Origin of the sequence: Brevibacillus sp. Leaf182, from assembly GCF_001423865.2 — a bacterium.
Taxonomy (GTDB): Bacteria; Bacillota; Bacilli; order Brevibacillales; family Brevibacillaceae; genus Brevibacillus; species Brevibacillus brevis_C.
In genome coordinates, this window is the sequence record NZ_LMPN02000015.1 from 57672 (window position 1) to 288357 (window position 230686).

The window sequence follows — 230686 nt, forward strand, 5'->3', positions numbered from 1 at the left end:
AAGTGGTACGGACCATAGTTATTGGAGCAACGCGTAATATTGACCGCCAATCCATACGTCTCATGGTAGGCGCGTACCAACAAATCGGCTGCAGCCTTACTTGCCGAGTATGGACTATTCGGAGCAAGCGGTGTCTCTTCTGTAAACAATCCTGTTGGTCCAAGTGAACCATATACCTCATCTGTCGAAATCTGTACGTATTTTTGGACCTGAAACTGCTTTGCCGCATCCAAGAGAGTTTGTGTCCCTAACACATTGGTTTTCACAAATAAATCGGGTTGTGTAATACTGCGATCCACATGGGATTCAGCAGCAAAATTCACGATGATATCCATTCCTTGTGAAACAAGCTGATTCACAAGATTTCGGTCAGTAATATCACCATGAACAAACTGATAGTTCGAGCAGCTTTCTACGTCTCGCAAATTCTCAAGGTTCCCGGCATACGTAAGATTGTCTACATTGATGAACTCATATTCTGGATATTTTGCAAGCATATAATGCAAAAAATTGCTTCCGATAAATCCAGCTCCGCCCGTAACCAGTATCTTCATACAATAACTCCTTACTAAAAGTTATTTTCTGCTTGATGTAATCGAGGTTGTTTGGTGTCTTTTTCTGAAAGAATAGGAGTCTCTACAGGCCACTCAATTCCTAAATCAGGATCATTCCAAAGAATTCCTCGATCGTGTTCCGGTGAATAATATTCATTTACCTTATAAAAAACGACTGTGTTATCACTTAACGTGCAAAAGCCATGCGCGAAGCCTTCCGGGACATATAATTGTTGCTTGTTCTCCTCACTAAGCAATACTTGTAGGGACTTACCATAGGTAGGCGATTTTCTCCGAATATCTACCACTACATCTAATATCGCTCCTGATAAAACACGAACCAACTTAGCTTGTGCTTTAGGTGACAATTGATAGTGCAGTCCCCTGATTGTACCCGCTGTGGCAGAAAGAGATTGATTATCCTGAACAAATGAATGCCTTATCCCAACCTCGGCCAATTTATCAGCATGAAAACTCTCCATAAAGTAGCCTCGGTGATCACCAAAAACTTGTGGCTCCAAAATGAAAACCTCGTCAAACATTGTAGTATGAATTTTCATCATTATCCTCCAACGTTTATTTCAAAATACCAAAGCACTCTCCAAAATTTAGCCCATATGCTAGTTGATTCGCTTTTTGCAAAGAAGGGTGGGTTCCTGCATCCGTCCACCATCCATTTAGGATATCATAGGTCAATTGTTTTCTGACGATATATTCGTTGTTCACATCTGTAATCTCTAACTCTCCACGTCCTGACGGTTTTAATGTTTGAATAATATCAAACACGCTAGAGTCGAACATATAAATACCTGTGACCGCATACTCACTCTTTGGCTCTTGGGGCTTCTCTTCAATAGATACGATCTGGTTACCGTATAATTCAGCTACACCGTATCTTTTTGGGTCTGGAACTTGTTGCAGCAAAATCTTCGCTCCGCCACCTTGTTGGATATAGTTTTGAACAAACGGAGAAATATCATCTTGGAACACGTTATCCCCAAGAATCACCGTCATCAGGTCATCCCCTATAAAATCCTTTGCCAGGCCCAAAGCCTGAGCGATTCCCCCAGCCTGATCCTGTACTTTGTATGTAAACGAAACCTCAAACTCGTAACCGCTGCCTAACAAATTTACGACGTCCCCCATATGCTCTCTACCCGTAACAATGAGAATGTCGGTGATTCCCGCCTGTTTTAATTTATAGATGGCGTGGTAAATCATCGGGTATTTACCAACTGGTAGTAAGTGCTTGTTGGTTACTTTGGTTAGAGGAAAAAGACGTGTTCCTGTTCCACCTGCTAGAATAATGCCTTTCATCTTATAATCTCCTCTCATGGTTAAGACTTCTATTATGAATGTATTTGCTTACTTTAAAATGTTTACCTACCTGTTATATCGTCTAAATTTCGACGATACTACACTTGAATTTGTTCGTGTTCAGAAAAAGAAACACCTCTTGGAAAGAAGTGCCGTGAAATTGATTTCAACAGCTTTTCCAAGAGATGTATAATCATTTCCTATTTCTTTTGATCAAAAAAGGCTCCATATCCAGAAGGTCCTTCACTGTTATAAAACTGTCGGACAGCTTTATTCTGCTGGATATTTCCAATCTTCTGCGTCAATTCCTGTTTGCGAAGATCCATCTGTGGCAAGATTCTCGCGTTAATCTCACTCATTTGAAGAAGTTGTTCCTTTTGATCCGCGGTAAAAATGAACCCTTCTTGGACGAGTGCTTGGATATCTTGCATAAGCTGCTCTCGTTCGTCAAGGTAGCCCATCCATTCATCAACGTCTGAATCTTTTTTCTCTACCAACAGAGCAAGGGATTGCGTCTTCTCATACAAATTCCCCAACAGTTCGTCTATTCTTTGCTCCATCACATATTCCTCATCCCTGGTTTTTCGCCAATACCATGGCTTCTTTCCAGGTATCACGGAACTGAATGAATAGATCCTCGACTTCGCTCAAAATCTCTACGTCTTTTCTCATGTTTGCTTCCACTGTTCTGCGCAACATGTAATCGTACATTTTGTCAAACTCATAAGAAATAGGATACTCTTTTTTCAGTGAAGACATCAATTCATACAAGATATTTTGGACTTTCAAGCAAAATTCATGGGCTTTTGCATAGTTACGTTCTTCCAAAGATGATTTTGCTTGTTTTAAAAATTTGATTGCTCCATTGTACAACATCAATGTCAACTCAGAAGGAGTAGCGGTCGTTACCTGATTCGTCTGGTATGTCTGTGCCGCATTTTGTAACATCTACATCTCTCCTTATTGAGATTTACCCAACATTTGGGCAAACCAACTGCCTTGGGACTGTGCTTTGGACATCATCTTCTCCATTGCAGTAAATTGCTTGTAATAGCGATTTTCAATCATTGTCAAGCGATCTTTCCATTGTCTGATTTCATCTTCTTCGCCTTTCATTTTCCTGCCAAGAAAACTGTCATCAGTAACAGAGGTAGAACTGCCCGCTTCTTTCGTTACTCTATCGATCACTCTCGTTAAATCTTTGTATAATCGTTCAGCAACCCCGCTCTTTTGATATTTCGTACCTTCATTATCAGCAGGATCGTTGCTGAAGCTGGTAAACAGCTTGGTTACCTCTTCCCCATTGGTACGAATCGCCGCACGGAGTTTGTTCTCATCGATGTAAAGCTTTCCGTTTTCTTGATACGCATACTTTCCATTAGGAGGTCCACCAATCCCAATCTCAGAAAGTGTATCGAACGCAGTATTTACTCCTGTTCCACCGAGTGGTATGCTGAGCGCTCTACGCATACTATCCAGACCGTTTTGTAAAATGGAATCACGCAGGAGCATCCCGCTCTTGGCCATCGCTTCCATCTTTTCCGCTGTTTTTTCTGGAAGCGATTCCCTTTCCTCATCTAACAAAGGTTGATAACCCTTGTTCTTTTTCTCCGAAACTTTTTCATTAATTTTTGCAATTGTTTCGTTGTACTTGGTGACGAAACCCTTGATGGTGTTGAATAAACTGTCCTCGTCAATCTGATTGTTAACACTAATTGCGGCGCCAGGCTGTTTTAGGGTAAATTCTACTCCGTCAACCGTGATTTTGTTGGTTTTGGATGTATAAGTAACACCATTGATAACCACTTCTGCATCTTTTCCGGTTCTATCTGAAGAAGTCGCAGAGGCTGGCGCCTTCAGCTTGCTAGTATCTCCACTTGCCGTAAAAGAAAATGCCTTGTCACCATTGCTATTCAATGCCATCCCCGGAGTAGAGGCAATCCATAGCTTACCCCCAGAGAAGGTAGCTTCCATTCCTGTTTCTTTTTTGATATTTGCAATGACTTGGTCAAGCGTTTCTGACCCATTGACAGTTACTGCCTTACCATTAATAGTAAGATTTAAAGTACCTCCGCCAATTGCTGTCGTTGTATCTTTAATACTCGCATCAAGTTCGATAGCCATCGAAGCAGGCATTTCAGCCTCTGCCAATCCCACAACTTTCACCGCATAAGATGCTTGTGTCGGGTTACCTACTACATTGGCTGCCACAGCCGCATCATTTTCAGACACTGCTTTCTTTTTATTAAAGCTGGCTGAAAAGCGAAGTGAATCTACCGATGTACGAAGATCCATGAGCAAGCTGTTCATTTCGCGGTACGCATCGCGTTTCCACTCTGTAACCTGCTTTTCGCGAATCAGTCGATTCATTGGTTCCTTCCGGGCATTCATTAATTCTTTTACCATTTTCTCGGTATCTAAACCTGAAGCCATCCCACTAAAACGTATCGCTGGCATAATCTCAACCCCTATCTTTTTTCATCTACTAGCAAACCGACCATTTCATGGATTTTGGCGACCATATCCATCATTTTTTTGGAAGGGATTTCGCGGATAACTTCTTGTGTTTGATCGTTGATGACCTGTACATAATACTCATTCAATTTTTCATGCAGCGTAAACTTAACATGGGTGTTTGTCGCCTGGAGCCATTTGTTTATACCGTCAATCTCTTTGCTTAGCTCTTCCTTAGAAACAGCTTTTTCCCCTACGACTTCTGTCTGTCGCATCGGCTTTACTGTAGCCTCTGCCTGAGCTTGACCTCCGTCCGTTTTAGCAGATGTTCTGCCCAGTGAAGAGGTTACTCCGATATCCATTTTTCCTACCTCCAATAAGAAAGTATTCTTACTACAGATATCGGAAAAAAAGATAGATTCATTTACGATCTTGCGAAAAAAATTCCATTATAAGGCTTTACCCGTTTATCAGTAAGCTCAAACGCTCTTTTGCCTTTTGGTAATCATGATCTGCCGAAAAATGATAGTATTCAACTGCTTTCTTGTGATCTCCAATTACCTCATAGAAAACCCCAAGATTGTATGCTGCTAGAAAGGACCCTGCGCCAATAATTCCGCCGAACTCTTTTCTGTCTCCCAGTTCCAAGCATTTGTGGAACGAGGCTTCAATCCTGGGTAACTTATCAATGTGAGCAGCAGTATTGCTAAGAACGTAATCCATATAAAACATCCCTAGCGCAAAGTGGAAATCTGGGAAATTTGACAATTGAACCTGATTCTGTTCCGTTTGAATTACTGTATAACCAGTATCTAGCTTTCCGATTTTCATCAAGTTATAGAGATATTCCACAACCAGTTTGGGATAATAACCTTCCTGCTTGGTTGCATATAAATAAGCTTGAGAGAAGAAATAGTCTGCTTGTACATAATCCTGTTTGTTTTTATGTTCTCTTGCCAATTGCATGAGCAGGTAGGGATTATTCCCGTCTTTCTGAAGTTCTTTTTCCAGCAACGGGATATTCCTACCCGTCTTATCTGTTTCGAAGTAACCATCGTGATGGACGGTTATCGAAGTCATTCGATGAGGCAAATCGGAAACAACTTGCTCGTGGATACTACCCGTGTAATAGACACCCTTTGGAAATAATCTGGATATTGGTACGCTCTCATAGCGAATTTCTCCGTTATCCAAATAATTGCTTAATTGGCTGACACGTCCGATAGCTGGAGGTCCTGAGATGAATTCTTTAATCGCATCTCCAGAACCTGGCGCCAGGTACTCATCTGCATCCAGTACTAAAATCCAATCTCCTGTTGCTTGTTGAAGGGAGTAATTACGTGCGTCAGCAAAGCTACCTGTCCAAGGGAAATCGTAGACTTTTGCACCACATTCAATGGCGATTTGCTTAGTGTTGTCGGTGGAACCCGTGTCTACGAGGATGATTTCGTCTACTACATTTTTTGTACTATATAAACATCGCTTTATTTTATTTTCCTCATTCTTGGTTATTATCGCCAATGAAACCCTCTTCATATAAGCCCCCTCACTAGTGGGAGAAATCAACTATAGTACTATTCTTGGACTTTATTTAACCAAGAAACGACATCGAAATATTTATGAGATTCAGTATGAACAAATTGCCAAAAACCTTCATACCGCTCTCTAACACTAGGTTTCTCCCATTCACTTATCCAAAAACATGAGTATAATTGATAGTCTTTTTCAGTAAAAGCGATCTTATTTTTATAGGGTAGTTTATCGAACGCGTATGCTTCCTCTTCACTTTCGATAGTCATTTGAATAAATAGGTTATCCCAATTAAGCTTCTTCAACCTTCTATTCCATGCATCTTCCGCTTCTCGTTCACTAGCGCTATGATTAAAATATATTTTAATATCGTCTAACACACCGACAGGATGAGAAATTCCGTCCACTTTTATAAATTTCAGTTTGCAGGAAAGGTAGTACGAAAGATTGTTTAGTAGTTTTAAATATTCGTTTTTTCTTATATATAGCCAAATAAAAGGCGTATTATATTGTAAGCCTAGACGCTTGTATTGATAAGCGCCCCAGCAATTATCTGAAATAATACTAAAATCGGGATTATTCAAACGAAGAAATTCTTCAATATCAAATGAATAATAGCTCTCGTTCGGTTTAAAAGGCATTACTGGGGGTAATATTTTTTCTTTTAATATATTTAACTCCAAGAGCAAACTCTTAATGTCTTTATAGTTGTTACTGCTTATCGCTATATAATCATAGTCAATTTTATAGAAGTCCTTTACCTCGATTAATGAATCGGCATTACATTTAGACAATTCTTCCTCTTCATAAAAATACAGACACACTCGTCGTCTTCCATTATGACTTTTTACTTTGATTAGTGCTTTATTATGCATAAACTCGTGCCTTCTAATTACTGACTCAAACTCGGTAAAGCTATTGTTTATACTTCGAGAAAAAAAGTCCCTTACATCTTGTATATTAATATTATCACTTTCATACATGGAAACTAATTTGACCAATACATCAGCAAAATTATCCATTGCCTCTCTGACATCATCATTTAGTTTTAAATCATTAAAAGAATTGGTTAACTTAACAAAGCAATCAATCATTTGATTAATAATCCTTGGAAAATCACTATAAAAAACTTTTGACCCTATGCTCTCATTAGCCATTTCAATAAGATGTTTTAAATCTCTGATCCCCTCCATTTTTTCACCCTTTTTAGGATAATCTCGTTCTGAAGTTTTGAAAGGGTAATGCATTTGTATTCACCTCATCTTCAAAAGCCTCTATAATTTTTATAAGTCCTTTACCACAAACTACTATTGGATTGTCATTATGCTGAAATATCACTTTACCTACCATATTATTTCGATTTTCAACTATAACATCTTCTACTAATTCAACTCGGGTAATTCTAATTCTTTTGTTATTAATAAATGAGTAAGCACCTTTAAAAGGAAAGCCAACAGCATCTACAAATCTTCTAATAGCTTCTGAGTCTTGCCGCCAATCTATATGATAATCCAATTCATCTCGCCATAAGCTATAACTTGCTTTTGTGCTATCCTGATCATACCCCTTTGGAATAATGCCAGTTAAAAGTTGATCTATAATATCGACGACTAGTTCCAAATAAATACTTTGAACTTTAGTGATAGCTTCACTAATTGTGATAGGAAAGGATATCTCTACTTCTTTCTGTTTAATAATTTGTCCTGCATCGTAATGCTCAGATGCATAAAGCGCTGTTACCCCAATTTTTTTCTCTCCATTAATAAGACAACTAACTAGGGGCGCAAATCCTCTGTATTTAGGTAGTAAAGAGTCATGAAAAATAATTACCTTGCTCTCCTCATTTTGTATTAACCACCTCCAACCGATAGCGAATATAAATTTTGATTGGACTACAAATCCCTTATCATTTCTATCAAAAAAAGGGACTTTATATGATTTACATAATTTTTTTATATCATCGTAATAATCCTTTTTAACGTTCTTATCAATACTCGAAATTACAGCTTCTATTATCTCCGGATTATATTTTTCTATTATATTTTTAATAACAAAGAACCCTTTTTTATTCATTGCATAAAAAGTGAACATATTATCAACGTTCTCCTCTCCTAGGCGTTTTATTTTTAAATCTATCTCAACAAAGTAATTTTGGTAGATAGTATCCTAGGAACCTAGACATTTGAACGTGTCTTCTTTGTTGCTTTAACATTTCCATTAATATCAAGTCGTACTCATGAACAAATTTATCAACATGACTGTTTTCTCCGAATTTTACTTCATGTCTATCAGGAACACTCTGGATTACCTGTTGAAGTTTATTCTTCCAACCACTACCAACATGATTATCTGTGACGTCTTTTTTCTGTTTTTCACCATCTATTTCCCTTAAAGCTCTATTTATTATATAGTTTTCTACCTGATCTATATAAGATTCAAAATTTATCGCATTGTCACTCATTCCATTGTATCTTTCTACAGTTAGTAAAGGCGAAAGTGGTTTTGGTGCCTTAACCACCGGTATCCCAAACAGGCACGCGTCTAAAGCTGCAGTAAAAGATCCAAATGGAAAGCTCTCTAAATAAATATCAGCAATTGAATAAAATTGAGTCACATCTCTTTGCAAGCCAGTAAGTAATATCCTACCATTCGTTTCTTCAATAGCTTTTTGCCACAAAGCATTATTTGAATCAGGACCTACAACAATGAGTATTGAATTTAAATTTCTCTTAAGTATCTCTGTACTACTTTTAATAAAACTATACTCTCCGATCGGTTCATATTTTTCAGGAGTAGCAATTGAAAGTAACACAACTTTGTCGTTATCAATTCCTATCTTTTCTCTCGAAATTTTTTTACTTTGTTCAGGTGCTCCATCTAACGGTAATGGTAATAAGTGTGTTTGTCTTACAAATCTCCGCCCCTTTGTCAATACATTTGCAGGTTTTCTTACATCGATCACAGAATCTGAAATACTACTTCCCATCCAAAATACGTGATCTGCATGATTCAATAAAATTATTGGTGGCCCGTCCGGAACGCCAAATGCTATTAAGGGAATAGAGTCGTTTGGATGAGTATGAAGAACAACTATATCAGCCCACTCGTATGCAAGTGATCTTAAAACTTGAGCTTTTTCAATCACTGAGTAACTATCGGAAATTGAAATGCATTCTCCACCAGCCTTATTAACAGCTTGTAATAACCAAGAAGGAATTGCGTTCTCAAAACCAAGTTCCGTTTGATTTGTAAGTACAACAGCATGACGTTCATTCTGTAATCTATTATTAATCCATCTTTCGACAAGCCTTGTATGACCGCCAACATCATAGGCAGTACTTAAAACATGAAGCACTCTACGACCATCATCTATCGAAGATGGGATTCCATATTGATGTGATAAACATGATACCGGCAAAATTTCAGAAACATTTAAAAGTACTCTCTCTAACTGTCTATGACAATAAAACCCCGGAAAAGCAAGCCATGCACTAGTTGCTGCAAGATTAGCGGAAATTACAACTTTATTTAGATTTGATTTATCAAGAGGTGAAAAAGCATGAGTTGCCAGCTTCTCAAATAATAACCTATTTGCCTTTATCGACATTGCCTACCCCCAAGGTGTCATTGGAAAAAACGTCTAATCTTCTCGATAATATATAATATTGTTTCACTGTCCATATTATAAAATAGAGGCAACCTTACTAATCTTTCACTTTCACTCGTTGTGTATCTATCAATACCATTAAATCTCCCGAATTTTTTTCCAGCTTGAGACGAATGTAAAGGAATATAGTGAAAAACGCTCATGATTCCTTGATCTTTTAAAAAGCTAATTAACTTTGCTCTCTCTGTCCTATCTTTAACTTTAATATAAAAAATATGTCCATTATGCTTACATTCATCTGGAATCGTCGGCAGTTCAATATACTCTTTATCACTTAATTCCTTTAAACTGAAATAATATTCATCCCAGCTTTTTAATCGATCATTTGTAATGTGGACAGCATTTTGTAATTGTCCGAAAAGAAACCCAGCATTAAATTCACTTAATAAGTATGAGGAGCCTAAATCAACCCAACTATATTTGTCTATTTGTCCCCTAAAGAATCGGGATCTGTCAGTTCCTTTCTCCCGTATAATTTCTGATCGTTCTACATAACTGACATCATTTACTAATAGAGCTCCTCCTTCTCCACAATGAATATTTTTAGTTTCATGAAAACTGTAACATCCAAAGTGTGCTATTGTTCCTAAGGGTTTATCTTCGTAAGTACTCATAACACCTTGAGCTGCATCCTCAACTACAATAACATTGTATTTTTTTGCCAACATCATAATGTAATTCATTTCACAAGATACCCCTGCATAATGTACGAGTACAATTACTTTGGTTTTTCTTGTGATTGCTGCCTCAATTAGTTTCTCATCTATATTCATGGTATCTTTTCTAATATCAACAAATACAATTTTTGCTCCTCTTAATGCAAACGCATTTGCAGTGGATACGAAAGTAAAAGAGGGCATAATCACTTCGTCCCCCTCTTTAACATCAGCTAATATTGCAGCCATTTCTAAAGAATGAGTGCAAGAGGATGTGATAAGTGATTTGTGACAACTAAAGTTTTGCTCAATCCAATTCGCACATTTTCTATTAAAATCTCCATCTCCTGAAAACTTCTTGTAACCTATCACATCACGTATAAACTTTTCCTCATTGCCAATTACCGCTGGAATATTAAATTTAATCATATGTTCTCCTCTGAGAAATTATAATAAACTAATCATTTTCCTATTTAGTTCTCGTAAATGTTTCTCATATGGTTCCAACAATAATATGTTTGGTTCGCTATAATTATTATTAAGCAAAAGTTCAACAGCATGACTATGACAATTATTAATCACTTCTAAGTACTCACGATCATCAATTAAAATCCCCCAATATTGGCAACTGAGAGCCACTTTAATCCGATCAATTAGATTCATAGCATTATCCGAATTTTTTTTGTCAAAATATACTTTTTCTAAGAACAGTGTGTTTTCCTGTACTAAGGCCCTCAATACTAGAAAGATAAAATTGTGCTTTATAAAATTTGTTCCTTTTACTGAATCTATTTGACTTGTGAAGCATTTCTTTTCAAAAAATCCATCAAATAAAATTCGCATGTTTCTAAAATAATACCCAACTAAATAATTATTAATAGATACAACTTCATCAAACTCTTCTAAAACACTATGACAATTTGAAGCAATCACGGATGTAATTGTTTCATTACCTGGTGTTAAAAAGGTATTGATTTTTTTTTCAAAGTTATCTTTGAATAGGATTACTCCTTCTTGCAATATATAAATATATTCCCCCATAGCAAACATATTCAATTGATATATGGCTGATATTTCATCAGTGTGATTCGTATTTATAAATTTTATATTTACCGTTTTTGGAAAATTATTGTTGAAAAATCCCTCACAAGTTGCATCCGCAATAATTTCTATATTTGTATAGGACTGATTAAGAACACTCTGTATTTGAGCCTCTATATTTTCCACATGATTAAAAGCAGGAATTAATACGCTAACTAATGGCTCATTGTTTAATCGATGAGAAGTATTTTTTTTATTAAATAAGACTTCTAAATTACCGTATAATACCTTAAGTTCATCCATTCCTTTTTTATCTGAATCATAACCAACTCTTTCGATAACCGATTCAGCATATTTTTTGCTATGTTCAAGAGCACTTAGATATTTTTCCTCATCTTTAAAATACCCCATTTTAGGTGCATTAAGTACCTCATGCAAATAATCAGCAGCACCTGCAATCAACATTTTTTCAGATTGCAATTGTTGCCCATTGTGAATACGAAAATAACTTAATGTCTCAGCAATATATACGATATTCCCTTCTACTAATAAATTTAGCCAAGTAGCCATATCTACATTGCAACCGTATTCTCGTCCACAAAAGGTACCAAAAGGAGATTTAAGAGCACTTTTCCGGAATAATGGCGTAGTTGGTTCACCGATTATATTTGCATTGGATATTAATACTAGTTCACCAAACATAACGCCATCTAAAATTGTATCTTGCTCGAATATCTGCTTGTTCAATTCCGCTTGTTCAATTTTCTTTCCATAGCTATCCACTAACAGACGATGAGATGTTACTATCGAAATTTGTTCTTTTTCATCCATTAGGAAATACGCAATCATCTTTTGAATTTTTTCGGGATGAAAATAATCATCATCCATAAGAAAATTCACATAATCACCTGCAGCCAATTCGAATAGTTTTAAATCGTTTTCAAACTGGCCCAAGTTTTTTTCGTTCCTGATGTATCTTAAATTACTAAACAGATGTAAATATTTTTTTATGAGATTTTGCGTGTCGTCATTGGTACTGTCATCGCCAATAATCACTTCTATATTAGGATAGGTTTGGCCTAACGCACTTCTTAAAGCCAACTCAAATAATTGAGGACGATTGTAAGTAGGTATTAAAATACTCACGAGCGGAAGATTCTTGTTCTCTGCTTTCTTCCACTCATAATGGTGAATAAACAAGCTTTTGTAGTAGTAATAATGTTCTGCCTCTACGATACCGCAATCATGCAGCGTCCATGGAGCATCTTGTCTAGGAATAACTACTTTTAATCCGTTCTGTAAGAACTCTATACTCTGGGACATATCATAAAAATCCCAGCCATCAAAGATTTCTTCTTTCCACGGAATATCATACTGTGTAGCCATCAAAATTCCATCGATGACTTCTACACTTTGATATGCTTTCTCTACTTCCTGAAAAGCTAATAGCTGCATTTTTCCTGTATGACTGTCGTATACCTTCCCGAATAGCTCTTTGCTTTCCCACCAGATAGCGTTGGGGGATAGCTCCTTAGCTCCCATCAACCCCAGCATTCCTACTTCAGGGTCATTGCGAAACACTTCCAGGATGTCTTCCACAAACTTTTTATTAATGATAGATACATCTTCATGAAGATACACCTTGTACTTCGCATCGCTGGTTTTCATCGCATAATTGTATCCAGCAGCCACACTGGGAGCATCCAGTACAGGTAAAACCTCTATCTCATGACCCTCTGGAATCTCTAAAGCGTGTAAAAACTTAACTGATTCCTCAAACAATCGCTGGTCTTTTACACAATAGATAAAGCAGATTTTCTTGTCATTCATCTGTTATGCTCCTTTGATTGCAGCCATTAGCTCAAGTACAGTCTCATCTGGCTGCTCAATCTGCTGTGCGAAGGATAATGCTAGTTGTTTTTCACCGTATGCATTCATGACAAATGCCAAATTATACAGTGTGTGATGTTCCAAGCGATTGATATCATAGGCAGCTTGAAGTAGAGGGATAACCTCCTCATGCAAGTGGTTCTCATAACAAAGTACGGCGATAAGATTGAGAGCCTCTACTTTATTTACCACGTCATCTGCTACTACATTTATAATCTCTTCTACAGAAACAACCGCTTGCTTGAGTCCGTTCAGTAGCTCTAAAACTGTTTCCTCACTTTGAACACCGAACTCAATCCGGCGCAACAAAAATTTAAGTCGCTGCCTATCGAATGGTTCAGGTAACGTCTCCATATCTTCACCGGAAACCTTGCTAATCTGCTCTGCGTACCATGCTGCCAGCTCTGTTTCTCCGCTGATTTCCATAACAGCAGATAAATTGTATAGAGTATCCAGATTGCGTTCGTCTAATTCATAAGCCTTTTGTAAATAGGGAATGACATCTTCGAGATAACCATGTTCAAAATTTTTCACGGCTAGCAGATTTAACGTCGCAATTCTGTCATTGGCTTCCGTCATGACCTTCTCAATTACCCGATCACAACCTACATCGCGCAAGGCTTGCAATTGAAGATCTACATTCTCTCCACGTTGCAATTCTTCTATAGAAATAGACGGAAATGCTGAATCAGCCGTGGCTTTCAGTACAAATTCATAAGTACGATAATAATTTTTCATTTGCTCGTTCGCATGAGGGATGAGGCTTTCCATAAACTCAACTGTAGACTTATTCAACCATATCGGATGTGAACTGTACTCTACTTGTGAAAAGCCTGCAATCCCGAGCATTTCGGTGAGCTCGTTAAATGTGAAGTACCGCTTCTCATCGTACGCAAATGGAGAAACGCCTTTTGCCAATCCTTCTATGACATGAATATGGTTTAAATTTTTGTTGATCATGATCAAAGAGCCGGCTGGGTGCAGCAATGATTTTGCTTTTTCTATAAACGCAATAGGATTCGCTACTTTTTCAAGCACATTGTTGATAACGATGTACTCAAACAACTCTCCTGTATACTGGGAATCAAAACTTTCCCAATCACCAGTCCTGACATCAGCAAAAGAAGAAGCTTGTCTCGCAGCCGCTTCCTGAGAATCAAATCCATAAACTTTTGATTTAGAAAAACTATTTTTTACTTGTAACAGCGTGCCACCGCATCCAGAACCAATCTCCAGCAAAGAAAATGAGTCTTCTTTGTCATGTTTGATCAGTGGAAGAATTTCATAGCGAATTAGCATCGTTTTTTGGGAATCAAATCCCCATTTCTCAACAAACTTCTCTTCATTTCTTTTTAGCAAAGACTGATACTCCTTCGGTTTCTCATTAAAAGAAACCGAACCAAAATGATGAATAAATGTGTCTTTGCACAAAATCAGTTTATAGCCAGCTTGTCTGATTCGAAGCGAATAATCATCGTCTTCAAAATTGCCCGGGCTGAAAATCTCGTCCAGCTCGCCAACCTTTTCATAGACAACTCTCTTAAAGAGAAAAGCATACCCGATTAATTTTAAACGTTCTTCCCAAAGGGCCGAATTACTTGAATTATGTTTTGCAGCAAAAGGCTGCATCTCTTCTAGAGTTTGATAGCTTACCGGGATAGTCTGATAGTAAGCACATCTATTTGTAATTGGCCCAACAGCACCGATATTATCCTGACTATACAAGCATGTCAGCAAGTTCTCTAGCCATCCCTTTGTTACTACGACATCATTATTTAAGAGCATAATGTTGTCACCGATTGCTATTTTCATTCCCTGATTACACCCTGCTGGGAACCCCATATTTTGGGTGTTGAAAATACTACGGATATCCTGCTGCTCTGACAACCACTGAGTCGTTCCATCTGTTGAGGCATTATCAACTACAATCAGTTCATAACTTTGTGGATTCGTATACTGACGTATGCTTTCTATGCAAAGTTTGGTTACCTCTAAATGATTGTGTGTGAGAATAACGATGCTGGTTTTCATTCGATCACCTAATCCGCCCATGCGTTATTTAGAAAAAAAAGAGAGACCACGGTCTCTATCTTCCCTGGAGAAAAGTCTTGGAAGACAATTATGCTAGTATCAATTGTTCTTTGATGTTTCTTAAGAAGTTAGAATCTGGATATTTTCTTATCGCAGTTTCCAAGACACTCTTCACTTCATGCACACGTTTGCTATGTTTGGCTAACTCAAACAAGGATTCATACACACGAAAATCTTCTGGTACAAGAGAATGTGCTTTCTGTAGAAAAGCCCATGCATGTTCATGTAATCCACATTGTAATAAGCAATCTCCCACTTTAAATGTAATCTCTGCAAGTCTGTTACTCGGTAGCTGTTCTCCTTGCTCGAGAAACACATTGTAAAACTGATAAGCATCTACATATTTTTCTTGAATGTACAGATATTCAGCCATCTCCAAATACAAGTTTGATTTTTTTACTACATCAAAGAGTAATTGGAAATCGGATATTTTTAACGTTCCACATACATAAATCAAAAACATAAGCATGCTTTTTTTATCTATATTAAATTGGGATGTGTCCCCTAAAATATTCAATGTTAGTTGGTGCAACTCGCTATCGTTAGAAAACAGATTTTGAAGATCGGTATAGTAATTTGGATTGTTCTTTTTCCATGCTGCAGCCAATGCCCCATATGCATACTCTATTGTTGATGTCTCTCGATACAAATCACAAAATACGCTATAAGCATGCTCATAATTGCCAGTGAGAAAATCAAATATTGCTTTAAACTCTTTTAATGCCGGGTCTTTCTCAGGTAGATTTTTCAGCAGAATAGTGGCTACTCCAATATTATTTGACTCCAAAGAAGCCCTGAACAGATATAGGCACTCTCGAATATTACTCCGTTCGTATATTTTGTCGAGGAATGCAACTACAGTATCAGGTTTTTCAAAGCGTCCAAGTACACTTATCAAGTTAACTAATGAAGTATATAGGAACTTATCTATTTGAAGAGCCTGTACATGATACGTGACGGACTGATTCCATTCCCTTAGTTTGCTGTATAAAAAGCCTACACTGTCTAAAACCTTTGCTGCAGTAGCATAACCATTTGACTGTGCAATAGATGACTGGTTCAGTAAATTTACTCCTATTTGATAAACATGAATGGCATCTCTATAACGATAAGATCTTTTATGAGCATCCCCCAATAAGAGATATAAATCAGGATAATTCGGATATTCTTCAATGGCCTCCAGTATTGTTTGTAAAATAACTTTTTCTTGCTCTCCAAGTTGATTTAGGCATTTAATGATATTTACATAATTTTTTTCATAAACGCCCTTTAGCCCAGAGTTTCTATATTTTTGTGCACGCTTCGCATATTCAAGTGCCTCTTCGTATTTTTTATCTACTAAATAAGACTCTGCGATATAAAATAACAAATCGAAACTGTCTGGTTTTTTTTGTAATTCGCTAAACAAAATTTCGAGATTACGCTTTCCCTTTTCCTTTGTATGCAAATCTTCATCACAGTATCCTGTATGAATGATCGTAATATCTTGTTGGACATCCAAAGCCTGAGCTGGTTTATCCATCCGTACAATTCGCTCGTGAATAGCACCCACATAACGAATTTGCGGGTGATTTCTGAATATCCGAATGTGAATATTAGAGAAGGTCAATTTACCTGTTTTCGGCTCGATATGGGACATCATACACAAAATCATATCTAACTCTTTCTGAGTTGCTTCCAAAATTGCTCCAGGAAGATATTGCACGCAATCAGGGGAAAAATACTCATCTGCATCCAAAAAAATGATCCAATCTGATGACGCCTGTTCGATCGCATAATTTCTAGCTGCTGCAAAATCATGTATCCATTCAAAAGAAAACACTCTCGCTCCAAATTCTTTTGCTATTTGAACCGTTCGATCTGTTGATCCTGTATCCACTACAATGATTTCCGAGACAATGGATTGTATACTTTTTAGGCAAACAGGCAGATTCTTCTCTTCATTTTTTGTAATGACACAGGCCGAAACAGATATTTTCATGGAACGGTAAGTCCTCTCTCTTAAAAATAGATTCTAAAAAAGAGAGCAAGGAAACCTTGCTCTCTTTTAAACTTACATTTAGCGGAGAAGTTGCAATACGCCTTGTGGCAGTTGGTTAGCTTGAGCAAGCATAGCTTGAGCAGCTTGAGTAAGAATATTGTTCTTAGTGAATTGCATTTGCTCTTTCGCCATATCAACGTCGCGGATACGGGATTCAGCAGCAGTGAGGTTCTCGGAAGTTGTGTTCAGGTTATTGATTGTGTTTTCCAAACGGTTTTGGTTCGCACCCAAGTAAGAACGTGCAGAACTTACTGCGTTGATTTGAGCATCAATAGTGCTCAATACTTTGCTTGCTTCCGCTTGGTCGTTCAGCTTCCAAGTTGTATTCATTGCTACGTTTACACCAGACAAGCTAAAGCTTGCAGAATTCAGACCGAGAACTTGCGTGTGCTCTTGACCAATTTGCAGAGAAATTGTACCAGCAGATTCATCCAGCAATTTGATGCCATTGAATTTTGTGTTGTCTTTAATATTTGTTACTTCTTTACCCAGTTCAACCAACTCTTCTTGAATACGAGCAAGGTCGTCTGTTTTGCTGTAAGTACCGTTAGCAGCTTGAGTAGCCAATTCTTTTACACGAACCAGCATGTTGTTAACTGTTTGCAGAGCACCCTCAGCTGTTTGAATCAGAGAGATACCGTCTTGGGAGTTGCGGGAAGCTTGCTCCATACCACGGATTTGTGCACGCATACGCTCGGAGATGGAGAGACCAGCAGCATCGTCAGCCGCACGGTTGATGCGGTAGCCAGAAGACAGTTTCTCTACGTTTTTGGACAGGTTGCCAGCGTTAACGCCGAGTTGACGATGAGTGTTGATCGCCGACATATTGTGTTGGATAATCATGTGTAATTCCTCCTTGAGTTTTCGACAGTCACGTCCCTGTGACTGTTCCTATATTTTGAGATTCAATCGCAATCGCGCGCTTGCAACTTCCTCTCTACATTTCTATTATCGGATTCTCTTCATATCTGCATTAGCATTTTTCGAGTTTTTTCTTCATTTTTTATTTTTCTACGGATTGTTCTTATTAAAGAAGCTGGAATCTCCGAATAGTATTAGTAGGGGAAAAAGGAGGATTATTCGATGACCAAACAGATTATTCTAGTTCCTAAATATCTGGAACAATTCCAATGCATTGGCTCTTCCTGTGAGGATACCTGTTGCAAAGGCTGGAGTGTACCAATAGATAAATCAACCTACAAAAAGTATAAAAAAGTAAAAGACACTCAACTTGCCAAGAAACTAGATGCAGAAATCACAAGAAATCGTTCCACTCCTTCCGATTCTCACTATGCAAGCATCCTATTGTCGGGATGTCAAAGCTGCTCCATGCTCTCTCCGGAGGGCCTTTGTGAAATTCAATTAAAACTGGGTGAAGACTATCTGTCCACTACTTGCTCCTCTTATCCACGCGTCACAAACATTATTAATGGGAGTTTTGAACAATCAGCCAGCATGTCCTGTCCTGAAGCGGCGCGTTTGGCGTTATTAAATCCAGAACCAATGGAATTTTTTCAGGTCCCTTCAAAATCTCGTGAGAAGTATTCTTTCCAATCTCAACTAAACCCTGACTCACTCACACCTGACCACATACAGTTTTACTTTTGGGATTTACGTATCTTTTCAATAGAGTTAATACAGAATCGGCAATACACCATCACTGATCGTATCCTTATGCTAGGATTGTTCTATCAAAACGTACAAGAGACGATTGATAATGGCATTATTTCAACTATTCCGCAGTTAATTGAGGATTACCGTACGTTAGTTAGAACGGATACTCTTCGCGATGCATTGGCTAATATTCCAATTGAAAGTACAGCACAAGTTCAACTGCTTACTGAATTAATTAGCCTTCGAATTCATATTGGGACAGAAAACCAACGTTACTTAGACATCTTCAATACCTTTTTAAAGGGGCTTTCTTACGAAGATGGATATACCCTTGAACAGACAAATCATAATTACCAGATTGCTTATAATTCCTACTACCGACCATTTATTGCTAACCATTCATACATTCTTGAGAACTATCTGGTCAATTATATTTACAAGTATACTTTTCCTTTTTACGGTCAATATAACGTGTTTGAAAATTACGTCTCCCTTGCCTTACAATATAGTCTAATTAAAATGCACCTTATTGGAATCTCGGGTTTCTACAAAGAAAATCTAACTGTAGATCATGTCATTACCTTAATTCAATCCTTTTCTAAAACTGTTGAGCACAATTCGAGATATTTACAAATTGCTTATGACTATCTGCAAAGACGAGGGTTCGTGTCAATAGCAGGAATGGCTATTTTCCTAAAAAATGAGTAAGGACTCTCGTTTCACACATGGCTGCCGAGCACACTCGATGCAGCCTCTTTTATTTTATAAAAAAGAAAAAGATGATCTATTGATCATCTTCCGGTTTCTGATTCATTTGCATAAGCTGTTTCAAAGCCGACCAATCCGTATCTTGAGTCGTTGCCTGCCTATTTTCCTCCTGAATGGCATCGTAGATTTCCTTTCGATACACATCCAGTTTCCGTGGAGCTTCAATCCCAATCCGAACTTGATCCCCATCAATTGAAATAATCTTGATTTCGATGGTGTCACCAATCATTATGGATTCATTTTTCTTTCGAGAAAGGACCAGCATGTTTGGACACCACCTATTCAGTATCCGCAGCTTGTTGCGAGAACAACGGCTGGCGGATAGGATACGAATCTTCCTGCAAAATGACCTGCTTGCCCATTCGATTAGCTAAATTAAGCACGATAGGAGCCTTCAAATTGACTGAAGCTTGATTTTTGCCCCGAATGGTAACGATAGAAAACACAACGACAGGAGAATCCTCTTCCATACGCAACGCCTCTTTCGATACCTCAGGGAGAGTAAATCGATAATCAGGGAAGAAAGAAAAAGGATTTACCACCCAAAAACCAATATCCTTTTCTTCTGTTGACTGAATGAGAAAAAAGGGACTCTCTTCTTCCTGTATCAATTGAAAAAACTGCAAATGAGAAAATCCAGGAATGCCGTCTTCAAAAAATAGCTTGCCTAATTCTACCTGCTGACTTGCGTTCATGTTTTCCCCTCACTTACATCATTCGGTCCAACTGGCTACCAACGACCTCTATTTTCAAGCTATTTTGCTGTAAGATGTACGGCTCTACTTTGCCTGGTATATACGTAAATTCAGGCGGTCGGATCACCGGGTCCATACTCATTCCATTTCGTTTTACGTTGATAACTACTGGCTTGAGCTGAATACTTATGTCGACACCCTCGTCCCCCGAAGATGCTGGAGGAGAATAACCACTATCCAGCACCCGCATACCTCGCTCTCTTCCGATGGCTGCGATTGCATTCTCCTTGGTATGAATTCTCATCAGCCGATCGCCTTCTTGACTCTTCTCTGCAATAGCTTGCATCGCTTTCTGATATCCGTAAGAGGCATTGCTGTCACTAAACTGCATGGGAGTCATGATTCCAATATTGGCCCTTGCCTGACTAGAATCAATCTGCAATTCGGTCCGGGCTTGTTCAATCGTAAGCTCAGCTGGCTGTTGACGAAGATTCATTTCGGCTTGCGGTTGCTTTATTTCATGTGTTGCCTTTGTCACATTTAGTCCTAATCGAGCAAAAGAGCTTTCCATTCTAAGTTGAGGAATCTGCATAGACCCACCTCATTTTATCATTAACGGAGGAAGTCTAGAAGTGTAGGCTGTATAATTCGCGCCCCGGACCCGAGTGCAGCTTGATGAACACTTTCTTGCGTCTTCAGGTCCGTCATTACTTCCGCCATATTTGCATCTTCATTTTTGGACATGAGTCCAGTAATGCTTACTTCTTGGGACTTTAATCGCTCTGCAATCAGCTCAACGCGATTGACATTTGCACCTAGCGAAGCCCGCTCTGCCAAGAGCTTATCAAATTGCTGCCCAATTGCTTCCTGAAATTGCGTTGCACTTTTACCACTGTCTAGCTCTGTAATAATATTATCCAAGACTTTGAACATATTACTACCGTTATTCGGGAAGTTAAATATATTTTGAGCGTTAATATTGGATGTAACGAATACATTTTGACTTACCTCTAAATTAATAGGAGAACTATTTGTGTTTACAAAATCACCCTTGCCACCGTTTGCTGTCATGTCGTATGGAGGCTTGTTGGTATCCGTACCCGCAAAGATGTACTTCCCATTTATTTGTTGGTTAGCCAAGGTCCCCAAGTGATTTTTCAATTGTTTAACCTCTGATGACATCGCCTTTAAATCATCGGGTGAAACTGCCCCATCCCCGGAATATACCAGAAGCTCTTTTATTCGTTTTAATACGTTTCCTACTTCATCCATCGTAGCATCAGTCATATCCATCCAAGACTGAGCTTCATCCACATTTCGGCTGTATTGATCATTCTCCATCAATGAGGACCGATAAAACATACCCCGTGCAGCAACTACTGGATCATCGGATGGTCTTTCAATTTTGCTCCCCGATGAAAGCTGTTGTTGCAGCTTATCCATGTTACGCATGGAATTGTGCAAATTCCGCAGCATATTACTATTCAGCATGTTCTGCGTTACACGTACCGCCATAATCTATCCCCTCCTAATTAGATACCAACCCGGCCCATGCCATTGATTACTTTATCCAAAATTTCGTCCATGCTTGTCATGACACGTGCAGATGCACTGTATGCATGCTGATATTTCACCATTTCCGCCATCTCGTCATCGATTGATACACCAGATACCGATTGACGTTGACTGTCAACGGTTCCAACGAGCATTTCAGAGTTCAACTGGTTACGTTTGGCTTCCTGGGCGTCGACACCCAATTGGCTGATCGTATAGCGATAATAGTTATCCAACGTAGAGCTTTCTGCCAAATCATTAGGACCCGCACCTGCAGTCAAAACTTTAAATTTGATCGATGCGATAGCAAGTGCACTCTTATTATTCCCTACAGGAGTGCCTCCTGCTTCTTCTTGTGCGGCCGCGATGGCATCCAAGCTCTTCATGATCTCCGGGTTAACAACCAGGCTGGATGCGCTTGTCGGATAATTTTTGGAAGCTGGGTTCGTTGCAAGAGAGTTTGCATCCACAAAAAATGGGAGATCTTGTACAGTGCCATTATTAATGTCACTCAAGCTTCGTCCTGCACGATGCAGGTCGTTAATTTCCTTGGTAAGATTCACGGCCAAAACATCCAAGCGTTTCAGCATGTTCGGCACGATCTGATCACGCGATTGGAATGTTCCTGCCATATAGCCGGTTGTCGGCACAAATGCAGCTCCACCAAGCGTCATGTCACTCAAGCCTGTAGCTGGATTTTGTACAGTAGCTACAGGCTGCGATGTAATTCCTGTAACAAAATCACGACCTTCAATCGTTACATTGACCATTCCTGCTGTCGTTTGCGTTGCGCGGATCTCAACCAGTTTAGAGAGCTTGTCTAAAAGAACATCACGCTGATCATACAAGTCGTTTGGCTCATATCCATGTGGAACAACGTTTGAAATTTGATTGTTCAAATTGGCAATTTGTTGACCCAAGGAGTTAATCTCCATCGCTTTTACATTGATCACGTTGTTCAGATCGGTTTGTACTTCCTTGATATGATTGGTTAACGTATTGAATGTATCCGCTACTGCCTTACTGCGTTCCCGAACAACTGCACGGGCCGACGTATCTGTCGGGTCCTTTGCAAGATCCTGCCAAGCTTGCCACATCTGGTCCATAACTTTTTGCAAGCCAGTATCGGAAGGTTCATTCATGATCCCTTCCAATTTCTCCAGGGTTTCCAGACGAGCATCCCAGAGACCTTGACGCTTGTGCTCATTCCGAAACTGAATATCCAAAAACTCTTCCCGCAAACGCTGAATACTAGTTGCTTGCACACCTGTCCCGAGCAAACCCGGCTCGATACTCGCTTGCATCCCCACATAAGGCAAACCAGTCGTAGCCTGCATATTCACGCGCTGGCGACTGTAGCCTTCCGTATTCGCATTGGAGATATTGTGTCCCGTTGTATTTAGCGCGGACTGTTGAGCGAACAAGCCGCGTTTGCTGACTTCAATTCCATGAAAAGTAGAGCGCATTTCGACACCTCTTTACGCTTTTTTATTGAAAAAAGTTCGATTAGCCTGACGATACGTATCCGAGGTCGGTCTTCCGTAGATGAAGTCGTCCTCGGGCGTATCCGTGATCAGGTCGAGCGTCATGTTTACAAAAGAAAGGGATTGCTCCAGTAACTGCTGATTCAGGTCGTTAGCATCGCGCAGTTCGTTCACAATCCGGCTTAGCTCATTACGACAGGAAGTGAGTCGCATCTTCTCTTCCGCACTGGTCGTCAACTTGATCAATTCAGCCAGTGTGCCTTCTTGCAGCGCAAAGCCCTTCTGTGCTGTCAGTTCTTTTACGACTTGCTGGCGGGCTGCTTCTGCTTCCGTGATGCCCTTGATCAGTTTTTGCTCCTGGCGCGTAATGGCTACCAGTTCATCCACATTCCCTTTTACCAGCACCTCTTTTTTGTGCATGGCTAAGGTGTACAAGGCTTTGTGCAACTGGATCAAGTTGTCGAGCAGATCGTAGAGTCTGTTCATTCCTTGCTTCTCCTCATCTTCCATCGAAAACTATTTAAAGAGGCTGTTCAAAAAGCCCTCTTTAGATCTGTGTTACAGCTTTTTCCAAAAGGACAGGAGCTTATCAGCGATTCGCTCACTTGAGACGTGATATTTTCCTTCCTCCACTTGCTTCTTCAACTGCTCCACTTTTTCCCGACGTTGTGGAGAGTTGACATCCTCTACTTGCTTTTGCATTTCCAGCGCTTCTGTGGAAATGTTCACTTCATCCTTGCCCATCGGGATTTTACCGCTTTTGCCTACCTGGTTGTTACCTGTCTTGTTGTAAGCATTGATCATCCCGACACGGTTAGGTTCATTAATCCGCATCTGATTACCATCCTCTCATACCAACGGTCTTTTCATAGAAAAAACCGATGACACCTCTTAGTAGTATCATCGGCAATTTCATCATGTACGATTAGTTTTTTTGCACAAAACTATTCGTCACTATTCTGCTTTCTTCGATAAGCTGCCTGAGCCAGATCGGCGCGTTGGAGATCCTCCAATCGTTGCTCTACCTCGAGTTGTTGCGTGATTTCGTGCTTCAAGCCTTTTAGACAAGATTCGCAAATGTTGCCTGCTCGAATCAAAAAACCGCAACGCTCACATGGATAGCCAAGGTTGGGACTTCCGGCAACCGAAATGCGCCCTTCTTTGATAAATTTCGTGATTTGCTTCACGCTCACACCAGTGGCTTCGCTTACTTGGTGAATATTCGATCCGCGATTTTCGCGCTTACGCAAAAACTGGGCGCATGCTTCATATTCTTGTTCCACTTCTTTATGACATTTGGGGCAAATGTCACGGACTGCTTGTACAAATACAGCATCACACCGCGAGCAGTTTGCCAACTTGCCCATAGACATATCGGACAACCCCTTTTCCGTTCAGAAAGTTCATACGGTTCCATATCCGTTGTATGCCTACATAATAGCTTAATTTTTCCAAACTGGCTATCGGTATATTGTCAAGGAATATATTTCACAGCTTGGCCCCAAATGTTCTCTGATTGTCCTCGCGCACGAACGCAACGTCGAACCAGTGGTATAAATATCGTCCAGGAGCAGGATTTTAGTAGCAGAGGTCATATCCTCGCTATCCCATACAAAAGCTTCGCGCATACTTTCGTGACGTGCTGCTCGCCCTCTCTGTTTGCTTAGCTTCGGGGTGTCCTTCGCTCGACGTAGCAATGGTCTCACGGGAATCTTGATCGCTGCTCCTAAATGGCGGGCCAGCAGATCCACCTGATTAAAGCCGCGTTCCCGCAAACGTTGCGGATGTAAAGGAACCGTCGTGATACAGGTAAAACTCATGGACCTGTAATAACGCTGAACCGTAATGGCAAGAAGCGTACCGTAGTATAAAGCTAGCCGCTCGTCACCGCGGTATTTAAACAATCCGAGCAAATCCTTCTCCCCTTTTTCATAGCGAAGCAAGCTTCGATTTGCCACCAATATCTGCTCATCTTCTCCATAAACACAATCCCTACATAGCCCTTCGTTGCCGATACTAGCCTGAATCTCCTTATCCCGCCCGCACCGCTGGCAAATATCATGCCCAATCACAGGTAAAGCATCAAGGCAAGCTCCACACAACATAAGCCCTTTTAACATCCGGTAGATGACTGGATAGCTCGCCTGATCGGATAGCTGTCGGGCCTTTTCACGAACGACCGTTTCCTTTTGGAGAGCTGCAATATGTCCACCACAACGTACACACATCCCAATGATCATGAAAGGCCTCTTTGTTCCGTGAGCTTTTGAGCCAAGCTGTTCATCTGTGAAATCTGTCTGACGGCCCGCTTTGGAGAAGTAGCGCGTTCTGCTTGCAAAAATAAAACACTACCCGTCGTATCATCAACGGATCGTCCTACTCGTCCTGCTATCTGCACCAATGACGCCTCGTCAAATACAGGCGCCTCCGCGCCTACCACTACTACATCACTCTTCGGTATGGTCACACCCCGCTCCAGAATCGTAGTCGTCACCATGACGGTATAACGCTTTTCTCGAAATGCAAGTACCTTCTCCTCCCGCATAGGATCTGCCGCATGAACACCGGCCATCTCCCCCGCGTGAGCAGGAAGCCACTTTTGAAGGTACGATAGCACCTTGTCAATTTCATCAACTCGCGGGACAAACACAAAAGCTTGTCGGCATTCATTCAGAGAAGTACTCACCGCTTCTATAAACGGTGCCACGAATCGATTCGTCTGAACACGCTTATGTAAGCCTTGTACCGTGAGAATCTTGGGGACAGGAAGCGCAGCACCATGATAGCGCCCAGGCAACAGAACATGCGTATCAGAGAATAGCGGTATCGCGCCAGAGAAGCCTAGGAATGAGCGCCCTTTTCTAACGAGCCGCTTTTGCAAATATCCTGGAGGTGTCGCGCTTAAATAGAGGAGCTTCCCATTCTTTTTCACCGCTCTGGATAGAGCGCGATACAAAATAGGATCATTATGATAAGGGAACGCGTCAGCCTCGTCGAGAACGACCAGCAAAAAGCGCTGATGAAAGCGCATGACCTGATGCGTGGTCGCAATCGTGATGTCACTCTCTTCCCACTTCTCCGCGCTCGAACCGTGGACGGCTATCACTTTAGCCCCAGGAAAGACTCGCTGAATCCGAGGAGCCAGCTCCAACACGACGTCTTTTCGAGGTGTCGCAATCAAAACGCGACCGCCGGCAGCAAGTGCCTCTGTAACAGAAGGGAATAACAACTCTGTTTTGCCCGCTCCACAAACTGCCCAGATCAAAAACTCCGACAGCCCTGGCCTCGGATTGGCTACAAAGCAACGCGCTCGCTCAGCTGCCCGCGATTGATCTGCTGAATACTTCCCCGCCCATTCCAATCTCGCCACGTTCTGTATGTGATCTGCGCTACGGATAGGGGATGCCCCTACATCCATTAAAAAATACGGTGTACAACACTTACTCCTGCCCATCCCTAAACAAGCTGTGCAATAAGCGCAGCCTTGCTCACATGTATGACAATAAGTAAACTCCACCTTTGCCCCTGCACTTCCGCAGCGTTCACAGACCAACTCCAGCCGATTGCGCCACCATCCTTTTGTAACCGCAAACCGAATGCCAGGTCGCCACTCCGCTTTATTTGCGAGCACGAATGAATGCAAAATGGCTGACAAATCATGCACGTCCACCCCTCGCTTTTTCAGCAAGGACTCCACTTCATCCCAAAGGAGCGCACGCCCGTCTAAAATCTCGCTCAAAACAGTTTCTTGTGGTTTCTCGACCGATGAGCTCCTTCGAAAAAGTTCGCGACCACCCAAAAAGCCCAACTGAGCACCCGGCAATTTCCCCGATCCTTTACTACCTCGATACGAGACTTCCACACTCTCCTCAACCGACTCCCAAGAAAACCACCCCTGCTCCCGGCGGTCCTGTACACTCACTGCTTCCCGTCCATATAAGTTGCTCGCTTCGCACACGCTACTTACCGCCAGCGCTCTTAACTCTTTTACATATCCATCAGTCAGCATCCGTCCTTTACCGACTTGTTCCATCACATACCCGTTCACCTTCGCACGCAAGGAAAAAGCCAGAGCAAGCGAAGACGTCTTTCCGATGACATGCAGGACACACCCTTCTCTCTCCTGCCAAAAAGAACGATCTACAGAAAAGCTCGGCGTAACATAAGTCTGCACCTGTGGTGTTGATCCGCCGCAAGCCTTGATATACAGCAAATACTCACGCATACGCTCACTCCCCCGCCCTCTTGCCCTTAGTGTGCAAAAAGACAGACAGGTCCGGCAAATAAATTTCGGAACCAAAATCAGGTCGTAGAAAAATAAAAAAGCCGCCGATCTATTGTCGACAGCTCGTAATATTTACACTCAACAAACTTTTATGCTCCCTCTTTTGTCTCCCGCAGATCAATGACGATGGTTCCAGCCGTCATCTCCTCCTGTCCGTCTCCCAAACAATGTCCGTACGGATAACGATTCAAGACGGCTGTCATCTGTTTCGTATCATCGTCTGATCCATCATCTATCAAGGTAATTCGGATAGGTCTGCCACTCCAATACGAGCGAAACAGCAGACTCCGTACCACACGTTCCAGCACCTGTTCCGAATTGCGCACCAGCAATCGATAATGCTCATGCGGGAGCTCGCTCGCGCTATCCGTTCGATTAGTCCAGCGCTCCGCGATCATTACCAACAAAGAGGAGCAGCCAAATGCTGCCAAAAGCCATACAATCAGCTCTTCCATCACGGTCATACCTCCTCCTATACCAAGGTATGCCGCACGGCTTGAACAGAGTGCAAATAGGAAGCGCTTCCTACAGTTTCACCCAGCCGTTTTTAATGGAGATGACAACAGCTTGTGTTCGGTCTTGAACATTGAGCTTTTGCAAAATGCTGCTAACGTGATTTTTAACCGTCTTTTCACTAATAAACAAGAACTCCCCAATGGCACGATTGCTTTTTCCTTCTGCCATCAGTTGCAATACTTCCCGCTCGCGACGGGTAAGCGATTCGATCACTTTTGGATCGATGGCTTGCGATTCATCTACAGAGAAGCTACGCTCTGCCGTCCCTTCCTGCTCGCTCAGACGACGGAATTCTTCAATCAGCTTGCCCGTCACCTTTGGATGTATGTACGCACCACCACTCGCTACTACACGCACAGCGTCAACGAGGTCTGTCGTTCCCATTTCCTTTAGCAAGTAGCCCGACGCTCCAGCGCGGAGTGTACGATACACATACCCCTCATCATCATGAATCGAGAGCATAATCACACGCGTAGAAGGGCTTACAGAAATCACATTTTCTGCAGCAGAAACGCCATTTATGTTTGGCATATTAATATCCATCAACAAGACATCCGGCTTGTGCTCTTCCGCCAATACTGTGGCTTCTCCTCCGTCCGCACCTTCCCCGACGACCTTGAAATCTTCTTCCATTTCCAATATTCGCTTTACGCCTTCACGAAATAATTGATGGTCATCCACAATCACAATGCGGAGTTCTTGCTGTCTCTTATCCATGGTTCATCCCCCAGTACTTATTTACGTATCATGTCACAATTTTATCGGTATTTGGAATATAACCTTGGTTCCCTCTCCCGGAGTGGATTGCAGCTCGACACTGCCTTCTAAGAGCTGTACACGCTCACGCATTCCCAAGAGTCCAAAAGAGTTGCCATTCGCCATGCGTTTTTCCAGATCGAATCCGACCCCATCGTCTTTGACGACAAGGCTTAACGAATCTTGTACAAATTCCAGCTTCACTTGTACGGTCGTAGCGCCTGCGTGCTTCTCCACATTGTTCAGACATTCCTGAACCAAACGGAAGATCGCAGCCTTTACTGAACTTCGCAAAGGAGGCTCCACACCAAATACTACCAGATCGATGGAAGACTGAATACGCTCTTCGCACGTTTGAATATATTTTTGCAAGGTAGGTACTAGCCCTAAGTCATCTAATGCCATTGGACGCAAATCAAAAATAATACGTCGAACATCCGCCAAGCTCAAGCGTACCATTTCCTTCAGCTCGTGAAGTTCCATTTGTGCTTCTAAAATGCGCTCATTTTTCAACATTCGTTCTACAATTTCCGAGCGCAACACGACATTCGCCATCGATTGAGCTGGACCGTCGTGAATTTCGCGCGCGACACGCTTGCGTTCTTCTTCCTGAGCCTGGATTACCTTTAGGCCCATCAACTGATGCTGCTTAGCCGATTCCAGCGCCTCGCCTATCTTGCTCAAGTCACCCGTCAAGTAACCAAGCACGACGCCCATTTGAGAAACCAGCTTTTCTGCACGGACGATGGTTTCTTCCAAAGTACGCAGTTGACGCTCCAAATCATTTCTTCTGCGCTTCAAATTGTTTTCCCGCTCGCGGTAAATGGACAGTTCTACCTGAATACGGCTCGCCTCTTCATACGCAACCCGGATATCTTCCTCCGTGTACATATGAAAATTACGACTGACCAACACGAGCTTGTTGCGCGATTTGCGATACGCGAGTTCAAGCGCATCGACTTTTTGAATCACTTTGGAAATCTCTTGTCGAAGTTCATGTAAATCGAACTTCAGTGAGTTGCCATGCTGTCTGGCGTTTTCTGCTATATCAAATATTTGGGTTTTACTCGTTTCTACGGTTTCAATCGTTCGTTTGATCACCCCGTCCAGCACGCTGATGTCTATCGCTTTGTTCATGATTGCTCTCCTTCAAACTCATTTTTAGCCTTCGTGAACAACTGTTGGAGGTGCTCTTCTTCTACATCTCGCAGTCCCATGTCATTGCGTGGAATGGCAAACGGATCTGTTCCCTGTTTTACGAATCCACGATTGGATGTAAACACATAGCGGTAGCCAGCTTGACGTGCTGTCTCCAGTACGATTGGACTTGTGAATCCAAACGGCAACGAGATGACTTCGATTTCTTGCTTCATCCATTCGCTTAAGCTGACGCGAGATATACTGAAATCCACATAGAGGCGGTCCCTGTACTCTTTCTCGTCCTCTAAACGCTGCAAGTCTTTTAGATAGACCGGAGCTGTTTCTGGACCAAGATCGCCCCACTCATTTCGTTCTTCCTCTTCATGCAGACTGTACGTGTGGGACCCGATCGTAACCAGTCCCGTATGAATCATTTCGTTAACCTGTTGACGCGTAAGTGGTGGCGTCATATTCTCCCGTTTTCGGTCGGCTACATCTCTTAAGCGCCCCGCAATTGCGAAGTTCACTGAAGGGTAGCCGTATGTACGTAAGATCGGAAATGCTTCTTTGTAATAACTCTCATACCCATCGTCAAACGTAATTAAAACAGCATTCTCAGTCGGTAAGGTACCCGTCTCCATAAATCGCAGGAACTCATCCAACGAAATCGGTTTCAGGTCGTTATCATGCAAAAATTTCATGTGTCGGGCAAATTGATCAGGAGCTATGACATACCGCTGATTCGATTGATCCGTAACATGATGGTACGTCAAAACCACAACCTGATTGTTATACCACTTTTTCGTTTGAACCGCTGCTTCTTCAATTGGTGTGACGTTTGGCTCAGCATTTTTTGTCTCACTTATGCTTATAGACGTATCCACTTGGGGAAAAGGTTGCACTTCTTGTTTATTCTTTTTTTCCAGAAAAGATTCGCCTAACAACCCAATAGCCACTGCAAAAAACAAAAAAGTAAGAAACACGATCAGGAAGAGCCTTCTGTTCGGCAAAAAAACCCCTCCTCTACTTCCTCACTAGGAGATTCGACACAGTCCTACAAATTCCTGTGCAACAATTGACCCAATAATTGGATGACTTTGCTCCTAAAACGAAAAAGAGCCCAGTAGCAATACCAGGCTCTTTTTATGTCATTCAGCAATATTACAGTTGAGCAGCCTCTTGCTTCAGAACTTCTGCTTTGTCTGTTTGCTCCCAAGGAACATTCAGGTCATTGCGTCCGAAGTGGCCATATGCAGCTGTTTGTTTGTAGATAGGACGACGCAGGTCGAGCTGCTTGATGATACCAGCAGGACGCAGGTCGAAGTGTTTGCGAACCAATTTCACCAGAGCTTCTTCGGAAATGGTACCTGTACCGAATGTATCTACTGCGATGGAAACTGGTTGAGCTACACCAATCGCGTAAGCAACTTGTACTTCGCATTTGTCTGCGAGGCCAGCAGCCACGATGTTTTTCGCTACATAACGAGCAGCGTAAGCACCGGAACGGTCAACTTTTGTCGGATCTTTACCGGAGAACGCACCGCCGCCATGACGAGCATAACCGCCGTAAGTATCTACGATGATTTTGCGGCCAGTCAAGCCAGCATCCCCTTGTGGTCCGCCAATAACGAAACGGCCAGTTGGGTTGATGAAGTATTTGGTTTCAGCGTCCAACAGTTCTGCTGGAACAACTGGTTTGATTACGTGTTCAACCAGATCTTGCTTGATTTGCTCCAGAGTTGTTTCAGGAGCATGTTGGGTAGAAATAACGATTGTATCGATACGAACTGGTTTGTCGCCATCGTACTCAACAGTTACTTGTGTTTTTCCGTCAGGACGGAGGTAAGCAAGTGTTCCGTTTTTACGTACTTCAGTCAGACGACGAGCCAGTTGGTGGGACATGCTGATCGGAAGTGGCATCAGTTCAGGTGTTTCATTGCAAGCAAAACCAAACATCAAACCTTGGTCACCAGCACCAATTGCTTCAATCTCAGCGTCAGTCATTTGGCCTTCGCGTGCTTCCAATGCTTGGTCTACACCAAGTGCAATGTCAGCGGACTGCTCGCCAATTGCAGTAATAACACCGCAAGTATCAGCGTCAAAACCGAATTTCGCACGGTCATAACCGATTTCACGAATGGTTTCACGAACGAGCTTTTGGATATCCACATAAGTGTTTGTAGTGATTTCACCTGCTACGAGAACCAAACCAGTAGTTACGGAAGTTTCGCAAGCTACGCGAGCGTTTGGATCCTTGGACAGGATTGCATCCAAGATGGAGTCGGAAATTTGGTCACAAATTTTATCCGGATGTCCTTCAGTTACAGATTCGGATGTAAACAGACGACGACCTTTTTGCAAAGCCATGAGAAAATACCTCCTTTGACCTCATACAAATAGTGTGGTAGCCGAGTCAGGATTTTATCTACGTAAACGCAAATAAAAAACCTTTTCCATTTTTAGGAGGAAAAGGTTTGAGCGTTTTTTGCTTCCTTCATCCTCTTATCGGCCAGAACAGATGTCCGTTCTGCTGGTTAGCACCGCTCTAGATCGGTTGCCGGGCTTCATAGGGCCAGTCCCTCCGCCTGCTCTGGATAAGAGTATCCATTACGGATAATAGAATAATTGTTTTTTTCAGAGATGTCAATAGGAATAATTTTACTTATAATTGATAGGCTTTGGAAAGTACCACCACTACCTCGGCGCGCGTTGCCCTTCCGTTCGGTTTAAAAGAAGATCCGTACCCACTGAGCCAGTTTCTAGATGTCAAAGCTTCAATGGCAGGAGAAGCCCAATGACTCGCTGGCACATCCTGATATTTCGAGGTACCACGGTTATACATCAAAACATTACGTGCCCGCGCGATCATTACTGCCATCTCTGCACGCGATATCGGCTGATCCGGCTTCATTTCACTCTTCGGGTACCCTTTCAAAATTCCTAACTGATAGGCTACACCTAAGTTGTGATACGCCCAGTGCCGCTTTGGCATATCCCGGAAGGTCGTTTTTCCCGTGTAGGTAGTCGCTACCTTGGAACCGGTCGCACGCATCGACTTAAGCAGCATCGTCGCAAACTCTGCACGGGTCACTGCCTGATTTGGCTTGAACGACGCATCATTAAATCCATTTACAATATCGCGAGAGCTAAGTCTGACGATCTCTGAGCGCGCCCAGTGGTCGGAAATATCGCGATAGCCCGCTATCAATTTCTGCTGCGTCACCGTGAGTCGGTACGATTCATATTTGAACGCAGTACCGCTATTGAGGCGTACATAGTATTTGCCTGGCTGTAAGCGCAACCCGATAATGTCATTCCCACTATTGGAAAGCTCGGCTACCTCATTCGTCGAAGCAAGCGCGTAGTTCATGTTTCGATCGCTGTAAAGTGCGAAACGAAAGCCACTCTCCACAGGAATATACGGCGCCCGGAATGTCACGTATGATTCGCTATTCACAGTAAATTGGAACCAGTCGGAATCAGTTGCTGTCGGAATTGTTCCTGACATCACTGTCCCACCGCTTAACGGAGACGCCTTTTGATAGGTATCATTCGGCTCATTGAAATCCTTTTTAACTGGCGTGTACCCCAAATCCAGCTGGTATTCGCCATTGACTGCATTCCGCGAATACTCGCTCACACGGATGTAATATTTACCCGGGGACACCTCTTTACTGACCCGCTCTGTCGGATTGTCCTTTGTCCCATTATCGTATAGAGGATCCCAGACTACTGATTTTTGACCGGGCGCTTGTTTACCAAGACCCAGCAACAGATCCACTCGCTTGTTGTCAGGGCTAACAGAAACATCTAAATGCCCGTACTCACGAACGTAGTAGGAGAACCAATCCTGATCGCCTTCATCATGAAAATTGCCTGTCACACTAATTTGGTTCCCTACGAGCGGTCTGGCCGTTTCTTGTGTATCGTTCGGTTCATTTCGGTCAGGGTTGATCGAAAATTTACTCGTCAACACGTATGTAAAAGCGTTGTTGACGCCTCCACTGCGCATCAAGCGGATGTTCATTCTTCCTGCCTTGGCCGGAACTGTTATCGTATCGCCATTCCCGAAGTACTGTGTAATCGGTTGACGATTCTCAGGGTAAAAGGTAGCGGCCATCGCTGAAGAAATACCCGAAGTCACTGTAGCCGTAAAGCTTACTTTTCCATCGTAAGGGATGTCCATCTTCAGCCAATCTACGGTATCTTTTGGACCCAAATTGCCGCGTATTTGTGACTCAATCGGAAACGCCTTCGCTTTGGAAGAAGAATCATTCGGCTCTAAAAAGTCGTAAGAAAGTGCCGTTTTTACTGCTTTGTTGACATCTAACAAGCCGTATCCAGTCTTCCGATCCCATCCTTTCTCCCCCAAGTCAGTAGCCGTTTGATAAAGCAATTGCCTCACATCAAATGGACTGAGATTAGGGTGCCGAGCGAGAATGAGCGCAGCTGCACCAGCTACTTGCGGTGCCGCTGCTGAAGTACCACTAAACGAGCCGTATTTTCCCCCAAGCTTCGTTGTGTATACATTCAACCCAGGAGCAACCATATTCAATTCAGGCCCAGTATTTGCCTGAGACAAGACTTCATTGTTACTTCTCACAGCCCCTACCGCTACGACTGTTGGATACGCGGCTGGATACGCCACACGGCTACTTTCATTACCACTTGCTGCAACCAAAACGGCTCCGCTTCTCTCCGCGCGTTGTACAGCAGCTGCCAACGATTTGGAGTAAGCCATACTACTAAAGGACATCACAATGACTTTAGCACCACGATCCAAAGCTACATTGATGCCTTTCGCAATCAGCTCTACATCCGATGACGCCTTGCTATTCAAGACTTTAATCGGTAAAATCCTGGCATTCCAAAGAACACCTGAAACACCGATATTATTATTTCCACTAGCAGCAAGAACACCGGCTACTTCTGTGCCGTGCCCGTTGTCGTCCTGTGCTGACTTCCCAGGATTGACGAGATTCACACCTGGCAATAGATTGCCCTTTAAATCAGGGTGTTTATAATCTGCCCCAGAATCCAATACAGCAATAATAATCTGCTCATTGCTATTTACCGCTGGCCAAGCTTTATCTGCTTTAATTTGACTGAGATGCAGCTGGTTGGTCAAATAGTAGTCATTGGATGCCGGAGGTGCTGCTGCGAAGACTGATTGGTTGTTTGCCATAATGAGCGTGACCATTAATGTAACAGTCACTGACATGTTCACTGATCTTTTCATGTAAAACAGTCCTTCCTTCTCTCCCCTGCAAAAGTAGCAGTCTAAAAGGAATTCAGGTATTTGTCATCTGGTCTTTAGCATAGCGGATGAAAAGGGGGACACGCAACCCTCATTCTCCAATATTTGGAACGTTTTCACAGAAGAAAACCCTTTTCACCATCGGCAAAAAGGGTTTTTCTCCTTACTGTAACAAACCTTTATTGTCTTCTACTTCAGGTGCTACCTGAGCTTTTTCTTTTTTTCGTTGTTGCGCTTTCGGAATAAAGGCAGTCAGTTCAGCAATATTTACCGCTTCTTTTTTAAAGGAAGAGGAAGGAATATCGAACGCCCACACGCGATGGCTATTCGCTTCCACCTTCATGTTTTCCAACGTGAAGTGTACACGTGCTACCGTATCGCCCGCTTTATCATGAACAATAATTGGTACTTCGGTAAACTCCAGACGTTTTCCTAATCCGTTACGGAAAGCAACGATAACTTTCAAACCATTATCTTCACCAGGCTTGATATCGAGGACTTGCAAATCTACTTCGCCCTCTACAATCGGGTTCTTCTCTTCAGCCTGTTGCAAATACTGCTCCGACTCATTTGCACTCAGACCCCAATTATAATTTTGGTTATCCTCTACTCCGTGCTTTTTAGGCTTGATAAAAGTCAGCATCAGAGGTATCTCTTTTTCAGGGATACGGTCGAACTCATCCCAACGGAACATAAATTCCATCGGGCGACTGGACATCTCCCCTACTGGTCCCGAAGCAACCAGGTCAAACGTTTTTCTCGCGACCTCTTCTCCGTCCTCCGTAACCAAAGACAACGGGAGCTTTTGAAGCAAAACGCTGCGCTCTGTCGCATTGCGAATGTAGGTAAGAACCAGATAACCATCATTGGTAACCTGCGTGAAAAACGGAATGATACCCACTTCGTTACGAACCACTGGAGGCATTTCATCATGCGCGTATTGCAATAGCTCCTGCTCAGCGTCATCCAATTGATTTTCCCAAGGACCGTTCATCACCAAAAACAGTTCCTTCGAGTCCACGCGGTTCGCAGATTGTTGCGGATTATCCAGTCCAGATACACCCAAATAAAACTCTCTATGAAGATTCTCATGAATATCTTCGCGTACTTGCTCCAAGCTCTCTTTGGAACCAAACCAATTTTCCAATAACCAACTCATATAGCAACCTCCTCTTTCCCATCCTGAAAAAATGTGCGTTCTACTCTACAGTAAGCGCCCATCTTTTCAGGTCGGCATCAGGCTTTTTCACAAATTTAGGTGGGAATACAATCAGCCACGGACGGCTGTTTCCAGGCTTAACCCGAATGGTGCTTGCATCCAGAGAACCTGTCGCAACTACATCTCCATCCGAATCCGAAATCGTCAATTTGAGTTTTTCCGGTCGGTAATCATGGCTGAGTCCATTTCGGAAAAGCATGGCTACCACCAGGTTTCCTTCCTCGGTTTTCCGGATGTCAAAACCCGTTACTTCCACCGTATTAATAGGAACCAACGGCAAAGACTGTGTCAAAGCTTCCAGACGATCCTTTTGACGATCAGTCATGCGCTTCTCCATTTCAGGATCAAGCTCCAGTGTACGAGGCCAAACATGTGTACTTCTGCTGGCCTTCATTACCACTTTCCAACGGCTAAAGGTGAAATTGTCATGCAAATAGCTTTCTTCCGGGAACAAAACCTCCCATGGACGGCTAGAATGCGGTGGAATAGCCTCCATATCTGACAAATCCACTCTGATCCGCGCAAAAGGCTTGTCGTCCAGATAAATCGCTAATCCTACGTTTTTAATACGCACAGGTTTATTTGTGGCGTTGCGGAAAAACATAGCGACAGTCATTCCGTTTGGCTGTGGAATCATACTGAAGCCTGTTACGCTAATCATGCCTGGTACCATCTCAGGCAACTCTGCTTGCAAAAAGCGGAGAGTATACTTTTTCTCCGAATCGAGCTCACTTTCCCATATCGGGCTCAAGGATAACTCAGTTCGAATTTTCTCAGCCTTCGCAGCAGACTTTTCCAGTTCACCATTGCTATCCAATTCGACTTCGTTGCTAGTCATGGAAGCTAAATCAATTGTCGACTCTTCCTGAATCTCTTTTTTCAGATCCTCGAGGGAGCGCTTCTGTTGATCTTTACCTAACAAATTCTTCATAAAGGAAAACATATGATACCTCCTCACACGTCCGGGCACGAACGAAGCTTCTCTTATCATCATAAACGTTTTAGACTAGCCCATGCAAATTGGCCTCTCGAAAAATCAAGCTCCTTGGGGTACACTCACTTTCCAACGAGACAAATCTGGCGCTTCCTTTTGGAAGCTTGCCGGCGGAAAAATAAACACCCACGGCTTACTGGTATTTGCATGGACAATCAGGCCATCCAGTTCAAATAAGCCTTCCGCCACTTTATCTCCACTTGCATCAAACAGCGCCAACGGCAATTTTTCCAGGGACAGGGACTGCCCAGAGCCGTTGCGTATCAGAAGCATGACATGAAGATCGCCTTCTGACGAACGACCAAGCTGTACACTCTGGATATTGACCTCTCCCTCTTTTAATGCAGGAAGATTCTTGGCTAACTGAATCAAGTAAGTTTTCTGTTCTTCAGATAGCGCCTTGATCCAGGATTCCTCTAGCTCCAACTGATGTGGCAGAACCATTTTCTTTTCCGCCAATTCAAAAGCAATTTTCCAATTTGCCAAAAGAACATCCACTTTCAGGAAGTGTTCTCTATCAAATACAAACGACCACGGTCTAGCGGAACGTGGTGGAATTTCCCCGATCTCGCTCATATCGAACGTCTGGCGGGTAAACAACTCCTGATCACCGAACAGTACCACCAGTGTCGTCTCATTCAGCTGCACAGGTTCATCAGAACTGTTCCGGATGAACGCTGTCACTTCAATACCTTCATCATGCGGAACAAGAGCAGTACCTGCCAGAGAGATATTCCCCGCCTGCAATGGTGTCAGTTCTTGAGCCATAAAGGAGAGCGAATACTTCTCCTGTGGACTAAGCTTATCTTCCCATGATTTATGCAGGGAGAGCGTTGTGATCACGCCAGAAGATGCATCCTGTACCTGATTTTCTTCTTGATGTGACTGTGCGGTATCAGAAGCGGACAAGATTGATTCCTCCTGAACCTGCTCTTGAACCTCTTTCGCCGTTGGTTTATTCCCCATTAAATTCTTCAAGAAGGATAACATATCGTCGCTCCCAACTTTTCTCTACATCTATATACAGTTTGCATTCGTCATCCACTATAGCATAGTGACATCCTTTTGCAACATAGAAAACTTGGCATTACAAACAGCAAATAAACGGTTTTTGCAACCATAGAACAAAGCCATTCGTAATAGTAGTTATGTTAGGATACCCGTATGGAGCAGATGATGTCAAGGAATGGAAGAATCACCTTATGTATTTCATTTCCATAACGAGATAAAGTTTACATTGTTGTTTGTAATTGATAAAATATAGGAGTCTAAACAAATAACTTGGGGAATTACTTTTTGCCAGCTGAATCATTCAGTTGGCTCTTTTTTTGTATGCTTGAAAAAATAGAAAACCAGGGCTTTTGCCCTGATTTTCCGCTTCATTCATTATTTCATTATACGAGTAAGGCTCTGATATTTTTTTTGTACTCTTCTACGCCTGGTTGATCAAATGGGTTTACCCCCAACAAATAGCCACTCACAGCACATGCCTTTTCAAAAAAGATAATTAATTCACCGAAAGTATACTCGTTCATTTCATCCAGCTCGATACTCAGGTTTGGTACTCCTCCATCGACATGGGCGCGGACCACACCTTGAAAGGATATCCGATTCAAATCATGAAATGTTTTCCCCGCCAAGTAGTTTAACCCATCTATATTTGCAGGGTCAGATTCAATGAATAGATGCTCTTGGTGATTACTTACAAAGAGTACGGTTTCGATTAAATCCCGTCTCCCATCTTGTATATATTGCCCGATAGAATGTAAGTCAGTAGAAAATTGAACAGAGGCAGGAAATAGAGCTTTATGCTCTTTCCCTTCGCTTTCACCAAACAGTTGTTTCCACCACTCTGATAAATACTGTAGGGACGGCTCATAACTGACCAGCAATTCAATGCTCTTACCCTTTCGATACAATACATTCCGGACGGCTGCATACTGGTAGCTCTCATTACTCCATAAATCCGGATTGTCATAGTGATGAGAGGCTGCTCTTGCCCCTTCCATCATTCGTTCTATATTAAGCCCCGCAACGGCCATTGGCAAAAGCCCTACTGCCGTCAAAACAGAATACCTGCCACCTACATCATCAGGGATCACAAAGGTTTCATAGCCTTCTTCTTCTGCAAGCTTTTTGAGCGCTCCTCTGGATTTGTCTGTCGTCACGTAAATGCGCTCTCTCGCACTTTCTTTTCCGTATTTCTTCTCTATGAAATCCTTAAAGACTCGAAATGCTAGTGCCGTTTCTAGCGTAGTTCCCGATTTTGAGATGACATTTATAGAGATATCTTTCCCGTCTAGTATTTCAAAGAGATGAGTAAGGTATCTGGTACTCATATTATGGCCTGCAAAATATACCTCTGTTGAACCAGATAGCTGGTTGTAAAAGGAATGAGTTAATGCCTCAATGGCTGCACGTGCTCCTAGATACGATCCCCCGATTCCAATGACGATAAACGCCTGGGAATCTTTTCTGATGCGTTCTGCCGCTCGTTGGATTCGTTCGAACTCAGCTTGATCATAGTTGTTTGGCAAGTCAACCCAGCCGAGGTAATCAGAACCCGGTCCCATCTTTTCATGAAGGAAATCATGCGCTTCTTTTACGAGCTCACTCAGATTGTCAACTTCTTTTTTATCGATAAAGGATAGCGCATTTGAAAAATTGAAAGATAGTCCCATTTATAAAACCTCCAAGCTATCGTCTATGATCTCTATATTCTTATCTCTTGTTTATGTATCGGTTATTTGTTCGATATCTGGAAGGACTGTGCCCAAAATTCAATAAGTAAATGGAACAAAAAGACTTTTCACCTCAAAGACGACAAAGTGAAAAGCCTTTAAGTATATCTACCCTAGTGAAATTTCATCTACACGTCTCAAAACTTGTGCCTTTATTTGATCCATTCGTTGAATTGATTCTGCTTGACTTTGCCCTTTTATAGAAAAATAAATCTTAAGCTTGGGTTCCGTTCCCGATGGTCGTAAGCAGAACCAAGATCCATCCTCAAGCCAATACTGCAAAACATTCTCTTTCGGCAAAGATAAGGTGGTTTCTATACCGCTTTTTGTATCGAGAGCAATCTGTTTTGCATAATCACGGCTTTCCACGATTGAACTTCCAGCAATGGTAACAGGGGAATTTGTCCGCCAATCGTTCATGATAGCCTGAATACGCTCCAAACCATCGATTCCTTTCAACGTGCGAGATTCTAACCCTTCCTGATAAAAACCATGTTCGGCATAGAGATCGTTTAACACATCGATCATGCTTTTCCCTTGCTTCTTATAGAAGGTGCCCATTTCGCATATCAGCATGGTAGACATGACAGCGTCTTTATCTCGGACAAACGAATCCGCTAAATAACCATAGCTTTCCTCGTAGCCGAAAACAAACTGGCGCCCTCCCTGCTCCTCAAACAGACGAATTTGTTCAGCTATATATTTGAATCCCGTTAACGTGAGAATCGTATCTATACCATATTTACGTGCTACAGCACTCCCCAACTCACTGGTGACAATTGTAGTGAATACGGTATCGCCAGATGAAAGGGTTCCGTTTTGGGCTTTGACAGACAACAAATACTCTACCAAAAGTGCCCCTGTTTGATTCCCTGTCAGGAAAACATATTCTCCAGTTTTGTCGCGCGCAGCTACTCCCACCCTGTCACAGTCAGGATCAGTGGCAACAACGATATCTGCTTTCTTTTCCTGAGCGAGCGACAACGCCATCTGAAACGCTTCTTTTTCCTCGGGATTTGGTGATTTTACCGTACTAAAGTTTGGATCTGGAACATCTTGTTCCTGCACGATATGAACTTGAGTAAAGCCGATTTTTTTCAGAGTTTCCGGTACTAGCATTCGTCCAGCCCCATGGAGTGGAGTATATACAATAGAAAAAGAAGTACTCATGTCGCGAACTACATCGGAATTAAGCGATACCTTTTCCAATCGTTCCATGTATGCTTGGTCCAATTCATTGCCAATAATCTGCAAAAATCCAGATTTCTCTGCATCCTCGCGAGATATATAGTGAATTCCTTCAAATGTAGAAAGCTTATTCACTTCAGCGATGACTTGGGCAGCGATGTCTGACGCGATCTGCCCCCCGTCTTCCCAGTACACCTTGTATCCGTTATATTCGGGTGGATTATGGCTAGCTGTAATTACAATTCCCGCTTGTGCTTTCAGGTAACGAACAGCAAATGAAAGCTCAGGTGTCGGACGAAGATGGTCAAATAAATAAACACGAATGCCATTTGCAACCAACGTGCACGCCGTCTCTTCCGCCAAGAACGCTGACAGGTGCCGGGAGTCGTACGCAATGACGACACCTTTGTTCTTTGCATCTGCACCAACTTTTGCGATATAGTCGGCTAATCCCTGAGTCGCACGCCGGACGGTATATCGATTGATACGGTTCGTGCCAGCTCCTAAGACCCCTCGCATTCCCCCAGTACCAAACTCCAAATATTTAAAAAAACGGTCTTCTATATCTTTGGGAGAATCTGTAATAGAGAGAAGCTCCGTTTTCGTTTGTTCGTCTATCCCTTGATGTTCTAGCCATTCCTGGTAAACCTCGAATTCGTTCATTCCGCTCCCCCGTTGTAACCGTCTGGATTGTTTTGATGCCAAACCCAGGCGGATTGAATCATGGTTTTCAAATCACTGTATTTAGGAGTCCAGCCCAATCTATCCATGATCTCATCTACTCTGGCAACTAGTATTGCCGGGTCACCCAATCGCCGCTCTGTTTCCAACACCTGGATGTCACGCTCTGTGACACTCCGAGCCATTTCGATTACCTGCCGAACAGAGTATCCTTGACCTGTACCAACGTTAATCGCTCTCGAAGGTTGTCCATCTTCCATGGCCCTCAGTGCCAACACATGAGCTTCAGCTAAATCGAGAACATGGATATAGTCACGGATACAGGTTCCGTCTGGCGTATCATAATCAGTACCGAATATTTGAATGGCAGGACGTTTTCCCACAGCGGTCTGCAAGACCAAGGGAATCAAGTGTGTCTCTGGAAGATGATCTTCACCGATGCTCCCATCCAAAGCAGCCCCTGCGGCATTGAAATAGCGTAATGCCATCCATTGCAAGCCGTACGCTTGTTCCAACCAATGCATGGACTGCTCAATCATCAGCTTGGACAAACCATATGGATTGATAGGTTGAGTCGTCGCCTGCTCAGGGATTGGAACATCGTTAGGTATGCCATAAACAGCCGCAGTAGACGAAAATACGACCCGCTTCACGTCATTTTGAATGAGCGTAGAAAGAAGCTGGGTCGTTTTAGCTGTATTCTCCTGAAAATACAGATCCGGTTTCGCGACGGATTCGCCGACTAGGCTGCGTGCAGCGAAGTGGATGACTGCGTTTATTGCGTGCCGTTTCACAATGCGGGTGACCAATAGGGAATCAGCAATGTCCCCCTCATAAAACGGTACAGTGGAAGGAACTGCCTCCCTATGCCCCGTAACCAAGCTATCTAGCACAACGACCTGTATTCCTTTTTCAAGCAAAACCTTTACTGTATGGCTTCCAATGTACCCTGCCCCGCCTGTAACTAATACGTTCATTGATTACCTCCAGATCCGACGGAAACCGGTTGTTGGAGATGCTTCACTATGTCCAAGAGATACTCCTGAAATTCATTTCGCAAATCATCCCGCATTAGTGCAAACTCGACTGTAGCTTGCAAAAAGCCCAGCTTGTCCCCCACATCGTATCGTTTTCCTTCAAACTCTAAAGCTACCATACCTTGAGCCCTTGCTAACTCTTTTAAAGCATCAGTTAATTGAATCTCTCCACCTGCTCCAGGTTCTGTACGAGCTAGGTAATCGAACACTTCAGGTTGTAATATGTAGCGGCCCATTACAGCAAGGTTAGAAGGAGGATTGTTTTTTGGCTTTTCGACCAAGTCTTGAACTTCCGTCTCATTCGCTAGTTGAATGCCCGGCGTTACAATACCATATTTACTAGTTTCTTTCCAATCTACTCTTTGAACACCGATCACTGATTTTTTCTCTTTTTGAAAAACATCGATCATTTGTCTCAAGCATGGTTCTTTACTGTGTATAATGTCATCGCCAAGAAGTACGGCGAAAGGTTCATTGCCAATAAATTTACGAGCGCAGTATACTGCATGCCCTAAGCCAAGGGGTTCCTTTTGGCGGATATAATGAATGTCTACCATGTTTGAAATACTCTCTACTATTTCTAGTAGTCCATTTTTACTTTTCTCTTGTAGATTCAGCTCCAATTCAACAGATCTATCAAAATGATCTTCAATGGCCCTTTTGTTTCTTCCGGTGACAATGATAATGTCTTCGATACCGGAGGCGATTGCTTCTTCTACGATAAATTGAATTGTAGGCTTATCAACGATTGGGAGCATTTCTTTTGGTTGAGCTTTTGTAGCCGGCAGAAAACGGGTACCTAATCCGGCGGCTGGGATTATGGCTTTTTTAATCATCTCGCACCTCTAAAATTTTTAGTAAGCATTCTTATTCACAAAACCTTTTAATATTGTTTTGTATATGATCTTGATGTCAAATAATAATGTCCAATTTTCTATATAAAAAATATCGTGAAGAATTCGGTCTTCAATTGAGGTATCACCACGTAGACCATTAGCTTGAGCCCAGCCAGTTATCCCTGGGCGAACATGATGTTTCACCATATATTTCGGAACTTCTTCTTTAAACTGTTCTACAAAATAAGGTCTCTCAGGTCTTGGTCCGACAACGCTCATGTCTCCCTTAAGAACATTGAAGAATTGAGGAAGTTCATCCAAACTAGTTTTACGTAAAAAAGTACCAAATCTTGTTTTCCGTGGATCATTTTCTACTGTCCATTGTGTATCAGAGGTGTCCTGCGACATCACTTTCATTGAACGAAATTTGTACATTTCAAAAGAACGCCTGTTCATACCTACACGTTCTTGTTTAAAAATAACAGGCCCCTTCGAAGTCATTTTTATTCCAATCGCAATTATAAACAGTAAGGGTAGTGTTAGTAGAATAGCAATTAATGAAAAACAAATGTCAAAAAGACGCTTTAGTATACGATTACTGAGTTCATCGAGTGGTATGTCTCTAACATTAATCAATGGTATATCTGCAAAAGTATCAATATATGGTCGAGCAGGTAGAATATCGAAGAAGTCTGGAATAATCAGAGTTCGAACTCCTGCTTTTTCACAAACAGAAATTATATTTCCGTATTTTGCGTGCGCGCGTAATGGCAAAGCAATTATCACTTCATCCACAAGATGTTCATCAAGAACTATATCGAGTTCATTAATACCACCTAATATAGGACTTAAATGCCTATTCTCACCATCGTGCTCCAATCGATAATCATCCAAAAAACCAACTACTGTAAATCCAAGGTCTGGATTTTGTAATACTGTTTGATGAAAACGTCTACCTATCTCGCCAGCACCCAAAATCAATATAAATTGTTTATTGTATCCATTTTTCCGAAAAAGTTTTAACCCAATCTTGACGATAAAACGATATAAGCCGACAAATACAATATTGCAAGATAGAAAAATAAGCAAATAGGACCGAGAGAAATCAATTTCCTTCATAACAAACAATAAACTTATCAAACCAAAAAAACTTATAATATGAACTTGAATCACTTTATATGCTTCATAAGAAAATCGTTTCTTTCTTTTCGGAGAGTAAAACCCTATGAAATACCCCACTATATTTGCAATAATTCCATATACGAAAGCCCATAAAAAATATGTACCAAATGTAAGATGCGCCTCCCCAGTTGCAAATATATGAAATTTTAACCACCAAGAAATCAAGAAGGCTATTTGAACAAATATCAAATCAAAAACAGCGTATATCTGCGACAGAAACTTTTGATTATCGCGTATCAAAGCATTCACCTCAAACGCTTTCTTGCATTTTGCATCATCGCCAACAAGAGCTTAAGGACAATTCCACCATAAACAAACAAGTTCACAACAAGCGGATATCTTTTTTGGTAATGTTTCTTATGAAAAAGATACATCGCTCGATGAAACTCATACACGATTTTATATGGCTTTCTTTTGCTGCTTGCGCCTTTGTAGTGAATAATGGAAGTATAAGGATAATAGATGATTTCCCACCCACTTTGCTTAATCCGATAGCACCAGTCAACGTCTTCACCGTACATAAAGAATTCCTCATCAAGCAATCCTACTTGCTTTATCGTTTCACTTCTTACCACCATAAAGGCTCCTACTAGACAGTCTACCTGATAGGATTGATCTGGATCGAGATGTGTGAGCTGATACATATTAAATCGTGCTTTATTGGGAAAAATTTTCGATAATCCAGTCAAGTAGTAAAAAGAAGCGGAAGGTGTTGGAAAACCACGTTTGCAAGCTTTGTCCAAACTGCCGTCTGGCAACATAACCTTACAACCGCTTGCTCCTACTTTTGGGTGTTCATTCATATAAGAAACCATTACTTGTAGGGTATCCGGCTTTATTATTGTATCTGAATTCAGTAGTAATATATATTTTCCACTTGATACTGCAATTGCCTGATTATTAGCCTTAGCGAAACCTACATTCTCTTCATTTTTGATAAGGCATACTTCTGGAAACAATTTAGTAATGGTTTCTACCGAACTGTCTGTTGAATGGTTATCGACGATAATCACTTCGTAGGCAAAAGCAGTAACTGACTGAAGAACTGACTGAATTGCATCACACGTTAGCCTACAAGTATTGTAATTGACAATAATAATACTTAGTTCCATTTTACCTAGCACCAATGTTTTGACGTTTTTCCACATTATATCATGGTTTTACAGCGTTTCTTAAGTTTATGGACAAAAACAGTTGGGTACATTAGGCCAAGTATTATTATTTATTTTTCGTATCCTAATATATTCCTCACCTAGTTACTTTATTTTTCAATAACCGACCATCAATAATGTACCCAACATCCTTTTTGAGTTAGTAAACATAAATATACCCATCGCAACAGCAGTTTACCCGATTATTCCGGAATATCATAAGTATATTAAAGATAAAAGAACCGTGGTCGGTACTGGAGCAACCATTGGCTCTCATCTCACCGAACACGATTCCCTTATAAAATTACCTTATATAGAACTATTATCTTGTACTATCTAAATAAATCAAACTCATTCTTTTGAAATTTTTAGGGTCTTGAGATAATCGTACCCTATCTCCATTTTTCGAAATGCGATATATAGCATCTTCCCTCCGACTACTATCAAATTACCAAAACGCCCCTATTCGAATTATCCGTTGAAATTACTTTACAATCTTGAGATTATTTTTTTTAACATAATTCTCAAATTTTATAAACGCATCACTATAAGATTTGTTAAACTCTGTGTAATCAGCCATTTCATATAATTCCTCTAGCGTTTTATCAAAACAAAATTCTTGAATATCTATAGTGGGAAACTTAAAATACTCACACATCTCTTTTGTTCTTGCATCGATTGAAATAAATAATGATGGAACCCCTTCTAAAAGGGGGATAACATTGCCATGGAATCGACCACTAAATGAAAAGTCAAGCTCTCTGGAATACGCTCGCCATTCTTCTATATCAAAGAACATTTTGCCGAACCGTTTAAAATAAGTATGGAATAATCCTTTGAAACTTTTGTCAGTCTCTGATAAGAACTCAATCCAACTATTGTCTGCCTGCTCAATAAAATCTATTTTATTTCTTATTGCATATCCCAAGTATTCTTTCACTAAGCTTGTTGACATTTTTTCGTTTGGCCACGGTGTTATCCCAGTAGCAATCCTGGGATTTTTACGTAAGTAATTACGCTTAGACAGTTTAAAATTTGGATCTTTGGTATGAAATAATGAGGGACAGCCGATTACTTCAACATTTTTTACACCATTACTACTGAGCACCTCAGCCGTATACTCGCCTCTACAAGCAATTACAGCTTGCTCCGAAATCTCTTTAAGAAAAGACAGAGTTGTTGGATCATATTTAAAATCAGCCTTATAATCAAACACTTGAGTTCCAACACTAATTGGAACAAATTTCTTTCCTTTACTAATTATTTTACGAAAAGCATCATAGTAAAAATCAGGTAAAGGAGTATCCTCAACTATCCATGAAAGGTTCCCGACTATATAAACATCATATTCATCATCTTCTAGTGCTTTATCCAATAGTTCGTAATCCACACGTACAGCTGAAAAAATATCCATCAAGGCTGTAATATATGCATTATTCCCTGTATTTCCTCCTACTGAATTTAATTGTTCAGTAAATGTCCTGTTTGGATTGTACGGTTTACACTCTGTTAATATAGCAACTCTATTCACAGTAACCTCCTCTTGACAATCCGAAGATTAAAAATATGCTTTTTGCCAATTACTACTTAAAAATCATCCGTTTAAATCCCCGTAGTATACGATAAGACGTAGATAATACCTTATAGCTTAATGGCTTTCCTAGATATCTAATTTTCACCTTATTCTTTAAAGTATCGCGATCGAATAACGTAAAAAATATAATTCTTAATATCCGACTATGATATTGAAGAAAGTAAAAAGGTGGAGCTTGATGATCCTCACTCATCTCTGTCATTGAATGTTGTATTCTTAACTTATTTGTCTCTGCATTCCACCAATTTAATACACTATTTTTATCTTTCCCACTGTGTACAGTATCATCAGAATATGAGTGCATGAACAGTAAACGGTCACTCTGCTTTGAACTATGAATATACATTTCGAGAGGCAAAGATACTTCATGATTTTTAATATTAATTAATGACAAATGGTCTTTAAAACAACCCATAAAATCAGTTGCAAAATCTATTGCAGCATTTTGCAACGTGTTAATCATTAGTTGATTGATGTGATTCGTATAATAGTCTTCAAATACTGGCTCTATTATATTGTTACTTTTTTCTTCATAACCAATACACGAGGGTCCTAATTCTGCAAACAAATGCTCTCTTAAAATTCCACTAACAGACGGTTTTAATTCAAAAAATGATTTCACTTCAAAATCATTTCTTCTAGAATATATCTTCGACATTTCCTTACTCGTATGTACAAAATAGGTATTACAAGGGTACCCAAGGATATTTACCAATATGGTCTGTAATCTAGCTGAATATCCTAAATCAAATGTTGCATCATTAGATTTAATTACACTGCTCAGGTATTCTTTAATATTTGAATTGTACTTTTCTGTCTTTCCCCAATCAATTCCATCCTTTATGAGTACATCTAAGTATTTTTTGAATTCAAATTCAGAGGAGAAATTCTTTGATAATATTACTCCCTTTTCCTCAAAATTCTCCAACTTTAAATCATTTTTTAGAACACCACTAAATAATCCCAAAATACTACGAGGTGTATGCGAATAAATAGAAACAAACGAAGACAAACCATATTTATTATGCGAAGAAAGCAAATATGGTAACATAGACCTTCTCGAAACGTATAAATAATTTGATTCTGGTGCATTTGAATAATATTTAGAAATCACATCGTAAACTTTATGAGGCAGGTATCCGTCTCTAGCTAAAAAATGAATTGTATTATAATTCTTGTGCACTGCATCTTCTACAATCCATTTACAGAGTCCAACTGTATGCATTCCTAATGCGTAGTATCCCACAAAATACGGATCAACATTAAAATCTGAGTCTGGGTTAAAAGAAATATATGGATTATCAAATAATTTATTTGCTACTGTTGCAAGCATACACCTAGTACCCAAATATTCATTATGCTCATAACTTGTCCATTGTTCTTGTCTAAATTCATTAAAATACTTAACACTATTTCCGGACTCTTTATCAGCTAAATTATTCAGTAATAGATCTAGAGTTTTAGCGATAAAAAATGCATTCCAACCAGCTTTTTCGGCCATCACCTTATCCGATTCCCAGTTGTCACCTATATGCAGAATACTATTTGGATTTATCTCTAGATCAAGTGTAACATATTTAAACATATCCCCAGTATGTTTCAGTAATCGTGCTTCAGACGAAACATATATTTTTTCATAATCACAATATCCTGCTTTTTCAACGATATTTTTAATAACAGTCCCTGGCAGATACATATCTGAAACAAATATTATCTTTTTATTAAGTTCTTTAGCCATTTGATACAATTCATATACACTTTCTCTTCTCATTGTATATTGTATTTCCAACTCAATCTCTTTAGCTTTAAGTTTATCAACAATATCTAATGGAAAATCATACTCTGATCTAATATATTCATATATTTCATTCAGATTTACATCTTGCCATGAAGGATTTTTTAATCTAATTAACTGTCTTGTCTTGTCTTCAGCTTGTAATCTTAACGTTGAGAATTCTACTAAATTGTTATGAGGGTAAATTTGATGAAAATAATTATCAAGAATTAACAACAAATCTCTTGGGTCAAAAAACGGTCGAACAACTAACGTGTCAAAGATATCGAAACTTACATATTCTATTTCATCATCTGCAATTAACTTCTTTATTGTTTCATATCTATGCTCCCATGGAGTATTAACAGCTGCATGATAATAGTCTTCAGGTAATGCTAGCTCATTTCCATGTATATTAAGGGCTTTTTTCAATTCCAATATAGCCTGTTCTTTAGCGGATGGTTTCATTTCAGTAGACTCTAAGCGACTCATCCAAAGCCTAAAGTATCTCTTTTTCCAATTAGAAAGATTTTCCTTGTATTTCTCGAATTGCTCCGATGCCTCTAGGTACGATTCTACAAAGTTGAAAGCTGTTCCCATATCACTGAAGTTTTTCAGAAATTTATTTAGATCTATATCAGTTCCAGTAGATGCTTCTGCTCTTATACTATAAAAATATCCATCATACTTAATTGAGCAATATTTTTTAGCCTCACAAAATAATAACGAAGAAAAAATTAGATCTTCTGTCATAATTAAATGTTTAACTTGGTTCTTAAAATATGGTAGACATTTATTCCATAAATCCATTCTATATATTTTATTCCATATCACATGCCAATGATAAAATAAGCCCTCCTGAGAAAAGAACTGATCCTTAATATCGTCTCCAGTAAGTTTATCAATAAGTATATTGTTGAAATTTTGGATAAATCTGTATCCGTTTTCGTCTTCCCTAATAATTCTCCCCTCTACAATATCAGCTTCTTCCTTAATACCTTTATCAATCAGTAGTCTGTAATAATCAATTGATATATAATCATCGCTATCAACAAAAGCTATATATTCGCCAGTTGCAATTTCAGAACCTGTAACCCTTGCATGGAAAAGTCCCTTGTTATTATCATGTTCAATATACTTAACCCTGGAATCTCTTAGCAAATATTCATCTACTATTTTTTTCGTATCACCAGGTGAACAGTCGTTTACAATAATTATTTCTAATTGAGTGTATGTCTGATTAATAATACTATCGAGACATTTGGGGAGGAATTTTTCAGTATTATAAACAGGAATTACAACAGATATTAATGGCTTAGTTTTCGTTAGATTTGATTCTTTATTCATCGTCAGCACCTCTTATGTGAAGGAAATAATGATCAATTACGAAGCATCGATGCTTTATTCTATTTCATAAGATACTTAATTCTTCTCTCAATGAATTTGACAGCCTTTCTAGGATTTTTAATAGCTTTAATAATCTTTTCTTTAGTAATCCAGCTAACCCCTAACATTGATTGTAGCTTTTTGGAGTGATCCTTTCTTTTTAGTTCTGATAAGCTTCCTTGAATGATAAGCGTATTCTTCCATAAATTTTTGTTAATATCTTGTTCAATTTTTCTTTTATTTTTATAGTATTCTTGAATGGAAGTACAAGTAACATATTTCTGAGAGTCTTGAGAGTTTCCAATGCCTACTACACTCGACAATTTGGTAAATTCAATAAGATCCTCATATCTTTTTGCTTCAATAAATTCAAAATACCCATCTAAACAATCTTTGATATTGATATTCTTAAGATACTTATAATAGGGTATATACTTGTCTACGCTCACTATTACACTTGAATGAACATCTGAAAGGCATTCGTAAAGAAAACTGTTGTTTTCAACTTCTTTTAACACCGGGTATATTATTTCATTTTCTTCTCTAAAACCAATTAATGACCCATGAGGTGCGGAAAATACCAATTCATACATCATTACATTATCCATAATCTTTTCTGCGTTTATATGTGACTTCCCTAAATTAAATGCATAACCATGTACATGATCTAAAATGTCATCATATACATTATGGGTTGTACCAAAATAGTACCCGTCAGTTTCGATACCTGTGATGTCTTTAATAGCTTTTTGTGTAGAACCTCTCCACCCTACATCGACGACATGGAGTTCATTACACTCATATACGCCATTTTGTATAAGATACTTCTCTAGTAACGATTTCTCTCGTTGTAAAACAATTGTGACATCTGTATAAATCGATTTCAAAACTTCTTTAGCTCTGGCTCTATCATTATCAGTTTTAATTTCATCATTAAAGTCATAAAATCCAAAATTTCTAATCAACTGATCATATTTTTCCCTATTTAAACAAATATTATCAAAGATTTCTCCAATAGTAATCCTTTGGCCAAGACTAGGATTATACGCAGTTAATAGTTCTAAAGCATCACTTTGTTCCATATTAAGTATGTTCGGTATTTGATATGCCCTTCTGGAAGCGTATAGATAATTAGCTTTTGGAAGCCCTTCAATAATATCCGACATTTTTAGAAATAATTTATATGGCAAGTAACCATCTCTTGCTAAAAAGTGAACATTGTCCTTCCCCTTTACCTGATTTATTAACCATAGTGTAAAACCAAAAAAAAGAGAAGAAACTGTATTAACACCGAATCGTTGCCAATAGTTTAATTCCTCCGTTGATTCACAATAATTAATTTGAATAGCTTTCATTATTGATAATTCAATAGAATTAACTTTTTTAATTCCAGCTCTTGTTCTTATATCCTTATAATAGTATGCACTCAAATTACATTTGAGAGCATTTTCATAATCGGATGTCATGTTATCACCGATATGTAACCATGAGCTGTTTATATTCATCTCTTTTCTAACATGAGAGTATAAATTTGTAGAAGCTTTTGAAACTCCGATCGATCCCGATATGAAAATATCTTCAAATTGATCATACCCATTTTCTATCAAAAGATTGGTGATAAACTCTTTAGGGAGATACATATCTGATATAAATATGATCTCTTTATTGTTTGCTTTAGCATAATTATAAACTTCTTTTATAAATGGATTACTTACTGTGAATTCTCGTTCTATAGATAGTTCTATTTTCTTTATAGTTTGGCTTAGCTGTTCTCCTAAATCACCTGATATCACTTGATATATATCCTCTAACGTTACATCTTCACATTGAGAAAACTTCCTTGCTTTTTCTTCTGCGGAAATTCTCATTTTTTTAAAATCTTTTAGAAATATATCATTTTCTTCAAGCTCCCGAGAGACAATTTCAAAAATATCAGTAGGATAGAGCACATTTCTTAGGAGAGCTGTATCATATATATCAAAGGAAATCACCTTATGTTTATCAACTAATGTGCACATTTCAAGAAATTCTTTATTAATATCACTCTTCACAATTAATCTCCTTTCATCTGATTTTAGCTCCCACTACTGATTGTTCATAGCTTTAAAGTTTTTAATTATCTCTTCAGTAGCTCCTATTTGTTTTACACTTCCCTGTTCCAACCAAAGAACTTTATTGCAAATAGTCTCTACTTGTCCCAATGAATGAGAAACGAACAACACTGTTGTTCCATCTTGCATCATTGAGCGAATCTTTTTCTCAGACTTCTCCTTAAATTTGAAGTCACCGACGGCCAGAACTTCATCGACTATTAAAATTTCCGGTTGAACGACTGTTGCTATGGCAAAACCAAGCCTTGCTTTCATTCCTGAGGAATAGTTTTTCAAAGGAGTATGAAGAAACCTTTCCAATTCCGAGAATTCAACAATTTCATCGAACTTTTCTTTTATAAATTTCTTTGAATAACCCAGCAACAATCCATTTAAGTTTATATTTTCAGCACCAGTCAAATCGTCGTTAAAGCCAGCTCCTAGTTCGATTAAGGGAGCTATGCTTCCCCTTCTCTTTACAGTACCAGAAGTAGGTTTTAAAACCCCTGCTATGATCTTAAGAAGTGTACTCTTTCCCGCACCATTCATCCCGACAATCCCCAGCACTTCTCCCTTTTGAACAGTAAAACTAACTTCTTTCAAAGCAAAGAAATCTGCATATTGAATTTCCCTATTTAGCTTCTTGATTAAAAAGTGCTTTAAAGAATCAATCTTTTCTGTAGCAATTCTGTATTTCATTGTCACATTGGAAAGTTGAATCACTATGTCGCTCATCAGTATTGTACCTCGACTTTACAAATAATAAATGAATCTGTCCTGCGTCTTATAAAACACTAGAAAACCAATCACTCCATATATAATTACATACGAAATCGAGATCAAATGTGTCGTTATATCTGGAATAATTCCTTCGATCACGACATCACGAAACATTTCGACGACCGGATACAATGGATTCAACATAATTATTGGCATAAACTCTTCTGGAATAATGGATGCTGGATAGAAAATTGGTGTCAAATACATCAAAACCAACAATACAATTGAGTAAAAATGATTCATATCCCTAAAAAACACATTAATTGAGGCCAAGAGCAAACCAATACCAGATGACATAATTAATAAATAAATCAAAGGAACTACAAACAGCAAATTGATCCAACGAAATTCCATACCTGTGACAAGCATCATTATCACTACTGGTACAAAGGAGATCACTGTAGTGATGAAAGATGAACATACTCTAGAAAGCGGAAAAAAGTACTTTGGAACGTACACCTTTCTAATTAATTGTCCGTTAGCAATGATCGAATCCATAGCAAAGTTGGTTGCTTCAGAAAAAAATTGATAGAGAATCCTCCCAATCAGTACATAGACCGGGAAATTAGGAATATCATTTTCAAACAATGCCATAAATACAACACTTAAGACAATCATCATTAGTAAAGGGTTCAACATACTCCAAAGAACCCCAAAAATTGAATTTCTATATTTTAACTTTATGTCTTTCTTCACCAATTCAATAAATAAATCTTTATACTTTAATAAGTTCTGGAAATGTGACATCATCACAGTACTCCTCCAAGAATCATACTTCATTTTTAGAAGCTGTTAGCCTGAAAACTTGAAACAGTTCCGCTCATTATTTCAAAAATCTTAATAAGGCCTCTTTTAAAAAATATATCGTAGATTTCGTCATCATATATTCAATCCTTATGTAATTCATCGTGTTTTCCATTTTATATTTAATTCTTTTAATAGATTTAATTGTTTTAAAAGCTTCAATTAAACCTTCGATGTAAATAGCTCCAAACCCAAGTCTTCTAAAATATAATGCCTTTATTAAGAAGCCAGCAATGAGAAATGGAGCATTAAGAATTAACATGACTATAGGAATATTTTTAAGCACTAAGTATACGTTATTTCTTGCTGACAATCTTACTTTAAAAGAATTGTGTCTATTATTGCCAGATGTTGCACTACCAATATGGAGGACTTTTGCTTTGGGACAATAAACATTTTTATATCCAAATATGTTTGCTCTAAACCCTAAATCAACATCCTCTAAATATGCAAAAAACATATCGTCAAAGTAACTTATCCTGTCCAATATTTCTCTTCTATATATAGCCCCACCAGCACAAGAACTAAAAATTATTCTATCTTTTTCATATAAGTCACTTGAGTCACCATCGCCTGTTTTAAATGCCCATCCCATCAGAGACAGTTGATCACCAGCGTTATCAATGATACTCGGATTTGAATATGATAACATTTGAGAGGCAACGGAAAAGATTCCTCTATCAGCATCAATGCAATTAAATAGGTGTCTCACAAAATTTTGTTGGGCAAATGCATCATTATTTAATAGTATAATGTACTCTGAGCATGAATACTTAATGCCTTGATTAACTGCGCTAGCAAAACCAAGATTCCTATCATTTATGATTAATGAAATATCCGGATATTTTTCTTTAATTAATACAACACTTCCATCCTGAGAATCGTTATCAATTACGATAATTTCTTTTTTATTCTCTATTTGATCATATATACTTGCAATACTATCTAATATGTAATTTGCTCCATTGTAGTTTGGAATTACAATCGAAATATCCAACGATAACATCCCCACACTAGCTAATGATAGTGAACTTTATTCGCTTAGTTTTTCTTTACTACCGAATGCTGTCATTATATCATATAACTTCAGCTAAACTCATTTTAACCATTAATTAACATATGATAGAAAATTACAAGAACTATAACATGTTTCAATCACACTCACATATTTTCTGAGATTAATTTTAATAAACCACTAAATATAAAGGCCTCCAACCCACTTACGTTGAAGGCCCAAAATGTTCACTTCACAATAATTCCCCTATACTTTACAACCCTTTGTGCAAAGTCAGTAAATTGCGTTATAAGCGACTTCGTAATTGATCCCGCCTGGTCTACCCATCCCATTTCTTCATAGGCTACAACAAGCAATGCTTTTGCATCAACAATAACTTTTGGATCATTTACTTTTTCAAGTAATTCAACCCCGTTTTCATATTGCCCGAGCATTATGTATGCTTGCCCTATAAAAAAGTAGCTGTTGTTCACCAATTCGAGGGGTCTCTTATCTGGAATATTTTTAGCTTTAAATGGCTCAATTCTTACATGATATTCTTCATAATGACTAATCGCCTTCGTTGCCAACATAATTGCGATTTCTTTTTCCTTCAACACTGCAAATTGCACTGCAAGCTGTGCTTCAACTCTCATAGTGCTCTCAATAAGCTGTACATTAAATGGATCATTTTCCATCGCAATGTCAAAGTACGCTAGAGCCTTCTCCCAGTCATTCAATGCTAAATAACCATTCCCTATGTTTGACAGCACCTTTGAATTATTAGGTTCCAAGGCTTCTGCAGCTTGAAGTCTCTCGATCGCTTTTGTTTTCCACTCTTCTTTTTCTTCATTCTTATATTTCGCAGCATATACATTCGCTAAATTAACTTGATAATCAACTTGATAAGGGTTAAGTGAGGCTGCTCTCTCTAGCATTTGTTGGGCCTCATCTATCGATATTTGTTCTTCTGCTTTAGGAAGAGCCTGCTCTGCTAAATAGAATCGAAAAGAATAAACACCGAAGACAAGCACAAAAACAGCAGATAAAGATAAAATGACTCTGACTCCTATTGTACCTGGTACTAGCTTCACTATATTATCGACATTCACAGTAAAAGCTGGTACCCCCATCGCAAACAACCAAAAAGCAACAAACCATACAGTCCCATAAGAGAAGTCAAAATCTATGAAACCATGCATGAAGATCATTGCTAGGGCCGGGAACACAGCTATTGTTCGTATTTGCTCTTCTTGCTCTTTTTCTTTATAAATCCGTAGAGCAATTTGATAAACCAAGAATGCAAATACCAACAAAAAGAGGATTAATCCTAACCATCCGGTACTTAACAAGACTTCCAGATAACCATTGTGAATCTCATTATTGAAGTACGGCAGCTCTTGATGCTTAGAATAGAGGATCTTCCATCCCTCACCACCAACTCCTAATAGAGGCGCCTCACTACTGAGCTTGAATGCATCTTGATATACATTCGTTCTCCCCAATAAGCTGGCAGTTTCCCTATTAATATCCGTTACCCGTTCCTGTAAACTGCTTGGCAATTGCTGATATACCAGGCCACCGCTCTTAATATCTAATACCAATAATACTCCTATAATAATGACGGCACCTGGCAAAAGGAACCTTGCAAACTTTTTATCTCCAAAGCTAGTAAAAAACGATTTTCTATCCAATACTGCTCTGATTAAAATAACCAACATTAACACCACAAAAGTAGAAACAAAGAAAGAAAGCATGCCCGGATTTGCTGAGCCTTGCTCCGCCTGCGTAGTAATTTGTCGAAATACTATGAATGAAGCAGCACCTGAAAGAACTGAGTAGATTATGTATGAAATCTGTCCCTTACCTTTCAGTAACAAAAGTCCAATAAACCATGCCAATGGAAAGACAAGTAGAGATCCACGAGAGTAAGAATGTAATAAGCCTACGCCGTGTGCAACCAAAGGTAAGCTAAACAGTATGGTAGACCAGATAGGGAGATTCTTCTTCGTCAAAACTACCAGTGCATAAAGCCAGAAAGCACATATAACCGTGGCGAAAGTATTGGCATATTGGAAAGTGCCTGTTAAACGTTCAGCAAGCATAAGGTCCTTAAATTCAACCCATCCCCACATACCAAAAACGGCAAAGAAGGAAACCCAGATTCCCGTCAATTGAAATACAGTTGAATATACTTGTTCTAGCCTCGTTGATTCATCTGCTTGTTTTGCCCATACTAACATGACAAACATAGATGTATAGGCCAACCAACGAAAGATGTTGTCAAAAGCTCCATTAACTGTTGCCGCATTAGTTAAAGACAGGGTATGTGTTAATGGTACTAAGAGCACTATTAAATATGGTAATGCACTCTTCATTGGATTCTTAATAATTTGTACAACTATCGTACCAAGAATAAGCACTGATAGTATTACTTCAATCAAGTAAAAATCTGTATCAAAAAATAAACCCCGTAAATACGGAGTGTAAATAAAAAGTACAGAAATCACCAATACACAGACTAAGCTTAGCAATCGTCCCATTACAACCTCCGGACTAGAGTTATTGTTGTTTTATGCCTTTTTCCAAGTCAGAAACAATTTGTTTTATCTTTTCTTTGAACTGAACGCCCTCAGGTGCTAGGTTTAGGTAGGTTTTCAGGTGTTCTAGAGCTTTTGTCTTATCATTTAAACCAATATAGCTTAACCCTAGAAAACGATAAGCCTCGAAATACACTGGATCTTTAGCAAGTTCTGTAAACAGCGAGATTGCATCATTATATTGCTTCTTTACATATAGAATCTGAGCTTTCTTAAATTTTAAATCAGCAAAATCTGGCTGTACCTTTAATCCCTGATCCGCCGTCACCAATGCTTGATCATAATTTTTAGTGGCCATGTGAAGCGCTACGGTATTATTATATGCTTCTAATAGATCAGGAGACTTTTTTATAGCATTTTCATAATATACTATCGCATTCGGGAAATCGTTCTTCATACGCAGAATGTTCCCTAAGAAAAAGTCATATATTCCATTAGTTGGATCATTCGCTATACATTCTTCAAATATTATTTTAGCCTCTTCTAGTTTCCCTTGATTATATAAACTCAATCCTTGATCATATTTTGCCTTTACCTCATTCATGGCATCGGTAGAAGAGGTTTGCCCGTTATCCGTTGTTTTTTCAGAATCACTACATGCAGTATTCATTAGTATAGCAGCAACTAAAACAAATGAATAAATAACTTTTCTTTTTATCAATTTAAAGTTCCTCCACATTGCTTTTATCACAAAGATTTTTTCAAATATCACCCACATTCTATCACAAATATTGTTGAATTAACATAAAATTAGCCTAGTTTGCTTCTCTTTGAGTCGTTCCGACCTTTGGTACCTCTTCCAAAACACATACTTTATATGAATGTTCTTCAAAAAAGTCACTTCAATTCTTTTAACGTTGTGTATATAAAACAGACAAAACAAAAAAACAGGTGAGGAGAAAATCCTCACCTGTTCCTATTAAGTAATATTACTTAACAGTTTTTGTTGTATTACCTTTAAGCATGTTGTTTTCAGCATCTTTAGCAGTATCTGGAGTTGCTTGAGTTCCTACTTTAACAGAAGAGATAGAACTGTTATTGAGGTTTACAGTAGAGCCTACGGATGCTGGAACAGAAGTCAAAATGTCTGTAGCCGCATCATAAGCACCATTTTTATTAACATCAATATACAGTACATCATCTGCTTGTTCAGGTGTACCATTACCGTAAGTTGCACCAGTTACAGTAAGAAGGTATTTACCTGCATCAGAACCTACTGAGATTTTGTTTACATTATACAAATCTTTATCCAGTGGCAAGTTATTTACAGTTACCACCAAATCATCTGCATCAGGATCTACAGCCAATGTTTCACTGAATGTCAGGTTAATAGAACCATCAGCATTCAGTTGAGCAGTTTGGAGTTCTGGTTGAACATTATCCTTAACTTCCACTGTTCCAGTGTAGTTAGTAACTACTTCACCACTAATTGCTTTTACGTTTGCTACAGTGAATACAGCAGCTTGATCTGTCTTCTCGATAGAACCAACTGGGAGCGTGATAGTAGCAGTGTCTTGAGCTTGATTAAGTCTGATAATAGTATCAGCAGGCAATGGTTTACCAGCCAAAGTATAGTTAGCAGCATCTGTTGCAGAGTTAGCAACTGCTCCACCTTTAACTGCACGGCCAAATTTAACTGTAATTACATTGCCAGCAGCTTTAGGAGCTTCTGCCAAATCAAATGATGCGGAACCTGCACCGAAATCAACTGTTTGGTTGAATACTGCAGAGGTGTTAGGTGTTTCTGCTTGGTCAGTAACAAATGCAGCTGGGAAGCTGATATGGAACTTTCCTGCAACTTTAGCTGGATTAGCAAAGTTCAATGTAACCTTTTTATCTCCTGCTTGAACTGCAGCTGGAGTTACGCCACCCAAAAGAGTGTCAGTAACATCAACACCATTTTCGTTTACAATTGTAGGTTTAACTGGGGTACCAGCTGCCAAACCTTCTGAGAAGTTCACTTCCAATGAAGTTACATTACCCTGAGCGTTTTTAACAACTTTATAGCCAGTAGAAGCAGGTTTTGTAACATCTTTGCTCAGAACAACAGTTTTAGTTGTTGGAGCTACTGCATTACCCAACTTGTCTTTGATTGTGTTCGGAATAACTACAGTCAAAGTACGGCTGTCTTTATTAGTGTAAAGAGCTTGAGAAATAGGGATCAGGAATTGAGTGTCATTTTTATCTTCAACTTTAGTAACAACACCATGCTGTACATCAGCCAAAGCCTCGTCCTTCACGCCAATGTTAGTTGGGAACGCAGCAATTACAGAGTTAGCATCCATAGCTTTATCAAATGTCAACAGAATCGCTTTGTCGCTAGACGCGGACAGAGCAGCTGTCGGAGCATTTGCATCTACAGTAATTGTGATTGCTTTAGAAGTGGATACAGTTATGTTTTCGCTCTTGTCAGTCAGGTTAACCAACTCAATGGTATGTGGCTTAGTTGCATCAAGTTGCAGACCATTGATTGTTGCAGTAGCAGTTCCCTTGAAGTCGATACCGTAGTAAGTACCATTGATCTTAGCCAAAGAACTTTGGATTGGCTCAGATGCAACAACAGTTACACTAGTTGCAACTGCACCATTAGTTTTACCTGTCGCAGATACGATTTCAGGTTTTACAGTGTCCTCATAAGTCAAAACGGAAGTGTGTTTAGCTGTTGATTTAGTAGCATCTGCTTCAGTAACAACTGGTTCCACAACTACTACACCATCGGTTACTTCAACATTAGACTTAGAAGCGAAAGTCAAAGTAACAGTTCTACCGTCTTCAGCCAATTCTACGCCTGTTGGATTAGCACCATTAATAGAGTAGTTAGTTTTGTCAATTGCATCATTGCTATCTACTTTTACACCAAACACTACTTTAACTTGAGTAGCGTTGATAGCAGTTACAGATTCAACTTTCAGATCGCCAGTTGGAGCATCGATAGCATCATTGCGTGGGTCATAAGTTGCACCGTTAGTACCATCGAGGTTAGCTTTCGTATAAACGCCTTCGAAATCGGATTTTTTCAGGTCTCTCTTAACTTTGCTGAACTCACCGTTCATGATTTCGCGGAGGCTTGCACCTTTACCGTCGAAGTCAACGTAGATCAGTTTGTCGAAAGAAGTTACTCCCATGTCAGCTGCAAATTTTGTTTTACCTGCATCTGTCAGGTTGAACAGGTCACGCAATTCATAATATCTGTCTACATCTCCACCCAGGTAAACACCAGATTTTGGTGCTGCAAAAGCGGAAGAAGCCATGCTAGCAACTACTGTAGCAGAAAGGATGGAAAGAGCTACTTTTTTATTCACGTACTACCCCTCCGTAAGTTTGATAGGAAGTCTATTTTTGTGAGTGAGTATGTAATGAACAGCGGAGAGAGGTGACTCCCTCCGCTGTTCGACTCACGTAAAAGGTTTTAACTCACAAAATTATTTTTTGAAAGTTACGTTTGCTTTGTCAGTTTCGCCTTTTTCACTTGTTACAGTGATTACACCGGAAGTAGCATCTGTTTTATCAGTAGAGAATTCGAATACGATTTCTCCGTTGCTTACTTTACCAGTGAAGGTTTCGCCACCAACTTTGATAACTGCTTTATCAATCTCGGATTCTTTACCGGATTTGATTTCTACAGTTACAGAGTAAGAGTTTACTGGACCGATAGCGAACTGTTTACCAGTTGCGTTGTCAGCAATAGCATCCCATTTACCTGGGATTTCGCCACCATCGCCAGGTGTTTGTCTCAGGAACGCTTCTGCTTCATCTTCCCAACCTTGTTTATCTACTTCATCTTCGTCGGAGATGATCAATACGTAGTCGTATTTGTTACCGGAAACGTCGGAGCTATCGATAGCAACGATGTAGTCGCCTTTGCTTACGCCGTCAACGCCTTCCAGATCATCGAAGATCTCCAGGAATGCAGTGGAAGATTTAGTGTTGATAGTGGATTTTTTGTCATCAGCATCTTTAACAGTGATGGTGTTGCCATCTACGTTGGATACCAGACCCACTTTGATTTTGTCGATGCTAGCATCTTTCCACTCGTCTTCGTCAGCGATCTTAGCGAGCATTTTCTCGTCGGAATCTTCGAGGTTGTTGTTAACTACTTCAACAACATCGTCCACAACTACTTCATCGTTAGTATCCAATTGGAATGCGATGAAGTCGCCGCGTTTGATACCACGATCGTCTTTCAGATCTTCGGAATCTTTGTCCAATGGGTAAGTTTTCAGTTCTACTTTGTCACCGGTTTTAGTGAGAACTTGGATAGTGTCATCTCCACCGGATCTTCCGTAATCCCAAACCATACCGTATTGGGCATCGCCACCCAAACCGTCGCCTTCAACTACGAAGATTGCTTCAACTTCATCTTTATCTTGGTCAACTGTGTAGTATACAGTCAGATCGTCTTCGTCTGCAATGTCTTTGAACTTCGCAGCTTTAGCGTTTTTCAGTTCAGGACGTTTGTTAGCGTCTTTGATCTCACCAGTCATGTTGAAGATAGCAGTATCATCAGTTACTTCGTAGTCGTCAACCATTTCGTCGTCTTCGTCAGCAATTTTGTCCCACTCTGCTCCAGAAGAACGAATCAGATCGGTTTTCAGGATACGAACTTTTTCTGCTTTACCTTCTTTGTCAAGTTCAACTTCCAGCAGAACGTTGCTGTCGTCTTTCTTAGGTTGGAGAAGGTCTTCCAGTTCGCTCTCGTTACCGTTTTTGTCGAAGTTTTTGCCGTTTACATCATAGATGTCTTCAGCTTCCAACTCAACATTCACTTTTTTGCCTTTTTGAGTCAATACAGTGAATTGCCATTTGTCTTTACCATAGTCCAGGTAAGCTGCACGAGTAACGATTGCTTTTTGTTTGCGATCGTCGATTGGATCCTTAGTAGTTACGTGACGAACACGACCAGAAGCATCCAGGTACAGTTTTACTGTTTCGCCGTCAAGATCTTTGATCAGATCCCAGTTGGATCCATCAGTATCTTCAACGTCTTTGTTTCCGTTATCGGAGTAAGTAGCACCTTTGTAGATACGGTATGTTTTATCTCCAACAGTCAGACGGTAGTCATTGCTGTTACGCATAACAACTTTGTCTACTTTACCTTCTACAATTGTGTCAGTAGCGAAGATCAGGAACTTGTCTTCGTCACCTTCTGGATAGTAAACGCTGTAAACCATGTTTTCTTTCAGATCGCTGAATTTAGCTGGTTTACCATTGAGGAACACGAGGAAGTCTTTACCTTCGTCTTTGTTTTCCAGCTCATTGAACTTGTCGTTGTCAATGTTCGTGATCTTTTTCTTTTCAACATCGACTTTGCTGATCACTTCAGAACCATATTTACGACCTTCGTCAGTTTGGTTCATAGTTTGATCGTCGATTACGTGCATGTAAGCAATTTCGTTGTTGTCATCCAGAACAACTTTCACACCAAAAGTGAAGCCGTCGCCATCTTTGATGATTTCTTTCAAGCCGTCAACTGCATCAGAGTAACGTTTGAAGTTGTAAGTAACAACAGTGTCTTTGTTCAGACGGTAGGATTTCTCGCTAGCATCCAGAACCAGTTTCAGATCTTTCAGATCGGAGCTGCTCAGATCTTTAGCATCTGTGAAAGATTTGCCTTTCAGTTCCCATTCGCTCACACGGTCCATGATAACTTCTTCGTCTGTGGAACCTTCCATCCAAACGATTACGTCTTCACGGTCGTCTTTGATCCACACTTGTACGTGTTGACCAGCGAATTCGTTAGAGTTGATACCGTCAGCTACTTTGTAAGTAGTGTTGCCGATACCAGCGTCTTTACCATTCAAAGTAACTTCGTTAGCTTTGATTTTGCCCAGACCGATAGCAGGTACGTTTGTTACCAATGGCAAGTCATCGCCATCGCGACCAGCTTCTTGAGCCCACTCCATGTCACGAACAGTAACTTTCAGGTATTTAGTCAGGAGGTTTTCATTCGTGATTTCATAACGAACGTCAGTCCCGAATTCTTTTTGCTCCATCAGGTCTACACGAAGAGCGTTGTCGAGCATTTTGAAGATGTCGCCACGAGTTGCTGCATTGTTAGGAGTAGTGATGCTCTTAGCAATGTTCAGCTCGGAAGCTTTGGAGATCATGCTGTTAGGCCATACACCCTTAACGGATGGCTCATAACCCAGTGCACGAACGATCATAGTAACCGCTTCTGCATAAGTAACTTGGTTTTGTGGTTTGAAAGATTTGTCCGGGAAACCTTTTACGATTTCTTCGTTGGAAGCTACGTTTACGAAACCAGCAAACCAATCAGTAGATCTAACATCAGTATAAGTATTGCTGAATTGTGCCAATTTCGCACCTTGCTCCAGTCCGCGAGCGCGAACGATCAGAGTAGCGAACTCTGCACGAGTGATAGTTTTGTCTACACCGTAATCGCCGTTGCCATAACCTGCTACCAGGCCAAGAGCTTCCAGACGTTTTACGGTTTTTTCCATTTCAGCGTCCATTTTAGGAGCTGTAGTTGTTGCTGCTTCTTCTGCTGCGAAAGCCATTGGAGCAACAGTAAGTGCGAGTGCACTAGCCAATACACTGTTAACGACCTTTTTCATAACCTTGTGTTCTCCTCCTCTAGTATAAACAAATTGTTCTTGGGGAATATTTGTTGTTAATCTATCTTTCTTTTTAAAGCCCGAATCCTGCAAGCGCGTGTCACCTCCTTTCGCAGGAAAGCCTCGCTTTTTGTGTTAAAAATCTCTAGTATATTCAGTATTGTGTAAAATGCAACAATCACTAGTGTAACACAACTGCTAGAATTCGTGAATCTTTTTTACACAATTCCCCGTTTTTCGTGTGACATCCTATTAAACGCCTGAGCGAATCAAAAGTTGCGGCGCCTTCGAAAAAAAATTAAAGTTTTTTTCGTGGTTCGTTATTCACCTGTCAGTTATGTACGAAGTGACATCCGCCACAATCGTATTATAGGGGACATATGGCGGGCTGTCACGACTGAACCTTTTTCCAATTTGATTCAAAAGCTTGCAAATCTTGTTTCCAGTTAGTTACCCAGTGCTGTTTCAAAAGCTACAACAGCCAGATTGTATGTCAAAACAGCTTTTTGGTACTCGTTCTCACTGGTAGACAATGCTTCTTCGGACTGGATAACCTCCAAAGTAGTTGCGAGGCCATTTTCAAAGCGCAGATTTTTCAGGCGATAGCTCTCCGCAGCAGAGTCCTTTGCAGACTTGCGGAACTCAATCGCTTCTCTTGCCGCATTCAGGTTGAGATATGCTTCTGTTACATCTTTGGTAACAACACGCTTTTGCTCATCGATGGAAAGCTTAGCTTTTTCCACATTGTTGCGTGCCTGCTGGCCTTGAAGAGTAGATACAGCCAAATACTCATCGATCAGCTTCACGTTCAGTTCAGCCAGCTTGAGCTCTTCTTCTGCTCTCGTAATTTCTACCCGGTTGGTGAGTGCCTGTTGCTTGGCTTGTTCGAGCGTCAGCTTAATAGGAGCCGTTTGCTTATTCGATGTGACGAGCTTCCATTCTTTATTTAAATCTACTCCGAGGAAGTCATTCAGATTCATGAGGGCAATTTCTACAGCGTTTTCTGCAGACTTCAATTGTGCTTTTGCCGCTGCTACTCCCATCTCTGCTTCCAAAACATCTGTTTTTGCATTCGTTCCCACATCGAATGCAGCCTTTGCTACCTTCAACTGTGCTTCTGAACGCGCCAAGCTTTGTTTCTTCAAGTTTAAATCATCTTGAGCAAAAATCAGCTTGTAATAGACATCTTGTGCCCCTAGCTTTGTTTTTGCTTCAGCTGATTTTACGTACAGTGCATTGAGCTTTTTGTTCACTTTCCCATTCTCGTTTGTTACAAATTTGCGTTGTGCATCTTCTAGCGTCTCAATTGTACTACTTGGCATTTCAGAGTTACTCACATAAGTAAGTGACTGATTAATGTCTGCATTTTTGGCATCCAGACGTGTCTCATTCAGCTTAGCATTTGTCTTCAGAGACTGTTCAACAGCTTTTTCCAAAGTCAGCTCATCACTTGTAGCTGCCTCAGGAGTAGACTGGCTTTCTGTACCGGTTTGTGCTGCTGTTTTATCATTTGATGCTTGTACAGTTGTAGGTGCCTTTGTTTGATCGGAGCCTGTATTCGCAGATGCCGTCAAGCTTCCTGCGCCAAGTGCTGTTGTTAATACTGCCGCCAAACTGATGGACATCCATTTCTTTTTCGAATATGGAAAATTCACTGAATTCCACTCCTTTATTTTATGTTAAGTATAAAATTATTAACCACATTAAATATGTGGTTTGTCCCAAGATCACTATATCACAGAGTTATACTTCTCACACGCAAAATTATGCCATACCAGCATTTTCATAAGGGAATCATCGATAGCTCCTCCCTTTCCTTTTTTATTCCACAAGCACTACATAGAGTACTACGATTATGTGTCAAAAACATTTCAGTGTTCGCCAACATTTCTTTTGCATGCTATCCTTTTCTTGAGGTGATTGTACGATGCTTACCCAATACAAAACGATCGCTGGCTACGGTGAGGACTATATCGTTATTGAACGCTCCCGTTTTATCGGATATGCCCAGCGGGTTACAACGGAGGAAGAAGCGACAGCGTTTATCGCGATGATTAAGAAGAAGCACTGGGACGCTACCCATAACTGTTCCGCTTTTGTCATTGGCGAAAACGATCAGGTTCAGCGCTCAAGTGATGACGGGGAGCCCAGTGGTACAGCTGGCAAACCGATTCTCGAGTGTATCAAGAAAAACGGTGTGAAAGATACGGTCGTCGTCGTCACCCGCTATTTCGGCGGAATCAAGCTAGGGGCCGGTGGACTCGTTCGGGCTTATACAGCGGGAACGGTCACTGCACTAAAGGCTGCGAAGATCGTGGTGCATACCTTGCATCAAACCATTTCTGTCAGCGTCGACTACACGTGGTGGGGCAAGGTGGAAAACGAACTGCGTCTGGGCGATCATCGCGTAAGTAGTACGGATTTCACAGACAAGGTTACGGCGCATGTGTTGATTCCTGAGGGTGAACAGGATGAGTTCGTCGCGCGAATGGTTGATTTGACGAATGGACAAGCTCAGATCGTGCTCGGGGAAAAGGAGTATGTCGAGGTTCCGGTGGACGCGGTTGGAGATGTGGAAGAAGAGTAATTTCTCAACAAAAAAGCTGAAGAGGCAGATGACCTCTTCAGCTTTTCTTCTATTATATATAGCGAAATAGATTCGCTTACTGCTTAGGCAGTTTTTTGAGTTGGACCATCACACGTACTGTGATAACAGCCATCTCTGCACGAGTCAAATTATGAGTTGGCTTGAAGCTGTAGGTTGGCTTTTTCACGGATGGGTCATCGACTTCACCGTTCATCAGCTTGCCTTTGCTGACAGCCAGTACAGATGGAGCTGCATAGTAGCTTACATCTTTCGCATCTGTAAACATTTTATTCAATGCCACTTTGGATGCATCGAGTGTAGCCAATTTCATGTTGAGTGCACGCGCAATCATGATTGCTGCTTCTTCACGTGTCAGAGAGTCGTCTGGACGGAAGTAGCCTGGCTGTTTTCCACGAATAATCCCAGCGCGAGCAGCCGTCTCGATGTACTTGTACTCATAATCCCACGTATTGCGATTAGGACGGACATCCGTGAAGGTTGGTTCTAACGGATCACGCTCATTGCTATCCTTATATGGACCAGCGTTAATTGGCAGTGCCAACGCTTTTACCAGCATCGTTGCAAATTCACCGCGTGTCATGTCACGGTTTGCACCAAAACTGCTTCCACTGTATGCTGGCATGATGCCTTTTGCATACAAGGTCTCAATCGCATCGCGAGCAAAATCATGGGTAATGACATCATCGTAGGATTCTCTTGTTTTCATGACCATGTAGTAACCAAATCCAGCAAACGGTACCTGTACGGTTTTCGCGCCAGTATTCACTACACCACCAATGTTTCTCCACTCGTCACCATTGTGATAGTAAATGGTCAAGATGTTGTTCGCAGCATTTACGATCGATGGATCATATTTAATGGTAAGTGTTCCACGGAGGCTTGGAACAAGATTGTCCTGCCAACGGCTCTTAAAGTCCTGAGCATCGCCTTCATCGTAGTATGGATCACGTCCACCCGGAGCCTCTGTGTCACCTGCATCGACATAGTACAACGGACTTGCGTAGTTAAAGTTGGATTCGAGTACCAGCCTGTCCTCCAAATTGTCTTCTTCAATGGTTACTTGTCCTGTTGTTCGGTCTGCCATACCAAAATAGAGAGGCACATCGACAAAAATGTCTCCGTTTGGATTCTTCACTTCTTGGCCAGCACGGCTGTCATCTGGCGACAGCAATACGGTACCTTTCGGAAACTTCAGATCAAATTGCTTATCAAATACGCTAAACGCTACTTTCTTCCCTAATACATCACGATATTCAGCACCATTTACATTCGAGCTCGCATTGTAAATCTTGATTTCGTCTTTATAGGTGCTATCGCCTACTACAACCGAGAATTTCACTGTGTTTAAACCTTTTTTAAGTGGAACTGTAGATGTAAACACGTAGTAGGTTTCTGGAATTGTTTTTCCTTGGTCATCGTCGTAATAGAAATCAGGGTTTGTTGTATTCGTTACTTTCGCTTCTGTTTTGCCGAACAATACTTTGTCCGCATTTTCCGCAAACACTTTTACAACTGCGCTGTTGCTATTAACGATGATGTACGGATCGTTTTCTTTTGCTTTTACTGGGGACAGAACTTCCCAGCTGGAATATTTCTGATCGATGTTGATGTCATAGCGAATGACAGTACCATTGTCATCTTCTGCAACGATTGTGTAGACCGTTGTTCCACCCTTTTTCAGAGTCAGAGGGAAGAGGCCCAATTTTTGTTCCTGTTCTTTCGCATCAGTTACAGCATCTTGCACTTCCTCAACAAGATCGCCATACTTCTTCGTGCTCATTTTCCCTCCAAATCGGGAACGAGACTGTGAATCAATGTTGTGCTCATCAAACAGGTCTTCCAAATCGTTATTTAATGCTGCTTCCAGACGAGTCTTTACGTATTCCTGATTCGTCGTGTCTTGATCCCAATCCCCACTCTTGTAGCGGAAATCATTGATCCGTTTTCCGTTCTTTTCGATATATACATGTGTCGCATCATTTACGGTAAAGCTCAGGCTGCTCAAGAAGTTGGCACCCGTCTTATAGGCCGGGTCTCCAGCTTTTTTCATCAGCTCTTCGGTTTTACCATTGGAGATGATCTCCAGCTTCACATCCTCTACAGATGGTGTCTTGGATGTGTTATACGAAACATTGTAGGTAAAAACAGTTTTTGGATCGTCTTTTAACGTGATTTTCAGGACGTTGTTGCCCTTTTTATAACCGAGTTGGTCTTTTTGAATCAGGAATGTGCCCTTGTTGGTATCGATATCGGTAATGTTGATAGTTGCTCCGTTCAACGTTGCTTCAATATTACCCGACTTCAATACGTAGTTGTACACTTTTCCGTCAAGATTTCGGATATCGTTCTCACTCTTCACTTGATATCCGTCTTCGAAGCTGCGAACCTGCCCTGTTGCATCTACATAGGTGATTTGCGCATATGGAGTAATACGAATATCCAGTGTATAGGCAGCAGATGTCGATGCTGTACCACCATTATATCCAATTACCAATTTACCCTGACCCTGTGGCAACTTTCTCAGCGTGAGTGTAAATCCATCGGACCCTGCCTGGATAACATAGTCAGTCCCTGCCGCCAGTGTTTGTCCGTTATAGGTAATGTTTATAGTAGTGTTTGGATTCGAGATATTTTGTGTGACGACCTTCAATTCCAGCGGCGAAGTAACTATCGTATTTGCAGCCGTTGGAGACAACTCTTGTGCGTTCGCCAAATTGATCACTTTTGTAATATTCGGCTTCGTGCTGTCTAAGTACTTGAACTCGTACTCGTAGTTCGCAACATTAATAAAGCCAGATGGAGAAGTTACGGTATTGTTCGATGCTTTTGTCAAGTACTGGTAGCTCAACGATACTTTGTACGTTTTTCCATCCTGGAAGACTCCTGCTGGTACCCCTACAGTTACCGCATATTCGGTAAAGCCGCTTTGCGGATTGCCGATCGGTGTAAAGGTTAATCCACTTCCACTCTTGTATTCACTCTTACTTCCACCTTCGGAAATCGTGACCTTGAATTCCTGGAACTGCTGCTCACCAGCAATATCTACAAATTTCAAAAGTGCCGCACCATTCAGTGTCATGGCTGGAGAATACGTTGCACCTGTTACCGTAGATAGTTGGTTCGGCTGTAGTGATACTCCACCCAGCATTACTTTGTAAAACTGATCAGAGCTTCCGGATGATGTAGTGGTAACCAACAGCTTGCGGACGAATGTCCCTACTTCCTTATTTTGGTTGAACACTCTGATTTCCAGGGTATTTTCACCAAGCTGCGATGGTACACTCAATCCAAAAGATCCGGTGCGGTTCACCTGTGTTTTGACTACATCACCTGTACGCAGGTTTTTCACTTCAACTGTATCTGCATTGAGTGCTTTTCCGTCCATGTTCAAATTCAGACGGTTGGTCGAAGGAACTGTAATATAAGTCGGACTCGAAGTGACATTCGGATCGTTCAGTGGTGTATCATTCACTTTCAAATCACTAACGAGTGGTGTGTTGTTGTATTGAACAAAGAACTGGTAGTGCTCTTTTGTTACATTTCCCACCTTTTCATAGAAGGCGACTTGATTCAGACCTGGTTTCAGGCTGATATTGCTAAATGTAAAAGTGCTTCCGTTAATCGATGGAGCAGTATTCGATAAATCCTGAACCGTCTGGCCGTTGTTCGTAATCAGCTTGATTCGCAAGCTGCTTCCGGTTACACCACTGCCATACGTACCAATCAGTGTGATTGTGGAATCGCCATAAACCACTGGGTTATAGGCTGTCGTTCCACCCGAAAAGTTTGTAATCGAAATCGGGCTATTCTGCGAGTTGTACTCGTAATAAATAACGTCACGCTCACCTGTATTCGGTGCAAAAAGCTGTACAGCATTCAGGCCAGGAGATAAATCAATATCTGGCAATACGCCTCCAGCTCCATTTACAGTTCGAACGGTCACTCCGTTTACTTGGACTTCGACAGCCTGTGTTTTATCCACTGCGGCTGAGATGGTATAGGTGTATGGCAAGCCCGTTACTGTTCGACTTGTTACCTTTTTTGGATCGCTTTGATGCTCACCTTGCCCAGAATTCGTGAACTTTAGCGGACCTGTTCCCGAAGCGGAAGGAGTTGGTGTGTACTGAAAGTAGATCTCTGTTGTATCATTCGTTGGATCTAACGTAACTTTTGGTCTTACCGTAACTTTAGTCACTGCCCCACTGCTGTTCAGTTGAAAATCCGGCAGTGTAATTTTGTCGTTTGCGAATAGTTGGTTATTCGCAAGGGGAACCCCATCAATTGATACATCAACGCCTTGACCATTTTTCGAGGTATCTTTGTAAAAAAGCTCGACACCATATATTAATTTCGATTTGGTCTTGATTGGGGTACTGTAGGCATAACCGTTACCGCTACCAGTCGCAAGAAAGGCAGTTGGCGTTATGATACCAGCCCCAGTATTCCAGTTGGAACCAAGTGCCGCAAAGGCAGGTACAGCTGGCAAAACACCTGTAACAATCAGCATCATCGTCAGGCACATTGCCAGCCAGCGACGGAATTGTTGATAGGACTTGTTCATTTTTTCACCTCTCCATATTATTCTGAATTGCTTATTTGTCCCGCTCCAAAAAAGATCGGGCAGTATACTTCTCCCCTTTCTTTATCGGACAATTCTCTTCTTTACTTAAGTGTTTCCCCCTAAATTTTGGTGAAAAAAAGCCCCAGCATCAAAATGATGCCAGGGCTTTTCGTATTTTTAATTCGTCCGACGCTGTTGTTCGGCTTGCTTAATTTTGATCCGTCTATACGTATTAATCAGCGGGCGATGACGACGGCTAACCAGTCCAACGATCTCCGTTCCAAGATGGATGGCAATCAGTAGCGCGACCATGACAATAATCGTCGTCCACTTCGTCGTCTTCGTCAGCAGGATCGCCATCGTCCCGAAGAAAATGCTGATCGAGTAAATCGTGAGTACAGTCGAGCGGTGCGACAGACCCATATTCAGCAAACAGTGATGCAAATGCCCTTTGTCTGGGCTTGAAATCGGCTTTTTGTTCACGATCCTGCGCACGATGGCGAAGAACGTATCCCAGAGCGGTACACCCAGCACGACGATTGGAATGATAAAAGAAACGAACAACGCTTCTTTAAAGCCCATGATCGACAGAGCGGCCAGGTTGAAGCCCAAGAAAAGCGAACCGGTGTCGCCCATAAACAGGCGAGCCGGATGAAAGTTAAAGTAGAGAAAGCCCAGGATCGCTCCGAGGAGCACGAAACAGTAGGTCGCTACCTTGTAATCGTCCATCAACAAGGCCATAACACCCATTGTCCCTGCAGCAATCGCAGACACACCTGCCGACAGGCCATCGAGACCATCAATCAGGTTCACCGCATTCGTTACCCCGACAATCCAAAACATCGTAATCGGAATCGCGAGCCAGAAGAGCCAACCACTGCTGAAATCAATACTTCCGCTATACGGCAGATTCACGACGCCGATCTTCAAGCCAAAAGGAATGACGACAATCGCTGTTGCGACTAGCTGTCCGAGCAGCTTCCATTTTGGTGAGAGCTGGTATTTGTCATCGAGCATGCCGACGACCATAACGATCGTGCTTCCGATGAAAATTCCCAGCATTTCCGAAATGCTTGTATACGGAACAAATAGGAAGAACGCAACCAAATAGCCGATATAAATAGCCAAGCCACCCATACGTGGCATGATTCTCGTGTGAACCTTGCGCTGGTTCGGGGCATCCACTGCTCCTACTTTTACAGCCAGGTTTTTTACATACGGTGTTGCAATAAACGATATGATCAGCGAAGTCAGAAATCCGAGGATTAGTGTAGACATCGACTGTTCTCCTCTCTACGGATGCATCTAGGAACGGCTACTCCATTTTTCTTTCAGAACGGTTAGAACAAACCGGGGAATAGCCAGTTGACGCTTCCAGCGAGAAGGCTCGGAAGCAAGTCGGTAAAACCATTCCAAATGCAATTTTTGCCAGATCTCGGGAGCACGATTCACTTTCCCGGAAATGACGTCAAAGCTTCCGCCTACCCCCATCATCAGGGAGGCATTTAACTGATCGCGATACTTTGCCATCCATTCATCTTGTCTGGGCGCACCCAGTGCGACGAACAGGAGCTGCGGTTTCGCTTCGGCAATTTCTTGTACAATTTGCGTTTCTTCTTCTGGGCGAAAATAGCCATCCCGACATCCGACGATTCGGGCGTTCGGATAACGAGCACTCAGTTTGTCTTTTGCCAAATGAATAACATCCGGCTTGGCGCCGAGTAAATACACGCCCCACTGATGTTGATCGGCTTTCGCCATGAGCGCTTCCAGAAGCTCCACACCCGTAACGCGCTCATAAATTGGCTGATTCGTCCATTTAGCAGCGTACACGATACCAATTCCATCTGGAACGACATAGGCTTGTTCTACAATAGAACGGAAAGCGCGATTCTCTCTTGCTACCATGACGATTTCCGGATTGGCGGTCACCACGTGGGTCTTTTGACCGCTTTGAATGCGCTCTGTTATATGATCGACAGTCTCACGGAAACCGCGAGTCGTAAATGGCACATCTAATATGGTTGCGACCTGTTTGGTCATTTCTTCACCTTCAAGTGCTTGTTAGTAAATGAATGTTTAAAAAGATGCCTCTTTAGACTACCTTTTCATGTATGGAGTTGCCCATTAGCCATTCTACCCGAAAAGAAAGGCACATTCAAGATGATCATGAATGTGCCTTATTTCCTGCTGTCAGGGCAAACATCAATCCGCCCTCTGCTACTACTTTCCCATTTACCAGTGCTCTGCCATGCCCTTTTCCGACGGTACCACGCACACGAGTAAGCTCAACCTCAAGTACCAGCGTGTCTCCCGGCTTCACCTGATCTTTGAAACGGAATTCATCAATACCTGCGAACAGTCCGATTTTTCCTTGATGTTCCTCCATGCTGAGCATCGCTACTGCCCCAACCTGTGCCAGTGCTTCCACAATAAGGACACCAGGCATGACTGGATAACCAGGAAAATGGCCTTGGAAAAACGGTTCATTTACCGTGACATTTTTAATGCCAACCGCTTTTTTTCCCAACTCCAGCTCTTCAATTTTGTCTATCAGCAAAAACGGGTAACGATGTGGAATGATTTCCTGAATTTGCATAATATCCAAAGGCGCTTTGATTTCCATTATGTATCGCTCCATTTCCATACTTAACTAGACTTGTCTATGCATGAATACCCTTTGACCAAAGAAACAATATACATAACTCCCGCCCCAGTTGAACGGACAAGCGGGGTTAAGATAAAAGGGGCACTTCCTCCCCAAAGAGTGGGAAGTGCTCTTTTTCAACCTTACACGCGGTTCAATAGTCGAGCCTTTGCCAGATAAATCGCGCTCACAATAAAGGAGAACGCTATAACGGACCAAAGTATCTCTTCACTGTACTCATAGCGATACATTACCAGTGGGATGACAACATACAAAAGAACAGTTGTCAGCTTGCCATAGGCGTTTGCCGGGACGGTTTTTTTCCCGCGGAAATGGTACACAGCTCCTGTTACTATCATTGCCAGATCGCGTACAAAGAAAAACAGGGCGGCCCATATACTGATTCGATCCGTCAAAAATAATGAGGCGATGACCGCCAACATCATTAATTTATCTGCCAGAGGATCTAACATCATTCCGATGGTGGTCACAAGCTTATGCTTCCGCGCGATGTACCCGTCCGCAATATCGGTCACTCCCGCCAAAATCAAAATGCCTAAAGCGATTTCAACATGATACGGAAACTCCGAAAAAAAGACATACAGGTACAAAGGGATGAGCACGATGCGAAAGATCGTAAGCAAATTAGGAAGATTCACGGACATCCCTCCGTATTCAAATCGTCACTTCCTTTTTCAACCACTCGATCTATTATACTCTGTGGACAAACACCACAACAAGTCCTCGAAAAAATAAGAGCCCCAACCATAGGTTCGGGCTTGTCCAGCTATATTTCTACGTATCTTCAAACATTAAATCCCACATATGTGTGTAGGTTCCCAAATTGAATACTTCAGACATTGGCTTCTTGCCAACTCCACCGTATCCGATCATCAAACCAATGACCAGTGAGAAAAACAGCAGGAGTGGGACCAGCACCATCTTGGCAACTCTCAGCCGCCAATTCTTGCCGCTCCGTTCCCGCTCTTTTCCTTTTGACTTAACTTCTTCGGTTTGACGCGGGAAACGTTTACTCTTCCCTTGTTCCATGCTCCTCTCCTCCGTCATGTTGATTAATATGGGTTATCTGCTTCTCAGTTGGTTGGCAATGCCCATCATTTGATCACTGATGCCGACTGCGCGTGAGTTCAATTGATATGCACGCTGAATGTTCACCAGTTGGGACATTTCCTCTGTCATGCTTACATTGGAGCTTTCCAGTGCTCCTTGTCGCAGTGTAGCATCGCCTGTAATGAGGGCATTGGTGTATTTAGTAGTTGGATTTGCACCGGAATCTAACTCAGCATCAAACAGATTCTGACCGACTTGCTGCAACTGATCAGGATTGTCTACTTTCCAAAGACCGATATTGCCGTAAGACACTCCATTGGCAGTAAGCGCTCCATCGGCAGTAATTTGAATATTGGTGACTGGCTCTGGCAATACAATATTTACCCCGTTTTCGTCAGTCAAGATGTGACCAGAGGTAGTGTGCAATACATAACCTTGTTCATCATCATCGAATGAGACCTTGAAAGAGCCGTCGCGTGTCAATCGATTTTCCTCTTGAATGACAGCACCAGTAGCGTCCTTGATCTTGTGAGTGACTAGAAAATACCCGTCTCCCTCAACCAACACATCTGTTGGCACATCCGTAACTTTCACACTACCTTGACCAAGATCCAGCTTGGTCATGCCAAGACGGGCACCGCTTCCGATCCGAATCCCTACTGACGTATTCCGATTTTGATTGTCTGCTGCCGGCTGTTCATTCATCGAATCGGAGAGAAGCTCGGAAAACGATGCGACCCGGCGCTTGTACCCGATTGTATCAATATTCGCCAGGTTGTTGGCTGTATTGTCCAACGCTTGCTGAATACCGCGCATAGCTGATGTGGAAATATTAAGCGACTGCATCTTTCCTACCTCCTATTATCCGTTAACACGACCGATTTCATTAGCAGCCTTATCCAACGTACCATCAATCGTCGTAATGACCCGTTGGTTCGCTTCATAAGCGCGAAGAACACTCATCATGTTCGTCATGGTTTGACCAGGGTCTACATTGGAGCGTTCACGCCAGCCTTGTTGCATACCGTATCGACCTGCAATCGTAGGCGTAGCGTAAGTACCTGCCGCCAGAGCTGCTTGATCGTTCGCTTCAGCAACATCAATCGCTTCGACGTCTATGTCGCCTTCCCAACGAAAAACGTTGGTTCCCTCACGAACCAGCATCAAGGGATTGGTTACTACAGCCAGTCCCAAACGCGGATGTGCTGCCAAAGATTGATATTCATTCGTGTTCGGGTCTTTGTACAACAATTCACCAGCTTCGTTGATCTTCAAATCTTGTCCAGCATTAATTCCACTAACTGGATCATTGACTCGAATCGCCTGATTTTGGTTGTCCAGAACATAGTACCCATCGGCTGTTACCAAGTAACCGTCCGCATTCACGCTCTAGTTGCCGTTTCGCGTGTAACGAATATCCTCCTCTTGAGCTGGCTGAGTCACATCCTCAATCCGCGCCACACTGTAAAACAACCGTCGCTCATTTCCATCCTGATCTGGCTGAATATTGTCCATCAACGCAAGATCATACGGATTGCGTGTCTCTTCAATATCCCCCTGCGCAAAATTCGGCAGCGCCTCCGACATGTATACCCCTGTGTGCAAACGCCCGATAATGGCAGGTTGTCCAGGCATAGTAGGGACGCCCGGAACATCCAGTCCTTCCTGATCATTCATGCGGGAGAGCAATTGCTCCGGAAATGCACGCATGACACCCACGTCCTGTTTGAACCCGGGTGTATTGATATTTGCTAAGTTGTTCGCCAGCGATTCCTGCCTGTTCTGCAAAGCCAGCATGCCAGATGCAGACGTATACAAGCCTCTGATCACTTAAATCTTACCCCCTGAATAATCGCTTATTCGAGTGAGCCGGCATCTTGTCCAAATAGTCCAGCATCATTCCTGTTCCTTTTGCAACGCACATCATTGGCTCGTCCGCTACCAGCACAGGAACCTTCAGCTCCTCTGCCAGAATCTCGTCAATACCGTGCAATAATGCGCCACCACCGGTCAGGAAAACACCCTTATCAATTATATCGGCAGAAAGCTCCGGAGGTGTTCGTTCTAAAACAGATTTTGAGGCTTGTACAATTGCACTCACCGACTCAGCCAGGGCTTCCTGGACTTCATTGGAGCGAATGGTAATCGTTTGCGGCAAGCCGCTTACCATGTCTCGACCCCGAATGTCCATTTCGTCCTGGCGTCCGCCGGATACGGTTCCAATCTGAACCTTGATATCTTCAGCCGTACGCTCTCCAATCAGCAATTTGTATTTATTTTTTATGTAACGCATAATAGCCACATCGAATGTATCGCCAGCTATTTTAATGGAGGAAGACGTGACAATATCGCCCATCGACAATACCGCTACATCGGTCGTTCCCCCACCGATATCCACTACCATATTACCGGACGGCTGAAAAATGTCCATACCTGCCCCAACTGCGGCGACTTTCGGTTCTTCTTCGATAAAAACTTCTCTTGCTCCACCGCTGCGCTCAGCTGCTTCACGAATTGCTTTTTGCTCAACAGACGTGATGTTGGTCGGGCAGCAAATCAAAATACGCGGACGGGCAAACATGCTCTTTCCACCAATTTTGTTCAAGAAGTGCTTCAACATGGCCTCTGTAATTTCAAAATCCGCGATAACCCCTTCTCGCAAAGGTCGGATCGCTACGATGTTTCCTGGGGTGCGGCCTACCATGCGATAGGCTTCATTTCCTACGGCCAAAACTTTTCTGGTTTTACTATCTATTGCCACGACAGATGGTTCGTCTAGGACAATTCCCTTGCCTTTTACAAAAACCAAGACATTGGCCGTGCCCAAGTCGATTCCGATATCTTTGCCAAACATGAAAGGTCCTCCCTGATTACCAGTTACATTTCTACCTAATATCATAGGCTCTTCTACGTGAGAGGACAAGGAAATTCTTTCTTACACACTCTCCTCCTGTTCTACTCGTACTTTTTTACTACGCCGTTTGTACTTGATTTTGGTCGCTTCGCCCCCCCGAAGATGTCTGATGGCTTTGTGATATTCCAAAATTTCCTTAACCTGGTTCGCCAACTCTGGATTTATCTCAGGCAGCCGCTCAGTCAAGTCCTTGTGCACAGTACTTTTCGAAACACCGAACTCTTTAGCGATCATCCGAACCGTATTTCTTGTCTCTACAATATATCGGCCGATTTTGATGGTCCGCTCTTTGATGTAGTCGTGCACATTACTCGCCTCCTTGTATCTACATTGTCTGATACAATATATGGGTACGTAGGGACACATATTCTACGTTTCCAAGCCTGACAAGCCAGCACGGCCGCATCTTTTTTCAACAGTTTGTACCACACGCAAAAAAACACCCGCAATTGTTGTATTTTGCAGGTGTTTTTCTAAATTCAATGGTTATTGATTTTTTACTTCCGTTTCAGCCTGAATCAAGTATTGCTCTGGATTGACAGGCTTGTTATCGATGCGAACTTCAAAGTGAAGATGTGCGCCAGCGTCTTTTTCAAAGGTGTTTCGCCCAGCAGACCCGATTACTTGACCTTGTGTCACTGCATCGCCTGGTTTGACTGTTACGCTTTCCAGACTTTGATATACCGTAATCATTTTGTCTGCGTGCTCAATCTCAATCTCGTTGCCGACAAGTGGATCGTTCACCACTTTTACTACTTTACCCGCAAGAGCTGCGATGACATCAAAGCTCTTGCCATCCGTGGATACGAGGTCAATACCTGTGTGCGGATAGAAGGTGCTGTCGAAGCTCACCAATGCTTTTTGCTGATTGTCCTTGGAAGCTTTCTCATCGTAGTAGTTCATGCCCACATTGTACTGCACACCTTTTCCTACTGGCCATGCGAGTGGTTGTACGCCACTTGTAGCAGGTACCGCTTCTTCGTTTTGCGGTGTAGTTGTCTCAGGAGCTGCAGGAGTTGTCACTGCCACGCCATCTGTGCCATTCGTCATTTTGGATACCGTGTCCATGACATTGCCCTGATACCACATCACAAAAGCGAGAATGATTGCTGCGGTGCCGATGTAGATTGCAGGAAACGCCCATTTCTTGCCCAAAACTTTTTTCCAAGAACTTGTCTTCTTGAATGGAATCGGTTGATTTTGATTTTTTTGATCTTCCATTTTATTCATCACCTCATCCCTCAGTATCGCCAGAATTTTGGCGTATAAACCTGAGAGAGTAGGGAAAAGTAAAAATTTGCTTTTCTTTTAAGCTGGGATCACTCTTTTATACTCTTGCAGACTAATTCCTTGGTAGAAGTGCTTGACGATTTGCTCCGCGCTTTTGCCGCTTTTGGCCATTCCATTTGCTCCCCACTGGCTCATCCCGACACCATGTCCGTACCCTTTGGTCGTAATGAAAACCTGATTACCGCGCATGTCCAGCGTAAAGGAAGAAGAATTCAAATTGAGCTTTTCACGAAACTCTCTTCCCGTAAATTCCTTGCCGCCAATGCTGATGGTTCCTACGCGATTTCCGGTTGTACGCGATTCGATCCGATACCAGGAACCATTGGTAGAAGCCTCCTGTGTGAGCTTGACACCCAAATTCTTTTCTAGCTCCACGGTGGACATGACAACCGTTTCCTCATAGCGAGGAGATTGAATATCCCAAGGACTCGCAACGCTCTTCAAATAAGGAATGGGCTTTTCCCAATATTCATCCGAGTTCTCTGTAAAACCATTACTGGTGGAAAAAAACGTCGCGTCAATGGGCTCGTTCTGGTAGGTCAGGATAACCCCTGCCGTCGCCATTACTGCTTGCTGGATGCGTTTGTTTTTCCATTCGTATTGGTCTCCCCAACGCTCACGCCTCTGCTGTTCATCCATATAGACTTGATGCTGCACCGTATCCAATACCTGCCCGCCTGATGGCACATCATCAAACTTGCCCTCTTTTAACCGTCGCACGATATAGGTCCTGGCCGCCAACGCCTGTGCTTTTAAAGCCTCCAGCTCGAACTCAGCAGGCATTTCCGCCGCTACGACTCCGGTAATATACGTTTCTAGCGGCAATGTTTCCACGACCTTTTTTTCTGTGCGGTACACCTTTACTGGCAGAGAGGCAGCAGATTCCTTCGTCGCTGGTATGGCAGGTTCCGAGACGGCCACAGTTGGCTGACTGACAGGACCTTTTTCTGGTGAAAACCAAAAGACCAGAGCAGCAGGCATCAGGACGAGCAAGATCGGTAAAGCGATAAACCACATGAGTAGATAGCGTTTCATGCAAGAGATCCTCCCCGTTACGTACTAGACACGAAAAGTCTGAATAACCTACTAAAGTCTATGTTCTGCAACAGAGCGGTAGAACGAGAGAGTGAGAGAGTCGAGAGAACGAAAAAAAGACCCCCTGCATCCGCAGAGAATCTTTCGTTTTGCCATATGGTTGACGCATTTATCAAGCAAAATTAGGAGAGAAGCTTACTTTGATGGTTTCGGAAACTGCTTTTTCACGAGCCTTTTCTTCTGGAACCACGCGTTCTACATCTGCTCCTAAAGCCAATAGCTTTTCCGTAAAGTTTACGTAGCCACGGTCAATATGGTGCAGGGCAGAAACCTCAGTCTCTCCCTCAGATACAAGCCCAGCCAGTACAAGTGCTGCACCCGCACGCAAGTCAGTTGCTGCTACCTTGCTGCCTGTCAGCTTGGAACCACCTTCGACGATGGCACTGCGGCCTTCGATCTTGATGTTCGCATTCATGCGACGGAACTCTTCCACGTGCATGAAGCGGTTCTCAAATACTGTTTCGGTCACGATGCTCGTTCCTTCTGAAACAAGCAAAAGCGCCATCATTTGCGACTGCATATCCGTCGGGAAGCCAGGGTATGGCAGCGTTTTGAGGTCAACTGCTTTCAGTGGGCCTGTGCGGCGTACACGAATGCCGTTTTCTTGCTCCTCAATGTCCACGCCCATTTCACGAAGCTTGGCAGTCACGGATTTGAGATGGTCGCAAATCGCACCTTCCACAAAGACATCCCCACCAGTAATCGCTGCAGCCACCATGAAAGTTCCTGCTTCAATGCGGTCAGGAATGACACAATGTGTGCAGCCCTTCATCTTTTCCACGCCTTCGATGCGAATCGAGCCTGTACCCGCTCCGCGGATTTTTGCTCCCATTCTGTTCAGGAAGTTCGCCAAATCAACGATCTCCGGCTCTTCTGCCGCATTTTCGATCAATGTGGTTCCCTCTGCCAAAGCAGCGGCCATCATAATATTTTCTGTTGCACCGACGCTAGCAATATCCAGGTAGATTTTCGCACCCTTCAATCGACCTTCTACCGTCGCTTCAATAAAGCCTTGTCCGATTTCGATTTTGGCTCCCATAGCCTCAAACCCTTTTAGGTGCTGGTCGATCGGGCGTGTACCAATGGCACAACCACCAGGAAGAGCGACACGAGCTTGTCCTTTTCTAGCTAAAAGCGGCCCCATCACGAGGAAAGATGCGCGCATTTTGCGGACCAGTTCATAGGACGCTTCTACACTCGTAAGCTTGGAAGCATCGATCGTCAGCACTTCATGATCATATGTAAGGGAGATTCCCATCGATTTCAAAAGGTCGCATATCGTCCGGACATCGTCGAGGCCTGGTACATCTGAGATGACGCAAGTCCCTTCTTCTGCCAAGATAGATGCTGCAATAATAGGGAGTACGGCATTTTTGGCGCCAGATACTTTTACATTTCCAGCCAATGCCTTACCACCACGGACAATAATTTTATCCAATGTGTACCCCTCCGCGTGCTAATATTCCACAGTGATGATTGGTGTACCTACCGTAATCCATGTTCCAGAATGGCTGTCACGATGCGTAGCCACCTGTAGATTCATCTTTTGACCGTTTAACGCGATGAATGATTCCCACATAGGGGTATACCCTGAAATGCTGACAACCGTATCATCTTGCAAACGTTCTAATTCTGTCGCCTGGAGAGTACCAAAAATCGACAATATTTTACCCTCCTGTTGGTCAACACCCATCTTAACATTGTACAATCCGCGAATACAAGTGCTAATTTGCGGAATAAAGTCGGCGCTTTGCAGGGCATTCGTGAAGGTTTCCTGTACTTGTCCAATATATAGTAGGGAATCACGGTTTCCAGATAACTGAAGTACTAGATATACAGAAAATGCTCCATTTTTAGGAACTCCTGTCACCTCGTAGCTCAGATCCACGCCGTTTTGTGTGTATGTAGTCCTATATGCGAGTATGTTGTGTTTACGCGATTGTTCGCTTGGGGAAAACGGAATCTCAAGTTGTTGTGCCCATTTCGTCGCCAACTCTTTTACTTGTTCAGAACGCAGGCCTTCTCCCATCGCCGTACGCATACGTACCTGAACCGATACACCCGTTGCGCCCGTTTCTTCTAGTACTTTCATCATTTCCGTCACAACCGGCTTTTCTTCCTTTGCTTGTGCAGGCATCCAATACACGGCCCCCATCACGAGCAATAGAGCCAGCACGCACCAACCAGACCATTTCCCCATTGATACCCTCTCCCTTTGCTTACATGTATCTCTTTGTACTTCTCATTTTGTACATGTAACTGGGTGGATATACCAGCGAATCGTCGTCTTTGGGTATTTAGTTGAACAAATTCCCGAATGTCAGGGACCAGCCCAAGTAATCAAGGAAAAAGCGGGACAGTTCATATCCAATCACAATGGAAAGAAAAATTTGCAACAGCTTCGCCTGAGCACCATTTGGTTTTTTCAAAATCTTATCAAAGCGAAAGGATTGCAACGCCCACCAAGCGAGTCCAATAAACGCAATCGATAAAATGATACTCAACAAGCCATATACTTCTTGCGGCATGCTCGTTACCTCCTCATTACCCTACCGAGAATCATAGAAAAAGGGACGGCCCGATCACGAGCCATCCCTTCTATTGTACCTGAAGTGCTATTCAGTTACGAGTATCACTGAGAGCTGGGAGAGAGCATGTTCCCAAAATCAAAGGACGGATTGAACTGAATCTGGATATAGTCGGTAACCAGACCCGGGAAAGCACCGAAGAATACGGTAGCGATTGCCATGATGAGAATAAACGTCAAAATGCCTTTTGGCACAACCATCGGTGCTTCGGTTGTCCCAGGACGCATGTACATCTGACGAATAATCCCAAAGTAGTAGTAGTAGGAAATGACACTGGTGATGATCATAATCGCCGCCAGCCAGTAGTTTTCTACCACTAATGTACCCATGAACAGATAGAACTTCCCGAAGAAGCCAACCGTAATCGGGATACCTGCCAAGGACAAGAGGAAGATGCTCATCGCAATGGCCATCACTGGTGAGCGATGATACAATCCAGCGAATCCTTTCAAATCCTCTGTCTCTTGCTCACGAGATACAACCATAATCACAGCGAAAGCACCAAAGCTGACGATCAAATAACCGAACAGATAGAAGATTACTTCGCTGAAAAAGAGAGAGGTCGGCGGTACAAACGGCACGAGCAAATAGCCCGCTTGCGCAATACCTGAATAAGCCATCATACGCTTGACGTTTGTCTGCCTGAGCGCCATCGTATTCCCGATAATCATCGAGGCCGCTGCCATCAGCCCCAGATAGAGGCTTCCCTCTTCGAAAAAGAACCGTCCTGATCCCGTTCCATCGGAAACGTTGAAAAACGAGATCATCATCACTCGAAAGATCAGCGCGAACCCTGCTGCTTTTGACACAACTGCCAGGAAAGCAGTGACAGGGGTAGGAGCACCCTGATACACATCTGGCGCCCACATGTGGTTAGGCGCTGCAGATATTTTGAATGCAAGACCTACTGCAAGAAACGCAAACGCCGTATAGACGAGGAACTGATAGCCCGCCATTCCCGCTTCTGCCAATCGGAATGAGATTTCATAAATATGAGTGGTTCCCGTGAGTCCGTACACGTACGACATCCCAAACAGGAGCACAGCCGTGGCAATACTTCCCGAAACGACGTATTTGAACGCCGACTCGTTGGAAAGCCGTGATTTTTTTCGCAATCCGACCAGTACATAGGACGAGAGAGACAATAGCTCCAGTCCCACAAACAAGGTAATCAAGTCAGCCGACGAAGCCATGACCATAGCCCCGAGAAGCCCGGTCAGCAGCAAATAGTAATACTCGCCTCTGTGCTGGACTTCCCCCGATTTCAGGTAAGACAGCGAGATGAGAATGGCAAAAGCTGTCCCTGCCAGGAAAATCAGCTTGAACGCATTGCCGTAATCATCGATTCGGATCATGTCGATCATGTAGCTGTATGGCTTATCGAGAGCATTCATGTTGATGATCACAAAGATCGCCGCTAAGACCGTTGCCAGAAAGGATAGCCAACCGATGACCTGCTTGCCAAGACGTTTGCCCGCAAAAAGATCCAGCAGTGATAAAAAGGTAGCAAAGCCAAGAATGATAAACTCGGGCAGAAGGTAGCTCCAGTCATATGAGAAAATATCTTTAACCTCCATGGATTACCCTCCTATTCCCGTTACGATAGGTACGATCGTTTTCAGCGCCTGCTGCATCGGATTCCCCAGAACTGCCGGATAAACCCCGATGAGGATAATACATCCCAACAGGACTACTATCGGAATGACTTCCATCGGCTGTGCATCAGCAAGTCCTGTACATCTACCCGGAGTAGGGCCAAAAGTCGTTTTCAAGATCGCTCTGAGTAAATAAACCGCGGTGAGGACAATCCCGATCGCTCCCACTGCTGCCATTACTGGCAAACGACCAAACAGACCGAGGAAGGCAAAGAACTCACTGATGAATCCGGACATGCCCGGAAGTCCGAGTGAAGCCATCCCGCCTGCCAACAACACGCCGCTGACAAACGGCATGGACTTGGCTAAACCGCCCAAATCGTCGAGCATCGATGTCTGCGTCCGATCCCAAATGACACCGATCAAGAAGAAGAGCAGCGCTGAGATAAAGCCGTGGGATACTACCTGGAACATCGCTCCCTGAAACCCGATCGTGTTCATCGAAGCGAAACCAAGCAAGACGATACCCATATGGCTGATACTGGAGTAAGCCAGCACCATTTTTAAATCCTTTTGTACGAAGGCCAGTACAGCTCCATACAAAATGTTGATAATCCCTAAAACTGCCATCCACGTAGAGAAATCATAGGCCTGCTCTGGGAAGAAGCCGATTCCCATCCTTAAAAGACCGTACGCCCCCATCTTCAGCAAAATACCGGAGTGAATCATGACGATAGAAGGTGGAGCCTGTACGTGAACGCGCAGCATCCACGTGTGGAACGGAAATACTGGCAGCTTGATCGCAAAAGCGATAAATAGCGCTAGGAAGATGCCAAAACGCATTTCCGGTGTAAGGATTTCGGTTATCGGATGCCCTGGTGTCGTCAGAATCGCCGTGATTTCATCCATGTTGAGCGTCCGCATGATGACAAAGATAACGATGAAAGCCAGCAGCATGATCCCTGAACCGATTCCGTTATACAAAAGGAATTTGTTCGCTGCCTGTTCGCGCTCCCCATATCCCCAAATCCCGATGAGGAAGTACATCGGCACGAGTGTCAGCTCGAAGAAAATGAAGAACAGAAACAGATTGTCTGCTGCAAAGACTCCCAACATACCGATCAACAGCAGGTGAAACAGGATAAAATACTCCTTCTGCCTCTTCTTGATCTGCCACGAAGCAATTGCTGCGAGGGTCCCGATAATCGCCGTCAGCAAAATCAATGGCATCGAAATACCATCCACACCGAGCTCATAGTTGATCTCAAAAGCAAAGACGGTGCCTGCCTGTGCCATTCCAATCGGAATCGAAATCCAATTGTGCTTTTCTACGAACTGGAGATTGGCTGTCTCGTAATCAAACATGCCGAACATCCAACCTGCCAAAATAAGTGCCGGTAACGTTCCAAAAATCCCGACCTGCTTGATCACACCTGCATGTCGACTAGGGATAAAAGCCATGACGAGAATCGCCAGCAGCGGAGAGAACACCAGTGATGACAAAAGGATATTACCCAAAGAGTCCACCTCCCTTGACCGTCAAACTGATGGCGATGATCAAGAGTAACAGACCGAATATGACCATTGCCCCATAAGACTGAATCTGCCCGCTTTGTACTCTTGCGTGCAAAGATCCGATTCCTTGGGTGACTTTTGCTGTCAAGCCAACCAAACCATCCACAATATACTTATCAAATACATCCAGGACAAATCCAAGCCAGCCTAATGGACGAACAATGACGTTGTGATACAGCTCATCGATGTAGTATTTCTTGTAGGAAAGCTGATAGAGCCACGGCATTGCTTTGGGAATCGTGTCCGAGGAGATTGATTTCTTGCCGTACATCAGGTAAGCCAGCACGACTCCGAGAATCGAGATCAACAGAGCCACAATCTGCAACCAGGCTGCCGCGTGCTCACTGCCTTCCCCAAAAATGCTCGTGATTGCCGTCCCTGTGTTCGTTGACAACAACCAATCAGAGAGTAATGGTGCGTACGGTGTATTCACAAAACCTGCGACAACCGCAAGTAATGCCAAGACCAAGAGCGGACCTGTCATGACTCTTGGAGATTCGTGCGCTTCGTGCTTGCCACGTGCCTTCCCTGCGAATGTCAGGAAGAACAGACGGAACATATAGAATGCGGTAAAGAATGCTGCTAGCAGCGCGATGAACAGCAAATCGTAGCGATGCGCTCCGTAAACAGCTCCCAGGATCGCTTCTTTCGACCAGAAACCAGCAAACGGAAAGATCCCCGCAATCGCCAAGCAACCGATCAAGAAAGTCAAAGCGGTGATCGGCATCTTTTTCCACAAACCACCCATTTCGAATACATCCTGCGTATGTACGGCATGGATGACACTACCTGCTCCAAGGAAGAGCAGTGCTTTAAAAAAGGCGTGGGTCATCAAATGGAAGGAACCCGCTACATAACCAGCAGCACCAGCTACACCCAATGCCAGCATCATGTACCCGAGCTGACTGACTGTGGAATAAGCCAAGACACGCTTGATATCCCGTTGGGTCAGACCGATCGAGGCTGCAAATATGGCGGTGAATCCTCCTACATACGCCACAACTGTCAAAGCTGTATCGGATGCGATAAACAGCGGATAGGTAGCAGCGACCAAATAAACACCAGCCGCGACCATCGTTGCCGCGTGAATTAATGCAGACACAGGTGTTGGACCTTCCATGGCATCAGGCAACCACGTATGAAGCGGAAATTGACCTGATTTTCCCATGGCCCCAACGAAAATGAGGATCGCTGCGAGCGTAATCATCCATGGTTCCAGTCGTCCGAGTGCGATACTCTCAAAAATCGCCCCATACTCAAAACTTCCGGTCCACCAGAACAACAGACATATCCCGATGAAGAGACCAAGGTCCCCGATGCGTGTAACGATAAAAGCCTTTTTGGCAGCCGCTTTTGCCTCTGTCTTGAAGTAGTAGTAGCCAACGAGCAGGAAGGAGCATACCCCGACCAGCTCCCAGAAAATATATACTTGCAACAAATTTGGCGAGATGACTAATCCCAGCATGGAGAACGTGAACAGCGCCAGATATTGATAAAACACCGGAAAGCGTTCATCCCCATGCATGTAGCCTTTGGAATAGATTTGGACCAACAGACTGACCAATGTCACAATGACGAGCATCATGGCATTCAGCGGATTCACTTCGAATCCCATGTTGATCACGATATCGCCGATATGCAGCCAATCTATCACATAATTGTAATCCGCTCCCCCACCCTGGAATCTCTCCCAGAAGATGAGTACTGCGATTCCAAAAGAAACAGCCGTCAGGGTAATGCCCACTATGGCCGCTCCTTCTTTCAATTGGCGACCAAATGAGACGATCACGATGAAAGCAAGAAGCGGAAACAGAGGGATCAGCCAGGCATAGTGCATTAGAGTATCCATCTTTGTCCTCCTTTTCAGGTTTCCCTCTTATCGTTTCATTTGGTCCATTTCATCTACATTCACGGTCTCCTTGTTGCGGTACAGCGCAATCAGAATCGCTAACCCTACGGCAACCTCGGCAGCTGCAACCGTCATCGTGAACAAGGTAAAGATTTGTCCCGTCACGGATGGATACAGTCCGAATTTGGAAAAGGCGACCAGGTTAATATTTACAGCATTCAGCATCAGCTCGATTGATAACAGGACGACGACTGCATTTCGCTTCGTCAATGCACCGTACAGGCCTACACAAAAGAGAATCAGAGCGACCATTAAGTAGGAGGAAATGCTTACTGTCATTCGTTATCCCCCTCCTTTTTCGCCATGATGATCGCACCAACCAACGCGACCAACAACAGAACAGACAGCAGTTCAAATGGTATGACGAATTTGGTGAATACTTCGATACCGATTTCTTTTGCATTGTTTACTGGAACCTCTGCAGGTGGCGGTGGCGCAGGCCACGGTGTATTTTGCACACCCCAGAACAACAATCCGAACAGAACGATTACGAAGAGCAGGATAAAACGGTTTTTCCATGTCCGGCCTGTTCCCTCATCGTTCGCATCGTGCTTGGTCAGCATGATTCCAAAGAGCATCAGAATGGAGATAGCCCCTGAATAGACCAGAATTTGTGCGACCCCGACGAACTCCGCTCCCAGCAAAACAAACAGACCTGCAATGCTGATAAACGTAACGCCCAATGAGATGACCATGTGGACGACGCGCGTAAAGCTGATCATAAACACCGCGCCACCGATCGTCAGAAGGGACAGGATAAAAAAGGCAACGAATTCGCCTGTCATACTAATTCTCCTCCCTGACGTTCGTATTGTTGTCGTCCAGCCATTTCAAGTTCTTGTACAATTCGTCCCGGCTATAGGCAGCCAGTTCGAAGTTGTTTGTCATTACAATCGCTTCAGTCGGACAAACCTCTGTACACAAATCGCATAAAATGCACAGTTCAAAGTTGATATCGTACGTATCGATAATCTTTCCTTTTTTCTCCGGATCAGGATGGGGCTTCCCTGTCAGTTGAATACATTCCGTCGGGCAAATGCGTGCGCATTGGTTACAGACGATGCATTTTTCAGGAGAAAAGTGCTGAATACCGCGAAAGCGAGGCGGCATTGGAAAGGGCACATCCGGATAGAAGTGGGTTACTTTTTTCTCCGTGAGCTTTTTAAATGTATACCCCAGGCCTTTGGCCAGTCCTAGCATGTGTGTCACCCCTCAGGATTTGAGAACTTGGCTGCACCACGTTTTTGACGAAAGCTAGCTTTTGGCGAAGCAAGCCTATGGCGAAGCCTGCGCTATGAAAACAGTGGGACGTAGTCGTTTTCGATCAAGTCGCTACTAGAACATGCCATTTTGGTAAGAAACCACTACGGCTGTGAGCAGGATGTTGAACAATGCCACGGGCAACAGCACTTTCCAGGCAAACGACATCAGTTGATCGACACGTAAGCGCGGCATCGTGGCGCGAATCCAAAACTGGAGGAAGACGTAAAGCGAAAATTTAAGGATAAACCACACGATTCCCGGAATGAAGTCCAGCGATGGATGAATCGGCAACCATCCACCCAAAAAGAGAATCGTGATCAGGGCACCCATCCCGAACATGTATACATACTCCGCCAGCATGAACATCGCAAAACGGAAACCGGAATACTCGACGTGGTAACCACCAACGAGCTCCGACTCTGCTTCTGGCAAGTCAAACGGCGTACGATTCAGCTCAGCCTGGGCAGCAATGATAAATACAGCAAATCCGATAAACTGCGGAACAATATTCCAGACATCCTGCTGCGCATAGACAATATCCTTGAGATTCATGCTGCCCGTCAATAGAACGATACCCACCACGGACATGACCAGCGGTACTTCATAGCTGATCATCTGCGCAGCGGAGCGGAGGCCCCCGATCAGCGAGTACTTATTATTCGAGGCCCAGCCAGCCGTGATCACGCCTAATACGGTGATCCCAGACAAGGCGATATAGTACAACAGCCCTATTCCCAGATCAGCGAACCGAATGCTTTCCGAAAACGGCATGACCGCCAATACGGCAAAAGCAGGGGCATAAGCCAATATTGGTGCTAAAGTGAACAACGCTTTGTCAGCGTGCTGTGGACGAATATCTTCCTTTAATAGCAGCTTGGCAACATCGGCAACCGTCTGGAGAAGTCCCAATGGTCCTACTCGATTCGGCCCGATGCGTAGCTGCATCCACCCAATCACTTTGCGCTCAAAGTAAATGGCGTACGTAACGAATCCCAACACGACTGCAAGCAGTAAAACAGCCGCTACGATAAACCAAAGCGTGGTTCCCCATGAGGGTGCTTGCTGCAAGAGAGTATTCATCAACAGTCAACCTCCCCGAGCACGATGTCGATACTGCCCAGGATGGCAACCATGTTCGAGAGGTTTTCCCCCTGCAACAGCTTAGGCAGAATTTGCAGATTGGTAAATGAAGGCCGTCTGAACTTCAATCTCCACGGTTTATCCTTGCCTTGACTGGCAATGTAGCAACCAATTTCTCCCCGCGGTGACTCGATGCGCACATATGTCTCCCCAGCAGGCGGGCGAATCACACGTGGTACTTTGCCCATGACTTCGCCTTCACTCGGAAATTGCTCCAATGCCTGCTCAAGAATTCGCAGAGATTGTTCAATTTCAGCCATGCGCAGATGATAGCGCGCCATGCAATCTCCCTCAGTTGCTGTCGGCACATCAAATTCAAAACGATCATAAATGCAATACGGTTCGTCCTTGCGCAGGTCCCACTTGACACCTGTCGAGCGGAGCATGACCCCTGATAGCGAGTAATCCAATGCCGTTTTTGTATCGAACTTGCCAATCCCTCTGAGACGGTTGATAAAAATCTCATTCCCTGTCACCAGCTGGTGGTAGTTAATCAATTCTTTCTTCATGTACTGGACAAATTCTTTGGCTTTGTCGGTCCAGCCTGGAGGTGCATCCCATTTCACTCCGCCTACACGCATGTAGTTAAAAGTCATCCGCGCCCCGCATAGCTCATTAAACAAATCCAGGATCGTCTCCCGATCACGGAATGCATACAGGAAGGGCCCCATCGCACCAATGTCCAAAAGAAACGTTCCCCACCAAACCAAATGGCTCGCCACCCGGTTCAGTTCCATCGCGATCAATCGTAGAAACTGAGCTCGTTCTGGAATCTCCAACCCCATCATCGTTTCTACTGCGTGGCAGAGTACGTAGTTGTTGGTCATGGCGGACACGTAGTCCATACGGTCTGTATAAGGAATAATTTGTGTATAGGTCAAGTTTTCAGCCAGCTTCTCTGTGCCTCGATGCAGATAACCCATCACCGGAATCGCTTCTTTAATGGTTTCCCCATCGATTTTTACAACCAAGCGAAATACTCCGTGTGTACTCGGATGCTGTGGACCTACGTTTAATAACATCTCTTCAGTACGAAGTCCTGTTTCAGAAGAGGTATCAACATGAGTCGTGAGGATGTTATGGTTCATCTGCTAAACCTCCTCGTCGTATTGCACATAATCTTTGCGGAGTGGATACCCTACCCAATCATCCGGCAACAGGATTCGACGTAAATCCTTATGTCCCGGGAAATGAATACCCAAAAGGTCAAAAGTCTCTCTTTCATTCCAATTTGCGCCATGCCAGAGGTCCATTACAGAAGCAACTTTTGACTCTTCTCTGCTTGTTTTGACCTTTACTGCCAAGCTTTGGCGATTTTTGTAGGAATAAAAGTGGTAGTATACCTCCAGGCGATCCTCGTAATCGACACCGTGAAGATCGGACAGGTACTCAAAGCTCAATTGCTCGTCATCTCTTAAAAATTGGGCAACTTGATGCCAACGTTCGTTTTGAATGGTGAGAGTTGGAACTTCCTTTCCCAGCTCGTTAATATACGAAGCCTCGATAACTTCCTGTCCAAATGCTTCGGAAATTCGTGACACGTATTTATCAAGATAGGGCTGGTTTTTGGAAGGTGCTTTTGGTGCTTCCTCTGCCAGTGTCTCATCCCCAGCCGTTTGTGTTGCTTTTGCCTTCGCTGCTGCTGCGGCTGCTGCTTTGGCTTTTGCGGCAGCTGCGGCCTTCGCCTTGGCGTCGTCATCACCGGATTCATCGCTACCTGCTTCGCGTGCAGCTTTTGCCTTTGCTGCGGCTGCGGCGGCAGCCTTGGCTTTTGCGGCAGCTGCGGCTTTCGCCTTGGCATCCGCATCTGGAGTTGAATCAGCTGAATTTGCTCCATTTTCCGCGGCTTCTTTTGCTTCCTTCGCTGCTTTTGCCTTGGCAAGTGCTTCTGCGGCAGCCGCTTTCTTGGCTGCGGCCTTTTCTTCCGGTGTCATTTCAGACACGGGCTTTGCTGGTGGTGAAGTAGCCTCTGCCTGTTCCTTCGCCGCTTTTGCTTTGGCAATCGCTTCGGCCGCTGCTGCTTTTTTCGCTGCTGCCTTTTCTTCCGGTGTCATTTCAGACACGGGCTTTGCTGGTGGTGAAGTAGCCTCTGCCTGTTCCTTCGCCGCTTTTGCCTTGGCAATCGCTTCGGCCGCTGCTGCTTTCTTGGCTGCGGCTTTTTCCTCAGGTGTCATTTCGGACACGGGCTTTGCTGGTGGTGAAGCAGCCTCTGCCTGTTCCTTCGCTGCTTTTGCCTTGGCAATCGCTTCAGCCGCTGCGGCTTTCTTGGCTGCGGCTTTTTCTTCAGGTGTCATTTCGGACACAGGTTTAGCTTCTGGAGCAGAGACTTCCTCTTTTGGCTCTTTAGCTCCCTCCACTGGGCTCGCCGCTTGGGGAGCCTGCGCTTCCTGTTCTCTTAATTTTCGCAATGCTTCGGCCTTGGCACGGGCTTCAGCCGCTGCCTTTTCCTCTGGCGTCGGCTTGCGTTTCTCATCGCTCATAGATTGGTCACCTGCTTCCCAGTCTTCGCTTCGTAACGGATTTTTTCTTGGAGCTTATTGATTCCGTAGATCAAAGCGGCAGGGTTAGGCGGACAACCCGGAATATATACGTCGACAGGCACAATCTGGTCAACACCTTTTACCACGCTGTACGAGCGCACGTACGGACCTCCCGCTGTCGCACAGGAGCCCATGGCAATCACCCACTTCGGTTCAGGCATTTGATCATACAGCCTGCGCAGCAGTGGCGCCATCTTTTTCGTGACGGTTCCGGCTACGATCATCACATCAGATTGTCTTGGGGATGCTCGAAAAATAACGCCAAACCGGTCAAGGTCATAACGCGCTCCACCCGTTCCCATCATCTCGATCGCGCAACAGGCCAAGCCAAAAGTTAATGGCCACAACGAGTTGCTACGAACCCATCCCTTCACTGTTTCCAATGTCGTGAACATGACGTTGCGATTCAGTTCCTCTTGCAATTCAGGCGCAATGCTTGTCAGGTCTAGTTCCATTCCAGCACCTTCTTTCTCCACGCGTAAATCAATCCTACGATGAGCAAGGATATAAAGATGACCATCTCGACTAAGGCAAAGAGCCCCAGTTCTTTGTAAGCGACGGCCCACGGATACAGAAAGAGTGTTTCTACATCAAAGATGACAAACATGAGGGCAAAGATGTAATACTTCACGTTGAAACGCACCCAACTGTCACCAACAGGAATGTTACCGCTTTCATAAGTAGTTTGCTTCTCCCGTGTCGGTTTCTTTGGACGAAGTAATGGACCAACAAAACTGACTGTAGCTACGGGCAACAGCACACCAAGAATCAAAAAGATCGCGACAATCACATAATTGTTGGTATAGATGTCACTCACCCACGTTCCCTCCGCTCTTGAGAAAGGTATGAATCGTCTTGCGCTGTCCTCCAGAAGAAGTCGAGACTCCCTCAAAAGGGTACTGCTCGCAGCATCAAAGGTGTAGGTATGAACGCTGTCGCTAATTGATACTGCTAGAAAAAAATACCTTTATCATTATAGCAAATTGCCAATAGGGTGTCTAACGAAAGCCTTCCTTTTGTGCCATATAAAGGGAAAAAACTCAGAGATTTCTCCCTGAGTTTTTCCAGCATAGTATGATGACCAAACGAATATGCCTGTCTGGCTCTTATATTCTCTTCATTATTGAACGTTGTTTGAAAATTGCTGTCCGAGGAAGTCCTCGTAAATACGCTCCCATACAATCGTGAAGTTCATCTTCTCGTCTTCTGGGATCTCCAGCATATTTTCAATTGCCTCTTCCATATATGGAGTCAGCTTGATCAGAACCTCTGCCAGCATCTGGTCATTGGTGTTCAGCAATTGCTTCATTTCTGCTTTGGACATACTGAACGTATTTTCTTCCTGCTCGTGCAGCTTCATCACGAGGCGGCTAAAAATCGGATGAACCAATGCTTCCAGTTTAACATGAGCCAATGCAAGAGATTCTGCTTCACTCAACTTGAACAACTCAGATGCATCTGGGAATGGATAAACCGGTACATCCCAAGCATCTCCATTATCGATTACCAGACCCCACTTCACGAAAAGCTCGATCGCTTCGTCAAGAGACGTCGGATATGCATAATCAGAACGGCTCATGAACGCTTTGAATCTGTTCAAGAGGTTCACGTAGCCTTTGAAATCCTCTGCAGACTTAAAGCCTTCTTGAACAGGCTCGGTGAATGTGCCTTTCAATGCATCGAACTCGTCCAGAGCTTTTCTCATTTCTTCTTTTGTCTCATGCTTGGTTACTACAAAGCACATCGCCTGGAAGAGAACATTCATTTCATGAGATAGCACGCTTGTCCAGCCATTAGCCTTAAAGCTGCTAGGAATCACTACGCCATCTTGATTGTGGCGGATATCGCGAACGGTTTGCATCAATTACACTCTCCTTTAATCCCAATAGCCAATGCCGCTTTTTCCCGCTGTTTTTCATGCTAACGTAGCTCGTCGGCAGGGCATTAGGTCTATTATACACAGAAACATTAGGCAATTACCAACTGGAAATATCATGCCCGATTTCCATGGCTCATCATTCATCTCCATATAACCGAAAAATCCCCGCAGCCACATGGGCGCGGGGATATCAAGCTTACGCTTTACTTCGCTACGTCGAGACGTGCCATCGCACGTTGCAGCGCGCGTTCTGCACGCTTGACGTCGAGCTCGGCATATTTCTCAGTCAAACGCTTTTCAGCACGCTCTTTCGCTGCCTTCGCGCGTTCAACATCGATGTCTCCCGGCAATTCAGCCGTTTCAGCAAGGATGGTCACTTTATCGCCGCGCACTTCCATGAAGCCGCCGCTTACAGCCATCTTTACTTCTTTATCGCCTTCTGTCTTAATCCGAACTGGCGCTGTTTTCAGCGGGGTTACCAACGGCACGTGGTTCGGCATAATACCGATTTCCCCTTGCAAGCCGCGAGCAATCACCATTTCAGCCTGACCGCTGTAGACAACCCGTTCAGGAGTTACGACTTCAACTGTCATCTTACTCACTTACTCGTCTCCCCTTTCCAGGGTGTCTTACGCCATTTTCTTCGCTTTTTCTACCGCTTCTTCAATTGTACCTACGTACAGGAACGCGCCCTCTGGCAGGTGGTCATGCTTACCTTCGAGGATTTCCTTGAAGCTGCGAACGGTTTCTTTCAATGGCACGTATTGGCCTGGGTTACCAGTGAACTGCTCGGCAACGTGGAAGGACTGGGACAAGAAACGTTGAATGCGGCGTGCGCGTCCAACTACTTGCTTGTCGTCGTCGCTCAACTCGTCCATACCGAGAATCGCGATGATATCTTGCAGTTCTTTGTAACGTTGCAGGATTTTTTGAACGCTACGAGCCACATCATAGTGTTCTTGTCCTACTACATCAGGAGCCAGAGCACGGGATGTGGATGCGAGTGGGTCTACCGCAGGGAAGATACCCAACTCAGCGATGGAACGCTCCAAGTTCGTTGTAGCGTCCAAGTGAGCAAACGTAGTAGCAGGAGCCGGGTCAGTGTAGTCATCCGCTGGTACGTAGATCGCTTGAATGGACGTTACGGAACCTTTTTTCGTGGAAGTAATACGCTCTTGCAACTGACCCATTTCGGTAGCCAGTGTTGGCTGGTAACCTACCGCAGATGGCATACGGCCCAAGAGAGCAGAAACTTCGGAACCCGCTTGAGTAAAGCGGAAGATGTTATCAACAAAGAGGAGAACGTCGCGGCCTTCTTCATCACGGAAGTATTCCGCCATAGTCAGACCAGTCAACGCTACACGAAGACGTGCACCAGGCGGTTCGTTCATCTGACCGAATACCATCGCGGTTTTCGGCAGTACGCCTGCGTCTTTCATCTCGTGGTACAGGTCGTTACCTTCACGGGTACGCTCACCTACACCAGCGAATACGGAAATACCACCGTGCTCTTGCGCGATGTTGTTGATCAGCTCTTGAATAGTAACGGTTTTACCTACACCCGCACCACCAAACAGACCGATCTTACCACCCTTGATGTACGGAGCCAAGAGGTCAATAACTTTGATACCTGTTTCCAGGATCTCAACAGTCGTTGCTTGGTCTACGAACTCAGGAGCTTTACGGTGAATTGGATCACGACGATCTACTTGACCAAGTTCTTGCAAGTCGATCGGCTCACCCAATACGTTAAATACGCGTCCGAGGGTGATTGCACCCACTGGAACGGAGATAGCTGCACCGGTATCAACTGCTTCCATGCCACGAACCAAACCGTCAGTGGAAGACATCGCAACGGTACGAACCAAGTTATCGCCCAAATGAGTAGCAACCTCAACAGTCAAGTTGATGTCGCGCTCACCAGCGCTTTGTGCTTTATGTTGAATCTTGATCGCATTGTAAATGGCAGGCAGGTGTCCGCGGTCGAACTCGACGTCAACAACCGGACCCATTACCTGAACCACACGTCCATTCGCCATCTTACTTCTTCCCTCCTGTAAAGCTAAATTGGGAGCTATTCGCTGCCACTAAGCCTGTGCGTTTGCACCTGCAACGATCTCGGAAATCTCTTGTGTAATGGCTGCCTGACGAGCACGGTTGTAGCTCAACGTTAAACGGTTGATCATATCCGTAGCATTGTCTGTTGCGTTGCCCATTGCAGTCATACGGGAACCTTCTTCGGAAGCTTTTGCTTCGAGGAGTGCACTGTAAACCAGTGTTTCCGCATATTTCGGCAACAGGTCCGCCAATACTTCTTCCGAGGACGGCTCATACTCGTAATTCAATTCGCGTGCATTGTTGCTCTCGGGAGCTTCCAGTGGCAGCAATTGTTTTACGGTAGGTATTTGCGAAATTGCACTTTGGAACTTGTTGTAGCACAGGTACAGTTCGTCAATCTGCTCATTCTCGAACATTTGGACTGCTGCACCGGCAATTTTCTTGATATCAGCAAAGGCTGGGCTGACTGGCAGACCTGTAACTTCCTCCAAAAGCGGGTAGTTCCGTTTGCTAAAGAAGTCACGACCTTTGCGGCCAATCACAAAAATACCGTACTCATCCTTGGACTTGTGCTTCTCGTTAATGGTAGTTACCACTTTACGGAGAATGTTGGCATTGTAACCCCCAGCAAGTCCACGGTCGGAAGTGATGACAATATAACCAGTCTTTTTCACCGGACGATTTTGCAACATTGGATGTTTGGAACCAGAGTTCCCACTCGCGATGCTTGCGATCACTTCTTGGATCTTGTCAGCATACGGGCGTGCCGCCTCAGCTTTATCCTGGTTACGGCGAAGCTTTGCAGCCGCCACCATTTTCATCGCTTTCGTGATTTGGCGCATATCTTTTTTACTTTTGATACTGCGTCGAATCTCACGTATTCCTTTAGCCACTCGTTTTCACCACCTTGAGGACGCATGCACGGGCAACTAGCCCGGCATGCATCTGATGTCTATCAGGTTAACGATTAGCGAGTTACCGAAAAGCCTTTTTTGAACTCTTCGATCGCTGCGTTGAATTCTTTTTCATCTGGAAGGTCTTTCGTTGTGCGGATGTGCTCCAACAGTTGCGGTTTGTTGGAATCCAAGAAAGACAACATCTCTTTCTCAAAACGGCGCACTTCCGCTACTGGAATATCATCCAGGAAACCTCTTGTAGCGCTATAGATAGAAGCAACTTGCTTCTCAACAGGCATTGGATCGAATTGACCTTGTTTCATTATTTCCATCAAACGCTCACCACGGGTCAGACGAGCTTGGGTCGCTTTGTCCAGATCGGAACCGAACTGAGCAAACGCAGCCAACTCACGGTATTGAGCCAACTCAAGCTTGAGTGGACCTGCTACCTTTTTCATCGCCTTGATTTGCGCGGAACCACCTACACGGGATACGGAAAGACCGGTGTTAACCGCTGGACGTTGACCTGCGTTGAACAAGTCTGTCTCCAGGAAGATCTGACCATCCGTGATGGAAATCACGTTGGTTGGAATGTACGCGGAAATGTCACCCGCTTGGGTTTCGATGAATGGCAGAGCTGTAATAGAACCAGCGCCCAGATCATCAGACAGTTTCGCAGCGCGCTCCAGCAAACGGGAGTGCAAGTAGAATACGTCACCAGGATATGCTTCGCGACCTGGAGGACGACGGAGCAAGAGGGACATTTCGCGGTATGCAGCAGCCTGCTTGGAGAGGTCATCGTATACGCACAGAACGTGTCCGCCTTTGTACATGAAGTACTCACCCATTGTTACACCTGTATATGGAGCCAAGTACAACATTGGAGCTGGGTCAGACGCAGTAGCAGAAACGATGATTGTGTATTCCAGAGCCCCTGCTTTACGCAGAGTTTCTACGATGTTAGCAACGGTGGATTGCTTTTGACCGATTGCAACGTAGATACAAATCATGTCTTTACCTTTTTGGTTGATGATCGTGTCGAGCGCCACTGCTGTTTTACCAGTTTGGCGGTCACCAATGATCAACTCACGCTGTCCACGACCAACTGGGATCATCGCGTCAATCGCTTTGATACCTGTTTGGAGTGGCTCGTGTACGGATTTACGTGCCATTACGCCAGGAGCTGGGCTCTCGATTGGACGGAAACCGTTGTTTGCGATAGGGCCTTGACCATCGATTGGTTGACCCAGTGGGTTTACAACGCGGCCGAGCAGCGCTTCCCCTACTGGAACTTCCATAACGCGGCCGGTACGTTTTACAGTATCGCCTTCCTTAATGTCGCGGAAAGGTCCCATAATAACGACACCCACGTTATCTTCTTCCAAGTTGAGTACCATACCCATTACGCCATTTTGGAACTCGAGAAGCTCCCCTTGCATGGCCTTTTCCAAACCGTGAACACGAGCAATACCGTCACCTACTTGGATGACTGTGCCTACATCCACAACTTCGATTTCAGATTTAAAGTTAGCGATCCGCTCTTTAATGAGGGAGCTAATCTCTTCTGGTCTGATTGCACTCACTTAATTCACCCCATTCATCCAACTTCTTAAAAGCCATCGAACTTTACGCCTTTTGCGCAAAGGTTTCCAACTTCGTTTTCAGGCTGCCATCATACAGACGGTCGCCAATTTTGATAATAATGCCGCCGAGAATCGCTGGGTCTACGACTGCTGTCATACGCAGCTTTTTGTTCAGTGTTTGGCCGAACTTCTCAGCCAGCTCATTTTGCTCTTCAGTAGAAAGTGGCTTTGCACTTGTCACAATCGCATCTGCGAATCCACGAGCTTCGTTCGCCAATTGTACAAAAGAACGGTAGATATCAACCAGATCAACTTCGCGTCCGTTCTCAATCAGGACGTTCAGAAAATTAAAGGTTTCTTCCCCTACATGGCTTTTGAACAATTCGTCAGCGAGCTGGCTTTTCGCATCTGCTGCGATGTGCGGGTGCAGCATGATCTTTTTCAGATCTTCACTGCCTTCAACCGCTTCCACGATCGCACCCAGGTCTGCTTCTACCTGATCAATCTTGCTACGCTCACTCGCTACTTCAAAGAGAGCACGAGCATAACGTTTTCCTACTGCGCTACTCATAGGCGATCTCCCACTTGTGCGAGAAATTTGTCAACAGTAGACTTTTGAGCTGCTTCGTCCAGTTCTTTCTCAATGATCTTGGAAGCCAAGAGCACGGAAAGACCAGTCATTTGCTCACGCAGTTCGAGTTTTGCTTTTTCCACTTCACGAGCCAGTTCAGCACTTGCCTCTGCTTTCATACGCTCAGAAGCTGCTTGTGCTTCAGCAACGATTTTGCTTGCTTCATCAGACGCTTGCTTTGCAGCACGGTCGATGATCGCTTTAGATTCAGCGCGAGCTTCATCCAAAAGGCGGCGTTGTTCAGCCAAAAGCTTTTCGGATTCCTTGTGGTTGCGTTCCGCAGTGGCGAGCTCGTTCTCAACATGAGCACGGCGCTTTTCCAATACGCTCGCAATCGGTCCTGTTGCATATTTGGAAACAACGATCAACAGCAAAATGAAAATAATCACCTGGAGTAGTAATGTGCCCCATTCCAGGGATACGGCTCCAAACTCAACCATTTTTAGTTCACTCCTTCCTGACAAACGAAAGATTCTGCAATAAGTTCTTTGCGTACTTACCAGAATTATTACTAGAAGACTTCCATGCCAAGCTTGTGGCCGAAGCCTGATTTTTCCCTACTAAAAGATAGGCGAAGGTGACCCTCCGCCTATTTAATACTGTTCAACTGTTCGCTTAGCCCAGACGACCCATCAAGATGAAGCCTACAGCTACAGCGATAATTGGAATCGCCTCTACGAGACCCATACCGAGGAACATGATACCCATCAGGTTACCACGAGCTTCAGGTTGACGAGCAACACCTTCAATTGTTTTAGAGATTACGTTACTTGCACCAAAAGCACCACCAAGTGCTGCCAAACCGAAAATAAGACCCATAGCAATAGCTACACCCATAACTTCCATGTTAAAAATACCTCCCTAAATTGTTGTAAACAAAAACTAGATTTTAGTGTTCATCATTCACAAGTTGTGAAATGTAAACCATAGAAAGAGTCAAGAAAATGAACGCCTGAATTGCACCTACGAAGACGGAGTAGCCGAGCCAGATAAACAATGGTGCCGCGGCCAAAACTCCCCCACTCAACAGGAAGGCAATCATGATCTCTTTTGCAAAGAGGTTACCGAACAAACGCAGAGGAAGCGTCAACGGTTTAATGATAAACTCCTCAAGAATGTGGATCGGGTTGAGGAATACGTGCTTAAACCAACCACCTGGACTTTTCTTAATACCGAGGTAGTGGGAGTAGAGCAACACTACCAATGCCAAACCAAATGTTACACTCGGTGTAGCAGTTGGAGACTTCCACCAGATTACATGAGCTCCTTTATCAGCCAGCTCGTGCTCAACGGTTTCGCGCTTCTTCGCTTCGGCTTCCGGCGTAGGAGCAATCGTCAGCATCTTCATAACACTTTCGCTGATTTCACCTTTGTGCACTGTGGTGACGTTGGCGATAACACCTAGCTGGTTCCCAATGAAGATGTAGAGAAACAACGTAATACCAAGCGTCATCATCATCATGACTTTCTTGTGATCCATGTATCCTGCAGTAACATTCTTGACAAAGTCAAAAATCCACTCAACTGCATTTTGCTTAGCACCAGGTACTCCTGTTTCCAGCTTTCGTGTCATTACAAACAGGAAGATAAACACAAGCAGTGCGGTAAGAACCATCATGAGAATCGTAGCGATGTCAAATACCATGCCGCCTAACTGAAACCGTAACGTATAATGATGACCCATCTTTTCACCCCTTTCCATTGATAGATAGAGGTTGTCCGAAACTCTGTCTACACATTGCTATCGAACGCTCTCTGGTAAAAATCATTTCATTAAAAGGAAATGCTGTAACAAATCTATTTTGAATTGCGGAATACGAGTAGATAGCTGATCCCTTGGATCAAAAACAACCCAAGTAGAACCCCTGATAATGTGAAGATATGAGGGAAAAGAAAGGTAGCATAGGCGGCTAGCCCGGCAATCATGAACCGAAGCATCGTGCCCGTTCCTTTTGGTCTGACATTAGGGTCATCTGCCATTTGCCCAACAACCCAGACCTTGCTAGCGAGAACGCTGGTATTAATGATTCCTGTCACTGTTCCAAGCAACAAACTCTGCAAGAATACCTTGTGTTCAGGCAATACAACCATCAGCATCACAAACAATGCCATGCACCATAAAGAATAGCGAAAAGTCTTTCGCATCGCTAAAGCAAACGCTTCCATCGTTCGTCACCCCCTACAGATACGGGCGAATGAGTCGATAGACAGTGTATACACCAACCGCAATCCCTGTAATCAAGCCGATAAGCAAGAACCAAGGATCAGTCGCTAGTAGGCGATCCGCGTATCTGCCGATCATAAAACCGGCAACCACACAAATGGCAAAGTCAAGACCAAGTACGCTGACCAAACCAAGTGCTCGCCATGGATTGTCAAGTTTCGCCAGTTTATCCTTCTCCTTTCACATAAGGAGAGGGCACACAATTTCCAAATGCCCTCATCCATATTAACGAAGATTTATTCCCTTTGTCAACGCAAGCGTTTCTGTGTACACAAAGCGTTCACAATTTAAAAATTAAATTTTCTCGACAATTGTGGAGACGCCTTGTCCCCCACCAATGCAAAGAGTCGCTAACCCATATTTTACCCCTTCACGCTTTTGCAATTCATGCACGAGCGTGACCAAGATTCTCGCGCCACTCGCACCGATTGGATGTCCCAACGCGATGGCTCCGCCGTTGACATTCAGCTTCTCGCGATCAAAGTCCAGCGCTTTGCCAACAGACAGCGATTGGACGGCAAAAGCTTCGTTTGCTTCGATCAAATCGATGTCAGCGATCGTCAGGCCCGCTTTTTCCAGTACGCGCTTGGTCGCAGGAACAGGACCGTACCCCATGATGCTCGGATCAACACCTGCACTCGCATTGGCCACGATACGGGCGATAGGCTTCACACCCAGCTCTTCTGCCTTCTCGCGTGTCATAATCAAGAGAGCGGCTGCTCCATCGTTGATGCCGGATGCATTCCCAGCTGTCACGGTTCCATCCTTTTTAAATGCAGGCTTCAGCTTGCCTAGCGCTTCGGCTGTCACACCAGCACGCGGGAACTCGTCCACAGCAAAAAGCACCAGATCACCTTTGCGCTGCGGAATCGGAACCGGTACGATTTCTTCTTGAAAACGACCACTGGCGAGCGCTTGCTGAGCCTTTTCCTGGCTCCAAGCTGAAAATTCATCCTGCTCTTCGCGTCCGATCTCGTATTTGGTGCAAAGATTCTCCGCTGTAATACCCATGTGGTAATCGTTGAAAGCACACCACAGCCCGTCGCGAATCATGGAGTCTACTACTTTCTGATCTCCCATGCGGTAGCCTGAGCGCGCACCTTCCATTAAGTATGGTGCCTGACTCATATTTTCCATCCCACCAGCCAAGACCACTTCTGCCTCACCTGCAAGGATGGACTGAACAGCCAAATGAACGGCTTTTAGACCTGAACCACAAACCTTATTGATTGTCAGAGAGGGAACTTCATGAGCAAGGCCCGCGTGAATAGAAGCCTGACGCGCCGGGTTTTGACCCAAACCTGCTGACAGTACATTCCCCATAATCACTTCATCGACCGCATCCTTGGAAACACCTGCACGCTCTAGCGCTGCTTCCAGTACAATTCCGCCCAGCTTTGTCGCACTGACACCCGCAAGCGTTCCTTGAAAGCTACCTATAGCAGTGCGCACAGCACTCGCAATGACGATTTCTCTTTGACTCATCTTCCACACACCCCTCGAATACACAGGATAGGCAACCTTCTTAAGATTCCATCTTTTCATGATAATTCCTGCCAGGAAATCGCTTTCTTTTCCTGTTCATAAAAAAATGTCACTGCTCAGAGAAGAGAGTGACGGCTTGAATGATTTATAGAAGTGCCTCTGCAATTTCATCGACGATATTGTTGATGGCAATCGGGCCATAATAGGCGATCCACACGGTTGTGTTTACCTCGTACACCTTATTTTCCTTGGCTGCTTTTAGCCCTTTCCAAATGGAGCTGTTTTTGTACTCGTCTGTTAATGCTTGATTCGCTTTGTCCGTTACAACAAATAAGTGATCGGCATTTACCTCTGGCAGCACTTCCAGAGAAATCATCGTAGCTGTATCGGATTTATCCATCGCTGGCTTGGGAGGAGTCAGTCCCAAATCGGTATACAAGATAGCAGCCGTTCGGTGTTCAACTGTGTGCAGTCGAATAGCATTGTCACGAGGACGAATAAGTGCGACGGACTCACCCTTGAGCTTGGTTGCGAGCTCTGCTTTCAATTTGCTCGTTTTCTCTTGGTAGTCCTTTACGATCTGCTCAGCTTCTTGTTCTTTTTCGAGAATTTTTCCGAAGGTAATCAGTGTATCACGCCAGTCTTCGTTTCGATCAAACATGATGGTTGGGGCGATTTTAGATAAGTTATCGTAGATTTTGTCTTGGAATTCCGTGCAAATAATCAAGTCAGGCTCCATAGCCACGACTGCTTCTGAATTTGGCTCGTCCTTTGTTCCAAGTACATGAACATCTTTCAGCTTGTCCATGAGATACTCTGGAAACTTCGTACCGTCACCCGTTGTAATGACACTACCTGCTGGTAGTTCGCCCAGAGCTATCATTTGATCTGCGTATTGCGTATCCAGTACAGCAATTCTGACTGGTTTAAAATCAAGCGTCAGCTCGCCTTTCATGTGCTTGATTGTACGCGTCTCGCTTTTCTTCACTTCTTGATTCGCGCCAGATTGCGTGGTATTCGACTGCGTCGTTACCTGATTCGAAGCGCCTGTTGCTGAGCTCCCCGAATTGCTCGTATTCGTACCGCCGCCTGAGCAAGCTCCCAACAACAAGGTAAGGCTCAGCATCAGGTTCAGCGCCAGCATCGCTTTTGTACTCTTATACATCGGTACGGCTCCTCCATCTCTTGAGTGCGAGTGATTTTCATTTTCAATGTGATCATTATATTTCCACAGCTTTTGACCAGCAATGGAATATCGCGACAAGAGTGATGGACTTTGGCGACGCATTTCCGATGTCAGCGGATTTTCCTTATACATCGAAGGAGAGAAGCCTGTATATTTTTTAAAGCTACGACTGAAATAATAGCTGTCTGTATAACCTACTGATTCCGCTATCTCTTTTAATCCCAAATTCGTTTGACGCAGCAGTTCCTGTGCTTTTTGAATGCGCACCTGAATCAGATAGTCGATAGGGCCGACTGCTAGCTGGGCTTTAAAGGTGCGTTGCAGCGATCGGGAGCTGCAGTTTAAGAGCGAGGAAAGATCATCGAGAGTAAAATTCTCTGCGTAATGCTCCTCGATATATCTGACGGCCTGAACGACCAAATTCGGTACCGTTACCCCGATTCCTTGTGACTGCATCTGTGCCATTAGCTCACATACGAGTTGATACAGCAGAGCCTTGGCTCGCAGCTTGTCCAGGTTGCCGTTCTGATTCCATGCTTGCTTCATACGTGATATTGCGACAAATACATTTACCTGATGCATGGGGGTAAAACCGTATTGGATGTGAAAAGGTTGGGTTTTCTCCAGTAAACGTAACAACTCCTGCCGACAAGGCAACGGCAAATGAGCTTTGTACAAAATCAGATAGTATTCCAGCTCATCCTTTATTTCCTCGATATCCACGTATGTACCTTTGCCAGCATGGGCCATATAGCAATTCTTGATCGCATGCACATTCCCGTCAAAACGAATCAGGCCACTGCCTCTCACCGAAAATAGAAAGGCACTAGCCGGCAATTGATAGGATCGCAGTTGTTCGCCGGCTCGCATGACGATATGCCGTAGATCATGTAATCGTACACTTGCCTGATTCCATAGAAAAATATGATCATCCACGTTCATTGTCCCACACTCAACTCCTTGATAGCCCTCCCATCGTTCTTCTTTTCATTCTATTTGATAACCATTCTCATATCTATAGCAAAAATCATAGAAAGCACACACTACCTCAATGAAACCGCGCGAACGTAAATAACTTCGTAGGTGACAGGGATGCCCGTTTCTCTTTTATACGTCTGCTCATAATAACGAATCATTTCTGCAAGGAGTTTTCTGTGTCCCAGACCGCTCCCTTGCTCCATACTTGCACTGGCGCCCACGGCTTTCACGGCATGCAAGAAATCGCGTACACCCGGGTAAGTGAGCCGTTCATATTTCCTCATCACCTCTACATCCGTAAACCCTGCTTGTTCCAATAGCGCGTGCCAATCACGTGCAGAGAGAAACTCCAAGCCATGACGCACTCCCTTTTCCCCCAAAATCGCATGAGCATTCGCAAACGAATCATGTAGCTCCCAAAACGTATCGGGTCCAAATGTTGAAAAAACCAAAGGTGCTCCGGGCTTCAGGATTCTTCTCAATCCTTTTAGCGTATGCGCTGGCTTGGCAAACCACTGAAAACACGCTCCTGAAACCACCAAATCCTTTGACTTCGCCTGTTGTTCCCAAACCCATTCTTCAGCATCCGCTTGAGAAAATGAACAAATCAGGCCATGCTGCTCCAGATTGTTCTTCGCCTGCTCCAGCATACCTGACGCAATCTCTACCGCCTCGTAATGGGCATCAGCAAAATGGCTGCGAATGACGCGGGTTAATCCCCCTGTCCCACAGCCAATCTCCAGGATGTTTCGCACCTCGTTCTCGTTCGTTATTTCTGTAACCATTTGACTCAAATGATCAGCCATCTTCTTTTGCACGAGTGCGTATTTTTCGTATGAAGCAGCCTTCTCACTAAAACGGCTGCTGATTGCCCTCTTCTGCAAGCTGCTCCACCATCCTCTTTAGCGAATCTCCTACAACCTCCGGAACAAATACATGTGGGGCATGACCACACTCAGGAATTGGCACAAAATTGGCACCTGCAAGGCTACTCGCCAGTTCTTCTCCGGCTGCGAGCGAACAGATAGCATCCTCCATTCCATGAATGACAAGAGTAGGAGTAGTCAGCGAAGACAGGAACGGGCGGCAATCCTCTTCTTCTAAATAGGTCAAGCCCGCAATCAACGCTGCCGTACTCCACTTCTGGCTATCCACCCCCACGTGCAAACCTGTTTTCTCACGCTCTCCTGGTGTTAGCATCTGTTGAACAAATGCGTCCATCACCCGCCCGCGTGCGACGGAAAGCTGCCTTTTCATCCTTTGCAAAACAACAGGATGCCACCCTTTGTGAAGCTCATGCTGTTCACTGGTAAAGCGTGCTGTGGTGCCGATCAAAACAAGTCCTGAAACCGGGTGCTGGGCAGCAAGGCGTATTGCGAGCATCCCTCCCATAGACCACCCCACTACAATCAGCTCCTGCGTTGACAGAGAGCGGACTTCCTCTTCTACTCTCTCGTAAAATTGCAAGGAGCCCGTGACGTCCGAATAAGTAGGAACGATGTGCTGATAGGAAGGAAATTGTGAGCGAACAGCATCCCAACTGCAATCTGGCATTCCCCATCCAGTTAGCCACAGCATCACTTTTCTCACGTTATCGTCCTCCTTTATGAAGCTCGTCCCTGATTTCGCTCACTTGCTCGCACGCCCACTCCAGCTCCTCGCGCGTATGGGCAGCCATCACCGTAAAACGGATACGCGCGGTTCCTGCTGGCACGGTAGGCGGTCGAATCGCCACTGCTGCAATCCCGCGTTGCCGAAGCCTTTTGCTAAATTGCAAAGTCCATTCATTCTCCCCTAACGTGAGCGGGATGATTGGCGTATCTTCTTCGTCTACGGTAAACCCGCGTGAGCGAAGCAACCGGCGAAACACGAGCGCATTCTGCCTCACTGCTCTTCTTCTCCAAGACTCTGTTTGTACCAAAGACAACGCCGCCAGATTCGAGCCAATCACAGCAGGGGGCAGAGCTGTGGAATACACCAGCGAACGCGCTTTTGTCATCAAGTAACGAATGATGATCTCATCTGCGCATACGTATGCCCCATAAACACCGAATGCCTTGCTGAAGGTTCCCATCAAAACATCGACTTGTCTGGCGATGCCCAGCTCATGACACAAGCCCTGCCCTTCTTCACCACGCACTCCCCCTGCATGAGCTTCGTCAACCATCAGCATGGCATCGTAACGATCTCGCAGTTGTACCAATTCAAGAAGAGGGGCTTTATCACCGTCCATGGAGAATATGCTGTCCGTGACGATCCACTTCCGTCTTGCATCCTGGTGCTTTTTCAGCAAAAATTCCAGATGCTCCATGTCATTATGTCTGTACCGAAAATGCTCCGCCCGACTGAGCACGATCCCATCTACGATGCTGGCGTGATTCAACCGATCACTAAAAACAGCGTCGCCTCTTCCGACAAGTGCTGCAATTACCCCCGTATTTGCCTGGTAGCCATTTGCAAAGACAAGAGCCCCTTCTCTCTCTTTCCACGCCGCCAATTGTTGTTCCAGCTCGTCGTATAACGCGTAGTTGCCATGGACGAGACGAGAGGCAGTTCCTCCCGCCCCCCACTCCTCTGCCGCCTTCTTGCCAGCTTCTACAATTCGTTGATCATGGGCCAAGGCCAAATAGTTGTTCGATGACAGGTTTAATAATGATTTCTCTTCGACTTGAATCCACGTGCCTGCGCGATCACTGGCTGACTCTACGGTGTTCCATTCTCTTGCCAACGATTGTTTCCGCAATGAATCGTATTCTTCTTCCAGCCATGTGTAGCGTTTATTCATAAATGACCTACTGTCTTACAGCGCACACAGCTCGATTTCAAACCCGAGGTCTTCAATCATCTGGTGGTCTGTCGTAATTTCCTGCCCGGGCGTCGTCAAATAGTCGCCCACAAACAACGAGTTAGCCGCATACAAGGAAAGGGGCTGCAAGGTGCGCAAATTCACTTCGCGACCACCCGCAACGCGAATTTCTTTATCTGGGCAAATAAATCGGAACAAGGCTAGAACACGAAGGGCCTTCATTGCCGGAGTGCGTCCTTTATCCTCCAACGGGGTTCCGGGAATCGCATTTAAAAAATTGATCGGGATGGAATCTGCGTCGAGATTGCGCAGGGCAAATGCCATTTCAACGATCTCCTCATCGCTCTCGCCCATGCCAATAATCACGCCTGCGCAGGGCGACATCCCTGCTCTTTTCACGGTATCAACTGTCTGAACACGCTGATCGTACGTGTGCGTTGTCGTAATCGCTTCGTAATGATTGCGACTCGTGTTGAGATTATGGTTGTAGCGGTGAACACCAGAATCTTTTAGGCGCGTTGCTTGTTCGTCGCTTAGTATCCCTAAGCACGCGCAAATTTTCAGCGGCATCGTCTCGCGGATTTCTTTGACTGCCTCGATGACCTGACCCAGCTCTTTTTCCGTGGGGCCACGACCTGAGGCGACAATACAGTATGTACCTGCTTTTCGATTCATGGCTTCTCGCGCACCTGCGAGCAATGTCTCCTTGTCCAGCATCGTATACTTGGATACGGGAGCATTCGAAACAATCGACTGCGAGCAGTAACCGCAATCCTCGGGGCAAAGGCCGCTCTTGGCGTTAATGATCATGTTCAGCTTGACCTTTTTTCCGAAAAAGTGCTTTCTAACGCGAAAAGCTTCGTTCATGACCAGCAGCAACTCATCATCTGGCGCTTGCAACACCTTCATTGCCTCTTCCTGTGAAAATTCTGCTTTGGTAATCGCTTTATGAGAGTATCCCTTCCAATCCAGACAGGTGCTTTGCTTCATTTTCTCATCTCCCCTTTATATTATTGATGGCTCCACTGACACAACTGCCCGATGTCTACACATTCTTTGATCAACTGTGTTAGCCGCTGACGCTCTAACGGTTGGTCTATCCATGGAAGTACGCCCCATACAGGAACTCCCCCATAACTCTCAATCATGCTCGCGTTTGTTTTGACACTCTCATCGGTGACACCAGCTGAGTTGCTTTGATTCAGGATGACACCTACTACCTCGATCCCGAGTTCCCGTGCATACCAAACGGACAAGAGCGTATGGTTAATCGTGCCGAGGCCAGCCCGCGCCACGATGAGCATAGGCAGGTTCAGTCGAGCAGCAAGATCCGCCATCGTTTCGGTTGGAGTCAATGGCACAATCAGACCACCTGCTCCTTCGACAAGGAGTGCCGGATGACGTTCCATCAGGGGTCGCCCGCAAGCGATTACTTCCTCCATGGTCAAGCTTTTCCCCTCTGCTTCCGCAGCTAGAAAAGGGGTAAGCGGTGCCTCAAAACAGAGCGGGGCTATCTCCTCACACGCGTCAGGCACTCCGCTCCACGATCTCAAGTGCATAGCGTCACTGCCCTCGTCATTGGCTCGTGCTCCTGACTGGACTGGCTTCCAAACCCCTATGTCCACTCCTGTCTCACGCAACACGGATGCGATTCCGGCAGTCACAACCGTTTTGCCCACCCCTGTATCTGTTCCTGTGATGAACAATCCGGAAAAGGGGCGATCAGTCATATCAATCACTCCTCCGTTTCACCTGTCGTTACATCCTGAATTGATTCCGTCAAAATCCCAACCATGTCAGCCAATTCTTCAGTAGTAGATACAAGCGGTGGGATAAAAACGATGACGTTGCCCAACGGTCGTGTCAGAAGCCCTTTTTCTCTCGCTACCTGACAAACACGCACACCAATCCGCTCATTCCAGTGATAAGGCTCCTTGGTCTCTTTATCCCGAACCAGCTCGATTCCCGCCATCAAGCCTTTTTGTCGGATATCTCCTACATGGGGCAGATCGCGAAGTTGCCTTAGCAATTGATCCAGATCGGTTGCTTTTTGTGCTACTTGTTGAACGACTCCGCGCTCCTCCATCAGACGCAGGTTGGCGAGAGCAACTGCACAGCCAAGTGGATTTCCCGTAAACGAATGTCCGTGGAAAAAGGTTTTCTGTTCCTCATAGTCGGCGAAAAAAGCATCATAAATCTGCTCGGTTACTAAGGTAGCCGCAACAGGCAAATACCCTCCCGTGAGCCCTTTTGCGACCGCCATAATGTCTGGGACGACCCCATCATGCTCACAAGCAAACATTTTGCCCGTGCGTCCAAATCCTGTCGCTACTTCGTCTGCGATCAGCAATACATCATGGGCGCGCAACAGCTCCGCGATTTTTTTCAAGCAACCGTCTGGCATGATAATCATGCCGCTTGCTCCCTGCACGACAGGCTCCACGATCATCGCCGCAATCTCATGAGCTCTTTCCTTAAGCAAACTCTCCAGACTGCTCAATGTGGCCTGAACGGCTGCTTCTTCGCCGCCTTGTCTGTATGGGTAAGGGTATGGAATGACATGTGGAGAAAAGAGCAGTGGTTTATAGACCTGATGGTAGAGAGGAATGGCCCCCACACTGGTAGCTCCAATCGTATCTCCGTGATAGGCATTGTTCATCGTAATAAACGAATGCTTTCCAGTCTGCCCGCGATTTTGCCAGTATTGGAACGCCATTTTCAGTGAGATTTCGACTGCCGTTGCCCCGTTGTCAGAGTAAAAGACTTTGCTCAATCCTTTTGGTGCGAGATTGATCAGCTTTTCCGCTAATAGAATAGAGGGAACATTTGCCATGCCGAGCAAGGTAGAGTGGGCAATCTGGTCGAGCTGCTCCGTGATCGCCTGATTCAGCTCGGGAACGTTGTGGCCATGGACATTCAACCACACAGAGGAAAAACCGTCGTAGTAAGCCTTGCCGTTCACATCGAACAGCCTGATCCCTTCTCCTCTCGCAATAATTAGCGGCTCCTGTGCGACGTAGTCTTTCATTTGGGTGAAGGGATGCCAAACGTATTGCTTGTTTTTGGCAGAGAGCTCTGCATAACTTTTTAACAACCAAATCACAACCTTGGTTAACATATATTTGTTAACTGTTATTTTAAAATGGTTAACGCATTTTGACAAAGCTTTTTTTCGATCTTGAAAAATAAAAGGACTTTCTGGTTTGAGTCAACATAGGTGAGGAGAAGAAAAAGCGCAGTTCTCTTCGACTCTGACACGCCCGCAAGGGGGATTTACTGTCCGTCTCCACTTCCAAAAGGGGACCGTCGAGCCAAAGCCACCCTACGGGCGGAAGGTTCTCAAGGAAGAAGTGTTCGACAAGCGTGGTCCCCTTTTGGAAGTTCCGACTGGGTAGACGTTGTCAAGGTCTACGAGCCCTGCGCTTTTTCTTCTCACCAGCTTTGTCAGTTTATCGATACCTTCTAAAACTCAGGAAGGCAACAAAAAAGGTCAAGCTCCTCTTTGTTAGAGAAGCTTGACCTTTTATATTCCGATTCTATTTATCTTGATGCAGGATGCGATACAGCGCTACGACACACACTGCTCTCGTCGTCGGTTTATTCGGCTGATAATTTCCTCCAACTGGATCAATCAAACCGAGTCCGACCATATTGTTGATGGATGTAGATGCCCAAGATGGCCATGTCCCTTTATCGGAGAGCTTTTTCGTCGCTCCCTTTTTATTCACGAGACGATCGAGAATGACTGCAGCCTCTGCGCGTGTCACCGGTTGATCCGGTCGGAAAGTATTATCGTTATACCCCTTTACCAGACCTTTGGAAACAGCAACCTGTACGGCACCTTGCGCATAGGAAGGCACCTTATCCTTGAATTTCAGCTTTGGTGAGGATGGAAGCTCCCATTCAAAAGTGCGTGCGAGCAGGGTGACGAACTGTGCTCTGGTCAAGGAAACCTCTGGCCCGAACGTCGTCTCCGTCAAACCCTTCACGTAGCCCTTTTCCGCCATGTAAGTGATTTCTGCCTTGGCTGGATGCTTCGCGATATCGGTAAATCCAGCGCTGCTCGCTCCTGCATTGTCCAAGTAGTACGGAATGTACTTGCCGTAGCTATTGACTTCATATACCCACTGACCTTGCGCATTCATGGTTCCCAGAAGCGGGTCCAAAGTATTGTTCACTTCGTTTACGTACAAGAGTCCAACGCCTTTTCCAGCGAGCCATTGCTTCGGTGCCAAGGTCAACTGAATCGACGAAGTGGAAATCGCGTCCTCTTGTCCTGCTTTTAGTTCGCCCGGCTTAATTGTAAACGAATAATCAGCAGGCACATATCCTGGCATCGGCTGGGTCACGATCGACTCCACATCAATCAGCGCACTATCCAGGTAAGGCGCAGTATTTGCAAAGGAATAATGGAGATCGAGCTCCGCCCCGAGGGACATGCTGCCTGGTAGTTCAGGAACAACCGCTACATCGCTCGGTTGACCTGACTGGTTGCCCAAGAGGAGCGAGAATTCGTCAAAGTACAGTGTTCCTTTGTCGTGTGTAATGCCATCGTTGGCTTGGTCAACGACATACACACTCTTCAACTGCAATGGATACGCAACATTACTTGGGAAGTAACCTTTAACCTGCTTCCAGCCTGTCCAATTGATCTCTTTTGCCAGATCGACGTAGACCGGCTTGCCGTTTGCATCGACTGCTTCTGCACGGAGCCAATGTCCGCTGTTGTCACCATTGACCCATAAGCCCAATCCGAGGGGTTTGCCAGGGATGGTCACTGGTTTTGCCCCCAGAACGCCATACGAAATCCGCATGTTGTTCGCTGGTGCTCCAGAGAAGTTGTACACCAGCTTCGCTGCCTTCTTCGTGCGGAATGTCTGATCGGAAACGAGCCCGAACGAACCAGCGGAACTGATGCTGGATGGATTTGCCGCATGGTACATGCCAGCCTGATTATCGAAGGTGAGCCATGGCTGCTCAAATTGTCCAACGGCAAATGGTACGGTTGTCGCCACACCATCATACGTAATCGTCAGGTTTCCGTTGCCCGGCTCATTACCTGCTACCAATTGCAGATTGTCGTTAATCGTTGCTACAGAAGAATCGACACTCGCTTTTACGCTAAGTGGCGTCGCTTGTACGGTAGAACCCTTCTTCGTTTTGATTTTGACATCCAGATTAATGGATTGTCCCGGTGCAATCGTGATCGGATTCGGGGAAACGATGATTTGCTGCACATCGTTGCCGGAAATGACTTGAATGTCTTTATTTTGCGTCACATTGCCCAATCGCGCAGTCAATGTGATCTTGCCGGAGCGAGCAGGTGTGAATTGCTTGCCATTTACGGTTCCCGCTTCGGACTGACTAGCATCCCAACTCACATCACCTGAATTGATCGCGTACGGTTGGTAATGCACATCATATCCTTTGGATGCGCTGAGTGAGATGGTTTGCCCGATAAGCACATCTGCCGGTACATCGATTTGGAAGCCTCTCAATTCTCCAGCAGGTGCCGTGTTGTATACGGCCAGTCCAGTTGGCACACGACGCTCAGCACCGCCGCTCGGCTTGTTCGCCAGATTCGCGTGTGTCTCACCCAGCATGCGTGCAGCCATGGTCGTCGAGCCACCACCGTCAAAGTTTACAGCCCGATAAGAGCCGAGCTCCGCCATGATTTTTGCCAGCTCGTCCAAATAAACGCCTTGGCTCGCATCGATCGTGACCATGTACAAGGTCTTTCCGTCCTGGGAAACACCGACCGCTGTGCGCGCCGTCTTGTTCGTGATGGACTTGTCCGCTGGAAAGGACGACAATGCTTTCCCTTGATCGACCAAAATGACATTGCCACCCACCGCATGGTTCAAGTCGAGTGTCTGCGGTGTCGTTTGGTACTCAACCGTCGCAGTAGCGCCTACTGGGAAGTTCTGTTTGAGAAATGCTCCTGCTGCTCCATGTCCCCAAAGGACATAGCCGTTGTAAGGTATGTATACGCCTGGTTGATTCACACGAACTTCCTTGGCTACGTTGTCAACAAACAGAATCTCGACGACATCTTTGTAGCCCGATATCGTCCCCAAGCTGGTTTTGCCAAAGGAAGGGGTATAAACGTTCAGTTGGTTCTGGTGACTTTTTCGTCCGTCACTCGGGTTGTACTCTTCCTTATTGACACCCTGAATCGAATAGGTAGCGCCATTAGGAGCAGTAACCTTGCCGCCAAAACCAAATTTGTCGACGATGGCCATCTTGTCTCCGGTCAAGCCTAGGGCGTACCAGTAGGAAACCAAGCCCATGGAAGAGATGAGTTCATCGTCTTTCATGACAATGCCAAACGGCGCTCCCCGCTTCGACATGTTAAAAAAGTCGGCATTGATCGCTGCTACGGCTCCTGTTTCACGCGCCATTTGTGTCACCGTCTGCCTGTCTGTCAGCTTGCCTTTCGTTCCGTAAACCGGTTTTACCTCAACGTAAGGATTGTTCAAATCAACCTTGGTCACCATGATCGTGACTACTTGATTGGCAAATGATTTCGTATATTTCTGCAAAGTGGTCCCCTCACCAATTGGGGTTTGCCACATCATATTCAATGCACTGGTCTCCGCTCTGGCGTGTGCGACATTGGTCGCAAACGGCACAAACGGAACAAAAGCTCCCCAGGCCATAGTCGTGGCCGTGAGCAGCGTCACTATCCTTTGCGCTCTCATGTTGGTAACTCCTCTCCGTATTCCAAACTCTGTCTTTCTACCTTCTAAGCCAAGCAACTAAATATTAGACGCAAAAGGTCATGGATAGTTTCGCCAATTCTCTTGATTCTCTATTAGAAAAACATACCAAATCGTCAGTCATCAAAACCAAGATTATCCCTCTACAACAAGAAACCCGCCCAGTTTAGACGAACGGTACCTGGCGGGTTTTCCTAGCTGTATGTTACTGACCTGGTTGGAAAGGCTCTGGTTGTTCAGCTCGCAAACCAAAATGATAGAGGATTGCTTCTACGATACGGCGGGAAGCATCGCCATCCCCGTACGGGTTGACAGCGTGCGCCATTGCATCGTAAGCCGCTTGGTTGGTCAGCAATTCTTTTGCCATTGCATACACTTGCTCTTCGTCGGTTCCCACAAGCTTCAACGTGCCTGCTTCAATCCCCTCAGGACGTTCTGTCGTATCGCGCAGAACCAGGACAGGTACGCCAAGTGACGGCGCTTCCTCCTGCACCCCGCCAGAATCGGTCAGGATGAGATGGGCACGACGAGCGAAGTTGTGGAAATCAAGGGCATCCAATGGTTCGATCAACGAAATGCGATCGTGGTTTCCGAGAATCTCCTGCGCCACTTCTTGTACAGCAGGATTCAAGTGAACCGGATACACAACAGCAATCTCAGGATGCTCGTCCACCAGTCTTCGAACTGCACGGAAAATACGGCGCATCGGCTCGCCCAAATTTTCGCGGCGATGTGCCGTCATCAGCACCAGCTTCTGACCAGCTACACGATCAAGCACCGGATGCGTGTAATCCTCGCGAACTGTTGTTTTCAGCGCGTCAATCGCTGTGTTTCCTGTCACGTAGATGCTCTCTTCCGGCTTTGCTTCGCGACGAAGATTGTCAGCCGATCCATTGGTCGGAGAGAAGTGCAGGTCAGCCATTACACCTGTCAACTGACGATTCATCTCTTCCGGGAACGGCGAGTACTTGTCCCATGTGCGCAAGCCCGCTTCCACGTGTCCGATCGCGACTTGATTATAAAAAGCAGCCAGACTCGCAACAAAAGTGGTTGTCGTATCCCCGTGTACGAGGACAATGTCCGGTTTTACTTCCTTCATCGTTTCATCCAGGCTCTCCAATGCGCGAGTGGTCACACCCACCAGCGTTTGGCGATCCTTCATGATGTTCAAATCAATGTCTGGTTGAATATCAAAAATGTCCAAAACCTGATCGAGCATTTGACGATGTTGGGCCGTCACGCAAACGACCGATTCGATCTGCTCGCTGTACTTGTTCAATTCATGGACAAGTGGGGCCATTTTGATCGCTTCCGGACGTGTGCCGAATACCGTCATTACTTTTACAGTTTTCATCTGTTTTTCCCTCTCCGACTACTTCGTGCCGTACAAGCGGTCACCCGCATCGCCCAAGCCTGGCACGATGTATCCATGGTCGTTTAAATATTCATCAACAGCCGCTACGTAAATATCTACATCAGGATGCTCGTCCTGAACCAGCTTGATGCCTTCTGGAGCAGCGATGAGGCACATCAGTTTCAAGTTTTTCGCTCCACGTTTTTTCAAGGCAGTAAGAGCGGCTACAGCAGAGCCACCAGTCGCCAGCATTGGGTCAGTTACGATTAACTCACGCTCAGCAACATCGGATGGCAGCTTCACATAATACTCAACAGGCTGCAGGGTTTCCGGATCACGGTAAAGACCTACGTGTCCTACTTTGGCAGCAGGAATCAGCCTCATCAGGCCATCCACCATACCAAGGCCCGCACGCAGAATCGGTACCAACCCTACTTTTTTACCAGCAATTACATTCGACTGACAGGTAGCCACTGGCGTTTCGATGGTGGTTTGCTCCAACGGCATATCACGGGTAATTTCATAGCCCATCAGAGTAGTCACTTCATCTACCAGTTCGCGAAATTCCTTGGTCCCTGTATTCTTGTCACGAATATACGTAACTTTATGCTGAATCAGCGGATGGTCAAACACATATACACGGCTCATGTCATTTCCTCCGTTTCCCTATCAATACATCCTTTCTATAATAGCTGGTGAGAGTAGCTCCGTCAATTTGCCTAATCTTCGTACTTTTTTGCATACCCGACCCCTATCAACAGCCGATAAGTGGAAAAAAAGCAGACCCGTATAGGAAAATTTCCACCGGGTCTGCTTTCTCGTTGCCTTGATTAGATATTCAATCCTTCGTACATCGGGAAGCGTTGGCACAAAGCTGCCACACGTTGGCGTGCTTCTTCGTGCTTCGCAGCATCCTCTGGGTTTTTCAATGTCAGAGCGATAATGGCTGCTACTTCTTTCATTGCTTCCTCATCAAAACCGCGGCTTGTTACTGCTGGCGTACCCATGCGCACACCACTTGTAACAAACGGACTTTGTGTATCGTAAGGAATGGTATTTTTGTTCGTCGTAATGCTTACTTCGTCCAACAGATGCTCAGCTACTTTACCTGTCAGGCCGATTTTGCTTACATCAACCAATACGAGGTGGTTATCCGTTCCGCCGGAAACAAGCGTCAGACCCTCAGCAGTCAAGCTTTCCGCAAACGCACGAGCATTCTTGATGATGCGAGCTGCGTAATCCTTGAACTCTGGTTGCAGGTTTTCGCCGAAAGCAACCGCTTTTGCTGCGATCACGTGCATCAACGGACCACCTTGAACGCCTGGGAACACGGATTTGTCGATGCCTTTCGCGAACTCTTCCTTGCACAAAATCAAACCGCCACGTGGTCCACGCAGAGTCTTGTGTGTCGTAGAAGTAACGAAATGCGCGTGCGGTACTGGGTTTGGATGCAGACCTGCCGCAACCAGACCAGCGATGTGCGCCATGTCCACCATGAAGTACGCGCCCACTTCATCCGCGATTTCACGGAACTTGGCAAAATCAATCGTACGCGGATAGGCACTCGCACCACAAACAATCAGTTTTGGCTTGTGCTCCAACGCTTTTGCACGAACAACTTCATAATTGATCAGGTGAGTATCCTCGTCCACACCGTAATCAACGAAATTGTAGAGAGTACCGGAGAAGTTTACTGCACTACCATGTGTCAAGTGACCACCGTGGGACAGATTCATTCCCAGTACAGTGTCGCCTGGCTGAAGGATCGTGAAGTATACAGCCATGTTCGCCTGAGCACCAGAGTGTGGCTGTACGTTTGCATGCTCAGCGCCAAAAATTTCTTTTACGCGGTCGCGTGCGATGTTTTCCACGATATCCACATACTCGCAACCACCGTAATAGCGGCGGCCTGGATATCCTTCTGCGTATTTATTCGTCAAAACGGTTCCCATTGCTTCCATAACTGCGCGGCTTACGAAGTTCTCAGAAGCAATCAGCTCAATCTTGTCGCGTTGTCTTCCGAGCTCCAGTTGAATGGCTTCCATTACTTTCGGGTCTTGATTACGCAAAAAATCTAGCATAATAGTTTCTCCTCCTCTTTTACGTGCAGCTTTCATTCGGTGGTGTCTTCTCATACACGGCACGCGGTCCGCCAATCAGCTTGGGACGTGTGCGCGCTGCCGTAACATGGGCTTGTCCAACGAGACGCTGTGTCGGACGCACCGGTACTGCCACATGCTTCAGATGCATGCCGATTAGCGTATGGCCGATATCAATGCCTGCGTGCGCGCGAATATGCTCCACGACGGCTGCATCTGTGAACTGTGTAAACGCATGCGCAGCCATAGAGCCCCCAGCAGTCGGAACGGGAACAACCGAGACCTCTTCCAGTCCGTATCGCAATGCAACATCGCGCTCGACGACCAAAGCCCTGTTCAAATGTTCACAACATTGAAAGGCAACAGCAAAGCCGCGCTTCTCTACAACAGATTGAATCCCTCGATACAGAGCTTTCGCTACATCCTGACTGCCAGCTTTACCGATATGCTCCCCGAGCACCTCGCTGGTACTGCACCCAATCACCATGAGTTGTCCAGCTTTCAGCTCTGCCATATCGGCTACTTCTTCGACAATGTCACTGATTTGTTTTTCGATAGCGGATAAATCCACTTACTTCACTCCCGCATGCTTCGCTTCAATTTGGGAAATCTTTTCCACACGGCGCTCGTGGCGACCACCTTGAAACTCTGTTTCCAACCAAATTTTCACGATATCAAGCGCAAGACCCGGTCCAATGACCCGCTCACCCATCGCCAACACATTGGTGTTGTTATGCTCACGGGTAGCTCGTGCAGAAAACGTATCATGCACAAGTGCACAACGGATGCCTGGAACTTTGTTGGCTGCGATCGACATGCCGATCCCTGTTCCGCAAACGAGAATGCCTCGATCAAACTCCCCCGCTGCTACCTTTTCCGCTACTGGCAAAGCATAATCGGGATAATCAACCGATTCCTCGCAGGTGCAGCCGAAGTCTTCCGTCTGGATGTTCATGGAGGCCAGCAGAGTCTTGATCTCCTCTTTCAGCTTGTATCCACCGTGATCAGCAGCAAGTGCTACTTTCATCTGTCATCCCTCGCTTGTCTCATAATCTTCGTCTAGTATACATCAAAAAACAATAAGTAAAAAGTGAACATTTTTATCAAAGCACTAAAAAATCGTTCGTACTCTCACAAAAAACAAGGCCCTGGCTATACACCAGCACCCTATTCATCCACCGATTTACGAAGACCTGGGTCCTTGAGCATCATAGAGAGCCTTTCCAGTGACTCTTCGATTTCTTCGGCACACCTGCGATAATCCATCAGTGATCCCCCATACGGATCAGCAATATCACTAAAACCTTCTACCCCCACGAACTCCTGGAGGGTATGCACCTTTTCAGCCGCTGAGGGGAAATACGTCAAAATGGCTCGCTTGTGACCGTGTGTCATCGTCAAAATGACATCAGACCATTCAATCAACCCTTCGTCTACCTTGCTGGCCTTATGATTGTGGGCAATTCCTCGCTCTTCTAATACTTGTTTGGCGTGCAAGGAGGCATCCTGTCCGGCAAATGCCGCCACGCCAGCTGAGCGTATCTCAAGTCCCTGCCCATCTGTCTTCGAACGGAACATCGCTTCTGCCATTGGGCTTCGGCACGTATTTCCCGTACAGACGAAAAGTATCCGTTTCACGTATCGTTCCTCCTCTCCTATTAATTAGTCGGTTATATCATAAATTTTAACCCAAAACCAAACAAAATAAGTCCACCTACTAATTCGCTATAATCCCCAAGCCACCCTCCCACACTCCTGCCTAACAATAAACCGAAGTAAGACATCGTGGCACCCATTACTCCAAAAAGGGAAATGGCCAAAATTCTATTGACCTCGATCAAGCCGAATGAGAAACCGACGGTGAAAGCATCCAGGCTGACACTAAATGCAAAAAGCATAAGTCCGAAGCCTTTTGTCTTCAATACACTTTTTTGGTCCCCTTGAACAAAGCCATTCCATAGCATATGCAAGCCAATGATCATCAGGACCCCACCGCCAATAAACACGGCAATATCTCCAACCAAATCGGACAAGTATGCTCCAACAACAATCCCGATGATCGGCATCATAATATGAAACAGTCCGATGGTGATACTTACTTTGATAATCTCTCGTAACCGAATCCCAACCATACCTACGCCAATTCCTAACGAAAAGGCATCCATACTTAAGGCGAAAGCAATAATGAGCAAGGTCAAAAATTGCCCCCATTGAAATAACACCTGGTCCAAGCAGCTCCCCTCCCGTCTCTTCACCTTATGCGGACAAGGGGGAGTTTAGGACAGGTTTACACGGACAAGACTCGGCCTCCAGCGGCCTTTTCCAAGCGATTCATCACGGCCATACCCAACCCGTTTCGTGGAAAAGTCTCACCGACAATATACTGCACTTCTTGATCGTCGAATTCTCGCAGCACAGCATAGAGCTGTTGGGCAACCACTTCCAGATCCGCTTGTGATCCGACCACAAGAACGACATCTGCCGCCTCGTGACTTTGCCAAAAGGGAGCTGTTTCCTCTGTTGCCAGCACACCTGTTTTTTGACCGTGCTGCTTCGCCTGTTGCAGCATGTCTTCCATTTTCGACCGAACTTTTTCACGCTCTCCTGACACTAGCCACATTTCCCCTTCAGGAGCGTAGTGCGTATATTTCATCCCTGGAGAGCGCGGTGCCTCGGCCGCTCCCACTTGAAAAGAAGGGTCGAGCTCCACGTAGCCAATCACTGGTTCCATTTGCTCTCGTGTGATGCCGCCCGGGCGCAGAATCATGGGCGGGTCCTGCGTCACATCAATAACCGTAGACTCTACCCCAACACCTGTTGCCCCACCATCGACCACACCTGCTACGCGTCCATCCAAATCAGCCAATACATGCGCCGCCGTCGTTGGACTCGGACGTCCAGAGCGATTGGCGCTCGGAGCTGCAATCGGCACCCCCGCTTCCTTGATCAATGCCAAGGCAATCGAATGATCAGGCATGCGAACCCCGACTGAATCCAAACCTGCCGTTACCAGCGAAGCTACCTGATCCGTTTTTGGCAAAATCACCGTCAAGGGACCTGGCCAAAACGCTTCCATCAGCTTTTTCCCTTTCTCCGGAACCTCACCTGCTACCGTGGACAACTGGTCCCACGCCCCAATATGTACAATCAGCGGATTATCGCTGGGTCTGCCTTTTGCTGTAAATATTTTTTCCACTGCTTCATCTGATAATGCATTCGCTCCCAAGCCGTAAACCGTCTCCGTGGGAAACGCGACAACTGCCCCTTCTCGAAGAAAACGGGCTGCATCCACAATCTGTGCACAACTATGCTGATTTTCCACATCGTTATCCACAGACCAGACTTTTGTCACAAAATTCATTTCCATCGTTAAAAAATCCTTTCTCTAGCTCGTTTCTTTGTAAGGAGTGCCTTAAGTATAGATGTGCACCAAAAAGTTTTCAACAGGCTGTGGGTAACTTGTGAATAACTTTTCTGAACAGCGTGGAAAAGAGAACATTGTTACCTTTTTTTAACTTCATCCGTCTCAACCGTGTAGTAGAATGAACACGAAAACAAAAACAACAACTTTCCCTTTATTGAAAGGACCGTGAATGATATGTCATCTTTTAAATCCATTACTTCTAGCCTGCTCGGTACAGCTATATTGTTAACAGCCGTCGCTGCCCCAGTATTTGCGGCACCCGCTTCACCTGCAACCTCTACAAAGCCTGCTGTACAAGCGCCAAAGCCACAAACTAACGGTGTCGTGTTCACACCCAAAACCATTACGGTCGATACGAAAGAATTTCAAGGGAAAGTATCCATCCCGGTTATTAGCGGGATGAAGGATAAAGCTTTTGAAGCAAAATTGAACGCTGCTCTGCTGAAAGAAGCACAAACAGGCTTGGCGGAAGGACAAAAAGCCGGGAAAGAAGATGCGGCAGAAGCGAAAAAACACGGCTGGGAGCCACGCCCTCACGCTCTCGACATCTCCTATGAGGTACACAATGCTGGCAAGCTCGTTTCTTTCTCCGTACAGACATACATTTATACGGGCGGAGCACATGGCATGACGGATGTTACGTATTACACCATCGATAATCAGGTCAAAGCAAAACAACTAAAGCTGGCGGACCTGTTCCAGCCTGGCTATGACTACCGTACCATTCTCAATCAAGTCATTTCGCAACAAATCAAAGCAGAGACCGAGGCAGATGGCTTTAACCCTTACGATGCATTCGAAAGCATCGGAGAGGACCAAGGCTTCTCCTTTAAAGACGGCAACCTGGTCATTCATTTTGGTCAATACGAAATTGCCGCTTATGCAGCAGGTATGCCAGAGTTCGCGATCCCTGCTCATCGGTACCAAGGTCTGTTGAAGCCTGAGATTCGCGAGGCTTTGTTCAAAAAGTAATCGTCGCAATTCAAAACGACACCTGCACATGCGGCGGGTGTCGTTTTTTATGCCCAGCTTAGGAGAGCCAGCTCTCGATTTTTTCCCATAAATAAAATCTCACTTCTACCTCAGGTGCAGAGGCAGTTACTTCTTCTGCTTTTTTTACTTCTTCTGCTTTTTCTACTTCTTCGGACTCTTCTACCTCTACTTTTGTTTGCTCAGTGTCCACTCTATTTGATTCGGAATTTAGCCCTACTTCGTTCTCTTCTAGGGGTACGACCGCTACTTGCTTTCTATCAAATCGATCGTAGTCTTCCTCTTCCTCGGATACAGTTGCTGTCGTTTGCTCAGATTCTTCAGGCTTTGGAGTTGGCTCTGCTTGTACAGCGTCGCCATTGGACATGTCAATAAAGCAGAGCGGCGGGAACAGGACACACCACCAGTTTTGACCTTTTGCCTCTCCAATTTGTACACGGACTGCTCGGTAATTACCCGCAGGATACACATAGGAGCCATACAGCTTCGTTGGAAAAGGGACTTCGCCGAAATCGACCACAGCTTTGTATGAAAAACCGCGTTCCTTGATCGTCTTGTCTACGACTTGTTGAAGGACAGGCAATTGTGTTTGAATCACTTGCTCTGCTTCCTCCAAAGTCTTGATATCATCCGCCCACGTATTCATTTGAGCGATAATCGCATCTCTTACTTCGCGCTTTAACCATTGATCTTGGACAGAATCGCTGTTCGCAATAATGCGCAAGCGAACGGATTCCTGAGGGATCGGCCCATTATCCAACACATTGGCCGAAGTAAGTTGCCCCTCCCAGCTCATCATAAGCATAAACAGGCTAAATGCCATTAATAATATCCGTTTCATCGTTACCGTCTCCCTCTATACTGATCTTCTCTCTTTAGCAATCAGTATGGACGGATTCACACGATTTCAAACATTCTTTCCTTATGTAAAAAAGGCGAGACGAGTCGGCGCTATCGTCTCACTCCGATAACAACCCGCTCGATCCCCGCCAAATCTGGAACAATCTCTACCTCATCCATGACACCGGATGCCCTCATCAATGCCGCTACATCCCTAGCCTGATAAATGCCTACCTCAAACGCTACGACCGCTCTTTCTTTCAATAGGTTCGGCAGCGCCTCACACAGTCGACGATAGCAATCCAGACCATCTTCGCCGCCATCCAAAGCCATGCGAGGCTCATGTACGCGTACTTCATCGTCCAGCTCCTCGACATCGCGACTCGGAATATAAGGTGGATTGGACACGAGGATGTCTACCTTTTCGCCTGCTTCCAAAAGCGGCTGCACCAAATCGCCTTGCAGAAAGCGGACATCTGCACCAAGACGACTTGCATTTTCCCGTGCGATTGCCGTTGCCTCCGGAGAGAGGTCCACTGTAGTCACGCGCCATTGCGGTTTTTCTAACGCGAGCGTAATGCAAATGGCTCCACTCCCTGTGCCGATATCCACCACCGCTAGCTCTTCCCGCTCAGGCCAGAGCTTTGCAGCCGCAGCCATCACTTGCTCCACCAGGATTTCCGTTTCTGGTCTTGGGATCAGCACACCTGGTCGCACCGTAAAAGGACGCCCGTAAAACTCCTGTTCGCCAAACATGTATTGCAATGGCTCATTATTCGCCCGACGCACGCACAGACCGTCCAGCTTCATCAATGTTTCTGCATCGATTGAATCTGTCATCGCCATTAAAAAGCGCGTCCGATCCCAGTCGAGGCAATGACGAATCATTAGCTCCGCTTCGAACAAAGGATCCTTTGTCCCTTTTTCCCGCAAAAAGGAAGAAGCCCGTAATAGGGCTTCTCGAATCGTCGTGACATCAGACCAATCAAGCTGAGTGTGCATGGCTTTTCAAAAGCTCCGTTTGTTCATGCAGGATCAGGTTGTCGATCACTTCATCCAATTCGCCTTCCAATACCGATTCCAGTCGGTGCAGGGTCAGACCGATGCGGTGGTCAGTCACGCGGCTTTGTGGATAGTTGTACGTGCGGATGCGCTCGCTTCGGTCACCAGTACCCACCAAGCTTTTGCGCGTAGCATCTGCTTCCGCATTTTGTTGTTGCATGTAGAAATCATACAGACGTGCGCGCAATACACGCAGCGCCTTGTCTTTGTTGGAATGCTGGGATTTCTCGTCCTGACAAGAAACCATGATCCCTGTAGGAATATGCGTTACGCGAACCGCAGACTTGGTCGTGTTAACGCTCTGACCGCCCGCACCGCTGGAGCAGAACGTATCGATGCGGATATCTTTTTCGTGTACTTCTACTTCCACGTCTTCTGCTTCTGGCAGAACCAGCACAGTCGCAGTAGAAGTATGGATACGTCCACCGGACTCAGTAGCCGGGATGCGTTGCACACGATGCGCGCCGCTTTCGAATTTCATTTTGCTGTAAGCACCGCGACCAGACAGCGAGAAGACAATTTCCTTGTATCCGCCAATATCGGTTGGGCTTGCCTCCAGCACTTCAATTTTAAAAGCGTTGCGCTCCGCAAAACGCGTGTACATACGGAAAAGCACCGCTGCAAACAGTGCAGCTTCATCGCCGCCCGCAGCACCGCGGATTTCTACAATGACGTTTTTCTCATCGTTCGGGTCTTTTGGAAGCAACAGGATCTTCAAGCGATCTTCCAGTTGTTCCTTGCGTGCTGACAATTCACTGAGTTCGAGCTTGACCATTTCACGCATCTCGTCATCCAGTTTCTCTTCCAGCATCGCTTTCGCGTCGTCGATTTGACTCACCACTGATTTATATTCACGGTATGCCGTTACCGTCTCTTCCAACGAAGATTGTTCCTTGGACAGTTCACGCAAGCGTTTTGTATCACTAATGACGTCGGGGTCACATAGGAGATTCGTTACTTCTTCAAAACGCTCTTCGACTGCAGATAAGCGTGTAAACATTTTTATTTCACCCCATCGCAAAGAATAATAGCCTTTTGGCGCAGGCGAAGCCTTGGTAGCATGTATGTTAGATATGAATTGCGATAAAAATGCTATCTACCATAAAAACGGTTATAACAGATAAATTATAGGAGGAAAGGCGTAAGAAGTCAAAGTGCATTATAACTGGAAATGTTTTACCGATGCCAAACAGGCCCGGCTATGCCGAGCCTTGCTACATACGTCCTGCTCACCTGTCAGCGATGGTAACCGTCATGCGAGGTTAAGTGAAAATCGTAGTTTGGAATTCTTTCCCGAAGAAGTGAAATCACCTGCTGCTCGATGGTACGCGCTTGATTCGCAGTGATGTTATGCACAAGGTCAAGAGTAACATATGCATTAGCATCGCTGAGTGTGATGCGAGCATTTTCTACACCTTTCACCGACATGGCCATCCTCTCCATATTGGTTACTTCGACTGGCGTATTGCGCACATTGGCTTGACCCGTAACCATATTCGGATTTTGATTGCGCCCCATTAGCGGGTCGCGGTCAGCAGCAACAGGGGTACGGCCTTGCAGCGTATTGCCGCTTTGATCCCCTCTGACCTTCATATTGTGCTGCGTATTCCTCATATCCGTACGATAGCCCTGTTGCTTAGCTGTATTTCCTCCGCAGCCGACGGTGAGGACAGTCGTAAGTACAACCAAACCAAGAACGACACGCGAGCTGCGCAAAAGCCAAAAAGGTTGTGTCCGCATGAAAAAGCCACCTCCTGTTTTGCTTAGTCTGCGCATCGCCTCTTGGGCTCATGCACGGGACAAACAGGGGGTGGCTTAGGCTTTCTTTATTCGGCAACAGGAGGGGTATAGTAATGCTTGCGACAGACACTGCTGTACGTATCATTTCCAGCAATTTCAATCGTCTCCCCGGAGTAGACGGGTTGTCCATTTTTAAACTTGAGAATATGCGTCGCCTTTTTATTGCAATAAACACAGACGGTTTTAATCTCTTCGACCTTGTCAGCCTCACACAAGAGGGCGGCACTGCCGGGGAAGAGCTCATTCTTGAAGTTTTTCAACAAGCCATAGACGATTACAGGGATACCCAGCTTGTCTACGATCCTGACGAGCTGATCCACATGGTGGCGGCTGATGAACTGGGCCTCGTCAACCAACACGCAATGCGGCTTGACTGACTCTGCTTCGACGATTTGGTACAAATCGGTCTCTTCGCTAATCGGAATCGCTTCCCGGCTAATCCCAACACGCGAAGCCACTTTTCCCACGCCATAGCGATCATCCACTGCTGGAGTAAACACTACTACTTTTTTCCCCGATTGCTCGTAGTTGTGGGCAACGGTCAATAATTGAATGGATTTGGAAGCATTCATCGCTCCATACCGAAAATATAGTTGTGCCACGTCTCTATCTCCCTTTGCCTAAAAGTCGTTACTCAGTCTTTGCATGGCGGTCTTTTGCCTCCTGAAACAAGGCCATGGCCAGCTTTCTTCTTTGTGCATGGTCCACGCAAGGAATCGGGTAGTCGAAGCCAATCTTGCAGCTTACTTGCTCTTGAATATGCTCCGGCATGTCCCACGGTTTATGAATATATTGTAGAGGTACTTCACGCAAAACGGGAAGATATTTTTTGACGAAAACGCCGTCTGGATCAAACTTTTCCCCTTGTGTGACAGGATTGAATATCCGAAAATACGGTTGCGCATCGGTACCGGTCGAGGCACTCCACTGCCACCCCCCGATGTTTGCCGCTTCATCGAAATCGATTAACTGCTGTGCGAAATAGGCCATTCCCCAACGCCAGTCCACAAGCAAATCCTTTGTCAAAAATGATGCAGTGATCATCCGCAGCCGATTGTGCATCCATCCCGTCTCATTCAACTGCTTCATGGCAGCATCGACAATCGGGTAGCCCGTCTCCCCTTTACACCAACGGGTAAAAAGGTCCGTTCTGTTTTCCCAAGCGACCTTTTCAAATTGTGGCAGATAGGCATGGTCAGTCGTGTGCGGATGGAAATAGAGCACCTGCTGATAAAATTCTCTCCAAATGAGTTCCGTAAGAAAAGCTTCGATCGAGGTAACCTGCTCACCCCTTGCCCCAGCAAGCACTTCCTGTACGCTATGATACACCGTTCGTATAGACAGAGTACCTGCGTTGAGAGCAAAAGACAGCCGGGAGGTCGCGTTCACCCCTGGCATGTCACGTTTTTCTTTATACGTATAAATGTCACCATCTAAAAATTGCTGCAATCGTTTACGTGCCGCTCGCTCCCCGAACTGCTCCCTCTCCCACTCGGTACCGATTGGTCGTTTTCGTCCAAACGCCTCCACAGTAGGAACTGGCTCACTCGCTAACTCCTTCAACCGATCCAATAGATTCCATCTTGTCGGTTGAGGGAACGGTCGGTCTTTTGGGAGCGTCTGCCAAACGCGGCGATAAGGCGTAAAAACGGCATACAGTGTCCGCTGCTTCGTCATAATTTCCCCGGGCTCATGCAAAATCAGATCCTTGCATGTATGTACAAACACGCCCTGACTGCTCAACACTTCTGACACGAGCTCGTCTCGCTTGCGAGCCTCTGGCGTATAATCCCGATTGAAAAACAGCTTATTTGCACCCGTCTCTTGCGCTAATTGACAGAGCACTTGCTGTGGGTTGCCGTGGCGAATCAAGAGGCGTCCTCCCAGTTGAGCCAAAGCGTCGTCGAGTGCAGCTATCGCGGAAAAATGCGCATGCAGCCGCTTATCTCCTACAGCCGCAGAACGACAAAGCGACTCCTCCACTATATAAACAGGGATAATCGGATCGCCTGTAAGCATAGCTGCATACAGAGCAGCATGGTCGTGCAAGCGCAAATCCCGACGGAACCAGACTATGGCAGTCATCGTTTGTCCTCCCGAAAAACTTAGTGCCAGAAAAAGACAAAACCAGGTAGATTGCTCTACCTGGTTGTTCCCATACATTCTGATTCTTACAGATTGTATTTGCGTTTGAAACGGTCTACACGGCCGCCTGCATCAACGAATTTTTGTTTTCCTGTGAAGAAAGGGTGGCAGTTGGAGCAGATCTCCACTTTCAGCACTTGTTTCACGGAACCGGATTCAAATTCGTTACCGCATGCGCAGCTAACTGTTACTACGTTGTACTTAGGATGAATGTCTTGTTTCATCTCTTCTACACCTCTTTCCGCCCTGAATCGTTTGCCGAAACAGAGTTATATAAACACATATCAGATAGTAGCATGAAACACTGCCGAAATGCAACTGGTTGGCCGATTACGCCATGTTTTTCCTACGCTGGAGCAAATCTGGAGGAATATGCGTAAACGAACCGATTACCACATCTGGTAGCTCTTGCTGATAAATTTCGATGGCTTGCTTCATGCCAAATACTTCGCCTTGCGCTTTTGGAATCATCGCCAAGTAGCTCTCTGGATCGATATTCAGATTCCGCAACTGAATCAGCTTAATGCCTGTTCTGCGGATGAACTCGATCATCGCTTCCATTTCCTCTTCGCGGTCAAACACGCCAGGGAAGCACAGGTAGTTAATGGACGTATACACACCCTTGGATGCAGCGTACTCAGCAGAACGCGCTACATTTTCCAACGTGTAGTTGCGCGGACGGTAGTAGGCATTATAGTGTTCGTCAATCGCACTGATGATACTCACGCGCATCAGATCAAGCCCGGCATCGACAATGCCCTTGATATGATCCGTCAAGCCCGCATTCGTATTGATGTTAATAAAGCCCATATCTGTCGTTTCCCGTACACGACGCATAGCAGGAACAATGATGGAAGCCATCGTAGAAGGCTCACCCTCACACCCCTGTCCGAAGCTGATAATGCTCTCCGGTGTTTTCAGGTGGTGCAGCATGACTTCCACCAGCTCGTCCTCTGTCGGTTTGAAATTCATCCGCGTCTGTGGAGAAGGGAAACCACTGTCATCTGGTTGCTCGGAAATACACCCGTAGCAACCGGCATTACAGGTATAGGAAACAGGCAAGCTGCCTTCCCAGCGGTTGAAAAAGTTATTGGAGGCCGTCAAGCATTCGTACTCCAACGCACAGTGGGACAAGTGGTTCAAAATGCGGTTTTGCGGAAACGTCTCCAACGTCTTTGCCACTCGCTGGCGCAGTTCATCCATCGGGAAGTTCAACGGGTCCCATTTGTAAATATCATCACTCTCACGCCCCGTTACCCAGAATCGGTTATCCTTCCAAACGACTGCAGAATAGCCAAACAACGGCAGCTTGCTTTCCTTATTTGTTTTCACGTAGCCTGGCAACAAGAGCCTTGTAATTCCTTGTGGCACAAGTGCGCCTACGGCTGTACAGCCATCCAACTTGACCATTTCACCTGTGTCAGGGTCCATTCCGATCGGCTCGGTGTCCGGCAAACTGACCAACGTCGATCCTTCCGGGAGCGGGATCAGTTCTTCTTCCAGAATTTCTGTCAATATATCTCCGTTACGAGCCACTGCAAAAAGACCTGGGTGGTCGTATACATTGCCTTTTTCATCTGCGTAAACTAAATACATGGGAAAATCGCCTCGCTTCTTTGCTTTGCCCATTGTATCGCATTGAAAAAGCAATGTAAATTGTATAGGGTTACCTGCCAAGATAGGGAAGTGGATTAATCGGCACATCATCCTGTCGCACTTCAAAGTGCAAATGATATCCCGTAGAGTTACCCGTTTGCCCCATGTATCCCAATATCTCCCCCGCTTCTACGGTTTGACCAGGTGACACCAGCAAGAGACGCATATGGGCATAAAAGGTTTGCAAGCCATCTCCGTGATCAATCACGACCATCCGCCCGTACCCTGACCGGTTGGCGCCTGCCTCCACAACAACTCCTGCCCTCGCTGCCAAGATCGGGGTCTTTGATTCCTGTTCATTCCACAAATCCACACCCTTGTGTGTTTTTCCCCAACGCGCACCAAATCCGCTTGTAAGCGTAGCTTCTCTGACTGGCCAACTGAGACCGCCGCGAATCCTCGTAATGACTTGCCGACTTGCCGCTTGAACGGCACTTCGCTTCTGCTCCGGATCATTGCCCAACATCGGATTGCCTTTAGCGATGGGGACATACACGACCTGTCCTACATACAGGTTGTCCGACAGCCATTTTAGTAGCGGATTTCGTTCGATTAACGATTCCCGACTCACACCGTACCGTCTTGCTATGTAATCCAGCGTTTCTCCTCGTTTCACCATATGTCCGACTTCATCACGCTTGATAATTAGCTTCATGCCCACACTCAACAGATGGGGATTCGTAATGCTATTTGCCTCTACCAGATTTTTCAAAGATAGACCGTAGCGCTGGGCAATACCGGATAGCGTATCTCCTTGCCGAACAGCGTACACCACCGATTTTCCTTTCGTTGCTGGTGAGGGTGAAGCCAGACTGGCATAGGGATTAAACGCTTGAAATAGCGCTTGCTCCACGACCGCTTGTTTCGCTTCCATCTGTGACTCCACCGGAGCGCTAACTTGCACGTACTCCATGAAGCATCTCCTCCTTCTTTTCCAGCTCCCTTCCTAACGGTATGCCAACGCCACAAAAAAAATGACGGTGAGTCATTATGAACTCACCGTCGTGCTAGCTGCTTTCCCTCTGCTCTGTTGCTTAGACTCAAGGGTTTGCAAAAATTCTTCGTTTGTTTTTGTATCTGCCAACTTTTTAATAAAGGAGTCGACAAACTCATTTGTTTCATTCATGTTCTTCCGGATCATCCACAGCTTATCCAGCTCTTCTTTGGTGAGCAGAAGCTCTTCGCGGCGCGTACCCGAACGGCGGATATCGATCGCCGGGAAAATTCTGCGCTCCGCCAGCTTCCGATCCAAATGAAGCTCCATGTTTCCGGTTCCTTTGAACTCCTCATAGATCACATCGTCCATGCGAGAGCCGGTCTCAACCAAAGCCGTGGCCAAAATGGTCAAGCTGCCGCCTTCTTCAATGTTCCGCGCTGAACCAAAAAAGCGCTTCGGACGATGGAAGGCTGCCGGATCAATACCACCGGACAAGGTTCGACCACTTGGAGGAATTACCAAGTTGTAGGCACGAGCGAGACGTGTAATGGAATCCAGCAGGATCACCACGTCTTTTTTGTGCTCAACCAGTCGCTTCGCACGCTCCAAGACAAGCTCAGCGACTTTGATGTGATTCTCAGGCAACTCGTCAAAAGTCGAGGCAACTACCTCTCCTTTGACAGATCGTTGCATATCCGTCACCTCTTCCGGACGCTCATCAATGAGCAAGACAAACAAGTGGATATCCGGGCGGCTTTCGGTAATGCTGTTGGCAATCTCTTTGATCAGCATGGTTTTCCCCGCTTTTGGCGGAGCCACAATCAATCCACGCTGACCCAGTCCAACAGGAGAGAGAAGATCCATCAGGCGAGTGGAAACACGTGCAGGGGCTGTCTCCAGTACAAGCTTGGTTTGAGGATACAACGGTGTCAATGCGGGGAAATGTAGACGCTCAGCGGCTGTCTCAGGGTCTTCTCCGTTCACTGCCTCTACTTGAAGGAGTCCAAAATAACGTTCATTCTCCTTCGGTGGTCTTGCTTTTCCTGATACCACATCCCCCATCCGCAGATCAAAACGGCGAATCTGCGACTGGGAGATGTAGATATCTTCCGAACTGGGGAGATAGTTAATGGGACGAAGGAAACCGTATCCCTCCGGCAATATTTCGAGAACCCCCTCCATAAACATGAGACCATCCCGCTCCGCTCGTGCCCGAAGAATCGCGAAAATCAATTCCTTCTTCTTCAACTGGGAGTAGTACGGAATATGGTATTCCTTGGCAAGCTTATAGAGGTCGGTCAGCTTCTTTTCTTCTAGTTCAGAAAGTAACATACATCCACCACTCTTTATTTACTCTTAAAAAACCTAGCTCAACAAATAAATGCGAAAATTGTTTTCTTACAAACCGTTACTCGGCTTGCGTTCTAAGCGGTGGTTCCCTTCAATGAAACGTACCGTTCCGGTTTTTGCACGCATAACAACGGAATTAGTCGTCGCACGAGTTCCTTGGAAGCGAACCCCTTTGAGCAACTCGCCATCTGTTACACCTGTCGCTGCAAAAATGGCGTCATCACCTTTCACCAAATCATCCATGAACAGTACTTGATGAGGGTTCGTCAATCCCATTTTGACACAGCGTTTAATCTCATCTTCATTTTGTGGTAACAGCTTGCCCTGAATTTCTCCCCCGAGGCATTTCAAGGCAACTGCTGCCAGAACACCTTCAGGAGCTCCTCCAGAACCGAACAAAATGTCTACACCTGTATCCGGGAAAGCGGTATTGATCGCAGCAGCTACGTCTCCGTCTGAGATGAGGCGAATACGTGCGCCTGCCTCACGAATTTCGTGAATCACCCTAGAGTGACGATCACGGTCAAGCACAATAGCAACCAAATCGCTAATATCTTTCCCCTGTGCTTGGGCTACCGCTTTCAGGTTGTCACGAACCGGTGCGTTGATATCGACTTTGCCGACTGCTTTAGGCCCTACTGCCATTTTCTCCATATACATGTCAGGAGCATGCAACAAATTTCCACGGTCTGCAATGGCAATGACCGAAATCGCTCCCCATGTACCTTTTGCGAGGATATTGGTTCCCTCCAAAGGGTCAACAGCCACATCGACTGCCGGAGCCACTCCCTGGCCCAAACGCTCACCGATGTACAGCATTGGCGCTTCGTCCATTTCGCCCTCGCCAATTACTACCACGCCATCCATCGGCACTTTCATAAATTCATTGCGCATTGCGGTCGTCGCCGCATCGTCAGCCTCATCTTTTTTTCCGAGACCCATCCAACTGGCAGAAGCCAAAGCAGCAGCTTCAGTCACACGTACCAGTTCAAGTGTTAAACTGCGTTCCATTCTGGAAGACTCCTCTCCTGGTGATTGGTTAACGCTGGTGGTTTTCCATGCTTTGCAGGCCTACACGAGTAATATCGGCCCCCAAGGCTTGCAGCTTGCCCACCAAGTTTTCGTAGCCACGATCTATATGTTCAAGTCCTTCTAATTCTGTCGTGCCGTTTGTTGCCAAGCCAGCAATGAACAGAGCTGCTCCCGCACGCAAATCCGAAGCTACCACTTTGGCACCATTCAGTTTGCTTCCGCCTTCGATGACAGCCGACCTTCCTTCAATCTTCAAGGAAGCTCCCATACGGCGCAGTTCATCTACATGTCGAAAACGCGAGCTGTAAATATTGTCCGTCACGATGCTTGAGCCTTTGGCAAGAGTCAGCAAGGTCGTGATCGGCTGCTGGAGATCAGTTGGAAAACCCGGATACGGACTCGTTTTCACATCGATTGATCGATAAGAATCATATCCGATGACTTGGATACTATCATCCTGCTCTACCACTTGCACACCGATTTCGCGCAGCTTGGCCGTTACAGACTCCAAATGCTTTGGAATGACATTCTCCACCATCACATTGCCGTTCGTAGCCGCTGCTGCAATCATGTACGTCCCCGCTTCGATTCGATCAGGGATAATCGTATGACGGCATCCGCGCAAGCGTTCTACGCCTTGAATGCGAATCATGTCCGTTCCGGCGCCTTTGATGTTTGCTCCCATGTTGTTGAGCAAGGTCGCTACATCGACGATCTCAGGCTCACGAGCAGCGTTTTCAATAATGGTCACACCATCTGCTTTGGCAGCAGCCAGCATAATGTTAATGGTCGCACCAACACTGACCAGATCGAGATAAATTCGCGCGCCCTGCAACCGTCCATTTTGGGCACGAATGGTCATGACGCCGTTTTTGTTCTCCACCTCGGCGCCCATCGCTTCAAAGCCTTTGATATGCAAATCTACTGGACGCGGGCCCAAATCACAGCCACCTGGTAAGCCAACCTGTGCTTCACCGAACTTGGCGAGCAAGGCTCCCCACAAATAGTACGAGGCGCGAAGCTTTTTGATGCGACCATTTGGCATGAGCATCAGCCTCATACCGCGTCCATCGATTTCCATCCAATCTTCTTCGAACAGCACGTCAGCTCCCATTTCCTGCAAGAGCTCGTGATAAATACCTACATCCTGAATACGGGGGAGATTCTCAATAACAACGGGTCCATCTGCCAGCAACGCTGCTGGGATGAGTGCGACTGCGCTGTTTTTTGCTCCGCTGATGGTCACCGTCCCCGCGAGCGGTTTTCCACCGTTGATGATCAGCTTATCCATGCTTTGCTCTCCTCAGGCGTAATCGGGAAAGAAGCACCTTCCCCAATGGAAAAGGTGCTTGGACTTTCAACACATGTCCTTATTTTTGCATGCTTGCCCAGTCAGCGAGGAATTTCTCCAAGCCACTGTCTGTCAGTGGATGGGCAATCAGTTGTTTGAATACTTTCGCTGGAATGGTAGCGAAGTGAGAACCACGGCGCGCTGCCTCTGTTACGTGAACAGGGTGGCGCACAGATGCCGCAATGATCTCGGTGTCGATACCGTGAACAGAAAAGATTTCTGCAATATCTTCGATCAATTGCATGCCATCTTGACCAATATCATCCAGGCGTCCCAAGAACGGAGACACAAAGCTCGCACCTGCGCGCGCAGCCAAAAGTGCCTGGTTCGCGGAGAACACCAGTGTTACGTTTGTTCTGATTTTGCGTTTAGCAAAATACTTCGTTGCCTTCAAACCTTCTGCGGTCATTGGCAGCTTGATGACGATGTTTTTCGAAAGAGCAGCGAGCTTCTCTCCCTCTTCAATCATGCCTTTTGCATCTGTACTGATGACTTCGGCACTGATCGGACCGTCAACAATATCGAGAATTTCTTTCAGGGTTTCTACAAAATCGCGTCCTTCTTTGGCAACCAGGGACGGGTTTGTCGTTACGCCTGCCAGAACTCCCCATTCGTGAATCTCGCGGATTTCTTCAACGTTTGCTGTATCAATCAAAAAACGCATGATTAGCCTCCCAGTTACGCGCGGTTGCTGCTTCCGAACAAGCGCATTTTTCCTTTTACTACTTCCTTGATCGCATCGCGAGCAGGGCTCAGGTATTTGCGTGGGTCGATCTCATTCGGCTTAGCAGCCAGCACTTTGCGAACTGTTTCCGTGCATGCGACTTGGCTTTCTGTATTTACATTGATTTTTCCTACACCCAAACGGATGGATTCGATAATCGCTTCGTCTGGTACGCCGGAACCACCGTGAAGAACGATCGGCGCTCCAATGTTGCTCGCTACTTTTTCGATAATGTCGTAGCGGATTTTTGGAACTCCTTTGTACATACCGTGCGCTGTACCTACAGCAATCGCTACGTAGTCTACTTTTGTTTCTTCCCAGAAGCGGATTGCTTCCTCAGGATTTGCCAGAGTAGCATCTTCCTCGTCAACAGACAAGTCGTCTTCCACTCCGCCGATGGTACCGAGTTCACCTTCTACCGATACGCCAACAGCGTGAGCAGCCTCTACAACCTGTTTGGTCAGGCGAAGGTTATCTTCAAACGAATGATGGGAACCATCGAACATAACAGAAGAGAACCCAGCGCGAATGCACTTCATTACCATGTCGAAATTGCTTCCATGGTCAAGATGCAAAGCAACAGGAACTCCTGCGCGTTCAGCAGCCACTTTTGCAATCGCTACTGTATAATCGATCCCCATGTATTTCAATGCACCCTCAGAAACACCAAAGATCACAGGCGATTTTTCTTCCATCGCAGCTTCCGTAATCGCTTGAGTAAACTCCAGATTGTTCAGGTTAAATTGTCCGACGGCGTATTTATGCTTTTTGACGTCTTCGGTAAAAGCGGTCATAGGTACCAGTGGCATTTTGTAAATCCTCCTCTAGCAGACTTCAGTCATGTGGCTTATTATACCACAGACAAGCATTTGTTAACAGGGACGCTTGTACCCTGACCTTAGCAGTCAGTTCCTAACAAGCTAATTGCTGATGCACTGCCATTCGTAGTTCATCGATATCAAATGGCTTTGTAAAATGAGTCAATGCTCCCAGTTGAGTTGCTTCTTTGATCATGTCCAGCTCTCCGTAAGCTGTCATCATAATAACTTTGATTTCCTGATTGATCTTCTTGATGTGTTTCAAGATCTCAATACCATCCATCCCAGGGATCTTCATGTCGAGGATAACCAAATCTGGCGATTCTTTTTCCACGATTTCCAATGCCATTTTCCCGTTTGCTGCCTGAAAGGTCTTGTACCCTTCTTTTCCCAGCACCTCATACAGTAAAATGCGAATCCCATACTGGTCATCCACAACCAGTACCTTTTTATCTTGTTTGTCGAACATTCTGATTCCCCCCTGACGAATGCGTTTTCTTAATTATTATGGGTTCGCCTAAAATCAGGAAACTCCTTCACCTTTTTTGCTGAACGTCAACTTAAAATTTCCCATAGGCCTCATTTCGAGTATAATGGGAAAAACCAATTTCCCCTACACACAAGGAGCCAGATATTTACTATGGATGCTCTGTGGCTGATTTGCTTGTTAACATTTATTATCCATACAACAGAGACACTTACCTACGGAATCCGTTTTGCAGGGGTACAAACAGGCAGGATAGCTGTAGCGATGTCTCTGGTCGGGATCGTATTGCTCCTCTCCCGTACTTCTAACCTGATTCAAGGACCCTTCACCGGGGGATTGATGGATCAAGCTGCGATCGAGCACTCTGATCCTAGCACGCAATTGCACGTGATTATTGCAGCTTCCTCGCTCGGAACCTTGGCGGCTATTGTACTGTTCCCCACTTTTGTCCAACTATCGAAACGAATGATCTCGCACTTGGAGCTAGCAGGCTCGATTCCGCAAATGATTCGCACGGCAGTTACTGTCGAAACCATCCGCCGTGTCCACCATCATGTCCGGATTCCTAGCTGGCAAGCCATCTCTCGGTTTCGAATCAAAGGCGTTCCCAAACGATTACTGTTATTAAATGCATTGGGGACAGCTATCTACACAAGCAGCGTACTGTCCGTGTTGTACGCGACATTGCTAGCCCCGGATTACAAAGCAACCGTTCTGATGTCTTCCGGTTTAATCAACGGCTTTGCCACGATTTTCATGACGATTCTGGTAGACCCGCAAATTGCCCTTTTGACAGAAAAAGCAATGCAAGGGAAAACCACGCAGCAATCGATTCGCGACATGTACCTGTGGCTGATGATCTCACGTTTTATCGGAACGATTTTGGCTCAATTCCTGCTCATTCCGTCCGCCTACTGGGTAGCCTGGCTATCCCCCTTGTTCCATTGATCTGCTTTGGAAAGCACAAGACGCACCTGCGACCATACATCGCGGGTGCGTCTTTCTATTTAACGAACTATATTATTTGTTCAGGGAAGCCTTCACGAAGTCACGGAACAGTGGCTGTGGACGGTTCGGACGGGATGTGAACTCTGGATGGAACTGTGTCGCTACATACCATGGATGTTCTGGAACTTCCACGATTTCAACCAGACGACCATCTGGAGTTGTACCTGCAAAACGCAAGCCCAACTGCGCCAATTGATCACGGTATTCGTTGTTCACTTCATAACGATGACGATGACGCTCATAAACCAGGGTACTTCCGTATGCAGCCTCAGTCAGCGTGCCTTCTTCCACTTTGGTTGGACCGAGACCCAGACGCATTGTACCGCCCTTGTCCTCGATATCTTTTTGCTCTGGCAAGAGGTCAATAACCGGATATGCTGTATTCGGGTTGATCTCGGAGCTGTTTGCGCCGTCCATACCCGCTACGTGGCGAGCGAACTCGATCACAGCGATTTGCATACCCAGGCAAATTCCGAGGAATGGTACTTTATTTTCACGAGCGTAGCGCGTAGCGATGATTTTACCTTCGATACCACGATCGCCAAAGCCGCCTGGTACGAGGATACCTTTTACATCACCGAGCAGTTCGCCAACATTTTCTGGCGTAACTTCTTCCGCGTGCACCCATTTGATTTCTACTTTGGAGTCGTTCGCATAGCCACCATGGTACAGCGCTTCTGCTACGGACAAGTACGCATCATGCAATTCTACATATTTACCAACGATTGCAATGGTAGTCGTCTTGGACAGGTTTTTGATTTTCGATACGAGCGATTTCCACTCTGTCATATCCGCTTCTTGGCAAGTCAGACCCAAGTGGCGGCATACATAATCGTCCAATCCTTGTGCTTGCAATTGCAGTGGTACATCGTAAAGGCTATCAGCGTCTACACATTCCACTACCGCATTTTTATCGATATCACAGAACAGAGCCAACTTGTCTTTCATTTCTTGCGTCATCGGTTGCTCGGTACGTGTCACGATTACATTTGGTTGAATACCCAAGCTGCGCAGTTCTTTCACGCTGTGTTGCGTAGGCTTGGTTTTCATTTCACCTGCTGCCTTGATGTATGGTACCAGGGTTACGTGAATGTACATGACGTTTTCGCGACCGATGTCACTTTTGATCTGACGAATGGATTCAAGGAATGGCAAGCTCTCGATATCCCCTACAGTTCCACCGATCTCGGTAATCACTACATCTGCCCCGGTTTCGCGACCTGCACGGAAAATGCGATCTTTGATTTCGTTCGTGATGTGAGGAATAACTTGAACGGTTCCTCCCAAATAGTCGCCACGGCGTTCTTTGGCGATGACAGTCGAGTAAATTCTACCAGTCGTCATATTGGAGTTAGCGCTCAGGTTGATATCGATAAAGCGCTCATAGTGGCCCAAGTCCAGGTCTGTTTCCGCACCATCGTCCGTTACGAAAACTTCCCCGTGTTGATACGGACTCATCGTTCCCGGGTCAACGTTGATGTATGGGTCACACTTCTGGATGGTTACCTTCAGACCCCTATTTTTCAAGAGTCGGCCCAGAGAAGCCGCTGTAATTCCTTTTCCCAACGAGGATACAACCCCGCCTGTCACAAAAATATACTTCGTCATCGTTACGTCCCCTCTTTCCCTCACCCTTAAGTTGTTATAAAAATCGAATGAAGACGGCTCCAAAAAAAAAGAAAAACAAAAGCGAGTCCTATCCCGTAAAGAAATGGGGTAGGGGCACTTTTGTTTTATAGTTTCCCATATTTGATCCTTCTTCATGTGAAGCCCAAGGAGTATTTTATCTGTCCCTCAAGCGGAAGTCAAGGACCTATTTCTCGTCTTCGTCGTCGAGCTCTTCGTCAGATTCCTCTTCCTCAAGCTCTTCGTCCTCTTCGAACATCTCATCATCTTCGTCTTCGAGTTCTTCCTCGTCGATTTCTCCATCGATTTCTTCTTCTTCGATTTCAGAATCCTCGTCGACGAATTCCTCTTCGTCCTCAAAGATGACAACATCGTCGTCCTCGAATTCTTCGACACCTTCGTCTTCGGAATCGTAATCGTCGAAGTCGTCTTCCGTGACGATTTTCTTCTTCTTCGTTCCGCCACCCTCTTGGGTTTCTTCCACGGTGTCGGTTGGGTACCAGCGTTTCAATCCCCATACGTTGTCACCGAGGCACACGAAACGGCCATCAATGTTAATTTCTGTGTATACTTGCGCGATGATTGCCATGAGTTGTTCATCTGTCAGCTTGCGCACTGCAACCAGTTCATTCATCAGCTCGCGGAAGTTGTAAGTGCGGTTAGTTTCACGCAAAATTTCATACGCAATGTCAACTAACGCCATCTCGCTCAGTTTCTCGGAATCCATATGAGCAAACAATTGACTCACTCAGGGCACGTCCTTTCCATATAAAAACGATTGATTTGAATACTGACCCGGTGCCCTGTTCGGGGGACGCAGGCTGGTATAAGTCATTCATAAATGATATCGATTTCTTTGATTGTACATCGTACAACATAAGAAGGCTATCATACAGTATTCCTTATTTTAGACGAAAATGCAAGGCTTTCAAACAGGGGCTGACTAATTCTTGTCGACACCAAAACCAAAGACATCCCTCGGCAATCGCTACCGAGGGATTTGTCTTACATATTTCTGCGGTATTGACCGCCTACTTCATACAGAGCAGCACTGATTTGTCCAAGCGATGCTACTTTTACCGTCTCCATCAGCTCAGCAAAGATGTTTTCTCCCGCCATGGCCACTTCCTGCAGGCGCCGCAGCGCAGTCGCAGACACATCCTTGTGGCGCTCCTGGAATGCACGGAGATTTATGATTTGCTGTTCTTTTTCCTCTTCGGTTGCCCGAGCCAATTCGATCTCGTAATCGTCCTCAGATGCATTCGGATTGATGAATGTGTTCACCCCAATAATTGGCAGCTCACCTGTATGCTTTTTCATCTCGTAATACATGGACTCGTCTTGAATTTTTCCACGCTGGTATTGAGTCTCCATCGCTCCCAGCACGCCTCCGCGAGAACTGATCCGCTCGAACTCTTGCATAACTGCCTCTTCTACCAGATCAGTCAACTCGTCGATGATGAATGCCCCTTGAAGCGGATTCTCATTTTTCGCGAGTCCCATTTCCTTGTTGATGATCATCTGAATCGCCATCGCGCGCCGCACAGAGTTCTCTGTCGGGGTCGTAATCGCTTCGTCGTATGCATTCGTATGAAGAGAATTACAGTTGTCGTAAATGGCAATCAAGGCCTGCAAGGTCGTTCTGATGTCGTTGAAATCCATCTCCTGCGCGTGCAAGGAACGGCCGGATGTCTGGATGTGGTACTTCAGCTTTTGGCTGCGGTCATTTGCACCATAACGATTCTTCATCACGGTTGCCCAAATCCGGCGAGCCACACGTCCAATCACGGTGTATTCCGGATCGAGACCATTGGAGAAGAAGAAGGACAGGTTCGGCGCAAAGTCATCGATGTTCATACCACGGCTTAAATAGTACTCGACGTAGGTAAATCCGTTAGACAGCGTAAACGCAAGCTGCGTAATCGGATTCGCCCCCGCCTCCGCAATATGATAGCCGGAAATGGACACAGAGTAGTAGTTCCGCACTTTTTGATCGATAAAATACTGCTGGATATCCCCCATCATCCGCAAGGCAAATTCTGTCGAGAAGATACACGTGTTTTGCCCTTGATCCTCTTTCAAAATATCCGCCTGAACGGTTCCGCGAACGGTCGACAGCGTGTACGCCCTGATTTGCTTCGCTTCGTCCTCGGTAGGCTGGCGCCCTTCTTTTTGGACAAAAGCATCTAGCTGCTGCTCAATCGCCGTATTCATGAACATGGCCAAAATCATGGGCGCAGGACCGTTGATCGTCATGGACACAGAAGTGCTAGGTGCACAAAGGTCAAAGCCGGCGTACAGCTTTTTCATGTCATCCAGGGTGCAAATGCTAACCCCACTCGTACCGATCTTCCCGTAAATGTCCGGGCGGTAGTCAGGGTCCTCACCATACAGCGTAACCGAGTCAAAAGCCGTACTGAGTCGCTTCGCATCATCATTTTGAGACAAGAAGTGAAAGCGTTTGTTCGTCCGCTCTGGAGTACCTTCGCCCGCAAATTGTCGCTTAGGGTCCTCTCCCTCACGTTTAAACGGAAATACTCCTGCGGTATAAGGAAATTCACCTGGGACATTTTCTTTTAACGACCACTTTAAAATTTCGCCCCAATCCTCGTAATCAGGGACGGCTACTTTTGAAATGCGTGTACCGGACAACGATACACTGAAAAGCTTGGTAATCAATTCCTTGTCGCGAATTTTCGTGACGAATTGATCCTTCCGATACGCTTCCTTGAGCTTAGGCCAATTTTCGAGAATACGTCGGCACTCCGGATGTAGCTTTTCTTCAAAAAGAACGATTTGTTTATCGAGCACCGCTGCCAGCTCGGTAGCCGCAGAATCTCCCGAGGCAAGCACCGTCTCCTTTGCGCCCTGCAACTGGAACAGCTTGCGAGCAATCAACGACTGCTCTTCGGCATAGGCACGGTATTGGCGGACGGTGTTGGCAATGTCTTGCAAATAATTGATTCTCTCTGTCGGAATCAACGAAGTTTTATGAATTTTAACAGGAGTCGTATCCAGATGCTCCACAGGCCAGTCAACGCCAGTCTTTTCTACCATTCGATGCATCAAGGCAGCAAATAACACATTCGTTCCGGGATCGTTAAACTGGCTCGCAATCGTACCATACACAGGAACCTTCTCATCCGGCAGCTCAAAAAGCTGATGATTGCGTCGATATTGCTTGCGAACCTCGCGAAGAGCGTCCTCCGAACCTTTGCGCTCAAATTTGTTGATCGCGATCACATCAGCAAAGTCGAGCATATCAATCTTTTCCAACTGGGATGGTGCCCCGAATTCACTGGTCATGACGTACATGGAGACGTCGCACACTTCTGTGACCTGCGCATCCCCCTGACCAATCCCGCTCGTTTCCACAATAATCAGATCAAAATGGGCAGAACGGGTTACTTGAATTGCGTCTTTTAATGCAGCAGACAGCTCCATGCCAGATTTGCGGGTGGCGAGACTGCGCATGTATACGCGTGGTGTCGAATTGGCATTCATACGGATACGGTCACCTAGTAACGCTCCACCTGATTTTTGCTTGGATGGATCGACAGACAAGATCGCAACCGTCTTCTCGGGATACGTGCGAATAAATCGACGAACAAGCTCATCGGTTAATGAGCTTTTTCCTGCTCCACCCGTGCCTGTGATCCCTAATACCGGAATGGTTGAATCAGCTTCCACTAAAATTTCCCGGAGAGGTTCTGTCCATACAGGCTGGTCCACTGCATACTCAGCAACGGAAATAAGCCGGGCAATCGCCTGATGGTTTTGCTCGCGCAAGCCTGCTACTTCGTCCTCCAGTTGTTTTACGGTTGGGAAATCGCTATGTCTGATCATGTCGTTGATCATGCCTTGCAAGCCCAATCGTCTGCCATCATCTGGCGAGTAAATTTTACAGACTCCGTACTCTTCCAATTCCCGAATCTCGCGTGGAACGATAACGCCGCCACCGCCGCCAAAAACACGGATATGCTCTGCTCCCCGCTCGCGTAATAGATCAATTACGTATTTGAAATACTCCACATGACCGCCTTGGTAGGAACTGATAGCAATCCCTTGCACATCCTCCTGGACAGCGGCTGTTACAATATCGTCAACAGAGCGGTTGTGTCCGAGATGGATGACCTCTACTCCCGACGATTGTAAAATACGGCGCATGATATTAATCGAGGCATCGTGACCATCATACAGACTGGCTGCGGTCACAAAGCGAACCTTGTTTTGCGGACGATACACTTCCGTTTCCATCGTTCCACTCTCCTTTTCATAAGTTTAAAAAGGTGGAAAAACAGGGCCAAGCAGATCAAGGCGCGGTAGACGCGAGGTATGCTTGGCACTCTATGTTTCCCAGACTTTTCAAACTCTCTTCTTAATCGGAGACACTGATTTCGCGAAGCAACAGGGCAATTTGCTTCTCTGTGTACTCCTCAATGGTATAGTGCTTTTTCAATGCCCAGCGGCGGAAGACCCACATTTCGCCAAGCACCATGATATTGTCCGCCATCAGCTTGACGTTCTTTTCGTCAATGCGCAGCGAACCATCGGCAATCCCTTTTTCCAAGATCTCGACGAAAATATGCGAAATGGCTTCTTCACGCCCCAACACGTAGCGGAGTGTTTCTTTTGGCAATGATTTGGCTTCCTGATAAATAAGCAAAACGCGGTCACTCATCTGATCCATCACGCGGATCAGACTTTTTAGTGCTATCTTTAAGGTTTTCAAGCCAGTTCCGTTGAAGTTGATCGCTTCACGCAAGCGCGTCTCCATCTCCGCATGAATGGCATCGCAAACAAGATAAAGCACGTCTTCTTTTGACTCGATGTACTCGTACAACGTACCAATACTAAATCCAGACGCCCGGGCAATCTCCCTGGTCGTCGTTTTATGAAAACCTTTATTAATGAAGAGATGAACGGCAGCCTCAATAATCTGCTCTCGTCTTCTCTCGATCAGTTTTGGGTCCTTTACCAGGGACGGTATCGTTTTTCTCTTGTCAGACACTCCAAAATCCACCTTTCCAACCGACTGAGCGTTTGGTCAGACGCCTCATAGAAAAGAAGGCGCAAACACTCTACTTTTGTATCATTCGCAGATCATTATACGCGAGTAAGAGCACAAAGCCAAACTTTTCTTTTCTATGTGTGTAATCGTGTTGGAAAGACGGGACAGCTTCCTACTCTTTTAGCAGGAAATTGCTGATCACGACACGTTGGATTTCATTTGTTCCTTCATAGATTTGTGTAATTTTGGCATCACGCATGAAGCGCTCCACTGGATACTCCCGCGTGTAGCCGTAACCACCGAAAACCTGAACAGCCTCAGTTGTTACTTCCATTGCTGTATCCCCTGCAAATACTTTGGACATCGCAGATGCTTTGCCGTATGGTAGACCTTGGTCCTCCAACCACGCTGCTTGGTAAGTAAGCAAACGGGATGCCTCGATCTTGGTAGCCATGTCTGCCAATTTGAACTGAATTGCCTGCAAGGAAGCGATTGGTTTGCCGAACTGACTGCGTTCTTTGGCATAGTTCCGCGCATGCTCGTACGCACCTTGTGCAATTCCCAATGCTTGAGCGGCGATACCGTTTCTTCCTCCGTCCAATGTCATCATCGCGATTTTGAACCCTTGCCCTTCTTCGCCCAGCCTATTTTCTACCGGCACTCGCACATCTTCAAAATTGACCGCAAGTGTTGGCGAGGAACGGATACCCAGCTTTTTCTCCTTTTTCCCCATCGTGAAGCCGTCCGTGCCTTTTTCAACGATGAAAGCCGTAATGCCTTTGTGCTTCAGCTCTGGTTGGGTGACCGCGAATACGATGTAGATTTCTGCTTCGCCTGCATTGGTAATGAAAATTTTGGTGCCATTTAAAATGTAGTGATCGCCATCGCGTACGGCTGTCGTGCGCATTCCAGCAGAATCAGAGCCAGATCCCGCCTCGGTCAAACAGTACGCCCCCATCTTCTTGCCTTCTGCCAATGGACGCAAAAACTTTTGCTTTTGCTCCTCTGTCCCGAATTTGTAAATCGGCCAGCTCGCCAAGGAAACATGTGCGGACAGTGTCACACCGATGGAGGCATCCACACGGGAGAGTTCTTCCACTGCAATGACGTAGCTCAGGTAATCTGCACCTGCTCCGCCGTATTGTTCTGGCCAAGGAATGCCTGTCAGTCCAAGCTCAGCCATTTGCTCAAAAATGGAACGATCAAAGCACTCTTCTTCATCGCGCTCGGCTGCTGTCGGAGCTACTTGATTCTCTGCAAAGTCGCGAATCATTTTGCGCATCATATCATGTTCTTCCGTCAGTTGGAAATTCATATGGTTCACTCCCCCATGTGCTGTTCATTTTTCTATCAATCAGCAAGCAAATGCTTGGCGATAACGATTCGCTGAATTTCGTTGGTACCCTCATAGATTTGCGTTACTTTCGCATCCCGGAATAGACGCTCAACCGGATATTCTCTGGTGTAGCCATAGCCGCCAAAGATTTGCACGGCTTCTGTGGCGAGCTCCATCGCGGAGTCAGTGGCAAAACGTTTTGACATCGAGGCTTCCATTCCACAAGCAATTCCTTGACTGCGCAGCCACGCCGCTCGGTATACCAGCAACCGGGCTACTTCTGCTTTTGTCGCCATGTCAGCCAGTTTGAAGGCGATGGCTTGCTGCTTGCCAATCGATTGTCCGAACTGCTTGCGTTCCCGCGCATACTCTGTCGCGTACTGGACTGCGGCTTCGGCAATGCCAAGGGCTTGTGCAGCAATCCCGATTCGTCCGGAATCCAGATTCGCCATCGCGATACAGAAGCCTTCCCCTTCCTGCCCCAGCAGGTTGGCAGCCGGCACACGCGCATTGTCGAATACGAGCTCTGTCGTGTAGGAACCGTGCAGTCCCATCTTTTTTTCCTTTTTCCCAACCGAGAAGCCCGGTGTATCCTTGTCTACGATAAAGGCCGATATTCCCTTGGTTCCCTTTGTAGAGTCAGTTACGGCAAACGCGATATACGTATCTGCTTCTCCGCCGTTCGTGATGAACACTTTGTTTCCGTTCAGGATGTACTCGTCGCCTTTTTTCACGGCTGTGGTTCGTATACTGCTCGCATCAGAACCTGCATGCGGCTCGGTCAAGGCAAAAGCCCCGAGGTATTCACCACTTGCAAGCTTCGTCACGTATTTGCGTTTTTGCTCCTCGGTACCGAAGTAGAGAATCGGGTTCGTCCCGACGGAGGTATGCACGGACAAAATGACGCCTACTGTCGCACTCACCTTGGAAATCTCGTGAATGGCCAAAATGTAGGAAATAAAGTCCGCTCCTGCTCCTCCCCACTCTTCGGCGATCGGAATGCCCATGAGCCCCATCTCGCCCATCTTTTTCAGGATCTGACGCGGGAACTGGTCCGTCTCTTCCATCACCGGGACAAAAGGTGCGATCTCTTTCTGGGCAAAATCTCGCACCATGCGGCGCATCATCTCTTGCTCTTCGTTCAATCGGAAATCCATGTCCGTCCTACCTTTCTGCGAAAAGTCCTCTCTAGCAAAAGTTCAAAAAGTCGTCATTTCAGCACCGAGAAAGTGGCGAGAACCTGAAGAAGGAGGAGCGGAATGTAGAGAACTACATGAGCACCGGACTTCGAAGGTGTACGCCACTTTCGACGTCGCATACGCTTTCAGTACTACTTCGTGATCAAAAGATGACTTTTTGAACTACCTTGCCTAGTTGTACACGTAGAAACCACGACCGGATTTTTTGCCAAGCCAACCTGCTTTGACATACTTGCGCAGCAATGGGCATGGGCGGTATTTCGAATCACCGAACCCTTCGTGCAGTACCTCCATAATGTAGAGGCAAGTGTCCAGCCCGATGAAATCAGCCAACTGAAGCGGCCCCATCGGATGGTTCATGCCCAGCTTCATGACTTCATCGATCGCTTCCGGTGTTGCAACTCCTTCGTACACGCAATAAATCGCTTCATTCAGCATTGGCATCAGTACCCGATTGGACACAAAACCAGGGAAATCGTTTACGCTCACGGGTACCTTGCTCATTTGTTTGGACAAATCTTCTGTCAGTTGATAGACCTCATCGGATGTTTGCAGCCCACGAATGATCTCAACCAGTTTCATTACGGGAACGGGGTTCATAAAATGCATCCCGATGACTTTTTCCGGACGCTTCGTAACTGCGGCAATCTCTGTAATTGGCAGGGAGGATGTATTGCTCGCGAGCACTGTATGCGGCGGACATACCTCATCCAGCTTGGAAAAGATTTGCGTTTTGACCGCCATGTTTTCCGTCACTGCTTCTACCACAAAATCTGCATCAGACGCATCTGCCAGATCAGTAGACAGTGTCAAACGACCGAGAATCGTTTCCTTTTCCGCTTCGCTGAGCTTGCCTTTTTCCACGTTGCGCGACAAGTTTTTCGTAATCGTAGCCAGGCCGCGTTCCACAAATGCTTGCTGGACGTCGTTTAAATAAACGCGAAAGCCAGCCTGCGCCGCTACTTGGGCAATTCCGCTGCCCATCTGTCCTGCTCCGATGACCATAATCGTTTGTACGTTCATGCAAAAAGGCCTCCCTTACTCTACTTTAATCAAGATGGCGTCACCCTGTGCGGCACCACTGCAAATTGCCGCGACTCCCAAACCGCCGCCTCGTCTTTTCAATTCATAGGCGAGGTGCATAATGATCCGAGCGCCACTCGCGCCAATCGGGTGTCCGAACGCAATCGCTCCCCCGTTTACATTCACTTTCTCTGCGTCCCAGCCAACGATTTTGCCACTTGTCAAAATCACTGCGGCAAATGCTTCGTTTACCTCAAATAGATCGATCTCCGAAAGCGAGACACCTGTCTTTTCCAAGAGCTTGTTGATCGCAAGCCCCGGAGTTGTCGCGATATAAGGAGCCTCTGCGCCGACCGCGGCGTGTCCCAGTATCGTCGCAAGCGGCTTGATCCCCAACTGTTGTGCTTTCGCGTCTGACATCAGCACCATTGCTGCCGCTCCGTCGTTGATTCCCGGCGCATTGCCTGCCGTGATTGTTCCGTCCTTTTTGTACACGGGTGGCAGCTTCGCCAATCCTTCCTCGGTCGTATCCGGACGTGGTCCTTCATCGACAGTTACTTGCAGTGGCTCCCCTTTTCTTTGCGGAATGGAAACCGAGACGAGCTCGTCGGCAAAGAGTCCCTTTTCCATCGCTTGTGCGGCTCTCTGCTGGCTGCGCAGCGCCCACGCATCCTGCTCTTCTCGCGTAATCCCGTTCTCTTCCGCCACATTGCTGCCATGAACAGCCATCGCCACTTGATGAAACGGGCAAGTGAGGCCATCGTACATCATGAGATCGCGAACGGTCGAATCTCCCATCCGCATTCCGTTACGTGCATCCGGCAATGCATACGGTGCGTTGCTCATGCTCTCCATGCCGCCCGCGACGATGATTTCTCCGTCCCCTGCGCGAATGATCTGATCCCCCATCGTCACTGCACGCATCCCGGACGCACATACTTTGTTGATCGTCTCACTCGCTACATTCCACGGCAAACCAGCCTTGCGAGCCGCCTGGCGTGAGGGCACCTGACCTGCGCCTGCCTGCAAAACCATACCCATGATCACTTCGTCCACCTGATCGCCGGAAATGCCAGCGCGTTCTACTGCTTCCTTGATTACAATGGAGCCGAGTTCCACTGCCGATAGCGCTTTCAAAGCTCCGCCAAACTTACCAAACGGGGTACGCGCTGCCCCTACAATAACCGTTTTCATCGAATGACCTCCATTCGGATGATATTTCACATCAACAAAAACTAAATTGATCGAGCGTTCGTTCATTTTGCATACTTTTATTTTGCCGTCTTCCGTACGAATAGTCAATCAATAATGAAAAAAAGAAGGCGTCCAAAAAGTCGAGTTTTGATTGACTTCTTGGAGCCTCTTTATTCAACTATCGTTGGCAAGCCTTCTTACTGGCTTTTTTACGTTTACTCTGGGGGTGCTTCATCGTACATTTTTTTGTTGATGATTTGGATTCTGTCTGCATTTCTGACTTTTCCCGCAGGAAGCTTCTCGTCCGCTGCATAAATATAGACGAGGTTATCTGCCGCTTCATAATAAATAACATACTCTTCCCTGAGATCGCTCCACCCTTGCTCTGAAGGTTTGCCCACTTTCTTGATGATCGATCCCAGATTCATTTCGCTCAGATGTTGCGCTGCTAACTCGATCCCGTATACACGATCCTTTCCGTCGAAGAGGACAGATCCGCCTTTCAGCTTTTCAAAATCGTGATAGATCCCACCATTCCAGAAATCCTCTTTGGTGACTTTTCCATAAAGGGAAATGACCTCTTCCTTTTTCATGCCGATTGCGATAGGAAAGCCGTTTATTTCGTTCTTTTCAAGAGACTTCAGAAATTTTTCATCGAGAATGACCTTAGGCTCTGCTTCCGCTTGTTTTTGCTCTACAACTGGCGGCTGTGTAGGCTCGGTAGCTGCACTCGAACTAGAGGAGTAGCAACCTCCGACGATTAAGCCTGCTGCAACCGCAATGGTGATCCCTGTGATTCTTCGTTTCAACTGTATCCACTCCTATTGTCCTTTTACGTGTCTTCACAACACACCTAGCCTCTATTATTGCAAAGCTCTCCAACCGACTTTCCAGATTCCCTTTTTGTTTTTCTCCATGCGATAGCCGACCTTCTCAATGTTGTCCTTAAACGAAATCCAGACAACCGCTTCCTTGTCAGAAATGTTCTCAACCGACATGCTGCTTCCCTGTTCAAGCAGTTTGTCTAAATGCCTCGCACTATTTCGTGCGCCTATCGGATCTTTCTTTATTTCCTCCAAAAACTGCTCAAGTGTGGGCTTTTCGACTCCATCATCGTTATTGTGCAAGGCGTACATGATTTCAAGCTCATCATCTTTCTGTGCTTGCACGTAAAGCTTCAAAATATCAATCGGAGACAGCCCACGCCATAACTCATCATTTTTCTCTTCCATTTCCATATAAGCAAAATAACGCTGCTCTTTTTCATCGTCTTTTAAATCAAATAGGGTTGAGGGGTCTGGTGTATCGTTATACTCTTCGTTGGAATTTGAGGTCCCTTTCGAGATGCTTTCAGAATAGGTCCCGGATCTGTTTAAGCCAAAGCTATGAATCTCTTTACCTTGAACATAGCTTAAGCCATAGCCATTGACCTTTTTATCCCTCCAAAAAATCAACAGTTCCAAACCCAAGTCTCTATTCAGCAAACCTTCTGTCTCTTCCAATACCCAGTCCTCTTTTCGCTGGTACCCTTCTTTTGCGAAAATGTTGTAGCCCCAGTACTCATCCGAGTAATCGTCCCCGCTTCCGCCATACTCGTCGATAACGATATGAGGAAACTGCAGCTTTTCTTTGACTTGATCTTGTGTCATGCCAACTTGCAAGATTCCGAAAATCTCCTCTGCTGTTTCCTTAATCTTCTGATCGTCTAAAGCACGGGCATCTGAGTTGGGAGAGGGATTTTGATTCATACTTGGCTGGACAGACGTTTCCTTCACAGGGACTGCACTCGTACCTTCCTTTTGCAACCAGTAAGGGGTAGCGACAAGTACAACTGCGACAACCGCAGCACCGAGCGGGTAGGTGAATGGAAACCTTTTTTTGCGTTTATCCTTGATACTCATCCGAATCTGCTCCTCCAGCTTTGACGTATCATTTATTTCACGCAGCAGAGTCTGATCTGCCGTTTCCTTGAACTCCGCCAGCAATTTGTCCAGGTTCATTCGATCCCCTCCGTTTCCATCAGCGCTTTGAGCTTTTGACGTGCACGGTGCATTTTTGTGTAGACCGCTCCTGTAGTCATTTCCAAAATGACCGCAATCTCCTCTACGGACAATTCCTCGTAGTAGTGGAGAACAATCAACTGGCGATAGCTGTTCGGCAGCTTCATGACGAGATGGGCAAAACGGGTACGAAGGTCATTTTGCAAAACGGCCGACTCTGCCCCCTCGACTACCTCTATGTCCACTTCCGATTTGAAAAACAAGTGACGGAACGACCACGAACGTAGATGTTTTTTCGCTTCGTTGACGGCAATGCGGTACACCCATGTTTGCATCGAGCTTTCTTGGCGGAATTTCCCCAAGTTTTTGTAAGCCAACAGGAACACTTCCTGCGTAATATCCTCAGCAAGACTGCGATCCTTGACCATCAAATACACAAGTCGCAGCACCTTTTTCAAATAGTCCCGGATCATTTCATCAAATAGTGCTTCTTTTGTTTTCGTTAAACTTTTCTCTGCAAGCTCCAGCTTCCTCACTCCCTTCCCACTCTTTTTGATTCAGCCGGCTCCATTATCTTACAGTTTTTTTGCAAAAAAATAATGCGCAAGCCTCGTCGCTTGATTAGCACCGAGACTTGCGCATGGTATGAACCTAGATGGCGTCTGCGAGAATTTCCGCGACGTCGCGTGTTTTGACGTGATCTTCCTGCTCTTTGGTCTTGATTCCGTCGTTCATCATCGTCAGGCAGTATGGGCATGCACTGGCAATTTCCGTCGGCTTGACCTCCAGAGCTTGCTCCGTGCGTGTGACGTTGACACGAGAGCCCTCATGCTCCTCCATCCACATCAAGCCGCCGCCCGCTCCGCAGCACATACTGTCGCAGCCGCTTCGCTTCATTTCGACTACCTCTACGCCAGGAATGGCTTCGAGGATCACGCGTGGCTTGTCGTAAATTTCGTTGTAGCGGCCCAAGTAGCAGGAATCGTGGTAGGTGATGCGCTCTTTGACTTCCTTGGTTGGCTTCAATTTGCTATCCTTCACCCACTCTGCCAACAGTTCGGAGTGGTGGTACACCTCTGCATTCAACCCAAACTCCGGGTACTCGTTCTTAAACGTATTGAAAGCATGCGGGTCGCAGGTAACGATTTTTTTGACTTCATACGCTTCAAACAAGGCGATATTTTCTTGGGCGAGCTGCTGGAACAAGAACTCGTTCCCAATGCGGCGAGCCGTATCGCCAGAGTTCTTTTCCTCGTTGCCCAGAATGGCGAACTTCACGCCTGCTTCGTGCATGAGCTTTACAAATGCCTGCGAAATTTTTTGGCTGCGCAAGTCAAACGATCCCATCGAGCCTACCCAGAACAAGTACTCGAATTCCTCGACCTGCTTCACAGTTGGCACCTCGTACTCACCGTTCAGACCTTCAATCCATTTTGTCCGGTCTTTGCGGTTGATTCCCCACGGGTTACCCTGACGCTCGATATTGTTCAAGGCACGCTGCGCTTCTGCTGGCATGCTTCCTTCCGTCATAACCAAATAGCGACGCATATCGATGATTTTATCTACATGCTCGTTCATTACCGGACATTGGTCTTCACAGTTGCGACAGGTCGTACAAGCCCACAGCTCCTGCTCGGTAATAACATCGCCGATCAAGCTTTTCTCATAGACCGCGGTTGCTCCTTCCGCCGTCGCCGCTACTTCAGATGCTTGGAACGCAATCTGGTTGGCAGTCGTCTGCGAAAAAGCGAAGCTCGGCATCCATGGCGTACGTGATGTTACCGAAGCACCTTTTTCGGTCAAATGGTCGCGCATTTTCGTAATCAGATCCATTGGGGAGAGCATTTTTCCCGTTCCCGAGGCCGGGCACATATTCGTACAGCGGCCGCACTCCACACAAGCGTACAGGTCGATGAGCTGCGTTTGCGTAAAATCCTCGATTTTGCCGACACCGAATTCTTCCTGCGTCTCGTCCTCGAAGTTAATGCTGGTCAGCTTGCCTGGCGGGTCTAGCTTTTTGAACCACACGTTGACAGGCGCAAACAACAAATGTGCGTGCTTGGACTGCGGCACATACACCGCAAAGCCGAGCAAGATGATCAGATGCAGCCACCAGAAAACATAAAAGCCTACCGCTGCACCCGTTGGCCCTACCCCAATCGCAGAGAAGACAATCGCGAAAACTGATGAGATCGGAGCAAACGCCGATGGATCATGTCCGAGCCAAATTTGTTCAAAAGCAAGCGAGAGCAACACAGTCGCCATCAGGGAGGAAATCAGCAAGAGTACCAGCCCCGATTTGAAGCCTCGCTTCAGACGCTTGAGCTTTTCGATATAGCGGCGGTAAAAAGCGTAGCCGACCGCAGCCAAGATGAGAAACGTGGTGATCTCCTGCATGACGGAGAAGTACTTGTGAGCGCTACCAAAAGGAAGCTCGTAGCCTTTCGAAAGCCCTTTGATAATCAGCTCGATGGCTCCGAATTGCAGGGTGATAAAGCCGTAAAACATCACGACGTGCATCACGCCGCTCTTTTTGTCCTTCAGCAGCTTCTTGTGGAAAATGACGTTGTCCAGCATCAGATTGATGCGTGCCCCAAAGTCATTTTTCACATCCGGCTTTTTCCCCAGCTTGATAAACAAGTATCTGCTGTACACGACATGCCCGGCTAAATATAGCCCGTAAGCGAGAACCAGGAAAAAGGCGATCAAATTAATAAGTGCCAGCATGTTTTCTACTCCCCTCTATTGCGAGTTTTTCTTTGGACGTGGAAATCGTTTTTTCTATCTTATCAGAATCATGGAAATAAATGAATGAGTATTCAGTCAGTCTGTTTATTTTTTTCGAAAAATGAAACGATACTGAGCGACCGCTCATAATGGGTGTAACTCGATCTTATCACACAAGTTGCAAATCATCCATCCTCTTCGAAGAGTTGGAAATATTCTTTCGAAAAAAAGAAACAGCTACCTTCATACGGGTAGCTGTTGATCCTGCTTATTTTCCTGAAGCTTCCTTGGTCTCGGTAGTGGTCTGTTCTTTCTTGGCCTTTTGCTCTGAACGTACATCTGCGAGTGATTTGACCTTGGTTGCTTTAATGCGCTTGTTGCGCGGCAGATCAGTCGGCTCCAGATTGTCAACCTCGTCTTGCATCAGTGCTGCGATACCAACTGCTTTGCCTTTTGCAGCCTTGCAGTATTCGCAGTTTTCTTCATCGTGCTCGTGGTATTGCTTCGGCTCTGGATAGGACGTGATAACGCCTTCAAAATTACGCAGCACAACTTTATCAGATGCTTGCGAGATGATGTAGTTCGGGCTGACAGGAATTTTGCCTCCGCCGTGCGGAGCGTCTACTACAAAGGTCGGAACTGCATAGCCGGAAGTATGGCCGCGCAGGTGCTCAATGATTTCGATCCCTTTGCTGACAGGCGCGCGGAAGTGTCCGATTCCCTCTGACAGGTCGCATTGATAGATGTAATACGGGCGAACGCGAATTTTCACCAGGTCCTGTACCAGCTTTTTCATCGTATTCGCACAATCGTTGATACCGGCCAAAATAACTGCCTGGTTGCCGAGCGGAACACCAGCATTGGCGAGCATCTCGCAAGCCAGCTTCGCTTCCGGTGTAATTTCTTTTGGATGGTTGAAGTGTGTATTTAGCCAAACTGGATGGTATTTTTTCAGGATATTACACAGGTTTTCGGTAATGCGCTGCGGGAATACAACGGGAGCACGCGTACCGATCCGAATAATTTCAACATGCGGGATGTCGCGCAGGCTGCTGATGATGTACTCCAGTACGCGGTCATTGATCAACAGACCGTCTCCACCGGAGAGCAGTACATCGCGGACTTCTGGTCTTGAGCGAATGTAATCGATACAGGCATCCAACTGTTTCTTTGGCACGCCCATACCGATCTGACCGGAAAAGCGGCGGCGCGTACAGTAACGGCAATACATGGAGCATTGGTTCGTCACCAGGAAAAGCACGCGATCTGGATAACGATGCGTCAGACCAGGTACAGGAGAATCCGTATCCTCGTGGAGTGGGTCTTCCATGTCGTATTTGGTTCGAACCATCTCAGAGGACAAAGGTACAGACTGCATGCGAACCGGATCGCTTGGATCGTCTGGGTCCATCAGATGAGCATAGTACGGAGTGATGTTGAGTGGAATCGTTTGCGTAGAAATACGTACGCCCTCTTCCTCTTCCGGTGTCAGGTTGATTACCTGCTTCAAATCATCGACCGTCTTGATGGTGTGCGTAAGCTGCCACATCCAGTCATTCCATTGTTCATCCGTGACATCCTTCCAAAGTTCTATCGAACGCCAATCGCGTTTTGTCGCTACTGTCATGTGCATCCCGTCTCCTCTCGTCTTATGGTGAACCTCTTCGTTTCACTCAACCAACAAGAGATGCAAGTGCCATGCCAACAAATCAAAAAATTTAGAAAATAAGGAATAGAGCGTTTCGTGAGCGCTTCCTTCCCTTTTGAACCTTCATGAGCCTGCCGAATTTTCGGCACTCAACAGGGAGGGATCATCCGCTGCGAGAGCTTGTATTGCAGCGTCTGTCTTGGGATTCCCAAGAGCTTGGCGGCACGAAGTACATTGCCGTCCGTTTGCTGCATCGCATCTCTGATCACCTTTTCCTCTACCTCACGCAAAATTTCTGGCAACGTACAGCCTTCCTTTGACAGGAGTTGAGCCGAAATGGGCGCTTCATTTTTCTCAGACTGCGAGCGTTCCAGCAAGTGTGCCGGGAGATGATCCAGCAAAATGATGTCCGACTCCACCATGTTCATGGCTGCTTCTATGACATGTTCCAGTTCACGTACGTTTCCCGGCCAATCATACACAGCAAACAAACGTGCCACTTCACTGCTGATTCCACGCACATTCATACCGAAGATCCGGTTGAACTTTCGCAAGAAATGATCGATCAGCATATCCACATCTTCTCTGCGCTCACGCAATGGAGGCAGTTCAAAAGAGACGACGTTGATCCGGTAGTACAGGTCGGTTCGCATGATTCCTCGCTCCACGAGTGACTGCGGTGCTTCGTTGACTGCGGCGATTACCCGTACGTCCACTTTGGTCGAGTGGCCCCCGCCGATCCGTCTGATCTGCCCGTCCTGGAGGACTCGCAGCAGCTTTGCTTGCAAATCGAGCGGCATACTGTTTAGTTCATCCAGAAATAGAGTACCTCCATCCGCCAGCTCGAATAACCCTGGCCGATCATCGGCTCCCGTGAAGCTTCCTTTTGTCGTACCAAACAGCAAGCTTTCGAGCAGAGCGGCCGGTAGCGCGGCACAGTTTTGCGCGATAAACGGCTTACTGCTGCGGACAGACGCGTGGTGAATAGATTGGACAAACAGTTCTTTTCCCGTCCCGGTTTCGCCGTATATCAACACAGGAGAGGTTGTCCGCGCAGCTTTTCGAGCGCGTTCTTTGAGGCGCTTCATTTTTTCACTCATCGTCAAAATATCTTCGAAATGGAAAGTCGTTTCATCCACCGGGCGTTTTGTTCGTTTCGGCTTGCTAATCTTGGCCTGAAGATCGACCAAGCGCTCCGACAGTTCTTTTAGCTTGCCGATATCCTTCGCCACCTCGACTGCCCCGACTAACCGTTTGCCTACTCTCACCGGAAGTGTCGTGTTGATTGTCTCCACACGCATTCCCTTCCAGTTCTTATATGTCTGTGTCTGGTTGTAAATTGATTCGCCACTATCGATAACACGAAGCAGAGTACTCGACTGCCGATCAAGTGAAGGAAAAACCTCCAACAATGGCTTCCCCAACACCTCTTCTGAGGTCAGTCCATCGAGCTTGGCTGCGACGTGATTGTAGAAAATCGTAATGCCATTTGCGTCCACAACGTGAATTCCTTCATCGATAGCACCCAAGATCGCCTGCAACATTTCTACCGTATCTGACAACGGCATCCTGGCTTTCACTCCTTCCTTCCATCCATACTGCCAAAAAATCATCACTTCGCCGAATATTCGGCACTTTTACGAGGTTATCGATTACGCCCTACCTGTATGGCAAGCATTCCAGTATACAGTAAATGTCCCAATACCCAGATGAAAAACGCCGTCAAACTCATCGCAGATTGACTCAACAGGCTAAATGGGAAAAACGCAATAGAAAAACCGAGCATCCAGTACAGCAAGTATCGTACCGATCGGGCTTTTCGTTCCCGCGGGTAAAAGTACATGAGAAAAAAGGCGACGATCACACTAATCAGCAGATGAATCAATAGTTCTACAATAGAGGGCAGGTTTTCCATGCCCGGTACATAGCTGACATCAATTAAAACGGGAAAGGTATTGGTATCAAACAAGCCATCTCCGAGCGCCAAAAAGGCAGCAAGACCCAGACCGGCTATTAGTCCATTTGCGAGTACAAACATGCTGTATCCCCCTTTCACTTCAGCCGCAAGTAATCCTATTGTACGTGCAAAAAACCGCCCTTGCAAAGGGCGGCTTATTTTCCTAGCTCTATTTTCAGCTCATGCTCACCAGCGTACTGCTCATTCATCCATAGCTGGTACGCGATTTCTACCTGTACAGGAACCTCTGCTTCATAGCGAATTCGCAGCTTGTTCGTATGCGTCTCCATGGCAAACGGACCATAAGGACTTTGATAGGTAGAATGAGTGCTGGCTCCTTTTTCGAATTGCTGTCTGGTTGAAACTCCGCCCTGACGAACCAGCGTAATGGACGTATCTGTCAGCTTCAGTGTCGTGCTTACTTCGCCTACGCCCTCCATCTGCTCTTTGTAGGTCAAATACCACGCGGATGCTTTTTGTACGCGCTTGCCTTCATAGCTGTGGGTCGTTTCTTCCCAGTTGCCTTCGACATGATGCCGTGCCGTCAATTTTACTTGTATGTCTTGCATGCTGCTTCCACACTCCACTTTCTTTCGCTTCCCATTTATCCCTACATTCTACCCTTCATCGCTCTTGTGTGGCAACCGCCGCCTCTGCTTTGGCATCAGCCAGCAGGTATCTCATGGTAGCAGCAATCCCGATCGCCGCAAGCAACAGCAGACCCGCCAACACCAAGTACCCAACTCCTGCCCCTGTGTAATCAATCATAGCCGTAAACAAACCGATCAGGACCAAACGCATCATCATGCCGATTGAGTTGAAAAAGCTCATAACACGCCCCATCTGATGCTTCGGCACAACTGTCATATAGAGCGATTGCCGAATCAAGCGCACAGAAGCATTGCTCCACCCGTAAAACGTGTACGCTGCAATCAACGCCCAGCCATACGGCAAAGCAATCATGACGACAATCGCAATCGCGAACAACAACGTATTGCCGATCATGGCTGCCAACTGCCCCATCTTGCGCACGACGATCGCAACGAGTAAACCTGCTGCCACGGCCCCCAGTGCATACGTGACCTCTCCTAGCGAATAAACCGAGACACCTTCCTGCAACGTTTGGCTTATGTAAACAGGCTTCAATAAGTTCGTCGCCATAACAGCAATGAAGGGCATGAGTGCGGATATGCCAAACAGCAGGAATCCTTTCTTTTGCCGAATGTACCGCCAGCTTTCCATCAACTGCACCGTCCACGCGACACCCTGGTTTTGCTTCGCCTCTTTTTCCAGCGTGAAGGTATACGTCATGGTAGACAGCAAGGTAAAGGCGAACAAGTAGGTAATCGCATTAAAGATAATGACCACATGCAGCCCGTAGGAGCTAAGTAAAATCCCCGCAAATGCGCCAGCAAGAACGGATGCCGTCTGCCCTTCGATCTCGAGCAGACTGTTGATGCTGTTGTAATGCTTGGGCTCAAACGTCTCCTGAACCAGTGCGGACTGCGTCGGGTAATGAATCTGATACATAAAAGTCGTCGTCAAATAGATCACAATCAGCATCCACTCAGTGTACTCTCCGAAAAAGCCCCAGATCGCGAGCATGCCAAGTACGCCAAATCCGATCAAGTTTTCGATTAAAAGCATTTTTTTGCGGGAATAACGATCGATGAGCGTCCCGATATACGGCCCAATGAAAAACATCAGTACCGCAGAAGTAAACATGGTGGAGCCCAAAAGTTGAGCAGAGCCTGTCGTTTCCACGAGGAACCAGGCAATCCCGATCATCGTCATGCCTTGCCCAAACCCGGAGAACAGATTGGAAAAGAACAGCTTTCGAAATGGTGCGTAGGCAAATACTTCTCTCATATAGACAACTCCTTTGTAAGAAAACCTCCATCGACTCTTAAATCATCTCACTATTATGATTGTACTGACATTTTTATACTTTGTAAACTAAAATGTTTATTAATTAAATTGAGCGTTTCCCACCAATAAGAAAAGCCCCCGGTTCTTTCGCAAAACCGGAGGCTTATTTACTCAGATATCTTATTTTACAAAGCTCAAGAGCAGCTCGCGAACGATTTTGGACGCCGCGATTTGCGTCATTTCACTGTGGTCATACACAGGAGCAACCTCCACCAGGTCACAACCGATGACATTCGCACCGTTGTTTGCCATGAAGTGAATGGTATCGAGCAGTTCACGAGATGTGATGCCGCCTGCTTCTGTTGTACCTGTTCCTGGAGCGTGCGCAGGGTCCAATACATCGATGTCAATTGACAGGTAGATCGGACGGTTGCCGATGGTAGGCAGCACTTGCTTCACTGGCTCCAGTACATCGTATTTGTACAGATGCATGTTTTCTTTTGCCCACTCAAACTCGTCCTTCATCCCGCTGCGGATTCCGAAAGAGTATACATTTTTACCGCCGATCAGGTTGCATACCTTTTTGATCGGGGTGGAGTGGGAGTATTCGTATCCCTCGTAGTTGTCACGCAGGTCCGTATGCGCGTCAAAATGGAATACGACCATATCCTTGTACTTTTCATAAACCGCTTGGAATACTGGCCAGGAAACCAAGTGCTCTCCGCCCAGACCCAATGGGAATTTGCCATCTGCCAATACTTTTGCCACGAATGTACGGATCGCATCCAGGCTACCTTCCACGTTTCCAAAAGGAAGAGGAATATCGCCAGCATCAAAGTATTTGATGTCTTCCAACAGCCTGTCCAAGTACGGGCTGTACTCTTCCAGACCGATAGAAACCTCACGAATACGGGAAGGGCCAAAACGAGAGCCTGGACGGAAGCTCACTGTCCAGTCCATCGGCATACCGTAAATAACCGCTTGGCTTTCTTCGTAATTCCCGTGACTACGGATAAAGACATTTCCAGAGTATGCTTCGTCAAAACGCATAGGTGTAGTTCTCCCCCGATTAGTCGCGGGTCAGCTCAGCCACAAAGTTAGGCAGTTTGAAAGCAGCGTGGTGAACTTCCGCATTGTAGTATTTGGTGCCCAAATCTTTGATTTTCGCTGGATCTACTTCCAACGGATCGTGTTGCTTGGAAGCGATGGTGAAGCTCCACAGTCCGGATGGATAAGTAGGAATGCTGCAAGTGTAGAGACGAGTAACCGGGAAGATCGATTTCAGGTCTTTGAACACGCGCTTGATCAGTTCACGGTTGAACCAAGGAGATTCCGTTTGAGCAACCATGATACCATCTGGTTTCAAAGCATCGTGAATGCCTTGGTAGAAACCTTTTTCGAACAGACCTACAGCAGGTCCTACTGGCTCTGTAGAGTCAACCATGATCACATCGTACTCACCTTTGTGGTCATGAATATGTTTGATACCATCGATTACCTGTACATCTACACGCGGATTGCCTGTCAATGCACTCGCAATCTCAGGGAAATATTTTTTGCAAGACTCAATGACGCCACCGTCGATTTCAGCCAGAACTGCTTTTTCTACAGACGCGTGCTTTACGATTTCACGAATAGCACCGCCATCGCCGCCGCCTACAACCAGAACCTTTTTCGGGTTTGGATGCGTATTCAACGCGATATGAGAAATCATTTCATGGTAGACAAACTCATCGACATCGGTAGTCATAACCATGCCGTCGAGCACTAACATGCGACCAAACTGCTTCGTATTAATTACGTCGATTTGTTGAAACTCGGATTTCTCACTGTATAGGGTTTCTGTAATTTTCGTTGTTATCCCGTGATTTTCCGTCTGTTTTTCGGTGTACCACAATTCCATGTTCATGGCTATGTAACCTCCTTCAATTAACCGCATGAAAATACAATATAACAAGAAAATTATAGTAGCTGTCTTCCAAATTGCAAGATATTTTTCTAGCAAGGAAAGTTTAACCAGCTTGAAAGCGACACATACTACTAGTAACGTAGTATGTCCTATTTTATTGATTCAACCGCAGAAAGGAGGAAAGGCACACATGGAAGTCATTCGCGAAGCCCCATTGCTGCGCTATTTGCGTTGGGCTAAGAAATTCGTAAAATTTACCATTCTCAGCCTATTATGTTTCTCTTTTGCCATCTTGCTGCTCATTTTGTACTTACGCTCACAACCACTCCCGGAAACGTTTGTGAAGCAAACCACGACAATTTACGCTTCCAATGGAGAGGTTTTGGATACGATGCACCGTGGCGAGAACCGGATTTCTGTGCCACTTGCAGAGATTTCACCCGCATTGCTTGATGCGACCATCGCTATCGAGGACCGTTCGTTCCGCGAGCATTTTGGCTTTGATTGGAAACGGTTGGCCATGGCCGCTTATGTCGATGTCATTAACATGGACAAGCGTCAAGGTGCCAGTACCATCACCCAACAATTGGCAAGAAATCTGTACCTCAGCTTGGACAAGACATGGGAACGAAAAATCAAAGAAGCCTTGCTTTCGATTCAGCTTGAACTGAATTACAGCAAGGATGAAATATTAGAAATGTACGTGAATCAGATTTATTATGGTCATTCAGCTTATGGCGTACAAGCTGCTGCCCAAACCTATTTTGGCAAGGACGCCAAAGATTTGACGATTGCAGAGAGCGCCATGCTGGCAGGCATCCCTAAGGGTCCTACTTATTATTCACCGTTTGTCGATTTGGAGCGAGCCAAAGCCAGACAAAAGCTCATTTTGAATGCCATGGAGCGCGACAATCTACTGACATCGAAGGAAGTAGAGCAAGCCTACGCAGAACCAATCAAGCTAAAACAGCGAACAAACGAGAATGTCACTGAGCCAGCTCCTTATTTCCGTGATTACATCGCTAATTTGGTTAAAAACAAATATGGCATTGACGAAGAAAAATTTATTCATGGCGGTCTAAAAATCCATACGACCCTTGATCCAGTCGTACAAAAAAAGGCCGAGGATATTGTCGCCTCTGTCTTACCGAAGAATAATCCGAATTTGCAGGTAGCCCTTGTCGCCATGGACCCTGCTACCGGCTATATCAAAGCGATGGTAGGTGGACGTGACTACAAGGTGAGTCAGTTCAATCGCGTGCTTGGCAAGCGTCAGCCCGGTTCTTCTTTCAAGCCGATCATGTATTTGTCAGCCTTGCAAAACGGCTATACACCACTCACTTTGATGAAAAGCGAACCAACCGTTTTTACCTACGATAACAATAAGCAGTACATCCCCGGCAATTTCGGTGGAAAATATGCAAACGCACTGATCAACATGCGGGAAGCAATCAAAACTTCCGACAACATTTATGCTGTCAAGACCATCGATTTTCTCAGTCCGCAAAAAGTAGTTGAACAGGCTAAGCAATTAGGTATCACTAGCTCGATGCAAGCAGTTCCCTCTCTGGCACTGGGAACTTCACCTGTCTCTCCCTTGGAGTTAAACGCAGCTTATGCAGCAATCGTCAACAAGGGACAAGCAGTGAAGCCCATTGCCATTACATCCATCGAGGATAGCGAGGGTAACATTTTGGTTGAAGAAAAACCAGAAAAAACACAGGTAGCCGATCCTGTCGCATCTGCTCTCTTAGTGAATATGATGCAAAGTGTATTTGAACAAGGGGGTACGGGATATCGCGTTGCTGGTGAAATGAACCGACCTGTAGCGGGGAAAACAGGATCTACGGATTATGATGCTTGGCTGAGCGGGTTCACTCCGCAATTGGTTTCGACCGTATGGGTAGGTTACGACAAAAACCAAAAGGTAGATGATGTAAAGGAAGGCTATCTGTCCAAAAAAATCTGGGCCCAGTTCATGGAAAGTGCGCTCAAAGGTCAGCCCCCTGCACTTTTTGACATGCCTGCTGGTGTTGTTTCTGTCTATATCGATCCCGCTTCTGGAAAACTGGCGACCGAGCATTGTCCGAATCCACAGCTCTTTTATTTCGCCAACGGAACAGAGCCTCAAGATTACTGCACGGATCACATCCCGAAAAATGAGACACCGACACCTTTAAAACCGCCAGATTCTTCGACCTTCTGGCAGCGCATGGGCAGTTGGTGGAAACCAAATCAATAAAGAAAAAAAGGACGTTCCTCTTCATCGAGTACGTCCTTTTTGGTATGCCTATTAACCTTGCGTGCTCTGATTGTCCCCGCCGCCCACGACTCCATCTCCATCGGCAAAAACATGGTCGTTGACGATCGTAATCAGACCTGCATGATCAAGCTGTTCCAATACTTCAAACAAGCTGTCCCTTTTTCCAGCTGGAAGCTTGCGTACAAAGTTGTTTATCTCGGTCGGAGTCACGTGTGTGCGGAAATGGACGCCACCGTGCTTCACAAAATGATCATGCGATTGTTCATTACCACGGAGATCTTCTCCCAATGGGTACCGCCCCTTCCGTCAAACAGTTTGGTTCAATCCTCATTAGTGTTCCGCGATATCCCAAAAACTATGATCAACAAAAGAAAATATATACACAAACAGGGAAAGAGTGACGGCTCTCTCCCTGTTTGTTGACCTAGTGTACATGTACACAGATATGGAAATAAGTTTACCTGACTTCAATTGTGTGAACAATTGATTTCACGATTTGTTCACAGACCGTTCACGATTTCCAACTTTAGGACAAATTTTGCTTTAATTCCTCAGTGGAATTCTCATACATATCCGCGTTATTATCAATCAAAAGCTTTTTCAGAGCGGCTTTTTCTTTCTCGGATAGATCGGACAGCATAATACGTCTCTTCATGGAGTAATCCATGCGATTTACGTGGTCTGCCAAAATTTTGAAGCCCCGGCGAGCTTCCCTATCGATTTCCATATAGCAAGCGGTTGCTCCTGCATAATAAGGACCAGCTTCATTGCGATCGACGGTTACCCAAACGAGCCAATAAGGCTTTCCATTTGGTACTTCTTCTTTATTCGTCGTCCATTTGATGCCCTTTTCTACAGAACTTTTGGCATGCAAGGCACCCATGTCAATGTACGCTTCGTCCCCATCGATAATGACCGAGGACACAGCATTCAGGTCGAGTACACCCTGACCAAAACCACCGTGTACATCGGTTTTTCCACCCATGATGGTAAAACCGCCTTTTTTATTATCAAAAATATCCATTTGAATAACCTCCAGACAATCATTCTCCTTCCTTTTATTCTACTCGAAAAACGTGCTGTGACGCAATTTGCCTATGTGCCCAGTTATTTATCTGTGGGCTTTTGGGTGTTTTGTTTTTTGTTTACGAGCTGGATGATTTTTTCGATGCCCCACATGATCAGGATCGTTACGATGGCTGTATGGACCGCCATGGCAACCTTCATGACAAACAGTTCACCTAGCATCGTGTCAGAGGGAACAATAAACAAGTAGTACACAAAGCTAATAAAAAGAACACTTAGAAAGATTAACCAGCCGCGAAAGCCTAGCGTGAAGCGAATGAAAGCGGCGATGAGCAAACCGATCAAAGGTCCCGCAAACATCAATGAAAATACGAATGGACCGAGTATGAACCAGACAATCCAATTATCATCCATTGTCTTACACCCTTTGTTTTTGATGACTACTGAACATTGGGATCCGTAGATTCTTCTACCTCTGCCAGTCCACGCTCATCGAGCACGTAATGTCTACCTGTTTCTTTGTACCGCTCCGAATCATCTGACGAGAAACGTTTGATCAGAAAGCGCGCTGACGCTTCTCCCTCTACAGCTACAGGAGGCTGGAATTCCAGGTCTTCACCATCTCGAACATGGATGACAACGATGCGATCATGATATTCAATAGACAGGTCTTCCCGTACTTCTTTTTTATTGGCGTCGAGTGTAAAGGTCTGTCCGGATTTGTTAATCGTTACTTCAGGAAAGCTTTTGTCATCTTGGGCAATGATGTAATACAGGTAGTCAGCATTTTGGTCCGGGGCATTGCGTAATCCTGATTGTAATTCCTCATCTCCCTGTAGCAATCGCGTTACTTGGTCGATGACTTCTGGTATGGTCGGCAGCTTGGCGTGTTCGCCTTTCACGTAGTATCGTTTTTTCATATCCTTTTGGGCGTAATTGGCACTCATATACGGAACGGTACCGTCCCCTACGCCAGGATCGAGAATCGGGGACCATTCGTCATAAAAAGAATCATAAAAGTAGCCGAGCAGTGTTACTTGACCTGTACCTACGATGGAATACTGTGGAACATTGAACGTTTTGTTATCCCACTTTTCATGCATCTTGCCGCCATGCCTGACAAGCGGCGCATAGTCGAGGCGAATATTTTTGTCCTTTAAAAATTCGTCGTAGGTGTAGTACTGAATATTACTCTTTTTCAGGAAGCCAACCGTTTCAAAATATTTTCTGGAGGGTAGCAGCTCGTAGACGGCAGGTGCATAAGAGGAAATCACTTTCCCTGTTTCCTCATCCAGCCAAGGGATCGAAAAATTGTATCCGTGTTTAAGAGCCTGATATGCCCGTGGAGAACCAAGGAAGGGTGTGCCCATATACACGACACGATTCACTTTACGCTGGTAGGACACATTGGATAGAAGTGTTTCTTTTACCAAGAGCCCACCCATGCTATGTGCCACCAAATGCACCTGATTTGCCCCACTTGCCTTCAGTGCAGCGTCGATTTCTTCTTTTAGAAGTTTGGCATTTTTGGTGCTGCTGTACCGCCAATCGTACGGCAGTGCAAACAAGGTACGGTGCTTTTTGTATCCCGCCTTCTCCAGTTCCTTTACCATACTGTAATACTGTTCGGTAAGTTCTTTTAAAAACGGTGTATAGGAAAGATACTCGATGGCGTAAAAATCGTCTTTTTCCGGGTGGATCGTCACATCACGGACGACTGGCTGTACATCTACACTATTTGGCTTGATTGGCTCCAGGGAGAGTAGCCTGCGGTGTTTGGGATCATTAATACCAATGAGACTATCGCCAAGTCCCAACCATATTTCTGATCTCTTTCCATTCTGCTCCACCTCGAGTCGCGATCCACCTACTCCCGGGATTAAGATAACTGGGATCGTTCTGTCTCCTATATAAAGACTGTACGAGTTAGCGGTAAATCCCGAGCGTTTGCTGGCCATGACCTTGACTTTATAGGTTCCAGGATAGGCATTGAAAATAATATGTTCATCCGAGTTCTTCGCTTTCTCGGATCTGGCGACTACTTTTCCAGCCTCGTCGAGCAGAAATACATCCATATCCATTCCAGTAGGGATATCCTTGAGAGAGACCTCCACAGTGGAGGAGAGCGTAAAGGATAAGCTGTAAAAATCCACATCCGTCTTTGAATGAAGATTTCCTACGATATTTCGGTTATACGCATCCAGCTCGTAGGCCGCTTCCATTGTGTCATTCGGCTCGTATTCATCTGCCTTGCCTCCTCCTTGATCCGTGAAAAAATCAGCTCGAAGGCGGTAGTAGTAATCTTTCGAATACGAACCCTGCTTTCCAACGACCTTGATGTAGTACCATTTGTCCTTTTCCAGTGCCAGTCCCTCGATTAGCTCAGGCTCATTTCCATGCTGCTCTGAACGAGCGAGCTCCTGCTCCTCCTCATCGTACACATACAAATCGTAATCTTCGTTTGCCCGAATATCTGTGAGGGATATATTCATCTGACCATTTGTTGTTCCTCTGATTTTCCAAAAATCCACATCATCTTTACTGCTAATCTTTCCATGGCTGTCCTTTCCGTCAAATAGCCAGTCCGATTTGCTGCCCAAGGTGTCATTCGGTTCTACCTCAAAGCGAGCTTCTCTATTGCGCAGTTCCGCTTCTCCTGGCTTATTCTCACCTGAAAAATGACCATAAAACTCCTCTGCCAGCCGCGAAAGCTCTTCATCGACGGCATCCTGCTCCTGTTCTTGCTCTGCCTCTTCTGATGGAGCTTCGTTTTGGTCTTCGATCTCTCGTTCGATCAACTCTAGCAGTTCTTCCTGATCGGCAGCCATTTCATTCCAGGGCGCCTTTTTGATTTTTATTTTTTCTACAGTCGGCTCTATGTGTTCAGGCAACGATAGCTCCCAGCTACGTAAGGCCTCTTCTGAATCATCGATGAACATCGTTATCTGGATAGGACTATCATCCATAGGCATTACAGCGAGGGAAATCTGATACTCCTCGTGAAAAGAACGGGTCTTGCTGTCGCTGTCCTGATTGACAGACAGCTCGACTTTATCCGGAGTACCCGATAATTGTGCCTGAAAACGCACCTCTCCCTCGTCGATCCATGCCCATGCCTCCTCTACGAATATCTCCCGTTCTTTTGCCCAGCCCTGTTCCACTGTATTTCCCAAGCATAAAGCGAATAGGAGAAGTACACATAGCAACCGCCGCGTGATTATTCCCACAAAAATCCCCCTCATCCTTTTTCTAGCTTTACAGTAGAAAAAGACAGAGAGGGGGTGCAAATATTTTTACTGAGTCGTATGGTTGCGGATTCCTTGTCGTTCCCATGCATTTGCAATGATACGGAAGGGTAGTTGATAATCTTTCAGCTCGTGCCCTTGGCCGGAAGCTTTATTTTGATAGGGGAAGCCCTTGTTCACGTCAAAACGAAAGGAAACGGAGTAATAGACTGCGTAGCTCGCATCCTTTTGAAAGCCATGCTGTTTATCCCCCATCAAAGGCGTATCTACTCCCACTTCACGAGTTCCTAGCTTGGAAGCGGAATAAGAGGGGCCTCTCCAGTGCTTGGGGGATGCTTGTTGCAAGGCTAGCAACGACTGTAACGGCGTTTGGCGCAAGCCAGTTTCTGAAATCCACGCCCGCGCAGATGTCACGACAGGAAACTGGTTGCTCACAGGATGGCGGTGTCGATCCTGCAGCTCCACTTGCGTCAAGATGCGCTCCCCCGCGTAGTAATCGTTTGGCTGGCTGTTTGGATACCGATCTCTGGCATGATACGCTTCCCATTCGGCTGTATGTCGAATCGAGCCTGTTGCATTCGGCTCAAATACTTCAAAGGAGCGCTCTCCCCCTTTAACCGTAATGGTATAGCGCCCTGCCATTGTTTTGGATATGTTCTGTGGTTCACACACCTCTTCATCTTCGTCGTTCGTCGCGCAGCTCTCGTAGGACAGTTCAAAATCGACCTGATAATCCATCACGATGACAAAGCCGTTGATTTCTGCTTTGTACTTTTGGGATTGGAGTACTTGGCGCCAAGTCGTCTGTGTGGGGACCGTGGTTCCTGTGTACACGGCCTCTGTCCCTGTAGATGCACTGCTTACCTGCCATTGCATTGGCGCTCCGGGGCCTGTCAGCTTCAGATCAAGCTGCGATGGCGTATAGACTGCCATGCTCTTGGCATCTGAAATCCACCCGGGATTCGCAGTGACAGTTACGTTTTTAATATCGTCCCCGCTGACTGAACTTTCCAATTGCGCTTTAAATTCCGTGATTTTCTGATTGATCTCCTGCTCTGTTTTTTGGAAGCCTTCGTTTATTTTCGACTGATCAATGACCACGCGAATCGTAGCTGGTTCACGTTCCCACACGCCATCTGCATGTAGCGGCAGTTTTTGTAGCTGTCGACCATCACTGTCATAAATCTCTAAGCCAATTTCACCGCCATCAAAATCGTCTCCACCCCCAGGCGACTCGGGAACTTCCCCACCAATGATTTTCACTGGCCAAGTCGCACGATTGTCCGTCCAGATCGTTTCATTTTTCGGCATGGATTTCGCAGGGTTGATATGGGCAATGAAATCCTCAGATTTTTGCGGATACTTCGTCGGAACCGTTATCTTACGCACCTCGCCCGGCTTGAATTCCTTCACATCTAAGCTGGTTTCCTTCTCCGAGCTAGCCCAACGAACAGCTAATTTCGTATCATGCGTTAATTTCCCGGCATTCTTCACGTTGAATGTAATCGTCGCATCGGTTCCTGCGGCTTGAGGGCTCTTCGGATTAATTTGAAAGCTCGATTTCACAATAAGCAAATTCTCTCCATCCGGCTTTGGAGTGCCTTTTCCGATTTGCACAAAATAATGTCCGTCACAGCCATCACTCTGGGGTGAATAAAATTGCACCTTGTACAGACCTTCTAGAAGAAGATCGTTCCCATCTTCCGGAAAATATACCCAATGTCCATTTGTGGAGGTGTTTGATCCATCCAGTTCTTTACCATTTCGCTTTCTTTCCCAGTTTCCTGTGACCGGATCGAACCACCTCATCGAAAAGCGACTATCCTCGGACAAAAACATGTGAAAACGATACCCGTCTGGAATTTCATCTGCTGCTATTTCAATCGTTTCTCCACGTTTAATTTCTTTGCTCCACTTTTGGTTTTTCAGATCAATTTCTACAGACACCAAAATATCCCGGCATTTTTGGTCAGATTCAATGGTGAATCGTACTTCACCCGTGCAGCCAGTCTCGGACTCGAACAGCAGTACAATTTCATCACCAACATCCACAGTACCTGGCAACATGAGCCTGAATTGCTCGTCCGCTGCAAGCTTGTCGGTTAACGTTGTTTTTCCTTCTGGAGTCTTCAAATACCAAGTACCAGATACCTTCGAGGAAAACGATAGATTGGTATCGTAGTGGTCTCCCAGATCAGTAAAGTATTTGAAATACACCGGGTCTGTCAGTGTATATCCTGAACTGGCTGACCCATTCATCAGTTCGCCTTCCGGGGAAAATGGCAGCGGCGGCTCACTATGTACCAGGAATTTAACTTTTTTTTGGTCCGCTATTGTGCAGGAGGCATCTTTTACTACGATCGTGATTTCCCAATTGCAGTCAGGCCGATCCTTCCACTGTGTCCCATCGAAGTTTAGCTTCAGTTTGTACGTTTTTCCTTGCTCAAACTGAACATCATACGGGTCATGAATATTCCCGTACGGAAGTTTTAAGGTGGGGGAATGATAGGATCGCCATCTGCCATTGTCACTTTCCTCGACTGGTAAGGTATAGATTTTTCCATTTGGAAGTGTTACATCCCACTTGAGCAAAGCTTCCTCGCTATCTCCGTATTTGGTTGTGTATTTGGCGCGGAACGTCAGCGTGTCAAACGGCATAATCTCAATCGTTTCACCGTTTCTCACCGCAGATGCCGACAGTGTAACGATGGGGCACGAGTCTTCGCCGTCTGGCGACTTGACTCTCAAATATTTCTCCCAGCATTCTGTTCCATCATCACTGATGTAGACGACTTTTACCCTTCCAAAGCTCCCGATGCTTCCTGTCCCGACTTTCCTGTTGCCATTCGCCCCAGGCTTCATGTCATAACCATTCATGGTGAACTTCCCCGCTTTATTGGCATAGAGGGTGATTTCGGCATTTTTTTCGACAGCAATATCTGAGCCACCGCTTGCAACAGCATTGTGGTCTTTAATATCCTTGTCGCCAACGACTTGAATGTTCAGTTTCGTTTTTGTCGATCCGATCGAACATGTTGGACCTGAGTCAGGCTTTTCGGGATCGGGTTTTTCCGGTGGGGTTACATCACCTACTGTGAATTGTGCTGTGTAAGGTGTGGAAACACTTATGCTGCTCGATCCTTGGCGACTTCTTTGATGCAGGTCAGTGATCGTTAGCGATACTTCATACACCCCTGGCTCGGTAGGCTTATATTCGGTATTTTTATAGGTCCACTCGTAGCCTGGGGGACTGCTTGTCTCGTTTACCGTGGGAACGGTGGTACTGGGATCGTTGAATTTTTGATTAGATAAGATGCTCTTGTATCCACGCCCTGTTGTCTTGTTGATCACATTTAATGACCATACAAAAATGCCGCGGTCATAGTAAGAAAAGTCCGTGGCATTTGCATGAATCTCAACGGTTTCGTTGAGGTTGTATTTGGTTTTGTTGGTGGTTATGCTGCCGCTGGGTTGTGGGGTTGTGCGGAAGTGGCCTACTGAGATGTATCCGCCTTTGCCGTCTGGGACGAGGTTGTCTCCTTTGGTGTAGCCCGCGCCGCCTGAGGCGGAGGCTAGTTCTGCGAGGTTGTAGGCTTGGTAGGGTACGAAATTTGGTACTGAGTCACTGGAAACTTCCTTACTATAAACATTAGCCGCTCCCCCAAGAATGTAGTTTGGATTTCCACCAAACCGTTTTATCCAGTATGACGATTCATTTTCGTCAACAAAGTACCACCCTCGATCCGCCTTTCGGTTTACATCAGCAAAGCCCAATACTCTATTGTTATCAGAAACTTTGTCTACTTCAATTTGAGAAACTGTTGCTCCGAGTTGACCATCTATTCCTTCGATTAAAAGAAGATAAAAACTCCCTTTGGGTGCAAGCTCTTTATTTGAATCAACAGTAGCAACTTTAATGTTGTGATAATTGGGAGAACCGTAGGTCGAATTTGGATAAACAATAAGTAAACCACATAATAGAAAAAGAGAAAGCACAGAACAACTTATTCTATGCTTAAGTAAGTGGATATGCATTTACTTCGTACCCTTCGTTTTATAGAATTTTCGGGTGTTATTTATTGGTTCTAAAGAAGGTAGTTTGGTATACAAGTAGATACCTGCATCAGTTGAGTCATTGTTATTTATAACATTAAAAGAAAAAGAACTTGTGTTGTTTAATGGAATGTTAAAAGATTGATTGTTTGTGAAACCTTCCAATCCATTTTGCTTTGTAAAAAATTGTACTACTATCATAAAATCACTATCACCCTTAGGCACCTTCCCACTAATCTTCCCATTTACAACCTTCAAGCTCTTATGAAACTCATCCGCATACTTAGCCCCTTGCTCAAGCTGCCACTTATCCTTCCACAAATATCGCAAAATCTCCGCCGCTTCGCCTCGCGTCACAGGCAAATCCTCACGAAATTTTGGCTGACCACTAGGTGCAGGTTTCATCCATCCCCACGTAATAAGCGCCCCGGTATTGGTTAAATTCGGATTCTTTTCACCCCGAATCGGCTTCCATGCAGCATACACCAGCGCTGCCGTTTCTTCCTTCGTCAATAGTCTGTTCGGCTCTATCTTCACCCCCGCCAAAATCCCCGCCTTCTGCGCCTTCTCATAGCTCATCTTCGCCCAGTGCCCTGCCGGGAGCTGTGGTACGGGTGCCACCTCCTTCAATCCGCGAATGGCTACTAAACTCGCGATAAACTGTCCCTGCGTGATTTGACTATTCGGATAGAAGTTCCCTTTGCTATCCAGCCATAAGTATTTCTTCTGTACACCGAAATCAATAGCTGCCTTTGCTGTATGTGAAGCGTAATCCTTCGCTGACGCTGACGCTTTCGCTTGTACGGTAGGACTGTCAGCAACTCCAGTAAGCCCTGCCATTGCGAGTACAGATGCTAGTAGGTACGACATCATTGCACGTTTGTTCATGGAATGACCCCCTCTTTACCGGATATTTTACCTATATTATCCATTTTCGGAAAGAGTCTGATTGAGGTTCCTTTGCAAAAAGCTTCGCAACGTATTCTCGGGTACTGCCCCTTCCAGCTTATCAACTACCTTACCTTTTTCGACGACAAAAACAGTGGGAGTTGCCTCTGCCCCGAGTCGCGACGCTTCATCCAGCTCTTGCTGCTTATGAATGTCCAGTCGTTGAATCATTTCCGGTGGATACGCCTTCACAACTCTCTCGAATGTCGGGCCGAACTCCGTGCAATATCCGCAGCTATCACTATAAACGTACACCACTCTTACTTCATGGGCACTGGCTGTACCCCACGCACTTATACCGACGGCAAGCATAACAACACCGAGCGCGATCCACAGCCACCATTGCTTGCTTCTCCTCACGTCCATCTCCCTTTCGCTAATCAAAATGTTTCATAACCTATGCACTTGTCAAAGAACGATGACCGTATTATGCGGCTCCGAGTTGAGACAAAAAAAGCCAGCCCCATTGGACTGGCTGACATGTATAAAAAAAAGACGTACCACAACTCTTGCAAGTTCGTACGCCGTGCTTGTCCTCGTATGATGTTCCCTATTACATCAATGCAGTACCGCCGTCTTCCTTCATCAGCGCACGCAGTTCTTCAATAAATGCCTGCCCTTTTTGAATCTCTTCCTCGGTGTAGCGCTGCTTGCTTTTAAACGTAAAGATTTTGCCCTTCATTTCTTCATAAGGCAGGTGGTTGAAATACAGAATCGTAGAAACCAGCTCGAGAAAACGGGAATTCTCCTCGTTCATACGCAAAATCGCACGCTCTCCACTACCAAAGTCAACCTCATGAAACTTGAGAAAATCATGACCGGTTTCGTTCAAAGAGTAACGATACATATGAATGGCACCTTTACTCTCCATTTGCTCATCCAGAAGCCCCATGTTGCACAGCTCATCTACTCTAAGTGTCAGCTCTTCCGAATATGGTCCGTACATGTGAAACTCGTAGCGCTCATCGAAATCCATCTCCAGATGTTTTCCTATGTACACCATCTTTTGCAATTTTTTTCGCCCGCTCACTTCGCCGACTATCTCAATCAGGCGTATGATCTTGGCGTGACGATTAAGCATCCTCCATCACTCCCAGACGTTCTCGAATCTTACGGGAGAGATCCCCCGGCAAAGCCATGACTTTATCCAATGGAAAGTACAGCTTGTAATCAAAGCGCCGCTTTCCGCTAATGGCCTGTACAATTTCTGACTTCTGTGACAGCTCGACCAGTTCGCCTGAAGGCATTTGGAGCATAATCGGAATGCGCTCCTCTTCTTCTCCGGCACGGTAAAAATCATACGGAAGATCGGAGGTCGTGTCTACCTCCAAATAATACATCGGATCAATTCCGGCAGATTGAAATAGTTCTTTCAGCTCAGACAGCAAGCGGAAATCCCTCGGATTATATTCGACGTATTTAAAGAGATTCCTGTCCAAAAAACGGGCGCATAAATCTTTCAACACAGGGTCTTGCTCTCTGCGCCAGAGCTGCATATAGAAAAGAATAATGGACTCATCAAGCGCCAAATAGTCAGCGAGCTCTACCTTTTCCTGCAAGAAAGGCAGCAGCATGACAGGCTCCTGCATGAACGGATAGCCTTGGGAGAACAAGAGTTTCGCCCGTTGAAAAATTTTGCACAAGATGACTTCGGCACTCCGTGTCACGGGATGGAAATAGACCTGCCAGTACATTTGATAGCGAGACATGATGTAGTCTTCGACAGCATGCATCCCGCTGAATTTAAAGACAATGCCATCCTCCTGCGGCCGCATGACACGCAAGATTCTCTCAATCTCGAAATTGCCGTAATTGACGCCCGTATAGTAAGCATCACGCAGCAAGTAATCCATCCGATCAGCATCGAGCTGGCTGGAAATGAGGCTTACGATCAGTTTATTGTCATATGTCTTATTAATCACTTCTGCCAATTTCTTCGGGAAGCTATCATCAAACCGACGAAGAATTCGGTTGATTTGCGTATCTCCAAGCAAAATGGCACGCGTCCAATCCTCGTGGTGATACTTGAACACCTTTTCAAACGAATGGGAAAACGGACCGTGGCCCACATCGTGGAGCAAAGCCGCACATAGACACAGCAGCTTTTCCTCGTACGTCAACTGAATACGACCTTCGAACGTCTCCAAAATTCTGCGCATCAGTTCATACACGCCAAGCGAGTGGTTAAAGCGGCTATGCTCTCCACCGTGAAACGTAAAAAAGCTGGTGCCCAGTTGCTTGACTCTGCGCAAACGTTGGAATTCTGCCGAGTTGATCAAATCCCAAATGAATTTGTCCCGCACGTGGACGTAGCGGTGAACAGTGTCTTTGAATACCTTTTCTTCATGAAGAAGCTGGGGCTGTTGCATCCTGGACACTCCCTTCCTGTACTGCTTTCTATCTATTACTGACAGTGAATTTTGATTCTATCATATCATACGACAGGGTAGAGAGAAAAAAGTAACAGCGACGAACCTCCTAAAAGGTCGTCGCCGCTCTCAAACCTACATCATGTCTGCCTCAGGCCCATACAAATCCGGGCGCTTTGCGGCTTTTTTCGCCAGCTTTTTGATCTTGTGCTGCGTCAAAACCATATAGAAGGACGGCACGACGATCAAGGTCAAAAGTGTCGAGAATGCCAAGCCGGAAATAATGGTGACTGCAAGCGGTTTGAACAAAACGTCACCCGAAATAGCTAACGGCATCATACCCGCAATCGCTGTAAGCGAGGTCAAAAGAATAGGCCGCAGTCGTGCCTCACACGCAGAAATAACCGCCTGCTTCAGCTCCATGCCTGTATGACGTGCCTCCTCGATGAACTCGATCAAAACGATCCCGTTACGCACCACGATGCCCGCCAAAGCAATAATCCCCATCATCGTCATAAAGCCGAGTGGCGTCTGTGTCACGAACAAGCCGATCAAGCTCCCCGATACAGCGAGGTAAATCGTACTGGTAACCAGTACAGGAATAGTCAAGGAATAGAATTGCATCGCGATTAAAATCAGGATCAGGAAAACGACAAGAATCGAAAGTTTGCCCATGTCGATAAAAATATCAGTCTGCTCGGAAGTCTCGCCGCCAATCTCATAACGGTATCCTTCAGGCAAGGACATGCTATCGAGCATCGGCTTGATCTCTGCCATTACTTCTGTCGCCGTTCTAGCTTTCAGATCACTGGTAACTGTCACGCTCCGCGACAAATCACGATGCGGGATCGTCTGTGTACTAAAAGTTGGTTTTACTTCCGCAAGCTGTGACAACGGAATCAGCTCTCCACGCGCATTGGCGATGCTGAGCCGCTGGAACAGCAATGCAGGGTCTTCCTCACCTTTTTGCAAGAACAGCTTCATATCTATCAGGTCTGAGCCCGTATCAAACTCGCTGACGGTAATGCCTTCGCTCACCAGACGCAATGTCGTGGACAAGTCCGTGTAGTTGACGAGCTTTTGCTCCATCAGCTCTTTATTGACGACAAATTCCAAGGTGTAGCGTTCTACCCCGAAATCGTCTTGCACATTGTACGTTCCCTCTAATCCGGCAACCTTTTCTTTTGCTTGTGCAGAAAGAGAGCGCAGCGTCTCAATATTCTCTCCATAAAAACGAATCACGACTGGTTTTCCAACCGGTGGACCTGCCTCCAACTGCTTCGTCAAGATACTCGCTTCCGGATACAGCTTTTTGAATTCCTCCGTCCACGGTTCCAGTATGTTCTCGAGATGGGTCTCTTTTTCATTATAACGAACCACTAGCTGTCCGACGGTAATGCCGCTTCCGGCAGCTGTATCTCCACCGAACATTTTCGGTGCACTGCCTCCCGCGTACGCAGATACTGTCTCGATGCCAGGCTGCTTCAATACCCAGCCTGCCGTCCCGCGCACCACTCGGTCTGTTTCTTCCAGACTGTTGCCCACGGGGAGACGAATATCGATAAGAAACTGCGGGCGATCATCGTTCGGGAACAATTCCACCGGAGTGAGCGGTATCAATCCATATGCTGCCGTTCCAATCAATACGCCAATCATTCCTGCCAAAAGCGGTCGCTTCAAAATTTTCGGCATGAACTTGCTGGCATACCATTTGGTCAACTGCAACAATTGTTTCCCCAAAAGTCCAGCGGGCTTGCGATACCCTTCTACGCCAGCCTTTCTACGTTGCTCATACCATTGGCGAAAGATCGGGATGATCGTCAGCGACATGATCATCGACGCCAGCATCGTCATCGAAATAATGACAGGAACCGGACGAATGAACTGCCCGACGTTGCCGCTCAAAAACATCAAGGGCGCAAACGATGCAATCGTAGCCAGCGTAGCGGTCGTGATCGATATCGATACTTCCTTGGCGCCGTTAACCGCCGCAGCCATCGGTTTTTCGCCAAGGACAGACAGTCGCCGCTCGATATTGTCATTGACCACCACGGCGTCATCGACCAAGATCCCGAGTACAATGATCAACGAAACGATCGATATCATGTTGAGTGAAATACCCAGGGATGGCAGGAACATCAGCCCCACTGCCAAGGAAATCGGAATCGCCATCGCTACTACCAACGATGTGATCAGGTTCAATCCGAGTGCACACACCACCAAAACTGCGACGATGGCAATCATCATTTCCCGGGTCAGGTCGCTAAAAAGCTCATCCACGCGTTCATTTTGACTATAAATCGAGTGTCTCTCGGCCCCTGCCGGAAGTGTTTTATCCAGAGTCACCATCATCTCGTCTACGCGCTTCTGCAAGGACGGCACATCACTTCCTGTCTCTGCATTGACGCTGATCGTGATCGAAGGCTTCCCATTGAAATACGACGTTGTTTTCACCGTCTCCGTCGTCATTTTGACCGAACCGATGTCCTTCAGATAGATCGGGAAGCCCTCTTTTGAACGGGAGATAATGACTTTGTTCAGCTCTTCGACATCTGTATTTTCCGCCAGCTTGAGCTGGTAGGTCCGTTTTTCTGTGGTCAGGTCGCCAAGCGGGATTTTTTCATTTTCCTTTTTGACAGCCATCATCACCTGACTCCACGTGATCCCGTACTGGCTCAGCTTTTGCGTATCAACCTCGATGTGGACTTCCTGCTCCGGTAGACCTTCCACCAGTACATCCGCTACGTTCGGAATCGTGCGCAACTGTTCTTTCCACGATTTCAGCATGGTACGCATGCTGTACAATTCCTCACGCGTGTCAGCGGTAACCGCAAACGATTGGACAAACGTACGATTCAAATCATCATTGATGATTGGTTGTTTCGCATCGGCTGGCAGATCAGCCTCTGCGTCCTTTACCTTCTTTCGCAATTCATCCCATTTTTGCTTCGGATCTACATCACTCTTTGCTTCCACCATGATAAAAGAGACTCCCAGGGAAGAGGAGGAGGATATATAGTTAAGTCCCTGCAATTCATTAATTTTTTCTTCCAGCTTTTTCGTAACAGCCTGCTCGACCTTTTCCGGCGAAGCTCCAGGGTAAACCGTCGTGATCGTTGCCATGTTCACGATAATATCCGGCATCTCTTGCTTAGGCAGTTGAAAAAAGCTGAGGGAGCCTACAAGTACAATCATGCTGAAAAACAGGAGCGTGATTTTGCGTTTTTGTACGATGTACTTGATCACGGTTGTGTACCTCCTGCCGCCTCGATTGGGTCGCCGTCAAACAAACGGTCCACCCCTTTGACGATCAGTTGGTCTCCTTCTTTTAATCCGTTCTTGATCTCGAGCTTGTCACTTACAATCTGCCCGATGGCTACGCTTGTTTTGACAGCCTTCCCTCCTGCATTGACGAAGACATGCGCGTCATCTTTTCCTCTGCTGATGACTGCTTCCACCGGTACGTAAACGCCTTCATGCCCCGTTACCGTTTTGGTCGCTTTCACCACCTGACCAGCAAACCAGTCACGAGCTTGGTTGGCGATTTGGACCTCTACGCCAATCGTTCCGGTATTTTGGTTCGTGGCAGGAAATATTTTTGTCACTTTGCCATCCCGTTTTTGTCCATACAGGTCAAGGGATACCGTCTCGCCTACTTTCCATGCAGAAATCTCACGGTCAGGAACGGGCAGTACGACTTTTAAAGTGTCGATGTTGCCGACTTGATAGACGGGGGTACCTGAACCGACCAAATTGCCCGCAGACGAGAGCTTGGCGATGATCGTCCCGTTAATCGGCGACCGAAGCTGCGTTTTGGCGAGCGTATTGGCTGCTACTTCTTTGGCGATAATCGTCTGATTGTATACAGCCTGCGTCAACTGTTTGTCTTCCGCACGAGCCCCTTGAGTAACCAGTGAATAAGACTGCTGTGCGTTTTGCAAATCCTTTTGCGCAATCGTCAGTCCATTTTGTGCACTTTCATACTCGCTTTTGGAAATGGCGTTTTGCTGGTAGAGCTTTTCAATCCGGTTGAAATCATCCTGCATTTTTTGTAGTCCTACTGTTGCCTTCTCCACAAGCAAACGCGCCTGCGTCACTTCTTGCTCTCTCGCGCCATTGTTTACCTTGCTAAGATTTGCCGCACTCTGCTGCACGGCAGCACTGGACGAAGCAACCTGGAGCGAATAATCTGTGGCGTTTACACGGGCGAGCACATCTCCCGCTTTAACCGTGTCCCCTTCTTTTCGGTTCATCTCCACAATACGACCGCCTACTTCAAAAGAAACGAGTGCTTCCTCCAAAGGAGCCAGCGTACCAGACAACTCTGTGACGGTGACAGCCTGCTCCTTCTTCACTGGCGCAACAACGACATGCTTCACTTCCTTCTCGGGTGCCGAAGCAGGTTGTTGCTCGCTGCAAGCCGTCGTAGCCAAAAGTCCGATCATCATTACAGATACAAGCCATCTTCTCTTCATGACTTCCTCCGCCCCTATGTAGCTATGCTGTTTTATTTGAGTCCTCTGATGCCTTGTAGCAAGATTTCAGAAGCATTTTCAAAAAGCTCTTCTTCTACCATTTCGATATCGAGATTGACCCGATACTTCGCCATGAAGGCATAGAAGAAAGTGGAGACGAACATAAGAGCTGCCGTGAACGAATCTGCCTTTGGCAAATGCCCTTGCTCCTGAAATACCAGGAGCTTGTTGGACAATACCTCGACTGCGGTCATCGGCAGGCTACTGAACATCTGCACGACCTCCGGGTGGTTATCCGCTTCAATCATGCAGATCATGAAAATTTCTTTGCGCTCGACCAATAAGCCGTAATACGTACGTGCGTAGCTAACCAGCATTTCCTTGAGATCAGAAAACTCGCCTTGCAACCCTTGCTCCAACTGCTCTCGGACATCCATGATTTCTTTCAGGAGCTCTGTCAAGATGCCTACCTTGTTCTTGAAGTGACGAAATACCGTTACCTCATTCACCCCTGCAAGCTCAGAAATCTTGCGTGTAGTCGCTCCCTTGTATCCCTTTTGTGCCATTAGCTGACGTGCGGCCGATAAAATTCGCTCACGGGTTTCCTGTTCCTCTTCGCCTCTCCCCCCCAGCTTTGTTTCTATATCTGGGTGATCCATAACGCACCTCCTTGCCAAGCAAGCAATTACTTGCATTTTCATATTTTTCCAAACCCATTATATAAAGGGATTGCATGCATGTAAATACTTGCATGCAGTTTGGGATGTTCTTTTTTCATTTTTTCAGGGCTTAACGCTTTGTCAGTGTCTTAATTTGTGAGCTCGGGTCTTGCTTACATTCTGTGCTGTATTCGACCAAGTCAATTTCGCAGTCGGGGCCAATCTCGATCTTGTTGCCGCGAACGACCCTGGCCTTTGTGTTTTCCAAATAGATTTCGTCACCTTCAATCGTCTCTACGGACAAGGTATTGTTGAGAAAATGCTTCAACAGCTTGCCCAAGGTGCTATTCCCAGTTCGACGCACCTCGATGTGCTCTCCGCCCATTTCTTTTGCCTCACAACTACCATGCAGAAGTACCTCGATTCGCCCTGCATTCAGAAGCCCCCCGATACTAAACGCACCGTTTGCCCGGAACACTTCCGCTTCGCAATCCCCTGCGGTTTTCAATGACCCGAGAACCTTTACGTCCTCGCCTGCCATATTGCCCTGTACTTTGACGTTGCCACCTACTTTTAGACTCGTAAAATTCAAATCGTCCGCAACATCAAGCTGACCATATACGGACAACGTATCCATATTTACTTTGCCTTTAATTGACGCGTTGCCCTCTACTCTTGCCGAAGATCCAGTGAGATCTCCCGAGATACTGACATGTCCGGCACAATGAAGCGACTCGCACTCTACGTTGCCATTGATCTTGCCGTAACCTTGCACATCTACTTTGTTGTATACGCCACCCGTAGCATTCACTGCACCATGAAAGATCAAATCTGGCTTGTTATTGTTCTCGTTCTGCATGATATGGTCTCCCCCTACAAATATTTTCCTTTTAATTCCTCGATGCAATTGGCTAGATCAAGCCGCTTCACTACCTTTACACCGCTATCAAAATACAGTTCGGTCGAGCCAGGCACCAACACGAACGTAGAAATCCCCATCTTACGCATAAAGATCAGCTCACAAGGCTTCCCTTCGAATTTGGGATAGTGGCTAGCCAGTACCTGCAGCAATCCGCCGCCTTCTTCTACACTTAAGTCTCCAGCCGCCAAAAGCTTTTCCAAGACATAGGCGTATAGGGCCTGCTGGAAGGTAAAGGTTCGTAAGCTCCCGAGAAAAACGTTAAACACTTCTAAAGAAGTAGTCGAAACAATGTTTCGTGCCAATAATTCATCTGCGGTCAATGATGTTCCACTCATACTTGGTGAAAACATGTCCGCCAATTCATCCAGCGACAGGTCGTCTTTCATGTTCAGAATCTTGTCGATTCGAGCCAAAATCTGTTCACGTGGGAAAAAGGTTTCTTGCCCTGTAAAAGTCGCTCGGCGAATGAACCACTCCTCCGGAATCAAATTCTTTCGTTTCCATCGGTACAATTGTCCGTACGAAATGCCAGTAAGCTCCAACAGGTCCTTCTTCGAGATATGATTTGTGTCCAAGTGAAGCACCTCCAAAAACAATGTAACATAACACTGTTACGTTATTCAACTACAGACTGTTTGACACCTGGATGGCTGTCACAAAATCCCCTTAGCTGGATCAAATAAGTGATTTGAATGCAGAAAGGAAGCATGACATATGAAAAAACAAACACTTGCGGTGACAAGTATGATTGCCTTGCTGTTATCCGTTGCATCTCCATTTACAAACACACAAGCGCCAGCATATGCAGCTAGTCAGGCACCAGCAGAAGAACCAAAAATGAAAACCCTTGCTCAGTTAAACAAAAATGTCGTAGAAGCGGCGAAACAGGCGATGCAAAATCAGGCTGGCGGCGTGCCGATTGAACTGGACGAGATTATCGGAGAAACGGCAGATTGCTGGGTGATTGCGGCCAAAAACAACAGAGGTGAGGTGCTCGTTACCAAGCAGGAGGGAAAGGTTGTATCCATATCCGTGAAATTAAAATGGAGCGAAGTGGCTGCTGATTTGCAAAATACAGCTACGAGCACGTTGAAAGGAATGGATAATCAGCATGCCTTTACGATTGATTGGGTAGAACGGATCAACTGGGGAAAAGAAAACATTTGGCTGTTCAAAGGGCAAAATGTATCGGTCAGCATTGACGCTGCCACCAGGAAGGTTAACACTGCGACATTGCATTATACAAACGGGCAAATGAACCCCAAAGTGGTCGATACAGCGCAAAAGGCGCTAAAGTCTCTTTCCAGCGGTAAAGCATCGGCGCTGCTCCCTGACGTAACACTGGTGAAAGAATCGGAAAAACGCCTGGATCAAGTATGGATTTTCATGGATACCCAACGAAAATACAGAATCGTCATAGGGGCGAAAACAGGGAAAGTAGTGGCAGCGACCATGATCAGTGAGTTCAAAGATGGGAACTATACCGCGGACGAAGATATTCCCAAGGTATTTGCCAAACCATTCTTTACAAAAGAAACGGCGATTGCTGCTGCCAACCCGATGATGAAAAAGGTTTTCAACCTCGATCTGACTGGATACAATGTTTCGTCCAAATATAACGTATATACGTTTACCAAAAAGGGGAAACCGACTGTTACGGCATCGATCAACAAAAAAGGAAGCTTCTATGATTTCGCCGTTACGCCGGAAAATGGCTTGATGAACTAGGGAAACTGGACGTTAGCCGGACACAATCTCCCTTACCAAATACACAAGCTGAAAACCACCTATTAAAGGTGGTTTCAGCTTGTTGCCCGTTCTTATGAAAACTCCGCTTGCATCAAGCGTTTCATATCAGATGGTATCGGTGCCTCGACTACAATCTCTTTTTCGAGAAGCGGATGCAAAAAGGACAACTTCGAAGCATGCAGAGCCTGTCGGCGTAATAAGCCTCTCGCTCCCCCGTACATCGTATCGCCAGCAAGCGGGTGTCCAATATGGGCAAAGTGAACGCGAATCTGATGGGTACGACCCGTTTCCAGCCAGACGCGGGCGAGCGTCATTCCCTCAGAGGTCTGTTGTACCTCGTAATGCGTGATGGCAGGATCGCCACTCTCCACGACACGGCGCTTCGTCGGATGACGCGCATCTCGGCCGATTGGCGCATCAATCGTTCCAGCTCCCTCTGACAGCACACCACTGGCAACCGCAAGATACTCGCGATGAATGCCCCCTTCGCGCAGCAGCCTGTCAGCCAATTGATGACCATAGCTGCTTTTGGCTACGAGAATAGCTCCCGATGTATCTTTATCCAGCCGATGCACAGGATGCACGCTCGTCTGCTCACCCCGTGCCGTCAGTAAGGCAGCAAGTGCATGTACCAATGTGTCGGTCTCCTGTTTAATCGGGTGCACCATCATGCCTGCCGGTTTGTTGGCAATCAAGAGATGATCGTCTTCGTACAAAACGTCGATGGAGGGTATTGGTGTGATCGGTCCCGCGGGCTTCGAATCATGCTGGGGCTGCCTAGGCGCTTGCTCTTGTCTCTCGATAACACGAACAGCGATTGTATCTCCTGCTTTTACTTGTCTTTGCAGGAAGGGCTGCTTGCGATTGAGCAAAATCCCCTTGCTTCTCGTCAGCCGCTGCATCATACGACCTGACACGTTGAGCTTTTGTCGGACGATTTGTTCCACGTTCATTCCCGTGTCTTGTTCACTGACGATGTATTCGATCCAATCTTTGCGGCTCACGTCTAATCCCTCTGTTCCATGCTTTTTTCTTATTGTAGCAAAAGGATGCCAGAGATGCTCGTCTGTCCTGCTCCAAAGACGGTTGTCCTCCAACTGTGGTGGTCGGGGAAAGCCCTGCCACATGTCTTCCAGTCGCCTGTATCCTCTCTTCGTTCGGGCGGTCTCCTTCCAGACATGTGACAGTGCTTTCGTACAGCTTGGGTTTACTTCGTACTTTTAGAGCGTTTTGGTTGTTACTCAGGGGGGAGAGAAAAGTTAACCAACAGACCCGTAGGAAGAAGCGCATTTCCAGTCCAAGCGCCTCTGGAGCCCAACCCAGCGGAGGAATAAATAGCGGGGAATTTCAGCTTCACTTATGAAATCCTTCCTCGAAACTTCTACGTTTGAAGCGCTCCCGCTATTTATTCCGGAGCGAACAGTCAATCCCCCTTGCGGGGCGTAGGCCGAAGCGTAGACTGGAAATGCGCTTCTTCCTCACGACAGCTACGTAAAAAAACAAGCCACCATGCTAAGCATGATGGCCCTGTCCTTTCGCTTTACCCTTTTAAGTTTTCCGGATTGAGTCCTTGCAGCTCTGACAAAACGAACAAACCGTCTTTGCGAATCAGCACATCATCAAACCAGATTTCTCCGCCGCCGTACTCCGGACGCTGGATGTTTACCATATCCCAGTGGATTTGGCTGCGGTTGCCGTTATCTGCGTTGTCGTATGCACGGCCTGGTGTGAAGTGGAAGCTGCCGGCAATTTTCTCATCGAACAAGATATCATTCATTGGATGCAGGATGTGCGGATGCACACCGATTGCGAATTCCCCGATGTAACGCGCTCCTTCGTCTGTATCGAAAATTTGGTTGAGTCTCTCTGTGTTGTTAGAAGTCGCCTCGACGATTTTACCGTCTACAAACTTTAGACACACATTTTCGAATTTCGTGCCCATGTAGCTTGTTGCTGCATTGTACGTAATGGTTCCATTCACGGAGTCACGCACAGGTGCTGTAAAAATCTCACCATCTGGAATATTGCGCAGGCCAGAGCAAATGACACTCGGAATGCCCTTGATCGAGAATTGAAGATCCGTTCCCGGTCCAACCAGACGCACTTTGTCGGTGCGGTCCATTAATTGCTGCAAAGGCAAGAAGGCTTCGTGCATCTTTTTATAGTCAACAGAACATACGTCAAAATAAAAGTCTTCAAAAGCCACGGTAGACATGTTGGCATTTTGCGCCAAAGCCGTGGTCGGGTAGTTGAGTAGTGTCCAGCGTACATTGTTGGTTAGGTAGTCATTCAATTCTTGCATCACACTTTGGTGTGCACGACGACGCTCTACCGGAACATCGGCCATCTCACTGTCGTTAGACGGACCATTGATGACAATATATGTATCCAAATCTTTGTACATTGGCTCTTCCCATTTCGCCAAATGAGTCGCACGCTCTGCACTTGCACCGAGCATCAGCTCACGTTGGATAGACGGGTCAATAATCCGTACGAACGGATAGGCTCTCAAGTCGTATGCCTGCCTAACCAATTCCTTCGCCAAATCGTGACCCTCGCCACGAACTTCAATTAGCAAGCTTTCTTTTTCCTTCAGGCGTACAGAATGGCTTAGCAAATTTGTAGCCAGCTTGACGATGCGTGCATCCCGCATACGATATCCCCCACATTCCTAACATGATTTGGTTATGTTAAAAAATATTTTACCGAATGGAAGCACCTTTTTCAATTCTATATGTTCTTGGTACTATTCGAAAAAAACGAAAAAATTATCTTGCATAAATTCGACTCTTTCGAGTATTCTAATCAACAAGAGTTTACCTATGTAAAAAATTTGAAAGACGGGAGTGCTGAGTTCATGGTGTTTTCTGTAGTTATCTTCGCTTAGGTGGGGCCTCTCTTAAGGGGCACTGCCTCTTACAACCCTATCAAAAGCTAGAAGCTGCAGGATGCCTGAACCGCTTCCGTCTTTTTCCCGATATGAATTGTGGGCCATGTTCTCGGATGAACAGTCGGTTTACTGTACCTAAAACCATAGGTAGGTAACCGTCTCTCTTTTGTACTCCGTTGAACTGGTGATTTCCCGCCACCCTTGTATCGTTTGATAAAGCGCAAGCGGAAGAGCAATGTCTCTACCCCGTTTGCGCTTTTTTACGTGGAATTTTTCCAAGAAGAGAATCGAGGTCAAGGCACCTGCTGAAATGAATGGAGGAATTCGTGTCATGATTTGGCGTTCGTGGGATCTTAATTTGAAAGTACGTCTCTTTGGTGAATTGATTACGCACACCTTTTTTTGGATGTACTTTCCGTTTATGGCGATTTATTTTAGCGATACGTTCGGGAAGGATGTAGCGGGACTTCTGTTAATGGTGCCGCCGCTGCTCGGGATGCTGTCCAACCTGTTTGGCGGATATTTGGCTGACCGGGTAGGGCGCAGGTTCACCATGCTGCTCTCACTCTGTACATCGACGGTGATGTTCGCGCTGTTTGCGTTCTCTCCGTCTCCTTGGATCGACTATCTTGCCTTCATCGGGATCGGGATCGCTGGGGCTCTCTACTGGCCAGCCAGTTCCGCCATGGTGGCTGATTTGACAACAGAAGACGATCGAAGAATTGTCTTTGCTACCTTTTACACAGCGATGAACATCGGGGTGGTCGCAGGTCCCGTATTGGGTTCTGTCTTTTTTGTTCATTATCGCCCACAACTGTTGATGTTCTGTACCATTGTTGAGTTACTTTTTGCGATTACCGTCTTTTTCCTGATCAAAGAAACGCTGCCTGAACACGTCCGTCAGGAGAAGGCGAAGGAACGTTTTTCCCTGATTCAGCAATTCAAAAGTTACGCCATTATTTTCCGAGATAAAGCATTTGCCCTGTACATTGGAGCCGGGGTTTTGATCGCCATTGGATTCATGCAGTTGGATATTTACATGGCGTTGTATGTCAAAGAGCATGTTATACAGCAACCATTATTCTCGTGGGGCAATTGGACATATTCTGTGGGAGGAACCAGCGCATTCGGCTGGCTCATGGCCTTAAATGGTTTTTTGGTGGTTCTGTTTACACTGCCAGTCACACGCTGGTTTGAAAACTGGAGCGATCGTAACAGCCTCGTCATCTCCTCCATCTTATTCGGTCTCGGCCTGTTCTTGATGGCCTTTACGACGAATATTTGGCTCCTGTTCGGCTGTATGGCGATTTTGACATTCGGCGAGCTGATGCGCACACCAGTCGCCCAGAGCTTCATCAGTAAATACTCGCCGGAGGACGCACGCGGTCAATACATGGGAGCTTCTTCGCTCCAGTTCTCGATTGGTCGCTTCATCGCTCCCCTGACGATCGGACTATCCCAATGGCTCGCTCCTGTTGGCGTATTCGGTGTCATCCTGGGCTTAACCCTAGTCAGTGCGTATCTGTATATCATTTTGTTCCGGATGATTGGTACCAAAGAAGTTAGCAAGAGTAGCTAGCTAGAGTAGTCCATATCCGTTCTACCAAATCCCCTCCTCTCATATAAATGAGTCATAGATAGCTTGACCAGGAGGGGATCGTCATGAACCAGCCGAATGCCTTTGCTGCATTCAGAGAGCATCGAGGTGTCGTCTACCGAACTTCTACCTATCTTCAATGGGGACCAAATTCAGAGGGTCATCGTTCTCTTGGGAGCTGTCTCTTGCTGAACCCTGGTAGTGCCAAGCTTTTTCGTGAAAGACCTGCATCTGGTCATAGCATCATGGGTCAAACCACACTCGATCCCACCATGCGACAATTGATCCGGCTCGTGGAGGCGATCTACGGAACACGGGCATTGGCAGGCAGATTTCATATTTACAACCTGTTTTCCGTACAAAATGCTGCTGCCGTGAGTGCTATATCTCATTTTGAGCAACTCATTGATGAGAAAGAAACGACGCTCGAGGCTCAGCTCGTATCTACACAGGAACTGCAAAAGCATCCGTGGCTCCTGCTCGGTTGGGGGCTTTCCCATCACCATTCCTGGCAGCAGTTTTCTTCGCTCAAAAAACTGTGGAAACAACGGATCGCAGCAGCAGGAGTACCGACCTTTGGCAAGCCCTGCCCCAAGGGAATCGATTACTACCATCCGAGCCCCCCTCTACATGCGACGAAAGAAACGATCATGGAGGAACTGGTCGAGATCTATAGGAAAACGATTGGGCGAAAATCGGCCCATCCGCTTTAGATAAAAAAAGAGTCTGTCTCCCTACAAAGAGGAAACAGACTCTTTTCCATTCACTACGGCATCTCGCTACCCTCGAAAAATTCTGTTCTGTCAAAACGACCGCGCATCCATTTGTACGTATCATCATAGATGGCGCGCTTGACAGGGTCCGTGCTCTTGACAGACTCTAGCAATGTCTTGGAGCCGAAGTAGTAAGCGTGTACGTTGTCTTTATCCATCCCCAGCTTGTGGGTGGCAACTAACTGATTGTAGTAGGTCTGATAGAACTTCGGATCATTGTACATCTTCCAGTCGCCTTCGATCTCGATGTCCATGTCGTACTTGTTGACGACATCCAATACCCCTTGAATGCGGTCAATTCCTACCGGCTTGTCGCTGTAATAGCTCGGCTGCAGGAATGCTTTATCGAAATAAAGAGATTTCCACTCGGACACTCCTGGTGCACCGAAATACGGAATCCAATAGTAACGCAACGCCTCATCATGCACCATGCTACCCATGTCACGAATCAGTTGGCGCTCTTTCGGTGCACTATCCTCCACCAGCTCATGGAACCAATAGATTCCTTCCAGCTTCAGATAGGCGTATTCTTCCTTGTTCCAGCGCTTCATGAGCTCCTGGAAGTACCATTCCAACGCAGCTTTGCGATTCAAATACGCTTGCTCTTCCCCAATTCCCGCAGGGTTGAAGGAGAGGGATGGTTTCTTTTCATTCAGCTGACCAAAATTGGTCTGATTGGCATTCGGATACGGCAGCGCCAACACGACATTTTCCTGCGTCGGTGTTGTATACAGCGTTCCGCGCAGTCGGTTGTACTCCCGCATTGCCTGGTTGAGAGCGTCAAGCTGCTTGTTTGAGCCGAACAAATCATTCATGTACATTGTCCAGCTTTCCTTCGTAGCAGGAATGGTCTGATACGGCAGGAACAAAATCGTGTCAAACATCTGATCGCGCATATAACCATCTACGGTGCGGTAGCCAACCATCGGGAGGAAATCCTCTTTGGTCCATGTTCCGAGTTCGCCATGCTCTCCGGTATAAGCGAGCAGCATATTTTCTACACGACGACCTGCTTGTTTGGCTTCTTCCAGCTTCGCCGGGTTTGGTGGCGGCAGCAAGACAGCGCCATTGTTCCACTCGCTATCCGTTTTCGCCCATACCTCCAACTGGCGAGCGAACGCAAATACTTTCACCGGGAAGGATACCCGGACATAGCGGGTGTTGACGTCTGGCAGGGTTACGCTCAATGTGCGTGTAACCAGCTTGTCCTCTTTGGCGGAAACATCGTGAACGGCTCTTCCCGCATACGACCACACTTTTCCGTCGCGAGATACCTCGACTTCCATGTATTCTGGCATCGTGATACCCGAGGTCTTCTGCTGCTTAAACGTCAGCGCAACTCTCTCCAATGGCTTCGCTTCGTCGAGCTCAACGGTCACCTTGCGCCCAAACTGACGGTGGTATCCCGTCCAGTCTTCTGTAGGCGTAACAAGCCCGCCTACTGGACCCGGATACTGCTTCTCCAGTTCCTGGAAATACGAGTCTGGCGCTCCAAAAGTAGTAACCGCTGTATAGCTGCCTGGTGCGATATTGACCAGTTCGTCCTGCTTTGCTGGCTCCTCAGCCTCTTCTTTTGGATCAGCAGGCTTCGTAGCATCCGCTTCTGTTGTTCCTTTGTCTGCGTCTGGCTTTTCTCCCTCTACTACCGTCTTGCTTTCATCGACTTTCGTTGCCGAATCATTGGAGGAAGTCACCGGTGCAGTCTTTGTCGTGTCCTCTGCCTTTTCAACAACTGGCTTACCAGCGTCCTTGATCTCAACCGGAATTGTCGTCGTTTTGTAGCCGACTGTTACCGTGAGATTTCCTTTTCCTGCTGTAAGACCTGCAACAAAGGTTCCGTCAGCCGAGATGGTTCCCAGCTCGGGACGATCAAAAGCGAAAATAGGTGTAAACGGCAACTCATCTCCGCTGATACTGCTTACCTTCAAGCGTTGGCTCGTGCCAGCAGCCAAACTCAGCCGCTCTACATCTACCTTGTATTTCACCTGTTCTGCTTGCTGGTAGCGTGCATCCAAGACGCGCTCAGCGATCACAGCAGCCTCCGCACGCGTGACGGTTCCTGACGGATTAAACTTACCGCCTGCACCTTGCATCCAGCGCTGATTCGTTACTTCTTCCACGGCCGTTTTGGCGTAGTCGGCGATCTCTTCTTCATCGCTGTATGCAACAGGAGTCTGACCAGCCACTTTGGTCACAGAGCCCTCTTTCATCAAACGAGACAGCATGACAGCCAGCTCTTGTCGTGTAAGCGGGTCCAGAGCACCCATGGTGTGCTCACTTCTGCCGTTCATCACACCCAACTCAGATAGTCCATATACGTACGGTGCATAAGGACTTTCCAATGGCATATCTTCAAAAGCTGCATCCTCGATTTCTGTTGGTTGAAGACCGATTACTTTTGTTAAAAGCACCGCAATATCCTGTCGAGAAATCGTGTTTTGTGGGTTGAAGCGGTTTTCGCCCTGGCCACTGATCATATGAAGAGCTGCAAGTCTGTTTACGGCTTTACTGGCGTAGCTGTTGCCCAAATCCGTAAACTCCGTGTGCGCTTCTTCTTGCTTTTTGAACTGATCTTCCAGCTTCTTGGTCTCTTCTGCTGGTTTCCCGCTCTCCACCGCCGGTTTCTCTGGCTCTGTCGCAGCATGAGTCAACGGCGTGCTTTGGACCAGTAATGTAGCTGCTGCCAATAGCGCAGCCAGCATTCTGCTCCCGAATCGTTTCTTACTCATTGCATTTTCTCCTCCAATTATGCCCCTTCTTTATGTTTATTCGGTCGGGGTAACCATCGGTCCGCGCGGCGGTCTAGGTCCGAAAAACTGATAGTAATCTACCTTGATATTTCCGTTGTAGAGCTTGCGCTTTTTGCTTGCTGTACGACCAAAATGCTCCTCAAACTGTTCATCGGACGTAATAATGTAGAAAGACCACGTATCCATGGCAGCAAAGGTTTTCCCCATTTCGCCATACATCTTGGCAACCTGCTTCCATTCTCCCAAACGCTCCCCATAAGGTGGGTTGCAAATCAAGTAGCCGTATTTGCGCTTGGTTCGCACATCCCGCACATCCATGCGCTGAAAATGAATCAGGTCATCTACACCAGCCTCAGTCGCGTTGTGGCGGGCAATTTTCAGGATCTCGTCATCCATATCTGTCCCGATAATCTCCAGCTTTTGATCATAGCGCGCCAAATCATGCGTTTCTGCGCGAGCTTCACGCCAAGCTGTTTTCGGAATGATAGGCCACGTCTCCGAAACGAATTCCCGGTTCATCCCCGGAGCGATGTTTTGCCCGATCAACGCCGCCTCAATCGGAAGTGTACCCGATCCGCAGAATGGGTCCATGAACACCCGGTCAGGCTTCCAGCGCGACAGCATAATCATCGCCGCAGCCATGGTTTCCTTCAGTGGCGCTTGTCCGATCAATTCCCGGTAGCCGCGCTTGTGCAGGCCCGGTCCTGACGTATCAATCGTCAGCGTCGCCACATCCTTGAGAAGTGCCACCTCGATCTTGTACAGCGGCCCTAGCTCATCGAACCACTCGCGCTTGTAGGTCTTTTTCAGACTTTCTACCACCGCTTTTTTCACGATGGCTTGGCAATCCGGCACACTGAACAAGGTAGATTTGACTGATTTCCCTTCCACAGGAAACGTCCCATCCTCTGTGATCCAATCAGCCCAAGGCAACGCTTTTGTCTTTTCAAACAGCTCGTCAAACGTAGTCGCTTTGAACTCCCCTACCTTAAGACGCACGCGGTCGGCAGTTCGTAACCACAAATTTGTGCGGGGAATCGCAGAAATATCTGCGGTGAACGTTACCTTACCGTTTTCCACCTGTACCGGTCCGTATCCGAGCGCCTTTACCTCTTCTGCTACTACTGATTCCAAACCAAAAGTCGCCGTAGCGATCAATTCTACTTTTTGCATATGTAATCTCCTGTCCGTCCAATAATCCTTCGGGCAATGCCCTCATCCTACTACCTTACATATTATATTACCCCATTTCCTAATAGCGTTGGTAATCTTGTCTAAATTCAAAAGACCCATCACCAAAAAACAGTGACGGGTACGGCATGTGGATCATCCATATGGGAAATCCTACGAAAAACTTTGCGTACGGGAGGAAGTCAACGTGCCAGAATTACCTGAGATGGAGACCTATCGCCGACTGCTACAGGAGAAAATCGGTGGCGGAACGATTACAGCCTTACACGTTCAACGGGAAAAAACGATCAATCTGCCGCCTGCGGAATTTGCTCGACTGCTCCAAGACAATCGCCTGACACTTGTCGACCGACGCGGCAAGCATCTTCTCTTCCATCTGGAAAGTAGCCATGTCCTGCTGCTTCATCTAATGCTCGGCGGTTTTCTATACCTGGGCTCTGCGGAAGACAAGCTGAAGCGAACCGCCCAAGTGACTCTTTCCTTTGGAGAACGACTTTTATATTTTCACGGCCTCCGTTTGGGCTACCTGCACTTGCTCACCAACGTTCAGATCGACGAAAGACTGGCTCCTCTTGGGCCCGAACCATTGGACCCGCTGTTTACCTTTACCCGATTTACGGAGCTGCTCGCTGACAAGCGCAGCGTCCTCAAAACGGCATTAGTCAATCAGCATTGGCTGGCGGGTATCGGTAACTGCTATGCGGACGAAATCTGCTTTCATGCCGCCATCCTGCCTACCCGGACGATCCCGACACTTTCTCTCGAGGAACAAAAACGACTGTATCATTCCATGCAAACCGTGCTCAATGAAGCGATTCGATTCGGGGGCTACATGCAGCCGCTCTTTTCTGGCGATTCCCTGACAGGTGGCTTCGATGAGCGCTGCCAGGTGTACGATCGCGGTGGTGAGCCTTGCCCGCGCTGTGGACAGCCTATCGAAAAGAGCGAGCTCTCCTCCCGCAAAGTATTCGCCTGCACGAACTGCCAGCATTGACAGACGTCTTCACTCCCTAGACGACAGGGGTCTTTGCAGCTTCCATCTGCTTGATCATAAACACCTGCTCTGTCTCGGAAGGACCAAATCCCGCCGCTTGCAGTACTTCAACAAGTAAGGTATCAGCGGCACGCAAATTAAACGTAGACCGGCGGCAATCGTGTGCAAGCGGGCCATACACATGCGCGAGTGCGGTTTTCAAAATGTCAGGTGCATCAGGATGCTCTGGCTGTGCTACACATTGACGCAGCACGATCCCACTCACTTTGCCTTCTTCGTTTACCGCACACTTGTACATCGCATAGCCGACCGCCTGCCCCTCTCTGTCTTCTACGAGCACGGCCTGCGCATCTCGCAGGTTCAGCCAGTAATTTTGCCAAGGGACATCGGTTACGTAAAACGGCAGCATGGCGGCTTCCTGGGCCAAAATGCGCCGAACCCGATAATCAGCCTGCACATTTGTCTGAAAGGCATTCTCTGCCAGTGGTCCGCTCTGCTGCAAAAACAACAGACGATCCACGACGTCATAGCCTTTTTGCTCATACAAGGCAATCGCTTTGGTATTTTGGCTCAATGCCTCCAAGGTAGCTACCTCCACCCCTGCCTCCATGTACAAATCCAATGCTGCCTCAATCAGTTGCTTCCCTACTCCTTGTCGGCGATATTCCGTGGCGACACCCGTACCACCATTCCACGCGACTTTTTTCTCTGCAACTGTCCTCATCCCGCTGGCCACTACGCCAATCGGCTCCGTGCCGTCAAAAGCAACCACAGACAGGGACAACACGTATCCCTCGCCCCCCAGTCGCTGGACAAGCATTTCTTCTGTCATCGTAAACTCGATAAAATAGCCTTCAAATCCTCGGTTCCACGCTTTGGTCACTTCTGCAAAGGTACAGTCGCTCATCCGTTTGATGGTAATCATGGTATCACCTTCCTGGTTTTTGATAAAAATATTTTAATCGATAAAATCTAAAAATTCAATCATTTACGGACACTTTCTCCAGCTTTGTCACCCACACGCCTGACATGGTAATATGAAAAAAATCACTTACTCGGGAGGTTCCTATGCGCAAACAGCTTACGGTTGGCTCGCTCATTCCTGGACGATCTGGCGTACAGATGTCGAGTCCAGCTCCCGTTCCGGTGCATACGCATACGTCTTTGAAAAAAACAGAAATGAGCCCGGCTCGCCCCCAATCAGAGCAAAAGCTCGTACAGGTGAAGCAACGCTCACAAACGATGCCAGTCCGGTACACTCCCTCCGAGACTCTATTACAAGCTGCGCTCGCGCAAGATCAACCCATCGCTTACAAATGCCAACAAGGGCATTGCGGCAAGTGCCATGTACAGATCGTAGCAGGTGCATCATTACTCGACACCCCAACCGGACAGGAAAAAGCAAAGCTGGGAGAAAAACTCGCTACAGGCTATCGCCTTGCTTGTCAGAGCACATTTCGCTCTTCGATTCCTACATAGAGGATATTTTTAAAAGAAAAAGGTGGCCGTAGCATGAATCCTACACGCATCCTACTATTCGCTGGAGGCAATCTGGACAACTGGGCGATCCAAGAGATTCGCGAAAATGATTGGCTCGTCGGCGTTGACAGAGGTGCCTTGTTCCTCGTTCGCAACGGTCTTGTACCAAGATTGTCGATCGGTGATTTTGATTCTGTCAGCTCCGAGGAAATGGCAGAAATTGAACGCCACAGTATGCACATCTCCTCTTGCGATCCCGTTATGAAAGATTTAACCGATACAGAGATGGCCCTTACTTGGGCAATCGAGCAACAGCCCGAGGAAATTGTGCTGCTTGGCGTGCTCGGCTCTCGTTTTGACCATATGCTGGCAAACGTACACTTGCTGAACAAAGCGTTGCAGACGGGCACCAACTGCCGCATTCTTGATGAGACCAATGAAATCCGTCTGATTGACCGCCATTGTACGATAATGCAGGATCATTTTGAGCATATCTCCCTGCTACCTTTTACACCGGAAGTCACAGGGATTACCTTAACTGGATTCCTTTATCCGTTGAAGGACGCTACCCTGCGGATCGGCGACACGCTTGGCATCAGCAATCTTCTAACGCAACAGACTGGAACGATCACGATTCAAACGGGCAAGCTGCTCGTTGTCAAAAGCAAAGATTAATCGGCAGAAAAAGAAGGATCTCCCTTGCATGATGCAAAACAATGGAGATCCTTTTCCTTTTACCTGCAAAAATACAGGCTACTCTTCCTCAACCTGCATCGGCAACTGCCAATCAATCTCTTGAATCCCGCGCGAACGCAAAAACTCATTGGTCCGCGAAAAAGGACGGCTGCCAAAAAAGCCGCGATTCGCCGAAAATGGGCTTGGATGCGGGGAGGCGATGACGAAATGCTTGTTTCGATCAATGAATGCCGCCTTCTCCTGCGCATGCTTTCCCCACAGGATGAAAACGAGTGGTGTCTCCCGATCGTTCAACAAATGAATAATTCGATCCGTAAACGTCTCCCACCCAATGTCCTTGTGCGAATTCGGAGTGCCACGGCGAACCGTCAGAACAGTGTTCAGCATCATGACCCCTTGCTTTGCCCAATGATTCAGGTAACCGTGCTGGGGAATTTCAAAACCGACATCGCTTTTCAGCTCTTTGTAGATGTTGACCAGAGACGGCGGCGGCTTGATTCCCGGCTTGACCGAAAAGCTCAATCCATGTGCTTGTCCCGGTCCGTGATACGGGTCCTGCCCCAAGATCACAACCTTTGCATTCTGATATTCAGTCAGGTGCAGCGCTGTGAATATATGAAACATATCTGGGTAAATGGTCTGCGTCTGATACTCTTCCTTCAACGTCTGCCGAAGCTTTACATAATAGGGCTTCTCGAATTCATCGGCCAATACGGGGGCCCAGTCATTTTGCAATATAGTAGCCATGTTCCTCACCTTGTCCGCTGTTTTTTTCTACCTTACCACAAACCTTTCAATCACTGAACCACTGATTCGAGAACTAGGACCATTCTGATTTAGTCCTATTTTTCCCATGATTCCTAGTCTTTGTTTCCTAGTACCCTCGTTTGATAGCTTTTCTCCTATGATCTTTGACATAATGATTGCTGGGAAGATTTAGAGAAAAGAGAAAGGGAGAGGGTTTCACATCATGAAATGGGACATCAAGTCATTTTTGGGGGGCATTGTTGTAGGTTCGGTGCTCTTTTCCGGAATTGCCATTGCAGCACCCGCTTTTCCAGACGCGGAAGAAGGAATGAAAACACCGTTCACCTACTACTTTGACGGGTTGCCGAAATCACCAAACAGCGACGTACAAGGCATCATGTACAAAAACTCCGTCTATGTACCAATCCGCTTCGTAGCAGAGAACCTGAACAAACCGGTCATTTACGACGCGAGAACCAAATCGATTTTCATCGGTAAAATTCCATCAGCAAAAATGTACTCCAAAATGGAAGCGATCGAGCTCGTGAAAAAGAAATTCGCTGGCAAGCTCTCGCCGACACATGTAGTCGAGTACGCTCACGACGACGAAAAAGGTCACTATGTCATTCAGGTGTACCAAACAGTCGTAAACAACTTCCAATCTGGCGACAGCTACACCAGTACGTATGGCTGGTTCGTAGTGAACCCGAATACCGGGGAAATTAAGTCGTTATTATAATTTCTTCTGCACTTATCTTATTCGTACCAAAAAGACAGCGGACTAGGGACCCGCTAGCACCGGAGGATATCCTTCCGGTGCCTTTTTTGTTTCCTGGAAAAATTTAGGTTGATTACCACTTGTCCCATATGATACGATCTCCCTATCAACACTTAACAAACATTTTCATTTATTATTTATTTTATGTAAGGAGTGAACTTGTTTATGTCTACCTTACCGAACTGGGCGAGTTTATACCTTCAACGTCTACAGCTAGATCGCAAGTCCCCTAGCCTCTCTTATCTCAGCCAGCTCTGTCGTGCGCAACTGCAGATCTTCCCTTATGAAAATGTAAGCAAGCTGCTCTTCTTCCGTGACGGAAAACACGTAGCACCAACCCCTGAGGAATATGTGCACAATGCGACCCACTATCATTTCGGCGGCACATGCTATACCACCAATCACAGCTTTCTCGCGCTGCTTCGCACCCTTGGCTTCTTCGGTCACCTCATTTTGCCAGGCGGTGGGCATACTGCCATCCTGATTGATGGTCCGAACACAGGAGATACACCCGTCTATGTGGATACAGGGGCTACCGCGCCTATCTTTGAGCCGATTCATTTTCTGGAAGAGGGGAACCATGCCAGGCATTTTGGCACTGTTTCGATGGAATTGACCAAAAGTCCCGATCATCCTGAACACTATCGCTTTACGCGGTATGAAAACGGAAAAGTGGCAATTCCTCCGTGGGATTTTCATCCGGACGAACGAAAAGAACTGTCCGACTTATCGGAAGTCATCCGCTCCTCTTTTTTACCAGACGCCTTCTTTTTGAATCGACTTCACATACATCGTTTTCAACTGGAGCAAGATCGCTTCGTGGCCCTCAAAAACAACACTCTCCACATCGGTTATTCAGATGGCACAGACCAGATCACACCCCTCCACACTGTCTCTGATATAGAAGCTGCCGTAGCCGATGAAATGCAATTGCCACTTCTCCCTGTTCGCGAGGCGATAGAAATCCTCCTCGAACGTGGTATTGATATTTTCGCTGCTCCCAAAAAAGAAGAAGTCCCACTTGAAAACGAAGCTCTCGATCGTCCTACCATTTGCTAATATCTGGTTGACAATGATAATATTTCTCAATAATATGGAAAAGTAGGGAAATGGTATATAAGGAGTGTCGCACTTCATGATGATGGAAATAAAAACATACGTCGTCCAGGAAGGTCATTCTGACAAAATCGTACAAGGCTTTAGCGAGCCTGGTGCTGTTGAGAAGGCTCCTGGTTTTGTAGATTTAAGCGTGCTGGTACAGAAGCCACGTAAAGGTGAAGAAGAAGTGGTCGTCATGATCCGCTGGGAATCAAAAGAGGCGTGGAAGCAGTGGGAGCTGAGTGACGTTCATCTGGAAGGTCACCGCCAAGCACGTGAAGAAGAAACCCCTGAGTGGTACATTAGCGGCAAAACTGGCCATTACGAGCTGAAAGCGAAAAAAGATCCGCAGCCTTCGTAAATACAAACAAACCAGCCCGGACCTCGGAAAAACTCCGATCCATCCAGGCTGGTTTTTTATTTTCCTCTATCCTTTTTCCAAACCGTATTTCTCCATCTTCCGGTACAAGGTCGACAAGCTGATTTGCAGCTCATGGGCAATCGCGGCTTTGTCCTGGCCATACTTGCCTGCGTTCAAGTAGCGCTGGAGAATGGAGCGTTCATAATCAGCCACCTGCTTTTCCAGTCCCAAATCGCTGCCTGCTGTCGTCGGCTCATCCTCGAACAGCAAATACTCAGGAAGCTCCTCGTTGCCGATGACTTGCCCCTCCGCCATGTTGACCATATACTCGACGGCATTTTCCAACTGACGAATATTTCCCGGCCATTCGTACGCTTGTAGTCGTTGGACGAGTTGGGCTTCGAGCTCCAGTCTGCCTTTTTGCAGCAACGTCCCGTACCGATACAGGAAATGCTGCAAGTAAAGCACGATATCCTCCGTGCGTTCACGCAACGGCTTTAACCGTAGGGGGATGACGTTGAGTCGATAATACAAATCCTCGCGAAACGTCCCTTCCCTGACCATGCTCTCCAAATCTCTGTGTGTAGCCGCAATGACACGTACATCGACACCCAGCGTTTTTACGCCGCCTACCCGATCTACCGTTTTCTCTTGAAGGACGCGCAGCAGCTTGGGCTGTAGGGACAACGGAATATCGCCTACTTCATCCAGAAAAATCGTCCCCTTGTGGGCCAATTCAAATTTCCCCGGCTTCCCTTCTCGTCTGGAGCCCGTGAATGCACCGCCTTCGTACCCGAACAACTCGCTTTCTAACAAGGTCTCGGGAATCGCTGCGCAATTGACTGCCACAAATGGATGTCTGCTGCGTGCACTCTCGCAGTGAATGGCTTTTGCCATGAGCTCCTTGCCCGTTCCGCTCTCCCCCCGGATCAAAACAGTGGAAGTGCTGTTCGTCACTTTTTTCGCTTTGACAATCACATCGCGCAACCCTGTTTCTGCTCCAATCAATTGGGCGAAATACACCGGATGAACCGAGGCCTGCGGCATTTCCTCTTGAATGTTACAGCTCTTCTCCCGCTCTGCATCCAGCTCTAGCAGCTTGTGCTCAATCAAGGAGCTCGTATGCTGCAAAAACGGCATCCATTTTTCCGAATGGTGCAGCATTTTTTCTTTTTGCTCGGGGGAAAAGCCGATAATTCCGATGACTCCTACCGTCTTCTCCCGTTTGTGCACCGGAAACCCAATCGTCGCCAGCTCCCGGCATTGTTGCAAAAACTTGCAATTACCGCACTCCGCCTCGTTCTTTTTCATGTCAAAAATCATTCCCGGCTGTCCGGTTTGCAGGATCATTCGGAAAAACGATCCCTCCGGCGCAGGCAATCCAATCAGATCCTGATAGTAGCCGGTTCCGCTCACACGTATCCCTTGTTCATCCAGGATGGTGACATCGAGTCCCAGTACCTTGGAAATATTGTCGGCGTACGATTGAATGAATTCCTCGATCCGGGAAAACTCTGTCATGCCCAATCCTCCAGTTTCACGTTCCTTTATCCCCTGGACGCTGCCGCCATTGGCAGACTAGCTAGCGCCTGCTCCAAATCCGCGATGATATCCTCCACATCCTCCAGGCCAGTCGATAAGCGAATCAGACCGTCCGTTATGTTGAACTTGATCCGCTCAGAGGCAGGGATCGAGGAATGCGTCATCGAGGCAGGATGCTGTACCAGTGTCTCGGGATCTCCTAAACTAAACGATATCATAGCCAAGTGCAGTGCGTTAATGAAAGATTTGGCTGCCTCGTAGCCGCCCTTTACTTCAAAGGAAACGATCCCGCCCATTCCAGCCATTTGCCGTTTGGCCAGCTCATGCTGTGGATGCGAAGGCAGACCAGGGTAGTAGACGTGCGAGATTGCAGGGTGCTGCGCCAAAAACTCCGCCACTGCCTGCGCGTTTTTCCCATGCTGTCTGACACGCAAGCCGAGTGTTTTCAGCCCACGCAAGATCAAGAAAGCATCCCAAGCATTCAAATTTTGCCCCAAGTCTCCCATGACGTTTTTGCGCATGAATTGGATATGTTCCTGCTTCCCAACGATGAAGCCCGCGATGACATCGCCATGCCCGTTCAAATATTTGGTGGCGCTATGCACGACGACATCCGCCCCTAGCTCAAGCGGTCGCTGCAAATAAGGCGTTAAGAAGGTGTTGTCGACGATTACCACAATGCCATGTACATGCGCCAAACGTGACAACGCCGAGATATCTAAAACAGTCAGACACGGGTTCGAGGGTGTTTCGATGTACAGGACTTTTGTGTTTGGCAAAAAAGCTCTCTCGACTGCCTGCAAATCCGTGCAATCGACGAAGTCCGTCGCAATACCATATCGCGGAGCCATCGTCGTAAGAAATTTATAGCTCCCCCCGTACACATCCCGCGTACACACCACATGATCACCCTGCTTCAAAAAGGCGAGCAAAGCTCCCGAAATGGCTGCCATCCCACTGCTTACACCCAAGGCAGCTTCGCCATTTTCCAATGCGGCGATTTTTTGCTCTAAAGTGGTGATGGTAGGGTTGCCATATCTTCCGTAATACGTTCCTTCCCTCTCGCCAGCCACACACGCCGCTGCGGAGTCTGCATCTGGAAACGCGTAGGCCACAGCGGGCACCACCGCGGATACGACTGCTCCTGTCTTTTGGCAAGGTGTTTGTGCGGTATGAATAATGGAGGTGTCCATCTTCCACTTGTTTGTCGTCATTTCTCGTCTCTCCCTTTTGCTTGTGCGGTTACCAAAGGGTATAGCAAGGAGCATGCCAAGGTGAGAAACCGCATCATTCCTGTGCTTTTCGCTTTTTGTGCACGCAGACATTCGCAATCATGCAAATGAACTTTTTCAGATCCACGCAAAAAAGCCGTTAGTTGCCCCAACGACTTTTCGCACAGTTGCAATTGTGTTTTGCATAACTAGAAAAGCAGCTTATACAAGCATGCCACCCGCGCTTTTCCTGTATTTCAAAATACCTTCTGCCGCTCGATAGGAGAGCGCACCCATCGTTCCTGTCGGATTGTAGCCACTATTATGCGCAAAAGCAGAAGCCCCGACGACAAATACGTTTTCCGCATCCCACATCTGCAAGTAGTTGTTTACTGCCGAAGTGTCAGGTGAAGCACCCATGATGACGCCGCCTGTATTGTGCGTCGATTGGTATGGCGTGATATCGTAAGGTCCGAGCTTTCGATTGATTTCGAGCTTCTCGTTCGCACCCATTTCTTTGACAATTTCCGCGCACTTATCTGCACAAAAAGCCGCCAGCTCCCTGTCCTGATCGACGAAATCATACGTAATGCGGATCAACGGATCACCAAATGCGTCCTTGTACGTCGGGTCCAGATCAAGGAAGTGCTGTCGGAATGGCATGGAAGCTCCTTGGGCGCCTACCGATATGAACCGGTTTGTGTATTTGATCGAGGCAGCCTTGAAATCCTTACCCCAGCTAGGCGTTCCCGGCGGTACCTTGTTCGTGCCGATTGGTCGGAAGCCCGTTTGTGTGACAGCGATATTCGCGCCATGGATAAATTTCAAATCGGCGTGATCGAAGTTATCACCGTTGTAGTCATCCAAACACATTCCCAACGATCCCGCGCCTGCATAATTGTTAAACTCCTTATCATCGAAGAAGCCCACCGCGCCTCCTCTCATGACTTGGTAAGCGTAGTTTTTACCGATTACGCCTTTTCCGGTAGCTGGATCATACGGTTTCCCCAGCTTGGACATGAGCAGGATTCGCGTGTTGTTGAATACATAGCTGGTCATCACCACAATATCAGCGGGCTGTTCGAATTCCTCCCCTGTCGTGACGTCTGTATACAAGACACCTGTCGCCTTGTTCCCTGTATGTAAAATTCTGCGGACATGGGAATGCGTGCGAATTTCAAACTTCCCTGTCTTCTTAGCCACCGGGATCACCGTCACCACTGGATCGGCTTTTGCTCCGTACTCGCAACCAAACCTTTCACAGAAGCCGCAGTACTGGCAAGCTGCCCGTGCCACACCGTCTGGATTGGTATACGCTTGCGAAAGATTTGCGGATGGCAGAATGTATGGATGCAGGTTTTTCTTTTTCGCCGCATCCGCAAACATTTTCATACTCGGTGTAGTACGCATCGGAGGTATCGGATACGGACTGGAGCGTTTCCCCCCCAACGGATTCTCTTCACCTGCGATTCCCGCCATTTTTTCAAACTTATCAAAGTACGGCTCCAGTTGATCGTAGGTAATGCCCCAATCCTGGATCGTCATCCCCTCTGGAATTTTCTTTGCCCCATACCGTTCAATCGTCTTGGAGCGGATTTCGAAATCATACGGCAGGAAGCGGAAAGTCTGCCCGTTCCAGTGGACACCAGATCCCCCAAGTCCTGTCCCGAGCAAAAAGGAACCGTATGACCGCATGGGAAGCGCGCGAACGTTCATTCTACTGCGGAACGTGATCGTTTCCTTGGACAAATCTTGCATCATCTCGTAACGAAGGGCATAGCGCAATTCGTCGTGTACCATGAAGTAGTCTTCGGTTTTGCGCTCCTTGCCACGCTCCAGACCCACTACCGTCAGACCTTGCTTGGTCAGCTCGGAAGCAATAATGCCTCCACCCCAGCCCACCCCCACGATCACGACGTCAACCTTGGGCAACTTTTTGGCCATATGTACAGTCCTCCCTCAATGTTGATGATCCCGCAAGCTTAAGGGAGCCATCTTCACAAACTCAGGCTTATCGATCAGTTGTGTATACGCCATCTGATTCCCTGGGAAATTCTTCATTTTCCAGCCATCCATATTTTTATTGCCCCCGTACAGAGGGTCTGCATATACGCCTTCGATCGTACTGGCCCGCAGCATATTGAAAAAAGTGCTCGCCGAAATGGTCGTCAATTTTACTTCATCGGTTTCAAAAGCCTTTAAAACAGCGTCCTGTTGTTCCGGTGGGAGTTCATAAAACCGTTTTCCGTGGGTACTGTTACTGTGGTTGTTCATCTCTTGAAGGCCGATTTCGAATATTTCCCTACGCTTCAACCTGCCTTGATAGCCCTGTGTAATCTCACCCGGAAAAAAGGGCGCTTGCATGTATTCCCGAGCATTAAAGCCCCAATCACCCGCTAGCTGGTGGTCAATGAAATAAGCTGCACCGAGTGCCTTCGCGCCTGGACCCAGCTCATCCTCAGGATAAATACGCTCACAGGCGGCATCCACCACCTTGAATTGCTCAGGCGTAAAAAACATGAGTGCCTGATTGTAATCGGCCGCAGGGGGCGGTGCTGCTGGCTGCGCCGGAGGTTCCGGTTTGCGGAGCAAGCTCCCGGCCACGCCACCCACGACCAAGCTACCGAGCACCAGTCCAGAGTTTTTCAAGAAGTTCCTTCGGGATACTGGCTGCTCCTTCACGTTGTTTGAATCTGCCAAATCTACCACCTCCAGTGATTTCCTTCCTTTGTTTTGTGCATTTTCTCCACAAGATAATCGTGATGAACGGAAATTTTTCCAACATGCTCCACTCATAACTTCACGCAGCGAACAAAGGATAAGTTTATCTAGGCAGGAAGACTTGGAGGGATCGTGATGAAGCATTTCCACACATGGGTTGGAACGGCAGGATTAGGGGCTGTACTTCTACTGACAGCTTGTATGAATCAAGCTGCCCAGCCTACGAAGCCACATCCGCCAGCACGAACGCAGTCTATTGCTCAGACTCCAAAAGGAGCAACGGTTATTCCAAGCGTGGATCGCGATAAGAAACTCACGACAAACGCGCACGGTCATACGTATAGCGGAATGGGCAATGCTCTCTACAGCTCCATGGGCAGCTCACACCTGCACACGGGTGGTCCTTCTACAAAGCTGGAAGCCCAACTGAAGGCAGCGGGCGTTCACGGTGTCCAGGCATTGATCGTAAATGATGCTATCTACTTGGCCCCTTCTACTGCCAATGCTCAATCGATCAATCAAATGGACCCGATGCAGTCCCATCTCATCAGCAATTACTCTGGTAGCTCCAGTCGCGGGCATGATGCTGCCCATACAAAATCAGGGAGCGGAACCGCAGGGACATTGGGTACAAGCGATCATCAGAGCACATTCGCCCAAGCACGCACCCAAATCGAGCGTATCTATGGAACGGATACGCCCGTGAAGGTCGTGAGCTCGAAAAAAGGCATCAAAGCGCTAGAAACGGTGAAAAAGCATATGAGAGATCAAAAGGATCAGCAAGCCATGGCAGAACAGCTCAACGTGCTCATGCGCGAAGCGAAGCGGTAACCAAAGAAAAAGGGACAAGCAATTTTCGCTTGTCCCTTCCTTATTTCGATAAAAAATCATGGATTTCGTTCACGGTCTCTTTCGGATGCGTCACCATCAGCAAATGTTGTGCCTCCGGTATCATTTTCACCTTGGCCTGCTTCACAATCCGCTGGTAAGTGGCGACTGCCTGTCGGTGAAACTGCTGCTCTTCTTTTGACAATAAGCTGTCGTCAGCCAGCAGTAGCAGCACGGGGCATGTTAACTGCTGGAACAATTCCGGTTGGCTATGAATGCTGTACTCTTGGAAATAAGCGGAGAACGCCTCCCCTGGCAAACGGTATCCGTAGCTGCCGTCTTCCCTTTTCAAAAGCTCGTCTCGCATCCAGCCCTCTGGCATCACTCTCGTACCATACCGCTCTGCGAACTGCCTTTCCGCTTCCTCTACGGAAGAAAAACGCGTGGTAGACAGCCGCTCGACAACCTTCTCTCTATTGAACCCGGGCACTTCTCCCAAGGAATAGTAGCCTCCATCCAGCAATACGAGCGAAGCTACGCGCTTGGGCTCTCGAATCGCAAGCATCTGGGCAGGCACAGCAGAAAAGGACGCTGCGACAACCGTTACTTGTTCGAGCTGTTCTTTCTCCAAGAGTTGAATCAAATCTGTTACGATTTGCTCAAACGAAAAGGAACCGTGGCTCACAGAATTCCCGTGACCACGGATATCTACCGCAATTACCCGATATCGCTCTGCCAATGCCGGCAGGATGGGCGCAAACAGTAGCTTGGTGTTGCGAATGCCATGCAAAAGCAGCAGCGCAGGTGCATGTGGCTTTCCGGTGACGCCGTACTCCAGCGTGCCCCCTTCTACCTGCAAACGATTGACCTGCGAAAACAATGCTTCGTCCATTTTACCTGCCTCCTTACTAAATACGCCCCGGAATCAGCACACCAATATGATCTGGATGTAGCCTGGCGATGTAAAATAGTGCGGCGACGATACATACGCCAGCCACTAGTGTGAGTACTTCTGTTTTCTTCCATCGTTTGCTGCGGTAAAACCGATGCTGATTGTTACGCATGCGAAAGCCTTTGGCATCCAATGCATTGGCGATCAATTGCACACGCTTGAGTGAGTTGAAGATGAGCGGCACGAGCAAATAGCTATACTTCCTGATGCGCTCTGGAACATTCCCTTCGCTCGTCGACATCCCTCGTACCATCTGCGCTTCCCGAATGATTGCCAAATCATTTTTGACGAGGGGGATAAAACGAAAAATGAGCGAGAGCAAATAGCTAATCGAAAACGGAACGCCAATCCCGCGAAGTCCCATCGCTATTTCTCTGGGTGAAGTTGTAAACACATAGTACATCGACAATAACGCGACATTCGCCAGTCGAAGTCCCATTCCCAATGCCCATAAGACACCGACATCCGTGATTTGCACAGGATAGTGGATCAACGGAATGGTGCTGCTCCAGTACGGAGTACCTACATTGGTAAACGGCAGCCACGTAATCACAGCAAAGCACGAACCGATTCCACCAACCAATACATACGCCTTAATCATGGAGCGCTCCCAGCCCAGCTTGGCAATCAGTGCGATGTTTATCACCAATAAAATAATAAGCGCACGCGGGTCCTGGAATAAAAAAGGGAGCAAGCCCAGCAGAACGAATACAAGCAGCGCATAGCTCGGATGGGCATTCTTCATCTTAGATCCCCTCTCCCAGCAACTGTTTTTTCATCGCGGTCAGCGTGAGTGGAATCGGATCATGGACATCCACTGCTTTCCCGAAACGATACATGGCAGGCGCTTCTACTTGGGCAACAGCTAATACTTCCGGCTGTGAAAATACGTGCTGCGGGTCCCCGTCGCATAGCAGCTTTCCTTTATGCATAACGATTACTCGCTGGGCGTACTCCGCTACCAGACGCATATCATGCGTGATGACGATAATCGTATGACCTTCCGCGTGCAAATGCCGCACCAGCTCCATCATTTCTTGCATGCCACGGTAATCGAGACCGGTCGTAGGTTCGTCCAGCACGATCACCTGCGGCTTCATCGCCAAAATCGAAGCCACCGCAATCTTTTGCCGCGTGCCTTTGCTCGAAAAATGAGGCTCTTCTTCGCCCTTGTCGGATAACCCCACTGCTGCCAACGCCTCCGCGACAGCTTGCTCTATTTTTTCAGGCGGCCAGCCTATGTTTTTGGGCCCAAATGCTACCTCCGCCTTGATGGTCGAATGAAAGATTTGATGATCAGGATTTTGATAACAATACGCCACGATTCTCGATAGGTGGGCAACATTCAACGCCTTGGTATCGAGACCATTCACTTTGACGGTACCCTGTGTTGGCTTGTATAAACCGTTACAGTGCTTGGCCAATGTCGTTTTACCGGAACCATTTCCCCCGATGATCGCGACGAATTCTCCCTGTTTCAGTTGGAGCGAAACGCCATGCAGCACCGGCTTTTCCTTTTCATAGCCATACCACACCTCATCAAATTCAATGACGACACTCACAGGCTTCCCTCCCGAACGAGCTGGGCTTCCTTATAGTGGAGTGCCAGCTCCTCAACAGTCAAGGGAACACCAGCAGAGGACGCCAACAAGACGCCTTCCTGGTATAGCATGTGATAAAGTCGGATGACATCCGGGACCAATATGCCATGCTCGTCCAACACGTCCACTTGGGCAAAAAATTGCCGAGTCGGCTGGTCCAACACGATTTTCCCCTCTGCAATCAGAATCATTCGGTCGCAAAAGACCGCGAGCTCTTCTGTCGCATGGGACGATACCACAATCGCCATTTCTTTTTCCTGCTTCAGCCGTGCAAGAAGCGAGAAGACCTCCCGCGCTCCCACCGGGTCCAGCTCGGAAGTAGGCTCATCCAATATGAGCACCTGCGGACTGTGGGAAAGAGCGGATGCAATTGCCACCCGCTGCTTTTCTCCCCCCGAAAGCTCAAGAGGCGAACGAGTAGCAAAGCCGTTCAATCCGATCAGATCGAGTACCTCTGCCATTCGTCGTTCTATTCGCTCGTCCGACCACCCGGCATTCTCAAGCGAGAAGGCAAGCTCCTCTTCGACGGTCAGCCCGATGAACTGGGTTTCCGGGTCCTGAAAAACGATGCCTTGCTCGCTAGTGGACTCGACACTCCCCACGAAGTGTCCCCCATAGTTAGACGGAATCAGACCCGACATGGTTAATAGCAGCGTCGTTTTCCCTGCGGCAGCAGGCCCGACTATACCGACTACTTCCCCTGGATCAAGCGCCAGACGAATGTCCGCTAGCGCTGGCTGTGCTCCCTCTTCATAGTGCCAATAGACTCCGTTTACTCGCAGCAATGGTTCTGTTTTCACCTTGCGATCCTGCTTTCATTTCCGAGATAGTTGAATTCCTGCAAGGGACGGCCCCGGTATAGTCCAGAGCGCTTCACGAATGGGTACAGCAGCTTCAAGAGGATTGGTCCCAGAATCGCCGTGGAAATGGCTTGGTTCAAGAACACGGTTGGGATGTACCAGACCGCGACTTCTTTTGGTGTCAGCCCCAGTGCCACGTTAATCAAAATCGCGCACGCTACCACAATTGAGCTGATTATAACAACAAACACGATATATTGAAGGACGCTGCGCTTTGTTTTCAGTGCAGGGTGACTCACAGCAAGCAACCCGATAAAGCCCCCCATAAAATTAGAAAAGAAACCGACCGCGATCGCATGAGGCGGTGCGCTTCCGGTCAACAAATCACTGACCATATTTCCAAAGGCAAGACCTATGCATCCCGGCAAGCCGAATAACATGCCAAATACGGGCTGAAGGGCATTGGCCGGACGGATGGGTACGGAAGGAATGAGCTTGATATTGGCAAGCATAATAATAGCAACAGCGTAGAGCGCGGCAGTGACGACAATCAGGACGTAATCTACTGTCGTCCATTTCCGCCGGAACAGACTCGAAAACATCAGAATAAACCCTCCTCATGTCAAGTGTTAATGTTTGGAATATTCCTGTAGCTAGTTTACTCTCTCTTTACTGGATCGTCTAGAAGAGGGTGGGTAAAACACTTTGATCTAGCTGTAGTGGTGGGGAGGAAACAGGAGAAAACACTCAGCTTCTAGGGCCACCCCCTGGGGGGATTGACTGCCCGACTCCATGCAAAAAGCGAAACCGCGTCCAAAGTTGTCCTCTCAGGATGTGTTTCAGAGGTGGACGCTTAAGGGCGTGTTTCGCTTTTTGCATTCCGTCTCGGTCGGTGTCCCTAAGATCTTCGCTGTTTTCTCCTGTTTCCTCTGCGAGCTGATTGTTGTCCTCTTGCATTAATTAGAGAGAATAAAAAGGGAGAGAATCATTGTTCTCTCCCTCCTGAATCCACTTTCAAAAATGATTACCAAAGCCACGTGAGAAGAAGTGCATTTCCAGTCCAAGCGCCTCTGGAGCCCAACCTAGCTCCGGAATAAATGGAGGGGAATTTCAGCTTCACTTATGAAATGCTTCCTCGAAACTTCTACGTTTGAAGCGCTCCCGCCATTTATTTCGGAGCGGACAGTCAATCCCCCCGCGGGGCGGAGGCCGAAGCGTAGACTGGAAATGCACTTCTTCCCCACTACAGCCACTCCCCTCTACTCCTCAAACCTCACTATTTCCAAATTGGTTTTCTTGACCTTCACCAAATACAACAAATAGATCAAGCCAACAAAGGTCCAGAGCAAGCCGAGCATCATGGACGTTGCTTCCAGGTTGACCCACAAAAAGGCGATGAACGTTGTCCCGATGAGCGGAGACAACACGAAGCCCCACCAATCCTTGATATGCTTGTTCTTTTGTTTGCGGAAATAGTACGCCATTAAGCTGATGTTTACAAAGCTAAAGGCGATCAGCGCACCGAAGTTAATAAAGGACGTGGCGGTTAACAAATCCATGTACAGAGCGAACAGCATCAACACTCCGACCAGCAAGACGTTAAGCAATGGAGTTCTCAGCTTCGGATGAACATAACCGAACCAGCGTTGCGGCAAAAATCCATCTCTCCCCATTGCGTACAATAAGCGCGTTACGCTCGTGACAGATACGAGCCCGGATGCTAGCGTCGAAGACAACGCTGCCGCTAAAAACACCAATTGAAAGATCGTCCCACCAATAAACAAAGCAATCTCCGCAGAGGCTGCTTCTGGATCAGACAATACCGAAACGTCAGGAAATAATGATTGCATGAAATAAGATGCTGTAATAAATAACGCTCCTCCTGCGAGTGCTACGAGCATAATCCCGCGAGGAATCGTCTTTTTCGCATCGACGGTTTCCTCCGTTAGCGTGGTTACGGCATCAAAGCCAAGGAAGGAAAAGCAAAGAATCGACGCACCGGAAAGCAGGGCAATGACAGACATATCCGGTGACACAAATGGACGCAGGTTGAATACTTGCCCAAGCCCGTCACCTTGCATAAGACCACGGATTGCCAATCCTGCAAACAACAAGACGACCACGACTTGAAACAGCACCAAAATCGAGTTGACGGATGCAGTTACTGTTACGCGAAATACGTTTAGTCCCGTCACCAAAACAATGAAGCCAATAATCCACCACGCTGTCGACACATCAGGAAACACGGATGATAGGTACACCCCTGTCAACAATGCGTTAATCATCGGTAAAAACAAATAATCCAGCAAGGAGGCCCAGCCTACCAAAAATCCTGCATAGGGATGAATCGTTTGTTGCGTATACGTATACGCGGTCCCTGCTGAAGGGAATAGCCGTACCATCTTTCCGTAGCTTGCCGCCGTAAACAGGATCGCAAGAAGTGTGACTGCATAAGCAGCAGGAACGTGCCCCCCCGTTTCTCCAGAAACAATGCCAAAGGTGTCAAAAACGGCCATCGGGGCCATGTAGCCCAGTCCAATTACGACAATATGCCGCAACTTCAAACTACGTGTTAGTTCTGCTCTCCCGTTCACTACCTGTCCCCCTTTATGTAACAGAATAATTATACACGTTGATTTATAATCACGAAAGAAAAAAGCGCTACTGCACACGGGTTCTCCATGCACAGCAACGCTTGATTTCTATAAGTATTTCCTAGGCTTTTGGCAGTTCAAAGGAACTCTTCAACGATACAATCCGGTTGAATACGAGCTTATCATCTGTCGTATGCTTCGGATCGACATTGAAATAGCCATGACGGAAAAATTGATACTTGTCTTGTGGCTTGGTTTCTTTCATATTTGGCTCCACATAGCCTTGCAGCACTTCCAACGAATTCGGGTTAACGTTGTCGAGGAAAGTACCCTCTGCGTCTTCCTCATCCATAATCAATGGCTCGTACAAACGGAATTCAGCAGGAACCGCATTGGTTGCATCTACCCAGTGAATCGTACCTTTTACCTTACGACCTGTAAAACCGCTGCCGCTCTTCGTCTCAGGGTCATACGTGCAATGGATCTCGATCACGTTGCCATCTGCATCCTTCACAACGTCATTGCATTTAATGAAGTACGCGTGCTTCAGACGCACTTCATTTCCCGGGAACAGGCGGAAATACTTGCTCGGCGGGTTTTCCATGAAGTCGTCCTGCTCAATGTAGATTTCGCGGGAGAACGGAATTTCACGATTGCCCATTTCTGGGTTCTCTGGATTGATCTCCGCTTCGAGCATCTCGACTTGTCCTTCCGGATAATTCGTGATGACGACCTTCAACGGATTCAAAACAGCCATCGTACGTGGTGCCTTCAGCTTCAGGTCCTCACGGATGAAATACTCCAGCATTTTCTCGTCAACCGTACTGTTAGCGCGCGCTACCCCTACTTCACGAGCGAATGTACGAATAGCTTCCGGTGTATAGCCACGACGACGGAAGCCTGCGATGGTTGGCATACGCGGGTCATCCCAGCCGTCTACTACATTCTCATCGACAAGCTGTTTCAGCTTGCGTTTACTCATAACGGTATTGGTCAGATTCAAGCGAGCAAATTCGTACTGGCGTGGTACCTTCTCCATTTCGCACTCGCGGACTACCCAGTCATACAACGGACGATGATCTTCGAATTCCAGTGAGCACAGGGAGTGTGTCACGCCCTCAATGGCATCCTCCAACGGATGAGCGAAGTCATACATCGGATAGATGCACCATTTGTCGCCCGTGTTGTGATGCGTTGCATGGGAGATTCGATACAGAACCGGATCACGCATGTTGAAGTTCTGAGAAGCCATATCGATTTTCGCACGTAGCACCTTTTCTCCGTCCTTGAATTCCCCTTGGCGCATCCGTGCAAACAGGTCCAGGTTTTCCTCCACAGATCGGTTGCGGAACGGACTATCTGTGCCAGGCTCTGTCCATGTCCCACGCATTTTACGCATTTCTTCAGGAGACAGATCGTCTACATAAGCCAGACCTTTTTTAATCAACAGCACCGCCCGGTTGTACATCTCTTCAAAGTAATCAGATGCAAAAAACAGCCCGTCCCATTCGAAGCCAAGCCATTGAACGTCCCTTTTGATGGCCTCTACGTATTCGATGTCTTCCTTTACCGGGTTGGTATCGTCAAATCGAAGGTTGGCCTTGCCAGAAAATTCACGTGCCAACTCAAAGTTGAGGCAGATTGCTTTTGCATGTCCAATATGAAGATACCCGTTCGGTTCTGGGGGAAAGCGGGTAATGATTTCCTTTACTTTGCCCTCTTGCAAGTCATCAATCATGATATTGCGGATAAAATTGGATGCCGCTACCTTGTTTTCCAATGAAATCAACCTTTCACTTCACCTTTACATTCCATAATACTGATTCTCTACCCAGAGTTCAACAAAATCGGGTCGTTGACCGACCCGCTCACGTCTTCCATTGCTGCCTCGTTTGCCATTGTGACCTGCAATACAGATGAATGACAGAATCAATGGCTACGCGCTGCTCCGTGATCCCACGAATCGTTTCGAGATGCTTCGGGGAAATCAGATGCAACAAAGGCTGTTCAACATGATTGAAACGTTGGAAGGCTTCCGCAGCAATCCGATCCCACTGCGGGTAATATCGAAGCAAGTCATCGGGCATTACGCGGGAGCGTTCCGTGTCGGACTCGGGCAAACAATCAAAAGGTTCATCCAGATTTAACGTTCCATAATCATCAGTCAACTCTTCACCCGGTAGAATATCCCGTGCAGCCAATTCCATATCATACATGGTCGGCACACAATTCGCATGAAAGCTGTGGTTCACGTACCTTGCCTTATCCCAACAAAGAATGTACTTTCCGAACTGGTTCTTAAACGAATATTTTTGTACGTCCTGTTTTCGTAATGAGTCAAGTGTTTCCACAAATCCCGGGTCCAATACCTGGTCCAAATTATCCTGTGCCCATACAATCGTTCCTTTTGGGATAAACTTTGTCGCAAACACACCGTACCCGATCTCATCGTTGATATAGCGCAATTCTGTATCGGGATGCATCATGGTCTTTGTTTCACTCCTTGGCGAATGTGCCTTTTTATCATCATAAGCAATTCAGCCCCAGGAGGTGTGCGAATGTCTGCGAAAAACAACCTTCCCCGTAGCATTCCTGACTATTTTTCTGCATGAAAATAATTTTTCTTATTTACCACAAATGGTAAATAGTCTATATTATTGGCAAACGGAGTTTTAGGAACATTTTCCCACAACGATTGAATCAGTTTATGTGTCAATTTTCTACTTTAACCATTGATATCGAAACGGCATACCCGGGGAAATCCGGCGACGCAAAGCTATAGGGGCTACCTCCGTAACAGCGGACACGCTTGCCAGCTACCGAAGTATTGATGTAGGACGAGACCAATGATCCTATATCATTGGTCTTTTTTTGCGCTCACAATGTCTATTTTTGTCTATTTTTGTATGTTTGTGTATTTTTAACTTTTAAAGGAGGTGAGGCAACAGCGGATAGCCGGTTTAACGAAAACATTATTTTATTCATCATGAAGGAGGTTTCATAGGAATGTCATTCTGGAAGAAACTCTCGACCGTCGCGCTGACTGCTGTCATCGGGCTATCAACATTCTCTGGGGTACAAGCTGCTAACCGTCCAACATCGATGTCACCGAACGCAATGGTGACGACTCCTCACTATCTGGCTACGGCTGCGGCCCTAAAAACATTGGAAGACGGTGGAAATGCAGTAGATGCTGCTATTACAGCCGCTTCCACATTAGCTGTCGTCTATCCTCATTACACATCCATTGGTGGAGATAACTTCTGGCTCATCTACAATGCTAAAACAAAAGAGCTGAAGGCGCTGAACGGCAGTGGTCGCGCAGGCGAAAAGGCAACCATCGACTATTACAAAAACAAAGGCTACGAAAAAATCCCGTCCCGCGGTTATGAATCGGCAAACACTGTCCCTGGTGTCGTCTCCGGCTGGTGGGAGGCGTACAACTACGCCCATAAAAGCATGGGCAACAGTAAGCTTCAATGGAACAGACTGCTGGAGCCTGCCATTGGATACGCCGAGAACGGATATCCAGTCTCCCCCAACCAAGTATATTGGACGAAATACGCGACAGATCCAACTGACAATGACTTGAAAAACCTTCAACGTTTTGATGGATTCCGTAAAACATTCCTGAAGCCAAACGGCGATCCTTATGCAGCAGGCGAAATTCTCAAACAAAAGGATCTTGCCAATACTTTGCGAATCATTGCAAAAAAAGGCGCTGACGGTTTTTATAAAGGAGAAGTTGCTAAAAAAATCGTAGCAGACATGCAAGCCAACGGTGGATTGCTCACGTTGAAAGATTTTGAGAAGCACACCTCCACTTGGGCAGATCCAATTTCGGTAGACTACCGCGGTTACAAAGCGTACAACGTTCCGCCTAACTCCCAAGGCATGGCATCGCTCTCTATTCTTAATGTTTTGAATAACTTTGACCTCAAGAGCATGGGTGAAGGAACACCCGATTACTATCACACGATTGTAGAAGCTACCAAACAGTCTTTTGCTGACCGCGATAAATGGCTGACTGACCCTGCCTTTGTGGATATCCCTGTGGATGAGCTGTTGTCCAAGCAGCACGGGAAGGATTTAGCTGCGCGCATCGATATGAAGCAAGCCGCCAAATCCGTAGAACCGCTTGATCCAAAAGGAGATACAACCTGGTTCGGGATCGTCGACAAAGATGGAAATGCAGTGTCCATCATTCAGAGTCACTATTTTGACTGGGGTTCCGGCATCGTAGCGAAAGATACGGGCATCCTTTTGCAAAACCGCGGAAGCTATTTCTCTTTGGACCCTAAACACATCAATCACTTGGAACCAGGAAAACGCACCTTCCACACAATTAACCCGGCTATGCTGTTTAAAGGGGACAAGCCTTATCTTCTCTACGGAACACAAGGAGGAGAAGGACAGCCGCAAACGCAAGCCGCTCTCGTCACGCGTATCATCGACTTTGGTTTCAGCGTGCAAGACGCAATCGAAGCGCCAAGATGGCTGCATGGACGCAACTGGGGATCTTCTTCCAACAATCTAAAGGTGGAAAGCCGCATCCCTCAAGAAGTCCTGGACGAGTTGATTAAACGTGGGCATCCAGTTGAAAAGCTGGAAGCAGCCTATACCGATACGATGGGACAGTCCGGCGCAATCCTGATTGACCCGCAAACCAATGTAAAATTTGGCGGTGCTGACCCTCGCGGTGAAGGCGCTGCAATGGGATATTGATATTTTGTCAGACTGCTGAGTAAATCTCAGCAGTCTACCTGTTTCTATTTCGCAATCACGGATTAGGAGTGGAAAAACCCTATGTTTTTGTTCAACAAGCTCAGGAACAAAATGATCCTTTGGTTTCTCGTCGTGGCCGTCATTCCACTTACTGCCGTTTCGTTGTTTATCACGAGCAGCTTTTCATCCATACTGATTGATAAACAAAAATCATCCTATGTTGACCTTACTTCTAGTACAGCCATAGCTATGGATCAATATCTGGACCGGCGTATGACAGAAATTCAGATTTTAGCCCGTACCGCGGATATTCAATCCGATGATGCAGCGGCAAAAAATGAATTCATCCGCAAGTTTACCGAGGAAATGAAACTGTATGACGGAAATACGTTTATCGCAAGCGATGGAAAAGTAACGGCTGATACATTCCCCAAAAGCGTTGGAATCAATCTTGCCGAGCGCCAATTCTTCAAAGACGGTATGCAGGACAAGTCCAGCTTCTCCGATGTTCTTGTTGCGAAGACAACCGGCAATCGCTCTATCATCGTCGCTTCCCCTGTAAAAACGAAAAACAATGAGAAACTTGGTGTCTTGACCGGGCTCGTCAATGTAGATGACTTCACAGCTACATTTCTCAAAGATTTGAAAGTAGGCAACGATGGTTATCCGATTCTCGTTGATAACAAGAACCAGATTCAGTACCATCCTACCGAGGATCTGATCGGAAAACCGCTTGAGGAATCCGCTCTGCCGCAACCATTACAGGAAATCCTTAAATCAGGAAAAACAGAAAAGGGCTCATACAGCTACTCGGACAACGGCAAGGAATACGTTGTCACCTATTCCCCCATTCCCAAGACCAACTTTGGTTTGTATCTGCATATCCCTGTCGAATCCATAACGTCTGCGGTTTCATCCGTTACCACCATGGTTACGATCATTGTCATCGCTGTTGTTGCTGTTGTGATCGCAATCGCATACGCTGTTTCCCTGCAAATCTCACGCCCTATTGCGGCAGTCGCCTCTGTGGCTAATCGCATTTCCGAGGGTGAACTGACTGTACAACCCTTGCAAATTCGAACCAAGGATGAGGTTGGACAGCTATCCCAATCCGTAAACACAATGGTGCTCAACCTGCGAACGATTATTCAACAAGTAAATGATACAGCTTCAGATCTTGCTTCTTCAGCAGAGGAATTGTCGGTCAACGCCGACCATACGAGCAAGGCTACCGAGCAAATTGCAATCACGATTCAGGAAGTAGCTTACGGTGCAGAAAAGCAAGTGAAGAGTGTAGAGGAAAGTGTCACCGCAATTCAAGGCGTATCGACAGGGGCTCAGCAGGTTGCCACGAATGCACAGCAAGCTGCCGAATCAGCTTTGGACGCTTCCCAAATTGCAGTCGAAGGCAATCAGGCCCTTCAGGTCGTCATCAGCCAGATGCAATCGATCGAGAGCACTGTCGGCAACATTGCCGATATCGTCAAACGATTAGGAAACAGCTCGCAGGAAATCGGGCAAATCGTCCAAGTCATCACCGCCATAGCTGAACAAACAAATCTGTTAGCGCTTAACGCAGCTATTGAAGCGGCGAGAGCTGGTGAACAGGGGCGCGGATTCGCCGTGGTGGCAGACGAAGTGCGCAAATTGGCTGAGCAGTCCGCACAATCAGCGCAACAGATCAAACTGTTGATTACGACGATTCAGCTCGAATCCAACCAGGCTGTCCTTTCGATGGAACAGGGCACCCAAGAGGTCGCCACTGGACTTACGGTCGTTAACCATGCAGGCAAGTCCTTCGAACAGATCCAAGATGCTGTCACGCAGGTGGCAAGCCAAATTCAAGAAGTAAAGGCTTATTCTGAGCAAATGTCTTTGGGCACTAAACAGGTAGTAGAATTGGTCAGTGTCATTGAAGAAGTAGCGGAGAATTCTGCTGACGGAACACAAAGCGTGTCGGCCGCCACAGAAGAACAACTGGCAGCTATGGAAGAAGTCAGTTCATCAGCTACTTCCCTGGCAAAAATAGCCGAAGAACTGCAATCTCATGTAAGCAAATTCAAGATATAGTCCAAACAACGAAAAGAAAGAAAGCCGCCTGGCATATTGCTCGGCGGCTCTTTCCTACTTGCGCTTACACAAACTCCCACATCCGGTCAGGATGGTTCGTGCAAATTTGAACCTCGGGATGCCACGAAATGACTTCGCAGATATGCTTCGGATCATCCAGCGTCCACGCGATGACTTTGAAGCCTTTTTCGATCGCGGCTGCGGTTAGCTCTCGAGTCAGGAACGGATATCCCATGGAGAGGATCGTAGCACCTGCTGCCTCCATCTGTTCCAGCATGAGTACAGGGCGGCCATATACAATCAGGCCTGTCTCCACTTCTTGATCGAGTGTGCGGACGTGACGGATCAAATCGTGGTCAAATGAAGTCAGGTGCACCTCTTGCTTCATTCCATGCTTTTCTACAAGCGCGAGCACCTTTTCCGCGATACCCGGGTACATGTCACTTGTTGCTTTCAATTCGATATTTAGCGTGCAGCGACCTTTTACTGCGATCAGCACTTCCTCTAGTGTAGGGATTTTTTCGCCCGCAAACTTGTCACCAAACCAGCTACCTGCATCCAGCTCACGCAGCTCGGCCAAGGTATGATCCATGACCAGACCGCGGCCATTCGTCGTGCGTTCCAGCGTAAAGTCATGAATCAGCACCGGAACACCGTCACGCGTCAGTTGAACATCAATTTCCATTGCTTTGATAGCTGGCTCTGCCAAAGCCAGACGAATCGCTGTCATTGTATTTTCCGGGGCTTTGCCTGACCACCCGCGATGTGCCATACAAATGTTCATTTCGCCAGCTCCTCTATCATTTCGTTTCTGTTATTTCTTCAAAAGCTTGCTGCCTTTTTCCGTTGCCGCCTGCATCGCTTCATCTACGGTCGCTTGGCCAAGCATCGCACGCTGCAGTTCTTTTTGGATCACATCCTGCAATTCTTTGTAGCCTGGAGCCATTGGACGTGGATAGCCGTATTGCAGTTGATCTACCGCGACCTTGAAGTTTGGCTCTTTTTCGTAGAATGCCTTCATTTCAGCCGAATCAATGGCTTCTGTCGTGACAGGCATATAACCGGAAGCGATTGACCACGGAACCGTTTGCTCGGTATCGGTCATCCACTTCATGAACTCCCACGCTGCTTTTTTCTCTGCATCGGTCGACTTCGCCAGCATCACGAGATTCGCGCCGCCCGTTGGCGTACCAAACGTTTTATTGGCTGGCAAGAAAGCTGCACCCATGTCAAATTTGGCATTTTTCTTCAATTCCGTCAAGGAACCTGTCGAGGTAAAAATCATGCCCACTTTTTGATTCAGGAAGTCTTGCTCCGCTACATCCCACGCATTGTAGTTCTCTCCTGGAGGGTTTTTCATAATGCCTTCCTTCACCATTTTGGACCAGAGCTCAAGCGGTGCTTTTCCTGCTTCGTTGTTGATTGTCAGCTCCTTGCCGTTCTCACTCAGGATGTTGCCCCCGCCTTGGAAAACAAGCGCTTCGTAGAACCAGATATCAACAGGCGTCGAGAAGCCGTACCGGGTAATTTTGTCTCCTTCTTTTTTGCTCAGCTTTTGCGAGAAGCTGACGAGCTCATCCCATGTTTTCGGACCGTTTGAATCAAGTCCAGCTTCTTTTAACATATCGCGATTGATGTACAGCAGTGGAGTGGAGCGGTTAAATGGTACTGCGTACAGCTTGTCATTCCAATAAGAGTTTTTCATGAGACCTGGAATGTACTTCTTTTCATCCCCTTGCGAGTAGGGCGTCAAATCTTCCAAAACCTTTGCATCCGCAAATGCTGCGATCGAAGCGATCTCGACCATCGTGACATCTGGATTGTTGCCCGCTGCTACAGATGCCAGTACCTTGGAGTGGTTCTCTTGATACGCACCTTGGTAGGCCGGTTTGACGATAATGTCTTTATGTGTTTCATTGAATTTTTTGACCATATCCTCGATGGTTTTCCCACGAACGCCACCCAACGCATACCAGAAATCAATTTGGACAGGGCCGCTGGATTCTGTAGACGCTGCTGGCTGAGAAGTGCTGCCTGTACTCGCAGACTGTTCTTTACCAGATGATCCACATCCAGCCAACACACCTGACAAACCGATAGTCAATGCACATAGAATCGTTCCAGTCTTTTTCAATGAAAACATGGTTTGATTTCCTCCCTATTGTGATCCGATAATTTGACTTCCTTTTATTATTTGGATTGATAGATGAACGCTTTGATAATATGCCGTTGTGCCACGAAGAAAATCACGAGAATCGGTAGAATAAGAATCATGTTGCCAGCCATCATGACGTTCCACAAGGTTCCGCCGTCGGACATGTGCAAGCTGGATATTCCGATTGGCAAGGTGCGTACCTCGTCGCTGTTGGTCATAATCAGCGGCCAGAAATAGTCGTTCCAGTGGTAAATAAAGCTGAATAGTCCGAAGGTGACCAGCACTGGTTTCGCCATCGGGACCATGATTGTCCACATGATCTTCCATTCGGACGCGTTATCCAGACGTGCTGCCTCGATCACTTCATCGGGCACCTGCATGAATGCTTGCCTGAGCAGGAAGATTCCGAAAGCACTGGCTGCGTACGGCAGGATGAGCGACCATAGCGTGTTGACGAGTCCCCAGCCACTCAATTGCACGTAAATCGGCAAAAAGATGACTTGTCCGGGAATCATCAAGACAATCAAGACAAGACCAAACAACAGATTGCGACCGGGAAACTTGTAGCGTGCGAAAGCGTAAGCCGCAGGCACCGCCGTCAAAAATTGCAGGACCAAAATACCTACCGCAACCAGAATGCTGTTCCACGTATACATAAGGAACGGACCTGATTCCCACGCTTGGGCGAAGTTGCTCCACTCCCACGTCTCAGGCAAAAGCGTCGGGGGAAACTGCCGGACCTCTGGCATCGTTTTGAAAGCCGTTGATGCCATCCACAGAAACGGGAACACAAACAGGAAAGCCACGATCAAAAGTCCAATCCATTCCACGGTCTTGCGTGAAGCCAAAACCACTCGATACATGCTGCTCCTCCTTTCTCACGAGTTCATCAGCGATAATGCACGCGCTTGGACATCACCAGGAAATGCAAAGCTGTTAAAATCCCTACCAGTATCAGCAAAATGACAGAGGCAGCCGAAGCAATCCCGCCATTATAGAAGTCCATGCCCTGCTCGTAAATGTAGTAGACAAGCATGTTCGTACTATTGATTGGACCACCCTGCGTCATAATGGCAATCGTGTCAAACGCTTGAAAGGATGAGATCGTATTGATAATGAGCAAAAAGAAAATCGTCGGTGACAGCATCGGTATCGTAATCCGTCTCAGTGTTCGCCACCACGGCGATTGATCGAGCGCTGCCGCCTCGTATATATCGCCCGGAATGCTTTGCAGTCCTGCGATGAAAATGAGCGTGTTATAGCCGACACCTTTCCAAATGCTGACGATGATCAGTGATAATAAGGAGCTTTTTGGGTCAGTCAGCCACGTATACGCAGGCAATCCGACTGCTTCCAGTCCTGCGTTCAACAAGCCAAACTGCGGGTCCATCAGCCACATCCACAGCATCGAGACAGATACCAGCGAAATGATGTGAGGACTGAAAACAGTCGCCTGAATAATGCCATACACCTTTGCCTTTTTGTTCAGCCAGAGGGCGAGCAGAAAGGATAGCGTCAAGCCGATCCCCACTGTCGCAATGGTAAAGACCGCGGTATTTCCCAATACTTGATGAAAATCTCCGTCTACCATCAAGTCCTGATAGTTTTGCAAGCCTACCCATTCCATTTGCTCCAAATTGATCAATGACCAGTCCTGAAAGCTCAAATAAATGATCGAGCCAATTGGGTAAAAGAAGAACAGGACAAAGCAAATCAATGCGGGTGCCAGATACAAGTACGGACGCAGTCGGGATGCGAGGTCAGACCATGCAAAGGCCTGTGAACGCACTGCTGTTTTCGACTGGCTTACACCCGGCAACTCCTGTACAGTTGCCGCTTTTCGCATCAGCTATCCCCTCCTGCACGTGTCGATACAGGCTCTCGTCCACTCATGCGACCCACTCGTTTTCCGCTCCCTTTTTCAAACACATAGATGTACTCCCACGGTACAGTGACCGTGACCGAGGAGCCGACCTGCATCGCTACCTCCGAGTCCGCTTTGACGATGACCCTGCCTTTTTCCGTCTCTACATGAAGGAGCGTGTCTGAGCCGAGAATTTCTCTGGATACGACCTGACCTCGTGCGTTCCACATTTCTTCGCTCGTAATGGCAGAGACACCAACAGGCAACAACACTGCTTTTTCCGGGCGGAATCCCCATACATGCTCACTCTTGCCCTCCGCAGAAACAATATTCATTGGCGGAGAACCGATAAATTGGGCAACAAACAGATTTTCCGGCTCCTGATACAAATCCATCGGGGTCGCTACTTGCATAATGTGTCCGTCATTCATGACGACGATCTGATCGCCCATGGTCATCGCCTCTACCTGATCATGTGTCACATAGATGAAGGTGCTGCCGAGCTGCTTGTGCAGGCTCGTCAATTCCACACGCATCTGATTTCGCAGCTTCGCATCGAGATTGGAGAGCGGTTCGTCCATCAGGAAGACCTTTGGCTTTTTCACCATGGCTCGCGCGAGTGCAACACGCTGCCTTTGACCACCGGAGAGCTGAGAAGGCTTGCGCTTGAGATAATCGGATAGCCCGACGATTTCTGCGATCTCCTCTACCAGCACCTGACATGCCTTTTTCGATGTTCCACGGTTTCTCAAGCCATAGGCGATGTTGTCGTACACGTTCATGGTTGGGTAGAGGGCGTAATTTTGAAAAACCATCGCAATATCACGCTTGCCAGGTGGCAATTGGTTCACTGTTTGATCACCGATTATGATTTTGCCGTCCGTCACTGTTTCCAAGCCAGCGATCATCCTGAGTGTGGTTGATTTCCCACAGCCGGACGGACCTACCAGAACCGTAAAGGAGCCGTCTGGAATGACCAAATCCAATCCTTTGACCACGCTTTGATTCTGAAAGGCTTTCGTTACCTGCTCCAACACCACACGTGCCATCTGATTTTATTTCCCTCCTTGTGCCTTTGCGGCCAGCATTTCCGTAACAAATGTCTCGAAATCGGCGTAACGGTAATCCGGAGAAGCGTAGAGCCATTTCTCTTGTCCGTACCACTCCAGCACGACAGATTGCACGCCTGCTCCTACCGCAGCCAATACATCATAGCGACTGTCACCGATCATCATGGCTTGCTCGGGACTTTTACCCAGCGCTCCCAAAGCTTTTTGTACAGGCTCAGCCGACGGCTTGCCTCGTGATACATCATCGACGGTGACGATTGCCTCAAACAGATGCTCAATCCCCGCCATCTCCAGACCAGCCAATGTAAACTCCCGTTGCTTGTTCGTGACGATTGCCAACGTGAAACCCGCCGCCTTCAGCTTTTCCAACCCTTCGCGAACAAATGGAAACAGTTTGACGTGTTCTTCATGATGCTCCCGCACATAGGCGAAGTATCTCTGTAGCACTTCCTTTTTGTCAGGGACGCCTGCTGCTGTAGCAACTGCCGCCAAAAAATCATCAAACGATTCGCCAAAACGCGCGAGCAGCTCTTCCCTGCTAAAATGTCCCGGTGCATACTGCTCAGCAGTAAAAGCAACAGCATCCACGACCGCATCCCGACTGTCCAGCAAGGTCCCGTCCAAATCAAATAACAACGCTTGAATCAAGGTTCTTACACTCCTTCCACAGCAGGGGGCTTCCGACTGAAACAGCTGTCGCTCCATGCTTTAATACTTCCTCCATCTGTTCCCGCTTGCGAATCAGCCCGCCAGAAATAATCGGGGTATCGATCACGCTTCGAAATTCTTCGATAAACTCCGGCAGCAAACCAGGCATCAGCTCAACAGCGTCAGGCTGTGTATCTTGTAGGGAAGTTAGGCCTGATTTAATCGAGTCGCTATCGACCAAAAACAAGCGCTGAATCGTCAGCAGGCCTTGCTTTTTCGCCAGCTTGACCAGTGTATTGCGCGTAGTGACGATCCCGTCTGGCTTGACGTAATGCGCCAGAAATGCGATGCCTTCCCGGTCATGACTGATTCCGCCAATCCGCTCCAAATGAAGAAATACAGGAATATTTTTCGACTTAAAATAATCCACGTAGCCTTTGATCACACCAATGTTGCCAATCGAGAGTACCGCAGCACTCAAATTTGCCTCTGCCGCTTTTTCCAGGTACTTCGCTTCTTTTACGGAAGCGATTAGCTTGTATTGTGCCAGTCTTGCATGAAATTGTTCCTGGTTCACTCGCTTTAGCCTCCTTATGCCCAATACAAAAAACCCTGCGACATGACAATGCCAAAGAACTCTCGATGAAAGTGCTTGGAAAGGCTGTCGGGGGTTTCTCCATGGCTCCAACCGAAGGGATGTGTTCACTTGTTACTTTGAATGGTACTGTACGAGCGTTAAGGAATCTTGAAGCGAATGTTAATAAACGGAAAAGTTCCTGTAAGGATGGAATTGACGGAATGGAAGAGCGGATGTATGATCCATCTATATTCAAATAATCAAATATTCGAAAATACTAAAAGAGAAGGGTTGCAATCATGAAGTGGGCACCAAGATTCGAAGGCTACGATCTCGTTTCCTTTCGAAAAGACTGTGTATCAGGGTTAATCGTCGGCATTATCGCAATACCATTGGGGATGGCATTTGCTATCGCCTCCGGAGTAAAGCCTGAATACGGGATTTACACGACCATTATCGCCGGAATATTGATTTCTCTCTTGGGCGGTTCCCGCTTTCAAATCGGAGGACCTACTGGCGCTTTTATCCCGATATTATTTGCAATCGTCATGCAATACGGTTATGCAGACCTGCTCCTTGCCGGATTCATGGCAGGGATTCTCCTTGTTCTCATGGGGGTTCTACGGCTGGGAGGGCTGATCAAATTCATTCCGCGCCCCGTCATCATCGGATTCACCTCGGGGATTGCCGTTATCATCTTCTCCGGTCAAATTGCCAACTTTCTCGGCCTGGAGCAGTTGCAAAGACATGAGGATTTTTTGTCCAACATGGGGGAAATTCTCCTTCATCTGAACACGATTAATGTATACAGCGTAGCCATCGCTCTCTTGAGTCTCGCCCTTATTTTGGTGACTCCTCGATTCCTCCGAAGCATACCGGCCTCTCTCGTTGGACTCGTAGTCTCTAGTATCGTTTCCGTCCTCTTTTTGGAAGGAAAGGTAGCGACGATTGGCTCCACCTTCGGAGAGATACCGAGTACATTACCCGGCTTTCACTTTCCTGAAATCACATGGGAACGAGTCCAAAAGTTACTGAGTCCAGCCCTGATCATTGCTATACTAGGAGCGATAGAATCTTTATTGTCCGCTGTCGTCGCCGATGGGATGACACGCAGTCGCCACAACAGCAACCGGGAATTAATCGGCCAAGGAATTGCCAACATCGTGGCCCCGTTATTTGGGGGAATTCCGGCTACTGGTGCGATTGCGAGAACAGCCACCAACATTCGAACCGGGGCAACCTCCCCCATGTCTGGCATCATTCATGGTCTGGTTGTTTTGCTCATCCTCGTGCTGTTCGCCCCTTACGCCTCGCATATACCGTTGGCGAGTATGGCCCCGATCTTGATGCTGGTTGCCTGGAATATGAGTGAGCGCAAGGAATTTGCCCACATGCTAAAAGCGAAGACGAGCGATTCTCTGGTGCTGGTGCTCACCTTCCTTTTGACCGTTTTCACTAATTTAACCGTTGCCATTGAAGTGGGATTGGTGCTGTCTATCCTGTTATTTGTCAAACGAACGCGTGATAGCTTGCGGGTAGCTCAGGTGCTGCCTGATCCCTCTTCCAAGCACGACAAGGTCATGCCACATATGGTTACCGAGGGGCACGATTGCCCGCAAATCAGCATTTACACGATTGAGGGGCCACTCTTTTTCGGGGATGCCGACTTGTTTGAAAGCTCCCTCACGCAAACCCTTCAGCGACATCCAAAGGTATTGCTGCTGCGGATGGGAAAAGTCCCCCTGATGGACATGACCGGGGAAGCGAATTTGTCCCGGATTGTGAAACAATGTATGGACCAGCGGACAACAGTCCTTATTTCTGGAATCCAATCTGGCCCCAAGAAAATCTTGCAGCGTACGGGGTTATATGGCCTCGTAGGCGAAGCACACTTTTTTACTCATACTGGAGACGCGATAGCGTATGCCCTTAGTCTTCTGGATACTGGGAAGTGCCTCGGATGCAAGCATTTTGCCTTCCGCGAATGCACGCACCTGTCCGCCCCTACTGAAACTTCCACATGATGTTACGATCGGAGGAACCTGTCATTGAATTTGGAACTACAGCAATTTAAAGCGAATTTTTTCAAGGCGTTGGGACATCCCCTGCGGATTCGGATTCTGGAGCTGCTGGCGGAAGGAGATAAGAATGTAAACGAGCTTCAGACACTCATCGGGAGTGAAGGCTCGGCTGTTTCCCAACAGCTCGCTATTTTGCGGAACAACAATATCGTGTACGGAACGAAGGACGGAAACAAAGTCACCTACTCGCTGCGTGATCCGATGATCATCGAGCTATTGAGCGTGGCCAGACAAATTTTTAACAATCATTTGATTGATACGATCTCGATGCTGGATCGTTTTAATGAGGGATAATCGCTTTGGTTTGAGTCAACATAGGGGAGGAGGGAAAAAGCACAGTTCTCTTCGACTCTGACACGCTCTCAAGGGGGATTCTCTGGCCGTCTACACTGCAAAAAGGGGACCGTCGAGCCAAAGCCACCCTACGGGCGGAAGCTTTTCAAAGAAGAAGTGTTCGACAAGCGTGGTCCCCTTTTTGCAGTTCCGACTGGGTTGGCGTTGTCAAGGTCTACGAGCTCTGTGCTTTTTCTTCTCACCAGCTTTGTTGGTTCATCGATGCCTTTTAAAACTATAAAAAAGCCCAGGACTTGTAATCGTCCTGGGCTTACCTAATTTTTAATGAGAAACCGCAATAACCGCATCCAGTGCAATCAACGCTTCTGCTTCAATGGCTTTTGCCATCACATCGGTGTGCGGGTTATACGATTCGAGCAGGTCTGCATCTGCATACCCGTCGATCGCCAAAATCGAGCCTGCCTTCATTCCACGAAGCGCCGCAATCACGAACAGGGCGGTGTTTTCCATCTCGACTGCCAAAACGCCTGCTTTTTGGTATAGCTTGTGCGGGAATTCCAACACTCCACTGTAAAAGACATCGAGCGTCAGCGTGATTCCTTCGAATACCTTCAAGTTTGATGCGTTTGCTCCCGCTGCTTGTACGAGCGCGTCCACGACATGGCGATTGGCAACAGCCGGGAATCCCGCCGGAACCAACTGACTGGTCAAGCCGTCTTGGCGAACCGCTGCGGAGCTGATGACGAGGCTGCCTGTCTCGATTTCTTTTTGGTATGACCCGGCAGTTCCTACGCGAATAATGACCTGAACACCGCCCTTCGCCAGCTCCTCGAAGCATACGGCTGCTCCTGGTGCACCTACACCATGGCTCACCACTGCTACCTCGACACCTTTCCACGTACCCGCATAGCTGTGATACTCACGGTTTTCCCCGATTTGACGCTGATCGTCGAGTTTCGAAGCAATTAAGGCTGCACGTTTTGGATCACCGCACACGATGACGCGCTTTGGCAGTTGTTCTGGATCTACCTTTAGATTCGTCAACATCTCAATCGAACTCCTTTTTCTCCCACTCATCCTCTGGTATCGGCAACGCTTCACCGGAGAACCGCTCTTCGCGGAACGGGTCTGCGATTAAGTGAAAGCCATTTTGCTCCCAGAAGCCGGGCTTGTTTTCCGTCATAAATTCAATTCCCCTGATCCACTTCACGCTTTTCCAGAAATATAGATGAGGAACAACCAGGCGAAGCGGCCAGCCGTGCTTGTCCGTCAGTCGCTCTCCATCAAAGGAATGAGCCAGCAGCACATCATCACGCTCCAGATCAGCGAGCGGCACATTGGCAGTATAGTCGTGATCACCGTGCAGCATCACAAAGCTCGCTCGCGGAGTCACACCAATCGCCTGTAGAAAATCACGAAAACGCACGCCTGTAAATGCATTGTCAAAACGGGACCAGCGCGTCACGCAGTGAATGTCGCTCGTCACTGTCACTTGCGGCATCGCCATGATCTCTTCGTAGGTGAGCGTCACTTCCCGGTCTACCTCTCCGAAAACGCGCAGCGTCCATTCATTCATGTCATACACGGGCACGTCTCCCTCATGCAAAATGGGAAAGCGCTCTGTCAGGATTTGTCCTGGTGGAAGTCGTCTGGCGAGTCCCGGTCCCACTGGGGCGGGTACCTTCATTCTTTTAATCCGATCTGCCTTGTTGTTCATCTCGCATTTCCCCTGTCTTCGCTGTCTATATGGCCTGTGTTTAACGGGTGCTCTGCTGATTGTCGCTGCCGATCTGACTCTTGTTCTTCAAGAAGAACATCGCCACAATCGTCAGCACGTATGGCAGCATAGCCGTAAATTGCGTCGGAAGCGAAAAGCCCTGCAAACGAATACTAAGGGCATCCATCAACCCGAACAAAAAGCTGGAGGCCAAAATACCGAGTGGATGCGACTGCCCCATCATCATCGCTACCAATGCGATGAAGCCCCGACCAGCCGTCATACCTTCTGTAAACATTGTGACTTGCCCCAGTGAAAGCTGTGCCCCTGCAATCCCGCACAAAGCGCCACTCATCACAATCGCCAGCACCTGAAGTCCCGTCACTTTCAGACCGAGACTGCGCGCCGCAACAGGATTCAGACCAACTGCGAGGACGCGGAAGCCCGTAACCGTCCGATAAAAAAACACATACAACAGAATGGCAGCCAAAAACGCAAAATACACGAGCGGCGAATGACCAGAGACAATGCCTCCGATGACCGGAATATCGTGAATGAAAGGAATCTCGACGGTTGGCAAGCCAGCCATATCCTTATCGTAAAAGGCCCCTTTGACACCGAAAATCGCCCGCAGTGCAAATGTCGTCAATCCCAACGCGAGAAAGTTAATCGCCACACCGACGACGATTTCATTCGCCCTAAGCTTGATCGTCATGTACGCGAATAAGAGCGAAAAGACAACGCTGACCAGCGCTGCAATCAAAACGGCCAGAAAGAGATTCCCGGTAAAATGATTACCGACAATCGCGGAAAAGGCACCGACCAGTACCAATCCCTCCAGGCCAACATTAAAAATTCCGACACGTGCGCAGAGCGCTCCACCCAAAGCTGCCAACAAGATTGGCGTGACCATCCGAATGGTAGAACTGAGGAGGGACCAATCAAAGAGCTCCATGCGATTCCCCTCCTTTTGCCTTCCGCTTTTTCCACCAATCGTAGCTGAACTTGGCAGAGATGAACAAAATCAATACGGCTTGTATAACACTTGCCAGCTCCAGCGGCACATCCGTATTGCGCTCTACCCCCATGGCTCCTGTCTGAAAAGCAGCAAGCAGAATCGAAGTCACAATGATGCCAAGTGGGTGCGAGTTCGCAAGCAGAGCTGCCATCAGGCCCGTCCAGGCGAAGCCCGGTACAGTCAGCGCCCCGTCCACAAAACGATAGTGCGCCCCCATTACCTCGACGGTTCCCGCCAAGCCAGCCAGTCCACCACTGGCAAACATCCCGGTCAGCATCACCCGAATGCGATTAATTCCTCCGTATTGAGCAAACAGCGAGTTTTGACCCAGCATCTTTACTTCATAACCAAAAGGCGTAAAACGAAGTACCCAGAACAACAGCAGCGCTGCAACGATCGCAA

Annotated in this window: 201 protein-coding genes, 1 pseudogene and 2 riboswitches (2 of these 204 only partly in view); of the genes and pseudogenes, 19 read left to right on the top strand and 183 right to left on the bottom strand. The window is 46.2% G+C overall.

The window, feature by feature from the left end; genetic code table 11:
• The 16 genes from rfbB to ASG16_RS03305 all read right to left on the bottom strand — a co-directional run.
• Positions 1 to 554 carry the 5' portion of a dTDP-glucose 4,6-dehydratase gene (gene rfbB, locus ASG16_RS03230; RefSeq protein ID WP_056487068.1) on the bottom strand. Its footprint begins 457 nt before the window's first position, so only the first 554 of its 1011 coding nucleotides appear in the window; it begins with the start codon at positions 552 to 554; its stop codon lies beyond the left edge, outside the window.
• A gap of 14 nt (positions 555 to 568) precedes the next feature.
• Positions 569 to 1114 (bottom strand): dTDP-4-dehydrorhamnose 3,5-epimerase, encoded by a 546-nt coding sequence (rfbC, locus tag ASG16_RS03235; RefSeq protein WP_056487065.1) that lies wholly within the window; start codon positions 1112 to 1114, stop codon positions 569 to 571.
• 16 nt (positions 1115 to 1130) lie between these two features.
• Positions 1131 to 1871: a sugar phosphate nucleotidyltransferase gene (locus ASG16_RS03240; protein WP_056487062.1), complete on the bottom strand. Its 741-nt coding sequence runs from the start codon at positions 1869 to 1871 to the stop codon at positions 1131 to 1133.
• Positions 1872 to 2071: 200 nt separating this feature from the next.
• Positions 2072 to 2431 (bottom strand): flagellar protein FliT, encoded by a 360-nt coding sequence (gene fliT / locus ASG16_RS03245; RefSeq protein WP_056487059.1) that lies wholly within the window; start codon positions 2429 to 2431, stop codon positions 2072 to 2074.
• Between the two features lie 10 nt (positions 2432 to 2441).
• The gene (gene fliS, locus ASG16_RS03250; RefSeq protein ID WP_048035016.1) at positions 2442 to 2819 is read right to left on the bottom strand and encodes a flagellar export chaperone FliS; all 378 of its coding nucleotides are present in this window, start codon (positions 2817 to 2819) and stop codon (positions 2442 to 2444) included.
• A 12-nt stretch (positions 2820 to 2831) separates the two neighbouring features.
• Entirely contained in the window at positions 2832 to 4328 is a 1497-nt protein-coding gene (gene fliD / locus ASG16_RS03255) for a flagellar filament capping protein FliD (protein ID WP_056487056.1), read from the bottom strand.
• An 11-nt stretch (positions 4329 to 4339) separates the two neighbouring features.
• On the bottom strand, positions 4340 to 4687 hold the full coding sequence (gene flaG / locus ASG16_RS03260; protein WP_056487053.1) for a flagellar protein FlaG: 348 nt from the start codon (positions 4685 to 4687) through the stop codon (positions 4340 to 4342).
• Between the two features lie 97 nt (positions 4688 to 4784).
• Positions 4785 to 5861 (bottom strand): glycosyltransferase family 2 protein, encoded by a 1077-nt coding sequence (locus tag ASG16_RS03265; protein ID WP_056487050.1) that lies wholly within the window; start codon positions 5859 to 5861, stop codon positions 4785 to 4787.
• Positions 5862 to 5899: 38 nt separating this feature from the next.
• On the bottom strand, positions 5900 to 7102 hold the full coding sequence (locus ASG16_RS03270) for a DUF1919 domain-containing protein (protein WP_056487047.1): 1203 nt from the start codon (positions 7100 to 7102) through the stop codon (positions 5900 to 5902).
• Positions 7062 to 7946, bottom strand: coding sequence for a methionyl-tRNA formyltransferase (locus ASG16_RS03275; RefSeq protein ID WP_056487044.1), 885 nt, complete (start codon positions 7944 to 7946; stop codon positions 7062 to 7064). Before ASG16_RS03275 ends, ASG16_RS03270 begins: the two co-directional genes overlap by 41 nt.
• 46 nt (positions 7947 to 7992) lie before the next feature.
• Positions 7993 to 9462: a glycosyltransferase family protein gene (locus ASG16_RS03280; protein ID WP_056487041.1), complete on the bottom strand. Its 1470-nt coding sequence runs from the start codon at positions 9460 to 9462 to the stop codon at positions 7993 to 7995.
• A 17-nt stretch (positions 9463 to 9479) separates the two neighbouring features.
• Positions 9480 to 10607, bottom strand: coding sequence for a dTDP-4-amino-4,6-dideoxygalactose transaminase (gene rffA, locus ASG16_RS03285; protein WP_056487038.1), 1128 nt, complete (start codon positions 10605 to 10607; stop codon positions 9480 to 9482).
• Positions 10608 to 10625: 18 nt separating this feature from the next.
• Complete coding sequence (locus ASG16_RS03290; protein ID WP_056487035.1) at positions 10626 to 13049, bottom strand: glycosyltransferase; 2424 nt, start codon at positions 13047 to 13049, stop codon at positions 10626 to 10628.
• Positions 13050 to 13052: 3 nt separating this feature from the next.
• A complete protein-coding gene (locus tag ASG16_RS03295; protein WP_056487032.1) occupies positions 13053 to 15140 on the bottom strand; it encodes a glycosyltransferase in 2088 nt (695 codons plus the stop codon).
• Positions 15141 to 15228: 88 nt separating this feature from the next.
• Entirely contained in the window at positions 15229 to 17181 is a 1953-nt protein-coding gene (locus ASG16_RS03300) for a glycosyltransferase family 2 protein (protein ID WP_056487029.1), read from the bottom strand.
• 78 nt (positions 17182 to 17259) lie between these two features.
• Positions 17260 to 18084 (bottom strand): flagellin N-terminal helical domain-containing protein, encoded by an 825-nt coding sequence (locus ASG16_RS03305; RefSeq protein WP_048035026.1) that lies wholly within the window; start codon positions 18082 to 18084, stop codon positions 17260 to 17262.
• 240 nt (positions 18085 to 18324) lie between these two features.
• On the opposite strand from ASG16_RS03305, the gene fliB reads away from it, so the two are divergent.
• Positions 18325 to 19563 carry a flagellin lysine-N-methylase gene (fliB, locus tag ASG16_RS03310; protein WP_056487026.1) on the top strand — a complete coding sequence of 413 codons (1239 nt, stop codon included), beginning with the start codon at positions 18325 to 18327 and terminating at the stop codon, positions 19561 to 19563.
• A gap of 76 nt (positions 19564 to 19639) precedes the next feature.
• Here the strand turns inward: fliB and csrA are convergent, their stop codons facing one another.
• The 36 genes from csrA to ASG16_RS03490 form a co-directional block, all read right to left on the bottom strand.
• Positions 19640 to 19888 (bottom strand): carbon storage regulator CsrA, encoded by a 249-nt coding sequence (gene csrA / locus ASG16_RS03315; RefSeq protein WP_056487023.1) that lies wholly within the window; start codon positions 19886 to 19888, stop codon positions 19640 to 19642.
• Between the two features lie 13 nt (positions 19889 to 19901).
• Entirely contained in the window at positions 19902 to 20318 is a 417-nt protein-coding gene (locus tag ASG16_RS03320; RefSeq protein ID WP_056487020.1) for a flagellar assembly protein FliW, read from the bottom strand.
• 13 nt (positions 20319 to 20331) lie between these two features.
• Positions 20332 to 20910 (bottom strand): DUF6470 family protein, encoded by a 579-nt coding sequence (locus ASG16_RS03325; RefSeq protein ID WP_056487017.1) that lies wholly within the window; start codon positions 20908 to 20910, stop codon positions 20332 to 20334.
• A gap of 20 nt (positions 20911 to 20930) precedes the next feature.
• Complete coding sequence (gene flgL, locus ASG16_RS03330) at positions 20931 to 21833, bottom strand: flagellar hook-associated protein FlgL (RefSeq protein WP_056487014.1); 903 nt, start codon at positions 21831 to 21833, stop codon at positions 20931 to 20933.
• Positions 21834 to 21850: 17 nt separating this feature from the next.
• A complete protein-coding gene (flgK, locus tag ASG16_RS03335) occupies positions 21851 to 23338 on the bottom strand; it encodes a flagellar hook-associated protein FlgK (protein WP_056487011.1) in 1488 nt (495 codons plus the stop codon).
• Positions 23339 to 23350: 12 nt separating this feature from the next.
• Positions 23351 to 23842: a flagellar protein FlgN gene (locus ASG16_RS03340; RefSeq protein WP_056487215.1), complete on the bottom strand. Its 492-nt coding sequence runs from the start codon at positions 23840 to 23842 to the stop codon at positions 23351 to 23353.
• A 72-nt stretch (positions 23843 to 23914) separates the two neighbouring features.
• On the bottom strand, positions 23915 to 24190 hold the full coding sequence (gene flgM / locus ASG16_RS03345) for a flagellar biosynthesis anti-sigma factor FlgM (RefSeq protein ID WP_016742371.1): 276 nt from the start codon (positions 24188 to 24190) through the stop codon (positions 23915 to 23917).
• Positions 24191 to 24300: 110 nt separating this feature from the next.
• On the bottom strand, positions 24301 to 24729 hold the full coding sequence (locus tag ASG16_RS03350) for a TIGR03826 family flagellar region protein (protein ID WP_056487007.1): 429 nt from the start codon (positions 24727 to 24729) through the stop codon (positions 24301 to 24303).
• A gap of 87 nt (positions 24730 to 24816) precedes the next feature.
• Positions 24817 to 25596, bottom strand: a complete 780-nt coding sequence (locus ASG16_RS03355) for a ComF family protein (protein ID WP_056487003.1) — start codon at positions 25594 to 25596, stop codon at positions 24817 to 24819.
• Positions 25593 to 27581, bottom strand: a complete 1989-nt coding sequence (locus ASG16_RS03360) for an ATP-dependent helicase ComFA (protein WP_056487000.1) — start codon at positions 27579 to 27581, stop codon at positions 25593 to 25595. The genes ASG16_RS03355 and ASG16_RS03360 overlap by 4 nt, the downstream gene beginning before the upstream one ends.
• Positions 27582 to 27730: 149 nt before the next feature.
• The gene (locus tag ASG16_RS03365) at positions 27731 to 28096 is read right to left on the bottom strand and encodes a glycosyltransferase family A protein (protein WP_056486997.1); all 366 of its coding nucleotides are present in this window, start codon (positions 28094 to 28096) and stop codon (positions 27731 to 27733) included.
• Positions 28097 to 28166: 70 nt separating this feature from the next.
• The gene (locus ASG16_RS03370) at positions 28167 to 28874 is read right to left on the bottom strand and encodes a response regulator (protein WP_017252297.1); all 708 of its coding nucleotides are present in this window, start codon (positions 28872 to 28874) and stop codon (positions 28167 to 28169) included.
• Between the two features lie 33 nt (positions 28875 to 28907).
• Positions 28908 to 30050 carry a sensor histidine kinase gene (locus tag ASG16_RS03375; RefSeq protein WP_048035037.1) on the bottom strand — a complete coding sequence of 381 codons (1143 nt, stop codon included), beginning with the start codon at positions 30048 to 30050 and terminating at the stop codon, positions 28908 to 28910.
• The gene (locus tag ASG16_RS03380; protein ID WP_056486995.1) at positions 30047 to 31063 is read right to left on the bottom strand and encodes a polysaccharide deacetylase family protein; all 1017 of its coding nucleotides are present in this window, start codon (positions 31061 to 31063) and stop codon (positions 30047 to 30049) included. Before ASG16_RS03380 ends, ASG16_RS03375 begins: the two co-directional genes overlap by 4 nt.
• A 151-nt stretch (positions 31064 to 31214) precedes the next feature.
• Positions 31215 to 32420: a methionine adenosyltransferase gene (gene metK / locus ASG16_RS03385; RefSeq protein WP_048035039.1), complete on the bottom strand. Its 1206-nt coding sequence runs from the start codon at positions 32418 to 32420 to the stop codon at positions 31215 to 31217.
• Positions 32421 to 32552: 132 nt separating this feature from the next.
• Positions 32553 to 32654, bottom strand: a riboswitch (SAM riboswitch).
• Between the two features lie 61 nt (positions 32655 to 32715).
• Positions 32716 to 35292: a S8 family peptidase gene (locus ASG16_RS03390; protein WP_056486992.1), complete on the bottom strand. Its 2577-nt coding sequence runs from the start codon at positions 35290 to 35292 to the stop codon at positions 32716 to 32718.
• A gap of 181 nt (positions 35293 to 35473) precedes the next feature.
• Complete coding sequence (locus ASG16_RS03395; RefSeq protein WP_056486989.1) at positions 35474 to 36469, bottom strand: SLAP domain-containing protein; 996 nt, start codon at positions 36467 to 36469, stop codon at positions 35474 to 35476.
• Positions 36470 to 36509: 40 nt separating this feature from the next.
• A complete protein-coding gene (locus ASG16_RS03400; protein WP_048035042.1) occupies positions 36510 to 37472 on the bottom strand; it encodes an SLAP domain-containing protein in 963 nt (320 codons plus the stop codon).
• A 93-nt stretch (positions 37473 to 37565) separates the two neighbouring features.
• Positions 37566 to 38513 (bottom strand): accessory Sec system S-layer assembly protein, encoded by a 948-nt coding sequence (locus tag ASG16_RS03405; protein ID WP_056486985.1) that lies wholly within the window; start codon positions 38511 to 38513, stop codon positions 37566 to 37568.
• A gap of 404 nt (positions 38514 to 38917) precedes the next feature.
• Entirely contained in the window at positions 38918 to 40204 is a 1287-nt protein-coding gene (locus tag ASG16_RS03410) for a glucose-6-phosphate isomerase (protein ID WP_056486983.1), read from the bottom strand.
• A 168-nt stretch (positions 40205 to 40372) separates the two neighbouring features.
• On the bottom strand, positions 40373 to 42115 hold the full coding sequence (locus ASG16_RS03415) for a phospho-sugar mutase (RefSeq protein ID WP_056486980.1): 1743 nt from the start codon (positions 42113 to 42115) through the stop codon (positions 40373 to 40375).
• Positions 42112 to 43110, bottom strand: a complete 999-nt coding sequence (galE, locus tag ASG16_RS03420; protein ID WP_056486979.1) for a UDP-glucose 4-epimerase GalE — start codon at positions 43108 to 43110, stop codon at positions 42112 to 42114. The genes ASG16_RS03415 and galE overlap by 4 nt, the downstream gene beginning before the upstream one ends.
• On the bottom strand, positions 43107 to 44006 hold the full coding sequence (gene galU, locus ASG16_RS03425; RefSeq protein WP_056486976.1) for a UTP--glucose-1-phosphate uridylyltransferase GalU: 900 nt from the start codon (positions 44004 to 44006) through the stop codon (positions 43107 to 43109). Before galU ends, galE begins: the two co-directional genes overlap by 4 nt.
• 18 nt (positions 44007 to 44024) lie before the next feature.
• Positions 44025 to 45428: an undecaprenyl-phosphate glucose phosphotransferase gene (locus tag ASG16_RS03430; RefSeq protein WP_056487212.1), complete on the bottom strand. Its 1404-nt coding sequence runs from the start codon at positions 45426 to 45428 to the stop codon at positions 44025 to 44027.
• Between the two features lie 5 nt (positions 45429 to 45433).
• Positions 45434 to 46300: a glycosyltransferase family 2 protein gene (locus tag ASG16_RS03435; RefSeq protein ID WP_056486973.1), complete on the bottom strand. Its 867-nt coding sequence runs from the start codon at positions 46298 to 46300 to the stop codon at positions 45434 to 45436.
• Between the two features lie 523 nt (positions 46301 to 46823).
• Positions 46824 to 47870: a polysaccharide pyruvyl transferase family protein gene (locus ASG16_RS03440; RefSeq protein WP_056486970.1), complete on the bottom strand. Its 1047-nt coding sequence runs from the start codon at positions 47868 to 47870 to the stop codon at positions 46824 to 46826.
• A 52-nt stretch (positions 47871 to 47922) separates the two neighbouring features.
• Entirely contained in the window at positions 47923 to 51054 is a 3132-nt protein-coding gene (locus ASG16_RS03445; RefSeq protein WP_056486968.1) for an HAD-IA family hydrolase, read from the bottom strand.
• Between the two features lie 59 nt (positions 51055 to 51113).
• On the bottom strand, positions 51114 to 53144 hold the full coding sequence (locus tag ASG16_RS03450) for an HAD family hydrolase (RefSeq protein WP_056486965.1): 2031 nt from the start codon (positions 53142 to 53144) through the stop codon (positions 51114 to 51116).
• Positions 53145 to 53177: 33 nt separating this feature from the next.
• Entirely contained in the window at positions 53178 to 53918 is a 741-nt protein-coding gene (locus ASG16_RS03455; protein WP_056486961.1) for an ABC transporter ATP-binding protein, read from the bottom strand.
• An 18-nt stretch (positions 53919 to 53936) separates the two neighbouring features.
• Positions 53937 to 54713, bottom strand: a complete 777-nt coding sequence (locus ASG16_RS03460; RefSeq protein ID WP_056486957.1) for an ABC transporter permease — start codon at positions 54711 to 54713, stop codon at positions 53937 to 53939.
• Between the two features lie 73 nt (positions 54714 to 54786).
• The gene (locus tag ASG16_RS03465) at positions 54787 to 55764 is read right to left on the bottom strand and encodes a glycosyltransferase family 2 protein (protein ID WP_157966760.1); all 978 of its coding nucleotides are present in this window, start codon (positions 55762 to 55764) and stop codon (positions 54787 to 54789) included.
• A 245-nt stretch (positions 55765 to 56009) separates the two neighbouring features.
• Positions 56010 to 58304 carry an O-antigen ligase family protein gene (locus ASG16_RS03470; RefSeq protein WP_056486951.1) on the bottom strand — a complete coding sequence of 765 codons (2295 nt, stop codon included), beginning with the start codon at positions 58302 to 58304 and terminating at the stop codon, positions 56010 to 56012.
• Positions 58305 to 58323: 19 nt separating this feature from the next.
• Positions 58324 to 59022: a tetratricopeptide repeat protein gene (locus tag ASG16_RS03475; RefSeq protein WP_056486948.1), complete on the bottom strand. Its 699-nt coding sequence runs from the start codon at positions 59020 to 59022 to the stop codon at positions 58324 to 58326.
• Positions 59023 to 59290: 268 nt separating this feature from the next.
• Complete coding sequence (locus ASG16_RS03480; RefSeq protein ID WP_056486945.1) at positions 59291 to 61663, bottom strand: hypothetical protein; 2373 nt, start codon at positions 61661 to 61663, stop codon at positions 59291 to 59293.
• Positions 61664 to 61783: 120 nt separating this feature from the next.
• Positions 61784 to 64936, bottom strand: coding sequence for an S-layer homology domain-containing protein (locus tag ASG16_RS03485; RefSeq protein WP_048035058.1), 3153 nt, complete (start codon positions 64934 to 64936; stop codon positions 61784 to 61786).
• 446 nt (positions 64937 to 65382) lie between these two features.
• The gene (locus ASG16_RS03490; protein ID WP_048035059.1) at positions 65383 to 66591 is read right to left on the bottom strand and encodes a TolC family protein; all 1209 of its coding nucleotides are present in this window, start codon (positions 66589 to 66591) and stop codon (positions 65383 to 65385) included.
• Between the two features lie 272 nt (positions 66592 to 66863).
• On the opposite strand from ASG16_RS03490, the gene ASG16_RS03495 reads away from it, so the two are divergent.
• Positions 66864 to 67523: a YigZ family protein gene (locus ASG16_RS03495; RefSeq protein WP_056486943.1), complete on the top strand. Its 660-nt coding sequence runs from the start codon at positions 66864 to 66866 to the stop codon at positions 67521 to 67523.
• 76 nt (positions 67524 to 67599) lie between these two features.
• On the opposite strand, the gene ASG16_RS03500 is transcribed toward ASG16_RS03495, so the two are convergent.
• The 54 genes and pseudogenes from ASG16_RS03500 to ASG16_RS03770 all read right to left on the bottom strand — a co-directional run bounded on the left by ASG16_RS03500 (position 67600) and on the right by ASG16_RS03770 (position 122997).
• The gene (locus tag ASG16_RS03500; protein WP_056486941.1) at positions 67600 to 72105 is read right to left on the bottom strand and encodes an S-layer homology domain-containing protein; all 4506 of its coding nucleotides are present in this window, start codon (positions 72103 to 72105) and stop codon (positions 67600 to 67602) included.
• Positions 72106 to 72282: 177 nt separating this feature from the next.
• Positions 72283 to 73383: a glycosyltransferase family 4 protein gene (locus ASG16_RS03505; RefSeq protein WP_056486938.1), complete on the bottom strand. Its 1101-nt coding sequence runs from the start codon at positions 73381 to 73383 to the stop codon at positions 72283 to 72285.
• A 27-nt stretch (positions 73384 to 73410) separates the two neighbouring features.
• Positions 73411 to 74148 (bottom strand): WecB/TagA/CpsF family glycosyltransferase, encoded by a 738-nt coding sequence (locus tag ASG16_RS03510; protein WP_056486935.1) that lies wholly within the window; start codon positions 74146 to 74148, stop codon positions 73411 to 73413.
• Between the two features lie 124 nt (positions 74149 to 74272).
• On the bottom strand, positions 74273 to 74731 hold the full coding sequence (gene fabZ / locus ASG16_RS03515; protein ID WP_056486932.1) for a 3-hydroxyacyl-ACP dehydratase FabZ: 459 nt from the start codon (positions 74729 to 74731) through the stop codon (positions 74273 to 74275).
• A gap of 164 nt (positions 74732 to 74895) precedes the next feature.
• Complete coding sequence (locus ASG16_RS03520; RefSeq protein WP_048035064.1) at positions 74896 to 75417, bottom strand: CDP-alcohol phosphatidyltransferase family protein; 522 nt, start codon at positions 75415 to 75417, stop codon at positions 74896 to 74898.
• A 130-nt stretch (positions 75418 to 75547) separates the two neighbouring features.
• Positions 75548 to 75802 carry a DNA-directed RNA polymerase subunit beta gene (locus ASG16_RS03525; protein WP_056486929.1) on the bottom strand — a complete coding sequence of 85 codons (255 nt, stop codon included), beginning with the start codon at positions 75800 to 75802 and terminating at the stop codon, positions 75548 to 75550.
• A 33-nt stretch (positions 75803 to 75835) separates the two neighbouring features.
• Positions 75836 to 76669, bottom strand: coding sequence for a flagellar hook-basal body protein (locus ASG16_RS03530; RefSeq protein WP_056486926.1), 834 nt, complete (start codon positions 76667 to 76669; stop codon positions 75836 to 75838).
• Positions 76670 to 76684: 15 nt separating this feature from the next.
• Positions 76685 to 77653: pseudogene (locus ASG16_RS03535) on the bottom strand (flagellar hook-basal body protein).
• A 7-nt stretch (positions 77654 to 77660) separates the two neighbouring features.
• Entirely contained in the window at positions 77661 to 78677 is a 1017-nt protein-coding gene (gene mbl / locus ASG16_RS03540) for a cell shape-determining protein Mbl (RefSeq protein WP_015893600.1), read from the bottom strand.
• Between the two features lie 81 nt (positions 78678 to 78758).
• Positions 78759 to 79043 carry a sporulation transcriptional regulator SpoIIID gene (gene spoIIID, locus ASG16_RS03545; protein WP_003388385.1) on the bottom strand — a complete coding sequence of 95 codons (285 nt, stop codon included), beginning with the start codon at positions 79041 to 79043 and terminating at the stop codon, positions 78759 to 78761.
• Positions 79044 to 79223: 180 nt separating this feature from the next.
• On the bottom strand, positions 79224 to 79958 hold the full coding sequence (locus ASG16_RS03550; RefSeq protein WP_056486923.1) for a M23 family metallopeptidase: 735 nt from the start codon (positions 79956 to 79958) through the stop codon (positions 79224 to 79226).
• Between the two features lie 87 nt (positions 79959 to 80045).
• A complete protein-coding gene (spoIID, locus tag ASG16_RS03555; protein WP_056486920.1) occupies positions 80046 to 81062 on the bottom strand; it encodes a stage II sporulation protein D in 1017 nt (338 codons plus the stop codon).
• Positions 81063 to 81234: 172 nt separating this feature from the next.
• Positions 81235 to 82560: a UDP-N-acetylglucosamine 1-carboxyvinyltransferase gene (gene murA, locus ASG16_RS03560; RefSeq protein ID WP_016740202.1), complete on the bottom strand. Its 1326-nt coding sequence runs from the start codon at positions 82558 to 82560 to the stop codon at positions 81235 to 81237.
• Between the two features lie 18 nt (positions 82561 to 82578).
• On the bottom strand, positions 82579 to 83322 hold the full coding sequence (locus ASG16_RS03565; protein ID WP_056486917.1) for a YwmB family TATA-box binding protein: 744 nt from the start codon (positions 83320 to 83322) through the stop codon (positions 82579 to 82581).
• Between the two features lie 97 nt (positions 83323 to 83419).
• Entirely contained in the window at positions 83420 to 83650 is a 231-nt protein-coding gene (locus ASG16_RS03570) for a DUF1146 family protein (RefSeq protein ID WP_048035071.1), read from the bottom strand.
• Positions 83651 to 83754: 104 nt separating this feature from the next.
• The gene (gene nuoN / locus ASG16_RS03575) at positions 83755 to 85287 is read right to left on the bottom strand and encodes an NADH-quinone oxidoreductase subunit NuoN (protein WP_056486914.1); all 1533 of its coding nucleotides are present in this window, start codon (positions 85285 to 85287) and stop codon (positions 83755 to 83757) included.
• Between the two features lie 3 nt (positions 85288 to 85290).
• Entirely contained in the window at positions 85291 to 86823 is a 1533-nt protein-coding gene (locus tag ASG16_RS03580; protein WP_048035073.1) for a complex I subunit 4 family protein, read from the bottom strand.
• Positions 86816 to 88729: an NADH-quinone oxidoreductase subunit L gene (gene nuoL / locus ASG16_RS03585; protein ID WP_056486911.1), complete on the bottom strand. Its 1914-nt coding sequence runs from the start codon at positions 88727 to 88729 to the stop codon at positions 86816 to 86818. Before nuoL ends, ASG16_RS03580 begins: the two co-directional genes overlap by 8 nt.
• Before the next feature lie 27 nt (positions 88730 to 88756).
• On the bottom strand, positions 88757 to 89068 hold the full coding sequence (gene nuoK / locus ASG16_RS03590; protein WP_007722089.1) for an NADH-quinone oxidoreductase subunit NuoK: 312 nt from the start codon (positions 89066 to 89068) through the stop codon (positions 88757 to 88759).
• Complete coding sequence (locus ASG16_RS03595; protein ID WP_048035075.1) at positions 89065 to 89574, bottom strand: NADH-quinone oxidoreductase subunit J; 510 nt, start codon at positions 89572 to 89574, stop codon at positions 89065 to 89067. The genes nuoK and ASG16_RS03595 overlap by 4 nt, the downstream gene beginning before the upstream one ends.
• Before the next feature lies 1 nt (position 89575).
• A complete protein-coding gene (nuoI, locus tag ASG16_RS03600) occupies positions 89576 to 89989 on the bottom strand; it encodes an NADH-quinone oxidoreductase subunit NuoI (protein WP_007722093.1) in 414 nt (137 codons plus the stop codon).
• Between the two features lie 135 nt (positions 89990 to 90124).
• On the bottom strand, positions 90125 to 91135 hold the full coding sequence (nuoH, locus tag ASG16_RS03605) for an NADH-quinone oxidoreductase subunit NuoH (protein ID WP_173628003.1): 1011 nt from the start codon (positions 91133 to 91135) through the stop codon (positions 90125 to 90127).
• A complete protein-coding gene (locus ASG16_RS03610) occupies positions 91132 to 92280 on the bottom strand; it encodes an NADH-quinone oxidoreductase subunit D (protein ID WP_056486908.1) in 1149 nt (382 codons plus the stop codon). The genes nuoH and ASG16_RS03610 overlap by 4 nt, the downstream gene beginning before the upstream one ends.
• 3 nt (positions 92281 to 92283) lie before the next feature.
• A complete protein-coding gene (locus ASG16_RS03615) occupies positions 92284 to 93486 on the bottom strand; it encodes an NADH-quinone oxidoreductase subunit C (protein ID WP_483296472.1) in 1203 nt (400 codons plus the stop codon).
• A gap of 182 nt (positions 93487 to 93668) precedes the next feature.
• Positions 93669 to 94187, bottom strand: a complete 519-nt coding sequence (locus ASG16_RS03620) for a NuoB/complex I 20 kDa subunit family protein (RefSeq protein WP_007725455.1) — start codon at positions 94185 to 94187, stop codon at positions 93669 to 93671.
• The gene (locus tag ASG16_RS03625; protein ID WP_007725457.1) at positions 94178 to 94549 is read right to left on the bottom strand and encodes an NADH-quinone oxidoreductase subunit A; all 372 of its coding nucleotides are present in this window, start codon (positions 94547 to 94549) and stop codon (positions 94178 to 94180) included. Before ASG16_RS03625 ends, ASG16_RS03620 begins: the two co-directional genes overlap by 10 nt.
• 303 nt (positions 94550 to 94852) lie before the next feature.
• The gene (locus ASG16_RS03630) at positions 94853 to 95593 is read right to left on the bottom strand and encodes a DUF6042 family protein (protein ID WP_056486906.1); all 741 of its coding nucleotides are present in this window, start codon (positions 95591 to 95593) and stop codon (positions 94853 to 94855) included.
• Positions 95594 to 95814: 221 nt separating this feature from the next.
• Complete coding sequence (locus tag ASG16_RS03635) at positions 95815 to 96213, bottom strand: F0F1 ATP synthase subunit epsilon (protein ID WP_048035080.1); 399 nt, start codon at positions 96211 to 96213, stop codon at positions 95815 to 95817.
• Positions 96214 to 96240: 27 nt separating this feature from the next.
• Complete coding sequence (gene atpD / locus ASG16_RS03640; RefSeq protein ID WP_007725462.1) at positions 96241 to 97650, bottom strand: F0F1 ATP synthase subunit beta; 1410 nt, start codon at positions 97648 to 97650, stop codon at positions 96241 to 96243.
• Positions 97651 to 97698: 48 nt separating this feature from the next.
• Positions 97699 to 98562 carry an ATP synthase F1 subunit gamma gene (atpG, locus tag ASG16_RS03645; protein ID WP_048035081.1) on the bottom strand — a complete coding sequence of 288 codons (864 nt, stop codon included), beginning with the start codon at positions 98560 to 98562 and terminating at the stop codon, positions 97699 to 97701.
• Between the two features lie 74 nt (positions 98563 to 98636).
• Entirely contained in the window at positions 98637 to 100148 is a 1512-nt protein-coding gene (gene atpA, locus ASG16_RS03650; RefSeq protein WP_048035082.1) for a F0F1 ATP synthase subunit alpha, read from the bottom strand.
• Between the two features lie 43 nt (positions 100149 to 100191).
• Positions 100192 to 100719: a F0F1 ATP synthase subunit delta gene (locus tag ASG16_RS03655; RefSeq protein WP_048035083.1), complete on the bottom strand. Its 528-nt coding sequence runs from the start codon at positions 100717 to 100719 to the stop codon at positions 100192 to 100194.
• Positions 100716 to 101219 carry a F0F1 ATP synthase subunit B gene (gene atpF / locus ASG16_RS03660; protein WP_007725469.1) on the bottom strand — a complete coding sequence of 168 codons (504 nt, stop codon included), beginning with the start codon at positions 101217 to 101219 and terminating at the stop codon, positions 100716 to 100718. The genes ASG16_RS03655 and atpF overlap by 4 nt, the downstream gene beginning before the upstream one ends.
• Positions 101220 to 101394: 175 nt before the next feature.
• The gene (atpE, locus tag ASG16_RS03665) at positions 101395 to 101625 is read right to left on the bottom strand and encodes a F0F1 ATP synthase subunit C (protein WP_017252354.1); all 231 of its coding nucleotides are present in this window, start codon (positions 101623 to 101625) and stop codon (positions 101395 to 101397) included.
• A gap of 43 nt (positions 101626 to 101668) precedes the next feature.
• Positions 101669 to 102463, bottom strand: coding sequence for a F0F1 ATP synthase subunit A (atpB, locus tag ASG16_RS03670; RefSeq protein ID WP_048035085.1), 795 nt, complete (start codon positions 102461 to 102463; stop codon positions 101669 to 101671).
• 113 nt (positions 102464 to 102576) lie between these two features.
• On the bottom strand, positions 102577 to 102945 hold the full coding sequence (locus ASG16_RS03675; protein ID WP_056486904.1) for an ATP synthase subunit I: 369 nt from the start codon (positions 102943 to 102945) through the stop codon (positions 102577 to 102579).
• Between the two features lie 13 nt (positions 102946 to 102958).
• On the bottom strand, positions 102959 to 103132 hold the full coding sequence (locus ASG16_RS03680; protein WP_307724157.1) for an AtpZ/AtpI family protein: 174 nt from the start codon (positions 103130 to 103132) through the stop codon (positions 102959 to 102961).
• Positions 103133 to 103297: 165 nt separating this feature from the next.
• Positions 103298 to 104488 (bottom strand): acetyl-CoA C-acetyltransferase, encoded by a 1191-nt coding sequence (locus tag ASG16_RS03685; protein WP_056486903.1) that lies wholly within the window; start codon positions 104486 to 104488, stop codon positions 103298 to 103300.
• Positions 104489 to 104633: 145 nt separating this feature from the next.
• Positions 104634 to 106616, bottom strand: coding sequence for an AraC family transcriptional regulator (locus tag ASG16_RS03690; protein WP_056486901.1), 1983 nt, complete (start codon positions 106614 to 106616; stop codon positions 104634 to 104636).
• A gap of 101 nt (positions 106617 to 106717) precedes the next feature.
• Positions 106718 to 107536, bottom strand: coding sequence for a malonyl-ACP O-methyltransferase BioC (bioC, locus tag ASG16_RS03695; RefSeq protein ID WP_056486899.1), 819 nt, complete (start codon positions 107534 to 107536; stop codon positions 106718 to 106720).
• The gene (locus tag ASG16_RS03700; RefSeq protein WP_056486896.1) at positions 107505 to 108242 is read right to left on the bottom strand and encodes an alpha/beta fold hydrolase; all 738 of its coding nucleotides are present in this window, start codon (positions 108240 to 108242) and stop codon (positions 107505 to 107507) included. Before ASG16_RS03700 ends, bioC begins: the two co-directional genes overlap by 32 nt.
• 1 nt (position 108243) lies before the next feature.
• Positions 108244 to 109437 carry an 8-amino-7-oxononanoate synthase gene (gene bioF, locus ASG16_RS03705; protein WP_056486893.1) on the bottom strand — a complete coding sequence of 398 codons (1194 nt, stop codon included), beginning with the start codon at positions 109435 to 109437 and terminating at the stop codon, positions 108244 to 108246.
• 15 nt (positions 109438 to 109452) lie between these two features.
• Positions 109453 to 110448, bottom strand: a complete 996-nt coding sequence (gene bioB, locus ASG16_RS03710) for a biotin synthase BioB (RefSeq protein ID WP_056486890.1) — start codon at positions 110446 to 110448, stop codon at positions 109453 to 109455.
• 20 nt (positions 110449 to 110468) lie between these two features.
• Complete coding sequence (gene bioD / locus ASG16_RS03715) at positions 110469 to 111188, bottom strand: dethiobiotin synthase (protein WP_056486888.1); 720 nt, start codon at positions 111186 to 111188, stop codon at positions 110469 to 110471.
• A gap of 5 nt (positions 111189 to 111193) precedes the next feature.
• Positions 111194 to 112576, bottom strand: coding sequence for an adenosylmethionine--8-amino-7-oxononanoate transaminase (bioA, locus tag ASG16_RS03720; RefSeq protein ID WP_056486885.1), 1383 nt, complete (start codon positions 112574 to 112576; stop codon positions 111194 to 111196).
• 418 nt (positions 112577 to 112994) lie between these two features.
• Positions 112995 to 116159: a phosphodiester glycosidase family protein gene (locus ASG16_RS03730; protein ID WP_056486882.1), complete on the bottom strand. Its 3165-nt coding sequence runs from the start codon at positions 116157 to 116159 to the stop codon at positions 112995 to 112997.
• A gap of 223 nt (positions 116160 to 116382) precedes the next feature.
• Complete coding sequence (wecB, locus tag ASG16_RS03735) at positions 116383 to 117531, bottom strand: non-hydrolyzing UDP-N-acetylglucosamine 2-epimerase (RefSeq protein WP_056486879.1); 1149 nt, start codon at positions 117529 to 117531, stop codon at positions 116383 to 116385.
• Positions 117532 to 117549: 18 nt separating this feature from the next.
• Complete coding sequence (gene upp, locus ASG16_RS03740) at positions 117550 to 118179, bottom strand: uracil phosphoribosyltransferase (protein WP_007725492.1); 630 nt, start codon at positions 118177 to 118179, stop codon at positions 117550 to 117552.
• A gap of 182 nt (positions 118180 to 118361) precedes the next feature.
• Complete coding sequence (gene glyA, locus ASG16_RS03745) at positions 118362 to 119612, bottom strand: serine hydroxymethyltransferase (protein ID WP_056486876.1); 1251 nt, start codon at positions 119610 to 119612, stop codon at positions 118362 to 118364.
• A gap of 19 nt (positions 119613 to 119631) precedes the next feature.
• Positions 119632 to 120201 carry a TIGR01440 family protein gene (locus ASG16_RS03750; protein WP_048035098.1) on the bottom strand — a complete coding sequence of 190 codons (570 nt, stop codon included), beginning with the start codon at positions 120199 to 120201 and terminating at the stop codon, positions 119632 to 119634.
• A complete protein-coding gene (gene rpiB, locus ASG16_RS03755; RefSeq protein ID WP_007725502.1) occupies positions 120202 to 120657 on the bottom strand; it encodes a ribose 5-phosphate isomerase B in 456 nt (151 codons plus the stop codon). It abuts the gene before it with no gap.
• A 140-nt stretch (positions 120658 to 120797) separates the two neighbouring features.
• Positions 120798 to 121268: a low molecular weight protein arginine phosphatase gene (locus tag ASG16_RS03760; protein ID WP_048035099.1), complete on the bottom strand. Its 471-nt coding sequence runs from the start codon at positions 121266 to 121268 to the stop codon at positions 120798 to 120800.
• 32 nt (positions 121269 to 121300) lie between these two features.
• Positions 121301 to 121861 (bottom strand): manganese efflux pump MntP, encoded by a 561-nt coding sequence (locus ASG16_RS03765; RefSeq protein ID WP_048035100.1) that lies wholly within the window; start codon positions 121859 to 121861, stop codon positions 121301 to 121303.
• Positions 121862 to 121917: 56 nt separating this feature from the next.
• On the bottom strand, positions 121918 to 122997 hold the full coding sequence (locus ASG16_RS03770; protein WP_056486873.1) for an L-threonylcarbamoyladenylate synthase: 1080 nt from the start codon (positions 122995 to 122997) through the stop codon (positions 121918 to 121920).
• Between the two features lie 231 nt (positions 122998 to 123228).
• On the opposite strand from ASG16_RS03770, the gene ASG16_RS03775 reads away from it, so the two are divergent.
• Positions 123229 to 124026 carry a DUF3298 and DUF4163 domain-containing protein gene (locus ASG16_RS03775; protein WP_056486870.1) on the top strand — a complete coding sequence of 266 codons (798 nt, stop codon included), beginning with the start codon at positions 123229 to 123231 and terminating at the stop codon, positions 124024 to 124026.
• Between the two features lie 58 nt (positions 124027 to 124084).
• On the opposite strand, the gene spoIIR is transcribed toward ASG16_RS03775, so the two are convergent.
• The 15 genes from spoIIR to ASG16_RS03850 all read right to left on the bottom strand — a co-directional run bounded on the left by spoIIR (position 124085) and on the right by ASG16_RS03850 (position 138228).
• Positions 124085 to 124885 carry a stage II sporulation protein R gene (spoIIR, locus tag ASG16_RS03780; RefSeq protein WP_056486866.1) on the bottom strand — a complete coding sequence of 267 codons (801 nt, stop codon included), beginning with the start codon at positions 124883 to 124885 and terminating at the stop codon, positions 124085 to 124087.
• A 110-nt stretch (positions 124886 to 124995) separates the two neighbouring features.
• On the bottom strand, positions 124996 to 125886 hold the full coding sequence (gene prmC / locus ASG16_RS03785) for a peptide chain release factor N(5)-glutamine methyltransferase (RefSeq protein ID WP_056486863.1): 891 nt from the start codon (positions 125884 to 125886) through the stop codon (positions 124996 to 124998).
• Positions 125870 to 126946 carry a peptide chain release factor 1 gene (prfA, locus tag ASG16_RS03790; RefSeq protein WP_048035105.1) on the bottom strand — a complete coding sequence of 359 codons (1077 nt, stop codon included), beginning with the start codon at positions 126944 to 126946 and terminating at the stop codon, positions 125870 to 125872. The genes prmC and prfA overlap by 17 nt, the downstream gene beginning before the upstream one ends.
• Positions 126947 to 127182: 236 nt before the next feature.
• The gene (locus ASG16_RS03795) at positions 127183 to 127686 is read right to left on the bottom strand and encodes a sporulation protein (RefSeq protein WP_056486860.1); all 504 of its coding nucleotides are present in this window, start codon (positions 127684 to 127686) and stop codon (positions 127183 to 127185) included.
• 86 nt (positions 127687 to 127772) lie between these two features.
• Positions 127773 to 128348 (bottom strand): thymidine kinase, encoded by a 576-nt coding sequence (locus ASG16_RS03800; RefSeq protein WP_007725515.1) that lies wholly within the window; start codon positions 128346 to 128348, stop codon positions 127773 to 127775.
• 28 nt (positions 128349 to 128376) lie between these two features.
• Positions 128377 to 129831, bottom strand: a complete 1455-nt coding sequence (locus ASG16_RS03805; protein ID WP_056486859.1) for a cryptochrome/photolyase family protein — start codon at positions 129829 to 129831, stop codon at positions 128377 to 128379.
• Positions 129832 to 129917: 86 nt separating this feature from the next.
• On the bottom strand, positions 129918 to 130115 hold the full coding sequence (gene rpmE, locus ASG16_RS03810; RefSeq protein WP_048035109.1) for a 50S ribosomal protein L31: 198 nt from the start codon (positions 130113 to 130115) through the stop codon (positions 129918 to 129920).
• Between the two features lie 106 nt (positions 130116 to 130221).
• Positions 130222 to 131487, bottom strand: coding sequence for a radical SAM family protein (locus ASG16_RS03815; protein ID WP_048035991.1), 1266 nt, complete (start codon positions 131485 to 131487; stop codon positions 130222 to 130224).
• Positions 131488 to 131557: 70 nt separating this feature from the next.
• Positions 131558 to 132460 carry a LysM peptidoglycan-binding domain-containing M23 family metallopeptidase gene (locus ASG16_RS03820; protein WP_056486858.1) on the bottom strand — a complete coding sequence of 301 codons (903 nt, stop codon included), beginning with the start codon at positions 132458 to 132460 and terminating at the stop codon, positions 131558 to 131560.
• Between the two features lie 75 nt (positions 132461 to 132535).
• A complete protein-coding gene (rho, locus tag ASG16_RS03825) occupies positions 132536 to 133816 on the bottom strand; it encodes a transcription termination factor Rho (RefSeq protein ID WP_048035111.1) in 1281 nt (426 codons plus the stop codon).
• Between the two features lie 66 nt (positions 133817 to 133882).
• Positions 133883 to 134845: a class II fructose-bisphosphatase gene (gene glpX / locus ASG16_RS03830; protein WP_048035112.1), complete on the bottom strand. Its 963-nt coding sequence runs from the start codon at positions 134843 to 134845 to the stop codon at positions 133883 to 133885.
• A gap of 28 nt (positions 134846 to 134873) precedes the next feature.
• Complete coding sequence (gene murA, locus ASG16_RS03835) at positions 134874 to 136157, bottom strand: UDP-N-acetylglucosamine 1-carboxyvinyltransferase (RefSeq protein ID WP_056486855.1); 1284 nt, start codon at positions 136155 to 136157, stop codon at positions 134874 to 134876.
• 79 nt (positions 136158 to 136236) lie between these two features.
• The gene (gene fsa, locus ASG16_RS03840; protein WP_015893657.1) at positions 136237 to 136881 is read right to left on the bottom strand and encodes a fructose-6-phosphate aldolase; all 645 of its coding nucleotides are present in this window, start codon (positions 136879 to 136881) and stop codon (positions 136237 to 136239) included.
• A gap of 14 nt (positions 136882 to 136895) precedes the next feature.
• The gene (gene fba / locus ASG16_RS03845) at positions 136896 to 137750 is read right to left on the bottom strand and encodes a class II fructose-1,6-bisphosphate aldolase (RefSeq protein ID WP_048035114.1); all 855 of its coding nucleotides are present in this window, start codon (positions 137748 to 137750) and stop codon (positions 136896 to 136898) included.
• A gap of 103 nt (positions 137751 to 137853) precedes the next feature.
• Positions 137854 to 138228: a response regulator gene (locus ASG16_RS03850; protein WP_007725537.1), complete on the bottom strand. Its 375-nt coding sequence runs from the start codon at positions 138226 to 138228 to the stop codon at positions 137854 to 137856.
• A 171-nt stretch (positions 138229 to 138399) separates the two neighbouring features.
• Between ASG16_RS03850 and ASG16_RS03855 the strand changes: the two genes are divergently transcribed.
• The gene (locus ASG16_RS03855; protein WP_056486852.1) at positions 138400 to 139194 is read left to right on the top strand and encodes a lipid II flippase Amj family protein; all 795 of its coding nucleotides are present in this window, start codon (positions 138400 to 138402) and stop codon (positions 139192 to 139194) included.
• Positions 139195 to 139266: 72 nt separating this feature from the next.
• Here ASG16_RS03855 and pyrG read toward each other — a convergent pair whose 3' ends face one another.
• The 19 genes from pyrG to speE form a co-directional block, all read right to left on the bottom strand.
• Positions 139267 to 140862, bottom strand: coding sequence for a CTP synthase (gene pyrG / locus ASG16_RS03860; protein WP_048035116.1), 1596 nt, complete (start codon positions 140860 to 140862; stop codon positions 139267 to 139269).
• Positions 140863 to 141067: 205 nt separating this feature from the next.
• Positions 141068 to 141628: a DNA-directed RNA polymerase subunit delta gene (rpoE, locus tag ASG16_RS03865; protein ID WP_048035117.1), complete on the bottom strand. Its 561-nt coding sequence runs from the start codon at positions 141626 to 141628 to the stop codon at positions 141068 to 141070.
• A gap of 257 nt (positions 141629 to 141885) precedes the next feature.
• Positions 141886 to 145137 (bottom strand): fused isobutyryl-CoA mutase/GTPase IcmF, encoded by a 3252-nt coding sequence (icmF, locus tag ASG16_RS03870; protein WP_056486849.1) that lies wholly within the window; start codon positions 145135 to 145137, stop codon positions 141886 to 141888.
• A 121-nt stretch (positions 145138 to 145258) separates the two neighbouring features.
• Positions 145259 to 145891 carry a TetR/AcrR family transcriptional regulator gene (locus tag ASG16_RS03875; RefSeq protein ID WP_047069846.1) on the bottom strand — a complete coding sequence of 211 codons (633 nt, stop codon included), beginning with the start codon at positions 145889 to 145891 and terminating at the stop codon, positions 145259 to 145261.
• A 172-nt stretch (positions 145892 to 146063) separates the two neighbouring features.
• Positions 146064 to 147206, bottom strand: a complete 1143-nt coding sequence (locus ASG16_RS03880; protein ID WP_048035119.1) for an acyl-CoA dehydrogenase — start codon at positions 147204 to 147206, stop codon at positions 146064 to 146066.
• A gap of 35 nt (positions 147207 to 147241) precedes the next feature.
• Entirely contained in the window at positions 147242 to 148384 is a 1143-nt protein-coding gene (locus tag ASG16_RS03885; RefSeq protein ID WP_056486846.1) for an acyl-CoA dehydrogenase, read from the bottom strand.
• 213 nt (positions 148385 to 148597) lie between these two features.
• Positions 148598 to 149449 carry a 3-hydroxybutyryl-CoA dehydrogenase gene (locus ASG16_RS03890; RefSeq protein WP_048035121.1) on the bottom strand — a complete coding sequence of 284 codons (852 nt, stop codon included), beginning with the start codon at positions 149447 to 149449 and terminating at the stop codon, positions 148598 to 148600.
• A gap of 15 nt (positions 149450 to 149464) precedes the next feature.
• Positions 149465 to 150643 (bottom strand): acetyl-CoA C-acetyltransferase, encoded by a 1179-nt coding sequence (gene mmgA / locus ASG16_RS03895; protein ID WP_056486843.1) that lies wholly within the window; start codon positions 150641 to 150643, stop codon positions 149465 to 149467.
• 215 nt (positions 150644 to 150858) lie between these two features.
• Entirely contained in the window at positions 150859 to 151452 is a 594-nt protein-coding gene (locus ASG16_RS03900) for a hypothetical protein (RefSeq protein ID WP_053079645.1), read from the bottom strand.
• A 54-nt stretch (positions 151453 to 151506) separates the two neighbouring features.
• Complete coding sequence (locus ASG16_RS03905; protein ID WP_056486840.1) at positions 151507 to 152643, bottom strand: hypothetical protein; 1137 nt, start codon at positions 152641 to 152643, stop codon at positions 151507 to 151509.
• Positions 152640 to 153179 carry a sigma-70 family RNA polymerase sigma factor gene (locus ASG16_RS03910; RefSeq protein WP_056486837.1) on the bottom strand — a complete coding sequence of 180 codons (540 nt, stop codon included), beginning with the start codon at positions 153177 to 153179 and terminating at the stop codon, positions 152640 to 152642. The genes ASG16_RS03905 and ASG16_RS03910 overlap by 4 nt, the downstream gene beginning before the upstream one ends.
• A gap of 115 nt (positions 153180 to 153294) precedes the next feature.
• Positions 153295 to 155370, bottom strand: a complete 2076-nt coding sequence (locus ASG16_RS03915) for a heterodisulfide reductase-related iron-sulfur binding cluster (protein WP_056486834.1) — start codon at positions 155368 to 155370, stop codon at positions 153295 to 153297.
• 268 nt (positions 155371 to 155638) lie between these two features.
• Positions 155639 to 157003, bottom strand: a complete 1365-nt coding sequence (kamA, locus tag ASG16_RS03920) for a lysine 2,3-aminomutase (RefSeq protein ID WP_056486831.1) — start codon at positions 157001 to 157003, stop codon at positions 155639 to 155641.
• A gap of 164 nt (positions 157004 to 157167) precedes the next feature.
• Positions 157168 to 158586 (bottom strand): sigma-54 interaction domain-containing protein, encoded by a 1419-nt coding sequence (locus ASG16_RS03925; protein WP_056486828.1) that lies wholly within the window; start codon positions 158584 to 158586, stop codon positions 157168 to 157170.
• Positions 158587 to 158663: 77 nt separating this feature from the next.
• Positions 158664 to 159056 (bottom strand): hypothetical protein, encoded by a 393-nt coding sequence (locus ASG16_RS03930; protein ID WP_056486825.1) that lies wholly within the window; start codon positions 159054 to 159056, stop codon positions 158664 to 158666.
• A gap of 74 nt (positions 159057 to 159130) precedes the next feature.
• Entirely contained in the window at positions 159131 to 159544 is a 414-nt protein-coding gene (locus ASG16_RS03935) for a YwiB family protein (protein ID WP_047069857.1), read from the bottom strand.
• A 55-nt stretch (positions 159545 to 159599) separates the two neighbouring features.
• The gene (locus ASG16_RS03940; protein ID WP_056486822.1) at positions 159600 to 160844 is read right to left on the bottom strand and encodes an MFS transporter; all 1245 of its coding nucleotides are present in this window, start codon (positions 160842 to 160844) and stop codon (positions 159600 to 159602) included.
• Between the two features lie 180 nt (positions 160845 to 161024).
• Entirely contained in the window at positions 161025 to 161894 is an 870-nt protein-coding gene (gene speB / locus ASG16_RS03945; protein ID WP_048035131.1) for an agmatinase, read from the bottom strand.
• A gap of 19 nt (positions 161895 to 161913) precedes the next feature.
• On the bottom strand, positions 161914 to 162747 hold the full coding sequence (gene speE / locus ASG16_RS03950) for a polyamine aminopropyltransferase (protein ID WP_026043396.1): 834 nt from the start codon (positions 162745 to 162747) through the stop codon (positions 161914 to 161916).
• Positions 162748 to 162943: 196 nt separating this feature from the next.
• Here speE and ASG16_RS03955 point away from each other — a divergent pair, with 196 nt between their 5' ends.
• Positions 162944 to 164995 (top strand): transglycosylase domain-containing protein, encoded by a 2052-nt coding sequence (locus ASG16_RS03955; RefSeq protein WP_056486819.1) that lies wholly within the window; start codon positions 162944 to 162946, stop codon positions 164993 to 164995.
• 51 nt (positions 164996 to 165046) lie between these two features.
• On the opposite strand, the gene ASG16_RS03960 is transcribed toward ASG16_RS03955, so the two are convergent.
• The 14 genes from ASG16_RS03960 to ASG16_RS04025 form a co-directional block, all read right to left on the bottom strand.
• Positions 165047 to 165304, bottom strand: a complete 258-nt coding sequence (locus ASG16_RS03960) for a hypothetical protein (RefSeq protein WP_048035133.1) — start codon at positions 165302 to 165304, stop codon at positions 165047 to 165049.
• 238 nt (positions 165305 to 165542) lie between these two features.
• A complete protein-coding gene (locus ASG16_RS03965) occupies positions 165543 to 166040 on the bottom strand; it encodes a YwhD family protein (protein WP_056486816.1) in 498 nt (165 codons plus the stop codon).
• Positions 166041 to 166123: 83 nt separating this feature from the next.
• On the bottom strand, positions 166124 to 166456 hold the full coding sequence (locus ASG16_RS03970; protein ID WP_056486813.1) for a hypothetical protein: 333 nt from the start codon (positions 166454 to 166456) through the stop codon (positions 166124 to 166126).
• A gap of 26 nt (positions 166457 to 166482) precedes the next feature.
• Positions 166483 to 169269, bottom strand: coding sequence for a lipase/acyltransferase domain-containing protein (locus ASG16_RS03975; protein ID WP_082517163.1), 2787 nt, complete (start codon positions 169267 to 169269; stop codon positions 166483 to 166485).
• A 66-nt stretch (positions 169270 to 169335) separates the two neighbouring features.
• The gene (locus ASG16_RS03980; RefSeq protein ID WP_241970684.1) at positions 169336 to 173061 is read right to left on the bottom strand and encodes an ABC transporter permease; all 3726 of its coding nucleotides are present in this window, start codon (positions 173059 to 173061) and stop codon (positions 169336 to 169338) included.
• A 261-nt stretch (positions 173062 to 173322) separates the two neighbouring features.
• Positions 173323 to 174228 (bottom strand): S-layer homology domain-containing protein, encoded by a 906-nt coding sequence (locus ASG16_RS03985; RefSeq protein WP_056486804.1) that lies wholly within the window; start codon positions 174226 to 174228, stop codon positions 173323 to 173325.
• Positions 174229 to 174264: 36 nt separating this feature from the next.
• The gene (locus ASG16_RS03990; RefSeq protein ID WP_056487207.1) at positions 174265 to 174654 is read right to left on the bottom strand and encodes a thioredoxin family protein; all 390 of its coding nucleotides are present in this window, start codon (positions 174652 to 174654) and stop codon (positions 174265 to 174267) included.
• A 187-nt stretch (positions 174655 to 174841) separates the two neighbouring features.
• On the bottom strand, positions 174842 to 175369 hold the full coding sequence (locus tag ASG16_RS03995) for a YwgA family protein (protein WP_056486801.1): 528 nt from the start codon (positions 175367 to 175369) through the stop codon (positions 174842 to 174844).
• Complete coding sequence (locus ASG16_RS04000; RefSeq protein WP_056486798.1) at positions 175362 to 176657, bottom strand: HD domain-containing protein; 1296 nt, start codon at positions 176655 to 176657, stop codon at positions 175362 to 175364. Before ASG16_RS04000 ends, ASG16_RS03995 begins: the two co-directional genes overlap by 8 nt.
• Positions 176658 to 176792: 135 nt before the next feature.
• Entirely contained in the window at positions 176793 to 179903 is a 3111-nt protein-coding gene (locus ASG16_RS04005; protein ID WP_056486795.1) for an efflux RND transporter permease subunit, read from the bottom strand.
• Positions 179900 to 181132, bottom strand: coding sequence for an efflux RND transporter periplasmic adaptor subunit (locus ASG16_RS04010; RefSeq protein WP_056486792.1), 1233 nt, complete (start codon positions 181130 to 181132; stop codon positions 179900 to 179902). Before ASG16_RS04010 ends, ASG16_RS04005 begins: the two co-directional genes overlap by 4 nt.
• A 32-nt stretch (positions 181133 to 181164) precedes the next feature.
• Positions 181165 to 181791, bottom strand: a complete 627-nt coding sequence (locus ASG16_RS04015) for a TetR/AcrR family transcriptional regulator (protein WP_056486790.1) — start codon at positions 181789 to 181791, stop codon at positions 181165 to 181167.
• A gap of 130 nt (positions 181792 to 181921) precedes the next feature.
• On the bottom strand, positions 181922 to 182650 hold the full coding sequence (locus tag ASG16_RS04020) for a polymer-forming cytoskeletal protein (RefSeq protein ID WP_056486786.1): 729 nt from the start codon (positions 182648 to 182650) through the stop codon (positions 181922 to 181924).
• A gap of 14 nt (positions 182651 to 182664) precedes the next feature.
• The gene (locus ASG16_RS04025; protein WP_048035145.1) at positions 182665 to 183288 is read right to left on the bottom strand and encodes a YhbD family protein; all 624 of its coding nucleotides are present in this window, start codon (positions 183286 to 183288) and stop codon (positions 182665 to 182667) included.
• A 139-nt stretch (positions 183289 to 183427) separates the two neighbouring features.
• Between ASG16_RS04025 and ASG16_RS04030 the strand changes: the two genes are divergently transcribed.
• Positions 183428 to 184441, top strand: a complete 1014-nt coding sequence (locus ASG16_RS04030) for a hypothetical protein (protein WP_056486783.1) — start codon at positions 183428 to 183430, stop codon at positions 184439 to 184441.
• Between the two features lie 92 nt (positions 184442 to 184533).
• On the opposite strand, the gene ASG16_RS04035 is transcribed toward ASG16_RS04030, so the two are convergent.
• Together ASG16_RS04035 and ASG16_RS04045 are read right to left on the bottom strand one after the other, a co-directional pair.
• Positions 184534 to 185466 (bottom strand): RluA family pseudouridine synthase, encoded by a 933-nt coding sequence (locus ASG16_RS04035; RefSeq protein WP_056487204.1) that lies wholly within the window; start codon positions 185464 to 185466, stop codon positions 184534 to 184536.
• A 536-nt stretch (positions 185467 to 186002) separates the two neighbouring features.
• Positions 186003 to 187115: an aminopeptidase gene (locus ASG16_RS04045; protein ID WP_056486780.1), complete on the bottom strand. Its 1113-nt coding sequence runs from the start codon at positions 187113 to 187115 to the stop codon at positions 186003 to 186005.
• A 568-nt stretch (positions 187116 to 187683) separates the two neighbouring features.
• On the opposite strand from ASG16_RS04045, the gene ASG16_RS04050 reads away from it, so the two are divergent.
• Both ASG16_RS04050 and ASG16_RS04055 read left to right on the top strand, forming a co-directional pair.
• The gene (locus tag ASG16_RS04050) at positions 187684 to 188931 is read left to right on the top strand and encodes an MDR family MFS transporter (RefSeq protein ID WP_056487203.1); all 1248 of its coding nucleotides are present in this window, start codon (positions 187684 to 187686) and stop codon (positions 188929 to 188931) included.
• Between the two features lie 83 nt (positions 188932 to 189014).
• Complete coding sequence (locus tag ASG16_RS04055) at positions 189015 to 189662, top strand: hypothetical protein (RefSeq protein WP_056486777.1); 648 nt, start codon at positions 189015 to 189017, stop codon at positions 189660 to 189662.
• 53 nt (positions 189663 to 189715) lie between these two features.
• Here ASG16_RS04055 and ASG16_RS04060 read toward each other — a convergent pair whose 3' ends face one another.
• Both ASG16_RS04060 and ASG16_RS04065 read right to left on the bottom strand, forming a co-directional pair.
• Positions 189716 to 192451 (bottom strand): DUF4855 domain-containing protein, encoded by a 2736-nt coding sequence (locus tag ASG16_RS04060; RefSeq protein ID WP_056486774.1) that lies wholly within the window; start codon positions 192449 to 192451, stop codon positions 189716 to 189718.
• Between the two features lie 36 nt (positions 192452 to 192487).
• Positions 192488 to 193645, bottom strand: a complete 1158-nt coding sequence (locus tag ASG16_RS04065; protein ID WP_056486769.1) for a THUMP domain-containing class I SAM-dependent RNA methyltransferase — start codon at positions 193643 to 193645, stop codon at positions 192488 to 192490.
• A 205-nt stretch (positions 193646 to 193850) separates the two neighbouring features.
• Between ASG16_RS04065 and ASG16_RS04070 the strand changes: the two genes are divergently transcribed.
• The gene (locus tag ASG16_RS04070; protein WP_056486768.1) at positions 193851 to 194657 is read left to right on the top strand and encodes an Fpg/Nei family DNA glycosylase; all 807 of its coding nucleotides are present in this window, start codon (positions 193851 to 193853) and stop codon (positions 194655 to 194657) included.
• Positions 194658 to 194673: 16 nt separating this feature from the next.
• On the opposite strand, the gene ASG16_RS04075 is transcribed toward ASG16_RS04070, so the two are convergent.
• Positions 194674 to 195582: a GNAT family N-acetyltransferase gene (locus ASG16_RS04075; protein ID WP_056486766.1), complete on the bottom strand. Its 909-nt coding sequence runs from the start codon at positions 195580 to 195582 to the stop codon at positions 194674 to 194676.
• A gap of 143 nt (positions 195583 to 195725) precedes the next feature.
• Between ASG16_RS04075 and ASG16_RS04080 the strand changes: the two genes are divergently transcribed.
• Both ASG16_RS04080 and ASG16_RS04085 read left to right on the top strand, forming a co-directional pair.
• Entirely contained in the window at positions 195726 to 196136 is a 411-nt protein-coding gene (locus ASG16_RS04080; RefSeq protein WP_056486764.1) for a 2Fe-2S iron-sulfur cluster-binding protein, read from the top strand.
• Between the two features lie 33 nt (positions 196137 to 196169).
• Positions 196170 to 196811, top strand: coding sequence for a thiamine diphosphokinase (locus ASG16_RS04085; RefSeq protein WP_056486761.1), 642 nt, complete (start codon positions 196170 to 196172; stop codon positions 196809 to 196811).
• Positions 196812 to 196889: 78 nt separating this feature from the next.
• Here the strand turns inward: ASG16_RS04085 and ASG16_RS04090 are convergent, their stop codons facing one another.
• Positions 196890 to 197579 carry a uracil-DNA glycosylase gene (locus tag ASG16_RS04090; protein ID WP_056486758.1) on the bottom strand — a complete coding sequence of 230 codons (690 nt, stop codon included), beginning with the start codon at positions 197577 to 197579 and terminating at the stop codon, positions 196890 to 196892.
• A 223-nt stretch (positions 197580 to 197802) separates the two neighbouring features.
• On the opposite strand from ASG16_RS04090, the gene ASG16_RS04095 reads away from it, so the two are divergent.
• From ASG16_RS04095 to ASG16_RS04105, 3 genes are all read left to right on the top strand, one after another.
• Positions 197803 to 198318: a stalk domain-containing protein gene (locus tag ASG16_RS04095; protein WP_015893706.1), complete on the top strand. Its 516-nt coding sequence runs from the start codon at positions 197803 to 197805 to the stop codon at positions 198316 to 198318.
• A 204-nt stretch (positions 198319 to 198522) separates the two neighbouring features.
• Positions 198523 to 199416, top strand: a complete 894-nt coding sequence (locus tag ASG16_RS04100) for an arylamine N-acetyltransferase (protein WP_056486755.1) — start codon at positions 198523 to 198525, stop codon at positions 199414 to 199416.
• A gap of 76 nt (positions 199417 to 199492) precedes the next feature.
• The gene (locus ASG16_RS04105) at positions 199493 to 199816 is read left to right on the top strand and encodes an antibiotic biosynthesis monooxygenase family protein (protein ID WP_048035159.1); all 324 of its coding nucleotides are present in this window, start codon (positions 199493 to 199495) and stop codon (positions 199814 to 199816) included.
• Between the two features lie 66 nt (positions 199817 to 199882).
• On the opposite strand, the gene ASG16_RS04110 is transcribed toward ASG16_RS04105, so the two are convergent.
• The 4 genes from ASG16_RS04110 to ASG16_RS04125 all read right to left on the bottom strand — a co-directional run bounded on the left by ASG16_RS04110 (position 199883) and on the right by ASG16_RS04125 (position 205278).
• Complete coding sequence (locus ASG16_RS04110) at positions 199883 to 201337, bottom strand: sigma-54 interaction domain-containing protein (protein ID WP_056486752.1); 1455 nt, start codon at positions 201335 to 201337, stop codon at positions 199883 to 199885.
• Between the two features lie 26 nt (positions 201338 to 201363).
• Entirely contained in the window at positions 201364 to 202572 is a 1209-nt protein-coding gene (locus tag ASG16_RS04115) for a trans-sulfuration enzyme family protein (protein ID WP_056486749.1), read from the bottom strand.
• Between the two features lie 219 nt (positions 202573 to 202791).
• On the bottom strand, positions 202792 to 204513 hold the full coding sequence (locus tag ASG16_RS04120; protein WP_048035162.1) for a GMC family oxidoreductase: 1722 nt from the start codon (positions 204511 to 204513) through the stop codon (positions 202792 to 202794).
• A gap of 15 nt (positions 204514 to 204528) precedes the next feature.
• The gene (locus ASG16_RS04125) at positions 204529 to 205278 is read right to left on the bottom strand and encodes a gluconate 2-dehydrogenase subunit 3 family protein (protein ID WP_048035163.1); all 750 of its coding nucleotides are present in this window, start codon (positions 205276 to 205278) and stop codon (positions 204529 to 204531) included.
• A gap of 147 nt (positions 205279 to 205425) precedes the next feature.
• On the opposite strand from ASG16_RS04125, the gene ASG16_RS04130 reads away from it, so the two are divergent.
• The gene (locus tag ASG16_RS04130) at positions 205426 to 206121 is read left to right on the top strand and encodes a hypothetical protein (RefSeq protein ID WP_056486745.1); all 696 of its coding nucleotides are present in this window, start codon (positions 205426 to 205428) and stop codon (positions 206119 to 206121) included.
• 40 nt (positions 206122 to 206161) lie between these two features.
• Here the strand turns inward: ASG16_RS04130 and ASG16_RS04135 are convergent, their stop codons facing one another.
• From ASG16_RS04135 to ASG16_RS04170, 8 genes are all read right to left on the bottom strand, one after another.
• The gene (locus tag ASG16_RS04135) at positions 206162 to 207010 is read right to left on the bottom strand and encodes an alpha/beta fold hydrolase (protein ID WP_056486742.1); all 849 of its coding nucleotides are present in this window, start codon (positions 207008 to 207010) and stop codon (positions 206162 to 206164) included.
• A gap of 16 nt (positions 207011 to 207026) precedes the next feature.
• Positions 207027 to 207815: an energy-coupling factor transporter transmembrane component T gene (locus ASG16_RS04140; RefSeq protein ID WP_056486739.1), complete on the bottom strand. Its 789-nt coding sequence runs from the start codon at positions 207813 to 207815 to the stop codon at positions 207027 to 207029.
• A gap of 1 nt (position 207816) precedes the next feature.
• On the bottom strand, positions 207817 to 208632 hold the full coding sequence (locus ASG16_RS04145; RefSeq protein WP_056486736.1) for an energy-coupling factor ABC transporter ATP-binding protein: 816 nt from the start codon (positions 208630 to 208632) through the stop codon (positions 207817 to 207819).
• Positions 208629 to 209471, bottom strand: coding sequence for an energy-coupling factor ABC transporter ATP-binding protein (locus tag ASG16_RS04150; RefSeq protein WP_056486733.1), 843 nt, complete (start codon positions 209469 to 209471; stop codon positions 208629 to 208631). Before ASG16_RS04150 ends, ASG16_RS04145 begins: the two co-directional genes overlap by 4 nt.
• Positions 209468 to 210073: a QueT transporter family protein gene (locus ASG16_RS04155; RefSeq protein ID WP_056486730.1), complete on the bottom strand. Its 606-nt coding sequence runs from the start codon at positions 210071 to 210073 to the stop codon at positions 209468 to 209470. Before ASG16_RS04155 ends, ASG16_RS04150 begins: the two co-directional genes overlap by 4 nt.
• Positions 210074 to 210730: 657 nt before the next feature.
• The gene (locus tag ASG16_RS04160; protein ID WP_056486727.1) at positions 210731 to 212065 is read right to left on the bottom strand and encodes an APC family permease; all 1335 of its coding nucleotides are present in this window, start codon (positions 212063 to 212065) and stop codon (positions 210731 to 210733) included.
• A gap of 121 nt (positions 212066 to 212186) precedes the next feature.
• A complete protein-coding gene (locus tag ASG16_RS04165; RefSeq protein WP_048035171.1) occupies positions 212187 to 213854 on the bottom strand; it encodes a glutamine--tRNA ligase/YqeY domain fusion protein in 1668 nt (555 codons plus the stop codon).
• 79 nt (positions 213855 to 213933) lie between these two features.
• Positions 213934 to 214551 (bottom strand): SET domain-containing protein, encoded by a 618-nt coding sequence (locus tag ASG16_RS04170; protein WP_056486724.1) that lies wholly within the window; start codon positions 214549 to 214551, stop codon positions 213934 to 213936.
• Between the two features lie 249 nt (positions 214552 to 214800).
• A riboswitch (cyclic di-GMP riboswitch) is annotated at positions 214801 to 214889 on the top strand.
• A 182-nt stretch (positions 214890 to 215071) separates the two neighbouring features.
• Between ASG16_RS04170 and ggt the strand changes: the two genes are divergently transcribed.
• Together ggt and ASG16_RS04180 are read left to right on the top strand one after the other, a co-directional pair.
• Positions 215072 to 216790: a gamma-glutamyltransferase gene (ggt, locus tag ASG16_RS04175; RefSeq protein WP_056486721.1), complete on the top strand. Its 1719-nt coding sequence runs from the start codon at positions 215072 to 215074 to the stop codon at positions 216788 to 216790.
• A gap of 81 nt (positions 216791 to 216871) precedes the next feature.
• Positions 216872 to 218860: a methyl-accepting chemotaxis protein gene (locus ASG16_RS04180; protein WP_056486718.1), complete on the top strand. Its 1989-nt coding sequence runs from the start codon at positions 216872 to 216874 to the stop codon at positions 218858 to 218860.
• A gap of 64 nt (positions 218861 to 218924) precedes the next feature.
• On the opposite strand, the gene ASG16_RS04185 is transcribed toward ASG16_RS04180, so the two are convergent.
• Genes ASG16_RS04185 through ASG16_RS04215 form a run of 7 tightly spaced genes read right to left on the bottom strand, consistent with a single transcriptional unit; the run spans position 218925 to position 225174 of the window.
• Positions 218925 to 219644: a glycerophosphodiester phosphodiesterase gene (locus tag ASG16_RS04185; RefSeq protein ID WP_056486716.1), complete on the bottom strand. Its 720-nt coding sequence runs from the start codon at positions 219642 to 219644 to the stop codon at positions 218925 to 218927.
• 30 nt (positions 219645 to 219674) lie between these two features.
• Positions 219675 to 221003 (bottom strand): ABC transporter substrate-binding protein, encoded by a 1329-nt coding sequence (locus ASG16_RS04190; protein ID WP_056486713.1) that lies wholly within the window; start codon positions 221001 to 221003, stop codon positions 219675 to 219677.
• Positions 221004 to 221050: 47 nt separating this feature from the next.
• Positions 221051 to 221878 carry a carbohydrate ABC transporter permease gene (locus tag ASG16_RS04195; protein WP_048035177.1) on the bottom strand — a complete coding sequence of 276 codons (828 nt, stop codon included), beginning with the start codon at positions 221876 to 221878 and terminating at the stop codon, positions 221051 to 221053.
• Positions 221879 to 221904: 26 nt separating this feature from the next.
• Positions 221905 to 222861, bottom strand: a complete 957-nt coding sequence (locus ASG16_RS04200) for a carbohydrate ABC transporter permease (RefSeq protein WP_056486709.1) — start codon at positions 222859 to 222861, stop codon at positions 221905 to 221907.
• Positions 222861 to 223928: an ABC transporter ATP-binding protein gene (locus ASG16_RS04205; RefSeq protein WP_056486708.1), complete on the bottom strand. Its 1068-nt coding sequence runs from the start codon at positions 223926 to 223928 to the stop codon at positions 222861 to 222863. Before ASG16_RS04205 ends, ASG16_RS04200 begins: the two co-directional genes overlap by 1 nt.
• A 6-nt stretch (positions 223929 to 223934) precedes the next feature.
• On the bottom strand, positions 223935 to 224597 hold the full coding sequence (locus tag ASG16_RS04210) for an HAD family hydrolase (protein ID WP_056486706.1): 663 nt from the start codon (positions 224595 to 224597) through the stop codon (positions 223935 to 223937).
• Positions 224575 to 225174, bottom strand: a complete 600-nt coding sequence (locus ASG16_RS04215; RefSeq protein WP_048035181.1) for a glycerol-3-phosphate responsive antiterminator — start codon at positions 225172 to 225174, stop codon at positions 224575 to 224577. The genes ASG16_RS04210 and ASG16_RS04215 overlap by 23 nt, the downstream gene beginning before the upstream one ends.
• A gap of 299 nt (positions 225175 to 225473) precedes the next feature.
• On the opposite strand from ASG16_RS04215, the gene ASG16_RS04220 reads away from it, so the two are divergent.
• Together ASG16_RS04220 and ASG16_RS04225 are read left to right on the top strand one after the other, a co-directional pair.
• On the top strand, positions 225474 to 227198 hold the full coding sequence (locus ASG16_RS04220) for a SulP family inorganic anion transporter (RefSeq protein WP_056486703.1): 1725 nt from the start codon (positions 225474 to 225476) through the stop codon (positions 227196 to 227198).
• 24 nt (positions 227199 to 227222) lie between these two features.
• Positions 227223 to 227549, top strand: a complete 327-nt coding sequence (locus tag ASG16_RS04225) for an ArsR/SmtB family transcription factor (RefSeq protein ID WP_048035183.1) — start codon at positions 227223 to 227225, stop codon at positions 227547 to 227549.
• A gap of 321 nt (positions 227550 to 227870) precedes the next feature.
• Here ASG16_RS04225 and ASG16_RS04235 read toward each other — a convergent pair whose 3' ends face one another.
• The 4 genes in view from ASG16_RS04235 to ASG16_RS04250 are tightly spaced (at most 40 nt apart) and all read right to left on the bottom strand, a layout consistent with a single transcriptional unit that may run on beyond the window.
• Positions 227871 to 228596, bottom strand: coding sequence for a nucleoside phosphorylase (locus ASG16_RS04235; RefSeq protein WP_056486700.1), 726 nt, complete (start codon positions 228594 to 228596; stop codon positions 227871 to 227873).
• Between the two features lies 1 nt (position 228597).
• Positions 228598 to 229266 (bottom strand): sulfite oxidase-like oxidoreductase, encoded by a 669-nt coding sequence (locus tag ASG16_RS04240; protein ID WP_056486697.1) that lies wholly within the window; start codon positions 229264 to 229266, stop codon positions 228598 to 228600.
• A gap of 40 nt (positions 229267 to 229306) precedes the next feature.
• The gene (locus ASG16_RS04245) at positions 229307 to 230221 is read right to left on the bottom strand and encodes an ABC transporter permease (protein WP_048035186.1); all 915 of its coding nucleotides are present in this window, start codon (positions 230219 to 230221) and stop codon (positions 229307 to 229309) included.
• Positions 230208 to 230686, bottom strand: the 3' portion of a protein-coding gene (locus ASG16_RS04250; protein ID WP_056486694.1) for an ABC transporter permease. The gene runs 592 nt beyond the window's last position; the window shows 479 of its 1071 coding nt (coding positions 593-1071); the start codon falls outside the window, past its right edge; its stop codon occupies positions 230208 to 230210. Before ASG16_RS04250 ends, ASG16_RS04245 begins: the two co-directional genes overlap by 14 nt.

Bases quoted from the DNA above. Each gene is read 5' to 3' on its own strand.
- ASG16_RS03445 (WP_056486968.1), bottom strand. From the start codon at position 51,054: ATGAATAAAGAATCAAATCTAACGAAAACTAAGCCATTAATATCTGTT.
- ASG16_RS03485 (WP_048035058.1), bottom strand. From the start codon at position 64,936: ATGAAAAAGGTCGTTAACAGTGTATTGGCTAGTGCACTCGCACTTACT.
- ASG16_RS03595 (WP_048035075.1), bottom strand. From the start codon at position 89,574: ATGACAGGCGAATTCGTTGCCTTTTTTATCCTGTCCCTTCTGACGATC.
- ASG16_RS03295 (WP_056487032.1), bottom strand. From the start codon at position 15,140: ATGAAAACCAGCATCGTTATTCTCACACACAATCATTTAGAGGTAACC.
- ASG16_RS03940 (WP_056486822.1), bottom strand. From the start codon at position 160,844: ATGAGAGAAGTATTTGCCTACGCACCATTTCGAAAGCTGTTCTTTTCC.
- ASG16_RS03375 (WP_048035037.1), bottom strand. From the start codon at position 30,050: ATGAACAAAGCGATAGACATCAGCGTGCTGGACGGGGTGATCAAACGA.
- atpF (WP_007725469.1), bottom strand. From the start codon at position 101,219: ATGGTTGAGTTTGGAGCCGTATCCCTGGAATGGGGCACATTACTACTC.
- ASG16_RS04110 (WP_056486752.1), bottom strand. From the start codon at position 201,337: ATGACAGAGTTTTCCCGGATCGAGGAATTCATTCAATCGTACGCCGAC.
- ASG16_RS03935 (WP_047069857.1), bottom strand. From the start codon at position 159,544: ATGCAAGACATACAAGTAAAATTGACGGCACGGCATCATGTCGAAGGC.
- ASG16_RS03995 (WP_056486801.1), bottom strand. From the start codon at position 175,369: ATGCTTAATCGTCACGCCAAGATCATACGCCTGATTGAGATAGTCGGC.
- ASG16_RS04185 (WP_056486716.1), bottom strand. From the start codon at position 219,644: ATGAACATTTGTATGGCACATCGCGGGTGGTCAGGCAAAGCCCCGGAA.
- ASG16_RS03495 (WP_056486943.1), top strand. From the start codon at position 66,864: ATGCTTACCCAATACAAAACGATCGCTGGCTACGGTGAGGACTATATC.
- bioB (WP_056486890.1), bottom strand. From the start codon at position 110,448: ATGAAGCAAAGCACCTGTCTGGATTGGAAGGGATACTCTCATAAAGCG.
- pyrG (WP_048035116.1), bottom strand. From the start codon at position 140,862: ATGACGAAGTATATTTTTGTGACAGGCGGGGTTGTATCCTCGTTGGGA.
- csrA (WP_056487023.1), bottom strand. From the start codon at position 19,888: ATGCTGGTCCTTTCTCGAAAGAAAAATGAATCCATAATGATTGGTGAC.
- fsa (WP_015893657.1), bottom strand. From the start codon at position 136,881: ATGCGTTTTTTGATTGATACAGCAAACGTTGAAGAAATCCGCGAGATT.
- ASG16_RS03905 (WP_056486840.1), bottom strand. From the start codon at position 152,643: ATGAACCTGGACAAATTGCTGGCGGAGTTCAAGGAAACGGCAGATCAG.
- ASG16_RS03370 (WP_017252297.1), bottom strand. From the start codon at position 28,874: ATGGATAAGAGACAGCAAGAACTCCGCATTGTGATTGTGGATGACCAT.
- ASG16_RS04190 (WP_056486713.1), bottom strand. From the start codon at position 221,003: ATGTTTTCATTGAAAAAGACTGGAACGATTCTATGTGCATTGACTATC.
- ASG16_RS03655 (WP_048035083.1), bottom strand. From the start codon at position 100,719: ATGAGTAGCGCAGTAGGAAAACGTTATGCTCGTGCTCTCTTTGAAGTA.
- ASG16_RS03820 (WP_056486858.1), bottom strand. From the start codon at position 132,460: ATGGAGTACGTGCAAGTTAGCGCTCCGGTGGAGTCACAGATGGAAGCG.
- flgL (WP_056487014.1), bottom strand. From the start codon at position 21,833: ATGGCGGTACGTGTAACGCAGAACATGCTGAATAGTAATATGCTGCGG.
- flgM (WP_016742371.1), bottom strand. From the start codon at position 24,190: ATGCGGATTAATGAACCTAACCGTGTCGGGATGATCAATGCTTACAAC.
- ASG16_RS03300 (WP_056487029.1), bottom strand. From the start codon at position 17,181: ATGAAAATATCTGTTTCGGCCTGTGTCATTACAAAAAATGAAGAGAAG.
- flaG (WP_056487053.1), bottom strand. From the start codon at position 4,687: ATGGATATCGGAGTAACCTCTTCACTGGGCAGAACATCTGCTAAAACG.
- wecB (WP_056486879.1), bottom strand. From the start codon at position 117,531: ATGAAAACTGTAAAAGTAATGACGGTATTCGGCACACGTCCGGAAGCG.
- ASG16_RS03795 (WP_056486860.1), bottom strand. From the start codon at position 127,686: ATGCGGACACAACCTTTTTGGCTTTTGCGCAGCTCGCGTGTCGTTCTT.
- ASG16_RS04135 (WP_056486742.1), bottom strand. From the start codon at position 207,010: ATGGACGAAGCATTGTTTTCGCAGGTCAATCGTTTGCAGGTAGAAGGG.
- ASG16_RS03455 (WP_056486961.1), bottom strand. From the start codon at position 53,918: ATGAGCGACATAGTGATTCAACTTTCCAATGTGACAATGAAATACAGA.
- ASG16_RS03510 (WP_056486935.1), bottom strand. From the start codon at position 74,148: ATGACCAAACAGGTCGCAACCATATTAGATGTGCCATTTACGACTCGC.
- ASG16_RS03280 (WP_056487041.1), bottom strand. From the start codon at position 9,462: ATGTCGATAAAGGCAAATAGGTTATTATTTGAGAAGCTGGCAACTCAT.
- ASG16_RS03470 (WP_056486951.1), bottom strand. From the start codon at position 58,304: ATGGGACGATTGCTAAGCTTAGTCTGTGTATTGGTGATTTCTGTACTT.
- ASG16_RS03565 (WP_056486917.1), bottom strand. From the start codon at position 83,322: ATGGGGAAATGGTCTGGTTGGTGCGTGCTGGCTCTATTGCTCGTGATG.
- fba (WP_048035114.1), bottom strand. From the start codon at position 137,750: ATGCCACTGGTACCTATGACCGCTTTTACCGAAGACGTCAAAAAGCAT.
- ASG16_RS03435 (WP_056486973.1), bottom strand. From the start codon at position 46,300: ATGGAACTAAGTATTATTATTGTCAATTACAATACTTGTAGGCTAACG.
- glyA (WP_056486876.1), bottom strand. From the start codon at position 119,612: ATGCTAGATTTTTTGCGTAATCAAGACCCGAAAGTAATGGAAGCCATT.
- ASG16_RS03815 (WP_048035991.1), bottom strand. From the start codon at position 131,487: ATGTATTTAGTTTACGCAGATGAAAAAGGCAATGTATACGACCACCCA.
- ASG16_RS03275 (WP_056487044.1), bottom strand. From the start codon at position 7,946: ATGTTCACTTTTTATGCAATGAATAAAAAAGGGTTCTTTGTTATTAAA.
- ASG16_RS04015 (WP_056486790.1), bottom strand. From the start codon at position 181,791: ATGGATCACCCAGATATAGAAACAAAGCTGGGGGGGAGAGGCGAAGAG.
- ASG16_RS04235 (WP_056486700.1), bottom strand. From the start codon at position 228,596: ATGTTGACGAATCTAAAGGTAGATCCAGAACAACTGCCAAAGCGCGTC.
- ASG16_RS03500 (WP_056486941.1), bottom strand. From the start codon at position 72,105: ATGAACAAGTCCTATCAACAATTCCGTCGCTGGCTGGCAATGTGCCTG.
- ASG16_RS04180 (WP_056486718.1), top strand. From the start codon at position 216,872: ATGTTTTTGTTCAACAAGCTCAGGAACAAAATGATCCTTTGGTTTCTC.
- ASG16_RS04065 (WP_056486769.1), bottom strand. From the start codon at position 193,645: ATGCAAAAAGTAGAATTGATCGCTACGGCGACTTTTGGTTTGGAATCA.
- bioF (WP_056486893.1), bottom strand. From the start codon at position 109,437: ATGAATAAACGCTACACATGGCTGGAAGAAGAATACGATTCATTGCGG.
- ASG16_RS03410 (WP_056486983.1), bottom strand. From the start codon at position 40,204: ATGGGACTATCTTTCAATTTTTCAAATGCGCTATCCTTTATCGATAAA.
- ASG16_RS03265 (WP_056487050.1), bottom strand. From the start codon at position 5,861: ATGAAGAGGGTTTCATTGGCGATAATAACCAAGAATGAGGAAAATAAA.
- atpD (WP_007725462.1), bottom strand. From the start codon at position 97,650: ATGGCGAATGGACGTGTGGTTCAGGTAATGGGTCCGGTTGTTGACGTC.
- ASG16_RS03570 (WP_048035071.1), bottom strand. From the start codon at position 83,650: ATGCCGCAAGAAGTATATGGCTTGTTGAGTATCATTTTATCGATTGCG.
- ASG16_RS03270 (WP_056487047.1), bottom strand. From the start codon at position 7,102: ATGCATTACCCTTTCAAAACTTCAGAACGAGATTATCCTAAAAAGGGT.
- prfA (WP_048035105.1), bottom strand. From the start codon at position 126,946: ATGTTTACACGCTTATCTGCAGTCGAAGAGCGTTTTGAAGAAGTAACG.
- ASG16_RS03395 (WP_056486989.1), bottom strand. From the start codon at position 36,469: ATGAGTTGGTTATTGGAAAATTGGTTTGGTTCCAAAGAGAGCTTGGAG.
- ASG16_RS03770 (WP_056486873.1), bottom strand. From the start codon at position 122,997: ATGGAAATGAATTTTGTGACAAAAGTCTGGTCTGTGGATAACGATGTG.
- ASG16_RS03775 (WP_056486870.1), top strand. From the start codon at position 123,229: ATGTCATCTTTTAAATCCATTACTTCTAGCCTGCTCGGTACAGCTATA.
- ASG16_RS04090 (WP_056486758.1), bottom strand. From the start codon at position 197,579: ATGGCTACTATATTGCAAAATGACTGGGCCCCCGTATTGGCCGATGAA.
- speE (WP_026043396.1), bottom strand. From the start codon at position 162,747: ATGGAATTGTGGTACACCGAAAAACAGACGGAAAATCACGGGATAACA.
- ASG16_RS04060 (WP_056486774.1), bottom strand. From the start codon at position 192,451: ATGAGTAAGAAACGATTCGGGAGCAGAATGCTGGCTGCGCTATTGGCA.
- ASG16_RS03985 (WP_056486804.1), bottom strand. From the start codon at position 174,228: ATGAACAAACGTGCAATGATGTCGTACCTACTAGCATCTGTACTCGCA.
- ASG16_RS04140 (WP_056486739.1), bottom strand. From the start codon at position 207,815: ATGAAGAATGCCCATCCGAGCTATGCGCTGCTTGTATTCGTTCTGCTG.
- ASG16_RS03610 (WP_056486908.1), bottom strand. From the start codon at position 92,280: ATGAACCATAACATCCTCACGACTCATGTTGATACCTCTTCTGAAACA.
- ASG16_RS04050 (WP_056487203.1), top strand. From the start codon at position 187,684: ATGATTTGGCGTTCGTGGGATCTTAATTTGAAAGTACGTCTCTTTGGT.
- ASG16_RS03460 (WP_056486957.1), bottom strand. From the start codon at position 54,713: ATGATGTCACATTTCCAGAACTTATTAAAGTATAAAGATTTATTTATT.
- ASG16_RS04095 (WP_015893706.1), top strand. From the start codon at position 197,803: ATGAAATGGGACATCAAGTCATTTTTGGGGGGCATTGTTGTAGGTTCG.
- ASG16_RS04245 (WP_048035186.1), bottom strand. From the start codon at position 230,221: ATGGAGCTCTTTGATTGGTCCCTCCTCAGTTCTACCATTCGGATGGTC.
- ASG16_RS03850 (WP_007725537.1), bottom strand. From the start codon at position 138,228: ATGTTCGACAAACAAGATAAAAAGGTACTGGTTGTGGATGACCAGTAT.
- ggt (WP_056486721.1), top strand. From the start codon at position 215,072: ATGTCATTCTGGAAGAAACTCTCGACCGTCGCGCTGACTGCTGTCATC.
- ASG16_RS04000 (WP_056486798.1), bottom strand. From the start codon at position 176,657: ATGCAACAGCCCCAGCTTCTTCATGAAGAAAAGGTATTCAAAGACACT.
- rffA (WP_056487038.1), bottom strand. From the start codon at position 10,607: ATGATTAAATTTAATATTCCAGCGGTAATTGGCAATGAGGAAAAGTTT.
- ASG16_RS03520 (WP_048035064.1), bottom strand. From the start codon at position 75,417: ATGTCCGTGAATCTTCCTAATTTGCTTACGATCTTTCGCATCGTGCTC.
- ASG16_RS03890 (WP_048035121.1), bottom strand. From the start codon at position 149,449: ATGAACGTACAAACGATTATGGTCATCGGAGCAGGACAGATGGGCAGC.
- galE (WP_056486979.1), bottom strand. From the start codon at position 43,110: ATGAACGTATTAGTTACAGGCGGGGCAGGGTACATTGGAAGCCATACA.
- murA (WP_056486855.1), bottom strand. From the start codon at position 136,157: ATGGATAAGCTGATCATCAACGGTGGAAAACCGCTCGCGGGGACGGTG.
- icmF (WP_056486849.1), bottom strand. From the start codon at position 145,137: ATGGAAACGGAAGTGTATCGTCCGCAAAACAAGGTTCGCTTTGTGACC.
- rho (WP_048035111.1), bottom strand. From the start codon at position 133,816: ATGTTACTTTCTGAACTAGAAGAAAAGAAGCTGACCGACCTCTATAAG.
- spoIID (WP_056486920.1), bottom strand. From the start codon at position 81,062: ATGAAACGCTATCTACTCATGTGGTTTATCGCTTTACCGATCTTGCTC.
- ASG16_RS03880 (WP_048035119.1), bottom strand. From the start codon at position 147,206: ATGAATTTCCAACTGACGGAAGAACATGATATGATGCGCAAAATGATT.
- ASG16_RS04115 (WP_056486749.1), bottom strand. From the start codon at position 202,572: ATGACGACAAACAAGTGGAAGATGGACACCTCCATTATTCATACCGCA.
- ASG16_RS04045 (WP_056486780.1), bottom strand. From the start codon at position 187,115: ATGCGGGATGCACGCATCGTCAAGCTGGCTACAAATTTGCTAAGCCAT.
- fliD (WP_056487056.1), bottom strand. From the start codon at position 4,328: ATGCCAGCGATACGTTTTAGTGGGATGGCTTCAGGTTTAGATACCGAG.
- ASG16_RS03400 (WP_048035042.1), bottom strand. From the start codon at position 37,472: ATGTTTTCCTTTATGAAGAATTTGTTAGGTAAAGATCAACAGAAGCGC.
- ASG16_RS04085 (WP_056486761.1), top strand. From the start codon at position 196,170: ATGAATCCTACACGCATCCTACTATTCGCTGGAGGCAATCTGGACAAC.
- ASG16_RS04130 (WP_056486745.1), top strand. From the start codon at position 205,426: ATGAAGCATTTCCACACATGGGTTGGAACGGCAGGATTAGGGGCTGTA.
- ASG16_RS03855 (WP_056486852.1), top strand. From the start codon at position 138,400: ATGGATGCTCTGTGGCTGATTTGCTTGTTAACATTTATTATCCATACA.
- ASG16_RS03620 (WP_007725455.1), bottom strand. From the start codon at position 94,187: ATGGAACTAGACCTGACAAGCATTGCGCCTGAATTGCAAGAGGAACTG.
- upp (WP_007725492.1), bottom strand. From the start codon at position 118,179: ATGAGCCGTGTATATGTGTTTGACCATCCGCTGATTCAGCATAAAGTT.
- ASG16_RS03885 (WP_056486846.1), bottom strand. From the start codon at position 148,384: ATGGATTTCCGATTGAACGAAGAGCAAGAGATGATGCGCCGCATGGTG.
- ASG16_RS04205 (WP_056486708.1), bottom strand. From the start codon at position 223,928: ATGGCACGTGTGGTGTTGGAGCAGGTAACGAAAGCCTTTCAGAATCAA.
- ASG16_RS04220 (WP_056486703.1), top strand. From the start codon at position 225,474: ATGAAGTGGGCACCAAGATTCGAAGGCTACGATCTCGTTTCCTTTCGA.
- nuoK (WP_007722089.1), bottom strand. From the start codon at position 89,068: ATGACAGTAAGCATTTCCTCCTACTTAATGGTCGCTCTGATTCTCTTT.
- galU (WP_056486976.1), bottom strand. From the start codon at position 44,006: ATGATTAAAAAAGCCATAATCCCAGCCGCCGGATTAGGTACCCGTTTT.
- ASG16_RS03675 (WP_056486904.1), bottom strand. From the start codon at position 102,945: ATGGAAGCGTTTGCTTTAGCGATGCGAAAGACTTTTCGCTATTCTTTA.
- nuoI (WP_007722093.1), bottom strand. From the start codon at position 89,989: ATGCTAGGACTGGCCAAAGGCCTGGGGTATACATTTAAAAAGCTCACG.
- fliT (WP_056487059.1), bottom strand. From the start codon at position 2,431: ATGGAGCAAAGAATAGACGAACTGTTGGGGAATTTGTATGAGAAGACG.
- ASG16_RS03390 (WP_056486992.1), bottom strand. From the start codon at position 35,292: ATGAAAAGATCAGTGAACATGTCAGTGACTGTTACATTAATGGTCACG.
- mmgA (WP_056486843.1), bottom strand. From the start codon at position 150,643: ATGAAAACGGTTATTGTAGGGGCAGCGCGTACCCCGTTTGGTAAGTTT.
- ASG16_RS03915 (WP_056486834.1), bottom strand. From the start codon at position 155,370: ATGCTGGCACTTATTAATTTGATCGCCTTTTTCCTGGTTCTCGCTTAC.
- ASG16_RS03930 (WP_056486825.1), bottom strand. From the start codon at position 159,056: ATGTTTGTACTCGCAAATGGACTAATAGCCGGTCTGGGTCTTGCTGCC.
- ASG16_RS04100 (WP_056486755.1), top strand. From the start codon at position 198,523: ATGTCTACCTTACCGAACTGGGCGAGTTTATACCTTCAACGTCTACAG.
- ASG16_RS03615 (WP_483296472.1), bottom strand. From the start codon at position 93,486: ATGACACCTGAAGAAAAAGCCGCAGCCAAGAAAGCCGCAGCGGCTGAA.
- ASG16_RS03965 (WP_056486816.1), bottom strand. From the start codon at position 166,040: ATGGATATTTTTGATAATAAAAAAGGCGGTTTTACCATCATGGGTGGA.
- ASG16_RS04075 (WP_056486766.1), bottom strand. From the start codon at position 195,582: ATGATTACCATCAAACGGATGAGCGACTGTACCTTTGCAGAAGTGACC.
- ASG16_RS04020 (WP_056486786.1), bottom strand. From the start codon at position 182,650: ATGCAGAACGAGAACAATAACAAGCCAGATTTGATCTTTCATGGTGCA.
- ASG16_RS03340 (WP_056487215.1), bottom strand. From the start codon at position 23,842: ATGAACAGACTCTACGATCTGCTCGACAACTTGATCCAGTTGCACAAA.
- ASG16_RS03365 (WP_056486997.1), bottom strand. From the start codon at position 28,096: ATGGAAGAGCTGATTGTATGGCTTTTGGCAGCATTTGGCTGCTCCTCT.
- ASG16_RS03525 (WP_056486929.1), bottom strand. From the start codon at position 75,802: ATGGAACAAGGGAAGAGTAAACGTTTCCCGCGTCAAACCGAAGAAGTT.
- ASG16_RS03550 (WP_056486923.1), bottom strand. From the start codon at position 79,958: ATGGAAGATCAAAAAAATCAAAATCAACCGATTCCATTCAAGAAGACA.
- ASG16_RS03955 (WP_056486819.1), top strand. From the start codon at position 162,944: ATGGAAGTCATTCGCGAAGCCCCATTGCTGCGCTATTTGCGTTGGGCT.
- ASG16_RS04010 (WP_056486792.1), bottom strand. From the start codon at position 181,132: ATGAAGAGAAGATGGCTTGTATCTGTAATGATGATCGGACTTTTGGCT.
- fliS (WP_048035016.1), bottom strand. From the start codon at position 2,819: ATGTTACAAAATGCGGCACAGACATACCAGACGAATCAGGTAACGACC.
- rpiB (WP_007725502.1), bottom strand. From the start codon at position 120,657: ATGAAAGTAGCACTTGCTGCTGATCACGGTGGATACAAGCTGAAAGAG.
- ASG16_RS04080 (WP_056486764.1), top strand. From the start codon at position 195,726: ATGCGCAAACAGCTTACGGTTGGCTCGCTCATTCCTGGACGATCTGGC.
- rfbC (WP_056487065.1), bottom strand. From the start codon at position 1,114: ATGAAAATTCATACTACAATGTTTGACGAGGTTTTCATTTTGGAGCCA.
- mbl (WP_015893600.1), bottom strand. From the start codon at position 78,677: ATGTTTGGCAAAGATATCGGAATCGACTTGGGCACGGCCAATGTCTTG.
- ASG16_RS03630 (WP_056486906.1), bottom strand. From the start codon at position 95,593: ATGCAAACCGTTCGCGATATCCGCCACAATCAAGATGGCGTAGTGATT.
- ASG16_RS03415 (WP_056486980.1), bottom strand. From the start codon at position 42,115: ATGAACGAATTCGAGGTTTACCAGGAATGGCTAGAACATCAAGGGATA.
- kamA (WP_056486831.1), bottom strand. From the start codon at position 157,003: ATGCACATGACAGTAGCGACAAAACGCGATTGGCGTTCGATAGAACTT.
- bioD (WP_056486888.1), bottom strand. From the start codon at position 111,188: ATGACTGATCGCCCCTTTTCCGGATTGTTCATCACAGGAACAGATACA.
- ASG16_RS04170 (WP_056486724.1), bottom strand. From the start codon at position 214,551: ATGATGCATCCCGATACAGAATTGCGCTATATCAACGATGAGATCGGG.
- ASG16_RS04105 (WP_048035159.1), top strand. From the start codon at position 199,493: ATGATGATGGAAATAAAAACATACGTCGTCCAGGAAGGTCATTCTGAC.
- ASG16_RS03990 (WP_056487207.1), bottom strand. From the start codon at position 174,654: ATGGACGTGAGGAGAAGCAAGCAATGGTGGCTGTGGATCGCGCTCGGT.
- nuoN (WP_056486914.1), bottom strand. From the start codon at position 85,287: ATGGAGGTTAAAGATATTTTCTCATATGACTGGAGCTACCTTCTGCCC.
- ASG16_RS04055 (WP_056486777.1), top strand. From the start codon at position 189,015: ATGAACCAGCCGAATGCCTTTGCTGCATTCAGAGAGCATCGAGGTGTC.
- nuoL (WP_056486911.1), bottom strand. From the start codon at position 88,729: ATGGATACTCTAATGCACTATGCCTGGCTGATCCCTCTGTTTCCGCTT.
- atpB (WP_048035085.1), bottom strand. From the start codon at position 102,463: ATGGGTCATCATTATACGTTACGGTTTCAGTTAGGCGGCATGGTATTT.
- ASG16_RS03730 (WP_056486882.1), bottom strand. From the start codon at position 116,159: ATGAGAGCGCAAAGGATAGTGACGCTGCTCACGGCCACGACTATGGCC.
- fabZ (WP_056486932.1), bottom strand. From the start codon at position 74,731: ATGGAAATCAAAGCGCCTTTGGATATTATGCAAATTCAGGAAATCATT.
- ASG16_RS03405 (WP_056486985.1), bottom strand. From the start codon at position 38,513: ATGTTATCCTTCTTGAAGAATTTAATGGGGAATAAACCAACGGCGAAA.
- ASG16_RS03320 (WP_056487020.1), bottom strand. From the start codon at position 20,318: ATGAACGCAAGTCAGCAGGTAGAATTAGGCAAGCTATTTTTTGAAGAC.
- ASG16_RS03325 (WP_056487017.1), bottom strand. From the start codon at position 20,910: ATGCAGATTCCTCAACTTAGAATGGAAAGCTCTTTTGCTCGATTAGGA.
- ASG16_RS03925 (WP_056486828.1), bottom strand. From the start codon at position 158,586: ATGCCGTTGTCAGATACGGTAGAAATGTTGCAGGCGATCTTGGGTGCT.
- ASG16_RS03690 (WP_056486901.1), bottom strand. From the start codon at position 106,616: ATGAACGTGGATGATCATATTTTTCTATGGAATCAGGCAAGTGTACGA.
- speB (WP_048035131.1), bottom strand. From the start codon at position 161,894: ATGCGTTTTGACGAAGCATACTCTGGAAATGTCTTTATCCGTAGTCAC.
- spoIIR (WP_056486866.1), bottom strand. From the start codon at position 124,885: ATGAAACGGATATTATTAATGGCATTTAGCCTGTTTATGCTTATGATG.
- ASG16_RS03350 (WP_056487007.1), bottom strand. From the start codon at position 24,729: ATGTCTATGGGCAAGTTGGCAAACTGCTCGCGGTGTGATGCTGTATTT.
- ASG16_RS03290 (WP_056487035.1), bottom strand. From the start codon at position 13,049: ATGAATGACAAGAAAATCTGCTTTATCTATTGTGTAAAAGACCAGCGA.
- metK (WP_048035039.1), bottom strand. From the start codon at position 32,420: ATGGCTTTGCAAAAAGGTCGTCGTCTGTTTACATCCGAATCTGTAACT.
- ASG16_RS03305 (WP_048035026.1), bottom strand. From the start codon at position 18,084: ATGATTATCCAACACAATATGTCGGCGATCAACACTCATCGTCAACTC.
- ASG16_RS04200 (WP_056486709.1), bottom strand. From the start codon at position 222,861: ATGCGAAAAGCGGCAACTGTACAGGAGTTGCCGGGTGTAAGCCAGTCG.
- ASG16_RS04155 (WP_056486730.1), bottom strand. From the start codon at position 210,073: ATGTTTTCGAGTCTGTTCCGGCGGAAATGGACGACAGTAGATTACGTC.
- ASG16_RS04195 (WP_048035177.1), bottom strand. From the start codon at position 221,878: ATGTATCGAGTGGTTTTGGCTTCACGCAAGACCGTGGAATGGATTGGA.
- ASG16_RS03530 (WP_056486926.1), bottom strand. From the start codon at position 76,669: ATGCAGTCGCTTAATATTTCCACATCAGCTATGCGCGGTATTCAGCAA.
- atpE (WP_017252354.1), bottom strand. From the start codon at position 101,625: ATGGAAGTTATGGGTGTAGCTATTGCTATGGGTCTTATTTTCGGTTTG.
- ASG16_RS03360 (WP_056487000.1), bottom strand. From the start codon at position 27,581: ATGCGTGAGTATTTGCTGTATATCAAGGCTTGCGGCGGATCAACACCA.
- ASG16_RS03805 (WP_056486859.1), bottom strand. From the start codon at position 129,831: ATGACTGCCATAGTCTGGTTCCGTCGGGATTTGCGCTTGCACGACCAT.
- bioA (WP_056486885.1), bottom strand. From the start codon at position 112,576: ATGTTAACCAAGGTTGTGATTTGGTTGTTAAAAAGTTATGCAGAGCTC.
- rpmE (WP_048035109.1), bottom strand. From the start codon at position 130,115: ATGAAACAAGACATTCATCCTAAGTACAACGTAGTAACAGTTAGCTGC.
- ASG16_RS03505 (WP_056486938.1), bottom strand. From the start codon at position 73,383: ATGTCTACACTAATCCTCGGATTTCTGACTTCGCTGATCATATCGTTT.
- ASG16_RS03240 (WP_056487062.1), bottom strand. From the start codon at position 1,871: ATGAAAGGCATTATTCTAGCAGGTGGAACAGGAACACGTCTTTTTCCT.
- ASG16_RS03970 (WP_056486813.1), bottom strand. From the start codon at position 166,456: ATGGATGATAATTGGATTGTCTGGTTCATACTCGGTCCATTCGTATTT.
- ASG16_RS04030 (WP_056486783.1), top strand. From the start codon at position 183,428: ATGAAAAAACAAACACTTGCGGTGACAAGTATGATTGCCTTGCTGTTA.
- ASG16_RS03355 (WP_056487003.1), bottom strand. From the start codon at position 25,596: ATGATCATTGGGATGTGTGTACGTTGTGGTGGACATATTGCAGCTCTC.
- prmC (WP_056486863.1), bottom strand. From the start codon at position 125,886: ATGCACACTCAGCTTGATTGGTCTGATGTCACGACGATTCGAGAAGCC.
- flgK (WP_056487011.1), bottom strand. From the start codon at position 23,338: ATGCGCTCTACTTTTCATGGAATTGAAGTCAGCAAACGCGGCTTGTTC.
- ASG16_RS03685 (WP_056486903.1), bottom strand. From the start codon at position 104,488: ATGAGTCAAAGAGAAATCGTCATTGCGAGTGCTGTGCGCACTGCTATA.
- ASG16_RS04240 (WP_056486697.1), bottom strand. From the start codon at position 229,266: ATGAACAACAAGGCAGATCGGATTAAAAGAATGAAGGTACCCGCCCCA.
- glpX (WP_048035112.1), bottom strand. From the start codon at position 134,845: ATGGAACGCAGTTTAACACTTGAACTGGTACGTGTGACTGAAGCTGCT.
- fliB (WP_056487026.1), top strand. From the start codon at position 18,325: ATGACCAAACAGATTATTCTAGTTCCTAAATATCTGGAACAATTCCAA.
- ASG16_RS04120 (WP_048035162.1), bottom strand. From the start codon at position 204,513: ATGGCCAAAAAGTTGCCCAAGGTTGACGTCGTGATCGTGGGGGTGGGC.